Source organism: Xanthomonas campestris pv. badrii, from assembly GCF_012848175.1.
Lineage (GTDB): Bacteria > Pseudomonadota > Gammaproteobacteria > Xanthomonadales > Xanthomonadaceae > Xanthomonas > Xanthomonas campestris_C.
Genome location: NZ_CP051651.1, coordinates 288,008 through 518,693 on the forward strand (window position 1 = coordinate 288,008; position 230,686 = coordinate 518,693).

The window sequence follows — 230,686 nt, forward strand, 5'->3', positions numbered from 1 at the left end:
GCATTCCGCCCACCGTGCTGGTCGGCATCTGGGGCATGAATTTCGCCTACATGCCCGAACTCAAGGGGCACGACCACTACTTCTGGGCGCTGGGCGCGATCGCGCTGAGCGTGGTGATTCCGCTGGCATGGTTTCGCAGGCGTGGGTGGGTGTGAGAGCAGTCGCTGCGTTTGTGATCAGGCAGCGCATCCAGGCGGATTCGACTGGACCGGCGCGCTAGATCGTCAGTCCGGCAAGAGAAGCCCGTCTATGCGCTCGCTGATCTGCGCGGCGCGATCGGTGCGATTGCACGATGTGGTGTGTCTGGTGGCGTCGACGTGCGACTCGCTTTCTGCGATCCCTCGGCACCGATGTCATGCCAGTGATCTGCACCGTCGCAGCTGCATCTCCATTGCTGTTGTTCCGATGCCATGAGCGCGGCCCGTGCAGCGCCGGCGAACGCCAGCAGCAGGCCCGGGATCAGCGCGACATACGCCGCCTTGCGCATGAAGTCGTTGCCAGCACGTTGCCCGGCCACGCAGCGCAGCCGGGCATTCACGCTCAGCCCTTGGCCTGGAAACTGGCTTCTTCGTACGGCTGCACCACCACCCAGCCTTCGCCGGCAAAGCGCATCTGCAGGCTCTCGCCCGAGCCGCGGCCGAACAGCGTGCCGAGCGACACATCGGTGACCAGTTCGGGGGTCAGCGTGCCCGACCAGGCGACGGTGGCATTGGGATCGGTGAACACCGGGCCGCTGGCGGCGGTGACCGGCAGGGTCAACGGCTCGTAGTGCGAGGTGATCGCCACGATGCCGTGGCCGCTCAGGCGCACGTTGAACAGGCCACCGGAGAGCATGCCGGCCACTTTGCGCATCATGGTGATCTTGTGCTCGATGCCGGATTCGAAGGCCAGCACGTCGTTGCCGTTGACGAAGATCGACTCGCCATTCAAGCGCAGCAGCGTGACCAGCTTGCCAGCATCGGCCAGATACACGCGGCCCTGGCCTTCGGCCTTCATCAGCTGCATGCCTTCGCCGCTAACCGCCTTTTTCAGCAGGTTGCCCAGGCCCTGTTCCAGCAGGCCCTCGCGGGTGAACTTGACGTTGCCGGTGCGCGCGACCATGGCGCCGGCCTTGGACCACACCATGCCATTGAGGCGCACTTCCAGCAGATGCGGGTTTTCCAGCTCGAAGGGATCGGAGCTGACGTCCTTTTCCTTGGAGTGGGCGAGAAATTCGTTGAGCGTGCGTACGGCCATGCGTTCCATCCTGGAGTGAAAGAGTGCGCATGATACGCGGGCGCCTGCGGAGCAGTCGCACGGGCAGGTAGCGGCGCGCATGCCACGGCACAGCCCGCTTGCACCCCGCGCATGCAACCCGCTTACAGTGCGAGTCCCCTCGACAGGTCCCCGCAACCGATATGGCACAACGACGCGCACGATGGATCGGCTTGCTGCTTGTGCTCGTTGCGGCCACAACATTGTCGTTCTGGTGGTCCGCACGCCTACCTTCGGCTGCTCCTGTAGCGCAGCAGAACGCACCAGTCGCAACGCCGCTGGGCTGGAAAGCGCAACTGCAATGGGCTGCCGGCAGTGGCGTACGTGGCGCAGCGGATGGCCGCGCCGCCGACGCGCAGTTTGCCGATCCGTATGGCCTGGCAGTCGACGCGCAGGGCACGCTCTACATCGCCGATGGTGGCGACACCAACCGTATCCGCAGCCTGCGCGCGGATGGCCATGTGCACACGCTGGCCGGCGGCCGCGAAGGCTTTGCCGACGGTGTCGGTGCGGCGGCGGCGTTCAATACGCCTTCGGGCATCGCCCTCGATAAGGCGGGCAATCTGTACATCGCCGATACCGGCAACCACGCCATCCGCAAGCTGACCCCGCAAGGCAATGTGACCACGCTTGCCGGCGACGGTGTGGCTGGCGATCGCGACGGCGCGGCGGCGCAGGCGCGCTTCAACGGCCCGGTTGGCGTGGCGGTGGACACCTACGGGCACGTGTATGTCGCCGACACCTACAACGATCGTATCCGTGTGATCGATGCCGATGGACAAGTGCGCACATTGGCCGGCGGCGCGCTGCCGGGCATGGCCGATGGCCTCGGAGCGCAGGCGCGGTTCGATACGCCAACCGACTTGAAAGTGGATGCGCGCGGCGATGTCTGGGTGGCGGACATGCGCAACGATGCGATCCGGCGGATTGCACCCGATGGCACGGTCAGCACCTTGCTTGGCGGCGATCCTGCCGACACAAGTCCGCTGATCCACCGGCCGATGAGCCTGGCAATCACCCGGGACGGCGTGCTTTACGTGGGTGATGCAAGCGGGCGCGTCTTGCAGGTCTCGCGTGCGGGGCACGTGCTGACGCTGAGCGGCGCAGAGGTCACGCAGCGTTTGTCGCGCCCGGCGGGCATTGCGCTGGACGCACACGGTGCGGTGTATGTCAGTGATGCCGGCAGCGCCCGCGTGCATCGTCTGGTACCGGCGAGCGCGGCCATCGCCAACGCATCGCCGGTGGTGGGGCCGGCGCCAACCCAGCCGCTGCCGCAGACGCAGGGCCGGTGGCCGCTGCAGCCGCAGGACGGCTGGCACGAGGTGGTGGGCACGCTGGGCGAAGTGCGCGGCAACTATCAGGGGCTCAGCCGCGATCATCTGCATGCCGGCCTGGATATCGCCGGCGATGTCGGCCAGCGGGTGGTCGCCATCGCCGATGCCAAGGTGCTCAGCCCGAATGCCAGCTGGGGGCTGGGGCAACTGGGTGAGGGCATGGCGTTGGACACGCTGGGTTACATCCACATGCGCGTGGGCCGCACCGCGCAGGGCGCAGTGCTGGATCCACAACGTTTCCACCTGGTGCTCGATGAGCACGGCAAACCCGAGCGCATGCGGGTGCTGCGCGGCACGCGGTTCCATGCCGGCGATGCGTTGGGCACGCTCAACGGCATGGCGCATGTGCACCTGACTGCGGGCGCCAATGGTTTCGAGCGCAATGCGGTGCAGCTGGGCTTTGTCGGTTATGCCGACCACGTAGCGCCACGCATCGATCGCATCACCTTGCTCGATGCCGGCGGTCAGCCCTTGCCGGTGATCCAGGGCGTGGCGCAGGTGCCGCGCGCGACAGGCGTGCAGATCGTGGTCGATGCCTGGGACCAGGTGGATCGCAATCTGCCGCGTCGCCGGCTGGGGTTGTATGCGCTGGGTTACCAGGTGCTGGATGCGCAGGGCACGCCCTTGCCGGGCGAAGCGCCGCCGCGCATGACGCTCATGTTCGACCGCATGCCGGCCGATCCGGATGCGGTGTTGGTCGCCTATGCGCCCGACAGCGGGATCACGGTGCACGGCAGCGCCGTGACACGCTTCCGCTACATGGTCAGCAACACCGTGCGCGACGGGCGCATCGGCAGCAGCCAATGGCAGGCCGGTGCGTTGCCGGCGGGCGACTATGTCCTGCGCATCGTTGCACGCGATTACAGCGGCAATGAAGCGATCCGTCACCGCGACCTGCGCCTGCGTGTGGAGTAGCGAAACGCACAGCGATGCCACGGCAGATACAAACGCGCGGGTGTTGTGCGGTGATACCAACGACGGTTGATTGCTGCGCGGCGTCTCACGCTGATCCGGTTGCGCCGCGCGCGTGTTGCGACACTATCCTGCGCGCCGCTGCAGAACGTTGAGCGTCGCAGCGTGCGGGCTGGTGTTACGCAAACCGGCGCCTGCAGGTACGTAACGCCGCGCTGCCATCGAACGATTCGCGCTGTGTCTGTAGCCATCCGCGCTCCGGGGTCCATCACCGCGCATGCCGGCAGCGCATCGCGGTGCTCGGCACGCTTCTGCGAACGGCGTCGGGTTCAAGCAGACGTTACCGGATTAGATTGCCGTGGCAGGGGATATTCGATAACTGAAGGAGAGGGACGATGCGCGTAGGTCGCGGCAATCGATGGGAACCGGTGCGCGCTGCAGGCGCCGCGCGTGTGGGTGCGCTTGCACTGCTGTGCGCAGCCGTGGGTACTGTGTCTGGTGTGGATGGCGCGGTGGCGTGGGCGGCCACCGGCCCTGGCGTGGTGACCGGCGACACCATCGTGCACGATCCGTCGATGCTCAAACTCGGCGACGGGCGCTACTACATCTATTCCACCGTTGGCGTGGTCACCAGCACCGACCGCACCAGCTTCAGTCACGTAGGTGCGATCTTCGGCAGCGTGCCGGGCTGGGTGAAGACCTACAACCCGAGCAACGAGATATGGGCGCCGGATGTCTCGCTGCGCGGCAGCAAGTACCTGATGTATTACACCGCCTCGTCGTTTGGCTCCAATGCATCGGCCATTGGCCTGGCCAGCAGCAGCACCGGCAAGCCCGGCTCATGGAAGGACCAGGGCATTGTCTACGCCTCGCGCAGCGGCGATGACTACAACGCCATCGACGGCAACCTGGTGGTGGATGCCAGCGGCAAATGGTGGCTTACGTTCGGCTCGTTCTGGTCGGGCATCAAGCTGATTCAGCTCGACCCGGGCACCGGCAAACAGCTGGCGAGCAATACGTTCCGTTACAGCCTGGCGAGCCGGCCTTCGCCCGGCGCAGTGGAAGCGCCTTTCATCCAGCAGGCCAACGGGTGGTACTACCTGTTCGTGTCCTTCGATGCGTGCTGCAAGGGCGCCAGCAGCACCTACAAGATCGCCGTGGGGCGTGCGCGGTCGGTGACCGGGCCGTATCTGGATCGTGCCGGTGTGGACATGCGCAACGGGGGCGGTACGGTGATCCACGCCGGGCAGGGCAGCATGCATGGGCCGGGCGGGCAGTCGGTGTTCCGCGATGGCGACGGCGACATCCTGGTCTACCACTACTACGACGACCGCGGCGATGCGCGGCTGGGCATCAACCGCCTGGGCTACGACAGCAAGGGCTGGCCGGTGGTGCAGTAACCAACGATCGCTGCAGCACGCTGGTATACCCTGCAATGACGCAACACGCAGGCGATGCGTGTTGCGTCATTCGCCGCGCCACCGGCTGACAAGGATGCAAGGGCCGTCGGCGCTGCCGGGCAGTGCCCGGCAGCATGCGCCGGGTCAGCGCGCTGCCGGCTCGGGCTTGCGCACGCGCTTGAGGTCTGCGGCCGCGTCCTTGCCCGGATACAGGTTCAACAGCATCAAGGTGACGCCATTGGTCCAGCCGAAGCCGTCCTGCAAGGCATATTCGCCACCGCCGCCGCCGGCCGCATCGGCTTCCAGGCCGTATTTTTCCACCAGCTTGTGCTCGCGCGCGAACAGCGCCTGCACCTGGCCGAGAAAGCGTTCGCCGATGGTGCGGGCCAGTGCGTCTTCGCCATACCGGCGCAGGCCGTCCACGGCCACCCACTGCAGCGGCGCCCAGCCATTGGGCTCGTCCCATTGCTGGCCGGTCTTCACCGCGGTGGTGGCCAGGCCGCCGGGGCGCAGCAGGCGCGCGCGCGCGGTGGTGGCGGTGCGTTTTGCATGTGCGTCCGAGGCCAGGCCGGTGAACAGCGGATACAGCGCGGCCGCCGTGACCTGGTTGCTCAAGGTCTTTGCTTGCCAGTCGTAGTCGGCGTAATAGCCGGCCGCGTTCCACAGGTGCGCATCGATGGCCTGCCTGCGCTGCTGCGCCAGTGCGGCGTAGTCCTGCGTGCAGTCCGCGCCGGGTTGCGCACAGGCCTGGGCCAGGGTGCGTTCCAGGTGGTAGAGCAGGCTGTTGAGGTCGATGGGAACGATGGCGGTGGTGCGGATGGTGCGCAGGTTCTGCCCGTCGGCCAGCCACCTGCTGGAATAATCCCAGCCACTTTCGGCACCGGCGCGCAGGTCGCGGTAGACCTCGGCAGCCGGGCGGTCCTTCACTTCGGCAGCGGTGCGGGTGTCGTGCAGCCAGGCTTCCGGGCGCGGCGTATCGCGCTCGTCCCAATAGCGGTTGAGCACGCTGCCGTCGGCCAGGCGCACCACGTGGCGCGCGGCCTGGCCGGGCTGCAGGTCATCGCTGCCCTGCATCCAGTAGGCGTATTCCTTTTGCAGTTGCGGCAGATAGCGTTGGTAGACGGCTTCGCCTTCCACGCCGGCCTGCAGCTCCACCATGTAGGAGAAGAACGGCGGCTGCGAACGGCTGAGGTAGTAGGTGCGGTTGCCGTTGGGAATATGCCCGTAGGTATCGATCAGGTAGGCGAAGTTGTCCAGCATCTGGCGGCTGAGCGTGGTCTGCCCGCTCTTCACCAGGCCCAGCATGGTGAAGTAGGAGTCCCAGTAGTACACCTCGCGGAAGCGCCCGCCCGGCACCACATAGGGGTGCGGCAGCGCCAGCAGGCTGCTGTACGCCGGCACCTTGGTCTGGCTGCGCACCAGCTTGGGCCACAGCAGATCGATGTGTTCGCGCAGCGCGGTGTCCTGGCGGATCACGTCGGTCTGCACCGGCGGGGATTCTTCGAAGTTGGCGTCCACGAAGTGGCGCAGGTCGAAGCCGGGGTGGTCGTGCTGGGCCAGATAGTCGGCGTTGATCAGTGCCGGGTCGCGCAGCGGCAGGAAATCGACGAAATGCTTCTGGTCCTCGAACAGGTCTGCGCTCTGCACCGCCTGGAACAGTTCCGGGTAGGCCAGGTCGGGCGTGAGCGGCGTGGGCGCCGGTGCATGGACGACCGGTGTGTCCAGCGGCGCGGCAGTCAGCGTGCACGGCGCGACGAACATGCTCAGCGACAGGCCAAGCAGCGACGTGCAGCACGGGGGCGCGGCAGAACTCATGGCATCTCCAGAACGGGCAGTGGCGTGTGGCATGGTAAACGACCGAAGTGGCGGGCGGGACCGCGCGGGAGGCCGGAACGCCGGCGGGCTTCGCGCGGGGACAACGGGATTCAGCAAGGTGATCCGGCGCGCCGCCGCAACGTGCGCCGATCCTGGCGTATCGGCGCGCAGCGGAGCAGCTTGAGCGCAGCGCCCGTGCGCAGGATCCCCGGTGTCGTTGCAAGAAGTGCGCCAGGGTGCGGGATGCGGGGGTGTCGCGGACAACGCGAGTGCCGGCCTGCGGCGTGTTGTCCGGGCAGCAGCCGATGCAGGCAGGCTGGACGTGGCGCGTCCACCCGTGGCCGCCATGGCTGGAGGTTTGTGCAGGTGCAGGCAGTGGCCGCGCGACACCCCGGCAGGCCCGATACCGCCGATGCGCATCACACCGCGCGGTCGATGCCCAGCAGTGCCTGCAGCCGAAGCGCATTGGGCACCGCCAGGCCGGCGGCGGTGTTGTCGAAGATGATCCAGCATCCGGTCCGTGGCTGGCCGGCCGCACGCACCGATTCGGCCAGTGCCTGCAGCGCCCCCTCGTCGTAGGCGCTGTAATAGATGCGCGGGCTGCCATGCCACCGCCAGTATTGCGGCCCGGCGCTCGCGCTCGGTGTCGCCGCTGCAGCCACCGGGGCCGGGTCGGCCGCGCAGCGTGCGATGCGGTGGCGCGCCAGTAGCGCCTGTGCCTGCGGCAGGAACCAACTGGCATGGCGCGGCTCGCACACCACCGCACCGTCCCAGCGCCGCCGCAGCACCGCAAAAAACCTCGCTGCCACGCGCGCGTCGAACGCCGCGCTGGGTGGCAGCTGCAACAGCAGACAACCCAGGCGCGTGCCCAACGCGCCGGCCTGTGCCACAAATGCGTCCAGCATGGGCCCGGCAGCGTGCAGGCGTGCATCGTGACTGATGCTGCGCGGCAGCTTGACCGAAAAACGGAAATCCTCCGGCACGCTATCGGCCCAGCGTGCGTAGGTACTGGCGCGGTGCGGGCGATAGAACGAGGAATTGATTTCCACCGCATCAAAGCGCGTGGCGTAGCGCTGCAGCACGCTGGCACCCTCGCCGAACGCGGCGCGGTCGGCAGCAGGAATCGACCAGCCCGCGCAGCCACAACGTACACGAGCATCGGCAGTGGGGAGACGAGCAGCCATGGCGGACGAGGCAAGGGGCGGCAGCACTCTATGCAGGGCCATCCGTCAGCAACGCGTGTGCGCAGCGATCACGGCCGACTCACGAGCGGCTTCGATACTGGGCGTATGCCAGAAGGTCCCTCACTCGTCATCCTGCGCGACGAAACGGCTCACGTTGTCGGCCGGAAAATCCTTCACGTTTCCGGAAACAGCAAACAGGACATCGCACGCCTGGAACAGCAGAAAGTGCTGGCGCTACGCACCTGGGGCAAGCACTTTCTGATCGAATGCGCGCAGTTCAGCGTGCGCATCCATTTTCTGTTGTTCGGCAGCTACCGCATCAACGAAGAAAAACCCAATGCGGTGCCGCGCCTGTGCCTGGAATTCTCCAAAGGCGAGCGCCTGAACTTCTATGCCTGCTCGGTGCAATTCACCGACCGCCCGCTCGATGAGGTCTACGACTGGACCGCCGATGTGATGAATCCGCTGTGGGACCCTGCGCAGGCGCGTGGCAAGCTGCGCGCCGCGCCCGGCATGCTGGCGGCCGATGCCTTGCTGGATCAGACGGTGTTTGCCGGCGTGGGCAACATCATCAAGAACGAGGTGCTGCACCGCATCCGCGTGCATCCGGAGAGCGAAGTCGGCGCACTGCCGGTGCGCAAGCTCGGCGAGCTGGTGACCCAGGCACGCGACTACAGTTTTGATTTCTATACCTGGAAAAAAGCCTTCGTGCTGAAGAAGCATTACCAGGTGCATACCAAGGCCAGCTGCCCGCGCGACGGTGCGCCGCTGCAGTACCGCAAGCACCTGGGCAAGGCCGGGCGACGTGCGTTTTTCTGCGAGGTGTGCCAGCGGCTGTATCAGGCCGACCAGAGGTAGCAACCAACGCGGGAAGCGTTGCGATCAGCGCTGGGTCCTGACGCCGGTTCTGCGTCCGATCGGATGTGTACGGTAGGGCCAGGCAGTGTTCCTCGATGACCGAGTGTGCAGCGCTGGCCAATCCCGCCGCGCAGGGCGCCAGGGCGCAGGAAGGGTCAGAACGTGGTCGCCCAATGTGAATGGCGGCTGGGGACGCCTGGCCGGACAACGAATTCCAAACGCGCGCAAACGCTGCGCCCGCTAGATTTGCCCGCTGTGCACCAGGGTCAGCGGTGCCGCTCCCGTCTTTCACTCACCGGTCTCCCGCATTGTGACTACCCGCAGGAAGGAAGCGCTTGTCCCGCACGTGGCTGCCGCCGCATGCACGGGCGCCATGCTGTTTTTCCTGGCCTGCGTGTTGTTGTACATGCCGGCGCCGCGCCAGTCGGTGGGTCACGACGAACGCTTGCAGGTGTATTTCCTGCCACGCCAGCCGCTCACGCAGCCGGCTGCGGCGGTGCCGCCAACGCAGGTCGAGCGACGGCCGCGCGCGGCTGCCGCATCGACCGCACGTGCTACGCCGCCGCCTACACGCACCCCACCGCCGCAGCGCCAGGTGGCGGCAGCCAATGCACCGGCCAACGATGCGATGGCTGCGCAGCTGTACACCCGCGAGGGTCGCCTGCGCATGCCGCCGGACACCCGGCTGGATCCGCTGGCGCAAGGCGCTGCGGTGCCGCCGGGCATGACCGACGAGCGCACACAGGCCAAGGCACGCAGCGTGATGGAGCGGGTCAACCCGGTGCAATACAAGGAGACGCGCTTTTCCAAGGACTGGAAGAGCGACGGCACATTGGGCGATGTGGCGATGCAGGAAATGGATCGCGGCATGAAGAAGTTCAACGACATGCTCAACGGACCGCAGACGCAGGTAGCCAAGGCGCGGCCGCCGCCGGAGGTGCGCTTCAATCCCGCACTGGCCGGCAACCAGGCCGATCTGGGCAGCGAGGCGACCGGCGATGCCTACAAGGCTGCGCCGATCGCGCACGAAAGCCTGCCCGACCTCAAGGGTGAAGCGAGCCGCCGCATTCGCCAGGCGCTGGCGGCACTGGAGCAGCGCAGCGCACGCTGCGACGCGTCGCGGCGCAAGACCCTGCTGACGCCGGTGCGCACGCATCTGTCGGATCTGGAGCGTGCCGAGCACGCACTGAACAACGGCGCCGATCCGCTGATGGCCGCCCAGCTGCTGCCGCGCCAGGCCGACAGCGCCTACGACCTGGCGCGCCGCGCGCTGTGGTACGCCGACCGGCAAATGAAGCAGTGCGCGGTGGGATGAGTGGCGCGGTGGTGGTGTCGGCGCCGGTGACCGTGGCGATCGGAGAGCCAGTCAGTCGGCGCGAGGTTGGGGTGCAAGGGAGTGGTCGTACCCTCACCCCCAACCCCTCTCCCGGCAGGAGAGGGGCTTTGGTCTGTCGGCGCCAGTGGCAATGCCAGCTGCCGCTGCACGCCAGGTCGGTACCTGCCACGCCAGATGCGCAGCGCCGCCGCTCTACGTTGGTGCCCCATGCCAACGGCCGCAACGCCGGGCCCGGGTGTGACTGCCACCTCAGCGACCGCACGCGCCTCAGCGGCGTTCGTCACGCATGAGAGCGGCTAACAAACCTACTTGCGCAGCCGCCAGGCGGGCGCGGCCGGTGCTCGGAATCGGCATGTACCACTCGTACACTCCGGTTCCTGCGCGCCGTCCACACCTGCCTGACGACTGCTCGCTACGTTTTGTTAGCCGCTCTACGCCCCTCTCCCGACGGGAGAGGGGTTGGGGTGAGGGTACGGCGAAGCAGCGCCTAGGCCAGGCTCTGCCGGTAACGATCCTTCTCGGCACTCAACGCGATCTCCGCGCGCAGGAAGACCTGCCCGATGGGTTCGTCGGCGCGGCTGGCCAGGGCTTCGCCGAGCAGTACCGTCAGGCCCAGGGCATGTTGCTGGTCGGCGATCTCGCGCAGCTGTTGCAAGGTGCGTTCGGCATCCGGGCCGCGCAGCACGGCGATGAACTCGGCACTGTCGGTCACCCGGTCGATGCTGTTGCCGGGGCCTTGCACCAGTGCGGCGAAAGACTGGTCCAGCTGCTGCAGCGTGCGGCCAAGCAGCCGCTCGCTCTGGCGTTCGGCCAGGGCGGCCAGTTCCTGTACTTCCAGGATCACCAAGCGATACGGATCGTCGCTGGTGGCCTGGTCCGCGGCATCGGCGGCTGGCTGCAGGATGGCATCGCGTTCCTGTTGCAAGGCGTGCTGGCGCGCATCCAGCAGGTTCATCGTGACCCGCGCCAATGCCTGCAAGCCGGTGCGCTGCATGTCGTTGAGCCGGCGCGGTTCGGTGTCCAGCACGCAGACGGTGCCCAGGGCCACGCCGTCGTCGGTCACCAGCGGCATGCCGGCATAGAAACGGGCGCCGGTGTCGCCGGTGACCACGGAAATGTCGCGGAAGCGCGGGTCCTGGGTCAGGTCCGGCACTTCCATCAAATTGCTGGGCTCGCGGATGGCGTGGTCGCACACCGCCTGGCTGCGGTCGGTCTGCTGCAGGCCCAGGCCGAGCCGGGCCTTGAACCATTGGCGGTCGCGGTCCACCAGCGACATCAGTGCAATCGGCGTCTCGCACAGCGCCGCGGCCACCTGCACGATGTCCTGGTAGGTGTCTTCGGGCAGGCTGTCGACGATGCGATAACCGTCGAGCACCTGCTGGCGGGAGGCTTCGTCTGCCTTCGGCATCTCGTTCATCGGATCAGCCAAGCACCTGCAATGGAGAGTGCCCAAGCTTAACCGGGCCGACCGGATAACGCAGCGTCGACAACGCGGATGCCGGGTCACCCCGCCTGGGCCGTGCGCAGCCAGGCGGGGTGCGTGCGGGCCGTCAGCGCTTGACCGGCTTGCCGTCCACGTCCAGCACCTGCACCTGGCCGAGCTTGAGTGCACGCACCGGCGCTTCGATCTTCTTCAGGTCGCCCACGATCACCCAGGTCATGGCCTCGGGTTTGACGATCTGCGCAATGGCCTTCTGCGCCGCCGCTTGATCCACCGCTTCCAGCCGCTGCTTGAGCGTCTGCACGTAATCGTCGGGGCGGCCGAACTGCACGATGCCTTCGATTGCGCCCAGCACCGCGCCAGTGGTTTCGAAGCTACCGGGCAGGGCGCGGATGCGCTGGTTCTTGATCTTTTCGATCTCCTCGCCGGTCAGCGGCTTGGCGCCGATGATCGCGGTGGCTTCCTTGAGGATCTCATTGGCCGATTCGGCGGTCTTGTCGGTCTGCACCGGCGCGGAGAACAGGTACGGGCGCTGGCCCTGTGCGTCCACCATCTGGGTGCGCGCACCGTAGGCCCAGCGCTTGTTCTCGCGCAGGTTCATGTTCAGGCGCGAGGTGAAGGTGCCGCCGAAGGCGCCGTTGGCGACACCGATGGCCAGGTTGTCCGGCGCCTTGGTGGATGGCGCCAGCAGGCCGGCCAGGATCACCGACTGCGGCGCGTCCGGGCGGTTGATCAGGTACACGCGCGGCGTGGGCTGTGCGGCGACACTGGCCAGGTTCTTCTTGGGCAATGCGCTGGCTGGCGCCTTCCAGTCGCCGAAGGCGGCATCGAGTTGCGGAATGATCTGCGCCAGGGTGGTGTCGCCGGCCACCAGGATGCGCAGGTTGTCCGGACGCAGCCATTGGCTGTGGAACTGCTGCAGGTCCTGGGCGTTGAGGCTCTTGATCGCCGCCTCGGTACCGCTGCCGGTGAGCGGGATGCCGTAGGGGTGCTGGTTGCCGAACAGCAGCGGCGGCAACGCGCGCAGGCCCAGGCTGTTGGGCTGGGTCTTTTCCTGGGCGATGCCGGCCAGCCACTGCCCGCGCACGCGTTCGATGTCGGCCGCCTTGAACGCGGGGTTGCGCACGATGTCGGAGAACAGCTGCAGCGAGGGCTGCAACTGATCGTTGAGCGCATCCAGCGACGCGCTGCAGCTGTCCAGATCGCAGCCCACCGAGGTGATCGCGCCCAGGCGCTGGCGGCGCTGCGCCACTTCCACCGAATCCAGCGCGGCGGTGCTCTCGTTCATCAGCGCGGCGCTGAAGCTGGCGGTACCGAGCTTGCCGCCCTGGTCGGCGGCGTAACCGGCGTCGAACAACAGCTCGACCTGGGTCACCGGGATGGTATGGCGCTCGGCCAGGATCACTTCGATGCCGTTCTTCAATGTGCCGCGCTGCAACTGCGGGAAGCTCAGGTCCGGAAACTGCTCGGTGTTCGGCACGCCCTTGCTGCGATCGAGCGTGCTGGCGACGGTCTTGTACTTGCCTGCGGCCGGCAGCTTGGGCGCCGGCTTGCCCGGCTCGGCGGCGCGGGCGACGACTGCCTTGTCCTCGGCGGCCGGGTCGAAGTCCTTGCCGGCCGGCAATACGGTCAGCAGATAGTCGCCCTTGCCGAACCAGGTGGCCGCGGCCTGCTTGACGCTGTCCACGGTGGCGGCCTGGCCGCGCTGCAGGTCCTTCTTGTAGGCGCCCGGGTCGCCGCGGTAGACCTGGCCCTCGGCCAGGATCACCGCCTTGCCGCTGAAGCCGCCCACCTTTTCCAGCCCGCGCACGAAGCCGGCGCGGTAGGCCACCTGCGCGCGCTGCAATTCGTCGACGGTCGGGCCCTGGGCGATGAACTTCCTGAGTTCTTCGTCGATGATCGCCTCGACCTTGGCCGGGTCCACGCCGTCCTTGACGTCGGCCTGGATCTGCAACTGGCTGGACAGCGCGAACATCTGTACCGAGGCGGAAACGTCGTCCACCAGGTTGTCCTGATACACCAGGCGCTGGTACAGCCGCGAGGTCTTGCCGCCGCCCAGCACGGTGGTGGCCAGGTCCAGCTGGATCACATCGTCGGTGCCCAGCTGTGGCGCGGCCCAGGTGCGGTAGATGCGCGGCTGCGAGACATGGTCGTGCTGCACGCCGCGCTTGGGCGCCGCCAGCGGGGTCACCCACGGCTGCTGGCGCGCCACCGGCTTGCCGGACGGGATATCGCCGAAATACTGCGCGGCCTTGGCGCGCGCCTGCGCCACGGTGATGTCGCCGGCCAGCACCAGGGTGGTATTGGCGGCGCCATAGTTGTCGTTGAACCACTGTTTGACATCGGCCAGCGAGGCCGCGTCCAGGTCCTCCATCGAGCCGATGGTGTTGTGCTGGTAGGGGTGGTTGGCCGGGAACAGGTTGGACAGGATGTTCTGGTCCACGCGGCCGTACGGGCGGTTCTCACCCTGGCGCTTTTCGTTCTGCACCACGCCGCGCTGGGTGTCGAGTTCTTCCTGGCCGATCGCGCCGAGCAGGTGGCCCATGCGGTCCGATTCCATCCACAGCGCGGTATCCAGCGCTGTGGTCGGCACGGTCTCGAAGTAGTTGGTGCGGTCGAACCAGGTGGTGCCGTTCATGTCGGTGGCGCCGACCTTTTCCAGCGGCGCGAAGAAGCTGCCCTTGTTGTTCTCCGAGCCGGAGAACATCAGGTGCTCGAACAGGTGCGCAAAGCCGGTCCTGCCGGCCGGCTCGTCGCCGGAGCCGATGTGGTACCAGATGCTCACCGCCACCACCGGCGCCTTGTGGTCTTCGTGCACCACCACGGTCAGGCCGTTGGGCAGGGTGAAGCGGGTATAGGCGATGTCGGGAATGGCGCTGCTGGCCGCGCTCTTGGACAAGCTGGCCGGGGCGGCCGCGACGGCGGGGGCAACGGTACCGGCAGCGACGCCGAGCACACCGGCGATCAACAGGGACAGCGGACGCAGCATGTGACACTCCAGGACAGGGCAATCGGCCGAGGGTAGTGGCTGCCTGGCGAGGCCGCAAATGCTGTTCGGCAGGGTGGCTGCTGCGGCGAAGCCGGCATCGCTGCACTGGGCACAACGGCAGGGTGGGTCCGCGCCGCCCCTGCAATCGGCGTCTGCACCCCCGGGGTGCCGCATCGACCCCGCTGCACCGCGATGCCGGCCGGTCCGCGTCGAACGAACGCAGCCGGGTGCGCTCAAGTCGGCCATCGCCTCGCCGTTACCTGGTGCGACCTACCCTGACCCGACACCACCCGCCGACCACGCCATGACTGCCCCGTTGCCGCCCATGCCGATCCCCGCCAACGATGCCCAGCGCGTGGAAGCGGTGCGCCGGCTGGAGGTGCTCGATACCGAGGCCGAAGCCGAGTTCGACGACATCGCCTGGCTGGCCGCGCACGTGACCGGCGCCGCGATGGCGCTGGTGTCGCTGCTCGACGCCGACCGGCAATGGTTCAAGGCACGCTGCGGTACCGACCTGGAAGGCACGCCGCGCAGCGCGTCGTTCTGCGCGCACACGGTGATGGGCACCGAGCTGATGGAAGTGCCCGATGCCGAGGCCGACCCGCGCTTCGTCAACAACCCGCTGGTGACCACCGCGCCCGGCGTGCGCTCGTATGCGGGCGTGCCGCTGATCGGCCGCGAAGGCTATGCCTACGGAACCCTGTGCACGCTCAGCACCCGATCGCGCGTGCTCGACGAGAATCAAAAGCAGGCGCTGGTCCGGCTGGCGCGACAGGCGGTCAGCCAACTGGAAGCCCGCCGCGATCGCCTGGCCGCGCAGGCACAGCGGCAGACCCTGAGCATGCTGCTGGAAGCCATGCCCGATGGCGTGGTGGCCTGCGGTACCGATGGCCTGCTGCGCGAGTTCAATCAGGCCGCGCGGCAATGGCACGGCGCCGACCCGCGGGTGCTGCCACCGGCGCAGTGGGCGCAGCACTTCGATCTATATACCGCCGACGGCAATAGCCTGTTGCCCACCGACGCCATTCCGCTGCTGCGCGCCTGGCGCGGCGAGCATGTGCGCAATGCCGAACTGGTGATCCGCGCCCATGGCCAAGCGGCGCGCAGCGTGCTGTGCAATGCGGACCCGGTGGTGGGCGACAAGGGCACCGCGCTGGGCGCGGTCTGCGTGATGCACGACATCACCCAGCTCAAGGACGCCTCGGCGGCGTTGTCGGCCGAGCGCGCGCGGCTGCAGGCGCTGGTGGATGCCTCGCAGGACGTGGCCATCATCGCCTTCGATCCGCAGGGCCGGATCGAGCTGTTCAATCCCGGTGCCGAACAGTTGCTGGGCTATGCCGCCGACGAGGTCCTGGGCAGCGGCCCGGCACGCTTCCATCTGCAGGCCGAGCTCGACCGGCATATGGCCACCCTGGCGCTGTCGCCCCCGTCGTACGTGAAGTTGGCCGCGGCTGCGGCCGGCGACATGCTGCGCGAGGAACTGTGGACCCTGGTACGCAAGGACGGCGAGCTGCGCCGCGTGCGCCTGTGCTTCAACATCATCCACGATGCACAGCAAGGGCTGGCCGGCTACCTGGCCATGGCCATCGACGTCACCGCCGAGCTGCAGGCGCAGGCCGCTGCGCAATTGGCGGCAGAACGGTTCGCCGGTGCCTTCGAGACCGCGCCGCAGGGCATGGCCATCGTGTCGCTGGAAGGCGCCTGGCGCGACGTCAATCCGTCGCTGTGCAGCATCCTGGGCTACCCGCGCGAGCAGCTGCTGCGCACCACGTTCCAGCAGATCACCTATCCGGAGGATCTGGGGATGGACCTGAAACTGGTGCAGGAGTTGATCGACGGCAAACGCGACAGCTACAGCCTGGCCAAGCGCTACATCAGCCAGCAGGGCGCGGTGATCTGGGCGCAGTTGTCGGTGTCGCTGGTGCGCGACGGCAGCGGCGCGCCGGTGCATTTCGTTTCGCAGATCCAGGACGTCACCGAGCGCCATGTCGCCGCCGAGCGCCTGGCCGAAAGCGAAGCGCGGCTGCGGGCCATCAGCGATGCCACGCCGGCGCTGGTCAGCCAGTTCGATGCCAGCCAGCGCTGCCTGTTTGCCAACGAAGCGCACCGCGACTGGCTGGGCGTGGAGCCTGCCAGCCTGGTCGGCACGCCCATCACCCATCTGCTCGGCGCAGCGCTCAGCGTTCCCGCCCGCACCGCGCTGGCGCAGGTGGCGGCCGGACAACGCGCCAGCTTCGAACATGTGCTGCGGAGCGGCAGCACGCCGCGCGATGTGGAGATCACCCTGGTGCCGGAAACCCGCCGTTCGCGTGCGGGCACGCAAGGCTTCTTCCTGATGGCGCAGGACGTCACCGCGCACAAGACGCTGCACCGGCTGATGCACGAGCGCGCCACCCGCGATGCGCTGACCGGCCTGCCCAACCGCCACGCCTGGACCGAGGCCTTGCAGGCCGCGGTGGTGCAGGCGCAGCAGTTGCAGCGCGCGGTGGCAGTGATGTTTTTGGACCTGGATGGCTTCAAGCGCATCAACGACACCTACGGCCACCGCGCCGGCGACGCGGTGCTGGTGGCGTTCGGTCATTGCCTGCAACGCGCGGTGGAGGGGCGTTACCTGGTGGCGCGCCTGGCCGGCGATGAATTCGTGGTGCTGCTGGACAATCTGCACACACCGGAGGCGGACTGCGCCACGGTGGCCGAGCGCATCGCTCATGCCGCTGCCGCTGGTGCCCTGTTCGGCGAGCAGCGGCTACCGATCCAGCCCAGCATCGGCGTGGCCTGGCAACACGGCCAACAGGCCGAAGCCGCCAGCCTGATGCATGCCGCGGACGAAGCGATGTATGCGGCAAAGGATGCGCGTGGCAGGGCGGACGCTACGACAAATGGGCGGGTTGGCATGCCGTGAGGTGGCGCTCCTTCTCCAAAGGCCGCCGCGGCGAGCAATCTTGCGTGCTGGTACGCTGTTCCAGTCCAGCAAGTTGCCCTCCACCTTTGCGGTGATCGAACCGGTGGAGGCCTTTGACAGCGCTTCGCTGACTGACTGGAGCGCGCGGCGTCCGGAGCCGGTATGCGGGTTTACAGCGACTGCGTGGCGTGCTTCGCCGCTTGGAGGAAGGGGGGGCACGCACCCGCACCACTCTGGCGCCGCCACTGGCCGTGCCGCAAGCGAAGTAAGGGGAGTGCGTTGGTTGAACGGTGTGTTGGCCAACGTCAAGCGAACCATCAGCGGTGCCTACCACGCGGTGGGCCAGGTCAAGTATGCAAAGCGCTACCTGGGCGAAGCAGCCTATCGATTCAAGCGTCGATTTAATCTTGGACAGATGCCGCTGCCGCTGGCGACGGCTGATGGGGTGCAACCCCTTGTCCAGAGCGCGTTTTGCGCATGGCAAGCAACTTTCATGGCTGAGGGATGGGCCTAATCAGGTAATCTACGGGACAGTTACTGTAATGTTGGCTGTACCAGAATACACGCCAGCCTTAGGGGGAACCCACGCAGCCCGCTGAGGAAAAATTTCTAATTTTATTTTACTACCAAAGATGGCGCCCGTCCCAGTAATGCTGTCGGAACCGGAACTCAGATCAAGACGCTTCCCCGCCATCTCAACGCAAAAACGCAATACATTAGTATTGGTCCCAATGCATGGGCCTGAAACCTTGGTGGTGGAAACTGTTGCAATGTAACCGGAGTAATTGCACGTAACGCTAATATCAGCAGTCCCCGAATGACCCACAATATCATGTCCTGCCGCCGTTTGCGAAACTGCAATTGCATTAATGTCCCCTAGGTCGATTATTTCGGGTGACACTCCAACTTCACACATAGGAATGGATGATGCGGCGCCGGTAATTGCAACATTCCAATGATTATTCCCGAACGATAATATACGTTTACAGCCAGGCCACGTGCCAATATTAATCGGCTCGTGCGAGAAGTTTTCAAGAAGCAATGTTGAACTCATGAAAAGAGGTTGTATTTTAGGGTAAACAAGAGGGCCAGAAGTAAACTCCACTGGAAAGCCTAGACTGATGCGATTTTCACTCAAGAGCTGGTCTGCCGTAATGGTGACAAGTTGCCAAGGGGTGCCGAACCTGAAGGTCACACTCCCCGTCAGTGTGCCGTTACCAAATACCTGGCATTGCCCTGCTGTTGTCGGTTTCTCTAGAAACCACTCAGTTCCTTCCTTGAAGCTATAATTAGAGGGGGGAAGGTCGAAATGACTGAGGGTGGCTCGCCCCTTAGTAGATTGAGCTTTAATTTCTATACTTCCAGGCTGCTGTGCCATCGCTGCATTTTCTAAAAGGCCAAAGATTGTCACAAGCAGAAATGTTATGAATATTCTTGAATTATTCATCAATATAAACCGAATGGAAAGATTTAAAAAAATTCAAATTTCGACGTATCCAGTGCGATATTGCATCATTCCTGAATCGTTTCGCTCAGCAGAAATTTTACGGAAGCCGATGGATTCGCAGGGGCCACGAGAGGCGTCCTTAGAACTCGACCCAGACAGACCTGCCCAGCGCTCGCACGAAGGGGTACGGCCGTGCGCGGCGGTCGGTGCTTGGAATCGTCGTGCACCACTCTTCTGCCGTTAACCGGGACTCAAGGTGAACTGGATGGTAGCTGTATAAGTTCCGGCAGATGTTGAGGTATCTGGCGCAGCGCCTGCCACGGCGTAGACGGTGAATTTGTTGTATGTGCTGGTGCCGGATTGGGTTATGGGCATGCTGTAAGCTTTTGTTGACCAGTCTAGGCGCACAGGTCCTTGCTCCGAATCAATCCCGAACCGGATAACATCCCCCGGTGCCGGAACTATATAGCCGTCCTTCACCGCGTCCGTCGTGTTGATAAGCAAGGTTGCGAGGTTCGTGCCGACGCAGCTGCTCGTTACACCGATCGGTTTTGTCATTCCGCTGAGTGCGGTGCCCGGCGCCGTCGATTCCAGGGTTAGCGCCGAGATGCTTCCAAGATCGATTGCGCTCTCACTTATCGAGAGCGTACATACGGGAGTTACTTGCGCTTTAACGGTGATCCAAGCATTTGGTGCCGCTGCCGCAGGTCCGATAAAAAGCGAAATGCCCAACGTGACGACACGGAAACAGTTAGATGAAATATCGGAATTCATTATTCATATCCTAGTATCAAATGGATCGACGATAGGAAATCGCCCGCCTGGACCGCCGGCCCGGTTCCGGTGTAGGCGGCTCTGAAGTGCAGTGTATTATCCGTACCCGGACGCAAAGCTTGTTGTACTACCTGGCCAGTACCATCGGGCTTCATTAAGGTGGTGGTAATCCCGTCATCCGCATATAAGCTCAGCCCGACTCCTGCAGCCGCACTGCTGGCAGTTGAGGTGTTTTTGAAGGCGTTGGCATTGGTTGGGTCGGCTTCCCCGGCCACTGTGACCTCGACGTTCTTGGCATCGGCCCCGCAGTCCTTCAATGTCACGAAGAAGGCTTTCCCGCCGATGTCGGCCCCCTGCCTGATGCTGGCAGCGCCCACTGTATCCAGCGCCACCAGGGTCTCGGCGGTCTGTAGTGTGCAGGTGTTATGGATGACCTTGACGGCCACACTGGTGGTGACTGCCGTGGCGCGTGCCGTTGTCATCAACGCGCAGAGCATCGCAACTGCCAAGTATCTGTGTTGCCAGCCTGTCATGGATCGTGGCTCCGTCGATCAGCCGCCGTAGAAGGGTTTGCGATAGGAAAGTCGTCGCAGGCCAGCTTCAATCTGAGAATCGGCATATCTCCGGTTTCTACCGGCAGGCTGTAATGGGTTTGGCACTGCTGATCGGCCGCGTCTCCCCATGTCGCGCGGAGCGTGCCGGTGGATGGAAGACCTGACAGAAAGACCTCACCTTGGTCGCTGACGATGCCGCTGCTGTTGTCGATGCGGACACTGGTGCCGAAGGGAAGCGGCGCGCCGGCATGGGTCAGTGTCAATAGTGCACTGGCACCGGTGTGGGTGACGAATTGCGTACTGACCAAAGCGCCGCGGGTCGGCACCACGCGGTGGACCGTATCTACGATGTCGACATTGGAAGACGGGTTGCCGAGTCCTAACGCAACGCGGTTTTCCTGATAGGGCTGAGCGGAGGAAACCACGGCGTAGCCTCGCCGATCGGTTTTGACCCCGGGGTTGCTTTGCAGTGTCAGACCCGAGGCGCCGGGCGCCTCCACGAGGATATTGGTGTCGGCTAATGGCTGTCCAAACGTCATACCGTGGTGATGCACGACGACACCTCCGGAAAAACCATAACTGGTTTGCCGAGAACCCTCACCGTAGCTATAACCAAGATTGACGTTGCCATATCTACCCAACCAGCTGATGCTGGTGTTGCCACTATTGCCATCTGCAGCATGCCCCTGCGACACCTCCCAGGCCAGAGAGCTATCCTTTAGTGCCGTTCCGCTGACACCTGCGGTCCAAGAGGTGTCGCCCCGATCGTTGCGACTGCTGTGTAAACTGGAGTACATCGGGTGGCTGGTCTGAGTGCTGTCATTCCGCGACGATAGAAACGACAAGGGGAGTGATATGGTCAGCTGTAATTCACGATCAGTGGCAAATTGGTGCGGCTCTCGCATTTCGCTGTAAGAAAGAGTGAAACTGGATTGATGGTAACTGCCGCTGAAACCGATCTGTAATGAATCGGTGCTTGTGCTGGAGTTCCAATAGCTTTCGTGCGAATTGGTCAAATAGATGTCGCCGAACGTCCCCAAGCGTTGAGAGAGATTGATCTGTAGCAGTTGCCGCCGTTGCCGGTAGAGGTCGTGCCAGTCCAGGTCCGCAGAATCTGCTGCAGCCTGCCAGCCTCGCATCTGGTTCAAGGTCGTATCTTCAAGGGTATAGAACCCAGCTGTCGTATAGCGATAACCCGTCATCTGAAACGAAGATCCCAGTGAATCGAAGGTATGGGAGTAAAGAAATCGCAGCGACCAGCCTTGATGACGTGAATCATCGGCGATGCGGCTGTCTGCGCGGGTAATGTCGACGGAAATGGCACCTGCGCGTCCCATGTTGAGGCCCATCCCCATCGCCGTAGCCAGATAGCGGCTGGTGTATTGCACACCACCATAAGCGGTCACATTGTGCGGCAGGCCCCACAGCACGGTTCCTTGGCCCAGTGTCGGGTGCAATGAGTTGCGCGCTACGGATCGATACTGTCCCGCAGAAATCTCGTACCTCATCGATCCCTGTCTCTGCAGCATCGGCACCAAGGCATAAGGAACAATCCAGTCGCGGACACGCCCGTCGGCCTCAGTCACTTTTACGTGCAAGTCGCCGCCCAGCGCTCCCGGCGTGAGGTCATTTATCACGAAGGCACCAGGCGAGACATTGGTTTGGTATATCAAGTAGCCGTTCTGCCGCACCTCGACCTGGGCATTGGTGTTGGCTACACCTCGCACTATCGGCGCGTAGCCGCGAAGGCTGTAAGGATACATCGTGTCGTCGCTTGCCAGCATTGCGCCGCTGAAACTAAGGCTGTCGAAGATATCGCCGCTGGTCACCGTATCGCCCAGCGTCAACTCGCTGCGCCAGGGAACGATGGCACGTTGCGCATAGGTGCGTTGGCGCTGCCAGGCGCTATGACTGGACATGGTGTTGATGGACTCCGTCCAGCTTCTGGTGTCGCGTAAGCGCCACGCACCGATATTGATGCCACTTTCCAAGCCAAGATAATGGTTGCTGTTGCTACCATATGCTCCGGTACTATTGCTGCCACTGATGCGGTAAGTGAGCAAGCCCGCATTGATACCCTCGTCCCAGCGTCCGGGATCGACCCACCCCGATGGAGTGTGCTCAAGGGCCACCTGGGGAATGCTGATATCGAGCCGCATTCTTTTGAAATCGAACGCGGTCCACGCTTGTGGAATAAGCAAACCGAGTGGGCGACATCCGCCGCCTTCGGCGCCGATAGCCGCTGCACGAGCATTCGCAGTAAGCCTGATTCCCATCTCGTACAGATCCTTGATCGACACGCATGCAAGCAGGCCCGTGCTATCATGCAGCGCTGCGGTGGCTCGGTCGCTGTTATCCAGCTCGGCTGAAGACGGGTTGGACGAGTTACTTGGAAGGGCGATGAAGTTGATGGTGCGGGAGGCGATATGTTCGCCATTCAACAGCACGTCTACTGGGTAGCTGCCGGGCGCTTGCGCCCCGGGACGCGCAAACCGCGAGAGATCCGCGACGTCTTGAGCATTGTCCGAGAGAAAGGCAGGGTCAAACCATAAATTGCCTTTTCCGAGGCATGCCAACGGAAACAGCAGCCCCAATGCAAGATAGATTTGACTCTGCCGCAATCGACGCGTTTCAAGTTTCACTGCAATGATTTTTTCAATATTGACGATCTTTGTTCTGGAGTAGTTGCCCCATAGTCATTGATCGTATGAAACGTGATCGAATCCCCTGCCATGCCTTTCATGGGGACCGCTTCGCTGCCGTTGGGGGCGACCATCAAGGTTTCCAGCTCAGTACTTCCAACTTTCATGCCGCAAAGAGTTAGATAGTACGGCGTCGGATTTCTGATAATGAGATTTCCGTTGTTCTGCTCAAAAGTCAGCTTACTGGGCGCTTGGTCGACTGCCAGCTTCAAACCGTGTGGACGAAGAAAGAGCTTCAGTCGAGTCACTGTTGCGATCAACAACATGTTCTTGCCCTGCAGGGAATCTTTATCGATCGAAGGAATTGCCTTCGAGTTAAAATAGTAAAGTTCCTCGTGGTCAGTGGCAGGATGCCCACCAACGTATATCAGCCGTACGGTGTTTTCGTCTCCAGGACCGCTGCTGTAGAGGGGCGGCGTCACTACGAAGTCGTGGGTTCTCTTTCCTAGCGCATCCTCGACCCATGATTGCACCAGGAACGTCGAGTGCTTGGAGGAATTGCTTACCGAAATAGTGCGCACCTTCTGCTCAGCAGGATAGACAATCCGTGTCCCTCCGACGGTGATGCCGTTTGCGGAGACACTCAAGGAAAAAGCGAATGTCGTTACCGCAAGCAATGCTTGTAATTTGATACGTAGACCGTAAATATGCATGTGATCCTTCCATAAGCTGGCACGCGGACAAACAAGCGTGCCAGCTTATTGATTGATGGCGATTACTCGTAGATAAGTTTGAAATTGGCCATCGCACTCGCGCTGCCAGCGGTTACCCCCGGCGCAGTGGCGACGTAGGCTGCCGCGAAGCTGAGTGTGTTCTCTCCCTCGCCAAGCAAATGCTTTGGGGTTGCTGCAGAACCATTCACAGCCACTGGAACTCCTCCATCCAAAATCTGAATCCCGATGTTATTTGCGTTACCTCCATCGCCACTATTGGAAAGGCCGAGCACGGTGTTGTCCGTAGTTGCAGTTACTCCCGAAAACTGAAGGGCGACATTTGAATAGGCGTCGATATCCGGCGTGGCGCTTTTTGCCAGTGCGCAGTCGGACAACTTAACGGAGAACAACACCGGCGTGCTTCTGTCACCTTTTGCCGTGAAAGCATCGGCTCGAACTTGTCCAAGTGAAACGGTCTGGTCATCCGAACCGACCTCAATGCTGCAGGCGGTGTTGACGATGGAACCGGTGAAGTTGATTGTGCCACCGTCCACGGTGACTACAGGCGGAGGCGCGGCGATTGCTGTCGTCGATGAAACGCATAGAACGGCCATCAATAGAACTGGGGGCGAGGAGATGATTTTCTTCATTTTGGCTCGGTCAAGAAACTGCCCGCTTGGATAGGCTGGGCAAGGGGAGGGAATTTGCATCGAGACACTGGCATCAACTGATGCGCTAAATGTCTGTGCGCGGAAAAGTATGCGCTAACGAGAAAAGGAGAGGGCATGGGCGCGAGCCCAAAAAGACGTAGGCAGAGTGCTTCGGGAGGGGGCTGTGTTAGAGCACGCGTTCGCGCGTTAAGCAGGCTGCTGAAATACTAATTTCGGCCTGCCGACCTGCATAGATGACTAGCTTTTCCGCCAATTCCGAGGCTCCGACCGACATCGGCAGTCTCGGCTTTCACGCAGGAGTTCCGTGTTGGCTCTACCCAGCGCATTCGCCAAGGTCCATCGGGTTATTTCGGCAGCCTGCGAGGAGCGCGTTGCTTGAATGTGGTGCTGGGCAACGTCCAACATGCTATCAGCGGGACCTGCCATGCGGTGGGCCAGGCCACGCATGCGCGTCGCTACCTGGCCGAAGCGGCCTATCGCTTCAAGGATCGATTCGCTATGAAACGGATGCTGCCGCGGCTGGCGACGGCGCTGATGCGGTGCAAACCTTGTCCAGAGCGTGTCTTGCGTATGGCAAGCAACGCTCGTGGCTGAGGGATGGAGCGAAGCAGGTAGTGGTCTGGATAGCTGGTTACTCTGCGTGAAATGGGTGGCCGCCTAAAATTGCTTGGGATTCTTGAATTTTTTTTGGCCGATTGCGGATTGGTGTGGGTGCGTTGAGGCCCTTGAAGCTGCATCGAGCCTGGGAAACAAGCCCTTTCCGGCGTCCCAGAAGGTGGTGCATCCTGTACTGATCTTCTTGACGCGGTGTTGTGCATGAAGAAGGGCCGCCGGCTGAGCGCGTTGTTTTTCCTTCCCTGGCTTCGCGGCCGGGTCCACGCTCACGGGCGTGTTCGGCGCCCCGAAGGCGCGGATCGTGACCCTGCGGCGCTTAAGAAAACCGGCAACAAATGCGCCGAAAACGGCGAAAATCGAGGGTCTGAACACAAAATACGCGTCCCTGGACGGCTTTTCATGTCTGCCGGTGGTGTTGATCAGAGTTTCCTTAAAAAAACGGCCGTGTGCTCCGGCTGCGGCCATCGGTGTTGCAGCCGCGACGACAAGCGCCCGTGTCGCGCCCGCGACCTGCGCGTGGCCTGCTGGACGCTGCATGTGGAGTTCTGGCGCCGGCGGGTCGGTTGGCCGGGGTGTGGCGGCGTGTACCTAGAGCGGCTGGACGGGCTGGCCAAGAACCCGCGCTACACCGAGCGATTCGCCCTGCATGTGGGCAATCTGTGCTGGAGCATGACGCAAACCGCCGTGGCGGAGCTGGAGCGGCTACACGACGGTACGGTCAAGGACTTGTCCAGGCTGTACATGGCCGAGCAGGGGCGTCGTGCGGGGACGCCGGCGCCACGCGCCATCGGGATCGACGAGATCGCGATCCACAATGGCCACGACTATCGCGTGGGCGTCAGCGATCTGGAAGGCGGCCGACCGATCTGGTTCGGCGGCAGTTGGCGCACCGAGCCTGACATCGACCAGTTCTTCGTCGAAGTGGGCCAAAACGCAGTGCCGGCATCGAGGTGGCGGTGATGCACATGTGGCGGCCGTTCCGCAGCTCGGTGGGCAAGAACCCGCCCAACCCCAGCATCGTGTTCGACAAGTTCCACATCATGCGCCACCTGTCAGAGGAGTTCCTCAAGCTCAAGATCATCGCCAGCTTCCTGCCGCCACTGCCCGAAAACGCTCGATTGCGCCCACAGTGATCCGCGAAGACCCAGTTTTGTTACGTTTACTGTGCCATTTCGGATGTTGCGCAGTGAGGCGCTATCGCCTTTCGGCTATCTTCGAGGCATGATGGTTTGGCGACCGTTGAAGGGTTGTTGGAGAGAAGAGATGCCGGGGCGTTTGCTAGCCAAAACGGAGAGTTATTACAGACGCATATTGTATGGATCCGCGGCTGTACTTTCTTTTGCAGCCATCAGTTCCGCGCTGCTGTTCGGAATTGGGAGCATCGAGCAATACCACGGTCGCCAGGTGATGCAGTTTGTCAGGAAGTGTGAGAGCATCCAGAATGAGGTGGACAGGCTCTCTGCACGGCTTGCTCAGTTTGCCGCCGTCTACGAAGGCGTATGGAAGCTGCGCCAGAATGATGTGGTGCCGCTGCGCCGGTATGCGGAGAGCTTGGTGCGCGATGGCGGCGTTTTGGTCACCGATGGCGATCTGACTGCAATTCCTTTTACTGTTGTCAGCTCATTGAAAGAACCGCAGGATGAAACACATCTGGCGATGGCATTGCGTGTGGTGCGCGATCTTTCTGCTGTTCCATCGATTGACGCTAGAAAGGTTGGCTTAACACTGAATGGCTTCATATATTCGCAGGACGCGCGATTCCTGGCTGCATCGCCGGTGATGTCTCTATCCGAAATGCAGCAGGCGCGTTCACAAGGGGCGCGGAAATTCGTCCAGAGCCGCATCGGTGCGTTCGAGCAGCTGCTTGCGTCCATTCCGCCGAATCAAGCTCGTCAGCGGCGCCCGCTTTGGCTGTCGGCTGCTAGCGAGAATCGGCGACTATCGGTTGCCAGTCTCGTTGTACCAATGTACCAAGGCGACAAGCGCGCCCTGACCATGGCTCTATCCTTATCGCGCGAAGAGTTCATGCATTTTTTTATGGGCCATAATGGGGCAGATGGTCGATTCTTCCTCCTTAGCGAGGACGCCCGCCAGAACCTGAGCGATCAGCCGGGCTCGACATATGAGCCTGTGGGGCTCATGCAGTTATATGCCAACGTTGGGATGGTGAAGCGTGCTGATGCAGTTGCTCATAATTTCTACAAGGATGGCGTATTTTACGTGTTTCAGCGTATTTCTGGACCTCAGTGGATTGCTGTGTCTACCTACCGCTGGCAAGATGTGTTGCAAGACCTGCGGACGGAGCTAATCACCGCTACATTAATCTGCGTGTTGGCGCTTGGATTCATGTGGACGTCTGCTGTGTATTTCGATCTGCGGATCACCAAGCCGTTATTGAAGAACGCGGAGCATCTAATCGAAGCACAAAATTTCAGTAAGGCGATCATTGATACATTGCCGATCGGTATAGGTGTGTATGCACCGGATACCGGATCGGTATTGCTGGAAAACTCAGTTGCACGACGAATGCGCGGTGGAACCAGCGTCGAAGATGGGGTGCCGTTTTATCGCCACGTCATGCAGGAGCGCTCGGTTGGGATGCCAACAGATGTCAATCATTCCTTCGTAGAGATATTATGGGAAGTAGCTGAAGGCAAGAGTGGCTGCATTGGTGTTGCATCTTCACAGACGCGCTTCGAAGGTCGCCCGGCGGTATTGCTTGGTTTGGTGGACATCAATGAGCGCAAAGCCAGCGAACGCTTGCTTGTGGAAGCCGCGAAAACCGCCGACGAGGCCAGTCGCGCCAAATCGATATTTTTGGCGATTGTTGGTCACGAGATCCGTACACCGCTACACGGCGCAATGGGGCATCTCGAATTACTATCGCGCAGTCCGCTGGACTACCAGCAGAGGGAATGGATTGAAATGATCCAGCGCTCTTTCGATGCCTTGCTTGGCTTGGTCAACGACCTGCTGGATTCCACGAAGCTAGAAGCCAATGCCCTGCATATAAGCCCTGTGGCGATGTCGCCAAACCAAGTGGTCGAGCGCTGTGCGCAGAGTTTTGGGGCTACGATCACTCAGTCAGGGGTCGCGTTCTACTGTCTCACCGACCCAGATGTGGATCAGGTGGTGGAGGGTGATGAGCAGCGCCTGACCCAGATTTTGCAAAACTTGCTTGGCAATGCGGCAAAATTTACCGAACGCGGCTCGATCACCATTTCGTCGCGGCGTATCCGTCAGGAGGAAAGTGAAGTCTGGGTACGCTTTGAAGTCAGAGATACCGGTATTGGGATCGCTGCAGCGATGCAGTCGGAAATCTTCAAGTCGCTAGCACAGGCTGACGACAGCATCAGCCGGCGTTATGGCGGCACCGGCCTCGGCTTGTTTCTCTGCAGGAATCTGTGTCATTTGATGGGAGGCAAAATCAGTGTTCGCAGCGAACCGGGTGTGGGCAGCGTGTTCCGGGTCGATCTTCCATTCAAGCCCACCGTGCGCACCGGTGCACAGGCGAGCCCGCTACACGGTGTTTCCATTCAGGTAGTGTGCGGCGATTCTAGCTGGTACGCCGCGCTTCTGAAGCGCTTGCGGCATTGGGGGGCAACGGTGGTCGAGGGTAAGTCAGTCAATCAGCCGATCGATATCCGGTTGATCGCCCAACCACCCGATGACCAATGGCATGCGCTCAATGCGATACGCCTCCCGCGCCTGGGTACTGTGTCGGTGACAGTCCAAGGACCGTTTGCTCCTCAACTACGCGGTCAGCACGTCGAGGTCAGTTCGATGACCTCGTCGGGACTGCTGGAGGCGTTGATCCACCTGACTGGTGGCGCCGCGGTCTCGCCGGAGACGCCACGCGCGATGACCAGCGATGAGTCGATCGGACTGCAATTGGATATTCTGATTGCAGAAGACGATGCAGTGAATCGTACCCTGATCAAGCATCAGCTGGCTGCCCTTGGCTGTGAACAGGTGCGGATAGCTGTCGATGGCGTGGAGGCGCTGGAGATGTGGCTGGAGCGGCGTGCGGATCTGGTCATCACCGATCTGGGCATGCCAGGTCTGGATGGTGTAGGGCTGCTGCAGAAGCTGCGCGAGCTGGATCCGGAGGCGCGCGTCGTAGCCACTTCTGCCTCTGCCGCCGCAGAAATACAGGCAAATACCCAGCTGTTTTCCGATCAGTTGCAGAAGCCTGTGCTGCTGAGCGATTTACGCCGCGTGTTGAGGACGACGATGCTTAATCGCACAGATAATCTGAAAATCAATGCCTCGCGCGAACCGGGTTCGGACGAACTCGACGTGCTGCTGCACCAAGCATTCCGTGCCGAATGGGGTAAGGAGCGCGAGCAAATTGAACGGGCCTTGTTGGAGCGTGATCTGGACGCGCTGCGTCGTCGGCTCCATCGATTGCAAGGTGCGCTGATGGCGCTAGGGCTCGATGAACTGGTCGACGAGGTAAAGCTCTTGCAGCGGCAGTGTGCGAAGGGGGACTGGATGACGCTTTTCACAAGTTGCCGGAAACTCATAGGCAACGTGGATGCGCGAGTCCAATAGCTCGGTGAACGCCTGTATCAGCGTTGTTTAAGTTCCTGCAGCAGCGTCGCAAGTTCCACATCGTTCTTGGCGCCTAGTTTCTTCATCGCAGCAAGCTTCTGGTTGCTAATGGTCTTCGGGCTACGGTTCAGGCGCGCCGCGATCTCGATGATGGTTAGCCCTTCTGCAGTCATCCGCGCCACAGAGGCCTCCTTGGGCGAGAGTGTGCCGATGCCGATCGTGCGGCTCTTGCTGTAGCGTGTTGCCAACAAAGCGGCACTCAGGCCCGGCGGAACGTAGAGCCCACCGGCGGCGACGTCACGCACCGCCTTGGCTAGATTGCCGAAGTCCGCACGGCTTTTGCCGATAAAGCCGGCAGCGCCCAGTTCCAGCGCTGCCGATACGATTGCCGGGGACGAGTGTGCGCTTACCACTAGCAGGCGCATCGCCGGTGCCACGCGGCGCAGGCGTTGCAGTAGATGCAATCCATCCGCTTGGGGATCGCTCTCGAACTCAAAATCGCACAAAAGCACATCCACTGGTCGTTGCGCAATGTGGTGTAGTAGTTGTCCAATCTCATCGCAACTGAAGACAATCTCCAGATCTGGTTGCTCTTTGAGCACGCTTGTCACCCCAAGCAGCACGATCGGGTGATCGTCGGCAATACCTACCGTTATTCTATGCATCTCGTACTGGTTCCAAAATGGTATGTGTGTTCTAGGGTCGATGGGAAGGCGCCGGGCGCCTGTCGTCTGCATTTTAGATCAGTCGCCGAGTCGAGGGTGCCGCGCCTGATCGCCCGTTGGATGGTCAGGCCGAACCAGCGCTCGACCTGATCGAGCCAGGAACTATAGGTCGGTGTATAGTCGATGTGGTAGCGCGGCCGTTTGGCCAGCCATGCCTTGATCCTTGCGTGCTTGTGAATGACGTAGTTGTCGCAGATCAGATGTACGTCCAGATCCTGCGCGTCCACATGCTGCAGGAACTAGAGAAATTCCTGATGTCGGTGTTGGGGTTTGCACTGGGCGATCACGCTGCCGTTGTGGATGTCCAGCGCGGCGAACACGGTCGTGGTGCCGTGGCGCATCAGGGTCGCGCGCACGTCAGAGTTCTTGGTCGAACAGGGCGCAGCGATCAGCGTCCATCGGCGACCATGCCCGACCGCAAGCTGTGACCCTTACGCGCCAGATGCGCGTTGACGGCCCCCTGCATATGCGCGGCACGTCCATGGGTTTCCAGCAGACGGCGAAAATTGAGAATCGTCGTCTCGTCGGGAACGTTGTCCAAGCCACCGAGCTGGGCAAAACGCCGCAGGGTCGGGATCTCATGCAATGCCTCTTGCATCGCCGGATCGCTCAACGCATTCCACCGCTGCAGCAGATGAGTCCGCAACATCGTCGCCAGCGCGCACGGCTGCCGACCCGGCCGCCCCGACACCGGATAATGCGGTTCGATCAGGGCAAGCAGTTGCTTTCACGGAAACGATGCGCTCCATCTCGGCCAGGAAGATCTCGCGGCGGCTCTGCTGACGCTTGCCCAGGCCTTCGGCGTTACCGAACGTCAGTTGGATGGATGGCCTCCTCACTCCGAACCAATGGTGCCGCGCATTTGTGGCACGTTGTTCAGAGGTTTCTTGGCAGGCTGCTGAAATGTCCGCCGGCGCCTCAGAATTGGCGGAGAAGCTACTCATCTATGCAGGTCGGCGGGCCGAAATTGGTATTTCAGCAGCCTGTTGGGCATTTGCCCATACGTAAATGGGCTTATGCCTGTCCCAGAAGATGTGCGCGGTAGCGCATAGTACGGCGTTACGTAAAGATGAATACATCGTCGTGATCGTTGGGTACAAAATCTTACTGAATTAGCTCAGCTTCTCGATAATTTCCGCATTGCCCGTCAATTTACCAAAACGTCTGGCGTGCTCCGCACAGCAATGCGCGCAGAGCGCTGATAGGGTGCTGTCTGTCGGTGCGTAGCGAAAGGCGACTGAAGTCTAGTGCTATGCAGGAAATTGTATGCTCCACGCCCTGGGAACTCGTGCCCGGGCTCGCGGCAGATATGAGGCGGCAGCTTGCGCAACGCGGTGTGGTTGGTTTGCATGCCAGTGTGTCCAGTTCACGCAGCAGGCAGTTCCGTGGTTTACAGAATCACCAGCATCCGAACCAGGTTTGCGTTGAAAGTTAAAAATCCCAATTTATAGAGAGTGACGCCGTGAGATTTATGCATCAACCCTTAGAGTGGTGGATCGCAGTTGGTCTGACTGCTATTTTAACTTTTGGGTTTGCGTGGATGGTTTGTTGGATCAAGGCCGATGAGCTATTAAACGCCAACAATAAAGAATATCTGCCTGGATCTCCGCTCAACGAGGATGCGGCGCCGTGTACTGAATGCCCGCGCGCAGCACATAGACAATGCCGTTGAGCACCTGCTGATCACTGAGGCGAGGTTGTACCCGTTTGAGGGGCGGCTCGACCTGCGGAATCAGTGGCTCGATGAGCTTCCACTACGCAATTGGAATCTCGTTACGACGTGTCATGCCCGCGATGATGCGCCGGCTTGACCGAATTGGAGGGTGCTGTAAGCCTCTCTTAATGCGGGATGGTAGCTGTGACTGGATTTATGTCCATTATTTGTATGCCTATTTATGCATATTAAAATCAAATTCCAATTGCCGCCGTGTTTGAAATTAAGGGTGGATCACATTTTTCTGACTAGCGCTAAGATAAAAGTGACTATGCAACATGATGGGTTTTCTGCCTAGGAACTTGCAGCAGCGTCGGTTTGACGCGTAAGCCACCAGATCTGCTCTGTGCAGTAGCCCACTGACGCAGCAAGGCTGTTGTTGTTCTTTAAATTCCATGGCGCGCTCTGTCAATCAACGATCAATTATCTTGGGTAAGACTTCCCATTAATTTCAAAGGATAATGATATGTCTTCAAATAAATTGCAGTGCCCGAGTATGCAAAGTACGCCTGTGGCTCCCGGCGCGCAAGGTGGGCTGGGGCGATCGCCGCTTCACGTGGCAATTCATTTGGCTCTGCTAGCTGTTGTAGCAGTAGGGCAAGGTGTTCACGCCGAAGAAATATCCATTGAGGGCGATCAGGTGTATTCGTTTGGCTTGTTCGGTTCAAGCGATAATTTGCTGATTGGAAGTTCTGTGGATGCAACGCTTCTAGTAAATGAAGGGAATTTCGCAGTTGCGAAGAACATGTACCTGGGTTTAAACGGGGGAGGTAATGGTCGTGTCGTTTTATCGGGCTCTGGAAGCGGTCTTGGTATTTCAAATTTAATTCCAGATCAACATCCTCTCGCGCCTGGGGATATGATTAATGCTTCGGAGGTGGTGATTGGAGGGGCGGGAGTAGGATCTATTAGTGTTGTAGACGGGGCGGCGTTCAACTTTGGGAGCCTAATTCTTGGGGCAAATTCCGGCAGTGGTGATCTTTCAGTAAATGGAAAAGGTAGTCTGGCGAGCCAAGTTTTGGGCCAAGTTTCAGGGAGTTTTGGGCGTATTGACCCCGAAGGGAAATGGGTCGTTGGGGACGTTGGTACAGGTACTCTGAGCGTGCTCAATGGAGGCGCATTCACTTCGCAGGGTATACTGACTGTTGGTGCGTCAAGTGGCGGTAGGGGTACCGTTACGGTTTCAGGTGCTGATGATGACGGTAACTTCGCCAATATGGTGATTAATGAGGCGGGCTATGAATTGCGTTCCAATATTGGCGATAACGGTGTCGGTGTCTTGAACGTGGAAAATGGCGGGAAACTGACAGTTAACGGCGGTACTTACGGCTTGGCCTTGGGGAATAATACGACGGGGGACGGTACCGTTTCTGTCTCCGGCGCTAACTCTGTGCTAACGAACCAGAAAGGGACTATTGTGGGCAACGCTGGAACAGGGACTCTGAGCGTGCTCAATGGAGGTACATTCACTTCGGATGGAGCGCTGATCGTTGGGAATGAAGATGGCGGCACGGGTACTGTGGGCGTGCTCAATGGAGGTGCGTTGACTTCGAGGGGTGCGATGACCGTTGGCGCGTCAAGTGGCAGTAGAGGTACTGTTACGGTTTCAGGTGCCGGTGATGACGCTACTTTCGCCGACATTCGAGGGGGCGGCGTGCGTTCCAATATTGGCGATAACGGCGTCGGTGTCTTGAACCTGGAAAATGGCGGGAAGCTGACAGTTAGCGGCGGTACTTACGGCTTGGCCTTGGGGAATAATACGACGGGGGACGGTACCGTTTCTGTCTCCGGCGCTAACTCTGTGCTAACGAACCAGAATGGGACTATTGTGGGCAACGCTGGAGCAGGGACTCTGAGCGTGCTCGATGGAGGCGCATTCCTTTCGAATGGAGCACTGATCGTTGGCAATGAAGATGGCGGCACGGGTACTGTGGGCGTGCTCAATGGAGGTACATTCACTTCGAATGGAGCACTGATCGTTGGGAATGAAGATGGCAGCACAGGTACTTTGGGCGTGCTCAATGGAGGTACATTGACTTCGAGGGGTACGATGACCGTTGGCGCGTCAAGTGGCAGTAGAGGTACTGTTACGGTTTCAGGTTCCGGTGATGACGCTACTTTCGCCGACATTCGAGGGGGCGGCGTGCGTTCCAATATTGGCGATAACGGCGTCGGTGTCTTGAACCTGGAAAATGGCGGGAAGCTCACAGTTAGCGGCGGTACTTACGGCTTGGCCTTGGGGAATAATACGACGGGGGACGGTACCGTTTCTGTCTCCGGCGCTAACTCTGTGCTAACGAACCAGAATGGGACTATTGTGGGCAACGCTGGAGCAGGGACTCTGAGCGTGCTCAATGGAGGTACATTCTCTTCGAATGGAGCACTGATCGTTGGGAGTGAAGATGGCAGCACGGGTAATGTGGGCGTGCTCAATGGAGGTACATTGACTTCGCACGGTACGATGATCGTTGTTGGCAATCAAGGTGGCAGCACAGGTATTGTGAGCGTTCTCAATGGAGGTACATTGACTTCGGGCGGTGTAATGACCGTTGGCGCGTCAAGTGGCAGTAGAGGCACTGTTACGGTTTCAGGTGCTGATGATGACGGTAACTTCGCCAATATGGTGATTAATGAGGCGGGCTATGAATTGCGTTCCAATATTGGCGATAACGGCGTCGGTGTCTTGAACGTGGAAAATGGCGGGAAACTGACAGTTAACGGCGGTACTTACGGCTTGGCCTTGGGGAATAATACGACGGGGGACGGTACCGTTTCTGTCTCCGGCGCTAACTCTGTGCTAACGAACCAGAAAGGGACTATTGTGGGCAACGCTGGAGCAGGGACTCTGAGCGTGCTCAATGGAGGCGCATTCCTTTCGAATGGAGCACTGATCGTTGGCAATGAAGATGGCGGCACGGGTACTGTGGGCGTGCTCAATGGAGGTACATTCACTTCGAATGGAGCACTGATCGTTGGGAATGAAGATGGCAGCACAGGTACTTTGGGCGTGCTCAATGGAGGTACATTGACTTCGAGGGGTACGATGACCGTTGGCGCGTCAAGTGGCAGTAGAGGTACTGTTACGGTTTCAGGTTCCGGTGATGACGCTACTTTCGCCGACATTCGAGGGGGCGGCGTGCGTTCCAATATTGGCGATAACGGCGTCGGTGTCTTGAACCTGGAAAATGGCGGGAAGCTGACAGTTAGCGGCGGTACTTACGGCTTGGCATTGGGGAATAATACGACGGGGGACGGTACCGTTTCTGTCTCCGGCGCTAACTCTGTGCTAACGAACCAGAATGGGACTATTGTGGGCAACGCTGGAACAGGGACTCTGAGCGTGCTCAATGGAGGTACATTCACTTCGGGTGGTTCGCTGACCGTCGGCAGCGCAAGCGGCAGTGCAGGTACAATCGCTATAGGCGCGTTAGATGGCAACGCGCCGGCGGCACCTGGAGTCATCTCTACCAGCGATGACACAATTCACGTAGGTGCGGGAACAGGAAATATCATTTTCAATCACACCGGTTCAAGCTACAGCTTTGACAAAGATCTGAACATCACGGAAGGCGGGACGCTAAACCTCCGGCAACTCGCTGGTATCACTAATTTAACGACCTCTGCATGGTCTGGAAACACCGTTTTGACCGGCGGTACCCTTCGTCTCGGTAGCACTACTTCTTTAGGAAGCGGGAATATTACTTTCAACGGCGGGACGCTCGATTTTGGTACGGACATGACGCTGCACAGCGCTGCGTCGTTGACACTGACATCGGGGGGGGTCCAAGCTGACGTCAGTTCGTTGCCTAGGCCTACTCCGGGCCCAATAAGCGAAAGTATCTTCACGACTGGCGATACATTCGTTCAAGGTTTGATTTCTGCGGACACAATCACCGGTACCACTGCCGCACTGAAGTTGGATGGAGTGAATGTCACGGATCGGGTCGAAATCCACGGCAGCGACGGCGATACGGTGGGCATCGGGTCCTGGGGCTTTAAAGTCGCCCAGCAAGGACTCACGTTCGGTATTGCCTCCGGCCTGACGGGCGTGGACATTTACCAAGACAAGACATTATCGGTCAACCTGGCAGACAGCGGTTCGACCATAGCAATCGTCGATGCAGTCCTCAGCGGTGCGGGCGGGCTAGCGCTCAATGCTGAGGGTGGTACGCTGACTTTCGGCAATGTGGCCAATGCGTATACCGGCAGCAGTTTGCTGAGTGCAGGTACTGTCGATGTGGCAACGGACAACGCGTTTGGCGCGTCGTCCAGTCTCGCCTTGGCGGGAGGGGCGAGGTTGAACCTGCGTGGCCATACGCAGGCCGTGGGTGCCCTGGATACCGCCGATGGCAGCCTGCTGGATCTGGGCGGCGGCTCGCTTAGCGTGAAGGGTGGTGCGATCGCGGGGCGTCTTGCCGGCGACGGCGCATTGGTGTTCGTCGACGGCAACACGGCCATTACGGGCGCCAACGCAGACCTCCAGGCCGCAGTGAGCATTGCGCCGAGCGCTACGGCGATTCTTTCGCAGGGTAATGGGCTTGGGCAAGGCGACATCGCTCTTCAGGGTGGCTTGGTTTTGGGCGGAAGTGAGGCGGCCACCTTGAGTAACGTGCTCACCGGTAGCGGTGCAGTGACCAATACCGGTGATTGGACGCTTGCGCAGGGAAATACCTTCACCGGAGGCACGACCGTAAGTAGCGGTCGTCTCACGTTGCTGGCCTCTGATGCAGCAGGCACGGGTGGCATTGTCAACAACGCTGTCTTGACTCTTGCGGGGGCGGAAGATTCGACCTTGGCGAATGAAATTTCGGGTGCGGGTCAATTAGCAAAGACGGGAGATAACACGTGGATAATAGGGCGCGACAATGTTGACTTCACCGGAAGCACAGAGATAACAAGCGGTAGGCTTGTGCTGGAGACGGCCGGCGCACTGGGCAGCAGTGCGATCAACAATGCTTCCGAACTGCGGCTCAGCGGGGTATCGGGCACGCTGGACAATAATGTCACTGGCACAGGGTTGCTGGTGGCCGCCGATGGCACCCAGGCAAACTTGTCAGGACTATCAACTTTTGCCGGCACCTTGAATGTGGCCGATGACAGTATGTTGACGATGGCCGATACCGAGCTTTCTCAGCTTTCCTTGGGCATTGTCGATGGCACGTTGGCGGTGAATGCGGCTCAAGGGGAGCCTCTTGTGCTAGACAATGCCTGGGTGGGCGGCGGTGCATTTCTGTTGACAGCGGGTTCTGCCGATGCTGGCTATCGCCTGTCGGGGTTCGATGCGTTTACGGGCAAGGTCAGTCTGGTGAATGGCCGCTACACTCTGGATGGCCGCAGTAGCGGCATGTTTAGCGCAGCAACCCTGGCCTCGGGCGACGGTAACGTGCTTACGCTAGGCACGAACGCGACAGGGGCGCTCGGTCTTGATGGGGGCACACTTGATCTGGCCGACCAGGCTCCGGTGACGTCCCAGTCCTTGGCCATGACGACGGGCACCATCGAAGCCGATCTCTCAAGTGTCGAACAGGGGCAAATCAATGAGACCAACCTGTTCACCTCCGGCGATAGTATCGAGCGCACGCTTGTCCATACCGTTTCTGGTCTTCAAGGATCTGTCGCCAACCTGACATTGCGGGATCGTAATGGGCTGTCGTTGGATCCGTTGCGTGCGGAGTTGAAGGATGTCAGTGGCGCTGGAGTGGGGCTTGGGTCATGGGGGCTCAAGTTGGCGCAGCAGGCCAACGACCTGAACCTGGCTTGGGGCCTGCAGGGCGTAGATCTTTACCAGGACAAAATGCTTGCGCTCAACGTGGCGGATGGCGGCTCGACGGAAGGAATCTTTAATGCTGTTGTCAGTGGCGCGGGTGGGGTATCGCTCACTGCTGCAGGAGGCAGGGTCATCTTCGGTAATGTGGCCAACAGCTACACAGGACCGACGTCGCTCCAGGCAGGGACGGTCGAGATGGCCACAGACAACGCATTTGGCGCAACCTCCTGGTTGACGATGGCGTCGGGCACGACGTTGGATATGCAGGGGCGTGCGCAGACCGTGGGGATTCTTGACACCGTCGCTGGCAGTGCGCTCAACCTTGATGGCGGGTCGCTGACGGTAAAGGGGGGGGCGATCGCTGGTGTCTTAGCTGGCGACGGCAGGCTGATGTTCGCCGACGGTAGCACTGCCGTTACCGGGGGCAATGACGCCTTGGGCGCGGCGGTGAGCATTGCTCCAACCGCAACGGTCAGGCTTTCACAGGGCAATGGATTGGGGCGCGGTGCAATTACCATTAACGGACAGTTGGCGTTTCAAGATGCGAACGGCACGCTGGTCAATGCGCTCTCTGGAGCGGGGGTGTTGAGTATTGACCCTTCTGACATCACCCTGAGCGGCGACAATAGCCAATTTACGGGAACCATGCAGATTGCCGATGCCGGTTCTGTCCTTCGCGTGACCGGGCCTTCCAACCTGGGCGCTGCGGCGATCACCAATGCAGGAACATTGGCGGTCGATACCTCGGAGGATTGGTCGCTGAATAACCTTGTGACCGGAAGTGGTTCGTTCATCAAGTACGGTAGCGGTATGCTCACGACTGGTTCAACCCTGCAATCCGCAGGCGCGATAACGGTCGAGGGCGGTACGTTGGTAATGAGTCAAGGCAGTGGTAACGCAGGTTTCATCCAGGTCAATAGGCAAGGTGCCTTGGCCAGTTTCGCCACGATCGACGCTCCTGTGACTAACGCTGGGACGCTGAATGCGCTGAATTCTCTGGAGACTTATGCGGACCATCTGAATCAGGACCTGCAGCTCAATGCAGGTTTCACAAACGCTGGCTTGGTCGATCTTGCCGCAGTCGATTCCAGTGCGCAACCGGGCAATTCCGTGACTGTACGTAATGGTTATGTGGGTAATAATGGGGTATTTAGGATTCGAACGGTCTTGGGGGGCGATGATTCGCAGACAGATCGCCTGGTCATCGATGGAGGCAGTGCAACGGGCCATACTAGCGTGATTGTTGACAATGCCGGTGGCGCCGGGGCTAAAACGTCGACTGGAATCGTTGTTGTGAAAACGGCCAACGAAGCGACTACCGCCGCAGATGCGTTCAGCCTGGATAGCCGTTCCACGGGGTATCGCGAGCGCTTCGGCACCATCACGGCGGGTGCGTACGACTATACGCTCAAGCGGGGAGGGAACGGAGGCGTTGCTGATGACTGGTATCTGATTTCCTCAAGTACCTTCCGTCCTGAAGTAGGTTTGTATCTGGCTAATCGCAACGCAGCGACATCGATGTTTGGCGTGCCTTTGCAGGCCCGGGCAGGAAATTTATCTAGGCGTGTTGCTAGCGAAAGATTTGATACTCCATTCTGGGCGCGCGTGAGTGGCGGCAGTCTTTCTTACGACGAAGTTAGAGGTCAGAAGATCAGCTTGGACTACAGTAACTTGGTTACTGGCCTTGACGCTGACGTGGACGTTGGAATGAATGGCGAAATGCGTATAGGAGCCATGGTCGGTTATGGAAACGCCACAACATCTTCCCGGCTGTTGAATACTGGCGAGCGGGCAGGCGGTAGGGTGCGGGGAACGATGGGTGGGGTTTATGGTACTTGGTTCGCCAATAATCAGGAAAATATTGGGGCCTATGTCAACACCGCACTACGTTACGGCAGGTATAGAAACCGGATTCAGGATAATGGTCTTGATGCAGAGACCTATAATGCATCCAGTACGTCCGCTTCTCTGGAAGGCGGCTATGGCTTTCGGTTGAATGATTCTGTCACTCGACCGCTGCTCTTACAGCCGCAAGTCGAGGTGATTTATGATCACTATAAACAGGCCGGACGTACCGAGCGGTCCACGGGGACGCACGTTGTCTCAGAGCGACCCGATAGCGTGAACTATCGCCTTGGTTTGAGACTGGAAGGTTCGTTCAAATCTTATGATGAGGTGGTACAACCCTTCGTCACATTGAACTGGTACAGCAATACAAACGTTGGCGCAGTGTCTTTCGACACTTTGAGCGTTGATTCCGAAGCGGCTAGACATCATTTGGAAGTCAACGTTGGTACAGACGCAACGGTGGGACATAACTTCGTAGCCTGGGGCAGTTTGGGACGGCAAGTCGGTTCTAACGATTACTCTGGCGTGATGATTCAAGGGGGTATGAAGTATTCCTGGTAATGCGGGCGTGTAAGGAGCTGCCCCGGGGAATCCATAAGCCGCCCCCATCCAAGTTGGGGGTAGCAACGATCCGAGGGGGAGGCGGCTCTGATTGCTTGTGTATGCGTAAACGCTGCAGGCAAATCGTCTCCTCTGCCTTGTGCAAGCCGCTGCATCTGTCCTGTCCTGGTGTAACTCTGGTAGGCACCTTGAGAGGGGATGATCATTCCCATGAGAGCCGAGCAAGACATGCCCCCGAGTCCGTAGCCTTTGGATACCGCCTTCAAGCTGCAGGTGGCGCAGATGATCTGAAAGCAAGGCCTGGGCGTGCCGGGACTAGGACGTGGTTGACAGCGCGGTGCCGCGCTGGCTGGCCCAGTACGATGCCGAGCACTCCGGCCAAGCCGGCATCGGCAGACTGCTGACGTCCGAGCAGCAGCGCGTCGAGGCATGCCGACCACCGTGCACGGTCGGCATGCAGTCATCCATCCGGCCATGCGGTGATCGCCCGATCACCGCAGGCGCGGTGGGGCGGACACGCTCGGTGTCCGCTCGGGTCGTGCTTATGTTGCCGAGCAGAAGCCAAACTCGGCCGTCGCGCCGGCCGAGAGCGTGCGGTTGAAATCCACGCCGCTTGCGCTCAGGGTGCTGCCGCTCTGCGACCACACCACGTTCCAGGCGTTGTTGACCTTGCCGGTGACCGGCACCGTCACCGCCCAGTTGCCGCTGGCGGTACCGGTGTTGGTGACCTGCACGCGGTTGCACGAGCCGCCGTTCCAGCTGCTGTCCAGGATCACCTTGGTGCTGAAGGCGCTGGTGCCCGGGGTGGGCGTCGGAGTCGGAGTTGGTGTCGGAGTGGGCGTCGGCGTCGGGGTTGGAGTCGTGCTGGAGACGGTGCCCCACAGGGTGCGCAGCAGCGTCATCTTGTCCTGGCGCACGGTGGTCCAGTCATCGCGCAGGATGCCGCCGGTGTCGCCGCTGTTGGGATTCCACGACCAGTAGAAGCCTTCGTTGATGCCCTTGCTGCGCAGGTACTTCACCAGCGCGTCCTGCCAGACCTTGTCGCGTGCATCGCCTTCGCCGTACTTGCCGCCGAATTCGCCCAGCAGCAACGCGTACTTGCCGGCGAACTGGCCGAAGTGGCGGTCCCAGATGGCCGGCATGTTGTTGGGGAAGTTGCTGTCGTTGAAGTACGACTGCACGTACACGTCCGGGCCGTAGACATGCGGGGCCAGCAGCAGGCGGTTGGCCGGGATGTTCAACGGGGTGCAGGCCAGCGGCTGCAGGTTGCCACCCCAGTAGATGCCGCCATTGGTGGAGCACACCGGGTTGTCGGTGATGCCTTCCACCGCAATGATCCACTTCGGTGCCACGGCCAGCACCGCGGCCGACCCGCGCTCGGCGGCCTTGTTCCAGTCGGTGGCGGCGTTGCCGGTGCCCCAGGTGGCGGCGCCGTGCGGTTCGTTCTTCAGGTCCAGACCAAGCACGTAGGGCACGTTCTTGTAGCGGTTGGCCACAAAGCGCAGGTCGGCCAGCCACTGGGCTTCGGTGTAGGAGCCGGTGTACCAGAGCTCGGAGATCGCGGCGCAATCGGGAGTGTGGTGATCCAGCAGCACGTACATGCCGCGCGCATTGAATTCGTTGATCACCTTGTCGAGGATCTGCAGCGAGGTCAGGCCCTGCAGATCGGCGTTGCGGCTGTAGTCGATGCTGCTGGGCATCTGGCCGCTGCGCAGCGTGGCCGGGCAGAACGGCAGACGCACCGCATTGAAGCCCAGGCCCTGCATCTGGACGATCATGTCCTTCCAGTTGCGCGCCCACAGGCCATGCATGACATGGTTGCCGGTCTCGAAGCCGAACACGTTGACACCCTTGAGCTGCACCACCTTGCCGCTGTCGTCGACAACCTTGTTGTTGCTGATGGAATAGCTGAAGGCCGGCGCGGCGGCCAGGGCCATTGCGGTCGCCAAGGCGAGCGTACTTGCAGTCCTGAAGATGGACATGGTTTTCTCCCTAGATAACCGGACTCGACACCCGAGCCCAGTGAGGGGGGCATCTTGGTCTGCAGCCGCGTCGCGTGGCGTGATCGCTGCCACAGAAAAGCGCATTGGCGCACAGATCACAACCGGGCTGCGGGCGCGGTCGCTTTCCCGCACACTATGGCCGCTGCGCACTGTCCGCAGGCTGTCCTTTCTGTCCCCGGAGTGTCCCCCAATGTCTTTCCTGCGTGCCGAACTGGCGCAATGGCGCGCCTCCCCGGCGCGCGAACTCATGGCCGGTGCGGTCGCCACGTTCGCCCTGATTCCCGAGGTGATCGCGTTCGCCTTCGTGGCCGGCGTGGATCCGCAGGTCGGTCTGTTCGCATCCTTCGTGATTGGCATCGTGATTGCGTTTTGTGGCGGACGCCCGGCGATGATTTCTGCTGCGGCCGGCTCGGTGGCCCTGGTGGCGGCGCCGCTGGTGGCCGCGCACGGCCTGCCGTACCTGTTGGCCGCCGGCCTGCTGGCTGGCGCGGTGCAGATCGCGTTCGGGCTGCTGCGGCTGGGCGTGCTGATGCGCTTCGTCAGTAGCTCGGTGCGTACCGGCTTTGTCAATGCGCTGGCGGTGCTGATCTTCGCCGCGCAGCTGCCGCATCTGCTGGGCGCCAATCTCGCCACCTGGGCCATGCTCGGGGTGGGCCTGGCGATCATCTACGGCCTGCCGCGCCTGCGCCTGCCCGGGCTGTCGGCAATTCCCTCGCCCCTGCTGTGCATCGCGCTGTTGACCATCGCCGGCAGCGCGTTGCAGTTGCCGCTCAAGACCGTGGCCGACCTCGGCAAGCTGCCCACTGCGCTGCCGTTCCTGCAATGGCCGTCGGTGCCGCTGACGCTGGAGACCTTGCGCATCATCGCGCTGCCGGCGTTGGCCATTGCCATGGTGGGCCTGCTCGAATCGCTGATGACCGCGCGCGTGGTCGATGAACTCACCGATACGCCCAGCAACAAGAACCGCGAATGCACCGGGCTGGGCATCGCCAACGCGGCGGCCAGCCTGTTCGGCGGCATTGCCGGTTGCGGCATGATCGGGCAGACCGTGGGCAACGTGAAGTACGGCGGCCGTGGCCGGCTGTCGACACTGTTTGCCGGCGTGTTCCTGCTGATCCTGATGGTACTGCTCAAGCCGTGGGTGTCGCAGGTACCGGTGGTCGCGCTGGTGGCGATCATGGTGATGGTCTCGGCCGAGACCTTCGACTGGCGTTCGCTGCGCACCGTCATCACCCATCCGCGTACCTCCAGCGTGGTGATGCTGGCCACCGTGGCGGTGACCCTGGCCACCCACAACCTAGCCGCCGGGGTGGCGGTGGGGGTGGTGTTGAGCGGGGTGTTCTTCACCTTCAAGGTGGCCGGGCTGCTGCAGATCACGCACGACGATGGCGCAGACGGCGTGCGGACCTACAGCGTGCGCGGGCAGGTGTTCTTCGCCTCGGCCGACGTGTTCATCGACGCCTTCGATGCGCGCCAGGTGCCCGGCCGCAGCGTGGTGATCGATGTCGGCCGTGCGCACTTCTGGGACATCACCGCCGTGGCCGCCCTGGACAAGGTGGTGCAGCGGCTGCGGCACCACGACCTGGAGGTGCAGGTCAGGGGCCTGAATGCCGGCAGCCGGCGCCTGATGCAGGCGCATGCGCTGGGCGAAGACGCGCTGGAATCCGCGCTGCCCTGAGCCCGCGCGGGCGCTGCGAACGCCCGGCGCAGCGGGCGTTTTTGTCCGCCGCGCAGGGGGGCTGGCCGTTGGCTGAGCGTGGCCGGCCAGCGACCTCAAGTTTGCGTGGCCCACGCCGATGAACCGGCATCCTGGTTGCCGGTCGCTGTCGTGAAGCCTGTGCGTTGCCACCCCCGTTGTCTGCCAGCGGTCCGTGCCTGCCACGCCGGGTCTGCGCCTGCGCCTGCACGGGGGGCGAGGCGCCGATGAGCACCACGCCCTTGCTGGAGCGGATGGTGGACATGACGGCCATCCGCGATGCCGATCTGCTCGACCTGAGCCTGCTGCGCACCATGCGCGAGGTCTGTGCCGCCGACGACCTGTCGCTGCTGCGCATCGCCCCGGACGGCCGCAGCATGGCCGAAACCCGGCTGCGCGACGATGGCCGGCTGCAGCTGACGGTGGCCGAGCTGAAGGATGCGCAGCTGCGTGCCCAGCTGGCCGATGTGCATGGCGCGGGCGAGGTGGTGCAGCTGCACCGGGACGGTCGCGCGCTGCTGGTCTACCCGATGATGGAAGCACGCGGCATCCGCACCTGCCTGCGGGTGGGCAGCGCACGCGCACCCGGCGCCGCCGAACAGGCGATGCTGCAAGGCTTCGCACGCTTCTTCCAGAACTACCGCAGCCTGCTCGACGATGCCCAGCGCGACGCGCTGACCGGCCTGCGCAACCGCAAGACCTTCGACGATGTGATCCTGCAGCTGTTCTCCGGTAGCGCCGAGGCGGCAGCGGCGCAGGGCGTGTGGCTGGGGATCGTGGACATCGATCACTTCAAGCGCGTCAACGACACCTTTGGCCATCTGTATGGCGACGAGGTTCTGTTGCTGGTGGCGCAGCTGATGCAGCGTGCGTTCCGCCAGGACGATCTGCTGTTCCGCTTTGGCGGCGAGGAATTCGTGATCGTGCTGCGTGGGGTGGATCGCGATGTCGCGGTCGGCCTGTTCGAGCGCTTCCGCGCGGCGGTGGCCGGGCACGACTTCCCGCAGGTGGGCCAGGTCACCCTCAGCACCGGGATCGTGGAGCTGACCCATGGCCGCTTGATCAGCCAGATGCTCGACGAGGCCGACAAGGCGCTGTACTGGGCCAAGCAGCACGGCCGCAATCGTGCCGCGGTGTATGCCGAATTGATCGCCAGCGGCCAGATGCAGCAGCTCGCCCAGCAGGTCGGCAGCGTCGACCTGTTCTGAGCGCGGCAATCAACTCTATTGCGCAACCTTGGACTGGTGCGCCTGTGTGGCGGATCGAGGTGGCCTGCGTGCAGACCGGGTTGCTCGCGCTTGGTGCAGCATCCCGACCACTGCGCGCAGCCACGCCACGCCGGCGCTACAGGCCGTTCCCGCGTGCCGCAAACCCGCCCAGACGGATCGCACCTCACTGCACCGCCAGCAGCACCTGGTCGCAGTGGCTACACTCGGGGGCTGTTTGGATACCACCTGGGGTGCTGCAGTGAAGCGAGTTGTGATCAAGCGTGCCGCGATCAAGCGGGCCGGCAAGACCGTGGCGATGGGCCTGCTGGCGATGGCGGTCTCGACCGTGGTGATGGCGCAGGCGCCGACGTTCGATGGCGCGCGCATCTCGCGCGACGTCAAGGAACTGGCCTCCGACGCCTACGAAGGCCGCGGCCCGGCCACTGCCGGCGAAGAGAAGACCATTGCCTACCTGAGCAAGCAGTTCGCCGATGCCGGCCTGCAGCCTGGCGGCGATCTCGCCGATGGCAAGCGCCTGTGGACCCAGGCGGTGCCGCTGCGGCGTGCCGATATCGTCGGTGCACCGACCATCGCGCTGGCCGATGCCGGCAAGTCGCAGCCGCTGACCCAGGGCAAGCAGATCGCCATCCGCGCCGCATTGGACGGATCGTCCACCGTCGACATCGCCAACGCGCCGCTGGTGTTCGTCGGCTACGGCGTCAAGGCGCCCGAGCGCGACTGGGACGACTTCAAGGGCGTGGACCTGAAGGGCAAGATCGCGGTGGTGCTGATCAACGACCCGGACTTCGAAACCGGCAAGGGCGCCTTCGACGGTGCCGGCATGACCTACTACGGCCGCTGGACCTACAAGTACGAAGAGGGCGCACGCCAGGGCGCGCTCGGCGTGCTGGTGGTCCACGAAACCGCGCCGGCCTCCTATGGCTGGGACACCGTGGCCAGTTCCAATACCAACACCATGTTCGACGTGGTGCGCGACAACCCGCGCGCGGCGCATCCCACGCTGGAAGGCTGGATCCAGCGCGATCTGGCGGCCACGCTGTTCAAGCGCGCCGGGCTGGATTTCGAGGCCTTGAAGAAGCAGGCGCAGACCCGCGGCTTCACGCCGGTGGAACTCAAGGGCCAAGGCCTGAGCGCCAGCTACCGGGTCAAATCCGACGTGATCACCTCGCACAACGTGGTGGCGCGGCTGGAGGGCAGCAAACGGCCCAACGAGACGCTGATCTACAGCGCGCATTGGGACCACATCGGCGTGGGCAAGCCGGATGCGCGGGGCGACACCATCTTCAACGGCGCGCTGGACAACGCCAGCGGTACCGCCGCCTTGCTGGAACTGGCACGCGGCTTCGCCAAGGCGCCCAGGCCGGAGCGCTCGGTGGTCTTCCTGGCGGTCACCGCCGAGGAAAAGGGCCTGCTGGGCTCGGAGTTCTACGCCTCCAAGCCGCTGTACCCGCTGGACACCACGGTGGCGGTGATCAACATGGACGGCATGAATCCGTTCGTGCCCTCGCGCGACTTCGGCATCTACGGCACCGCCAAGCTTGAACTGCTCGACCAGCTCAAGACCGTGGCCGGGCAGTCCAAGCTGCGCTACACCCCCGATCCCAAGCCGCAGGCCGGTTACTTCTTCCGTTCCGATCACTTCTCCTTCGCCAAGCGTGGCGTGCCGGCGCTGTCGTATGCGGCCGGGCAGGATTGGGAGGTGGGCGGCGTGGCCGCAGGCAAGGCCGCATCCGACGACTACACCGCCAAGCGCTATCACCAGCAGGGCGATGAGTGGAAGCCGGACTGGACCTTCGCCGGCGCCGCGCGCGACCTGGGCGTGCTGTACACGCTGGGCCAGCAGCTGGCCGATTCGCGCCAGTGGCCGAACTGGAGCAGCGATTCCCAGTTCCGCGTCACCCGCGATGCCAGCGAGGCGGCACGCAAGTAACAGGGTTGTTGCGCCACTGTCGGGCGCGCGTTGCGGTTTCGCTGCGCAGAGCCCCGAGCCCTCGGCTTGTTTGCGTTTGCTGCGGGGCCCTTGCCCGCCCACCATCGCGGGACACGCTGCAAGTACGTCCCTGTAAGCTCTTTGGCGGCATCCATGCCGCCAAAGGTCCCGCGACGGTGAGCGGGCAAGGACCAGTGGAGTTGGTCGGTGTGCAGAGCGTTCAATAAAAACAGCCAGCAAACTGTCTGGTGCGCTGATTCCGTTCTTCGATGAAGCCACCAGCCAACTGGCTGGCGCGGTGTCCTCACCGATTGCGGGGCCGTTGGCGGCATGGATGCCGCCAACGGCCCCCATGGACGGGTTCACGGCGTGTCCCGCGAGCGGTGAGGGCACCGCGCTCTCGACCAGCCAGGCTTTGGCTCCCGGCCTTGGCTGCATCAAAAACTGACAACCCAACGCCAACGCCCCAGGCTGCACCTTATGGCACATCACTTGCAGTAAAGCCGGCCAGCAGCCGTGACAACGGGTGCGCCAGCCTGCAATCTGTTGGGGTTGCGTTCGGTTGTCACGGCGTAGTCTGCCGCGCGGTCCTCGTCGGGAGGGGCGAAGACCGCACAATGGTCTTCGTTTCCTTTAACGGACGATTCTTTAGGATGAGCCGCGACGTTGCGTCGCCGCCAGGAGAGTTTGTGCATCGGAGTGGTTCCAAAGCTGCCCATCCCGCGTTGTGCCTGCACACCGCAAGGCGTGCTCCCGTCGCCGCGCGCAGGTCGCCGTCGCGATGCGTTGCCGCGATGCATCTCCCGTTTCCGCCCACACTGTCGCGCTTGTGCGACGGGCAGCCCTGATGGACGGTACCGTGACCCTTTCCCCCGCACCAACCGACTTGCCCCCCGTCTCCGCGCTCGACGCAGGCCAGCCCACACTGCCGCCGGAAGCGCCGCTGGCGATGCCCGAACAATCGCTGCGCGAGGGCCAGTTGAAGGTGCCGCACCAGCGCACTTCGCCGCCCGGCATCGGGCTGCGCCGCTTCTATCTGATCGGCGGTACCTTCGCCACCACCGCGATTGCGGTGTGGGTGATGCTCAGCGTGTTGTGGCCCGACGGCATCAGCGTGCTGGAAGGCTGCCTGCTGGGGCTGTTCGTGCTGCTGTTTGCCTGGATCGCGATGTCCTTCGCCAGCGCGGTGGCCGGTTTCGTCACCGTGGTGGCGCGCGCCGGGCGCAAGCTCGGCATCGACCCGGAGCAGCCGCTGCCCACGCTGCGTTCGCGCACCGCGCTGCTGATGCCCACCTACAACGAAGACCCGCGCCGGCTGCTGGCCGGCCTGCAGGCCATCTATGAATCGGTGGCCGAGACCGGCCAGCTGGAGCACTTCGACTTCTTCGTGCTCAGCGACACCACCCGCGAGCACATCGGCCGCGCCGAAGAGCTGGTCTATAACGAACTGTGCGACCGCGTCGGCGGGCATGGCCGCATCTTCTACCGCCGCCGTGCGGACAATGCCGCGCGCAAGGCCGGCAACGTGGCCGACTGGGTGCGCCGCTTCGGCGGCAGCTATCCGCAGATGCTGATCCTGGACGCCGACAGCGTGATGACCGGCGACACCATCGTGCGGCTGGTCGCGGGCATGGAAACCAACCCGGACGTGGGCCTGATCCAGACCCTGCCGGCGGTGGTCAACGGGCAGACCCTGTTCGCCCGCATGCAGCAGTTCGGCGGCCGCGTGTACGGCCCGATCATTGCCTTCGGCGTGGCCTGGTGGCATGGCGCCGAGAGCAATTACTGGGGCCACAACGCCATTATCCGCACCCAGGCCTTTGCCGATCACGCCGGCCTGCCGTCGCTGCGCGGGCGCAAGCCGTTCGGCGGCCACGTGCTCAGCCATGACTTCGTCGAAGCGGCGCTGATGCGGCGCGGCGGCTGGGCCATGCACATGGTGCCGTACCTGCAGGGCAGCTACGAAGAAGGCCCGCCCACGCTCACGGACCTGCTGATCCGCGACCGCCGCTGGTGCCAGGGCAACCTGCAGCACGCCAAGGTGGTGAGCGCAAAGGGGCTGCACTGGATCAGCCGCATGCACATGCTGATCGGCATCGGCCATTACTTCACCGCGCCGATGTGGGGCCTGTTGATGCTGATCGGCATCGGCATCCCACTGGCCGGCGGCGGCATCGATCTGGCCGGCGACCTGCCGTTTTCGCCTGCCCGCTACTGGCACGGCAGCAGCCAGGGCAATGCGATCTGGATCTTCATCTGCACCATGTTCGTGCTGCTGGCGCCCAAGCTGCTGGGCTACATCGCATTGCTGCTCAACCCGCGCGAACTGCGCGCCTGTGGCGGCGCCATTCGCGCCGCGCTGAGCATCCTGCTGGAAACCGTGCTGGCCGCGCTGATGGCGCCGGTGGTGATGTACCTGCAGTCGCGCGGCGTGTTCGAAGTGCTGGCCGGCAAGGATTCGGGCTGGGACGCGCAGGTGCGCGACGACGGCAAGCTGTCGTGGCCGGCGCTGTTGCGCAGCTATGGCGGGTTGACCGTGTTCGGGTTGTTCATGGGCGCGGTGGCCTATACCGTGTCGCCGTCGCTGGCGGCGTGGATGGCGCCGGTGATCGTGGGCATGGCGCTGTCGATCCCGGTGGTGGCGCTGACCTCGCTGCGCCGTTCCGGCCTGGCACTGCGCCGCGCCGGCATCTTCTGCATCCCCGAAGAGCTCGATCCGCCCAAGGTGCTGGTGCGCGCGTCCGAATTGCGCCGTGCCGCGGCGCTGGAACCGTCGCTGATCTGAGCGACCCTGCCACGCTGGCCCGTGTCGGCCAGCATGTGTGCGTTAGCCATCGCTGACCTCGCTGCGTCGCTACACCTGGCGCTGTGCCACGCCGGCATCCTGTGCAACCCCCGACATCGACCCGGGTAGGGTGCGCGCGCCCCAGCCACGTCGCGGCCAGGGGCCGATCGTCGATCTGAGCGCCCGCGCCAGGCTCGGGCGATCCAGGCAGTACGTGCTTCCGCCGTTGCCGTAACGACGCACGGCGCAGCAGCTGCCCGGATGGCGATACCGGGCGCATCCGGCACCCATCAATGGCAAGGCGCTGCAGTCCAACCCTGGCGTGATCGGGCAGGCCCGGCGCGCAAGGCATAATGCCCGGCCCCCGAACGGAGCTGGATGATGCTGGAAGTGATCGAACGCGAAACCGGACCGAACCCGCAATGGACCGTGCTGTGGCTGCATGGCCTGGGGGCCGACGGCAGCGATTTCGCCCCGCTGGTGCCGGAGCTGGTGCGCCCCGACTGGCCGGCGTTGCGCTTCGTGTTCCCGCATGCGCCGATCCGCCCGATCACCATCAACAACGGCGTGCGCATGCGCGGGTGGTATGACATCGTGGGCATGGATTTCGCCCAGCGTGCCGACAAGGCCGGCATCGCCGAATCGGTGGCCCAGATCGAAGCGCTGATTGCCCACGAGCAGAGCCGCGGTACCGCGCCCGGGCGCATCCTGCTGGCCGGCTTCTCGCAGGGCGGCGCGGTGACCCTGGCAGTGGGCCTGCAGCGCAGCGTGCCGCTGGCCGGGCTGATCGCGCTGTCGACCTATCTGCCGGACCCGGCCGCTGCGGCCACCCAGCTGCAGCCGGCCGCCACTGGCCAACCGGTGTTCATGGCCCACGGCAGCGCCGATCCGGTGGTGCCGTTCGCGGCCGGCCAGGCCAGCATGCAGGCCCTGCGCACGCTCGGCTTCGCGCTGGACTGGCACAGCTACCCGATGGGCCATCAGGTCTGCCTGGAAGAGATCGACGCCCTGCGCGACTGGATGCAGGCGCGCTTGACCGCTGCCTGAGCCCATGGCTGCCAGCGCGCCCCAGATCACCTGGATGCCGGACCTGTGCCGGCTGCCCCGGCTGGGCGCGATGCTGGGGCTGGCCGAGCTGGTGGTGCTGGTGGTGACCCTGGTACCGGACGCCGGCGCGGCGCGCAGCATCACCTTGTCGCGCTTCGTCTCGGCCAGCGGCCTGGCGTTGTGGCTGGCGCTGGCGGTCAGCGTGCTGCTCTGCGTACTGCGGCCCGCGTTGTCGCGGCTGCCGCCACGGCTGGGCGGGCTGGCCGCGCTGTCGATCGCCGCCGTGGTGGCGATGCTCGGTGCCGGGATCGTGCACGCCCTGTATGCGGCGCTCGACCAGGCCCCGCTAGGCCCGCTGGTGGGCTTCTGGCGGTTCACCCTGGGCAGCGCGGCCACCGTGGTGCTGATCACCGCACTGGCGTTGCGCTACTTCTATGTCAGCGACCGCTGGGAAGCGCAGGTGCAGGCCAATGCCCGCGCCGAGGCCGATGCGCTGCAGGCGCGGATCCGCCCGCATTTCCTGTTCAACAGCATGAACCTGATCGCCAGCCTGCTGCGCCGCGACCCGGTCGTGGCCGAGCAGGCGGTGCTGGACCTGTCGGACCTGTTCCGCGCCGCACTCGGCGCCGGCGAGGGCGTGTCCACGCTGCGCGCCGAATGTGAACTGGCCGAGCGCTATCTGGCCATCGAGTCCCTGCGTCTTGGCGAGCGCCTGCAGGTGCGCTGGCACCGCCAGGAACCGCTGCCGTGGGAGCTGCCGATGCCGCGCCTGGTGCTGCAGCCGCTAGTGGAAAACGCGGTGCTGCACGGGGTCTCGCGCATGCCCGAGGGCGGCACGCTGTACCTGTCGCTGCGCCAGCGCGGCAGCCAGTTGCAGATTCGTATCGTCAACCCGGCCCCGCAGCCGGGAACCCAGGCGCCGCTGCTTGCCGGCGCCGGGCACGCCCAGGCCAGCATTTCGCATCGGCTGGCCTTCCAGTTCGGTGCCGGGGCACGGATGGCGGCCAGCTGGGCCGAAGGCTACTATGCCTGCGAGATCACATTGCCGCTGCCGTGAGGGAGAGTCACCGCAGCGTAGGGGGGGATGTCCATGACGGCCACGCAAGTGCGGGTGTTGATCGCCGATGACGAGCCACTGGCGCGCGAGCGCCTGCGCATGCTGCTGGCCGAGCATCCACAGGTGCAGGTGATCGGCGAGGCCGAGAACGGCCAGCAGGTGCTGCAGCAATGCGAGCAGTGGCATCCGGACCTGGTGCTGCTGGATATCGCCATGCCCGGCGTGGACGGCCTGGAAACCGCGCGGCTGTTGCGCCAGTGCCAGCCGCAGCCGGCGGTGGTGTTCTGCACCGCCTACGACCAGCACGCGCTGTCGGCCTTCGATGCCGCCGCGCTGGACTATCTGATGAAACCGGTGCGCCCGGAACGCCTGGCTGCCGCACTGGAGCGCGTGGCCACCTTCCTGGCCGGGCGCGTGCCCAGCGCCGCGCCGGCGCCGCTGCGCACCCATCTGTGCGCGCGCCTGCGCGGCAGCCTGCGGCTGATCGCCATCGGCGACATTCGCTACCTGCAGGCCGAAGAAAAGTACGTCATCGTCCACCACACCCGTGGCGAGGACCTGATCGAAGAGTCGCTCAAGTCGCTGGAAGACGAATTCTCCGACCGCCTGGTGCGCATCCATCGCAATTGCCTGGTGGCCCGCGACGAATTGGTGGAGCTGCGCCGCAGCGGCGATGGCCAGGTACATGCGGTGCTGCGCAACGTGCCGCAGACCCTGGAAGTGAGTCGTCGCTGCGTGGCCAACCTGCGCGATCAATTACGTCAACTGTGAGTTCCGCGCCGGCTCCGCGATAATGCCGGCATGACCACGCTCCGTATCGCCACCCGTAAAAGCCCGCTCGCCCTCTGGCAGAGCGAACACGTCGCCGCCGCGCTGCGTCAGCACCATCCCGGACTGGAGGTGGTGCTGGTGCCGATGAGTACCCGCGGCGACGAAGTGCTGGACCGCTCGCTCGCCGCGATCGGCGGCAAGGGCCTGTTCCTGAAGGAGCTGGAGCTGGCGATGCTGCGCGGCGAAGCCGATTGCGCCGTGCATTCGCTCAAGGACGTGCCGATGGAACTGGACGCGCCCTTCGTGCTGCCGGCCATCCTGACCCGTGGCGATGCCGCCGATGCGCTGGTGTCCAACCTCTACGCCAGCCTGCAGGCGCTGCCGCTGGGCGCGCGCGTGGGTACTTCGTCGTTGCGGCGGCAGGCGCAGTTGCGCGCCGCACGCCCGGACCTGGAATTGATCGACCTGCGCGGCAACGTCAACACCCGCCTGGCCAAGCTCGACAACGGCGGTTACGACGCCATCGTGCTGGCCTGCGCCGGCCTGCAGCGGCTGGGCCTGGACGCGCGCATCAGCGCACGGCTGGACGCGCCGCAGTGGCTGCCGGCACCGGCGCAGGGCGCGGTGGCGGTGGAATGCCGCGGCGACGATGCACGCATCCACGCCCTGCTGGCGGTGCTGGACGCGCCCACCACCCGCGTCTGTGTGGAAGCCGAGCGGGCCATGAATCGCGCGCTGCACGGCAGCTGCCACGTGCCGGTGGCGGCCTTCGCGCGTTGGGAAGGTGAGGGCTTGTCCCTGCAGGGCATGGTCGGCAGCGCCAGCGATGGCCGGCTGATCCACGCCGACGCGCACGGCAGTGCCGACGACGCCGACGCGCTCGGCCAGCGCGTCGCGCAGGGGTTGTTCGACAAGGGCGCCGCGCAGCTGCTGGCCGAGCTGTAACGCCGGCCTGCCCGGACCATCCCCGCCGCACGTACAAGGGCGGCGTCTGCACCGCCGTGGCAGCGTCCCGGCCGTGAGGGCGTTACCGGCAAGGCCCTCGCGGCCAGGTCCGCTCCTGCATGCGCTTGCCTGCATGCATCGACCAGATTGATTGAGCTCAGCGCCGCGGTCGTGTTCCTCCGCAGCAAGAATGGCTATGCCCTTTACTCGTAGGAGCGGCCCAGGCCGCGAGGGCTTTACCGGTAAACAGATAAAACGCTCGCGACCGACGCCACTCCTGCGCATACGCAGGCGGTTATTTGAACGTGTAGACCAGATTGACCGTGGTCAAGGTATCGGTCTTCTTGTCGCCTTCGCTGACATCGCTGTTGTGACGCATCTGCCAGGCGGCCTTCAAGGCGAAATGCGAGTTCATGCTGACCTGCACGCCGAAGTCGTTCTGCGCGTAGGTGTTGTACTCGCCCGATTCCACCAACAGCGTGTTGATCAGATCGGTGTTGTCGGTGACGGTGTACTTGAGGTCGAACAGGCCACGTCCGATCAGGCCGGTCTCGTTGCGGTCGTCTTCGCTGTTGTGCGCGCGGCGGATACCCGGGCCCACCTGCGCATCCAGATAGAACCGCTGCGCATCGATCAGGCGCGTGCCGTAGCCGATACCGAAGGTGGCCAGCCGGTCGTAGGTGGCGAAGTCGTCGTGTTCGTAACGGCCGGTGGCGGTGAGCTGGCGGTGTTCGCCCAACTGCAACGCGCTGCCGGCGCTGCCGGTGTAGCGCTCGGCGGTGGTCTGGCGCTCGCGCGTGGTGCTGCCGTCGTCGTTGGTGTTGGTGTATTCGGAGCTCGAACGCAGCGCGGTGGCGTCCAGGCTGTGGATCCAGTCGCCATCGGTGTAGCGCAGGCGGACGCGGCCATTGAGGCTGTCGGTGGTGCTGTTGCCGTGCGCCGAGGCATACCCCAGCTCGCCGCTGCTGCCGCTCCAGGGTGAGGGCACCAGCGCAGCGGCAGGGTCGACCGGCGTCGGCGCAACCGCGATCGACTGGGCCCACACGGCGGGCGTGATCAACAGCAACGGCAACAGGGCGGACAACGGGGCACGGCGTGACATGGGCGGCTCGCTTGAGGACGGGGCGGGGAGGGGGGGGTGAAAGCGATTTCATGATAACGGACTGTGCGCTCCGTCATGACCAGGTGAACGCCACGCTTCATTGGCGGTTCGGGCGCTGCCCTGGTTCCATGCGGTTGCGTCCGGTAAGAAGTGGCATGTCAGCATCGCTTGCAGCATCGCGCGCTGTGCAGCCGGGGCGCTGGCCTGGCGCTCGCAAGCGGGGCGCAGTGCGCACGCTCACCCCGTCGCACGAAGAACCGGACATAATCGGCGCATGGACCGCTATGAACGCATCAACTCCCTGCATCGCTTGCTCAAGTCGGCACGCTATCCGGTCACGGTGGCGCGGCTGCAGGACGAGCTGAGCTGTTCCCGTGCCACCGTGTACCGCGATCTGGCGTTTCTGCGCGATGCGCTGATGGCGCCGGTGGAAGGCGACGGCGAATCCGGCTTCCGCTACCTGTCCGGCGAAAGCGATCGTTTCGAACTGCCCGGCCTGTGGCTGAGTTCCGAAGAGCTGCACGCGCTGCTGGCCTCGCAGCAACTGCTCGCGCGCACCGGCGGCGGGGTGCTGTCCTCGATGCTGGCGCCGTTGCAGCAGCGCATCGAAGGACTGCTGGCCGCACAGGCCGGGGTGTCGCAGTGGCCGGTGGACCGGGTACGGGTGATCCCGCATCGCGGCCGCAAGCTGGACGAAGCCAGCTTCCGCACCGTGGCCTCCGGCGTGCTGGAGCGCAAGCAACTGAGCTTCGACTACCGTGCCCGTTCCACCGACGAATCCACCAAGCGCACCGTCTCCCCGCAGCGCATCACCCACTACCGCGACAACTGGTACCTGGATGCCTGGGACCACGGCCGCGATGGCGTACGCAGCTTCGCGGTGGATCGCATCAACCACGCGCGCCTGCTCGATGCGGCGCCGCGCGATGTGCCCGACAGCGAGCTGGACGAACAACTCGCCGCCAGCTACGGCATCTTTTCCGGTGCGCCCAAGGGCTGGGCAACCATCGTGTTCAGTGCCAAGGCTGCGCGCTGGGTGGCCGACGAACATTGGCATTCCAAGCAGCAGGGCCGCTTCCTGGCCGATGGCCGTTACGAGCTCAAACTGCCGTACAGCAACTCGCGCGAGTTGCTGATGGACGTGCTGCACTATGGCTCGGACGCGGAAATCGTCGAGCCGATCTCGCTGCGCGAACAGGCCAAGGCATTGTTGTCGCTGGCGCTGAGCAATTACGACTGAGCATCGGAGGCCGGTCGCCTCGCCTTGCCGAGCAAGCCCGCGGCGGTGGCTATCGACGGCGTGCGCGGCCTGTGACCGCGCCAGGGCTCAACGCTTGTTCGGCACTTCGAATCCCAAGCGGTCCACCTGCTCGCGCAACTGCGGCACGCGCTTGAGCTTGTCGGTGTAGATGGCGTAGTCGTCGCGCATCTTGTTGACCAGGGTGCGGTACTGCTCGCGGCTCATGTCCGGCTTGCGCGCGAAGATCCAGGCCAGGTCGCGGCCGGGGTAGGAGATCAACATCCAGGAACCATCCGGGGCGATTTCCAGGATGCGCTGCTTGGCCGGAATCACCTTGTAGAACCACACCCGCCAGTCGCGGTTGCCGCTGTCCGCATCCACCGACGCGCGTGCGTTGACTTCCTTTTCCGGCTCGCCAAAGCCGTCGCGGTACAGATAGCGCACGGCGACCTTGCCGTCTTCCACCAGGGTGTATTCGTCGCGGCTGGTGACGTGGCCGCGCTCGACCGGGTTGGGCATGCGGGCGATCACATACCAGGTGCCCATGATCTTGGACAGATCGATCGCCGGCTCGGTGGTGGATGCATCCTTGGCATGCGCCATCGGCAGGCCGAGGACGAGCAGGACAGCGAGGGCGATCGTAACGGTCAGGCGCATCGCAACATCACAAAGGGGCAATAGGTGCAGCACACTACCGCATGCAGGGGGCAAGTTCGCGTCAACGGTCGGGTCTGGCGTGTGCGCCGGCGGTGTTTGCGGCCGATCGCTGCCGGCCGCGGCGTGCGACGGGTGACGATCTGGCGTCGCCAGTGCTGCGCGCCTGGCGGGCGGCACCCGTTCGGCGGCCTGAGTGAAGCCGTGGTGGTGCCGTGCGGGCCGCATGGATCTCGCCGCGCCTGTGTACCCACGCGGCGCGTGTCCCCGGCGGGGGCGTTGCGTACGCGAGGCGTTGGAACGGCATGCCCTGGCCGCTGGCGTCGGCCGAGCGTTGCGCAGACGCGGCGTCGCAGATCCATCGCCTGCGGCGACGGTCACCGCTTGTGGCCACGGGTCACATCCGGCAAGGCAGTGGGCAGCCCGTCGCTTTCCGGCGGATCTTCCGCGGTGGCGAAAGACGCGCGCTGCCGCCGTCCTGGCGTCAAGGTCGCAATCGGTGAGATGGGCGCAGGCAATCCTGCCGGCCTGTCCTGACCTTCCAGCCACGGAGTGCCGCCATGTCGCATCGTTCTTCTCCTCGTTCCGAACGTCCCGATCCGCGCGTGCTGCGCCCGGTCCGGCAGGTCGCCCTGGCCGGGCTTGCGCTGGTGCTGGTCTGGCCGGCCGCCCGCGGCCATAGCGAATGGATCGGGTGGCTGCCGCTGTGGCTGGTCGGCATGCCGATGCTGGCCTGGTGGAGCCTGTACCGGTTTGCGTTACCCACCCTGGCACGGCCCGGTGCGCGCCGCGCGGTGCCACGCCGGCGCGGGCCGCAGGCGCAGCGCCGGCGGGTGACTTCGCGGGCAGCGACACCGGCGCGGGCGGCCTGACCTTCGGCAGGGGAGCGCGGGCGAAGCGCTGTGTTAGGTTTTCCGGCATTGGTTTTTCCGGAAAACTACATGCCCAAGTTCGCCTCGATCTGCCTCGTTGCCGGCCTGATCACCGCTGGCGCCGTCTCTGCAGAGGAAACCGCCGTGTCCAACGACCCATACGCCTGGCTGGAAGATGTCACCGGCACCAAGCCGCTGGACTGGGTCAAGGCCCAGAACGCCAAGACCGAAGCGCGGCTGGCCGTCACCCCGGCGTTCAAGCAGATGGAAACCCGCATCCGCGAGGTGCTGGATTCGGACGCCAAGATTCCCGGCGTGCAGAAGATCGGCGCGTTCTATTACAACTTCTGGAAGGACAAGCAGCATGAGCGCGGCCTGTGGCGGCGCACCACGCTGGACGAATACCGCAAGCCGGCGCCCAAGTGGGAAACGGTGCTGGACCTGGATGCGCTCAACAAGGCCGAAGGCGAGAACTGGGTCTGGCATGGCGCCGACTGCCTGCGCCCTGAGTATCAGCGCTGCCTGATCGCGCTGTCGCGCGGTGGTGCCGACGCCGATGTCACCCGCGAATTCGACCTGGGCAGCAAGCAGTGGGTCAAGGACGGGTTCTTCCGTCCCGAGTCCAAGGGCGGGCTGGGCTGGATCGACCAGGACACCGTCTACGTGTTCACCGATTTCGGTCCCGGCGCGATGACCACTTCCGGCTACCCGCGGATCGCCAAGCAGTGGAAGCGCGGCACCCCGCTCGGCGCCGCTGAGGTGGTGTACGAAGGCAAGCCGACCGACATGTACATTGCCGCGATGCACGACGACACGCCCGGATTCGAGCGTGATTTCGTCAGCCGCACCCTGGCCTTCTACAACGACGAGCTGTATCTGAAGGGCGCCGACGGCAAGCTGACCAAGGTAGACGTGCCCAATTCCGCCAGCAAGGCGGTCAAGCGGCAATGGCTGACCCTGGAGCTGCGCGAGCCGTGGACGGTAGGTGGCAAGACCTACAAGCCCGGCTCGCTGCTGGCGACGCGCTTTGACGACTACATGGCCGGCAAGCGCAACATCGAGGTGCTGTTCGAACCCACCGACACCACCTCGCTGGCCGGCATGGCATGGACCAAGTCGCACCTGGTGTTGAACGTGCTGGATGACGTCAAGAACCGCCTGAGCGTGGTCACTCCGACGCAGGACGGCTGGACCAGGAGCGCCTTCGTCGGTGCGCCGTCCTTCGGCACCGTGGACGTTGGTGCCGTGGACAGCGACGACAGCGATGCGTTGTGGCTGACCGTTACCGATTACCTGACTCCGACCACGCTGTCGTGGGTGGACGTGGGCAGCGCGCCGCAGCCGCTCAAGACCATGCCGGCGTTCTTCGACGCCGGCAAGGACACCATCGAGCAGCACTTCGCCACCAGCAAGGACGGCACCCGCGTGCCGTATTTCCTGGTCCGCCCGAAGGCGCTGAAGCTCGATGGCAGCGCGCCGACGCTGCTGTACGGCTACGGCGGTTTCGAGATCTCGATGACGCCGAACTACTCCGGCGCCCTGGGACGCTCGTGGCTGGAAAAGGGCGGCGTGTACGTGGTGGCCAACATCCGCGGCGGTGGCGAATACGGCCCGCGCTGGCACCAGGCCGCCCTCAAGCAGAATCGCCACAAGGCCTACGAAGACATGGCTGCGGTGGCCAAGGATCTGGTCGCACGCAAGATCACCTCGACCAAGCACCTGGGTGTGCAGGGCGGCAGCAACGGTGGCCTGATGACCGGCAACATGCTGACCCAGTACCCGGACTTGTTCGGTGCGGTGGTGGTGCAGGTGCCGCTGCTGGACATGAAGCGTTACAGCCATCTGCTGGCCGGCGCCTCGTGGATGGCCGAGTACGGCAATCCGGACACCGACGACTGGACCTTCATCCAGACCTTCTCGCCGTACCACCTGTTCGACCCGGGCAAGACCTACCCGCCGGTGATCTTCCTGACCTCCACGCGCGACGACCGCGTGCATCCTGGCCACGCCCGCAAGATGGCCGCCAAGATGATCGAGGCCGGCAAGGACGTGACCTACTACGAGAACATCGAAGGCGGCCACGGCGGCGCAGCCAACAACGCGCAGGCCGCGCATATGGCGGCACTGGCCTATAGCTTCCTGTGGGAGCGGTTGGCCGACTGACTTGGTCTTGGAAGCAAATCCTCAACTTGATCTGCTTTTTTATGTGTTGCGTTGAACCAAGCCCTGGGCCGAGTGGTCTAGGGCTTTTTGTTATTTCCTTCTCCCGCCGGGAGAAGGTGCCCGAAGGGCGGATGAGGGTACGGTCGCACGTTAGTCCTGGCACCCGATTTGATCACCGCTCTGGTTCTGACGTGGCGACAATCGGTCGCCATGCCCCGGCTCTTGCACAGAGCCATGTAAGGGTCGTTGGGCGACTGGAGCGACGTAATGAACCTGGAGGATCTCGGCCCGCGGATCTGTCTTCTCGGGCCATCCAATAGCGGCAAATCGACGCTGGCGCAGGCGATCGGGCAGGCACGTGGCTGCGTGCCGGTGCATCTGGACCAGTTGCATCATCTCCCCACTACCGCCTGGACACCGCGGCCCAGGCAGGACTTCATCGCGCTTCACGCGGCAGCGCTCGTGCGGGAGCGGTGGGTGATGGAGGGGAACTATCTGGGCTGTCTTCCGCAACGTCTGGCGCGTGCCACTGGCATTATCGTGCTGGATGTCCCCATCCTTACCCGCCTGGTCCGCTATCTGCGGCGCAGCTGGTGCGACCCGCATCGTCAAGGTGCGCCAGACGGCGCCAGCAACCGGGTGACCTGGGCGATGCTTCGCCATATCGCGATGGTCGAACCTGGCAAACAGGCCAGGCTCTGGAGGCTGGTCGACGCTGCGGCCTTGCCGAAGATCGTATTGCCAGGCAGCGCGGCCATCGACGGCTTCTACCGCTCCGAACGGCTGCAGCGCCCAAGTTTGGGCAGCTAGCCTGGCTGCGGGCGTGCTGTTGCGATGAACAAGGCCATGCCCAGACATCAAGCGGAACTGCACGCGCACCTGATCATGCGCGATGGCAGCCTATAAACGCAGCAACCCGCGCGCAATCCGTTCCACCGCCTGCTCCAGCCGCGGCAGGCTTTGGGTGTAGGCGATACGCACGTGCTGGTTGGCACGATGGGCACCGAAGTCGATGCCTGGCGTAAACGCAACGTGTTCGGTTTCCAGAAAATGCGCGCAGAACGCCTGGGCATCATTGGAGAACGCACTGATGTCGGCGTAGAGGTAGAACGCGCCTTGCGGTTCGACGGCAATGTCGAACCCCAGCTGGCGCAGCGCCGGCAGCAGATAGTCGCGGCGCTGCTGGAATTCGGCGCGGCGTGCTTCGAAGATGGCAATGCTCTCGGGCGTGAAGCAGGCCAGTGCGGCGTGTTGCGCAATGGTGGAGGCACTGATGTAGAGATTCTGCGCCAGCTTCTCCAGCTCGGGCACCGCGTCGGGCGGGGCGATCAGCCAGCCCAGCCGCCAACCGGTCATGCCGAAGTACTTGGAAAAACTGTTCAGCACGAAGGCGCTGTCGTCCACTTCCAGCACGCTGTGCGCGTCCAGGCCATAGGTCAGGCCGTGATAGATCTCATCCACCACCAGATGCCCGCCGTGGGCATGCAGCGTGTGGGACAGCCCAGCTAGTTGTTCGCGCGACAACACGCTGCCGGTGGGATTGGCCGGCGAGGCGACCAGCGCGCCGACGCTGTCGGTGTTCCAGCACGCGTCCACCCGTGCCGGGGTCAGCTGGTAATCGCTGTCTGGCCCGACCGGTACCAGTTGCGCGGCGCCTTCGACCAGGCGCAGAAAATGGCGGTTGCACGGATACCCCGGGTCGGCCAGTAGCCAGTGTCTGCCTGGGTCCACCAGCAGGCTGCTGGCCAGCAGCAGCGCACCGGAGCCGCCCGGGGTGATCAGGATCCGCTCCGGATCCAGGCTGCAGCCATAACGCTGCGCATAGAAACCGGCAATGGCCTCGCGCAGTGCAGGCAGTCCGCGCGCAGCGGTGTAGCGGGTGTGGCCGGCGGCCAGGGCGGCTTGCCCGGCCGCCACGATCGGCGCGGCGGTGGTGAAGTCGGGTTCGCCGATTTCCAGGTGGATCACATCGTGTCCGGCCTGCTCCAGCGCGTTGGCACGCGCCAACAGCGACATGACATGGAACGGGGCGATGTCCTGGCTGCGGCGGCTATAGCCGCTGGGGGGCGAAAGCGTGGAATCCATTACGAAGATGATAGACCAGCATGACCTAGGACACATGACGCTCGGCGACGGGCTCTTCCACACTCGGGCGCTGGGATGGCATTGCGTTCATCCAACGGACCCCAATCTGATGAAGCCTGTCCTGACCTTGTTGATCGCCAGCCTGATGACCACATCCGCCACCCCCGCCTTTGCCGCTCTCCCAACGCCGCCGGACGTCGCCAAGCATCCGCATGTGGTCAAGGCCCCCTTCGGTGCCACCCGCAACGACGACTACTACTGGCTGCGCGACGACAAGCGCGAAGACAAGGCGATGCTGGCCTATCTCAATGCCGAGAACGCCTACACCGACACCGTGATGGCGCCGCTCAAGCCGCTGGAGGACACGCTCTATACCGAGATCGTGGGGCGTATCAAGCAGGACGACGCCAGCGTGCCATACCGCGAGCGCGGTTATTGGTATTACACCCGCTTCGAAGCCGGCAAGGACTATCCGATCCAGGCGCGCCGCAAGGGCAGCATGGAGGCGCCGGAAGAGATCCTGCTGGACGTCAACCAGATGGCACAAGGCAAGGGGTATTTCAGCATCGGTGAGGCGGAGGTCAGTCAGGACAACCGCATCCTGGCCTGGGCCGACGATGCGATCGGCCGCCGCCAGTACACGATCCGTTTCAAGAACCTGGAGACCGGCGAGCTCTATCCCGACACGGTGGAAGGCGTGTCCCCGAACATGGTCTGGGCCGACGACAACAAGACGCTGTTCTATGTCGAAAACGATCCGGAAACGCTGCTTACCGTGCGCGTGAAAAAGCACGTGCTCGGCACGCCTTCCAAGGACGACGTGCTGGTCTACGAAGAAAAGGACGACAGTTTCTACATGGGCGTGGGGCGTACCCGCGACGACAAGTACATCACCATCGGCGTGGAAAGCACGGTGTCCTCGGAGACCCGTTATACCTCTGCCGCCAAGCCGGACACGTTCAAGGTGCTGGCCAAGCGCGAGCGCGATGTGGAATACCACGCCGACCATTTCGATGGCCGCTGGGTGATCCGCACCAATGCCGACGACGCCAAGAACTTCAAGCTGGTGACCGCGCCGACCGATGCGACCACCCGCAAGCAGTGGACCGATTGGGTCGCGCACGATGACAGCGTGTACATCGAGAATTTCGAGCTGTTCGACGGATTCACCGCCATCGAAGAACGCTCCGGTGGGCTGGAGCGCGTGCGTCTGCTCAAGCGCGACGGCAGCCACGAGTACGTCAAGGCCGACGAGCCGGCGTATTCGATGGGGCTGTCGGTCAACCCCGAGCCGCAGACACCGTGGCTGCGCTACAGCTACACCTCGCTGACCACGCCCGCCACCACCTACGAACTCAATATCCAGACCGGCGAACGCAAAACGCTCAAGCAGCAGCCGGTGATCGGCTACGACCCCACCAAGTACGTCACCGAGCGGGTGTGGGTGACTGCGCGCGACGGGGTCAAGGTGCCGGTGTCGCTGGTGTACAGGCAGGGCTTCAAGAAGGATGGCTCGGCGGCGCTGTTCCAGTACGCCTACGGCAGCTACGGCATGTCGATGGATCCCGCGTTCAACCTGCCCGCCATCAGTCTACTGGACCGTGGCGTGGTATATGCCATCGCGCACATCCGCGGCGGCCAGGAAATGGGCCGCCAGTGGTACGACGACGGCAAGCTGCTGCACAAGAAAAACACCTTCACCGATTTCGTCGATGTCACCCGCGGCCTGGTGGAACAGGGCTATGCGTCCAAGGATCGCGTGGCGGCCTCTGGTGGCAGCGCCGGTGGCCTGTTGATGGGTGCAGTGGCCAACATGGCGCCGCAGGACTACCGCGTGCTGGTGGCGCAGGTGCCATTCGTCGATGTGGTCACCACCATGCTGGATGCCAGCATTCCGCTGACCACCAACGAATACGACGAGTGGGGCAACCCGGAAAACAAGGATTATTACGACTACATGCTGTCGTACTCGCCGTACGACAACGTGCGCAAGCAGGCGTATCCGGCGATGTTCGTCGGCACCGGCCTGTGGGATTCGCAGGTGCAGTACTGGGAGCCAGCCAAGTGGGTCGCCAAGCTGCGCGATGACAACACCGGCAGGTATCCGATCGTCTTCCGCACAAACATGGAAGCCGGCCACGGCGGCAAATCCGGCCGGTTCCGGCGCTACCGCGAGCTGGCCGAGTCGTATGCCTTTGTGCTGGATCAGCTTGGGGTGAAGTAGCTCAAGGGACGGGAGCCGGGATTGGGGATTGGGGAGTCGCAAGGGCAGGACTCCCATCCCTGCGTGCAGACGTCGCCTCATCTGCCTTTCGGGCACCTTCTCCCCATGCAGGAGGACAATGTCCCGGTGGGAGAGGGAGGATGCCCAGACCATCTCGGCGCCTGCTGGTCGTATCATTTGCGCATGACGCGACCGAACCGATTTCGCTGGGCCTGGTGGTTGCTGGCATACGCCAGCCTGGCGACCGGCATTGTCGGAATCTTCGTGCCCGGCTTGCCGACCACCGTGTTCATCCTGATCTCGGCATGGGCCGCCTCGCGCGGGTCCGAACGCCTGCATCGCTGGTTGCTGTCGCACCCGCGCTTTGGCCCCGCCATCGTGGAATGGCAGACCTATCGGGCAGTCAGTCGCAAGGCCAAGTGGATGGCCACGCTGACCATGACCGTCTGTGCCGGCATCATGCTGTGGTGCGTGCCGGTGCTGTGGGTGAAGTGCCTGTCGATCGGCAGCATGGCGGTGGTGGCGATCTGGTTGTGGTTGCGTCCGGAGCCGCCGCCGCGCACGCTGCCCGCGCCGCACTGAGCGCACGGCAGTCAGGGTGTTCTGGCTATACTCGGGGCCATGAGCCTCATGTCCCGACCTTCCGTTCGTCTCGCACTGGTTGGTGCGACCTTTGTCCTGCTTGCCGGCTGCGGCAACAAGGGCCCGCTGGTGATGCCGCAGAAGCCGGTGCCGGTGGAAGCCCAGCCCGTGCCGCAGCCGCCGGATGCACCGCAACCGCTGGACGAATCCACGCCCGCGCAGACCGATACACCGCCTGCCTCCACCACCGACCAGCCCGCTAGCAGCGGCAATGAGCGCTGACGGCCGCACCGGACGCCTGCGTTTCACCAAAATGCATGGTGCCGGCAACGATTTCGTGGTGCTGGACCTGCGCGACGGCTCGCCGCCGCCGGATGCTGCGCTGGCGGCTCGCCTGGCGGACCGGCATTTTGGCGTGGGCTGCGATCAGATCCTGACCATCGAAGCTCCGCGCAGCGAGGGCGCCGTGGCTGCCTACGGCATCTGGAATTCCGATGGTTCGGCGGCCCGCCAGTGCGGCAACGGCGCGCGCTGCGTCGCGGCCTGGCTGGTGCGCGACGGCACTGCGCAAGGCGATCGCTTCATCATCGACAGCCCGGTCACTGCGCATGCGGTGGAGCGGGTGGGCGCGGATACCTACGCGGTGGCGATGGGCGTGCCGCAGTTCGAACCGACGCAGATTCCGCTGGCCGGCTTTGCGCATGCGCGCGAGGAATACGCGCTGCCGGTGCACGGCGAGACGGTGCGCTTTGGCGCCGTGTCGATGGGTAACCCGCACGCCGTGCTGGAGGTTGGTCGCGTGGAGGCCGCGCCGGTGGAACGTGTGGGCAGCCTGTTGCAGCAGAATGCCGCGTTCCCCGATTCGGTCAACGTGGGCTTTGCCCAGGTCGTGGACCCTGCGCATCTCCAGTTGCGCGTGTTCGAGCGCGGTGTCGGCGAGACGCTGGCCTGCGGCAGCGGCGCCTGCGCGGCGGCGGTGGTGCTGATGCAGCGCGGGCGCGTGGAGCGCGATGTGCGCGTGTCGCTGCCGGGCGGGGAGCTGCGGATCCGCTGGCCCGGCGACGGGCAGGACGTGGTGATGTCCGGTCCGGCCGTGTTCGTCTTCGATGGAGAATGGATCTGATGAGCGACGCCACCGACAAGCTGGGCGCGCACGATGTGGCGACATGGTTGCGCCGTCATCCCACCTTCCTCAAGCAGTTTCCGGATCTGGCGGTCAGCCTGCTGGTGCCGCGTGACGACGGCCCCACCGCCTCGCTGGCGACCTACCAACTGGAAGTGTTGCGCGACAAGAACCGCGAGCTGTCGCGGCGGCTGCACGAGCTGGGCAGCAATGCCCAGGTCAACGAGCGGTTGGCAGTGCGCACCCATCAGCTGACGCTGGCGCTGATGCGCCAACGCACCGCGGCCGATACGCTGAAGGCCATGGCCGCTTCGCTGGCGGAAGATTTCAACGGCGATCTGGTGCGGCTGGTGTTGCTGACGCCGGTGGCTGGTCTGCAAGCCGACTGGTTGCAGACCATCGCCGCCGACGATGCACGCCTGGCGCCTTTTCGCGACTGCCTGAGCGATGGCGAGCCGATCTGCGGCCGCCTGCAGGCCGACAAGCACGCGCTGCTGTATGGCGAGCAGGCTGGCGAGGTGCAGTCCACGGCCTTGCTGCCGCTGCCCGGCATCGGTTTGATCGCGGTCGGCAGCCACGACGCCAACCGCTTCTATCCCGGCATGGGGACCTTGTTCCTGCGCATGATGGGCGAGTCGCTGAGCGTGGCGCTGCAGCGCTTCGACGCGTGATGGCGGTGGCGTGGCAACGGATCGGCGCGTTGCAGCGCAGCGTTGCAGTAGCGCCGCAACCGCGGGACAGGTGACATGTCGTCGGTGGAGGATTTCCTGGCGTATCTGCAGGTCGAGCGGCAGGTCTCGGCCCACACGCTGGACGCATATCGGCGCGATCTAGCGGCACTGCTGAGCTGGGTGGCCGAGCAAACCAAAGACAGCGCCGCGCCGCTGGATGTCGCGCAGCTGGACAGCGCGCACCTGCGCCAGTTTGTCGCGGACGAACATCGGCGCGGTCTGTCCGCAAAGAGCCTGCAGCGGCGTCTGTCTGCCTGCCGCAGCTATTACGCCTGGTTGCTCAAGCATGGCCGCATCGCAGTCAGTCCTGCAGCGGCGCTGCGGGCGCCCAAAGCGCCGCGCAAGCTGCCGCAGGTGCTCGATGCCGACGAGGCCGTGCGCCTGGTCGAAGTGCCGACCGATGCGCCGCTGGGATTGCGCGATCGCGCACTGCTGGAACTGTTTTATTCGTCGGGGCTGCGCCTGAGCGAACTCTGTGCGTTGCGCTGGCGCGATCTGGATCTGGCCAGCGGCTTGGTGATGGTGCTGGGCAAGGGCGGAAAACAGCGCCTGGTGCCGGTGGGCTCGCATGCGATTGCGGCCTTGCGGCAGTGGCAGCGCGACAGCGGCGGGCGGGCCGAAAGGCATGTGTTTCCCGGGCGTGCCGGCGGTGCGATTTCGCAGCGTGCGGTGCAGATCCGCATCAAGCAATTGGCCGTGCGCCAAGGCATGTTCAAGGACGTGCACCCGCACATGTTGCGGCACAGTTTTGCCAGCCACATCCTCGAATCCTCCGGCGATCTGCGCGGCGTACAGGAATTGCTCGGTCATTCCGATATCGCCACCACGCAGATCTACACACACCTGGATTTCCAGCACCTGGCCAAGGTCTACGACGCCGCGCATCCACGCGCCAGGCGCAAGAAAGCGACTGAGTGAGCGGGCGTGTGCGCGATGTCAGCGACATCGCCGCATGATGCAAAAGATGTAGCGGTGGGCGCGTTCTGGGGAGGTGCTCAAAACCCCTCTCACCTCGCGAGAGGGGTTGGGGTGAGGGTACGTGCGCTAGTAGCCTCGATTTCTACGGCTAATTTCTTTCGAAAACGCTGTGAGGCTGAAACGCGCATGCGCCAATGTCATGGTCAAGACTGTGATCAGCACAGCGTCTCCTGCGCTTGCATCTCTTTGAAACATTACTGTCTAGAGCGTGTCTACGGGCGTCGGATTCAATGTCGGCGCAGGGACCCTCGCCCCAACCCCTCTACCGGTGGGAGAGGGGCTAGACGGCTGACGCGTCAGCGGGGCCTTGCGTCGCGTCCCCGCGGCGCTTCATCGCAGCGCGCTTGAACCCGGCAGGGGCGTCCCCACCTCCTTGGAAACCCCCGGAGGATCCATGGACCCCAGCCAGAACCCCAACATCGTTCACGCCACCACCATCATTTCGGTGCGGCGCGGTGGACACGTCGCCGTCGCCGGCGATGGCCAGGTCACCCTCGGCCATACGGTCATGAAGGGCAATGCGCGCAAGGTGCGCCGGCTTGGCCGCGAGGGTCAGGTGCTGGCCGGATTCGCAGGCGCTGCGGCCGATGCATTCACCCTGTTCGAGTTGTTCGAAGCCAAGCTGGACAAGCATGGCCAGCTGACCCGTGCAGCAGTGGAACTGGCCAAGGATTGGCGCACCGAACGCCGCCTGGGCAAGCTCGAAGCCCTGCTCGCGGTGGCCGATAAAGAGACCTCGCTGATCATCAGCGGCACCGGCGATGTGATCGAGCCGGAAGACGGCATCATCGCGATTGGTTCTGGCGGCTCGTATGCGCTGTCTGCTGCGCGCGCGCTATTGGCGCATACCGAGCTGGATGCCAAGACCATCGCGACCGAGGCCATCAATATCGCCGGCGATATCTGCATCTATACCAATCGCAACGTGGTGGTCGAAGAGCTGTGAATCGGGAGTGGAGAATCGGGAATCGCAACAGCGGTTTCGGCTCCACTTCAACGACCCAGGCTCTTGAATCCCGCTCTTGCGATTCCCCTTTCCCTATTCTCGATTCTCACAAATGCCAAATCCCGAAACCTCAACCATGACTCCGCGCGAAATCGTGCAGGAGCTCGACCGTCATATCGTGGGTCAGCACGATGCCAAGCGCGCCGTTGCCATCGCGCTGCGCAATCGCTGGCGTCGCATGCAGCTGCCTGAAGAGCTGCGCAACGAGGTGATGCCCAAGAACATCCTGATGATCGGCCCGACCGGCGTCGGCAAGACCGAGATCGCGCGGCGCCTGGCGACCTTGGCCAATGCCCCGTTCGTCAAGGTCGAAGCCACCCGCTTTACCGAGGTTGGCTACGTCGGCAAGGACGTGGAGCAGATCATCCGTGATCTGGCCGATACCTCGGTCAAGCTGTACCGCGAGCAGGCCAAGGTGCGCGTGCGCAACCAGGCCGAAGAACGCGCCGAAGACCGCATCCTCGATGCGCTGCTGCCGCGTCGCGCTGCCGGTATTGGTTTCGACCCGGAAGCCGCACGCAACGAGCCTTCGTCGCAGGACAACGATACCCGCATCAAGTTCCGCCGCATGCTGCGTAACGGCGAGCTGGACGAGCGCGAGATCGAACTGGACGTGGCCATCAACGCCAGCATGGACATCATGACCCCGCCGGGCATGGAGGAAATGGGCCAGCAACTGCGGCAGATGTTTGCCAACATCGGCAGCGGCAAGTCGCAGAAGCGCAAGCTCACCATCAAGGCCGCGCGTCCGCTGTTGATCGAAGAAGAAGCCGGCAAGCTGGTCAACGAAGACGATGTGCGCGCGGCGGCGATCGAGGCCTGCGAGCAGCACGGCATCGTGTTCATCGATGAAATCGACAAGGTCGCCAAGCGCGGCGAAGCTGGTTCCAGCGGTGGCGATGTCAGCCGCGAAGGCGTGCAGCGCGACCTGCTGCCGTTGGTGGAAGGTTCCAACGTGTCGACCAAGTACGGCACGGTCAAGACCGACCACATCCTGTTCATCGCTTCGGGCGCGTTCCATCTTGCCAAGCCCAGCGATCTGATTCCGGAACTGCAGGGCCGTTTCCCGATCCGGGTGGAGCTGACCGCGCTGACCAAGGCCGATTTCGTGCGCATCCTCACCGAGCCGAAGGCTGCCTTGATCAAGCAGTACGAAGCGCTGTTGCAGACCGAAGGCGTGTCGCTGAGCTTTGGTGCCGATGCAGTGGAACGCTTGGCCGAAATCGCTGCCCAGGTCAACGAGCGCCAGGAAAACATCGGCGCACGCCGACTGCACACGGTGCTAGAGCGCCTGCTGGATGGCTTGAGCTACGAAGCGCCCGACCGCGATGGCCAGAGCGTGACCGTGGATGCGGCCTATGTGGACGCGCAATTGGGCGAGCTGGTGCAGGATCCGGACCTGAGCCGTTACATCCTGTGATCGGCCGCCGTCTGCATGCTTGCGGTGAAACATGCAAGCCGGCAGTGGTTAAACGAGGACCCGCCAACGGCGGGTCCTTTTTGTCGTGGCGATCTTGTCTCTTCAGTGCTCGACGCCGATGTCAGTGGTCGCCCTGAAGACAGTCGTCGCACCAGCGGCATGGGTCGCATCGTGCGCTGCAACTGTGCCGCGCCGCATACGTCGACCTGCCAGTGGCTGGCGACCCAGCGACGCGGCATTCGCCGTCGTCGGTCAGCGCAGACTGGCGCTGTAGCGTTGGATCAACACCGCGCCAAGGTGCGCACGGGCGTTGACTGCGGGATCCGTCAGTACAGGCTGCTGCGACGTATCAAGCCGGCTCCCGCTAGCCGCTGGGGGTCTGGCGGCCAGCGCAGACCCGGCAACCGGGCCACCGACGTTCAATCCGACACCTGCCGCCTGTCCTTCTCCCGCCTGCGGGAGAAGGTGCCCGAAGGGCGGATGAGGGCAGCGCGCATGGTCCGCTGGGAGCAACCCTGAAGCCCACGCATCTACCGGCGCCACCGGCAACACGCCCGGGGCCGCACCTGCCACTTCCATGGCCGGCTGCGCCGTGGCGCGGCCGGGTATTACGACATCTGGCACTGCCATCGAACGATCCCGCCGTGGGCAAAGCGCGAGCCTAGCGTCGTGCATGTCAAGGCGCGTTGACGTCGGCAACGGGCAATGCGTCACCGGCAGCTTGCAAGGCGTTGGCCGCACGCGTGGAAATCGCGAGGCCAGCTGTCGCGGGAACCCGGCAGGCGCTCAATCCTCGCCGATGTCCTCGTTCCACACATCCGGATTGGCGGCGATGTAGCCGCCGAGCAGGTCGATGCATTCCTGGCTTTGCAGGTCGATCACGTTGACGCCGTGCTCGCGCAGCCAGGCGACACCGCCCTGGAAGGTGACCGATTCGCCCACGACCACGGTGCCGATATTGAACTGGCGCACCAGCCCGCTGCAGTACCAGCACGGAGCCAGCGTGGTGACCATGATGGTGTCCTTGTAACGCCGCTGGCGGCCGGCCTTGCGAAAGGCGTCGGTTTCGCCGTGCACGGAAGGGTCGTTTTCCTGCACGCGGCGATTGTGGCCGCAGCCCAGCAGGCGCCCATCGTTGTGATACAGCGCCGCACCGATCGGAATGCCGCCTTCGGCCAGGCCCTGGCGGGCTTCGGCGATGGCGGTGTCGAGCAGGGCACGGTAGTCGGGGGTGGTGATCATGTGGGCTCCAGAGGCGCCGCGCCGGCAGGGCGCAGCATGTCGAGGTGGGGAATGCCGTCTTCCAGGTATGGTGCCGATGCCGGCGCAAACCCGTGCGCGGCGTAGAACGCTTGCAGATGTGCCTGTGCGCCGAGTTGAATGGCGCTGCCCGGCCAATGCGCATGCACCAGCTGCAGGCCGTGCTGCATCAAGGCATGGGCCAACCCGCGACCGCGAAACGCGCGGCCGATCACCACACGCCCGATGCTGGGCTCGGGATAGCTCAGCCCCGGCGGCAGTGCGCGCAGATAGGCGGCCAGCTCGCCGGTGTCGGTCGTTCCAAGCAGATGCAGCACACCCGGGTCGGTGTCCTTGCCATCCAGCTCGGGATAGGCGCAGCGCTGCTCCACCACGAACACGTCGGTGCGCAGCTTCAGCAGCGCATACAGCTGCGCGGTGCCGAGCTGGGCAAAGCGCAGTGATTGCCACTGCAGTTGGAGGGGCGTGGAAGAGGGCATCGCTGCATGATAGCGGCTGCATCGTGCGCGCAGGCGCCGTGCAGCATGCCGATGGCTGCGCTCAGTCGACGGCGCTGGCGGTGTCCACGGCCACCACCACCGACATGCCAGGGCGCAGTCGCGCGGCCAGCGGTTGATTTGGGTCGACGCTGATCCGCAGCGGGATGCGTTGGGCAATCTTGACGAAGTTGCCGGTGGCGTTGTCGGCCGGCAGCACGCTGAATTCCGAGCCGGCGGCCGGCGAGATCTCCTGCACGCGGCCGCGCAGGGTCGCGTTGTTCAACGCATCCACGGTGAAGCTGGCGCGCTGCCCGATACGGATCTTCGCCATCTGGGTTTCCTTGAAGTTGGCCACCACCCACAGCGTGTCCGGTACCAGCGCCATCAGCTGCGTGCCGTTGGTGACGTAAGCGCCCTGGCGCACGCCGAGCTGGCCGAGCTGGCCATCGCGCGGGGCCAGGATGCGGGTGTTGTCCAGGTTGATCTGCGCCAGTTGCTGCGCGGCCTGCGCATTGGCCACCGCGGCCTCCAGCGCGGCGCGGTTGACGGTGACGCTGCGGGCGTTTTCTTCGGCCGCCTGCACTGCGGCGCGCGCCTGCGTCACGCCCGCTTCGGCCTGCGCGCGCGCCGCGAACGCAGTGTCGCGGTCCTGCTCGGACACCAGCTTCTGGTTGGCCAGCTGCTGCGCGCGGGCATAGGCCGAGCGGGTGCGTTCGCGCTGGGCCTGCGTGCTGCTCAGCGCTGCACGCTGTTCGGCGATGGTGGCCTGCGCGCCATGCCGCTGCTGCTCCCAGTTGGCGAGATTGGCCTGCGCGGTCTGCACCTGCGCCTTGGCCTGTTCCAGTTGCTGGGCATAGATGCGGTCGTCGATGGTAGCCAGCAGCTGGCCGCGTGTGACGTGCGCAAAATCCTGCACCGACACCTGTGTGACATAGCCGCTGACCTGCGGCGCGATCACCGTGATCTGCCCGTGCACCATGGCGTTCTCGGTGCGTTCGATGGCGCTGACGAACGGCGGCAGCCGCCAGGCATACAGCACCAGCGCCACGCCGATCAGCGCCAGGCCGCCAAACCCGACCGCGCCGGTGATGCGACGGCGGCGGCGACGTTGCCGGTCGGCGATAGGGGAGGACTCTGCAGGTGTATTCATGGGCGCGCGCTGGAAGCAGGAGAGGAGGGAGAGGCGGCAGAGCGCAGATAGCGCCGCCACACCAGCACGGACAGGATCCACAGTCCGGTGGCGATGGCAATGCAGCCGATCAGCAGAAACACATCGTTATAGGCCAGCACATTGGCTTCGCGGGTGGCCACGCTGCCCAGCGCACGCACGCCCTGGGCCTGGCGCAAGGTCGGGTCGCCGATGCTGCTGCCGTACGCGCTTGCATAGGCCTGCACGCGCGCGGCCACCTGCGGGTCGGTCAGCACCAGGTGCTCCACCAACTGGCTTGAATGGTATTTCTCGCGCACCACCTGCACGCTGCCCAGCAGCGCGCTGCCCAGCAGGCCACCCATGTTCTGCGCCATGCCGAACAGCACGATGAAACTGATCAGGTTGCCGGGCTGCGCAATCACCCGGCCGATGCCGGCCACCATCGCCGGGCCGATGAAGAAGGTGCTGCCGAAGGCGAGCAGGAACTGGCTGACATACATCTGCTCGGGGCGGGTGAGGCTGGTGGCATCGGCATCCATGAAACAGCCGATACAGATGGCCGCCACCGCGATGACCAGGTGTTCGCCGATGCGCGCCGGATTGATCAGCCACGCACTGGCGGCCACGCCGACCACCGCGCCCAGCAGCATCAGCGCGAACAGGGTCTGCAGCTGGGAGTTGGCCAGGCCCAGGGTCTGGAAGAAGCCGATCGCACCAGTGCTTTGTTCGGACAGCACCAGCCGGATCAGCAGGATGGCCAGGCCCAGCCGCAGCATGTCGCCGCTGGCCAGCCAGCGCGTGTTGATCATCGGGTTGCGGCGGTTGTGCTCGATCCAGGTGGCCGCGCACAGCAGCACGATCGAGGACGCCAGCACCATGCCCAGCCACGGGGTGCTGGTCCACCACAGCAGCCGGCCCAGCGACAGTACCGCGGCCAGGCCCGCCGCCCCGGTGGCGAACAGGCCGAAGGTGAAAAAATCCAGCGGCTCGAATACCCGGTAGCGATCCCCCGGCGGCAGTTTGAGCGCCAGCACGCACGCCAAGGCGAACACCGCCAGCCCGAACTCGAACAGGTACAGCCCCTGCCACTGCCCGAATTCGAGCAGGTCGGTGGAAAACACCCGCGCCAGCGGCAACGCCAGCTGGGTGATGCCCAGCCCCAGGACCACCGCCTTGAGGCGGTATGTGTTGGGGAAGGCCTGGATCACGTAATACAGCCCCAGCGAGCTGAGCGCCGCGCCCACCAGCCCATGCGCCGCACGCACGGTGATCGCCGAACTCAGGCTGTGCACAAACAGATGGGCGAAGGCGATGGCCGCGTATAGCGCCAGGAAGATCTCGGTGAACCGGCGCAGCCCGAACTGCTGGCGGAACTTCACCAGCAGCAGGTTGGCCGACATGTTGGTCATCACATAGGCGGCCGGCAGCCACGCCATTTCAGTGCTGTAGGCGCCCAACGTGCCTTGCAGATACGGCAGGTTGGCAGTGACCAGCGCATTGCTCAGGCCCCCGGTCAGCGCCACCACCACGCCCACCAGCCCGTACTGGATGCGGCGCCGGGTCGGATGCAAGGGCGTGGAGGCCGACCCGGGCAGGGTGGGCTTTTCGTGGGGCTGCCAGTCGCGCTGAACATACTTGTCGCGCACGCAATGCTCGCGGGGCCGGTTGCAGAAGAGGTCGCAGTGTGGTCCGGTTGCGGTCACGGTGGCGTCAGCAGTGCGATAATCCCCCCATGAGCGAATCCCCCTATACCTCCGGTACCACCCATTTTGGCTTTCGCGATGTCGCTGCAAAGGACAAGCAGAAGCTGGTCGGCGAAGTGTTCACCTCGGTCGCGCGCAATTACGACCTGATGAACGACCTGATGAGCCTGGGCGTGCATCGCGCCTGGAAACGCTACTTCGTTGCCACCGCGCAGGTGAAGCCGGGCGACCGGGTGCTGGACCTTGCCGGCGGCACCGGCGACATCGCCGTGCTGCTGAAGGAGCGCGTGGGCGATGAAGGTGCGGTGGTGCTGGGCGACATCAATGCCGGCATGCTGTCGGTGGGCCGCGACCGGCTGACCAACCGCGGTCTGGTGGCCGGCTTCGATTACGTGCAATGCAACGCCGAAGCGCTGCCGTTCCCGGACCAGAGTTTCGACCTGGTCACGATTTCCTTCGGCCTGCGCAACGTGACCGACAAGGACGCCGCATTGCGCGAGATGTACCGCGTGCTGAAGGTGGGCGGCCAGGCGCGCGTGCTGGAATTCTCCGAGGTCACCGCCGAATGGTTCAAGCCGATCTACGACTTCCACTCGTTCAAGATCCTGCCCAAGCTGGGCCAGCTGTTCGCACGCGATGCCGACAGCTACCAGTACCTGGCCGAGAGCATCCGCAAGCATCCGCCGCAGGATTCGCTCAAGGGCATGATGGGCGAGGCCGGGTTTGCGCGTTGCCACTACAAGAATCTCACTGGCGGCATCGTGGCGATCCACTCCGGCTACAAGATCTGACGCCGCGGCATCGAGGCTGGCATGCGGCGCACTGGGTGCTGCATGACTGCGCAAGTGCTCGTGTTCGCTTCGCGCCGGTTGCTGCCTGCATCGGCGTGCGCACCGCCAGGTTCTGCGACTTCCGTCGCGTTGGCTCCACCAGCGGTCGGCGACACTAGGCGCCCCTTTGCCGGAGAGTTGGATGCGCTTGTACGCCGGGCTCTCGCGCGTGTTTCCCCGTTCCTTCAGCGCCAAGCTGCTGGCGGTGACCTTTGTCGGCATCCATCTGCCGCTGCTGTTGCTGATTGCATGGCTGGCCTCGCAAAGCGAACTGGGCGGGCACCTGCTGTGGTCGGTGATCATCGTGGCGCTGCTGGCAACGCTGGCCGGCACTGCCTTGACGCTTTCGGCCCTGTACCGGCTGCTGGCGCCACTGCGTATCGCCGCCGATGCACTGGATACCTACTACGCCGACCAGCGCCTGCCCAGCCTGCCCGAGCATGGCGATGACGAACTGGGCCGGCTGCTGCGCGGGATCAACCGCAGCCTGCGCGGCATCGATGCCGGCATGCGTGACCTCAAGAAGCACGCCCTGTTCGACCCGCTCACCGAGGCGCTGAACCGACGCGGCTGCGAGCAGGCCATGCGCGATTCGGTGGCCGCCGCGCAGCGCGAAGGCTGGCCGTTCGTGCTGTTCGTGCTGGACATGGACAACCTCAAGCCGATCAACGACCGCTTCGGGCACTTGGCCGGCGACCGCGTGCTGGTGCGTCTGGTGGAATCGGCCTACGGCTGGCTGGGGGCGCAGGACTGGATCGGCCGTTGGGGGGGCGACGAATTCCTGGTTGGCGTGCATGCCGGCGAGGACGAGGCCACGCTCAAGCTCAATCAATGGCTGTCCATGCTCGAACGCGAAGACGGTGAGGAAGCGCCGTTGCACCTGAGCGCGGGCAGCGCGGTTTACGCACAGGGGGTGGATGCGACCGAGCTGTATCGGCGTGCGGATGCGGCGATGTACCGTGCCAAGTTTTCCGGCGGCCGGCGCCTGGTGCGCGACGGGCATGACACGCCGCGCGGTCATCCGGTGACCTGAACGCAGCTGCATCTGCCGAGGCCTCCATGCGCCGGCTCCCTGGGCCGAGGGCTGCGCGCCACATTCTGCCAGCCATCCTTGACTCCCGCTGCCAGTCGGCCGATCGGCGGCCGCGCGGGCAGCCAAGGGCGCGTAGCGCTAAAATGCCTGATTCCTTCGCTGCGGTGCCGTCGATGCGCTTCCCGTTCCTGTCGCTGTCCCTGGCCGTGTCCATCGCGCTGGCCGGCTGTTCCAATGACTCCACGCCGCCGGCGTCCACCACCGCCGCGCCGGCCGCCACTGCCAAGGCCCCCGTGAAAGCAGACGCCCGCAACCACGACGAAAGCTCCTACGCCCAGCCGCAGCTGGTGGTCATCAAGGATCTGGCGCTGGACCTGAAGCTGGATTTCGACAGCAAGCAGATCGGCGGTACGGCCACCTACACGCTGGAGTGGAAGGACAAGGCCGCCAAGCAGCTGGTGCTGGACACGCGCGAGCTGAGCATCGCCCAGGTGCAGGCCGACGATGGCAAGGGCGGCCTGGCGCCGCTGCAGTTCGCGCTGGCGCCGGCCGACAAGACCTTCGGCAGCAAGCTCACCATCGAGACGCCGAACCAGCCCGCCAAGGTCGTGATCACCTATCACACCGCACCGACCGCCTCGGGCCTGCAGTGGCTGGAGCCGTCGATGACCGAGGGCAAGCAGTTGCCCTTCATGTTCAGCCAGTCGCAGGCGATCCACGCGCGCAGCTGGGTGCCGTTGCAGGACACCCCGAGCGTGCGTTTCACCTACAGCGCGCACGTGACCTCGCGCCCGGACGTGATGGTGCTGATGAGCGCCGACAACGACCCCAAGGCCGCGCGCGACGGCGACTACAGCTTCAAGATGCCCGAGCCGATTCCGTCCTACCTGCTGGCCATTGCCGCCGGCGATGTGGTGTTCAAGCCGATTTCCGCACGCTCGGGCGTGTGGGCCGAGCCGGCGATGGCCGACAAGGCCGCCAAGGAGTTCGAAGACACCGAGAAGATGATCGGTGCCGCCGAAAAACTCTATGGCCCGTATCGCTGGGGCCGTTACGACATGCTGGTGCTGCCGCCGTCGTTCCCGTTCGGTGGCATGGAGAATCCGCGCCTGACCTTCGCCACGCCCACCGTGATCGTCGGCGACAAGTCGCTGGTGTCGCTGGTCGCGCACGAATTGGCACATAGCTGGTCCGGCAACTTGGTGACCAATGCGAGCTGGAAGGACATCTGGCTCAACGAAGGCTTCACCACCTACGTGCAGGGCCGCATCACCGAAGCGTTGTACGGCACCGAGATGGCCGAGATGGAGCGCGAGATCGACCAGGGCGATCTGCTGGCCGAAGTGAAGGACATGCCGCCCGCCGACCAGGCCCTGGCACTGCCGCCGCTGGCGCAGCGGGATCCGGACGAAGCCTTGAGCCAGGTGGCCTACGTCAAGGGCGCCTGGTTCCTGCAGTTCCTGGAGCAGCGCTTCGGCCGCGAGGTGTTCGACCCGTTCCTGCGCGGCTGGTTCGATGACCACGCGTTCCAGAGCGCCACCACCGACCAGTTCGTCGATTACCTGAAAAAGAACCTGCTGGCCAAGAACCCCACCGCGGTGACCGCTGCCGAAGTGGATGCGTGGTTGAACCAGCCGGGCATCCCGGCGTTTGCGACCAAGGCGCGCTCGCGCAGCTTCTCCATCGTGGACACCGCGCGGATCGCCTGGAGCGGCAGCGGCACCTTGCCGAGCAAGCAGGTCACCGGCGAATGGGGCACGCAGGAGTGGGTGCATTTCCTCAGCGGCATGGGCGCCACGCTCAAGCCCGAGCAGCTCAAGCAGCTGGACGACGCCTATCACTTCACCGGCACGCCCAATGGCGAGATCGCCATGCGTTGGTACCCGCTGTCGATCCGCAGCGGCTACATCGATGCACGCCCGGCCGCCGGCGAGTTCATCGAGCGTGTGGGCCGGCGCAAGCTGGTGCTGCCGATCTATGCCGAGCTGTTGAAGACCCCGGACGGCATCGCGTTTGCCGAACAGGCCTTCGAAAAGGCCAAGCCCAGCTATCACCCGATCACCACCGCCTCGGTGGCCGAGATGATCGCCAAGGCCAAGGCGGCGGCACCTGCTGCTGCGCCGTCAGCGCCGACGCCGACGCAGCAATAAGCACGGCGGCGGCGTCACTGCCCGCAGCTGCGATGAAAAGGGAGCCTTGTGCTCCCTTTTTATTGCCCGCAGCGCGTCGCCACATGGCATTGCGCCGGTCCCTTCGCATCCGCAGACGCGCAAGCGACGCGTCGCCGGCATGTATGCGATGTGCAACGGCACACTGCTATTGTTGTTGGCGGTTTACACGTCTTCCGGAGTTGACGATGAAGTATCTGTTGAGCGCGGTCTTGTGCGTTGCGGCCCTGGGCGCCTGCACCGACCGCGAGGCGCAACGCAAGGCGCAGGAAACCGCGCAGGCGCAGGCCAGGCAAACCCAGGCCGATGCGCTCGCCAAGCAATACGACGAAGCGGTCAAGGCGCAGAACTGGGACATGGCACGTGCGCACGGCGCGGCCTTGATCGAAGGCTATGCCGGCACTGCGGCCGCCACGCGCATCGAGCCCGGCTATGCCGACATCAAGGCCAAGGGCGAGCAGGCGCGCGAGCTGCGTCGCATGCAGGCGCTCTGGCAGTACTCGCAGGTACCGGCCAAGGGCGGCACGCAGCGCTCGGCCATGATCGATGCCAAGCAGCGCGTGGATGTGGACGGCAGCGGGCCCAAGCCGGTGAGCCTGGTCTTCCGCGATCACCCGCAGTGGAAGCGCCACAGCTATCTCGTGCTCAAGGCCGGCGACTTCAAGTGCTACGGCGGCTGCAAGGTGCAGGTCGCCGCCGATGGTGGCGCGCCCCGCGCGATGGCGGCCCACCGCCCGGACACCGATGAAGCGATCGCCATGTTCATCGACGACGACAAGGCGCTGTGGAAAGTGGTGCGTAATGCCAAGCGCATCAGCATCGCCTTCCCGGTCAAGGCCGGCGGGACGCGCACGGCGGAGTTCGAGGTGGGCGGCCTGGATACCACTCAAATGCCGGGCTGGAAATAAGCGCATGGACGGCGCGATCGCCGCACGCCTGCCGCTGTCCGCCTACCGGCACTGGGTGTTCGACATGGACGGCACGCTCACGTTGCCGGTGCACGATTTCGCGTTGATCCGTCGCGCGCTGGAGATCCCGCCGGAAGACGACATCCTGCATCACCTGGCTGCATTGCCCGCCGATCAGGCGCAGGCCAAGCACGCCTGGTTGCTGGAGCACGAACGCGAACTGGCCGAAGCCGCGCAACCTGCGCCGGGCGCGCCGGCATTGGTGCGCGCACTGCGGGCCGATGGCTGCCGGCTGGGTCTGCTGACCCGTAACGCGCGTGTGCTGGCGCAGGTGACGCTGGAAGCAATCGGCCTGGGCGATGCCTTCGCCTGGGACGACATCGTCGGCCGCGACGAGGCTGTGCCCAAACCCGCGCCCGACGGCCTGCAGTATTTCCAGCAGCGTTGGGCAGTGCCTGCCGCTGCACTGCTCATGATCGGCGACCACCACAACGATCTCGCCTGCGGCCGCGCCGCCGGCGCTGGCACCGTACAGGTCAATACCCCCGGCGACCCCTGGCCCGGCCTGGCCGACTGGCGCCTGCGCGACTGCGTCGAGCTGTTGCACCACTGGCAGGCCAGTGCAGGTCACAAGAGCAGCTAACAACGCGACTGCGCGGCGGTTGCTCGGTGCGGCATGGACCACGCGGACACTCCGGTGCTGAGCACGCCGTCCGCCCCCACCTGACGACCGCTCGCTACATGTCGTCAGCCGCTCTCGATGTCCCGGCGGGAGAAGGAAATCGTCGGTGCCGTGATTGAAGCCCCTCTCCCCGCGGGAGAGGGGTTGGGGTGAGGGTACGGCCCGGGGACTGTCGGCATATTCTCAGTACATCGCGCAAAGACGCTGCACGGCGCGTGCAGCATCGATGGGTCGCGCGGTGGCTCCAGCAGTGCGGTGCCCGCTCGCATCCTTCATCCGGCGCCGTCTCCGGGCAGGCGGGGGCACGCAACGCGTTCCCACGATCACCAGCACAGTCGGCATGACCTGCCTGGGCATGCGCAGCCGCACCGTATCTCCACACGCAGGTGTGCGCAGTGCTCCATCAGCGCAACAGCACGTACGGCGCAACGTGTGCCGAATGCGTGACACCTTTCGCGCCGCGCTGTCTCCACGTTCACAAACCCTTGCTCTACCAAGGTGCTGCGACGCAACAGCGCGCTGGCACGCGCTGTGCTGTGTCTTTGCCGCATCCACCCGTTTGCGCCGTCGTCGCGTGCATCAAACGCCAGTGGCTCTTCGTTCGATTGGACTTCCACCGAGAGGGGTAGACGCAATGCACCAATCTTCCTGTCGCAGCGTTCGCAGCGGCGCGCTGCTGATGCTCGCGCTGAGCGCCGTGTTATCCGGTTGCAAGAAGGACACGCCGGCCGAAACCGCCGCGCCCGCACCTGCAGCGGCCCCGGCCGCCGCGCCACCGGCCGCTGCCGTGGTGGACACCGATAGCGAATTCACTGCCAATGCCAGCAATGCGGACAACTGGGGTGGCGTCGGCCGCGACTTCGCACTCACCCGGCACAGCCCGCTGGCCGAAATCAACCGCGACAACGTCAAGAACCTGAAGATGTCGTGGGAAATGAAGACCGACGCCACGCGCGGCCACGAAGGCCAGCCGCTGGTGATCGGCAGCATCATGTACATGGTCAGCGCGTATCCGAACAACGTGTTCGCCATCGACCTGGCCGCGCAGGACGACGGTGGCAAGGTGTTGTGGAAATACACCCCGCAACAGGACGAACGCTCGGTGGCGGTAGCGTGCTGCGACACGGTCAACCGCGGCGCCTCGTACGCCGATGGCAAACTGGTATTCGGCAGCCTCAGTGGCGATGTGATCGCGCTCGATGCCAAGACCGGCAAGGAAGTGTGGAAGCAGAAACTCGCGCACCCGGACAAGGGCGAAACCATCACCATGGCGCCGATCATCGCCGATGGCAAAGTGGTCGCCGGCATCAGCGGCAACGAGTTCGGCGTGCTCGGGCGCGTGGCCGCCTACAACCTGTCCGATGGCAAGCAGGCCTGGTCCTGCGACGCGGCCGGCACCGACAAGGCGATCTGCCTGGGTCCGGATTTCAACAAGGCCAATCCGCAACATGGCCAGCTTGGCGACCTGGGCGTCAAGACCTTCCCCAACGAGGAATGGAAGCGCGGCGGTGGCGCGGCCTGGGGCTGGTACAGCTACGACCCGAAGTTGAAGCTGGTGTACTACGGCACCGGCAATCCGGGTCTGTGGAGCCCGTCGTATCGCTGCGGCAAGACCACGCAGGAGGAGTGCAACAACGGCGAGCATGACAACAAGTGGTCGATGACGCTGTTCGCGCGCAAGATCGATACCGGCGAAGCGGTGTGGGGCTACCAGAAAACCCCATTCGACCAGTGGGATTACGACGGCATCAACGAGCCGATCCTGGTGGACCTGACCATCGACGGCAAGCAGGTCCCCTCGGTGGTGCAGTTCGATCGCAACGGGTTTGCCTATGTGCTCGATCGTCGCGATGGCACGCTGCTGCGGGCGCACAAGTTCGTGCCGGCCAACTGGGCAGAACGCATCGACATGAAGACCGGTCGGCCGGTGAAGGTGGCGGCGCACTCCCCGCTGGAACGCGGCAAGAAAGTGCAGGCGTTCCCGTCGGCGATGGGTGGCAAGGATCAGCAGCCGTGTTCGGTGGATCCGGCCAATTCAGCAGTGTTCTTCTGCGGCACCAATAACTGGCACATGGAGCTGGAGCCGCAGGAACGCGGCAACACCATGATGGGCCTGCCGTATGTGTTCGCCAACGTGATGATGAAGCCGAACGAGCCCGGTGCGCTGGGCATCGTCAAGGCCTTCGACGTGGTGGAAGGCAAGTCCAAGTGGGAGATCAAGGAGAAGTTCCCGGTGTGGAGCGGCACCCTGGTCACCGATGGCGGGCTGGTGTTCTACGGCACGCTGGATGGCTGGTTCCGTGCGGTGGACAAGGACACCGGCAAGAAGCTGTGGGAGATGAAGTTGCCTTCCGGCATCATCGGCAACCCGATCGCCTACAAGGCCAACGGTCATCAGTACGTGGCGGTGTTCTCCGGCATCGGTGGCTGGATCGGTTTGCCGGTGGCGGCAGGTCTGGACCCGTCTGATCCGTACGGCGCGCTGGGTGCTGCCGGTCTGGCGTTCGGCGCCGGTTTCGACAAGATCCCGCTCGGCGGCATGGTGCACACCTTCCGTATCGATGGCGCCGGAAAGACGGTGTCCACCACCGCAACTGCCACTGCAGCCGCAGGCGGCGGCACCGCCAACGCAGCAGCGAAGACGGCACGATGAGATCCACGCAAGGCGTTGGACGCCCGCGTCGGCAGCGCTCTGCCGGCGTGGGCGGCATGACCCGGCACCTGCGCAAGGTGCTGGTGGTTTGCAGCCTCGGACTCGTCGCCGCAGGGTGCACACGCGAGCCGTCTTCGCCGGCGGCTCGCGCTTCTGATTCCGGTGCGGCGCCCACAGCGGCGCCTGCATCCACTGCAGCGCCAGCCGCCGCGCAAGCGCCGGCCAACACGCCGCCACCCGCACCCGATCCTACGGTACTGCGCGTCTGCGCCGACCCGGGCAACATGCCGCTGTCCAACAAGGCCGGCGAAGGCTTCCAGAACAAGATTGCGCAAGTCGTCGCCGATGCGATGGGCCGGCGCCTGGAATACGAATGGCGCACTTATTACCAGCGCGGGTTGGCGCGCAGCACCATCAATGCCGGCCGCTGCGATCTGCTGATGGATCTCAACAGCGACTTCGAGCAGGGCCTGACCACGCGCCCCGTGTACCGTTCGACCTATGTGCTGGTGACGCGCAAGGGCCTGGAGCTGAGGCCGCGTTCGCTGGACGATGCGGCGTTGAAATCGATCAAGCTGGGCGTGTTCCAGAGTTCGCCCGCGCGCCAGGCGCTGTACGAGCATGGCATCAGCGGCCAGGTGCAATACCTGTTCTACGACTCGGCCACCGCACCGGAAGAACATCCCGGCAAGCTGGTGGAGCGGGTGGCTGCCAACCAGCTGGATGCGGCCGAATCCTGGGGCCCGGTGGCCGGTTACTACGCGGCGCGCAGTGGGCTGGGCGTGGTGCCGTTGAACACCATCGACGATGCGGTGCTGGAGTATTCGATGGCGTGGGCGGTGTCGCGCAAGAATGCGCAGCTACGCGATGCATTGAACAAGGCACTGCAGGACAACGCCGCAAAGATCGCGCAGATCCTGCAGGGCTATCACGTGCCGCTGGTGCGTTGCAGCGACTGCATCGTGGCTGGCGATCTGCCGTCGCATGGGCCTTACGCCACGCCGGCGTCCGCATCGACGGCGCGCAGTCCTGCCGCCTCGTCGCAGGAACTGGCGCAGCTGCAGCTGCGCATCGCCGATGGCGCCAACCCCAGCCAGGAACTGGCGCATGCGCTGGATGCCGGCGATGCGCTACGTGCGGCCTGGTTGTTGCGGCACGGTGCCGATGCCAACACGCCCAACCTGCTCGGCGAGCCGCCACTGCATCAGGCCATCCGTAACCAGGAGCCGGATCTGGTCGGCCTGTTGCTGGATGCCGGTGCACGGCTGGATGCGCGCGATGCCAGCGGCTGGACCGCCTTGATGAAGGCAGCCTGGGCCAACGATGCCGATAGTGTCAGCCGCCTGCTGCGCAAGCGCGCGCCGGTGGACACGGTGTCCGGCGATGGCTGGAGCGCGCTGGAGCTGGCGGTGTCCTACGCCGATGCCGAGGTGGTGCAGGCACTGCTTGCTGCCGGCGCAAATGCACGGCGCGCCAACGCCACTGGGTTTACGCCGGTGATGTTTGCGGTGGCACGCGACGACCCGGCCATTCTCGACGCGCTGCTCGCGCGCGGCGCCGATGTGGGGCACGCCAATCAGGCCGGTGTCACCGCCTTGATGCTGGCCGCAGCGGCCGGACGCGAGGACGTCGCCAAGCGTCTGCTGGCGGCCGGTGCCGACCCGGCGGCACGCAACCGCGATGGCGAGACCGCCGCGACATTGGCACAGGACCGCGGCGATACCGCGCTGGCTTCGCTCCTCAACGTGGCCAGGCGCCCTGCCAGACGCTGACCGTTTCATCCACCGCGTGCACGGGGTGCGCGGTGTTCCCTCCGATCAGAAAGGTTCGTTCATGCGCAAGTCCACCATGGGTTGTATCGATCGTTCCGTCCGCACTGCGCTGTGCGGCGTGCTGCTCAGTGCAGTGCTGGCGGCATGCGGCAAGGAAGACGCGCCGCCGCCTGCTCCGGCACCGGATGCAGCGGCCCCCGCTGCCGCCGGCGCACCAGCACCCGCACCAGCACCAGCCGCCACAGCAGCACCGCCGGCAATGCCCAATCTCGCCGCCGGGCCGGCGCCCGATCCGGCCACCCCGCCCGCCCCGCCGGCCACCGTGGTACCGATTCCGAAGGGGCCGGAGGTCAAGGTCACCCCGGAGCTGGTGGCCGAAGGCAAGAAACTCTATTTCTCGGCCGGCTGCAATGCCTGCCACGGGGGCACCGGTGGCGGTGGCATGTGCCCGCCGCTGACCAACGATGTGTGGGTGTACGGCAGCGACGACGACACCTTGCGCGCGCTGATCAGCGAAGGCACCGCCGCGATGATCACCCATGGCAAGACCCGCATCGGGCATGAAAAAGTCGTCGGGCAGATGCCGTCGTTCGCACCGGTGCTCAAGCCCGGCGATACCGAAAAGCTGCTGGCCTTCATCCATTCGATCAACAAGACCGCGGGCAAGGCGCAATGAGGCCAGGCGCACCGAGAGCGGCCTTCGGCGCCTGGCTGCGCCTGGCGACCATGGGCGCGCTCGGCGCAGTGCTCCTGCTGGCCGGCTGCCAGCGCGATGCGACGGTGACGGCCTCCACGGCGGCGCCCACAGCCTCCGCGCCGGCACGCGCCACCGAAGCAGCGCCGGCGCCTGCATCGCCGCCGGTGTTTGCATATGTGCCCAATCAACGCAGTGGCACGGTGTCGGTGATCGACACCGCCAGCGACACGGTGGTGCGCACGCTCGGTGCGCAGGGCCAGCTCGGCAAGCGCCTGCAGCAGGTGCTGCCCGGCCCGCAGGGGCTGCTGTATCTGATCGATGCGCAGCATCACCGGTTGATCGAACTGGACACCGCCAAGGACACCGTGGCGCGCCAGGTAGACATCGGCGAAAACGCCGAAGGGATCGCACGATCGCCCGATGGCACCCAGTTCGCCGTGTGCGTGGAAGGACAGAACCAGGTGATGCTGATCGATGCGGCGCAGTTCCGCGTGCAGGAGGTCATCGCCACGCGCGGGCAGGCACCGGAACATTGCGCGTACACGCCGGACGGGCAGTGGCTGCTCACCAGCAACGAAGGCTCCAACGACATGGACATGATCGAGCTGGCCACGCACCGGTCGCGCGGGGTGGTCGCCACCAGTGGACATCCGCGCGGGATGGCGTTCGCCCCGGACGGACACAGCGTCTACATTGCGCAGGAAACCGCCAACGTGGTGGACGTGATCGATCTGAAGACCCGTACGCGCCGCGCCAGCCTGCCGGCCGGTGTACGCACCGCCGGGGTCACCCTGTCGGCTGATGGCGCGCGGCTGTACGCATCCAATGGCGGCGCCGGCACCGTGAGCGTGATCGACACCCGGCAGGGGCGCAGCGTGGCCGAGATTCCGGTCGGCTTGCGGCCCTGGAACCCGGCACTGACACCGGCTGGCGACAAGCTGTATGTGGCCAACGGGCGTTCCAACACGGTGAGCGTGATCGATACCGCCAGTTTGCGCGAACTCAAACAGATCCCTGTCGGCGAACTGCCGTGGGGCGTGGTCATCGCGCGCTGAGCGGCGGCCATGCCGACACGCGCCGGGGAGGCGGGATGAAGACACGCGCTGCGGTGGTCTGGGGCCCGCATCAGCCGCTGACCATCGAAGAAGTGGACCTGCAGCCGCCGCGCCCCGGCGAAGTGCTGGTGCGCCTGGTCGCCACCGGCATCTGCCATGGCGACGCGCATGCGCTGGCGCACGGGCAGGCAAGCAGCTTCCCGGCGATCCTGGGCCAGGAGGGGGCCGGCATCGTCGAAGGCGTGGGCATCGGCGTCACCAGCGTGCGGCCCGGCGATCACGTCATTCCGCTGTACATGCCCGAATGCGGCGTGTGCAAGTTCTGCCGCTCCGGGCGTACCAACCTGTGCCAGGCGATCCGCAGCAGCCAGGAGCGCGGCCTGATGCCCGATGGCAGCAGCCGGTTCTCATTGCATGGGCGCCCGATCCTGCACCACATGGGCACCAGCACGTTTTCCCAATACACCGTGTTGCCGGAGATCGCGGTGGCGCGCATCAACCCGGATGCGCCGCTGGATCAGGTCTGCCTGCTCGGCTGCACGGTCACCACCGGCGTGGGCGCGGTGCTCAACAGCACGCATGTGCGACCCGGCGACTGTGTGGCGGTGTTCGGGCTGGGCGGGATCGGCTTGTCGGTCATCCAGGGTGCAGTGCTGGCGCAGGCCGGGCGCGTCATCGCGGTGGACATCGACCCCGGAAAATTCGCACTGGCACGCGCGCTGGGCGCCACCGATTGCCTGGACCCGCGCGACTACGGCGCGCCGATCCAGCAGGTAATCGTGGACCTCACCGATGGCGGTGCCGACCACAGCTTCGAATGCGTCGGCGATGTCGGAGCAATGCGCGCGGCGCTGGAGTGCTGCCACAAGGGCTGGGGCGAGAGCGTCATTCTCGGCGTGGCCGACGGTGCGCAGGAAATCAGCACCCGTCCCTTCCAGCTGGTCACCGGGCGGGTGTGGCGGGGCAGCGCGTTCGGCGGGGTGAAGGGGCGCAGCGAGTTGCCCGGCTATGTGGAGCGTTATCTGCGTGGCGATCTCCAGCTGGCACCGCTGATCACCCGCACGCTCGCATTGGACGACATCAATCAGGCGCTGGCAGATCTGCGCGCGGCGCGCGGCATCAAATCCATCGTGCGGTATTGAAGGAGACGACATGAGGCCGACGCATCACTTGCTGGGGTATCGCGGTCCACTGCCATTTCGCACCGCACGCCATGGCCGCGATGCAGTGCAACGGCGTCGGCTCGCCTGTGCGTGCGCAGCGTTGCTGTGCGCCGGCACGATCGGCATTGCACAGGCGGACGAGGCGCCGCAAGTCAGCTGGCTGGACCGGATCGAAGTCACCGCCACGCCCATCCCAGGCACCACCATCGATGCGGCGCAGCTGCCGTACATGGTGCAGTCGGCGACCACTGCGGCGTTGTCGCGCGGGCGCAGCAACAATCTCAGCGATCTGCTGCAACGCCGCTTTGTCGGTGTGGATGGCAACGACGTACAGGGCAGCGCATTTCAGAACGACCTCACCTTCCATGGCTTTCGCGCATCGGCCTTGCCGGGCGCCTCGCAAGGCGTGTCGGTGTACTTGGATGGCGTGCGTGTCAATGAACCGTTCGCCGACATCGTCAGCTGGGACATGCTGCCCGAATCGGCCATCACCGCCGTGACCCTGATGCCTGGTTCCAACCCGTTGTTCGGGCCGAACACGCTCGGCGGTGCGGTGGTGTTGTCCACCGCATCCGGCCTCACTGCGCCCGGATTGCAGGGCGAACTGACCATCGGCAGCGGCGCGCGCAAGCGGCTGGACGCCAGCTACGGCGTGGCTGGCGGCGATGGCTGGCATGGCTTTATCGCAGTGACCGGCTTCGACGAAAACGGCTGGCGCGATGCCTCCGAAGGACGCCTGGGCACGCTGTTCGGCAAAGTTGGGCGGCAAGGCGATGACACCGACTGGAGTCTGTCGCTGCTGCATGGGCGCAGCCGCCTGATCGGCAATGGCCTGCTGCCTGACACGCGCTACACCGATGAAGGGCCAGAGCCCGGGCTGTACCGCGCCGACCGCCGCGCGGTGTATACCTCGCCGGACCTCACCCGCAATCGCACCACGCTGCTGACCGCGCAACTGGATCATCGCTTCGATGCCGACACCGCGCTGCACGCGCTGGCGTACTCGCGGGTGGGGCGGCGCGACACCGTCAACGGCGACATCGGCGAGGACTACGAAGCGTTCGTCGAGGAGTGCGCCTCCGGCTACGCCGCCGACGGCAGCGCGCTGGATGCCGAGTGCGAGGTGGCGCGCGCCGATGCCGCTGCGCTGCACACTGGCGCGCTCAATACCACCCAGATGCGTCAGCAAGCGCAGGGGCTTGCGCTCAACCTGAGCAAGCAGTGGGGCGCGCATGCGCTCAGTGCCGGTGTCACCTTCGACCGCGGGCATGTGCGTTACCGCCAATTCGCCCGCGATGGCTGGGTGCAGCCGGACCGCTCGGTGGTGGCAGACCCCGATGCCGAGCGTGCGTTCTTTTCCGGCGTGCGCGGCAGCACCAAGACGCTGGGGGCCTTTGTCGCAGATACCTGGGAGCTGGACGCAGCCACCCATCTCACTGCCGCCGTGCGCTGGAACCGGGTGGTGGTGGACAACATCCTCTCCACCGCCGAAGACGGCGACCGCCCGCGCGAGCGCTTCGTCTACGCCAAGGCCAACCCCTCGCTGGGGCTCACCCATCGGCTGGAGTCCGGCCTCACCGTGTACGGCTCGGTGGCGCAGAACACGCGCGCGCCCACGGCCATCGAGCTGGGCTGCGCCGATCCCACCCAGCCGTGCCGGCTGCCGACCGGCCTGCAGGCCGACCCGCGGCTGGAGCAGATCGTCTCGCGTACCTACGAGCTGGGCGCACGTTGGTCGCCATGGGCCGACAGCAACGCGACGGTGTTGGTGTACCGCGCCGACAATCGCGACGACATCTTGTTCCTGCGTGCGCCCGATACGCAGCTGGGTTATTTCGACAACGTGGGCCGTACCCGCTACCAGGGCATCGACGCGGCGCTGCACCTGCGCAGCGGCGACTGGCAGTGGTCTGCGGGGTACAGCTATCTGGATGCGACCTACCGCAGCAGCGGCGAACTGCTGTCCGGCGAACGCGTGATCGCCCTGCGGCCGGGCCTGCGAATCGCAGCATTACCGCGGCATAACCTCAAGCTTGGCGTGGAATGGCAGCGCGATGCGCTGACGTTGGGCATGGGCCTGCGCGCGGTCTCCGGGCGGGTCGCCAGCGGCAACGAAGACGGTCAGGTCGACAACGTCGAAGAAGGCGAAGCCGCGCCCGAGCGCATCGACATCGGCACTGCCGGCTATGCGCTGGTGGATCTGCAGGCGCGCTGGGCCATCACTGCGCGCGTGTCGCTGTTCGCACGCATCGACAATGTGTTCGACCGCCAGTACGCCACCTATGCCGCCGTGGCCGAAGACGTGTTCCCCGACGGCGAACTCGCCCGCCCGCAGCAATCGCCGGTGGAAACCGGACCAGCCCGTTTCCTGGCGCCGGGAGTGCCCCGGCAGTATCTGATTGGCGTGCGGTGGGCGCTTTGATTATGGGAATGGGGAGTAGGGAATCGAGAATGGGTAAGAGCAAGTGGGCTTAGCTCTACGATTCCCGATTCCCGATTCCCGATTCACCCGGTATCCAGACCGTGCTTGCGCAACTTGCGATACAGCGTATTGCGGCTGATTCCCAGCGCATCGGCGGTGCGGCTGACATTCCAGCGGTGGCGTTCGAGTTGTTGCTGCAGCACCATGCGTTCGGCTTGATCCAGTGCGGCGCGGCCGGGCATGTCGTCGGCGGCCACCGCGCGGCCATCGACCAGGCACGGCGCGCTGCCGGCATCGACGATTTCCTGCGGCAGGTTGGGCAGGCGGATCACGTCATCGCTGCACAGCACCGCGGCGGTGCGCAGCACGTTACGCAGCTGACGCAGATTGCCGGGCCAGGCGTAGCTGAGCAGCTTGTGCATCGCCTCTTCGCTGATGCGCACGCTGCGTTCGGTACTTTCTTCGCGCAGCAGCGTGCGGATCAGCTCGGCCTTGTCGCTACGTTCGCGCAGCGGCGGCAGGTGCAGCACCACGCCGTTGAGGCGGTAATACAGATCCTCGCGAAACTCGCCTGCAGCCACGCGTTGCGCCAGATCGCGGTGGCTGGCACTGATGACATGCAGCTCCAGCGGCACCGCCCGCTCGCTGCCGAGCGGTGTGACCGATTGTTCTTCCAGCACGCGCAGCAGGCGGCTCTGCAACGGCAACGGCATGTCACCGATTTCGTCCAGGAACAGCGTGCCGCCACTGGCCTGCAGCAATTTGCCGTGGCGCCCTTCGCGCGCGGCATCGGTGAAGGCGCCGCGCGCGTAACCGAACAATTCGCTTTCGATCAGCGCCTCGGGAATCGCCGCGCAATTGATCGCGACAAACGCGCCGCTGGCCCAGGGTGAGCCGCGATGCACCGCCTTGGCGAATTCTTCCTTGCCGGTGCCGGTGTCGCCGCGCAGCAGGATCGATACGCGGTGCGCGGCCAGTTTCAGTGCATTGGCCAGGTTGTGGCGCATGCGCGAATCCGAGCCGACATGTTCGCCCGGCTGCAGTTCGCCCTCCGGTGCCACCTGTCCGGCCCCGCCGATGGACGCCGGTGCAGCCCGCACGCGTGGCGGCCGCACCAGCGCATAGAAACGCCGCCCGTGGCACGCGCAGCGAATCGACCACAGCGTGCCTGCGTCGCTGCCGGCGCGGTGTTCCAGGGTGTCGAAATCCAGCTGCATCACCTGCGAGATGTCGCGGCCCACCAGCTGGCTGCGGTCCAGCTTGCCCAGTTGTTCCAGCACCGCTTCGTTGACCGCCAGCACACGGCCATCGGCACCGATGGCGATCAGCGCTTCATGCAACAGCCCGGCAAATTCCGGGCGGCTGTGAAAGCGCAGGATGAAGGCGTGGCCGAACTGGTTGAGGAAATGCGAACGCGAGATCTGCGCGGCCGACATGCTGACCAGGGCCATGGTATGCCGCTGGATCTGCTTGCTGTCCTGTGCGTTGGGAGTAGAGGCGTCCAGTACCGCCAGCAGGTCGCCATGCGGGTCCAGGATCGGCGCGCCGCTGCACGACAATGGCAGGTGCCGGGCCAGGTAATGCTCGCCGCGGTGCACGCTCACCGCAGTGCGTTCGGCCGCACAGGTGCCCAGGCCGTTGGTGCCTTGATGGCACTCGGCCCAGCTGGCGCCGCAGAACAGGCCGGCCTGGCGGAATTCGCGCAGCAGCGTGGAGTCGTGAACGCTGTGCAGCACGGTGGCCTCGGCATCGCCGAAGATCACCGCGTAGCCGCTGCCGGCAATCTGCTCGTACAGGTTTTCCATCTCCACCCTGGCGATGCGCAGCACCTCGCCCAGGCGCTGCTGGCGCTCGCGCACATGCAGCGCGTCGTGCACCAGCGGCTCGGGAGTCGCTTCGGGCAGCAGCGCGTAATCGTCCAGGCAGCGCCGCCACGAGCGCGACAGTGGCGCCGCCAGTGGCGCGATGTCGCGCAGCCGTCGGATCTGCCGGAGGGCATCCGGTTCGATCTCCGGCAGGCTGATGGAAGCGGCAGCGACAACGCTTGGCTCTGACATGGGCCAGCGTTCCTCAGTGGGCGCGAGACGCCAGTAGAGACACAAACCGGGCCTTCGCTCAAACTGCATTGCAGCAAACGGTATGGCGACGCGGACGCCAACTGTCGACAAAGCCCCTCTGCCCGCGGGGCGGGAAGACGCGGCTGGCACGCCGTGGGCGCGTGTGCCTTGGGAGCGCCCGCGGCGCAAGCGCGGGCCGGGGCGCGGAAGGGTAAAGGTACGGGGGCTAGGTGAAGGTGCGGGGGCTAGGTGAAGGTGCGGGGCGAAAAATTGATGTCGTTCAATTTGCACGAGGCTTTGCACGTACCCTCATCCGCCCCTTCGGGGCACCTTCTCCCGACGGGAGAAGGGAGGTTGCCCGGCTCGCCGATCGCACGCTTGCCGTTCTTCTGCGCCCAGTAGGTCCTGCTTAAGCCCCTCTCCTGCGGGAGAGGGGTTGGGGTGAGGGTACGGGGCGAAGCCTCGTCGCCGTTTAACCTGCACAAGGCTCCACTCGTACCCTCATCCGCCCCTACAGGGCACCTTCTCCCCCACGCAGGAGGCCATGTCCCGCTGGGAGAAGGGCAAGGCGCGCGTTACAGCGCGTAGCCGAACTGCTGCTTGAACTGATCGTTGAACTCGGCGAAGTCGAAGCGCTGGTTCTGCGTGCCCGGGTGCTCCACCTTCAGCGCGCCCATCAGGTTGCCCATGCGGCCGATGGTCAGCCAGTCGTAGTTGTGCTGGATGCCGTAGATCAGCCCGGCGCGGAACGCATCGCCGCAGCCGGTGGGGTCGACCACGCGCCGCTCGTGCGCCGGCGGGATGTCGTAGGTCTTCTCCGGCGTATGCACCAGCGCGCCCTTGGGGCCCTGCGTGGTGATGTAGGCCTGCACGCGCGAGACGATGTCCTTCTCGTTCCAGCCGGTGCGCTCCTGCAGCAGGTTGGACTCGTAGTCGTTGACCACCACGTAGTCGGCCTGCTCGATGAACTGGCGCAGCTCCGGGCCGTTGAACAGCGGCATCGCCTGCCCGGGGTCGAAGATGAAGGGGATGCCGCCGGCAGCGAACTCTTCCGCGTTCTGGATCATGCCTTCGCGCCCATCCGGGCCGACCAGGCCCAGGGTCACGCCCGGTACGTCCTTCACGTGGTTCTCGTAGCTGCGCATCATCGCGCCCGGATGGAAGGCGGTGATCTGGTTGTTGTCGTGGTCGGTGGTGATGAAGGCCTGCGGGGTGAACAGGTCCTCGATGATCTTCACCCGCGACAGGTCGATCCCCAGCGTCTCGAAGTGTTCGCGGTACGGGCCGAAGTCCTGGCCCACCGTGCCCATCGGGATCGGCGCGCCGCCCAGCAGGTGCAGGTTGTAGGCGATGTTGCCGGCGCAGCCGCCGAACTCGCGACGCATGCGCGGAACCAGGAACGACACATTCAGGATGTGCACCTTGTCCGGCAGGATGTGGTTCTTGAACTGGTCCGGAAACACCATGATGGTGTCGTAGGCGAGGGAACCACAGATCAGTGCGGACATCGAATCAGGCCTTTGCGTAGGGAAATACCCGCCAGTTGCCGGGCACGGCAGCGGGACGGCGCGCGCGCCGCGGCGCAAAGGGTAACGGCTGCGACCGATCAGGGCCACAACCGCATGCCATGGCCGGCGTGACCGCCACATGAAAACGCAGGCGCCATCGCCGATTTTTCCTTGCTCACCCCGGGGGGGATTGCTAGGCTAGCCGACTTCGTTTTCTGCCCAAAATTTCGCCACTCTGGCGGCAGGGCGCGCGACTTACCCAGGAACAACTCCCTCGATGTTCAAGAAACTGCGCGGCATGTTCTCCAACGACCTGTCCATCGATCTGGGCACGGCCAATACGCTGATCTACGTGCGCGGGCAGGGCATCGTGCTGAACGAGCCATCGGTGGTGGCGGTGCGTCAGGACCGTGCGATCGGCGGCACGCGCTCGGTGGCGGCCGTCGGCGCGGAGGCCAAGCAGATGCTCGGCCGTACCCCCGGTCACATCACCACCATCCGCCCGATGAAGGACGGCGTGATCGCCGACTTCACCTATACCGAGGCGATGCTGAAGCACTTCATCAAGAAGGTGCACAAGTCGCGCTTCCTGCGCCCCAGCCCGCGCGTGCTGGTGTGCGTGCCGGCCGGTTCCACCCAGGTGGAGCGCCGCGCGATCAAGGAATCGGCGGAAGAGGCCGGTGCGCGCGATGTGTACCTGATCGAGGAACCGATGGCCGCCGCGATCGGTGCCGGCATGCCGGTGACCGAGGCGCGTGGCTCGATGGTCATCGACATCGGCGGCGGCACCACCGAAGTGGCGGTGATCTCGCTCAACGGCATCGTCTACTCGCAGTCGGTGCGCGTGGGCGGCGACCGCTTCGACGAGTCGATCACCAACTACGTGCGCCGCAACCACGGCATGCTGATCGGTGAAGCCACCGCCGAGCGCATCAAGCTGCAGATCGGCTGCGCCTACCCGCAGGACGAGGTGCAGGAGATGGAAATCTCCGGCCGTAACCTTGCAGAGGGCGTGCCGAAGATGATCAAGATCAACTCCAACGAAGTGCTCGAAGCGCTGCACGAGCCGCTGTCGGGTATTGTCTCCGCGGTCAAGCTGGCGCTGGAGCAGACCCCGCCGGAACTGTGTGCCGACGTGGCCGAGCGCGGCATCGTGCTCACCGGTGGCGGCGCGCTGCTGCGCGACCTGGACCGCCTGATCTCCGAGGAAACCGGCCTGCACGTGCAGGTGGCCGACGACCCGCTCACCTGCGTGGCCCGCGGCGGTGGCCGTGCACTGGAGCTGGTGGACATGCATGGCAATGAGTTCTTCGCGCCGGAGTAATGGAGCTGGGAATGGGGAATCGGGAGTGGGGAATCGTAAAAGCGTTTCCTGCCTGCGGCCCTGAGCGCTTGCGACGCATTCCCGCCAAAGCGAGTTTTCGCCTCAGCCGTCAGGTGGGCAGCCAACTGCTCACCCATTCCCCATTCCCGACTCCCCAATCCCGGCCCTGACAGTGCCCTCCTACGCCGGTCCTCCCGTCGCCTCCCGTCCGGGCGAAGCCACCTCCACGCTGCGGCTGCTGGTCTACCTGGTGCTGGCGGTGGTGCTGATCGCGCTCGATAGCCGCGGCGGCTGGTTGAGCCAGGTGCGGCTGCAGGCCAATTTGCTGATCCAGCCGATCTGGGCGGTGGCCGGGCTGCCGGGGCGGATCGGCTCGCAGGTGCGCGACAACGCCGCCACCCATGCGCAACTGGTGGAAGAAACCCGCGACCTGCGTAATCAGCTGCTGGTCGCCAATGCGCGGCTGACCCGGCTGCAGACCGCCGCGCTGGACAACGCGCAGTTGCGCGAGCTGCTCAACGTGGCCGAGCGCCGTGGCCTGGACGTGCAGCTCGCGCCGATCCTGGACATCGACCTGGACCCCACCCGCCAGCGCCTGCTGCTGGATGCCGGCAGCCGCGACGGCGTGCTGCTGGGCCAGGCGGTGATCGATGCCGGCGGGTTGATGGGGCAGGTGATCGAAGTGACCCCGCTGCATTCGACCGTGCTGCTGCTGACCGACCCCGATCATGCGGTGCCGGTCAGCGTGGCCCGCAACGGCGTGCGCCTGATCGTCTACGGCCGCGGCGACCGCCTGGAATTGCGCGACATCCCGCTCAGTGCCGGCGTGCAGGTGGGCGACGAGATCGTCACCTCCGGCCTGGGCGGCCGCTTCCCGGCCGGCTTCCCGGTCGGCAAGGTCTCCGAACTGCACCCCGACGACACCCACGCCTTCCTGGTCGGCGAACTGACCCCGGCCGCCAAGCTCGACCGCGGTCGCGACGTGTTGCTGCTGCGGGCGGGCAAGCCGTTGCGGGTGGGGATGGGGCCGGGACCGGGGACCGGGGACCCGGGACCCGGTAACAGCGACGGCAACGGTGGTCATCAAGGCGGCGGGCCTGTCGCGAGCGGCGAGCGTGCGGATGCCGCGATCGCTGCACCGACATCCCCCGCTTCTGCCCGGGTCTCCGGTCCCGGGTCCCCGGTCCCGGCCACAGACACCTCCGCGCAGGACAGCCGACGAACCGACGCCGCTCCGGCAGCGACGTCCGCCGCTTCTCCCCGGGTCCCCGGTCCCGGGTCCCTGGTCCCGGCCACAGACACCTCCGCGCAGGACAGCCGACGAACCGACGCCGCTCCGGCAGCGACGTCCGCCGCTTCTCCCCGGGTCCCCGGTCCCGGGTCCCCGGTCCCGGCTTCACCGGAGACGGACCAATGACCCGCATGCGCAACACCTGGATCCTGCCGGCCAGCATCGTCATCGCGCTGGTCCTGGGCCTGCTGCCGTTGCCGGCGATGGTGCAGCCGCTGCGGCCCTATTGGGTGGCGCTGGTGCTGGCCTACTGGGTGATCGAGGAACCGGACCGGGTGGGGCTGGGCATCGCCTTCGTGGCCGGGGTATTGGCCGACCTGCTGTATGGCGGGTTGCTTGGCGAGCAGGCGCTGCGGCTGGTGATCATGACCTTCATCCTGCAGCGCTTCCGCGCGCGGATGCGCTTCTTCCCGGTGTCGCAGCAGGCGCTGGCGATCGGTGGGCTGCTGCTCAACGACCGCATCGTCTCCTCGGCGGTGCATCTGGCGGTCGGCGAGCCGACCCTGCCGTGGAGTTACTGGTGGGCGCCGCTGCTGGGCATGGCGCTGTGGCCGCCGCTGTTCGTGTTGCTGGACGCGGTGCGGCTGGGCAAGCGGAGCAAGAAGTAGCCCATGCACGGCCGTCGCCAGCCCAAGAACCCGCACGCCGAGGCCGAGCAGTTCCGCCGCCGCGCGGTGCTGGGTTTTGCACTGGTGGTGCTCTGCCTGGTCGGGCTGGGCGGCTGGTACTTCAAGCTGCAGGTGCTCGACCACGAGGTCTATGCCACGCGCTCGGAGGCCAACCGCATCAAGCCCAAGCCGGTGGTGCCCGGGCGCGGCATGATCTACGACCGCACCGGCCGCCTGCTGGCCGAGAACGTGCCGGCGTTCCGCCTGGACGTGACCCCGGACAAGGTCGCCGACATGGACGCCATGCTGGCCGCACTGGGCAAGGTGATCCCGATCGCGCCGGAAGACCTGGAGCGCTTCAATCGCGAGCGCCGCGCGCGCCGCAGCTTCCTGCCGGTGACGCTCAAGCTGCGCATGAGCGATGAGGAAATGGCGCGCTTTGCAGTGGAGCGCTGGCGCTTTCCCGGCGTGGAGCTGGAGCCGTACCTGACCCGCCGCTATCCGTTCGGGCCGCTGTTTGCGCACATCATCGGCTACGTCGGTCGCATCGACGAAAAAGACCTGGCGGTGCTGGGCGAGGGCAATGCCGCGTTGACCCACATGGGCAAGTCCGGGCTGGAGCGTTACTACGAGCAGGACCTGCGTGGCCAGGTCGGCTACGAGCAGGTCGAGACCAACGTGCAGGGGCGGGCGATCCGCACCGTGGGGCGGGTGGCGCCGCAATCCGGCGCGGATCTGCGGCTGTCGGTAGACGCCGACCTGCAGCGTGCGATGGTGGCCGCGTTCGGCGAGCACGAAGGTGCGGCGATTGCGATGGACCCGCGGACCGGGGAGATCCTGGGCATGGTCAGCCTGCCCAGCTACGACCCCAACCTGTTCGTCAACGGCATCTCGCATACCGACTTCAAGATGCTCAACGATAACCCGTCGCGGCCGCAGTTCAACCGGCTGGTGCTCGGGGGCGTGGCGCCCGGCTCCACGCTCAAGCCGCTGATTGCGCTGGCCGGCCTGGACAGCGGGCTGCGCCGGCCGGAAGACCGGGTGCTGTCCACCGGCATGTTCTACCTACCCGGCGTCAGCCGCGGCTGGGGCGACTCGCACCGCGGCGGCCACGGCTGGACCGACCTGCGCAAATCCATCGCCCAGTCGGTCAATACCTATTACTACCGCCTGGCGGTGGACATGGGCATCGAGCGCTTCGACCGCTACATGTCCGACTACGGCTTCGGCCAGCCCACCGGGGTGGACCTGCTGGGCGAAATCGGCGGCATCCTGCCGTCGCCGGCCTACAAGTACAAGACCCGCAAGGAGCGCTGGTATCCCGGCGACACCGTCAACATCGCCATCGGCCAGGGCGACTGGAAGGTCACCCCGCTGCAGCTGGTGCGCGGGGTCTCGGCCATCGCCAGCGGGCTGCTGCTGCGCCCGCACCTGGTGCTGGAGCAGCGCACCGGCTTCGACCACCCCTGGCAGCCGATGATCCAGCCGCCGGGCAAGCCGGTCAGCCCGAGCCCGGCGCACCTGCAGGTGGTGCGCGAGGGCATGATGGACACCATGCGCCCGGGCGGCACCGGGTATGCGATCACGCCCGGCGCGCCGTACCAGATGGCCGGCAAGACCGGCACCGCGCAGGTGGTCAGCCGCAAGGGCGTGGCTGCGGTGGACCCGCGCAGCCTGCCGATGCATCTGCGCCACCGTGGCCTGTTCGTCGGCTTCGCGCCGGCCGACAACCCGGTCATCGCGGTGGCGGTGGCGGTGGAGGGCGGCGGCTTCGGCACCAGCTCGGCGGCGCCGATCGCGCGCAAGATCTTCGACGCCTGGCTGCTCGGCAAGATGCCTGCGGGCCTGCTGCCGCTGGACAGCGAGCTGGGCATGACTGCGGTGGGCATCAACCAGTTCGAAGCCGGCGCCACCGATGCGCGCCAGGCAGGCGATACGGCCGCCGCCACGCTGGAAGACCTGCCGGTGGTGATCGGGCAGAGCGCCGTGGCCCTGGATGCCAGCACGCCCGCGCAGCCGGTGGTGCCGGACGTGCCGGATGCGGTGCAGGAGACCGACCATTGAGCGACATCCTGCGCTGGCTGGTGGACATGGCCGCGCGCTTCACGCGCAGCCTGGACTGGGTGCTGTGCCTGGCGCTGGGCACGTTGATGGTGATCGGCCTGTCGGTGCTCAAGAGCGCCGGCGGTGCTGCCGAGGGCGATCATCTGGTGATGGCGCAGGGGGTGCGCTTCGTCATCGGCGCGGGCGCGATGTGGTGCATCTCGCGCATGTCGGTGCTGCGCCTGCGTGCGTGGACACCGTGGATCTATGGCCTGTCGATGGTGCCGCTGCTGGCGGTGTTCGTGCTGGGCACCGGCAAGTACGGCCGCCAGTGGCTGGACCTGAAAGTGTTCTACCTGCAGCCGGCCGAGCTGCTCAAGATCAGCCTGCCGATGATGGCGGCCTGGTATCTGCACCGCATGCCGCTGCCGCCGCGCATCGCCACCGTGTTGGTCGCCTGCATGATCATCGGCGTGCCCACCGCGCTGATCATGCTGCAGCCGGACTTCGGCACCGGCGTGCTGATCGCCGCCAGCGGCGTGTTCGTGCTGCTGCTGGCCGGGTTGCCGTGGTGGTGGGTGGCGGTGGGCATCGGCGGGGTCTCGGCGGCCGCGCCGGTGGCCTGGTTCTGGCTGCTGCGCCCGTACCAGAAGGACCGCATCATGATGTTCCTCAACCCGGAAAACGACGCGCTCGGTGCCGGCTGGAACATCATCCAGTCCAAGATCGCCATTGGCTCCGGCGGGCTGGATGGCAAGGGGTGGGGGCTGGGCTCGCAATCGCACCTGAACTTCATCCCCGAGCAGACCACCGACTTCGCGTTCTCCGTGCTCAGCGAGGAATTCGGCTGGATCGGCGTGGCCACCGTACTCACCCTGTATCTCATCGTCATCGGCCGCTGCCTGTGGATCGCCTCGCAGGCACGCGACACCTATTCGCGCCTGGTCGCCGGTGCCACCGGCCTGGCGTTCTTCGTCTATGTGCTGGTCAACGGCGGCATGATCTCCGGCCTGTTGCCGGTGGTGGGCGTGCCGATGCCGCTGATGAGTTACGGCGGCACCTCGGCGGTGTCGTTGCTGGCCGGGCTGGGGCTGGTGATGGCGGTGAAGTCGCACCGCCCGGTGCATGGGTATTGAGGCGAGGGTGTTGCGTTGCTGCGTCGACGCCTTGCGCCCGCACGCAAGGTTGCAGCATCCATCGATGCGACATGAGTGTGTCAAGCGCTGACACACTTTCAATCGCGCTGCGCTTTTGCGCAGTGCATTGCAACGACGATACATCGGCGTAGGCCTGCTTCGTTCGTGCGGCGCCGGGTTTCGCGCGCCCTCTGCATGCCCGGGCAGTGCTCCGTAGAGTCCGCCGCGTCGCTGCAGCGTTGGCCGCCACGTCGCCTCGCCTGCACAGGCGCGTGCCATTCCTCATTCGGGTGATCTCTTGATGAAATTGCTAAGCGCCGCCATCGGCGGTGTCTGTCTTTCGCTCTGCGCGCAAGCCGGCGCCGTGACCTTTGCGACCGGCGATACGCGCACTGTTGCGCAACCGTCGATTCCCGCCAGTTGCCAGCCGTCCTTGAAGGCCAGCCAGACACCCACCGGGCGGCAATTCGACGCCGCACTGGAAAGCGCGCCCCCCGATACCAAGGCCATCCAGGCCGCGCTCAACGCCTGCAAGAACGGAAGCGTGCTGTTGACCAGCGGCAGCGGCAATGCGTTCCTGACCGGCCCGCTGACGATTCCCGCCGGCGTCACCCTGGTCATCGACCAGGGCGTCACCGTGTACGGCTCGCGCAACCCGGCCGACTACGGCAGCGGCTGCGGCACCGCCGGCTCCAAGAGCGGTGGCTGCCTGCCATTGATCAGCGTCAAGGGCGCCAATTCCGGTGTCATGGGCATCCGCACCGGCGGGCGCCAGGGCACCATCGATGGGCGTGGCGATCAAGTCATGCTCGGCAAGAGCACCACCTGGTGGGAGTTCGGCGAAAACGCCAAGGCGGCTGGCCAAGTGCAGAACAGTCCCGATCTGATCAAGGTGCAGAATTCCAGCCAGTTCACGCTCTACGACATCAACCTGATCAATGCGGCGTACTTCCATTTCTTCTCGCATATCGTCAACGGGCTCACCATCTGGGGCGTGCGGGTGAAATCGCCGGCCAGCAGCCCCAACACCGACGGCCTGGATCTGGACAGCGTGGTCAACGCCACCATCCACGACAGCGATGTGATGGGCGGCGACGACTGCGTGGCGATCAAGACCATCGCCTCCAAGTCGGCCAATATCACCGTGCGCGACAGCCGCTGCCATGGCACGCATGGCCTTTCGATCGGTAGCGAAATGATGTACGGCGTCAGCAACGTGCTGATGGACAACAACGCCCTGGTCTCCACCGACGATGCCGGCAACCGCAGCACCGACAACAATGGCCTGCGCATCAAGACCAGCATCGTCAAGGGCGGGCCGGTGAGCCAGGTGACCTATCGCAACACCTGCCTGTACGGGGTGACCAGCCCGGTGGTGATCAACCCGTTCTATGCCGGCGGCAGCAGCGGCACCAAGCCGACCTTCAGCGCCATCGTCGTGGATGGATTGCGCAGCGCCAACGACGCCGGCGGCAAGGGGTGGATCCTGCGCGGCTACGACGCGCAGACGCCGCTGGATCTGGTGCTGGCCAACGTGGCCGTCGGCAGCGCGTCGGTCAAAGTGACCGCGAGCGATGCGCGGATCGGGCTCAGCAACAGCGCGCTGACACCCACCGGCACCGGAGTCACCACCGGCCCGGTGCAGGTTGGCGGCGCGATCCCCACCTGCTCGGGGGCTCCCCGCTTTCCTGCACTGTGAGACACCCGGCGCGGCCCTCCAACGGACGCGCCGGACCGGTGGCTACCGCGCAGCGCCGCACCCGCCAAGGCGGCGCAGTAGCGAACGCGTCGTCCGCCAATCCACGCCGCATGCGCACCTGCTACTCAGTTGGATGACTGGCGTGCGCGTGGCGAGCCGTCGCTCCATGACCTGGACAAGTGCAGGCGAGAACCACGCTGAAGAGTTGCCGTTCCAGGGGTCTACCCATCAGCCAGCCAAAGCCAAACCGCACGGCTCGGCATCGGCCTGCCAAACCATACGACTCGGTCTTGGCCTTGGCCCCGCAGCAGCCCGCCAAGTCTGCCTCCGGGTCGCAGCCTCAACCGTAAACATAAAACACCGTTCTATTCCCGACTCATCTGCTCCCCATTTCCGATTCCCGAATCCCGAATCCCGAATCCCGAATTTGCTGCAACACCCCTTGACTTGATCCAAAGTCTTTGCGTTTCATGGCCTTATTGCCAGAAGTTCATCTGATGTCTGTTACCCTCGGCCGATGATTCGACGCACCCTGACCTGCCTGCTCACCCTCGGCCTTGTCGCCTGCGCGACCCAGCCCAGCCCTCCGTCCCCGCCGCCGGCGGCCAGTGCGCCCCCGGCCAAGCCGCCCGGTCCCCCTGTAGCGTCCGCAACGCCCGCCAGTGCTGCTGCCGAGGCGCCCGCCTTGCCGCCCGTGGACCTGACCCCGGTACCGTTCGAGATCGCCCGCGCCAACTTCGTGCGTGACACCGCCGGCAAATACGGCATCGATGCAGCGCAGATCGAGGCGACCCTGGCGCAGGCACAGTTCAAGGACGCCATCGTCACCGCGATGTCGCGCCCGGCCGAACGGGTCAAGCCGTGGAACGACTACCGGCCGATATTCATCACCCAGGCGCGCATCGACGGCGGCCGCAAGTTCCTCGCCGAACACCGCGCCGAGCTGAGCAAGGTCGAAGCTGCCACCGGTGTGCCGGCGCAGGTGATCGTGGCCATCATCGGGGTGGAAACCAGCTACGGCACCAACGCCGGCAAATACCGTGTGCTGGATGCGCTATACACGCTGGCGTTCCGTTATCCACGCAGCGGCGACCCGGCCAAGCTCGAGCGCGAAGTGCGCCGTGAACTGTTTTTCCGCGATGAACTCGGTCAATTGTTCGCGCTCGGCAAGGAAGAGCAACTCGACGTCACCGCGCTGATCGGCAGCTACGCCGGTGCGATGGGCATGGGCCAGTTCATGCCATCGAGCTACCGCCAGTTCGGTGTCGATGGCGATGCCGACGGCAAGCGCAATCTGTTCACCGACTACAACGACGTGTTCGCCTCGATCGCCAATTACTTCGTCAAGAAGGGCGGCTGGGTGCGCGGCGGGCAGGTCGCCGTGCCGGCCACGCTGGCCGCCGGCCACGAAGAATTCAACCCCACCGACTGGTCGCCGGTGTACACGCTGGCCGACCTGTCGGCGCGCGGATATCACCCGGGCGCGCCGGTGGTGGCCGGCAGCACCGCCACCCCGATCAGCCTGGACGATGCCAACGGCAAGCAGTACTGGCTGGGCTTCCAGAACTTCTACGCAATCACCCGCTACAACATTTCCAAGATGTATGCGATGGCCGTGTTCCAGCTGTCCGAGGCCATCGCCGGCAAGGAGTTACCACCGGCATGAACAGCATTGCAGGCCACAAGTGGCTGATTCCGATGGCACTGATGCTGGGCCTGGCGGCCTGCAGCAGCGCACCGAAGAAAGGGGCCGGCAGCACCGGTAGCGGCGCGATCAAGGGGGTGAAGGTCGATGGCAAGGGACCGGCGTATGTCGCCACCGGATGCCCCTCCACCTCGCCGTATGCGGCGGCCAAGGAAGACCCGTCCACGCGCGGCGATTACACCGCCGGCGGCCTGTACAAACCCGGCGTCAAGGACAGCACGCCGGACCACGTGCCCAACGTGGCCTGCATCCCCGAACCGCTGGTCACCAACGAGCCGCGCTCTGCGGTGGGCAATCGCTCGCCGTATGAGGTGCTGGGCAAGCGCTACGTGGTGATGGACAGCCCCGGCGACTATGTCGAACGCGGCACTGCCTCGTATTACGGCAGCAAGTTCCACGGCCGGCTCACCTCCAACAAGGAGGTCTACGACATGTACGCCTTCACCGCCGCGCACAAGACCCTGCCGCTGCCAAGTTTCGCGCTGGTCACCAATACCGACACCGGCGATTCGGTGGTGGTGCGGGTCAACGACCGCGGCCCGTTCCACGACGGACGCGTGATCGATCTGAGCTACGCCGCGGCGGTCAAGCTGGGGATCACCGCCAAGGGCACCGGCAATGTGGAGGTGCGCGGGCTGACCGAAGCCGATAACGGCAACCTGCTGGCCAAGCGTCGCAGCGGCCAGCCGGCCTCCACGGCCGTTGCCACGGCGCGGCCTGCTGCGGGCAGTAGCCAGATCGATGGTCTGGTGCAGCGCCTGCCCACCCGCACCGTGCCGCCACGTGCGGCGGGCGCGGGTACGGTGGTTGCCGCGCCTGCCGCCACCTCGAATGGCGCTGCGGTCATCCCGGCCGGCGAACGGTGGCGCTATCGCGTGGCCGATTCGCGCCAGCCCGGTAATGCCGACAATTTCGATGCCTGGATGAAGGCGCAGGGCGTGCGTGTGGCCACTGGCAAGCCAGCCGCCGCCGCGCCGCGTCCGGCTGCTGTTGCACCAGTCGCCGCTGCGGTGGTCAAGGCGCCGGAGCGCGCGCCTGCGCGCCCGGTCAAGGTCGATCCGGTTCCGGCCAGGGCGCCCAGCGCCGCCGAATCCGCGCTGGGCGACATCCTGTTGCAGGTTGCCAGTTTCGCCAGCCGCGAAAATGCCAATCGCGCGCTGTCGCAGCTGGCATCGGCCGGCATTGCCGGAGCCAGCGTCAGCGATATCGTCAGCGGCGGGCGTACCCTGTGGCGCTTGCGCGTCAATGCACGCGATCACGCCAACGCGTCCGAAATCGCGCAGCGCATTGCCGGTCTGGGCTTCGGGCGCCCGCAAATCGTCGCCAACTGAGCGCCCCGGCCGTGCCTGCCAGATCAGTGGCGGGCACGGTTGCAACCAGCCGCCGCAACCACACCCTTCTGCCACCGCCCGCGGTTGTTTGCTCCGTACGCCCTGTCGGATCGCCGCCCAAGCCGGCATGGCGCCACCCGCCGTGATCGCTGAACTGCGCGGGCGCCTGCGTGGCCTGATGCGTCGCCCTCATTGCTGCAGCGCTTTACAATTTCGCATTACCCAGCCTTCGGGCCCGTCAGGAGTCGTTCTTCAATGAAATTCCGCTTCGCCGCCGCTGCCGTGGCCACGTTTGCCTTCGGCCTGGTTTGCGCCCAGACGCCCGCGCCGCAGCCGACCCCCGCTGCGGCCGCCGCGCCTGCTGCCCCGGCTGCATTGCCGGTTCCGCCCGCGCCCGCGCCGGCCGTCTCCAAGTCCTGGATCCTGATGGACTACGCCACCGGACAGGTGCTGGCCGGTGAAAACATCCACCAGCAACTGGCGCCGGCCTCGATCACCAAGGTGATGACCTCCTATGTGGTGGCCGCCGAGATCAAGAACGGCAAGGTCACCCGCGACGACCAGGTCATGATGAGCGAGCGCGCCTGGCGCGAAGGTGGCGCAGGCACCGATGGCAGCTATAGCGGTTTCCCGGTCAACCAGACCGCGCGTCTGGAAGACATGGAAAAGGGCATGGCGATCCAGTCCGGCAACGATGCGGCGATCGCACTGGCCGAGCATGTGGCCGGCAGCGAAGAAGCCTTCGCCTCGCTGATGAACAGCTACGCCGCCAAGATCGGCATGAAGAACTCGTACTTCGTCAACGCGCATGGTCTGAGCGCCGAAGGCCACCATTCCACTGCCTACGATCTGGCCCTGCTGGGCCGCGCGATGGTGCGCGATTACCCGGAAACCTACGCCTACAACAAGATCAAGGAATTCCAGGTCGGCAGCATCAAGCAGAACAACCGCAACCTGCTGCTGTGGCGCGACCCGGCCGTGGACGGCATCAAGACCGGCCACACCTCCGAAGCCGGCTACTGCCTGCTGAGCTCGGCCAAGCGTGGCGACCAGCGCCTGATCGCGGTGGTCATGGGCGACAGCTCCGAGCGCCAGCGTGCCGACGACAGCCTGGCGCTGCTCAACTGGGGCTTCCGCTTCTTCGAGACCCACAGCCTGTATGCACCGGGCAAGGTCGTGACCAAGCAGAAGGTCTGGAAGGGTGCGCAGGACGAAGTGCAGCTGGGCGTGGCCCAACCGCTGCTGGTCAGCCTGCAGCGCGGCCGCTACAACGACCTCAAGCCCAGCATGGACGTAGCCAAGAACCTGCAGGCGCCCATCAAGAAGGGCCAGCAGGTCGGCACCGTCAAGGTCAGCCTGGACGGCAAGCTCATCGCCCAGGCTCCGCTGGTCGCCATCAACGCAGTGGAAGAAGGCGGTTTCTTCAAGCGCCTCTGGGATGCGTTCTGGATGTGGTGGGAATCTGAGTGAAAAAAAGCCGGCGAAAGCCCAATGCCAGTCAGTTAAGCCCCGAGGGGAGCTGATCCAGTAAAAAGGGAACGTGTTCAACACGTTCCCTTTTTTGCTTGATGAGCCTGTTTGCGAGCGCTCTGCGCGAGACGTTACCGCGAGTCCCTGATCGACTCGACCAACTCAGCACATTGATAGAGCCGGCCTGGATCGAGCAGGCGCTGGCGACTAGCGGCAAGGCGTCGATCCGGCGGCGCAAGCTGCCGGCCGAACATGCCGTGTGGCTGGTGATCGGACTGGCGCTGTTTCGTGACCGACCACTGTGGCAGGTGGTGCAGCAGCTCGATCTGAGCCTGGACGCACAAGCGCTGCCCGCGCCGAGTGCCAGCGTGCAGGCCCGCCAGCGCCTGGGAGAAGAACCCCTGGCCGAACTGTTCGGTCTATTGACCCGGGCCTGGAGCCGCACACCGGTGGATACGCAGCGGCCACTGCGCGTGCTGGCGGTGGACGGCGTGGTCTGGGCAGCACCGGACACTGCGGAGAATCGAGCCGACCTCGGCAGCTGCAGCAACCAGCATGGTCCCTTGTCCTGGCCGCAGATTCGCGCCACCTGCCTGATGGATACCCACAGCCACGAGCTGCTCGACGCCAAGCTCGGCGGCATGGACTGCGGTGAACTGAGCCTGGCGGCGCAGCTGCAGGGCCAGGACCACTCGGTGACGCTATTTGACCGAGCGTACTTCTCGGCCGCGTTCCTGCTGGACTGGCAGGCTGCGGGCACGCAGCGTCACTGGCTGATGCGGGCCCGGGACAACCTGCGCCATGAGATCGTCGAACAACTCGCGCCCGGCGATGCACGCATCCGCATGCCGGTCTCGCCACAAGCGCGCAAGGCACGTCCGGAATTGCCCAGCCACTGGCAGGCGCGCCTGATCGAGGTCAGCGTAGGTGGGCGGCTACGGCGCTTCATCACCTCGTTGCCGTGTCCCCACACGCATCCAGCCCATGCCTTGGCCGAGCTCTATCGCCAGCGCTGGGAGATCGAGTTGGGATTCCGCGAGATCAAGCAGTCGCTGCAGGAGGGCGAACCGGTACTGCGCAGCAAGCAGCCCGCGCTGGTGCGCCAGGAACTGTGGGGCGTGCTGATCGCCTACACACTGCTGCGGCGCTGGATGCGAGAGATGGCCGCTCACGCCAAGGTGGAGCCCCAGCGCATCAGCTTCCACACAGCCAGCTATGCCATCGTCAACCTGCTGGCGGTCCCGAGCCTGGATTCGGCGGGCACCCTGCCCAGGCAACTGACGGCCTTGTTGGCACAGTCCAGGCACTTCGTGCTGCCACCACGCCGCACCGAACGAAGCTTCCCCAGAGTCGTCAAGAACCGCACTTCGAAGTTTCCTACGAAAAATGCCAATCAGCGTTAACTGACTGGCATTGGGCGAAAGCCGGCTTTTTTTGGAATCGAGAATGGGGAATCGGGAATCGGTGAGCCAGAGCACAGCCTTTGCTTTTGCGATTCCCCATTCCCTATTCTCGATTCCCAGCCCTTAGAGCATCCGACTGATCGTGAAACTTCCATACACCGGCGTCTCGCGCTGGGTCTCGAATTCGCGGGTGCGGTGGTAGCGGGCGAGGGCGAATTTCCAGCGGCCGTACATGATGGCCAGGCCGTAACCGACATCGCCCACAAACGGGCGCTTGTCCACGCTGTGGCTGTTGCGGAAGGTGTTGCCGTCCAGGGTGATGTCGCGGATCACCCAGCGTGCGTCGGTGGTCACGAACAGATGCCCCGACCAGCCGCTGGCGCGACCCAGGCGGCTGGGTGCGGTGTTCTCGCCGGCCGGGCGGGTGGGGGTGCTGCCGAAGTCATCGGGCAGTTTCCAGCCAAACCGTGCTTCGCCACCGGCGTTCAGGTGCGTGGCCATATTGCCCACCGCGCCGCCCCAGTGAGAGATGAAATCCCACCCGAAGCCATCGGCGTTGCCGCTGGCATCGGCCGGCCAGCGGCGCATGCGCTCGTGGACCAGGTTGATCAGTGGCTCGTTGTGCAACTGGTTGTCCCAGCCCTGGAATTTTTCGTCGCCCAGCACATCGTGGATTGCATCCTGGGCCTCCTGCGCGAAGGCCCAGGGGCCGACCACGCCGACCTGCAACTGGGTGGTTCGCAAGTGCGCATCGTTACGCGCGTTGTAGCCGAAACTGGCCAGCAAAATGCCTGCGTAGGGGCGATCGTCCGGGATCACGTCGCGACGGGTGAAATCGGTCGGGGTGTAGATCGCCTGTCCGATCGAGAACACCATGTTCTGCTGATCGAACTCGCCCGGATGCAGGCGTTCCAGATAGCTGTTCACCCAGCGCGCGGTGCGCGGCAGGCAGGGGTCATCGGTGTAGTCCACCAGATTGGGCGACACCAGGGTCAGCACCGCGCCGTTGGAATAGCCCTGGTCCTGGTCCTCCCCCCCGAACAGGTCGTTATCGACGCGGAAATTCACCGCCGGTGGCGTACGCCCCAGTCGGCTGGAGTCGCATTGATCCGCCGCCAGGGCGGGCATCGACAACCCGGTGAAAGAAAGCAGCAGGGCAGCAGACAACGCGCGCGGTCGGAGCATGGAGGGCCTGGGGGAGTAGAGGGACTAGGTTCAGCAAAGGTGCCTTCCACCACTGCTGCGCCGCGTGAAGTTCGTGCGGCAACGGCAAATTGTCTGTCGAGTTCGGTCGCAGGAATTGGCGCGCTGCTGCATAGGTGTGTCCGGCTGAGTGACCTAATCGCGCGCGTCGGCCCCTGCATCAGATTCGCTGTGATGAGTGGCAAGATACCCGCAGCAATCTCCAGTGGACTTGGGTTTGCCCTCCACCGGCCCGATAATGGGGCGATGGATATCAGCACCGACAACCCCGATCACGGCTTCCAGTTCCCCGGCACCTTCGAGCTCAGCGCCATGGGCGCGGCCGATCGTGGCCTGGAGACCGAGCTTCCGCGTCTGCTCGCTGCTACTGGCGTGGAGCTGCTGCAGGAGAGCGTCAGCTGGAAGCACTCTTCCAGCGGCAAGTATGTCTCGGTCAAGATCGGCTTCCGCGCCGAGAGCCGGGAGCAGTTCGACGCCGCGCACCAGGCGCTGCGCGACCATCCGGAAGTGAAGTGGACGCTGTAGCGGCCGAACCGGTCGTGGCTCCGATTGCCATCCCGCCGGCGCAGTTGCGCGACTTGGGTCAGCAGGACTACACCGCGGTGTGGCGTGCAATGCAGCGTTTCACAGATACGCGTGATGAGCACACCGCCGACGAGGTGTGGGTGGTCGAGCACGCGCCGGTGTTCACCCTGGGTCAGGCCGGCAAGCCCGAGCACGTGCTGGCGCCGGGCGGGATTCCGGTGCTGCAGGTCGATCGCGGCGGGCAGGTGACCTATCACGGCCCTGGCCAATTGGTGGTCTACCCGCTGCTGGACCTGCGCCGGCTCAAGATCGGCGTGCGCGATTACGTGTGCAGGATCGAGCAGGCGCTGATCGACACGCTGGACGAGTGGAACATCGTGGCCGAGCGTCGCGACGGCGCGCCCGGCGTCTATGTGGGCGCAGCCAAGATCGCCGCACTCGGCATCCGGGTGCGCCGTGGCTGCACCTTCCACGGGTTGTCGTTCAACGTGGCGATGGACCTGGAGCCGTTCCACCGCATCAACCCCTGTGGCTACCAGGGTCTGCAGGTGACCTCGGTGCTAGACTTGGGTGGCCCTTCCGGGATGGACGCCGTCAAGGCGGTGCTGCTCGAGCAACTGGCGCGCCAGTTCGGCCTCGTGCTGCAGCCCGTTTCCGCATTGCCCGACCTTTCGCTTCCGGCCTGAGCGCCCGTACCGTCATGACCCAGCCTATCGCCCGTTCCATTCCCTTGCAGGTCGTCTCAGGCGACACCGCCGCGCCTGCGCCGCTGCAGACCGGCGTCAAGCAGATCGGTGGCGACAAGATCAATCGCTCGCCGGTGCAGTTCGTCGATGCACCGGTGCTGCGCAAGCCGTCGTGGATCCGCGTGCGGATTCCGTCCGGCAACGCGGTGCAGAACCTCAAGGCCAAGCTGCGCGAAAACCGCCTGGTCACCGTCTGCGAAGAAGCCAGCTGCCCGAACATCCATGAGTGCTTCAGTCACGGCACCGCCACCTTCATGATCCTGGGCGAGGTGTGCACGCGGCGCTGCTCGTTCTGCGATGTGGCACACGGCCGGCCCAAGCCGCCGGATGCGAGCGAGCCGGCCAGCCTGGCCGCCACCGTCGCCGACATGGGCCTGAAGTACGTGGTGGTGACCAGCGTGGACCGCGACGATCTACGCGACGGCGGTGCGCAGCACTTCGTGGATTGCATCTCCGCCATCCGCGCCAGTGCGCCCAACACCCGCATCGAGATCCTGACCCCGGATTTCCGTGGCAAGGGCCGCATGGACCGCGCGCTGGAGATCCTGGCGCTCAGCCCGCCGGACGTGTTCAACCACAACATCGAAACCGTGCCGGACCTGTACCCGAATGTGCGCCCCGGTGCGGATTACCAGTGGTCGCTGACCCTGCTGCAGCGCTTCAAGGCGCAGCACCCGGCCATCGCCACCAAGTCCGGCATCATGCTCGGGCTGGGCGAAACCATGGAGCAGGTGCAGGCCACCTTGCGCGATCTACGCGCGCACGATGTGGACATGATCACGATTGGCCAGTACCTGCAGCCGACGCCGCACCACCACCCGGTGATGCGCTACTGGACGCCGGAGGAATACAAGGCGCTGGAGGAGTACGGCAATGCGCTGGGCTTCAGCCACGTCGCATCGGGTCCGATGGTGCGCTCGTCGTACCACGCCGACCGGCAGGCTGCAGGCGCTGGCGTCGCTGCCTGAGCGGCAGTATCGGTGGCCGGCATGTGATCGCCTTTGCCTGCTGCTGGTCGGCGCGGCCAGCACCAAGGCCGGATGTGCAATCGCGCATGGACGGCCGTGATACCGTTTCTACCACTATTGCTGGTTCGCCCGATTCGGCCCTGTGCACCGCACGGGGCCGTCTTGCATCCGGCGGCGGCATCCAGCTGAGCGAGGTACGGTCTCGTTCACAATCCGATACAGGCCCGGCGCTAGGCTGATTCAGCCAGCGGATGACAACGCCAGCAACTTTCGGCACTGTCATGCTGTCTGATCCGATCACCGCCTTTCCTTATCGGCCCTGTGCCGAGAGCCATTCGATGACCTACAACGTTTCTGCGTCCATGAAGGCCGGCCTGCTGGCGCTGGTGTTGACCACTCCGATGGCCTTGCTCGCACGCGCCGATACCGCGCTGCCGGCGGCCGCCACGCCCGAGCAGGCGACCGCGACCAAACTCGTCTATGGCCTGCTGTCCGATAGTCGCTATGCCTATCGGCCGCGCACGCTGGACGAGGCGATGGCCAAGGATGTCTTCAAGCGGTACCTGGAAGCGCTCGATAGCGGCAAGCAATTCTTCACCCAGGCCGACATCGACGGTTTTGCGCCACTGCAGGCAGGTGTGGGCGACGCATTGCGCGGCGGCAATCTGGAACCGGCATTCCAGGTCTTTGCGGTGTACCGCAAGCGCGTCGACCAACGGGTCAAGTACGCGCGCGACCTGCTCAAGCAGGACTTCGATTTCAACGGCAGCGACAAGTTCGAGTACGACCGCAAGGACGTGCCGTGGGCATCGGACGACAAGCAGCTGGATGTGCTGTGGCGGCAGTCGGTGATGAACGACTGGCTGCGCCTGAAGCTGGCCGGCAAGAAGCCCGACGACATCCGCAAGACACTGGACAAGCGTTATGCCGCGCTCGCCGACTCGGTCAAGCAGCTCAAGGGCGAGGACGTATTCCAGTTCTTCGTCAACGCCTACACCAACGCGGTTGACCCGCACACCGATTACTTCACCCCGCGCACTGCCGAGACGTTCAATCAGCAGATGTCGCTGTCGCTGGAAGGCATCGGTGCGCAGCTGCAGAAGCAGGACGACATGGTGGTGATCCGCGAGGTGATCCCGGGTGGTCCGGCGGCGGTGGATGGCACGCTCAAACCGGGCGATCGCATCGTCGGCGTGGGCCAGGCAAAGAATGGCGCCATCGAGGACGTGATCGGCTGGCGCATCGACGACGTGGTGGCCAAGATCCGTGGCAGCAAGGACACCCAGGTGCGCCTGGAATACATCCCGGCCGAATCGGGCATCGACGGCAAGCACCGCACGGTCACGCTGACCCGGCAGAAGGTGCGCCTGGCCGAGCAGGCCGCCAAGGGCGAAACCATCACGCTGCCGGCCCAGGGCGGTCAGCCGGAACGCCGCATCGGCATCATCAAGCTGCCGGGCTTCTACCAGGATTTCGAAGGGCGTCGTCGCAACGCGACCGATTACGCGTCTGCAACGCGCGACGTTGCCAAGCTGTTGGCTGGCTTCAAGACCGACAAGGTCGACGGCGTGGTGCTGGATCTGCGCAACAACGGCGGCGGCTCGCTGGACGAGGCGATCGAACTGACCGGCCTGTTCATCGAACAGGGCCCGGTGGTGCAGGTGCGCGAATCCGGTGGCCGGGTCACCGTCAATGGCGACAGCAATCCGAAGGTTGCCTGGGATGGCCCGCTGGGCGTGCTGATCAATCGCGGTTCGGCATCGGCATCGGAGATCTTTGCCGGCGCCATCCAGGATTACGGCCGTGGCCTGGTGATCGGTGAAACCAGCTTCGGCAAGGGCACGGTGCAGAACATCGTCGACCTGGACCGGTGGCCGGCCGCCGAAGGCCAGCGCTACGGGCAGGTCAAGCTGACAATTGCGCAGTTCTTCCGCGTCAGCGGTTCCAGCACCCAGCACAAGGGCGTGGTACCGGATATCGCCTTCCCGGCCAGCGTGGATGCCACCGAATTCGGCGAGAGCACCTACGACAACGCGCTGCCGTGGACGCGCATCGCTGCCGCGCCACACACCCAGTACGGCAACTTCGCACCGCTGCTGCCCAAGCTGCAGACGCTGCACACCGCACGCATCGCCACCGACAAGGAGTTCCAGTGGTGGGAAGAGGACGTCAAGCAGTTCCGCGAAGAGAAGGCCAAGAAGTACATTTCCTTGAACGAGGCCGAGCGCCTGGCCGAACGCCAGAAGCAGGACCAGCAGCGCAAGGATCGTCAGCAGATCCGCAAGCAGCTCGGCTTGCCGCTGGATCCGCTTGCCGACGACACCGATGACGGCCTGACCGGCAGCGAACGCGACATCGTCAAGGACACCGCGCGCGAGAAGGCGGCAGAAAAGCGTCCGGACCCGTTGTTGCACGAATCGGCCGCCATCCTGGCCGATGCGCTGGGCCTGCTGTCGCAGGACCAACCGCTTTCGGCGCAGGTGCTGCCGCAATCCACGGCCCCGGGGCGCTGGGCAGACTGATCGCCGCGGCGCATCCGATCCACCAACGCCACCGCTTGCCGGTGGCGTTTTCGTTTGTGTGCGGCATCCGCTGTCAGCGAGGTCTCAGGCCAGTGCCTGCCAGCAGGCCTGCAGGCCGAGCAGCAGCAAGGTGCCGAAAAACACCTGGCGGAACAGGTCGGCAGAGATGCGGCGACGCACCCGCGTGCCAGCCCATACGCCCACCGCGGTGGGTACCAGCGCCAACAGCGATGGCAGGCCGGCCGAGAGCGGCACCCCGCCATGCCAGACCAGCGCGATGGCCAGGGCGAGTGTTGCCGTGCCGAAGCACGCCGCCAGTGCGCGGATCAACAGCTCACGCGGCAGGCCCAACGCAGACAGGTAGGGCACCACCGGAATCACCAGGACACCGGTGGCGCCGTTGAGCAGGCCACCGACCAGTCCGGTCAGCGGGCTGGCCCAGCGTTCGTGGCGTGGCGGCAGCGTCCACTGCCGGCGCGCAAGCCCGAGCAGGGCGTAGGCCACCAGCAGCACGCCGAGCGCGGCGCGCAGGACGCGTGGGTCGCCGCCGACCATCACCCCGGCGCTCAGCCAGGTGCCCGCCACCACGAGTGCCAATACCGGCCACAGACGCCGCAACAGCGCTGCCGGCGCCGGCCCCCAGGCCTGCTGCAGATTCGTCACCAGCGAAGGCAACACCAGCAGTGCGGCGGCCTGGCCGGGCGGCAGCCATAGCCCGAGCAGCCCCATCGCCACCGTCGGCAGCCCCATGCCGGCCACGCCCTTGACGCCGCCGGCCAGCAGGAAGACCGCGGCAACCAGCAGCCACTGCGAAACATGTCCGTTCATGGGCGCCAGGATCCGGGTGGCGATGCTGAGCCGGCAAGCTGTCTTTGTTTGAGGCAGACTTCGGCCACGCCGAAGGCTGGGAGTGCATATGCAGGTGGAATTCGTCGATCTGCGGATCTTTGTCGCGGTGGCCGACACTGGCAGCATCACCGCCGGCGCCGACCGCGTGGCGCTGTCGCTGGCGGCCGCCAGTGCGCGCATCCGTGCGCTGGAGTTGCAGGTCGGGGCGGCGCTGTTCGAGCGTGGCCGGCGCGGGGTGACGCTCACCGCGGCCGGCCAGGTGTTGCTGCGGCACGCACGGGTGCTGGCGCGGCAGGAGCAGGCGATGCGCAGCGAACTTGGCGACTATGGCATCGGCGGCCAGGTCACGCTGCGACTGGCCGCCAACACGGCCGCACTCTCGGAATGGCTACCCGAATGCGTGGCGGATTTCTTGCTGGCGCATCCGCGGGTGGATCTGACCCTGGCCGAGTGGGGGAGCGAGGAGGCGGCCGACGCGGTGCGCGATGAACGCGCCGACCTGGCCGTGGTGGCCGGGCATGCGGATTTCACCGGCCTGCAGCGGCGCCCGTTCCGGCAGGATCGCCTGGTGGTGGCGATGGCCGCCAGCCATCCGCTGGCCGCTGCGGGCAGCGTGCGCCTGGCCGATATCGCACAGATGCAGTTGCTGGCCTTGTCGGCCGACAACGCCTTGCAGCGTCACCTGCGCACGCACCTGGCCAGGGCCGGCGTGCATCTGCGCATCCGCGCGCGCGTGCCCGGCATCGAGACGCTGTGCCGCATGCTGGCGCGCGGTGTGGGCGTTGCCATCGTGCCGCACGCGGCGCTGGCGTGCTCCAGCGTCAGGCAGCAGTTGGCGGCGGTGCCGCTGGACGAAACCTGGGCGCGGCGCGAGCTGTCCATCGTCTGGCGCGACACGCCATCGGCGATCCTGCAGACCTTGCTGGAATGGCTGCAGGCCAGTGCGGCACAGGCTGGCACCCAAACGGATTGAGCGGCCGACACATCGCTGCGCGGCCGCCAGGCGGACGTGGCCGGTGCGCGGACTTTCAATGTCCCATCGGTGCACCCATTGATGCACGTGCGCTTTACACATCGACATGACGCTTGCTCGCGATGTGTATGAGCTACTTCGCATGGGCGCGGCACCCTTTTAGATCGGATCCTCATAGCGGCTTTGGCAGGCGCTGTTGTTGTTGGCGCAACGGTGCGCCGGTGCGTCTGCTGTCAGCGCGGCCAGTCGAATTCGGCCAGCACCGGATAATGATCGGACGGCAGGATGCCACCGGGGCGGTCGTCCAGGGTGGTGAAGCGGGTGGGCGTCAGGCCGCGGAACAGAATCCAGTCGATGCGCCGGGTCGGCTGGGTGCTGAAATCCTGGAAGGTGTTTTCCGGCCCGTCGCGCTTGGGTGCATGCGTGCGTGCATCGCCCAGCACGGCGGTGAGCGTGGGGTAGGTACGCTTGTCCGGATCGCTGTTGAAATCGCCGGTCAGCACCACCGGGCTATCCGCAGGCAGTTTCGCGATACGCGACAGTATCAATCGGGCACCTTGCTCGCGGGCCTGCTCATCCTGATCGCGGTGCGGCAGATGCGTGTTGAACAGGTAGAAGCGGCGCTTGTCGCTGTGACGTTCAAACAGCGCCCAGGTGACCATGCGTGGCAGGTCCGTTCCCCAGCTGCTGCTGCCGGGAATGTCGGGCGTTTCGGATAGCCAGAAGTCGCCCGATTCGACCACCGTCAGCGCGCGGCTGTCATAGAACACGCCCATGTGTTCATCGCCGCCGTCGGCGCTGCGTCCCTTGCCGAACCAGCGATAGGTCGGCAAGTGCGTTGCAAGATACTGCGCCTGCTCCTGTACCAGCTCCTGGGTGCCGACGACATCCGGATGCGCCTGACGGATCAACCCGACCATGGCATCGCGACGCGCCTGCCAGCGTTTGTCGCCGTCGGTATCGACCGGCACGCGCACGTTGAACGACATCACCCGCAGCGGCGCGCCCGGCGTTGCCGCCAGTGCGGGCAGGGCGATGCACAGCACTGCAACGGAGGCGAGAAGGCGGCGCAGCAGCACCTGCGCGATCGGACGAGGCATGCAGGCGAACTCCCTGGAAACAAGAGCACCGAGTCTAGCCAGCGATGATGACTGCTGTGTCACGACGGTGATGTGTGCAGACACCATCGCCCGCTTGACGCCGCCGCGCATCGGCGTAGCATTTGCACCAAGCCAGCGGACAGACCGCTGGCGACCCACCAACCGTGAGGGATTCTCATGGCGTCGCAGTACGATTATCTCGTGTTTATCGGGCGTTTCGAGCCCTTTCATAACGGCCACGCCGCCGTCGCCCGCCATGCGCTGGGCAAGGCGAACAAGCTCATTGTGTTGATCGGCTCGGCCGACACGCCACGCACCATTCGCAATCCCTGGACCGTCGCAGAACGCGCGGTGATGATCGAGTCCGCGTTGCCGGGCGAGGACGCGCGACTGATCCTGCGTCCATTGCGCGATCATCTCTATAACGAGAGCCTGTGGATTGCCGAGGTGCAACGCCAGGTTGCCGAAGCGGTAAAAGCCGATGGCGGCGCGCCGGACGCGCGGGTCGGCCTGATCGGCATGGACAAGGATGCCAGCAGCTATTACCTGCGCGAGTTTCCGCAGTGGCCGCTGGAAGATGTGCAGCACACCGCCACGTTGTCGGCCACCGAGTTGCGCCGCTATCTCTTCGAGGCTGGCGACATCGGCTTCCATGGCGGGCTGTTGATGCTGCGCGGCAATGTGCCGGCGCCGGTCTACGACATGCTCGAAGCGTTCCGGCGCAATTCGCCCAGCTATGCGCAACTGGTGGCCGAATACCGTTTCATCGAGCACTACCGCGCTGCCTGGAAGGATGCGCCGTATGCGCCCACCTTCGTGACCACCGACGCGGTGGTGGTGCACTCGGGCCACGTGCTGCTGGTGCGCCGCCGTGCCGAGCCGGGCAAGGGCCTGTGGGCGTTGCCGGGCGGCTTCGTTGCACAGGACGAGGGGCTGCTGGACAGCTGCCTGCGCGAGCTGCGCGAAGAAACCCGGCTCAAGCTGCCGGTGCCGGTGCTCAAGGGCTCGTTGCGTGCCCGCCAGGTGTTCGACCATCCCGACCGCAGCCTGCGCGGGCGCACCATCACCCATGCCTTCCACTTCGAATTTCCGGCCGGCGAGCTGCCTGTCGTGCGCGGTGGCGACGATGCCGACAAGGCGCGCTGGATTCCGATCGCCGAAGTGATGGCGATGGGCCCGCGTCTGTACGAAGACCACCTGCATATCCTTGAATTCTTCCTGGGCCGTGGTTGAAGGCAGCCGCATGCGCCTGCGTGCCGGCACCGATCGGTGCTGGCCGCATACCGTGTGTTTTTGCTTGCAGCACCGCCTCCCGCCGGCGGACAGACCGCCGGTTTTCCCGACGCGAAGGAGCTTCCGTCATGCATTACCTCGATAACCTGCTGCTCAATACCGATAGCTACAAGGCCAGCCACTGGCTGCAATATCCGCCCGGTACCGATGCCTCGTTCTTCTATGTCGAATCGCGCGGCGGCGTATACGACCAGACCGTGTTCTTCGGCCTGCAGTCGATCCTGAAAGAAGCGATCAACCGGCCGGTCACGCACGCCGATATCGACGATGCGAAGGCCTTGCTGGCCGCGCACGGCGAGCCGTTCAACGAGGCCGGCTGGCGCGATATCGTCGACCGTCTCGGCGGCCAGTTGCCGATCCGCATCCGTGCGGTGCCCGAAGGCACGGTGGTGCCCACGCACAACGTGCTGATGACGATCGAGTCCACCGACGCCAGGGGGTTCTGGGTGCCGTCGTATCTGGAAACCCTGTTGCTGCGCGTGTGGTATCCGGTGACGGTGGCCACGGTGAGCTGGCAGGTGAAGCAGATCGTGCGCGATTACCTGGAGCGCACCAGCGACGATCCGGAAGGGCAGTTGCCGTTCAAGCTGCACGACTTCGGCGCGCGCGGCGTGTCCAGCCTGGGCTCGGCTGCCCTCGGTGGCGCCGCGCATCTGGTGAACTTTCTCGGCACCGATACCTTGTCGGCGTTGCTGTTGGCACGCGCGCACTACCACACGCCGGTGGCGGGCTTTTCGATTCCCGCCGCCGAACACAGCACCATCACCAGCTGGGGCCGTGATCGCGAGGTGGATGCGTATCGCAACATGCTCACCCAGTTCGCACGGCCCGGTTCCATCGTGGCGGTGGTCTCGGACAGCTACGACATCTACCGCGCCATCGCCGAGCATTGGGGCACCACCTTGCGCGAGGAGATCGTCGCCTCCGGCGCGACAGTGGTGATCCGCCCCGATTCCGGCGACCCGGTGGACGTGGTCGAACAATGCCTGCTGCTGCTCGACGAAGCCTTCGGTCATCAGCTCAACGGCAAGGGCTACAAGGTGCTCAACCACGTGCGCGTGATCCAGGGCGATGGCATCAACCCGCAGTCGCTGCGCGCGATTCTGGAGCGCATCACCGCAGCCGGCTATGCAGCCGACAATGTCGCCTTCGGCATGGGCGGTGCCTTGCTGCAGAAGGTGGACCGCGACACCCAGAAGTTCGCACTCAAGTGCTCGGCGGTGCGTGTGGACGGGCAGTGGATCGACGTCTACAAGGACCCGATCACCGACCAGGGCAAGCAGAGCAAGCGCGGTCGGCTGACCCTGCTGCGCGACCGTCGCGATGGCAGCTACCGCAGTGCGTTGCTGGACGAGGTGACTGCCAACGCCGACAGCGAGGACGCGCTGGTGACGGTGTGGGAAAACGGGGCGATGCAGCAGGAGTGGACGCTGGAGCAGGTGCGTGCGCGCGCCGACGCGGCGCGCCGCTGACCGGCGGCACGCAGGCATGGTCATGCCCGCTTCCATCGACGACGCACCGCTTTCGCCCGCCTCGCCGCTGTTGACGCAGCTGCGCGCGGCAGTACCCAGCCTGCAGCGGCGTGTGCCGCTGCAGGACGAGGGCAACCGCTGGCATCGCTTGCGTATCGGCGAACGCAGCTATCGGACGGCGTTGCCGGTCACCTTCACCCCGTATGCGTCGGTGCGCCCCTGCTCGGCACGCTGCGGGTTCTGTTCGGAAAACCTGCGCCAGCACGGCGGTGGCCTGACCGCGTCCATGCTGCGGCCGGGTCCGGCGTATTTCGATCAGCTGCGTGCCGCCTTGCAGGTGCTGCACGCAGTGCCGTTGTCGTATTCGTTGTCGGGTCTGGAGATGACCGACGACGCGCACTGGCTGCAGACCCTGCTGCAGACCTTGTCGCAGACACCGGATGGCCCGCAGGTCGAGCAGCGCGTGCTCTACAGCAACGGGGCGGGCCTGGCGCGTGCGCAAGGCGAGCGCCTGCTGGATGCACTGAGCCAATTCGGGTTGTCGTGGATCGAACTGTCGCGCCACCATCCGTTGCAGGCGCGCAACGATGCCATCATGCGGTTTCGGGCGGACGAGCCCATCGCCGATGCGTCCACCTTCATGCGCACCGCGCGCAGCATTGCCGAACGCCTGCCGGTACGGCTGGTCTGCATCGTGCAACGCGATGGCATCTGCCGTGCCGAAGATGTGGCGCACTACATCGCGTGGGCACGCCGCTGCGGTGCCAGCCAGGTCATCTTCCGCGAGTTGTCGCGGCTGGACGAGGCATATCGCAGCAACGGCACCTGGCGCTATATCGAACGGCAGCGCATCGGCGTGGAGCCATTGCTGGCCGATTGCATGCAGCAGCCATGGTGGGCGCAGTGGCAGCTCGACGGCATGACCGAAGGGTATTACTTCTGGAATGTGCGCCTGCGTGGCGACGACGGCCTGCAGGTGGTGTTCGAAAGTGCCGATTACGCGGCCATGCATGCGCGTCATGCCACCGGCGACATCTACAAGTTGGTGTTCTTCGCCAATGGCCGCCTGTGCGCCGGCTGGGACCCCGACGCCGACGTGCTGTGGGAGCCGGCCGATGGATGAGTTCGATCAGCGTAGCTGGTGGACACCGAGCGCCGACGATGCCGCCTGGGCGTTGCCGGAGGATCTGCGTGCCAGCGATCCGCTGCACGGCCGCGACTGCGGTTGGGTCAACCAGATGCGCCCGTTCGTGCGCCACTTCAGCCTGCCGGGCGAGCAGGTGTTCGACCCGTTCTGCGGATTCGGTACCACCTTGCTCGCCGCAGCGCTCGAAGGCCGCAACGCGCACGGCATGGAAATCGATGCCGCGCGGGCGCAGGTGGCGCGTACACGGCTGCAGCGGCATGGGGTGGATGCGCCGGTCGTGGTCGGCAGCCTGGTGCAGACGGCACCCGCAGCGGCGATCGATCTGTGCCTGACCAACGTGCCGTATTTCGGCTGCCAGTGGCGCGGTGAAGCGCAGCCAGGCCAGCTGTACGCCAGTGCCGATTACGCCGGCTATCTTGCCGGCATGCGCGCGGTGTTCCATGCGCTGCGACGGCGGCTGCGCGCCGATGCATTCGGCGTGGTGATGGTGGAGAACATCTGTCTTGGCGGGCGACTGATTCCGCAGGCCTGGGACCTTGGCCGGATCCTGGGCAGCCTGTTTACGCTGCACGACGAGCGGGTGCTGTGCTACCAGCGCGCAGCCGGTGGTATTGCGCATGCACGCACCGGCAGCAACCGCAGCCACGAATACGCGCTGATCTTCCAGCACTGCCGGGCGCAGCTGGACCTGGCGAAGGCTGCGCAGTTGCTGCGGGCCGTACAGGCGCTGGGCGTGCCGGTGCGGGTGCATGGCAGCTACGCACGCTGGCTGCAGTCGCCCACCCTGGTGCCTGACGGGCCGGCCGACCTGGACCTGATGCTGCGTGCCGAGCAGCCGTTATGGGACCGGCTGACCGCCTGGCTGCAGGCGCAGGGCTTCAGCCTGAGCCTATGGGGCGAGCCCTGCCGGGCACCGGTGCCGTTGGCGGCGGTTCGCGCGCATCACTACCTGCGCGCCGAACGCATCGGTGCCGATGGCAGCCGCCTGCAGGTGGACCTGCAACTGCCAGCGGATGAACCGCCGATGCCCTGAGCAGGCGAGGCGACACCGCGCGCACATGGGTTGCGGCTATGCTTTGGCCGGTTTTGGATGATGGAATCTTCCCATGTCTCGTACTTCCCTGATCGCGCATGGCGCACTGCTCGGCGCGCTGGCAACCCTGGCCGGCTGCGGTGGCAGCAAGGGCGACACGATGCTGATGCGTGAGTCGTTCGATTCCGACGACACCTATTCGCGCAGCGTGGCGGCCAGCTCGCCACAGGCCTGCGAAGCGGCTCGGCGCGTGCTGTTGAGCCAGGGCTACGCCGTCACCCGTGCCGATGCGGCGGCGGTGGAGGGCAGCAAGAACTTCCAGTTGAAGGACGCTGAGCAGAGCGAGCAACTCAACTTGCGCATCTCCTGCGCCACTCAGGACGGCGGCAAGGCGCAGGTGTTCGTCAGCGCGCTGCAGGACCGCTATGCCTTGAAGAAGAGTACGACCTCCGCCAGCGTGGGAGTGGGCGTGTTGGGATCGGTGTCGCTGCCGGTTGGCAGCAGCGGCGATTCGCTGGTGCGCGTGTCCAGTACCACCGTGCAGGACGCGGCCTTCTACAAGCGCTTCTTCGAGCGCCTGACCTCGTATCTGCCCAAGGTGACCGAAGCGGTACCCGCCGCAGCGGCGCCCGCGCCCGCACCGGCGCCGGCACATCCACCGGCAGCACCTGCCGCACCACCGGCGCCCGCAGCACCACCTGCGCAGGCATCGGCTGCCAATGCGCCGGTGGGGTCGGTCGCACCGGCCACTGGCTCCCCAGCGGCGGTGGCGCAGCCCCCGGTGGCGCCGTTGCCGGTGGAGGCGCAGGACCCGCCGCCGGCGCCGGCAAAGGAACCGCAGCACGAGCCGTCGACGCAGCCGTGACGAACGGTTCATGCTCCGCGCCAAAGCCTGAATCGCCGCAGACGCGCTTCACGTGGTGTTCTCGATCAGGCGAACAGAGTGCGGGCCATGACAGCCCGAGCGGGCGAGAACGATGGAGAGCGACGATGAAGATCCACACATCCCTGCTGGGCTTGGCCATGATCGGCCTGATGGCGACCAGTACGTTTGCGCAGGCGCAGAGTTATTCGCATCGAGGCTCTTACACGGAAGCCGACGAGGGCCGCAAGTTTTCCGACGGTACGCGCGTGCGCTGCCGCAACGTGGAAGTGCAGAAGAATTCGACCGACCCCAATCGCATTGGCGGCACCGTGGCCGGCGCGGCCATCGGCGGCCTGCTCGGCAACCAGGTGGGCGGCGGCAACGGCAAGAAGCTGGCAACGGTGGCCGGTGCAGTGGCAGGTGGCGCGGCGGGCCGCACCATCCAGGGCAACCGCCAGCAGGCCAACGGCGACCGCCGCGTCGAGCGCGTCTGCGAACGCAGCTGAGCCTGATGCAGTGAATCCGCAAAGCCCCGGCCATGCCGGGGCTTTTGTGTTGTAGTCAAGAAGACAACGCCTTCAATCTCCACTGTTGTGCGAATGAGCAATCTGCAGCTGCCGTGCCGTCTGCGTGCATCGCCCTCCATCTACGTGGCCACGCGGCATCGCGTGCGTACCCGTCTGGCGAGGCTGTGCTGTGCCGCGGTGCTGGTCGCTGCGCAGCTGCTGCAGGCGGCGACTGCTGCACCCGGCGAAGCGGCAGGCGCAGCCGGCGCCGACTGCGTGCAGGCGCTGTTGCAACGCCTGGGTTGGACCATTCGCCAGGCAGCGGTCGACGCGCCGGTCATTGCGCGCGGCGCACCCTGCACGCGGGGATCGCTGGCGCAGGCGCAGGCGGCCGGCGACCTGCAGGCCACTTTTCCCGCAGCCTGGGGCACGCCGCAACGCAGCGCCGCACTGAAGGCGCTGCTGGACGATCCGGCCACGCACTGCGCCTATGGGTTCGAGGTCGGGGCCGCGACACGGCGCGCGGTGACCCAACTGCAGAACAATCCGAATTACCGCTTTTCGGCAGTGCAGCTGGGCTGGATCGGCTTTGGCTGGCGCGGCGCGGCGGCGCAGGGCTGGAGCGGGTTTCGCAGCTTCGGCCGTGGCTATCAGCCGCGTGCCAGCAACGCGCAGGCACTGGATGCGTTCTATCGCGGCCATGTGCGCTCCGAATGCGGGGTGGGGCGACAGGTGGCCCAGCTCGCCACCCAGCGTGAGTTGTATGGCGATGCCGGGTTCGATCAGGTGTTCACGCCCGGCGAGTTGTCGATCGGCACCTTCCTGACCCTGCACGACACCGACAGCATTCTGCTTGGCACGCACGCCGGCACGTTGTTCGCCGATGGCAAGGCGGCCAAGACCGCGCAGCTGGGGCGGCAGGCCTTTGTGGGTGCGCCGGGTTTCATCGCGCACGTGTTCGACAAGGCCTATCTGGACGATATCCATAACCAGGCCGAAAACTTCGTGGTGGTGGATGTCAGCGATGCGGCGGCGCAGGCACTGGCCAAGCACGGCGGCTTTGCGCATTACGACGCACTCAACCGGCGGATCTGGCAGTTGTCCACGTCGCTACGCGGGCCGGGAAAGCGACGCTTCGAACGCTTGCTGTACGAGCGCGACGCCTCGCTGCGCGCCAGCCTGGATCCCCAGCAGCAGGCGCAGCTGCAGCAGGTGCAGACGCTGCTGGACGATCCGTTCTACCAGGGGTTTGTGGTGTACGTGCATCCCAAGGGCGTCAAGCCGATCGGCTATCACGTGGCGCGGTTGCTGGACCGCAACCCGCGTACCCCCTACGCCATCGACCTGACCCTGCACAATCTGCGTACCACCTTGTACTGGCGCTGGATCGACTGGCAGCTGCAACAGTGCGCCACCAGCACCGCCGCGGAACAATCCATTGAGAATTCCGCCACGCCGGCGTACGCCGGGCGTGGCACCCTGCACTGATCAGAGCATGAGGAGTGGTTATGGAACTGGGTATGGTGGGTTTGGGCCGCATGGGCGCCAACATGGCCGAGCGCCTGGTGCACGGCGGGCACCGCGTGCATGGCTACGATCCGGGCGCGAGCGCGCGCAGCAGTGCGCAGGCCAAGGGGATCGTGACCGCCGATGCGCTGGACGCGCTGGTGTCCGCGTTGCCGAGCCCGCGCGTGGTCTGGCTGATGGTGCCGGCTGGCAAGATCGTCGATGACACCCTGGCGCAGTTGCTGCCGTTGCTGCAGGCCGGCGACATCGTCATCGATGGCGGCAATTCGTATTACAAGGATTCGCAACGTCGCGCCGCGCTGCTGCAGGAAAGCGGTATCGCCTTCGTCGACTGCGGTACCAGTGGTGGCGTCTGGGGCTTGAAGGAAGGCTATAGCCTGATGGTGGGCGGTGAGGAAGCGGCAGTGACCACGCTGCATCCCATCCTGGCCACGCTGGCGCCTGCGCCGGACAAGGGCTGGGGGCGGGTGGGCCCCAGTGGCGCCGGCCACTTCACCAAGATGGTCCACAACGGCATCGAGTACGGAATGATGCAGGCCTATGCCGAAGGCTTCGCGTTGATGCAGCACAAGACCGACTTTGCGCTGGATCTGCACCAGGTATCGGAGATCTGGCGCGACGGTAGCGTGGTGCGTTCGTGGCTGCTGGATCTCACCGCCGATGCGTTGCGCCACAACCCCGCGATGGACGGCATCGCGCCGTTCGTGGCCGATTCGGGCGAAGGCCGCTGGACGGTGGCCGAGGCGATCGATCTGGAAGTGTCGGCGCCGATCATCACGCTGTCGCTGATGGAGCGGCTGCGCTCGCGCGACAAGGATTCGTTTACCGACAAGCTGCTGGCAGCGATGCGCAACCAGTTCGGCGGGCATGCGGTGATGACCACCAAGGCGGCCTCCGCGACGATCGGCAGCAAGGACGCGTAAGCGGCATTTGGATGACTGCGCCCGCCGCAATGCCGGCGCGGTCACCTTCGCCTTACGGCGTACGCACGCCCTCGAGCCACTGCACCTGGCCGGTTGCCGCGCTGCGCTGGGCCAGCTCCAGCAGATGCATCAGTTGCACCGCCTCGTCCGCGGCGACCGGTGCCGGACCGGTGCCGGCCAGTGCGTCGCGGAAGGCGGCGTAGCACTGGCGATAATCGCCGGGCAGGTTGTCAGGCTGATGGGTGTGTACCCGGCCTTCTTCGTCCACGCGCGTCAGCGTGCCCGGCAACGGGTCCACGCCCCAGCCGACCGTGCCGGGGCGACGCCCGGCGCGCAGCTGATCTTCCTGCGTATCCAGGCCATGCTTGAGATAGCTGCCGCGCGTGCCATGCACTGCAAAACGCAGGCGGTTGTCGGCCACCAGCGAGCCGGCGTGCAGGATCGCCTGCAGCCGCGGGTAGTGCAGGGTGACGTGGAAATAATCGTCGCTGCGCGCCTGGCTGCGCTGGCGCTGCAGGTCTGCGCCGATCGCCTGCGGCATGCCGAACAATTGCAGGGCCTGGTCGAGCAGATGCGGGCCCAGGTCGTACCACAGGCCGGCGCCGGGGCTGTCGCTTTCGCGCCAGCGGTCGCGCACCTGCGGGCGATAGCGATCGAAGTGCGAATGGAATTCCACCACCTCGCCCAGCTGGCCTTCGTCGATCAGCCGGCGCAAGGTCAGGAAGTCGGCGTCCCAGCGGCGGTTCTGGAACACGCTGACGATACGCCCGGCGGCTGCGGCGGCGTCTGCCACGGTGCGCGCCTGCGCGGCATCCAGCACGAAGGGCTTGTCCACCAGAACGTGCTTGCCGGCCGCCAGCGCCTGCAGCGCGAATGGCGCATGGGTCTGGTTGGGCGTGGCCAGCACCACCGCATCGAGTGCCGGATCGGCCAGTGCAGTGGCGAGGTCGGCGACCACGTCGATGCCGGGAAAATCTGCCTGCGCCTGTTGCGGCTTGGACGACACCACGCTGTGCAACTGCAGGCCGGGCGTGCTGGCGATCAGTGGTGCATGAAAGGTATGGCCGACATAGCCATAGCCGACGACGGCCAGATTGAACGGTTTAGGCATTGAAAACGGTTCATCGCAACGACGGAAGGAACCCGCATGGTATTGCACCCACCCGTGTTCACCGGGTTCACGGCGCCTGCATGCAACGGTCACGTCTGCTCGACGAGCGCCACCGCAAGCTGCGGCCACGTTCAACCGGAGTGTTTCGAATGAAGACCATCAAGCATGCACGCACGTTGCTGGCGCTGGCGTTGTCGCTGGGCCTGACCCTGGGTGCTACGCAGGCATTTGCCGCGCCGCAGGACATGGGCGCGCACAAGGACCATGCCGCCGGCATGAACGAGTCCAAGAAGCCGGTCACCGACACCTGGATCACCACCAAGGTCAAGGCCGATCTGCTGGCGACCGAAAATGTGTCCGGTACCGACGTCAAGGTCGAGACCAAGAACGGCATCGTGATGCTGACCGGTTCGGTCGCCACCCAGGCCGAGCACGACAAGGCCGTGGCCGTGGCCAAGGGCATCGAAGGCGTCAAGAGCGTCAAATCGACCGGCCTGAAGGTCGTTGCTGCGAAGAAGTAAGCGCAGCCGTTGCGAATGCCGGGCCGGCCGAGGCGAGGCGGCTGGACCGAGCACGAGGCGCACTCCTTAGGAGTGCGCCTTTTTTGTCTGTCCAACCGCGGGAACGCGCCGACAAGCGGCCGGTCGCTCTCGTAGTTTTCACGTTTGCTGCACTTATGATATGCCCATTCAGCAATGTCACAGTGGTAACCGAAATTTGCTGAATCATTAATCTCGTTTGGGGCGCGATCGGAGACAATGCCGAGCCGACCTGGGCACTTGCAGCGAGCGGATACAGACCTGGTAATGCAGACGACTGCCCAAGCAGACAAATGGGATCGCTGGCGACTGCCTTCATTGGCGGTGGCGGTGTGCCTGATCGTGGTGGTGCCGTCCTTGCTGTTGCAGCAGATGGCGCGCAACGCCAATCGGGCGGCTGTATGGGTGTCGCACAGCCAGGAAGTGCAGGAGACCGCGCAGCGGCTGGAAGCGGCGATGCGCGACACCGAATCGGCCGCGCTGATGCGCTCGCACGGCGTGGAGCGCCCGGCGTTGCTGGAACGCATGCGCCGGGGCCGGCGCGAATCCATGGCGGCGGTGGCCCGTCTGGTGGCGCTGACCAACGACAATCCGTCGCAGCTGGTGCGCATGGGGCGGATCCAGAGCACGATCGAGCGCCGGCTGCTGTTGGCCGAGCGGATCGCGGTGACCACCGAGCCGGAGCAGATCCGCACACTGATCAACGACATGACGGTGAACAACCCGATCCGCGTCTTGATCGACGACCTGCAAGCTGCCGAAGGCCGGTTGCTGGCGCTACGCAATGCGCGCGCGGCGACCGAGCGCATGCACTACACGGTGCTGAGCTGGGTTGCGCTGGCGGTGCAGTTGCTGTTGCTGGCCACGGTGATCTGGTTGCTGCAACGGCAGATCCGGCGCCGGCTGGCGGCCGAGCAGGAATACCTGCGCGCCAACGGCCGCGCCAGCTCGGTGCTGCAGACCGTGCGCGAGCCGATCGTGCTGCTGGATGCCAGCCAGCGCATCGTGCTGCACAACCCCGCGTTCGCCGAGCTGTACGGCCTGGAGGAACGCGGCAACGAATTGATGGCGCTGGAAGACGTGGGCGAGGGCGTGTGGCGCGACCAGCAGATTCACCAGCGCCTGGCCGACGTATTGCTGCGCGGCCGCGAGCTGTGGGATTTCGAGCACGAGCAACGCGCCGCCGACGGGGTGATGCGCACCATGCTGATCAATGCGCGGCGCATGCCGCTGCCCGACACCATGGACGAGGACGTGGTGCTGATGACGGTCAGCGACATCAGCCTGCAGAAGGCCTCGCAGCTGCGTATCACCGAGCTCAATCGGCAGATGGAGGGCAAGGTGGAGCAGGTGTCGGAGGTCAATCGCGAACTGGAGGCCTTCAGCTATTCGGTCTCGCACGACCTGCGCGCTCCGCTGCGCCATGTGGCCGGATTCTCGGACAAGCTGGCACGCCATCTGGGCGATGCCGCCGATGAGAAGTCGCGCCATTACATGGAAGTGATCGGCAGCTCGGCGCGGCGCATGGCCTCGCTGATCGACGATCTGCTGGTGTATTCGCGCCTGGGCCGTGGTGCGCTGCGGCTGCAGGCGGTGGACATGCAATCGCTGGTCGCCGAAACCCGCGCGATCCTGGATGCCAATGTCAAGAGCGAGAACACCGGCCACCGCGTGGAGTGGCAGATCGCGCCGCTTCCGGTGCTGGTGGCCGACGAAAACATGATGCGCCAGCTATGGATGAACCTGCTGGGCAACGCGGTCAAGTACAGCGCCAAGCGCGAGGTGGCCAGGATCGAGGTCACCTATGTGCCGACGGCCGAGGGCGGCCACCAGTTCAGCGTGCGCGACAACGGCGCCGGCTTCGACATGGAGTACAGCGGCAAGCTGTTCGGTGTGTTCCAGCGGCTGCACAAGGCCAGCGAGTACGCCGGCACCGGCATTGGCCTGGCCAGCGTGCGACGGGTGCTGACGCGTCACGGTGGCCGCATCTGGGCCGAAGGCGTGGTCGATGAAGGTGCCACGTTCTATTTCGAGTTACCCCCTGCGCATGAGGCGCCCAACCAAGAGTTCACCGTATGAGTGCCATCCGTACCATTCTTCTGGCAGAAGACAGCCCGGCCGACGCGGAGATGGCGGTCGACGCCCTGCGCGATGCGCGCCTGGCCAACCCCATCGTGCACGTCGAGGACGGCGTGGAAACCATGGACTACCTGCTGCGCCGTGGCGCCTACGCCAACCGCGAGGAAGGCCTGCCGGCGGTACTGCTGCTGGACATCAAGATGCCGCGCCTGGACGGGCTGGAAGTGCTCAAGCAGGTGCGCAGCGATGAAACGCTCAAGCGCCTGCCGGTGGTGATCCTGTCGTCCTCGCGCGAGGAGAGCGACCTGGCGCGCAGCTGGGACCTGGGCGTCAACGCCTATGTGGTCAAGCCGGTGGATGTGGACCAGTTCTTCAACGCGGTCAAGACGCTCGGCACCTTCTGGGCAGTCATCAACCAGGCACCGGAGCTGGACTGAGCCATGCCGCATGAGGGGGGCAAACTGGAGCAGCTGAAGATCCTTCTGGTGGAAGATTCACCCGAAGACGCCGAGCTGTTGTCCGATCAGTTGCTCGATGCCGGTATCGATGCGGTGTTCGAGCGTGTGGACAGCGAGCCGTCGTTGCGCAGCGTGCTGGACGTGTTTCAGCCGGACATCGTGCTGTCGGATCTGAGCATGCCCGGCTTTTCCGGCCATCAGGCGCTGCGCCTGGTGCGCCAGAACGGTGCCATCCCTTTCATTTTCGTCTCCGGCACCATGGGTGAGGAAACCGCGGTCAAGGCGCTGCAGGATGGCGCCAACGACTACATCATCAAGCACAACCCGACGCGCTTGCCGAGCGCGGTGGTGCGCGCCATCCGCGAGGCGCGTGCGGATCTGGAGCGCCAGCGGGTGGAGAGCGAACTGATGCGCGCGCAGCGCCTGGAAAGCCTGGCGATGCTGGCAGCCGGTTTGAGCCACGATTTGCGCAACATCCTGCAGCCGCTGCTGATCGTGCCCGACCTGCTGGCCGGCCGCACCGACGATCCGCAGCTGCGCCAGCTGGCCAACGTGGTGGCCGAGTGCGGCCGACGCGGGCACGAGATGGCCGAGTCGATGCTGTCGTTCGTGCGCGGTTCCAACAAGCCGCGCGAGCAGGTGTCCATCGCCAACCTGTTCTCGGCGGTGCAGATGCTGCTCAAGAGCAGCCTGCCCGATGGCGTGCGTTTGCAGATGGAGCCGATCGCGGCCGATCTGACCATCGAAGCCAACTACACCGAGCTGCAGCAATGCCTGCTCAACCTGGGCTTGAATGCGATCCAGGCCATGCCGGGTGGCGGCACCTTGATGCTCTCTGCCGAGCGTTTCGATGCCACGCGCGTGCGCATGAGCGTGGCCGATACCGGCGTGGGCATGAGCGATGACACCCGTGCGCGGTTGTTCAGCCCCTTCTTCACCACCAAGGTCGATGGCACCGGGCTGGGGCTGATTTCGTGCAAGCGCATCGTGGAAAGCTACGGCGGCAGCATCCAGGTCGATAGCCGGCTGGGTGAAGGCACGCGCTTCGACATGATCGTGCCGATGCGCGCGGCCGCGGTTGCGATGGTCGATACCGAACTGCCGCTCGCGCCGGGCCATGGGCAGCGCATCCTGCTGGTGGATGGCGAGGCCACGCGCCTGTCGCTGCTGGGCAATGCCTTGTCCAGCCAGGGATACCAGCCGCAGCTGGCCACCGATGGCTTTGCGGCGCTGCAGCTGGTGCAGCAGCACGCCATGCCGGACCTGGTGATCATCGACAGCGACATCATCCAGCTGTCCGCGGTGAACGTGCTGCTGAGCATGCAGGACCTGGGTTACCAGGGGCCGGCGATCGTGCTGGAAGACATGGGCTCGCCGCTGCAGCGGATGCACTTCCCGGCAGATATCCCGGTGCACGTATTGCGCAAGCCGCTGGAAATGCGCCGCGTGTTCCGTGCGGTGGCGCACGCGCTCGAGGTGGCCTGAGCCGGAGCGCTGCATGCGGTGCGCCCGTTGATCGGCAGTGGGCACGCCTGCAGCAGTTGACGCTGACGCCGGCCGCATGCGCGAATACCGCATGACCACCGTGCTCCTCAGCCTCGGCAGCAACCTCCAGCCGACCCATTACCTGCGCCTGGCCGTGGCCGCCCTGCGCGCGCGCTTCGGCCCGCTCACTGTGTCCCCGGCATACCGCACGCCGGCGGTGGGCTTCGATGGGCCGGATTTCGTCAACAATGGCGTGGCGCTGCAGACCGATCTGGATTTGCAGGCACTGGATCAGTGGCTGCATGCGCTGGAAGATGCGCATGGCCGCGATCGCAGCGGGCCGCGTTTGGGCGACCGTACCCTGGATGTGGATGTGGTGTTCTTCGGCGACAGCATCGTCCAGGGACCGGGGCAGTTGCGCATCCCGCGGCCCGAGCTCAAGCACGCCTTCGTGCTCAAGCCGCTGGCCGATATCGCGCCGGACTTCGTGGACCCGTTGAGCGGGCAGACGCTGGCCGCGCTCTGGCAGGCGCATCCGCAGCATGGCAGCGCGTTCACCACGGTGGAGCTGGATGCGCCTGCGCTGAGTGCTGCGCAGTAGCGCAGGTGTGTGGCCGGCCATTCTCCGCTGAGTTTCAGCTGAGTTGGCGGCCGCCATCCACGTGCAGGGTGTGGCCGGTGACGAAGCTGGCGTCGTCGAGCAACCAGCGCACCGCCTCGGCGATTTCGTCCGGCGTGCCGATCCGCGCCAGCGGCGTGCGCGCAAGCAGTGCCTGCTTGGCCTCGGCGGCCTTGCCTTCCTCCGGCCACAGGATCGCACCGGGCGCCACCGCGTTGACCCGCACCTCTGGCGCCAGCTCCAGTGCGAGCGAGCGGGTCAGCATCTCCAGTGCGCTCTTGGAGGCCCCGTACAGCGGGTGATTGCGCATCGGCTGCTGTGCATGCAGGTCGGTGAGGTTGACGATGGCGCCGCGGTGCTGACGCAGCTGTGCGGCGGCGGCCTGGGCGATGAAGAACGGCGCACGTGCGTTGACGGCGAACAATTCGTCCCATTGCGCTGGCGTGGCCTGGCCAAGCGCGGTGGGATAGAACGCCGAGGCGTTGTTGACCACCGCATCCAGGCGCCCGAATGCGGCGATGCAGTCGTCCACCAGCTGGGCGGGCGCCTGCGGCAGGCGCAGGTCCGCCTGCAGGGCGCATGCACTGCCCGCGCGCTGCGCGCACAACTTAGCCACGCGCGCGCTCAGCGCCTGGCCGGAGCGGTGCGCATGCAGCGCGACGCGGTAGCCGGCGGCGTGCAGCGTGGTGGCGATCTGCGCGCCGATGCGGCGGCCTGCACCGGTGATCAACACCACCTTGGAACTGTTTGTCATGGCGTACTCGCTCGGCGTTGCGGAGGGCTCGGCTATCCTGTGCATTGTCTTCGCAACCGGTGCCCGCATGCACGCCGACCTTCCCACCCCCGATCCGGACGCCCTGGCGCATAGCGAGCGGTTGGCCGCGCATCTGCGCGCCGACATCCAGGCGGCCGGCGGAGCGATTCCGTTCTCGCGTTTCATGGAGCTGGCGCTGTATGCGCCGGGCCTGGGCTACTACAGCGCCGGGTCGAGCAAGTTCGGCGAGACCGGCGACTTCATCACCGCGCCCGAGCTGGGGCCGCTGTTCGCCGCCACCGTCTCCGGTGCGCTGGCGCCGGTGCTGCAGCAACTGGGGCCGCAGGCGCGGGTGCTGGAAGTGGGGGGTGGCAGCGGTGCGTTTGCCGAGGTCACGCTCAAGCGGTTGCTGGAACTGGATGCGCTGCCGGAGCGCTATGCGATTCTCGAACCCAGTGCCGACCTGCGCGAACGCCAGCGCGAGCGCCTGGGGCGCAGCCTGATTCCGCCGGTGTTCGATCTGGTCGAGTGGCTGGATGCACCCTTCCCCGACGATTGGGACGGCGTGCTGTTCGCCAACGAGGTGATCGACGCGCTGCCTACGCCACGCTTTGCGGTGCGCGATGGGCAGGTGTATGAGGAAACCGTGGTATTGGATGCGCAGCAGCAGTTCGCGCGCGGCGAGCAGCCGGCCGATGCCTTGCTGAGCGCGGCGGTACGGCATCTGGAACGCTATCTGCAACAGCCGTTCGCCGACGGCTACCGCTCCGAGCTGTTGCCGCAGCTGCCGTACTGGATCCAGGCGGTGGCCGGCGGACTCAAACGCGGTGCGATGCTGTTCGTCGACTACGGTTACCCGCGTGGCGAGTTCTATCGTGCGCAGCGCGAGGACGGCACCTTGCGCGCGTTCTATCGCCACCGCATGCACGAGGATCTGTATCGCTGGCCGGGCCTGCAGGACCTGACCGCCTCGGTGGACTTCACCGCCTTGGCCGAGGCCGGTACCGGCGCCGGTTTCGAGCTGGCCGGTTACTGCACGCAGGCCAGTTTCCTGCTGGGCAATGGCCTGGATACCTTGCTGACCCAGGCCGATGCGCGCACCGATGAAGTCGGGCGCATGCGCCTGCGTCAGCAGGTCAAGCAGCTCACCCTGCCCAGCGAAATGGGCGAGCGTTTCCAGGTGATGGGTTTCTCGCGCGAGGTGGATTTCGCCCCTGCCTTCCTGGCTGGCGATCTCACGTGGCGGCTGTGACGGCGGCGCTGCGGCCGTTCCACCGGCCGGCGCTGTGGACGGGACTGTGGATCGCGGCGATCGTGGTGCTGATCGCGGTGTGCCTGGGACCACCACCGGAATTTCCCGAGCTGCCGTCCAACAGCGACAAGGCCGAGCACTTCCTGAGTTTCGCGCTGCTGAGTTGGGGGGCGGTGCAGTTGTTCGCAACCCGTCGCGCGCTGTTGCTGGCTGCGTTCGGGTTGGTGCTGCTGGGGATCGGGATCGAGATCGCGCAAGGCGCGCTGACCACCAATCGCAGCGCAGATCCGTACGATGCGCTGGCCGATACGCTGGGCATCCTGGCCGGGCTGTGCCTGGCATGGACGCCGCTGCGTTTTGTGATGCTGCGGATCGATCGGCGCTTGTTTGGTCCGCGTTGATTGGTTGGCAAGACGGTGGGTGTGGGGCTGCAGATTCACTGCAGGGCCCTTGCCCGCCCACCATCGCGGGACACGCTGCAAGTACGTCCTTGTAAGCTCTTACGCGGCATCCATGCCGCGTAAGGTCCCGCGACGGTGGGCGGGCAAGGACCAGTCGAGTTGGCCGGTGTGCAGAGCCTTCAATAAACAGCCAGCCAAACTGTCTGGTGCGCAGATTCCGTTCTTAATGAAGCCACCAGCCAACTGGCTGGCGCAGTGTCCTCACCGATTGCGGGACCGTTGGCGGCATGGATGCCGCCATCGAGCCCCCATGGATGGGTTAACGGCGTGTCCCGCGAGCGGTGAGGGCACCGCGCGCTCGGCCCACTCGGCTTTTGACGGTATCCGAACCCCGCCACAACGCGACACCCCGGTCGCGAAGAGCCGGGTTCGGTTATCTAGGTGGGTCATTTCAGGACGGTAGTCGTCCACCTGGGTACTGCGTAAGCATTGATCTCCGCCCTCAGCCAGGCATGCGCACTGCGCGCTCACGCAGCCATTTGGTCGCCACCCATTTTTCGCCGGCCAGCACCGGAGCCCCGGCATGCAGGCTGCGCGTCATCGGGTGCGGGCGGTCGTAGCTGAAGAACACCGCGTTACCTTTCACCGCGGCAATGTCCAGGTGCACATCGGGAAAGCGCGTGGCGCCACCGCGTTCGGGCGTGTTGAGGTACATCACCAGCGAGGCGACGCGCTGGCCACCTGCCTGCAGCAGCACCGACGTGCCGGCCGCGTCGGGCTCGAAATAATCGTAGTGCGGCCGATACTCCGCACCGGTGGCGTAGCGCAGCACCTGCAGCCCTTCGCCGTGCGCCACCGGCCAGTCGAGCAGGCGCGCAATGCGTGCCTCGATCCGTTGGCACAGCGCATCCTGGCCCAGCTGCAGGCACATGCTGTCGCTGGTGCGTGCGGCGTGCACGATCTGCGCGCCACTGCCGTTGTCCACCGTGCGCGAGCGGGCCAGGCGCGGTTGTGCGAGCGCGATCAAGGCATCGCATTCGTCATCGGACAGAAAGCCGCCCAGCACCACCACGCGCGGCAACAGCAGGCTCATCAGCACGCGCACCTGGCGGTCGCCCAGGTCCAGCAGCGAGGCATCGTCGTGTTGCAGCAGCGCGGGCACGCGCACCGGCAGCGGCAGGCCGTTGGCCTGTGCATGCCGCTGGATATGGTCGCGCAGCAGTGCCTCGACCGCGTCGATGGCGTCCTGCTCGTTCCAGCCCTGATCGATCAGCGGCTGTAGCGCCTGTTCGGGCGGCTGGCCGGCCAGTGCCTGCGCCACGATCCAGTCGGCCAACGGGGTGGGGATTGCGGTGGATGTCATCCCACTACAGTGCATGCCGACCTGTGTCATGCATATGTCAAATGTGTCGCGGTAAGACAAATGCAACAGACGGCCCCTATAAAGGTGACGGGGATCTTGAACGTGCTCGCCACTGCAGTGAGCGGAACGCAACCAATTCTTGACGACTCCTCTTCATACCGGACCTTTTGACCTGGAGATCAGCCGCATGTCCGTTCGCAACAGCAGCAAGACACTACTCATGACCTTTGGTACCGCACTGGCGCTGTCGGCCTGCGGTGGCGGTGCCGACCGTGTCGCTTCGCCGGGCGAGGGCGCGTTTCCGCCCGCACCGGCACCCGCGCCGACCCCGGCGCCCACGCCTGCACCGACGCCTGCACCGGCACCGACCGGCCCGGCCGCCGATTGCCCGACGGGTTTCTCCAACGTCGGCACCATCGCCAACAACACCTTGCGCGCCTGCCAGCTGCCGGAAACCGTCAATGGCAATCTGGTCGTGCCTGCGCGCGCCGGTACTGCGTATTCCATCAGCGGCCGCGTCAACGTCGGTACCGACCGTGGCGGCAACGCCACCGCGCCGGCTGCTGGCAGCGTGCAGGGCATCCTGACCATCGAGCCTGGCGTCACCCTGTACGGTTCCTCGGGCAGCGACTACATCGTGGTCAACCGCGGCTCGCAACTCTTTGCCGAAGGCAGCGCCACCGCGCCGATCGTATTCACCGCACGCCAGGCGCTGGAAGGCCAGGTCAACGCCAACACCATCGGCCTGTGGGGCGGCATCGTGGTGCTGGGCCGCGCGGCGATCAACAACTGCCCGGGCACCACCGTGTCCGGCACGCCGGAGTGTCAGGCGCAGGTGGAAGGCACCAACGCGTTCTATGGCGGCAACAGCGCCACCGACAACAGCGGCTCGATGCGCTACCTGCGCGTGATGTATTCGGGCTTCGAAATTTCGCCCAACAACGAGCTGCAGGGCATCACCCTGGCCGGCGTGGGCAGCGGCACGCGCCTGGACTACGTGCAGATCCACAACAGCTCCGACGACGGCATCGAATGGTTCGGCGGCACGGTCAACGGCAGCCACGTGGTCATCACCGGCGCCGACGACGATTCGCTGGATACCGATGCTGGCTGGAGCGGTGCATTGCAGTTCGGCATCGTGGTGCAGCGCGCCGGCGGCGGCGACCGCATGAACGAGTGGAGCAGCCTGCGTCGCCAGCCGTATTCACGCCCGAAGGTGGCCAACTTCACCTATGTGGGCAATGCGCGCGCCGGTGCGGCAATCATGCTCAACCAGGGAACGCAGGCCGCGTTCTACAACTCGGTGTTCACCCGTCCGGCCGGCGGTACCGGCGATGGTCTGGTGTGTCTGAACATGGCCGACACCGACACCACGGGCACCTTCCACTCGGTGTTCTTCGCCTGCCCGACGGCCTTCGGTAGCGATCCGCGCGCGGCCACCCAGTTCGCAGCCGGCACCAACAATGTCGCCAACGGCGTGTCCACGTTGCAGAACACCTTCGTCAATGGCGCCAACGAAAGCGCCGTGCCGGCCTTCCAGGGCTTGAACGGGGTGAGCAGCTTCTTCCAGCAGGTGAACTACATCGGTGGCGTGCGTGATGCCAACGACACCTGGTGGCAGGGCTGGACCTGCGGCCTGACCGCCGATCGTCCCTGCTGAGGCACGGCATCGCGCGGCGGCCCGATGCCGTCGCGCGATGCGTCCCGCTTCATCTTTCTGTTGCCAGGGCTCCCACGATGCGAACCTCCACTGTTGCCCGTCTCTCGCGGACGGGCCTGTCTCTTTCCATTTCCACCTTGCTGATGTCCGGCGCCGCACTGGCGCAGTCGACCACCAGCGATGCCGCCGGCGGCAGCAGTTCCAGTGCCGCCATTGCGCCCAAGCAACTCGACCAGGTCGTGGTGCGCGGCGAATACATTCCCGAACCGATGCTGCAGACCTCCGAAGTGGCCTCGTTCGTCACCCGCCAGGACATGGAGCGCACCGGCGACAGCAGCGCTGCGGTGGCGCTGACGCGTGTGACCGGCCTGAGTCTGTCGCGCGGCAAGTATGTGTATGTGCGCGGCCTGGGCGAGCGCTATTCGTCTGCGTTGTTCAATGGCTCGCCGTTGCCCAGCCCCGAGCCGATGCAGCGCGTGGTGCCGCTGGACCTGTTTCCCAGCGACGTGCTGCAAAGCGTGACCGTGCAAAAGACCTATTCGGCCGATTATCCCGGCGAATTCGGCGGCGGCGTGATCGATCTGCAATCGATGACGGTGCCGGACAAGCCGTTCCTCTCGCTCACCGTGGGCGGCGGCGCCAATAGCGTCAGCACCGGCGAGAAGGGCCTGACCTATTACGGCTCCGGCGATGACGAGTGGGGCTTTGATGACGGCGCGCGCAAGCAGCCGGGCGCGTTGCGCGATGCCATCGCCAGCGGGCGCCGCGTGGACCTGGGCAATTTCTCGCGCGATGACATCCGCCGCATCGGGCGCAGCATGAACAATGCCAACCTGTACGTGCTGCAGGAAAAGGACAGCATCGACCCGGACGTCAATGTGGGCGCCAGCGCCGGCTACAGTATGGAGATCGGCGAAGCCAAGCTGGGCATCCTGGCGGTGGCCAGCTACGACAACGAATGGCGCACCCGCACCGGCAAGCAGCAGGACGGCATCTTTGTCGGCGATAGCGTGGAGTTCAATTCCAACTACGATTTCGCCACCACCCGCAATAACGTGCGCAGCAACGGCATGCTCGGCCTGGGCTGGGAGTATGGCCGCCACACCATCGGCTGGACCACCCTGTATGTGCACGATGCACTGAAGGTGGCGCGCAGCCGTGCCGGCCGCGATGAGCTGGCCGGTTTCGATGTGCGCGATGACAACACCGAGTGGTACGAGCGCCAGCTGATCAACAACCAGCTGCTGGGCTCGCATGCGTTCGGCGAATACGACGACCTCAAGATCGAATGGCGCGCCGCGGTGGCCAACGCCAGCCGCGATGTGCCCTACGAGACCGGCATCCGCTACGAGTTGCTGGATGGTTACTGGGCGCACGACGCCTCCCGCGTGCAGAACTACACCCGCTTCAGCAAGGTCGACGACAAAGTCGCCAGCGGCGGCGTGGATGTGACCTGGCGCCTGCCGATCGAGCACGACATCACCGTCAAGAGTGGTCTGGCGTATCTGGACAACGACCGTACCGCGTGGAGCCGCGAGTTCCGCTTCCTGGCGCTGGATGGCCCGTTGCCGTTCCTGAATCAGTATCAGCGCGTGGACTACCTACTCTCCGACTACAACCTCAGCAACGATCTGCTGCGGCTGCGCGAGACCACCGGCAGCTTCGGTGCGGCGGCCTACGACGCGACCTTGAAGGTCAAGGCGGCATACCTGCAGATTGAGGGCGAGATCGTGCCGACCCTGCGTGCCACCGTCGGCGTGCGTTACGAAGACGCCACGCAGGCGGTGCATCCGTACGACATCTTCAGCGGCATGCGGCAGGACAGCGTGGCGCCGCTGCAGAACAGCTACGCGCTGCCGTCGGCCACGGTCACCTGGAACTTCGCCGACAACCAGCAGTTGCGCTTTGGTGCCTCCAAGACCATCGCGCGGCCGCAGTTCCGCGAAATGGCGCCGCAGCAGTATCTGGACCCGGATATCGACCGCCAGTTCTTCGGCAACCCGTTCCTGGTCGACAGCGAGCTGGTCAATCTGGATGCGCGCTACGAATGGTTCTTCGAGCCGGGCCAGTACGTCACCGTCGGTGCGTTCTACAAGGACATCGACAAGCCGATCGAAGCCATCGTCAACGACGCGCCCGGCGGCGGCATCGTGCAGAGTTTCATCAATGCGCCCAAGGCCAACCTCTACGGCATCGAGCTGGAGGCCAAGAAGTATGTGGACCTGCCGATCGCTGCCGACTGGTGGGGCGACAAGCGCATGTTCGTCTCCGGCAACTACACGCGCACCAAATCCGAGGTGAGTGCCAGCGCCGGCGACACCGTGCAGCCGTTCGGCTTCAGCGCGCCGGTGCAGGCCAACCTGTTCATTCGCGATGGCTCCGCACTGCAGGGGCAGTCGGACGACATCGCCAACCTGCAGATCGGAGTGGAAAGCGAGAGCACCAACAGCCAGGCCACCCTGATCGCCAACTACGTCGGCGAGCGGGTGTCGGCGCGTGGCCGCCCCGGCCAGCCGGACTACATCGACAAGCCGGGCACTTCGCTGGATCTGGTGATCAAGAAAGGCCTGGTCTGGTCGGGCGATACGCTGTCGGTGAACTTCGCCGCACGCAATTTGCTCAAGACCAAGTACCAGGAATACCAAAAGGTGGGCAGCAACCGGGTGGACCTGTACACCTACCAGCCCGGCATCAGCTATGACATCAGCGTGACAGCGCGCTTCTGATCGGCGGCGCGCAGGAACATACGCAAACGCCCGCTGTGCCATGCACGGCGGGCGTTTGCGTTTTTTGCCGTACATCGGCATGTGTCGGCCTGTGTCATGCGTTTCTTCGAACTGACACATTGCTGCCGCATTCTGTCATCCGTTCGCAATCCTCAAGACGGATGTCTGCTTTGCAGCGCGTGTTGCCCTCGTTGAATACCGTCATGTCGCTGCGCGGTGCGCGCACGGCCGTGGCTTGCGTGCTGGCCGTGTTGCTGGCCGTGCAGGCGCTGCGCCTGGTGTGGCTGGTGGTCACGCCGATCGGCCCGGTGGGCGCGCACCAGCCTGCCACCGAGGCGACATCGGATCTGTCTGCGCTTGGCCGCGACGTGTTCTACCGCACTGTCGGCGACGTCAGCAGCGATGGTGTCGTGCTGCATGGCGTGCGCGCGGGCGGAACCCACGCGGCGGCCTATCTCAGTGACGGCGAGGGCGGGCAGGGCGCCTACCGTGTTGGCGATGCGGTGCTGCCCGGTGTGGTAGTGCAGGCGATCGCTGCCGACCATGTGCTGCTGCGCACCGGTAGCGGCGTGCGCCGCCTGGCGTTGACCGATGCCGCGCCGCAGGTGCCCGCCTCCACGGCACCGCTAGCGGGCACGACAACAGCAGGCACGGCCGCTGCGGTGACGTCGAACGTGGGGAACGTGGCCAATGCCGCCGCTGCCGCTGGCGTGGATCCGCAGCAGCTGCTGAACACCGCCGGGCTGCGCGCAAGCGAGGACGGCAGCGGCTTCACGATCATGCCGCGTGGCGATGGCGCGCTGCTGCGCCAGGCCGGCCTGGCAGCCGGTGATGTGCTGACCCAGATCAACGGCCGCACCCTCGATGCCGAACACCTGCGCGAGTTGCAGGACGAACTGCGCGGTGGCCAGGCGGCCACGCTGACCTATCGCCGCAATGGCCAGACCCACACCATGACCTTGAAGCGCCCGCAATGACTGCCGCTCGTCCTCTCTGGCTGCTCTCGGCCACGTTGTTGCTTGCACTGCCCGTCATGCCGGCCGTCTCGCTGCGCGCGGCCGATGCCCCGGCGGTGCGCCTGCAGGATGTGGATCTGCGCGCCTTCATCCAGGATGTCTCGCGCGCCACCGGCATCACCTTCATCGTGGACACGCGCGTGCAGGGCACGGTGAACGTGGCGCGCGCGCAGGCCATGTCCGAGGCCGATCTGCTGGGCATGCTGCTGGCGGTGCTGCGTGCCAATGGCCTGATTGCGGTGTCCAGCGGCCCATCCACCTATCGCATCATTCCCGACGACACCGCCGCGCAGCAGCCTGGCAGCGCGGCCAGCGCCAACCTGGGGTTTGCAACGCAGGTGTTCACCCTGCAGCGCGTGGATGCGCGCAGCGCGGCAGAAATCCTCAAGCCGCTGGTCGGCCGCGGCGGGGTGATCATGGCGATGCCGCAAGGCAATAGCCTGTTGATCGCCGACTACGCCGACAACCTGCGGCGCATTCGCGGGTTGGTGGCGCAGATCGATACCGACCGCGCGGCGATCGACACGGTGGCCTTGCGCAATAGTTCCGCGCAGGAACTGGCGCGCACCTTGACCTCGTTGTTCGGCCAGGCCGGCGAGCGTAGCGCGGTGCTGTCGGTGTTGCCGGTGGAGAGCAGCAATTCGCTGATCGTGCGCGGCGACCCGGCGCTGGTGCAGCGGGTGGTGCGCACCGCGGTGGATCTGGACGGGCGCGCCGAGCGCCGCGGCGATGTCAGCGTGGTGCGCCTGCAGCACGCCAGTGCCGAACAGCTGTTGCCGGTGCTGCAGCAGCTGGTCGGGCAGACGCCCGGCAACGAAGCGCAGCCCGGGCAGGACACGCGTTCGACTGCAGTGGATGTGGCCGCGGCGAGCGGCGCTGCGCAGACGCAGGTGATTGCACCGGCAACAGGCAAGCGCCCGGTGATCGTGCGCTACCCCGGCTCCAACGCCCTGATCATCAATGCCGACCCGGAGACCCAGCGCGCACTGATGGATGTGATCCGCCAGCTGGACGTGCATCGCGAGCAGGTGCTGGTGGAAGCGATCGTGGTGGAGATTTCCGACACTGCGGCCAAGCGCCTGGGCGTGCAGCTGTTGCTGGCCGGGCGCAACGGCACCGTGCCGTTGATCGCCACGCAGTACAACGGTGCCTCGCCGGGCATCGTGCCGCTGGCCGCAGCGGCGGCCGGTACGCGCAGCGGCAATGGCGATGACGATTCGGTGCTGGAGCAGGCGCGCAACGTGGCCGCGCAATCCCTGCTGGGTTTGAGCGGCGGCCTGATCGGCCTGGCCGGGCAAAGCAACGATGCGGTGTTTGGCATGATCATCGATGCGGTCAAGAGCGACACCGGCTCCAACCTGTTGTCCACGCCCTCGATCATGACCCTGGACAACGAACAGGCGCGCATCCTGGTGGGCCAGGAAGTGCCGATCACCACCGGTGAGGTGCTGGGTGCGGCCAACGACAATCCCTTCCGCACCATCCAGCGCCAGGACGTGGGCGTGGAGCTGGAAGTGCGCCCGCAGATCAACACCGCCGGCGGCATCACGCTGGCGATCAAGCAGGAAGTCTCGGCCATTGCCGGGCCGGTCAGCACGCAGTCGTCCGAGCTGGTCTTCAACAAGCGCCAGATCGAAACGCGCGTGGTGGTGGAGAACGGTGCCATCGTCGCGCTCGGCGGCCTGCTCGACCAGAACGATCGCCAGACCGTGGAGAAGGTGCCGTTGCTGGGCGACGTGCCGGGCCTGGGTGCGTTGTTCCGGCACAAGTCGCGCAACCGCGACAAGACCAATCTGATGGTGTTCATCCGTCCCACCATCATCCGCGATGCGGCCGATGCGCAGCGCATGACCGCGCCGCGCTACACCTACCTGCGCGATCGGCAGCTGGCCGATGGCGACCCGGAGGCCGCGCTCGATGCGCTGGTGCGCGACTATCTGCGCGCGCAGCCGCCGCAGCTGCCGGCGGGTCCAGCGTCGGTTGCATCGCCACCGGCGGCGACGCCTGCGCCCAGCGCACGTCCCGTGCAGCGTTGATGCCATGAACACCGCGCGCGCCAGCATTTCGTACGCATTCGCCAAGCGTCACGGCGTGGTGTTGCTTGGCAGCGACACTGCCGCGCACATCGGCCTGCGCGAGGGTGGCGATGTGCAGGCCTTGATCGAGCTGCGCCGTGCGCTCGGCATGCCATTGCAGGTGCGCACGTTGGCGCCGGCGGTGTTCGATCGGCATGTATCGGAGATCTACGCCGATGCCGGGCTGGAGCAGGGCGTGCAGGTCGAAGCGCTGGACCTGCATGGCAGCCTGGATGCGTTGATCGACGACATCCCCACCGCCGATCTGCTCGACAGCCAGGACGATGCGCCGATCATTCGGCTGATCAACGGCATCATCGCCGAGGCCGCGCGGCTGGGCGCCTCCGACGTGCATCTGGAATCCTACGAATCGCGCCTGCGCGTCCGCCTGCGCGTGGATGGGGTGATGCGCGAGGCGGCCACCTTGCCCGGCCGTATCGCGCCGCTGCTGGTGTCGCGGGTCAAGGTGATGGCACGGCTGGACATCGCCGAAAAACGCATTCCGCAGGACGGCCGCGTGTCATTGGTGATGGGTGCCAAGGCATTGGACGTACGCGTGTCCACCCTGCCGACGCGCGGCAGCGAGCGGGTGGTGTTGCGTATCCTGGACAAGGAGCAGGGCAGCTTGTCGCTGGCACAGCTGGGCATGCCGCCGGCAGTGATGCATACCGTGCAGCGCGCCTTGCAGGTGCCCAACGGCATCGTGCTGGTCACCGGCCCCACCGGCTCGGGCAAGACCACCACGCTGTATGCAGCGCTGAGCCTGCTCAACGATGGCTCGCGCAACATCCTCACCGTCGAAGACCCGGTGGAATACGCCATCGATGGCGTCGGCCAGACCCAGGTCAACGCACGCGTCGGCATGACCTTCGCCGCCGGACTGCGCGCCATCCTGCGCCAGGACCCGGACGTGGTGATGATCGGCGAGATCCGCGACACCGAGACCGCGCAGATCGCGGTGCAGGCCAGCCTCACCGGCCACCTGGTGCTCTCCACCGTGCACACCAACGATGCGGTCGGCGCGGTCACGCGCCTGCGCGACATGGGCATCGAGCCGTTCTTGCTGGCTTCCAGCCTGCGACTGATTCTGGCGCAGCGGCTGGTGCGGCGCTTGTGCATGCAATGCCGCAGTGCACGGCCGATCGACGCCGGAACGGCCCAACTGTTGGAAGCGCCGGCCGATGCGGCGATCTACACAGCGGTGGGCTGCAACGCCTGCCACCACAGCGGATACGTCGGGCGCGTGGGCATCTACGAGGCCATTGCGGTGGACGATGCGATGCGCCGCCTGATCGGCGACAACGCCGATGAAGACGCATTGGCTGCGGTGGCCTTTGCGCGTGCACCGCGGCTGGGCGATGCCGCACGCGCGGCCGTGCTCCAGGGCCTGACCACGCTGGAAGAAGCGCTGCGCGTCACCCGCCAACAGGAAGACGCGTATGCCGCAGTTTGATTACACCGTGCTCGATCTGCGCGGGCGCAACCGGCACGGCGTCATCAGTGCCGACAGCGTGCACAGCGCACGTGCGCAGCTGGAACAGCGGCAATGGGTGCCGGTGCGTGTGGAGGTTGCGGCTGCGACCGCCAGCACGGCTGCGCGCGCAGCGCGCTTCAGCGGCAAGGATCTGGTGCTGTTCACCCGCCAGCTCGCCACGCTGGTGGAAACCGCACCGCTGGAGGAAGCCCTGCGCACCATCGGCACCCAGTCCGAACGCCGCGGCGTGCGCCGGGTCACCGGCCAGACCCATGCGCTGGTGGTGGAAGGGTTTCGCCTGTCCGATGCGATGGCGCGCCAGGGCAACGCATTTCCGCCGCTGTACCGGGCCATGGTGGCCGCCGGCGAAAGCGCGGGTGCGTTGCCGCAGGTGCTGCAACGACTGGCCGATCTGCTCGAACGCCAGGCGCAGGTGCGCAGCAAGTTGCAGTCTGCGCTGGTCTACCCGGCGGCGCTGGCGTTGACGGCCGGGGCGGTGGTGATCGTATTGATGACTTTCGTCGTGCCCAAGGTGGTGGACCAGTTCGATTCGATGGGGCGCGCCTTGCCCTGGCTGACGCGCGCGGTGATCGCGGTGTCGAACTTCCTGCTGCATGCCGGCATTCCGCTCCTGGTTGCGCTGGTGATTGCCGCAATCGCTGCACTGCGGCTGCTCAAACGCCCGGCACTGCGGCTGGCAGCAGATCGCGCCATCCTGCGCGCGCCCTTGCTGGGGCGCCTGATCCGCGACCTGCATGCCGCGCGCATGGCGCGCACGCTGGCGATCATGGTCAACAGCGGCCTGCCGCTGATGGAAGGGCTGATGATCGCCGCACGCACCGTGGACAACCGCGCCTTGCGACTGGCCACCGACAGCATGGTCAGCGCCATCCGCGAAGGCGGCAGCCTGGCCGCGGCGATGAAGCGCGCGGGCGTGTTCCCGCCCACGCTGCTGTACATGGCCTCCAGCGGCGAGAACAGCGGGAGGCTTGCGCCGATGCTGGAGCGCGCCGCCGATTATCTGGAGCGTGAATTCGAGTCGTTCACCACCGCCGCGATGAGCCTGCTGGAGCCGGCCATCATCGTGCTGCTCGGTGGCGTGGTGGCGGTGATCGTGCTGTCGATCCTGTTGCCCATCCTGCAATTCAACACCCTGGCGCTCGGTTGAGCGCAGCCGTCCTTTCGGAGATCCACATGCAGTCCATCCAGTCTCTTGCCTCTGCCGGCGCGCGTCCGCTGCGTGGTCGCGCGCGCGGCTTCACCCTGGTCGAGTTGATGGTGGTCATCGTCATCATCGGCCTGCTCGCCACCGTGGTGATGATCAACGTGATGCCCAGCCAGGACCGCGCCATGGTCGAGAAGGCGCGCGCCGATGTCGCGGTGCTGGAGCAGGCGCTGGAAACCTATCGCCTGGACAACCTCACCTATCCCACCACCGAACAGGGCCTGCAGGCCCTGCTCACCGCGCCGAGTGGTCTGGCCCGGCCGGAGCGCTACCGGCAAGGCGGCTATATCCGCCGCTTGCCCGAAGACCCGTGGGGGCATGCGTACCAGTATCGCCGCCCGGGTCGCACTGGCGGCTTCGATGTGTATTCCTTCGGTGCCGATGGGGCCGAAGGCGGCGATGCCGACAACGCCGATATCGGCAACTGGCGCTGAGACACGCGCGTGCCGATCGCACCGGTCATCGTGCAGCGATGCGTACGACGCCACGGGCGTGTGGGCACGCGTGGTTTCACCTTGCTGGAAGTATTGGCCGTGCTGGTCATCACCGCGCTGGCCAGCACGCTGGTGGCGATGACGCTGCCCGACACCCGGCCTGATCTGCACGACCAGGCCGACGAATTGGCCAGCGCGCTGATCAACGCGCGCGACGACGCCATCCTGAGCCTGCGCATGGTGGAGGTGATCGTCGATACCGGCGGCTACACCTTCCGTCGTCAGGCGCGGCAGCAGTGGGTGGCACCGGACGAAAAACCTTTCGTCGCCACACGCTGGCCGGCCGGTGTGCAGGCACAGCTGCCAGCCGGTGCCACGCAGCTGAGCGTGCGCTTCGACCCCACCGGGGCGGCCACGCCGCAACGCATCGCCCTGGGCGACGGGCAGCAACAGCGACAGGTGCTGGTCGATGCCGCCGGCGGAGTACGCGTCGATGCGCCGCGTCGGTAATCGCCAGGCCGCGGCCGGCTTTTCGCTGCTGGAATTGATGGTGGCACTGGCCATCTTCGGCATGGCGGTGGTCGGGCTATTGAATCTCTCCGGCGAAAGCACGCGCACGGCGGTGGTGCTGGAAGAACGCGCACTGGCGGCCGTGGTGGCGGAAAACCAGGCGATCGAGGCGATGCTTGCCCCCACTGCCGCTGCGCTGGCGCCTGCCCGCGGGCAGGAACTGCTGGGTGGCCGCAGCTGGGACTGGCAGCGCCAGGCCGTGCCGGCCAGCGCCGGCATGGTGCGTCTGGAGGTGCAGGTGCGTGCCGCAGGCCAGACGCAGGAAATCGCCAGCCTGAGCGTGTTGCGGAGCGTGCAATGAGCCGCCCACCTCGCGCGGCCGGCTTCACCCTGATCGAGCTGCTGGTGGCGCTGGCGGTCTTCGCGCTGGTGGCAGCTGCGGCGGTGGTGGTGATGCGCCAGAGCATCGATCAACGCGATGCGGTCCGCCAACGCTTGCAGCAGGTGCGCGATTTCCAGCTGGCCCATGGCCTGCTGCGCAGCGATCTGCAACAGGCCGCGGTGCGGCGCACGCGCAATGGCGATGGCAGCGCCGCGCGCACGGCCTTCATCGCCAGTGCGCCGGGAACCCAGGGGCCGTTGTTCGGCTTCGTGCGGCGCGGCTGGAGCAACCCGGATCGGGTGGCACGCGCCTCGCTGCAATATGTGGAGTACCGCGTGGTCGAAGGACGCCTGGAGCGCAGTGCGCGCCCGGCACTGGATGGTGCGGCGGCCGCAGCGCCGCAGGTGCTGCTGCGTGGCGTGCGCTCGGCGGTGGTGGTATTTCATTACCGCGCGCAATGGAGCGATGGCTGGAGCGGCGGGCTGGAAGCGCTGCCGGATGCGATCTCGCTGGAGCTGGACCTGGAGCAATGGGGACGTGTGCGGCAAGTGTTCCTGCTGCCGGAGGGGCGCGCATGAGGGCGTTGCGTGCACCTGCGCGGCAACGCGGCGTCGCATTGTTGACGGTGTTGCTGCTGGTGGCGGTGATGACGCTGCTGATGGTCGCGGTGCTGGACGATCTGCGCTTTGGCCTGCGCCGTAGCGGCAATGGCGAGGCGATGACGCAGGCGCAGTGGTATGCGCTGGGGAGCGAGACCCTCGCGCGGCAACGCCTGCAGGCGCTGGCCAGGCGCGACCCGCTGCGCACCACGCTCGATGGCGGCTGGAACGATCAGCCGGTCACCTTCCCGCTGGACGATGGCATGGTGAGCGTACGGCTGCGCGACCGTGGCAGCTGTTTCAACCTCAATAGCGTGGTCGCCGGCGCGCCCGAGCAATGGCAGCGCAGCGACGACGGTGCGCGCCAGTACCAGGCCCTGCTGGAGGCAGTGGGCATCACGCCACCACAGGCGCAGGCCCTGACCGATGCGCTGGTGGACTGGATCGACAGCGACAACCAACCCGGCGCGCACGGCGCGGAAGACGCGCAGTATCTGCAATCGGCGGTGCCGCTGCGGACCGGTGCGACCCTGCTGGCCGGTGTCAGCGAGCTGGGCGCCATCGCCGGCTACACCCCCGCACGCATCGCGCTGCTGCAGCCCTATCTGTGTGCGCTACCGGAAGGGCGGCTGTCGCCGGTCAACATCAACACGCTGCGCCTGCAGGATGCGCCGGTGCTGGTGGCGCTGACCGAAGGCCGGCTGGAACTGGCGGCCGCACGCCGGGTGATCGCCGCACGCCCGGCCGGCGGATGGCGCGATCCGGCGGTGTTCTTCAACACGCCGGCCCTGCTGCACGTCGCACCGTCGAACGCAGTGCTGCAGCAGGTGCAGTTGCGCACCACGTATTTCTCCCTCGTCAGCGAAGTCGAGCATGCCGGTGCGCAGGTCATGCTCGAAGCCTTGCTGCAGCAAGACCCGGCCGGCCGCGTGCTGCTGGTGGCGCGCCAATGGAGCCCCGACCAATGAGTAGTACCTTGCTGTTGCTGCCGGCCGATGCTGCAGCCGAACCGATTGCCGTGCGCGTGGATGCGCAGGGGCATGTCGTGGCGCAGCATCCCCCCGGCGCAGCGCACGAATGTTCCGCGCGCACGCTGCTGGTGGTGCCGGGCAGTGCGGTGCATCTGCGCTGGTTGACACTGCCGGGCCGCAGCGTTGCGCAATCGGTGGCGGCCGCGCGCCTGCAATTGGCCGAGCATCTGGCCACCGATGCGCAGGCGGTGCATGTGGCGATCGCCGAACAGGCCGAGCCCGATGGCACACGCCTGGTTGCGGCCGTGGACGCTGCTGTGATGCAGCAGTGGCTGCAGCGCGCAGCGAGTGCGGGCGTGGTGCCCGATGCGGTGGTGCCCGATTGCTTGTTGCTGGACAGCGCCGATGCCGAGCAGGCGCCCACCGTGGTGGAATGGGATGGGCGCTGGCTGCTGCGCGGGCCACGCCTGGCCTGCAGCCTGGAGCCGCCGCTTGCGCAGCTGCTGCTCTCCGCACAACCGCGTGCGGCAACGCTGCCACCGCAGGCCGGTCCGCAGCGCGTCATTGCGCAGTTCGCGCGGCATGCCGTTGCAGTGCCGCTCGACCTGCGCCAGCACGCCTTCGCAACCGGGCCACAAGCGCGTGCTGGTTTCAGCTTGCGCATGCTGGCCGCACTGCTGGCGCTGCTGGTGGTCTCGCCGCTGCTGGTGCTGTTCGCGCAAACGTTGCGCTACGAGATCGGTGCACGTGTGCTGCACGCACGCGCCGCCGCGCAGTTGGATGTGCGCGATGTAGCGGCGGTGCCTGCTGCACTGCAGGCACGCCGGCAGGCGGGGACGGCGGCCGATCGCCTGGCCGTGCAACTCAATACCCTGTTCGCTGCGGTCGATGCCCTTCCGGCTGCGCAACTGGACCAGCTCGATTACCGCGCCGCGCAGCCGCTGCGCGCCACCTTGCTGCACACCGATGGGGCAGACCTACAGCAGCTGTCCGCACGGCTTGCCGAAGCCGGCTGGCGCATGGATCCGGGCAGCAGCCAGGTCGAAGACCACCGCATGCGCACGCCGTTCGCACTGGAGCCGTTGCGATGAAGGCATCGTTGCAAGGCGGCGCGCAATGGTGGCAGGCACGTGCGCCGCGAGAGCGGCGCATGCTGGGCGTGATGTGTGTGGCGCTGGCGGCGTTCGTCGGTTGGTATGCGCTTTACACCCCATTGCGCCACTGGCATGACCGGGCCTGGGCGCGTTATGCCGATGCAGCGCAGCTGGTCCTGGATGCATCTGCGCAGACAGCGTCGACCGGGCGCGCCGCGGCACCGGGCCGCGCGGCATTGGCCCAGATCATCGCACGCAGCGCACGCGATACCGGCGTCAACATCACCTCACAACGGCGCAGCGCGGCCGGTGGGGTGGAGGTGCAGATCGATGCGGTCAGCGCCGCTGCGCTGTTCGGCTGGCTGGAGCAGTTGCGGCAGGCACACGGCCTGGCACCGACCCAGCTGAGCGTGGTGCGCCATCAAGGCCAATTGCGCGTACGCTGCGGGTTTGCGGAAGCTGTGCCGTGACACGGAGACGTTGGGCCTTGGTCTTGCTGTTGATGCTGGGTGTCGCGCTGTTGGCATCGCTGCCCTTGCGCCTGGTGCTGCCACGCGAGGGGCTGCCATTCTCGGTGCTGGACGTGCAGGGGCCGGTTTGGGCCGGCACCTTGCGGCAGGTGCACTGGCACGGCATCGCGTTCGGCGATGTCGCCGTGCGGCCGCGCGTCTGGCCGTTGTTGCAGGGCGAGCGTCAGGTGCACTTGCAGTCCACGCAGCTGCAACTGCTGTGGGTGGATGGCGCGCAACACGGCATCCGCGCGGCGCAAGGCCGGCTGCTGGTACGCCAGCCAGCGGGCATGGCGTCGATCGATCTGGCAGTGGAGCTGCAGCGGGTGGATCTGCTGTTCGATGCCACCGGCTGCGTGCAGGCAGGTGGGCGGGTCGGCCTGCAAGTGTTGGCCAGCGGCGCGGGCGAGCTGCCCGCTTTGCCGCCGTTGCGCTTGTCCGGGCAGCCGCGCTGCGTGGGCGAGACCGCCGTGCTGAGCCTGCTGCCCGACACTGCGCTGCCTGCCGGCGTACAGGCCGACACGCAGCTGCAGCTCTGGGGCGATGGTCGTTGGCAGCTGCACTCACGTGTGGATCCGGGTGAAGACGCGGTGCTGGGCGTGGGCCTGCAATTGCTGGGGTTCGCTGCCACCCCGGAGCGCAGCTTGCTGCGCATCGACCAAGGCAGGTTGCGCTGAAGGCAGCGCGACCTGCCGCGCCGCGATCCACCGCGCATCTGCACCATTTGCGTGCATGCGCAATGCCGGGCGTCTTGGCCCACTGCGACGATGGTATGTCGCATTCAAGCGCTGACAACGTTGTCAGCGACACGCTGTGCACAGTCATCGCGGCAAGCCATAGGCCACGGCAATGCAGCAGACACCCCACCGCTGCGCCCGTAGGACCAGGCAGCGACGGACGCGGACGCAACCGGCAGGCAATCACACAGTTGCGAACATCCAAGGATCGGCCTGGATTGGTCTGGTGACAGAGGATTGGTCATTGACTGGTCCTGTGACAACGATGCCCGCCATGCACTCAAATGATCCGTGTATGCACCGCAAACGGCCGTTAAAACGTCGGTGCCGCGGGGGCTCCGGTGCATGGAAGAACGCTTTCGGTAGTGACTGTTGACAGGACCTTTTAAAGACCATAAGAATCGAATCCACTGAATTGGTATATGCCAGTCAGGGCCGTTGATCAGCAATGGCAGGCGATGTCCGTCCTGGGAGGGGAGCGGCATCGGCACCCACGGGGGGCCGTACGGGGTGCTCGCAGACAACAGATCGCAGGCGGTTCCGGATGTCCGGGACTGGTGGCCTGTGCGCGTGTGGGTGGGTTGCCCAACGCCGGGATCTGTCATCGCTGATCGATCGGAATGCCAGCCGCATCGTCGTCCAGCCATTCCACCTCCAGGATCTCCCATGTCACCTGTCCCGCGTGCCCCGTTGCGTCGTTGTTCGCCGTCCTCGCTGTCCATTGCCATCGCGCTGTCGCTGCTCGCCTGTGGCGTCAACGCGCAGGCGCAGCAATCGCCGCCGGAGGCATCGGCGCAGATCTCCCAGCTCGACACCGTCAAGGTCACCAGCTCCTACCAGAAGAGCCTGATCACCGCGATGGACAACAAGCGCGACGACGTGCGCATGACCGACGGCATCTCGGCGCAGGACATCGGCAAGTTTCCTGCCGAGAACATCGCCGAAGCGATCCAGCGCATCCCCGGTGTGCAGATCTCCACCATCAACGGGCGCGGCTCCACCATCAGCGTGCGTGGCCTGGGCCCGCAGTATTCGGCCACCACCATCAACGGCCAGGTGATCAAGAGCGCCGATTTCACCGATGGATTCCGCTACGACATCATCCAGCCGGAAGTGGCCGCCGGGATCGAGGTGATCAAGTCGCCGTCGGCCGACATGGATGCCGGTGGCCTGTCCGGCACGGTCAATATCAACACCACCAAGCCGCTGGATTACCGGCAGACCAAGCTGCTGTTTTCGGCCAAGACCCAATATGCGGAATTTGCCGGCGGCTCGCCCACGCCCAAGGGGGTGCTGACCTATATCGACCAGTTCAAGTTCGGCGGCGGCGACCTGGGCGTGTTCCTCAGTGCCGGCTACCAGAAGCTCAAGGACCGCGCCGATTATCTGTGGATCGACCGCTGGTATACCCAGCAAACCGATGCCGGCACCTTGTACATCCCGCGTCGCCCGCGCTACCGCTCGATCGAGCGCGAGACCACGCGCAAGATGTTCAATGGCGGCCTGCAGTGGAAGCCCAACGACCAGCTGGAAATGAACCTCACTGCGCTGTATTCGCAGGACAAGACCGCCAACGACATGAACCAGCTTGTGTATTCGTTCGAGCGCACCCCGCTGACGGTGCTGCAGACCAACGGCCTGACCGCCACCCAGGTATCGGCGTCGGACTACTGGCTGGAAAACAATCGCCAGCTCGAACAACACGATCTGTCCACGCAATTGCTCACCTACGACTTCAAGTGGAAGGGCGATGCCTGGACGCTCGGCGGCGCGGCCAATTACACCCAGGGCAAGACCGACGAAAACGAGCGCGCGGCCATCCTGGGCCGGATCCCCTCGGCGACGCTGCTGGATACTTCCGATCCGGACGCGATCTCGCTGACCACCGATGCCGACGCCACCGATGCCAGCGCCTGGGACAAGCGCAATCTGGTGCGCAGCGAGTATCCCAACGGCTCCATCCAGTCGCTCAGCAACAAGGAATGGTCGCTGCAGCTGGATGCCGAACGGTATCTGGAGCTGGGCGCGTTGAGCGCGGTGCGCTTTGGTGCCAAATACCGCCGCGAAACCTTCGACCGCGACGTACGCCGGCGCGATTTCCTGTATCTGCTCAGGACCGGCGCCGTATCGGGCTTTGACATGTTCCCGGAGCTGTCGGCCGCCAACAGCACGGTCGGCAACTTCCTCGACGGGCAGCTGGCCTCGCAGGACAGCTGGGTCACCCCGGATATCGCCGCCTATGCGCGCTCGCTGGCGGCTGCCGGCATCACGGTGCCGGTGCTGTTCGCCCCGCAGAGCAGCTACAGCATCGAGAACGACATTTCCTCGGCCTATGCGATGGCGCGCATCGATACCGACATCGGCAGCATGCGCCTGCGCGGCAACTTCGGCCTGCGCTACGAAAACACCAAGCGCACCACCGACACCTACCTGACCCAGGCGCAGGCAGCCAGCGACGATGCCAATGTAGTGATCGGCACTGCGCGCGCACCCTACGAGTATTCCAACTGGCTGCCCAGCCTGAATCTGGTGCTGGACGTGCGCGAAGACCTGCTGCTGCGCTTTGCGGCCGGCAAGGTACTGGTGCGGCCGATCCTGGACAGCAATACCGCCATCGCCTCGACGATCTCCACCGGCACCAATACCGGTGGCACCACCACGTATGTCGTCACCCAGGGCCAGACCGATCTGAAGGCGCTGACCGCCGACCAGGCCGACCTGAGCCTGGAGTGGTATTACGGCAACGGCGGCGCGCTGACCGTGGCCGGGTTCTGGAAGAACATCAAGAACGGCACCTTCAACCGCATCGTCTGCCCGGCCGCCTTCGACGGCACTGCGCTGTCCAGCAATGCGGCAGGCGACTGCGTGGACAGTGGCGGCGATATCTACGAGATCACCGCCACCACCAACGATCCGAGCAAGGTCAAGATCCGCGGTTACGAACTGGGCTGGACGCAATCGCTGGATGCCTGGCTGCCGATCGACGGCTTCGGGGTGACCACCAACTTCACCCGGGTGATTCCGCAGCGCGATACCGATTTCCAGATCCGCAACCTGTCCGAACAGACCTGGAACGCCACCGCATATTGGGAGAGCGCGCATTATTCGGCGCGCGTCTCGCTCAACCATCGCAGCGAATACGAACAGGACAGCAGCGACAGCTTCTTCGCGCGCGAAGGCCACACCATGAAGGCGCGTACCCAGCTGGATGCAGTGCTGGGTTATCAGGTCAACGACAGGCTGAGTTTCCAGCTCGGCGGTTTGAATCTCACCAACCGCACCGAAGAAGCGTACAAGGACATCGCCAGCCGCTGGCAGATGACCGGTGTCACCGGTCGTAGCTACTACCTGTCGATGCAGTGGGACATGCGTTGATGACGGGCGGGCGAGCACGGTGCCAGCGTGCATCGCGGTGTGGCGCAGTCAGGCGTACGTGCAACGCCGTTGGTCAGCGCAACGCCGCAGGCGCGATGGACGCGCGCCATGCGGCGGCCGCGCGGCGTGCGTCACGGGCTGGGCCTGCAGTGCAGGCGAGCGGGCGCTGCCATGCGCAGGCGTGAGTTCATCAAAGGCAGCGTCTGCGCCTCGTCGCTGCTTGGCGTGCCGGCGTTGCTGCCAGGCGCGGCGAGCGCGGTCGCCACCCGCTCGGGCAGCGACGGCACGCCGTGTCCGGCGCCAGCGGGCACCGGTGACGGCGGCCAATGGCTGGACCTGGACCAAGGGTGGCGCTTCCATGCCGGCGATCTGCCCTTGCCGCGCCTGCTTGCGCAGGATGAGACCTACGACAACGCCAAGGCCGGCCGCGCCTGGGGTGCGGCGGCACCGGACTTCGACGACACCGGCTGGCGGCAGCTGCAAGTGCCGCACGATTTTGTGGTGGAGCAGGCGGTGCGCGCCGACGCCAATATCGCGCAGGGCTATCGCCCGCGTGGCATTGCCTGGTACCGGCGCACGCTGCGGCTGGACGAGTCCGCGCGCGGGCAGTCGGTGGAACTGCGTCTGGACGGCATCGCCAGCCATGCCACCGTGTGGGTCAACGGCATGCTGATGGCACGCAGCTGGAGCGGCTACACCGGCCTGGTCATCGACCTCACGCCGGTCGCGCGCTACGGCAATGCCTTGAACAGCATCGCCATCCGCGTCGATGCCGAGGCCATGGATGGCTGGTGGTACGAAGGCGGCGGCATCTACCGGCACACCTGGCTGGTGCTGCGTGCGCCCTTGCATATCGCCGGCGATGGTCTGGCAGCGGTGCCGCGCGAAGGGCCGGACGATATCTGGCAGGTGCCGGTGCAGCTGGAGCTGGCCAACAGCGGCGAACAGCCCGCCGATGCGTGGGTGGATGTGGCGCTGCACGACCCGAAGGGGGTTGTGGTGGCAGGCGGCCAGACGCAACTGCGCGTGGCTGCATTCGGCACCGCGCAGGCGGCCGTCGACGTGTCGGTGCCGCAGCCGCAGCGCTGGAGCGTGGATACACCGGTGTTGTATCGCGTGCAGGCCAGCGTGCGTGGCGCGGACGGCCGCAGCGACCGTGCCGCGTGCGACATCGGCTTTCGTAGCCTGCGCTTCGATGCCGACCGCGGCTTCTTCCTCAATGGCCGTGCGCTCAAGATCAAGGGCGTGTGTCTGCATCAGGACCATGCCGGCGTTGGCGTGGCGCTGCCCGATGCGCTGCATGTGTTTCGCCTGCAGCGCCTGAAATCGATGGGCTGCAATGCCATCCGCCTGCACCACGCGGTGGCGCCGGAATTGCTGCAGGCCTGCGACCGGCTCGGCATGCTGGTGATGGCCGAGAACCGGCTGTTCAATCCTGCGCCGGAGTATCTGGCCTTGCTGCGCACCATGGTGCGGCGCCAGCGCAACCATCCCAGTGTCTTCCTGTGGTCGCTGCTCAACGAAGAACCATTGCAGGGCACCGCCACCGGTTACGCGATCACGGCGCGCGCCGCCAGCGCGGTGCGTGCGCTCGACGACAGCCGCCCGATCACGGCCGGCATGAACGATGGCATGTTCGCCACCCGCGGCGCGGCCGACGTGGTGGACGTGCTCGGCTTCAACTATCGCCAGTACAACTATGACCGCGTGCATGCCGCGCGCCCACGCACGCCGATGTTGTCCAGCGAAGACACCAGCGCGTTCCAGACGCGTGGTGCATGGTTCACCGACCCGGACGCGCACGTAGTGGCCGAAGACGACAGCCTGGCTGCGGACTGGGGCAATACCCATCGCCGCGCCTGGCAGCTGATTGCCGAACGCCCGTTCGTCGCCGGCAGTTTCGTGTGGACCGGCTTCGACTACCGCGGCGAACCCACGCCGTTCGAGTGGCCGTCGGTGGGGTCGTTCTTCGGCATCATGGACCAGTGCGGATTCGCCAAGGGTGCCTATTGGTTGCGTCGTGCGTTGTGGATCGACGATGCGCCGGTATTGCACCTGTTGCCGCACTGGAACTGGCCCGGCCGCGAAGGCCGGCCGATCAAGGTGATGGCGTTCTGCAATGCCGCGCAGGTGGAGTTGTGGCTCAACGGCCGCTCGCTGGGGAAACAGGCGGTGGATCGCGCGCAGATGAATCAGTGGCAGGTGGACTACGCGCCAGGCGTGCTCGAAGCGGTGGCCTGGCGCGACGGCCGCGCGGTGGCGCGTACGCGGGTGGAAACCACCGGCGCGCCGGTGGCGCTGCGGCTCACGCCCGACCGCCGCCAGCTACGCGGCGATGGCCGCGATGCGCAACCGGTGACCCTGGAGGCGCTGGACGCGCAGGGCCGCCACGTGCCCGATTGCAATGCGTTGCTGACGCTGCAGATCAGCGGTGGCCGCCTGCTGGGTGTGGGCAATGGCGACCCGAATGCGCACGCCGCCGATCAGGGCACGCACGTGGCCTTGTTCAACGGGCTGGCGCAGGCGATCGTGCAGGCCGGGCGCGGCGCGGGCGTACTGCGGCTGCAGGCGCGCAGCGCAGGCTTGCGCGATGCGGTGGTCGAGATCGCGTGCGTGGCAGGGCCGCCGCCAGCCGCGGTGCCGATCGTGGCGCCGGTGATGGTGGTCGAAAGCTGGCGCCACACCGCCGCCTTCGCGCAGCCGCCGGCGCCGGATCTCTCGCGCCGCCCCAACGACAACAACAGCTGGAGCAACACGTTGCCAGGCACGCTGGAAACCGCGCCCGAACGCGCCGGCTACGTGTTGTACCGCACCCAGTTCACACCGTGGCAAGGCGTGCAGACCCACGGCGGCCTGCTCGATCTGGGGCGCCTCAGCGGGCCGGCGCAGGTGTTTCTGGATGGCCGTGCGGTTGCCCAGGCAGCGGCAGGCACCCCGATCACCATAGCGCTTGCGCCGGCCGCCGGCGCCCGCACGCTGGCCGTCATTGTGCAGGTCACCGCCGATCAGCCGTTCGGATTCCACGACGTCGTCACCGTGCACTACCGGGACTGCCCATGATTGCCTCATCGTTCTTACCCTCGTCGTCCGCGCGGCGATTTGCCGGCGCAGTGCTGAGCGCGCTGCTCGCACTTCCGTACAGCGTGCTGGCCGCACCGCCCGCACAAGCGGTGGTGCAACGTTTGATCGGCGCGCGCGCCGCGCAGTTCGAGATGCGCGTGGCGCCGCGCGGCGACGGTGCGGACTGGTACCGCATCGACGCCGGCGGCGACACGGTGCGCATTGCCGGCTCCTCGCAAGTGGCATTGGCGCGTGGCGCCTATGCCTATCTCGGCCAGGCCGGCGCGGCCTCGATGAGTTGGGAAGGCGACCGCGTCGCGCTGCCGGTGCAATGGCCGGCCTACCGCAGCGGCCAGGTGCGTACGCCGTTTGCCCATCGCGCCTATCTCAACACCTGTACCTATGGCTACACCACGCCGTTCTGGGATTGGCCGCGCTGGCAGCGCGAGATCGACTGGATGGCGTTGCACGGCATCGACATGCCGCTGGCGATGGAAGGGCAGGAGGCGATCTGGCAGGCGCTCTGGCGCGAGTTCGATGTGGGCGATGACGCATTGGCGGACTACTTCTCCGGCCCGGCCTTCACCCCATGGCAGCGCATGGGCAATATCGAAGGCTATCGCGCGCCGCTGCCGCAGCAATGGATCGACAGCAAGCGCGTGCTGCAGACGCAGATCCTTGCGCGCATGCGCGAACTGGGCATGCAGCCGGTGTTGCCGGCATTTGCCGGTTACGTGCCCAAGGCATTCGCGCAGGCGCATCCGAACGCACGCATCTACCGCATGCGCGCCTGGGAAGGCTTCCACGAAACCTATTGGCTGGATCCGCGCGACCCCTTGTTCGCCAAGGTCGCACGCCGCTTCCTTGAGCTGTACACGCAGACCTACGGCGCAGGCGCGTTCTACCTGGCCGATGCCTTCAACGAAATGCTGCCGCCCGTGGCCGACGACGGCAGCGACGTGGCCGCCGCCACGTACGGCGACAGCATCGCCAACTCCGACGCCGCACGTGCCAAGGCCGTGCCGGCGGCGCAACGCGATGCGCGCCTGGCCGAGTACGGGCAGGCCTTGTATCGCTCCATCGCGCAGGTCAATCCGCAGGCCACCTGGGTGATGCAGGGCTGGCTGTTCGGCGCCGACCGCGAGTTCTGGCAACCGCAGGCGATCGCCGCGTTTCTGGGCAAGGTGCCCGATGCGCGCTTGATGGTGCTGGACATCGGCAACGACCGGTATCCCGGCACCTGGAAGGCCTCGCAGGCCTTCGACGACAAACAGTGGATCTACGGCTACGTGCATAACTACGGTGCCAGCAATCCGCTGTACGGTGACTTCGCATTTTATCGACAGGATCTGCAGGCCTTGCTTGCCGATCCGGACAAACGCAATCTGAGCGGGTTTGGCGTGTTCCCCGAGGGCCTGCACAGCAACTCGGTGGTCTACGAATACCTGTACGCGCTGGCTTGGGAAGGGCCGCAGCACTCCTGGTCGCAGTGGCTCACGCAGTACACGCGTGCGCGCTACGGCCACAGCGATGCGGCATTGCTGCAGGCCTGGTCGGATCTGGAGGCGGGCATCTATCAGACCCGGTACTGGTCGCCGCGCTGGTGGAACAAACGCGCCGGGGCGTATCTGCTGTTCAAGCGGCCGACGGCCGACATCGCCGGCTTCGACGATCGCCCCGGCGATCCGCAGCGCCTGCGCCGCGCGATCGACGCGTTGTTGCAGCAAGCAGGCCGCTATGCCGATGCGCCGCTCTACCGCTACGACCTGATCGAAGACGCCCGGCATTACCTGAGCCTGCACGCCGACCGCCAATTGCAGGCGGTGGTGCAGGCCTATACGGCAGGGGATCTCGCACGGGGCGATGCGATATTGGCGCGCACGACACGATTGGTGCAAGGGCTCGATGCATTGGTCGGAGGCCAACACGAAACCCTGGCCGACTGGACCGGCCAGGCGGCGGCCGCAGCAGGCGATGATGCCGCATTGCGTCGCGCCTATGTCGGCAATGCGCGTGCGCAGGTCAGCGTCTGGGGCGGCGACGGCAATCTCGCCGATTACGCGTCCAAGGCGTGGCAGGGCATGTACGCGGATTTCTATCTGCAGCGCTGGACGCGCTTTCTCGGCGCATACCGCGCCGCACGCAAGGCGGGCACAACGTTCGACGCAGCGGCAGTCAACGCGCAGCTTGCCGCGTGGGAGCGCCAATGGGCCGCGCAGGACGCGCTGCCGAAGCGACAGCCACCCCGCGACCCACTGACCTTGCTGCGCAGCTTGATGGCGCAGGTGGATGCGCATGATGGTTTGCAACGTGCCATGCAACGCAATGTGCAAGGCAGTACGCACAGTGCAACGCAAGGCATTGCCCAAGGCGACGTGCACGGCATCGCGCACGGTGCCATTCGCGGCACCACGCAAGGTACTGCCCAATGAGCAGATGCATATCGCACATCGTGGCCCGACATGAGCGCTTCCGCACCGATGCAATGACGCTCGTCACGGGCAGCACGTCTGCAGGCCGGCTCCACCTGCAGTCGCTTGGCAAGGAACTGCAATGAGCGCACAAACACTCCCTGCTGCAGCTGGCACTGCAACCGCAGCACCCAGGCGCGAACGCTTCCTGTCGCTGGACGTCTTCCGCGGCTTGACCATCTTCCTGATGATCCTGGTCAATACCGCAGGGCCCGGCGCGCAGCCATATGCGCAGCTGACCCACGCGGGGTGGTTCGGCTTCACGCTTGCCGATCTGGTGTTTCCCTCGTTCCTGTTCGCCGTCGGCAGCGCGATGAGTTTTGCGCTGGCAACCGATACGCCGCATCGGCAGTTTCTCGGCCGCGTGGGCAAGCGCGCCGCGCTGATCTTCCTATGCGGTGTGCTGATGTACTGGTTTCCGTTTGTGCATCCGCAGCCCGGCGGTGGATGGGCGTTCACTACGGTCGACCAACTCCGCCTGACCGGCGTGCTGCAGCGGATCGGCCTGTGCTATCTGCTTGCAGCGCTGCTGGTGCGCTATCTGCCGCCACGCGCTATCGCGCCGGTTTGCGTCGCGCTGCTGCTGGGCTACTGGGCGTTGCTGTACGTCTTTGGCCAGCCCGGCGCGGAGCTGAGCAAGACCGGCAACGCCGGCACCCGGCTGGATCTGTGGCTGTACGGGCGCGCGCACTTGTACCGCAAAGACGACGGCTTCGACCCCGAGGGCCTGCTCGGCACGCTGCCGGCCACCGTCAACGTGCTGGCGGGCTATCTGACCGGGCGCTTCCTGCAGCGCCGCGGCAAGACCGGCGCTGCCACGGGCATGCTGTTGTTGGCCGGCGCCGGCCTGGTGCTGCTCGCGCTGCTGTGGAATCCCGTCTGGCCGCTGTCGAAAAAGCTCTGGAGCGGATCGTTCGTCGCCTGCACCGTGGGCCTGGACCTGCTGGCGCTGGGCGCGCTGGTGTACCTGCTGGAGTTGCGCGGCTGGGCCGGCGGGAGCGGCTTTTTCACCGTGCTGGGGCGCAACCCGCTGGCGATCTACCTGTTCTCCGAACTGTTCGTGGTGGTGCTGCGGCTGCTCCCGGCCGGCGGCTCCGGCCTGGACCTGTACGCCTGGGTCGGTATTGGCGTGTTCCAGGCCGTTGCGCCGGGCCCGCTCGGCTCGCTGCTGTGCGCGCTGAGCTACACGCTGCTGTGCTGGGTGGTGGGCTGGTGGATGGATCGGCGGCGCTGGTACCTGCGGCTGTGATTGCCCGGCCCCGTCGTCAGTGGCGCAGCCCCCGGGGCGTGGACGGTACCGCGTCGTCTTGATCGTCGGCATGCACCCGCGCCCGCAGCTAATGCGCTGCGGGCAAATTGGTACTATATTGGACCTAACGAATCCAAGTCGGTCCAGAGGACAGGCAATGGCCAGACCGAAAACCGAAGCCAAGGCGGACGCCGATCCCCGGATGGACGCGTTGGCGCTGGATGCCTCCGCGCCAACGCCACTGTATCTGCAATTGGCCAGCAAGCTGGACGAGCAGATCCGCCAGGCGCAGTGGAAGGCCGGCGAAGCGCTGCCGGCCGAGCGCCAGCTGTGCGAGCGCCTGCAGATCTCGCGGGTGACCCTGCGCCAGGCGGTGGATGTGCTGGTCGAGCAAGGCCTGGTGTCGCGCCGGCAGGGCGCTGGCACCTTCGTCACCACCCAGATCCAGCATCAACTCAGCGGCCTCACCAGCTTCAGCGAGACGCTGCGCATCAAGGGCTACGAGCCCGGCACGCGCTGGCTGGAGCGGCGGCTGCGCCCGGCCCATGGCGAAGAGATTTTGCGGCTGGGCCTGTCCCCGGACGCATCGGTGGCCTCGCTGACGCGTCTGCGCAGCGCCGACGACCGGGTGATGGCCTACGAACATGCCGTGCTGCCGCAGCGCATCGTGGCAGACCCGGAGCTGATCGGCGATTCGCTGTATAGCTATCTGGACGCGCAGGGCACACCGGTGGTGCGCGCACTGCAGTATTTCCGCGCGATCAACCTGCCGGCGCGGCTGGCCGAACACCTGCGCATGAAGACCGGCGAGGCGATCCTGCACGTGGTGCGCGTGGGCTACGCCCGCGACGGCAGCGCGATCGAATTGACCGACACCTATTGCCACAACGACTTCTACGACTTCGTCGCCGAACTGCGCCGCTGACGCCAACGGCCTCCCCCACGACAACCTCAGAGCCAGCCGATCCATGACCACTGCCAGGCCCGCAAATCCCGTTGTCTCGATCGCCATCGTCGGCGTGCTGTTCTTCATCATCGGCTTTTTCACCTGGATCAACGGGCCGCTGATCACCTTCGTGCGGCTGGCGTTCGATCTCAACGAGGTCAACGCCTTCCTGGTGCTGATGGTGTTCTACCTGTCGTACTTCTTCCTGGCGCTGCCGGCGTCGTGGATCCTCAAGCGCACCGGCATGAAGAAGGGTTTGGCGCTGAGCCTGGTGGTGATGGCGGTGGGCGCGGCCGGCTTTGGCCAGTTCGCCACCCAGCGCTGGTATCCGGGCGCCTTGGGCGGGCTGTTCGTGATCGGCAGCGGCCTGGCCTTGCTGCAGACCGCGATCAACCCGTACATCAGCATCCTCGGGCCGATCGAAAGCGCCGCGCGCCGCATCGCCTTGATGGGCATCTGCAACAAGATCGCCGGCATCCTGGCCCCGATCCTGATCGGCTCGCTGGTGCTGCACGGCATCGGCGACCTGTCCGCGCAGGTGGCCAGCGCCGATGCCGCGACCAAGCAAACCTTGCTCACCGCGTTTGCCGCCAAGATCCACGCACCGTATCTGGTGATGTCCGGCGTGCTGCTGCTGCTGGCCATCGGCGTGCTGTTCTCGCCACTGCCCGAGCTGCAGGCGTCCGAGGCCAATGCAACGCCAGGCGCCAAGACCGGCGTGCAGAAGCACAGCATCTTCCAGTTTCCGCATCTGTGGCTGGGCGTGCTGTGCCTGTTCGTCTATGTGGGCGTGGAAGTGATGGCAGGCGACGCCATCGGCACCTACGGGCATGGCTTCAACCTGCCGCTGGACAGCACCAAGCTGTTCACCTCCTACACGCTGGGCGCGATGCTGCTGGGCTACATCGCCGGCCTGGCGCTGATCCCCACTGTCATTTCGCAGGCGCGCTACCTGAGCGTGTCGGCGCTGCTGGGTGTGCTGTTCTCGCTGGGCGCATTGTTCACCCATGGCTACGTGTCGGTGGGCTTCGTCGCCGCGCTCGGCTTTGCCAACGCGATGATGTGGCCGGCGATCTTCCCGCTGGCCATCCGCGGGCTCGGCCGCTTCACCGAAATCGGCTCGGCGTTGCTGGTCATGGGCATTGCCGGCGGCGCGATCATTCCGCAGCTGTTCGCCATTCTCAAACAGCATTACGACTTCCAGGTCGTGTTCGCTGCGCTGATGGTGCCGTGCTATCTGTACATCCTGTTCTATTCGCTGCGCGGTCACCGCGTGGGCCTGCCGGCCCAGGCCAAGTGAACCCGCCAGCATGATGCGTTCCGACGAACAAGGCACACCCATGCGCAGGCCCACCATCAAAGACGTCGCCGAGCGCGCCAAGGTCTCATTGAAGACCGTGTCGCGGGTGATCAACAACGAGCCCTCGGTGATGCAGGCCACGCGCGCGCGCGTGCTGCGTGCCATTGCCGACCTCGACTACGAACCCGACCCGTCCGCGCGCAACCTGCGCAGCGGCACGCCGTTCGTGATCGGCCTGGTCTACGACAACCCCAATCCGTACCACATCATCGGCATCCAGAACGGCGTGCTCGCCGCCTGCCGTGAAACCGGCTTCGGATTGCAGATCCATCCCTGCGATTCCACCTCGCCGCTGCTGGCCGAAGAACTGGCCGAATGGGTGCAGCGTTCGCGCCTGGCCGGGGTGGTGTTGACCGCGCCGATGTCCGAGCGCCCCGAGTTGCTTGCCGGCCTGGCCGCGCGCGGCATCAAGAGCGTGCGCATCATCGCCGCCACCGACGATCCGGGCGACGGCCCGTGCGTGTATATCGACGACCGCGACGCCGCGTATGAAATCACCGAGCATCTGATCCAGCTCGGCCATCAGCGCATCGGTTTCCTGTGGGGCGGGCCACAGCATCGCTCCAGCGGCGAGCGCTATGCCGGTTACGAGGCCGCGTTGAAGGATTACGGCATCAGCCTGGACAAGCACCTGGTGATTCCCGGCGACTACACCTTCGACGATGGCTTCCGTGGCGCACGTCGGTTGCTGTCGCTACGCGAGCCGCCCACCGCCATCTTCGGCAGCAACGACGAAATCGCTGCCGGCGTGCTGGCCGCAGCCAAGTCCACCGGCATGAACGTGCCGTACCAGTTGTCGATCGCCGGTTTCGAAGACAGCCCGTTCTCGCGGCAGTCGTGGCCGGCGCTGACCACCGCCAAGCAGGCCACCGACGACATCGCGCGGCACGCCGCACGGCTGTTGATCAGCCAGCTGCGCAGCGATGCCTACGACGACCAACCCGCGCAACTGCAGAACCGCGGCTTCGTGCCGCAACTGGTGGTGCGCGGCTCCACCGCGCCGGCGCCTGCGTCCACCGGCAAACCCCTTCCCCCCGAATCCGCCTGAGCTCCGATGAACCTTCCCCAGGAAACCGACACCCTGATGTTCCGCGAGGCGGCACAGACCGCCGACGTGGTGGCTGCACAGTTCGCGCGCAACGCCGGCACCATCGCCGCGCTGGCGCAGTCGCTGCGCGAGAACCCGCCGCCGTTCGTGGTGACCTGCGCGCGCGGCAGCTCCGATCATGCCGCCACGTATGCCAAGTACCTGTTCGAGACGCAGCTGGGCATTGTCACCGCTTCCGCATCGCCGTCGGTGGGCTCGGTGTACGCCGCGCCGCTGCAGCTGCGTGGCGCGCTGTACATCGTGATCTCGCAATCGGGCAAGAGCCCGGACCTGCTGCGCAATGCCGAAGCCGCCAAGGCGGGTGGTGCGCGCGTGGTCGCGCTGGTCAACGTGGAAGATTCGCCGCTGGCGCAGCTGGCCGATGTGGTGATTGCGCTCGGTGCCGGCCCGGAAAAAAGCGTTGCCGCCACCAAGAGTTATCTCGCCTCGCTCGCCGCGGTGCTGCACCTGTGCGCGGTGTGGAAGAACGACCCCGCACTGCTCGCCGCAGTGGATGCGTTGCCGCAACAACTGCGCAGCGCCTGGCAGGCCGACTGGTCCGCACTGACCACCGGTTTGACGCCCGCGCATAACCTGTTCGTGCTCGGCCGCGGCCTGGGCCTGGGCGCGGCACAGGAAGCGGCGCTGAAATTCAAGGAAACCTGCGGCCTGCATGCCGAAGCCTACAGCTCGGCCGAGGTCAAACACGGGCCGATGGCGCTGGTTGGCCCGGGTTTCCCGGTGTTGGTGTTCGCGCAGCCCGACGAAACCGGTGCCGGCACGCGCGCGCTGGCCGAAGAATTCCGTGCACGTGGTGCGCAGGTGTGGCTGGCGGCGCCCGATGGCGATCTGCCGCTGGCCGATGCCGCGCACCCGGCGTGCGCGCCGCTGCTGACCGTGCAGAGCTTTTATCGCGCGATCAATGCGCTGGCACTGCAGCGCGGCCATCATCCCGATCTGCCGCCGCACTTGAACAAGGTCACGGAAACCGTTTGAACATGGATGCTTCCCCGATTCAAGCGCTGTGCAATGCGCGCGTGTTGACCGACGACGGTCTGCAGGATGGCCTGGCCGTGCTGCTGGACGGTGCGCAGATTCAGGCGGTGGTGCCGGCCGACGATGCACGCGTGGCGCAGGCGCACACGCGCGTGGATCTGGGCGGCGCCACCTTGCTGCCGGGTTTCATCGACATCCAGGTCAACGGCGGCGGCGGGGTGTTGTTCAACAACGCACGCGACCCGCAGGCATTGGCCACGATCGCCGCGGCGCATCGCCGCTTCGGCACTACGGGCATGCTGCCGACGCTGATCAGCGATACCGCGCAGGTGATGGCCGAAGCGATCGAGGCGACGCGCGAAGCCATCGCACAAGGCGTGCCCGGCGTGCTTGGCATCCATCTGGAGGGGCCTTACCTGAGCCCCGCGCGCAAAGGTACCCACGACGCGCACAAGTTCCGTCTGCCGGACGCGCATGAAATCGCCGTCGATACCTCGCTGGACAATGGCGTCACCCTGATCACGCTCGCCCCCGAGCGCGTGCCGGTGCAGGACATCCGCGCGTTCGTGGCTGGCGGTGCGATCGTGTTCGCCGGCCACACTGCGGCCACCTACGAGCAGGCGCGCGATGGCATCGCCGCCGGCGTCAGTGGCTTTACGCACGTGTACAACGCGATGTCGCAACTGGCCGGACGCGAGCCCAACGCCGTGGGCGCCGCGCTGGAAGATCCCAACGTGTGGTGCGGTGTCATCGTCGATGGCGTGCACGTGCATCCGGCCAGCCTGCGCGTGGCGTTGGCGGCCAAACCGCGTGGCAAGCTGCTGCTGGTCACCGACGCCATGCCGATGGTCGGCAGCGACAGCCCCAGCTTCGATCTGTACGGCGAAACCATCACTGCGGTGGATGGGGTGGTGCGCAATGCCGACGGCGCGCTTGCCGGCTCGGCGCTGGACATGGCCACCGCCGTGCGCAACAGCGTGCGCTGGTTGGGCGTGGATCTGGCCGAAGCCGCACGCATGGCGTCCACGTATCCGGCGCAATGCATCGGACTGGGCGAGCGCCTGGGCCGCATCGCACCTGGCTACCGGGCCGATCTGGTGCTGGTGGACGCCGACGTGCAGGTGCTCGGCACCTGGGTTGGCGGGCAGCGGGAGTAAGCGTTGCGCTTGCGCCGCGCGACTACGCGCGGCGTTCACCGCGTGTCGCCTTGTTGCGAACCTTCACCTACCTCGCGCAGTGCGGCGTCTCTTTAGAGCGGCTAACAAAACTACTGCGCAGCCGCCAGGCGGTCGCGGCCGGTGCTCGGAATCGGCATGTACCACTCGTACACTCCGGTTCCTGCGCGCCATCCACACCCGCCTGACGACTGCTCGCTACGTTTTGTTAGCTGCTCTTAGCGTCGTTGTGTATTGCCGACGCCGCACGCACACCACAGTTCGCACGCGCAAACACTCCGCGCCAGCGTTCCTGCGCGCAGCGGTGTCGCAGGAACGCTGGCGCATCGGTCTGCACACGCGCCGAGAACAGTGAGACGACGGTCGCGCGGTCATCCAGATATCTGCGCAAAACACGCTGTTTGATGCATAAAAGTCTGCGTTTATGCAGATGGGTTGACAGTGCCGCTTACGGAGGGCACCTTCGCTGATAACGTTGTCAGCGAAGGTGTCGTTGCTCCACGTTCGAGAAAAACATTGCCGGCTGCGCTTTTCGCGGCCTGGCGTTACCCGCATGACGTCCTGGAATGCGGGTGGTTGCTCGTATCCGGCACAGGGGACGGATTGCGGGCATGACACGCGCGTCGCGCGTCGTTGCGCAACCGGACGGTTGCCACCCGACACAAGTCATGAGGTCACGCAATGCTGTCTCCCCGTATGCTCGCTTCATCCCGCTGTGTGCAAGTGCATGCGTCCACCGCTGCGCTACACCGCTCTGCATTGAGCGCTGCCGTCAGGCGCTTGCTCGTAGGTGGCGCCACCTTCGCCTGTGTTGCGGCGCTTCCGGCGCTTGCGCAGGAACAGCCTGCACCTGCGCAGCAACAGGCAGCTACACAAACCAATCCTTCGGTCTCCACGCTGGACGAAATCAAGGTGGTGGGTTACCAGGCCAGCCTGGGCAAGGCGCTCAACGTCAAGCGCAATGCCGACGCGATCGTGGATGCGATCAGCGCCGAGGATATCGGCAAGTTCCCCGATACCAACGTGGCCGAATCCTTGTCGCGCCTGTCCGGCATCACCGTGGATCGCCAGTTCGGCGAAGGCGAAAAAGTCAGCATCCTCGGTACCGATCCGGCGCTCAACCGCGTGCTGCTCAACGGCCAGACCATCGCCTCTACCAGTTGGGGTGGCGACCCCAACGACCCGGACAGCCGTTCGTTCAACTACAGCACGCTGGCACCGGAAGTGGTGGGCTTGATGGAGGTCTACAAAACCCCCGAGGCGCGGATCGACGAAGGCTCCATCGGCGGCACCGTGATCGTGCACACGCGCAAGCCGCTGGAGCTCGATCGCAATACGCTCACCGGGACAGTGAGCTACGGGTACAACGACCGTTCCGAGGAGGGCAAGCCGAATGCGTCGGCGCTCTACAGCTGGAAGAACCAGGACGAAACCTTCGGCGTACTGACCTCGGTGATGCACTCCCAGCGCGTGCTGCGCCGCGAGGGCGTGGAGATCTTCGGTTACGACGATGTCGCCGGCGCGGCGTTTCCGCCTGCGGTGGTCGGCAACAACACCGGCGTGTTTCCCACCTCGATCAACACCGCGTTGTTCCAGCAGACGCGTAAACGCGATGGCATCAGCGCTGCGCTGCAGTGGAAGCCCGATGCCGACTTCGAGCTCAACCTGACCGGTCTGTACGTCACGGAGAATTTCGACAACTACAACCAGAGCCGCTACGGCTACTGGGGATCCAACCCCGGCGACGCACAGGCGCTGGGCTTCGAGAACGGCGTGGCCACCTCCGGCACCTTCGGCGATCAGTCAACGACGTTCCTGGATGGCTACCTGCGCAACAGCGATGTCAGCACCGGCAGCATCCACTTGCGTGCCGACTGGCATGGCGACGGCTGGAATGCCTCCAGCCAGGTCGGTTACACCAGCTCGCAAGGCGGTGCCGAGCGCATCTACGGCATCCAGTTCCGCAACCTGGCCGGCTACAGCTACACCATCGACGGGCGCCGCACCGCGATGGACTACAGCACCGAGCCGACCAATACGGCGGCGATGCAGCTCAACAACGCCTCGGCCAGCCACAGCCCGCAGTACGACAAGGAGCGTTACCTGCAGCTGGATGTCGACCATGCGGTGGAATGGGGGCCGTTCACGCAGATCCTCACCGGCATCAAGCTCACCAACCACGCCACCGGACAGTCATCCTATAGCCGCACCTGGGCACCGAACGATGGCAGTACGCTGGCGGATTTCTCGCCAGGCACCACGCCATCCGGCTACCTGGATGGCCTGTCCACCAGCGCCGACATGCAACGCTGGTCCACCATCGGTCGCGGTGCGATCAGCAGCTACATTGGTGGCCTGGAAGGCGATGCCGGTTTGCCGATCAGCTACGCAGGCAATTACAGCATCGAGGAGCAAAACCGCGCCTGGTTCCTGCAGGGCAACTTCTCCGGCGAGCGCTATCGCGGCAACATTGGCGTGCGCTACGTGCATACCCGCGATTCCACCGATGGCTTCAGCTATGCGCCGGGTGGCAGCTACACGCCGGTCAACTTTCTCAGCAGCTACGGCAAATGGTTGCCGGCCTTCAACATCGCCTATGACCTGCGCGATGACCTGATGCTGCGTTTTGCCGCCTCCAAGGTCATCGCGCGGCCGCGCTACACCAACATGACCCCGTACGTGGCCACCGACGACACCACCTTGACCGCTTCCACCGGCAATCCTGGCCTGAGGCCGTACGAGTCCACCAACCTCGGCGCGTCGCTGGAATGGTATTTCGCCGACAGCAGCCTGCTCAGCGCCGAGTTCTTCTCGCGCGATATCTCCAACTACATCCTCACCACCGTGCAGGACCGGGTGTTCTTCAACAACGCCACCGGTGGGTCGAGCACCTACCAGACGTCAGTGCCTACCAATGCCGGCGATGCCAAGGTGCAGGGCGTGGCGCTCAACCTGCAGCACAACTTCGGTAACGGGTTTGGCGTGGTGGCCAACTACACCTATTCCGACTCCAACACCGACGGCGACTACAGCCTGCCGTACAACTCGCGCAACGCCTACAACATCAGCCCGTACTACGAGCAGGGCAAGTGGAGCGCGCGGGTGAACCTGGGCTGGCGTTCGGAATACTTCACCCAGATCGGCCGGCTCAACGGCCAGCAGATGACCGATGCCTTCACCCAGGTCGATGCCTCGTTCGGCTACCAGGCCACCGAGCGGCTGCGCGTGGCGCTGGAAGCCACCAATCTGCTGGACGAAACCTACTTCAGCTACATCGGCAACAAGAACCAGCCGTACTACCTCTACAAGAATGGCCGGTCTTTCATGCTGAGCCTGAATTTCAAGCTGTAAGCAGTGCCGGGCGGCTGCGACATGCGGCCGCCTCGCTGCACTACTGGCCTCGCGCAGTCCGCGTGCTGCACACCGGTTGAGCGGCTGCTTTTCATATTCAGACGGCAGCCCTTACTGATCGTGGTTGCGCGCCGCTGCGATCGCGGCAATGCGCGCCTTCGCCAGGGCCTGCCCGATCTGCGGGCCTTGCAGGCCGGTCGCGGCCAGGTCGCGCGCATTGATTGCCAGTGCTGCTGCATGCAGACGCTTGAGCTGTTCGCCTTGTGGGTAGGCAGATTCTTCGCTACCGAGGCGACCACGCTTGTCGGCCTCGCACACCAGGGCCAGCTGCGCGATGCGCTCGGGCCGGCGAAAGCCATCGCAACGCACCAGCAGGTCGTGCACGGTGCTGTTGCGTAGTTCGGGCAGGCGATGCACGTTGAGATGCTCGCGGCAGGCGGTGACGGCCAGCTGGCGATAGTCCTGCGGCACCTTGAGCCGTTCGCACAGCGCCTGCAGCGGGGCGACGCCGCGCTGTTCGTGCATCAGGTGGCGGGGCCATTGCTCCGGTGGCGTCAGCGCCTTGCCCAGGTCATGGGTGAGTGCGGCAAAGCCGATCAGCGCATCGCCGGGCGCCAGACGTGCGGCCATGTCGCTGACCATCTCCTGGTGGATGCCGGTATCCACTTCCGGGTGGAAGTCGGCGCGCTGCGGCACGCCGTACAGCGCATCGAGTTCCGGCAGGATGATGCGCAGTGCATCGGTATCGTGCAGGGTGCGCAAGAACGCCGACGGCCGTGCGCAGCTCAACGCCCGGCGCAGTTCCTGCCAGACGCGTTCGGGCACCAGGCTGTCCAGCTCGCCACTGGCCGCCATCTCGCGCATCAGCGCTGCGGTCTCCGGCGCCAGCGTGAAGCCAAGCGGGGCGAACCGCGCCATGAAGCGTGCCGCACGCAGCACGCGCACGGGATCTTCGATAAACGCCGGCCCCACATGACGCAGGATGCGCGCCTGCAGATCGCGCTCACCGCCATACGGGTCCACCAGCTCGCCGCTGTCTTCGTCGCGGGCAATGGCATTGATGGTGAAGTCACGCCGCAGCAGATCTTCTTCCAGCGTCACCGAGGGATCGGCATCCACCACGAAGCCGCGATAGCCCCGGCCGGATTTGCGCTCGGTACGCGCCAGTGCATATTCCTCGCCGCTACGCGGATGCAGGAACACCGGGAAGTCCTTGCCCACCGGCTTGAATCCCTGCGCCTGCATCTGCGCCTGATCGGTACCGACCACCACCCAATCGCGGTCGCCGGCCGGCTGGCCGAGCAAGGCATCGCGGACGGCGCCGCCAACGAGATAGATCTTCATATGCACGATCCTGCGCTATCGCGTCTTGGCGTGATGCACTGCCTCAGAGTTTGCCGCGCTGCTCGCGCAGGCCGGTCAGCTGCACCGTCCAGTCGTTCAGGCGTGCACGCTCCTGCTCGACCACCGCGGCCGGCGCGTTCTGCACGAAGGTGGCGTTGCCCAGCTTGCCGTTGCACTTGCCGATCTCGCTTTCCACGCGCTTGATCTCCTTGTCCAGGCGGGTGCGCTCGGCATCCATGTCGACCAGGCCTTCCAGCGGCACCAGCAGCGTCAGCTCACCGACGATGGCGGTGGCCGAGGGCGGTGTGTCCTGGCCGGCATCCAGCCAGTCGATCGCTTCGAGCTTGAGCAGGAAGGACAGCTGCGATGCGAAGCGCGCCACGCGCGCACGGTCGTCGGCGTTGCCGGCCTGCAGCAACAGGCGCACCTGCTTGGAGGGCGGCACGTTCAATTCGCTGCGCACGCGGCGGAGTGCCGACACCATCGACTTCAGCCATTCGACATCGGCTTCCGCACCGGCGTAGCCGCTGGTATCGAGGTCGTTGGCCTGCGGGAAGGCCTGCAGGGAAATGGTGGCGTCGGTGATGCCCAGGCGCGGAGCGACCTGCTGCCACAGTTCCTCGGTGACGAACGGGATCAGCGGGTGCAGCAGGCGCAGCAGGGCTTCGAGCACGTAGAGCAGGGTGTGGCGGGTGCTGGCGGCTGCATCGCTGTCCTGCATGGCATCGCTGAGCGCCGGCTTGGACAGCTCGACGAACCAGTCGCAGAACGCATTCCAGGCGAACTCGTACAACGCCTGCGTGAGCAGGTCGAAGCGGTAGTTGGCGTAATGCGCGTGGGTGTCCGCAGTGACCTGGTCCAGGCGCGCCAGAATCCACTTTTCCGTTTCGGTGCGCGGTTGCGGCACGCCGGTGAAGCGCGCGCCTTCGCTGTTCATCAGCACGAAGCGCGTGGCATTCCACAGCTTGTTGCAGAAGTTCTTGTAGCCCTCTGCACGTCCAAGGTCGAACTTGATATCGCGGCCATGGGTCGCAAGTGCGGCGATGGTGAAGCGCAGCGCATCGGCGCCGTGGGCGATGATGCCATCCGGAAATTCCTTGCGGGTGGCCTTTTCGATCTTCTCGGCCATGCGCGGCTGCATCAGGCCGCTGGTGCGCTTGGCGACCAGGTCCTCGATGCTGATGCCGTCGATGATGTCCAGCGGGTCGAGCACGTTGCCCTTGGACTTGGACATCTTCTGGCCCTGCGCATCGCGGATCAGGCCGGTGATGTAGACATCGCGGAAGGGCACCTGGCCGGTGAAGCTGTCGGTGGCCATGATCATGCGCGCCACCCAGAAGAAGATGATGTCGAAGCCGGTGACCAGCACCGACGAGGGCAGATAGCGCGCAAAGCCGCGCTCGGCCATCGCGTTCGCATCCGGCCAGCCCAGGGTGGAGAATGGCCACAGTTGCGAGGAGAACCAGGTTTCCAGCACATCGCTGTCCTGATGCAGGGCGATTTCTGTGCCTAGACCGTGCTTGGCGCGCACTTCGGCTTCGTCGTGGCCGACGTAATACTTGCCGGCGGCGTCGAACCACGCCGGAATGCGATGGCCCCACCACAGCTGGCGGCTGATGCACCAATCCTGGATGTTTTCCATCCAGTGGCGATAGGTGTTGATCCAGTTCGGCGGCACGAACCTGATCTGGCCGCTTTCCACCAGCTCCAGCCCACGCTTGGCCAGCGCGTCCATTTTGACGAACCACTGGTCGGTGAGATACGGCTCGATCACCTGGCCGGTGCGGTCGCCGCGCGGTACCTGCAGCTTGTGCGGCTTGGTTTCCACCAACAGGCCGAGGTCTTCCAGTTCGGACAGCACCAGCTTGCGTGCGTCGTAGCGATCCAGGCCGCGATAGCGCTCCGGTGCTTCGTCGTTGAGGGTTGCGGTGACGGTGAACAGGTTGATCATCGGCAGCGAGTGCCGCACGCCCACCTGGTAGTCGTTGAAGTCATGCGCAGGCGTGACCTTGACCACGCCGGTGCCGAACGCGCGGTCCACGTAATCGTCGGTAATCACCGGCACCTGGCGGCCGGTCAGCGGCAGCACGATGCGTGCGCTGTGCAGGCTGGCGTAGCGTGCATCGTCCGGGTGCACCATCACCGCGGTGTCGCCGAGCAGGGTCTCCGGGCGCGTGGTGGCCACCACCAGGTAATCGCGGGTTTCGCGCAGGATCTCGTTGCCGTCGGCATCGTGCTCGACATGTTCGTAGGTCACACCATCGGCCAAGGTGTAACGGATCGACCACAGGAAGCCGTCTTCCTCGACGTTTTCCACTTCCAGGTCGGAGATGGCGGTCTTCAGCACCGGGTCCCAGTTGACCAGGCGCTGGCCGCGATAGATCAGGCCCTGCTCGTACCAGCGCACGAAGGCTTCGTTGACCGCCGCCGACGGTTGCGGGTCCATGGTGAAGGTGCTGCGCGACCAGTCGCTGGAGGTGCCCAACCGGCGCATCTGGCGCTCGATGGTGTCGCCGGACTGCGCCTTCCATTCCCACACCTTGGCGATGAAGCCCTCGCGGCCGAGCGTGTCGCGCGTTTGCCCCTTGCCTTCCAGGGCCAGATTGCGCGACACCACCATCTCGGTGGCGATGCCGGCATGGTCGGTGCCCACCTGCCACAGCGTGTCGAAGCCGCGCATGCGGTGGTAGCGCACCAGCGCGTCCATCAACGTCTGCTGGAACGCATGCCCCATGTGCAGCGTGCCGGTGACATTGGGCGGCGGCAGCAGCACGGTATACGGCTCACCCTTGCCGGACGGCGCGAAATAGCCGGCCGCCTCCCATTGCGCATACAGGCGCGATTCGAAGGAAGCGGGGTCGTAGCTGGAGGCGAGGGTGGTCATAAGGCGGGGAATGGGGAGTCGGGAATAGGGAATGGGTAGAGCGGGGAGTGCTGGTCGGTGACGAACTGATGGGAGGGAGCGAAGTTTCGACTCCCATTCCCCATTCTCGATTCCCGATTCACATGTCGTACTTGCTGAGCTCCAGGCCCAGGGCCTTGTACTGTTTCCAGCGTTCGCGCAGCGGTTCGCGGGCGGTCGGGTCGGCGGGCACCACTTCCAGCACGCGGTCGCAGGCGCCCAGGTAGGGATCGTCGCGCAGGTTGATCACCAGCGGGCGCGAGGGGGCGGCGAACTCGGGGGGGGCGATCAGCACCGGGGCCAGTTCGTCCTCGTCATCGGTGCCGGCGATCTGGTGCGGCACATAGGCCTCGTCGTCGAACGCCCACAGCAGGTCGTCCAGCGCTTCGGCCTGCTGCGCATCGCGCGCCAGGATCAGCGTGGACAGGTTGGCGTCATTGGCCTTGCGCGCCAGCTCGCAGACCAGCCGCAGCGGTTCGTTGAGGAAGCGCGGCTTGGCGATCAGGTAGAAGTCGGCACGGGGCATGGTCAGGTCACGAAGCAATAGGGAAAACGACGTCGGCAATGAGGGTGCCGAGCATGAACAGCAGCCCGGACGCCAGGATCACCAGCAAAAACCCGCCCATCGCACATAGGCGTCGGCCTTCAGGCCGCGCGCGATACAGATAGATGGGGATGAACACCAGCCACGCCAGCACCATGCCGATGTTGAGCCACATGGGGCGGCGAAAGCCGTGCCGGCGGCTGTCGGCCGCCAGCCACACGAAGATCAGCACCAGCAGCAGCGCAAACCGGGCCAGGTCGCTGGCAGGGCCGGTCCAGCCGGGTAACGCGCTGGTGGCCCCGTCCACCAGCACGAAGCCGGCGATCAGGGCCAATGCAGCGCGAGGCGACATCAGGCGGCGCGGTCGAGCAGCCACTGGGTCAGCAGGCCGACCGGGCGCCCGGTGGCCATGCCGCGCTTGCCTTCGTCGCTGGCCACGCCGGCGATGTCCAGGTGCGCCCAGCGCTGGTTTTCGGTGAAGCGCGACAGGAAGCAGCCGGCGGTGATCGCGCCGCCCCAGCGGCCGCCGATGTTGTAGACGTCGGCGAAGGTGGAATCCAGCAGGCCCTGGTATTCGTCCCACAACGGCAGGCGCCAGGCGCGGTCGAACACATGCTCGCCAGCGGCCAGCAGTTCGTTGGCCAGGTCGTCGTGCTTGCTCATCAGCCCGGCGGTCTGGTGGCCCAGCGCCACCATGCAGGCGCCGGTCAGCGTGGCCACGTCCACCAGCGCTTCCGGGTTGAAGCGCTCGGCGTAGGTCAGCGCATCGCACAGGATCAGGCGGCCTTCGGCGTCGGTATTGCCGACCTCGATGGTCTTGCCGGACATGCTGGTGATCACGTCGGAGGGACGGTACGCGTTGCCGTCGATGGCGTTTTCCACCGCCGGCACGACCACCACCAGGTTGATCGGCAGCTCGGCCTTGACGGTGGCCACGAAGGTGCCGATGACGTTGGCGCCACCGCACATGTCGTACTTCATTTCCTCGATGCCGCCCTGCGTCTTGAGGTTGACGCCGCCGGTGTCGAAGGTGATGCCCTTGCCGACCAGCACGTAGGGGCGCGCGTCGCCGCCGCCGTTCCACTTCAGCACGATCAGGCGCGGGCGGTTGGCCGAACCGCGCGCCACCGACAGCAGCGAGCCCATGCCCAGCGCGTCCATCTGTGCCTCGTCCAGGATCTGGGCCTCGGCGCCCGGGAACTTGCCGGCGAAGGCCGCAGCGGTGTCGGCCAGGTAGGCCGGGGTGCAGTAGTTCGGCGGCAGGTTGCCCAGTTCGCGGGCGAACTCCACACCTTCGGCGGTGGCGATGCCCACTGCCAGCGCACGGGCGTCGTCGCCGGCGATGGCCAGGGTGGTCAGGCCGGTCTCGTCCACCTTCTTCTTGCCCAGCGTGGCGGTGTAGCGGTAGGCGGCATGGTCGCTGACCACCACGGCCTGGCGGATGTTCCAGGCGGCGTCGCGGGCCTTGATGGAAAGCTCGGTCAGGGTCAGCAGGGCCGTGCCCACCGCCCCGGTCTTGAGCGCGCGGGTCGCATCGCCCACCGCCTTGAGGTAGGGCGCCACGCCGAACTTGCCGGCATCGCCCAGCCCCACCACCAGCACGCGCGGGGCGGTGACCCCGGGCAGGTCGTGCAGCAGGGTGGTGGAGCCGGTCTTGGCAACCACATCGCCGCGTGCCACCAAGGCCGTCAAACGGCCCTGGCTGGCGCTGTCCAGCGTCTGGGCAGCGGGCGAAAGGGTCTTGTCGGCGAACACGCCAACCACGATGCAGTCGACGGCAGCGCTTGCCGGCGCGTCTTGGTTCAGGGTGAATTGCAGGGCCATTGATCAGATTCCGTAGGCAAATCCGTACAATCGCGGGCTGTTTACGCCAACCTGACTAGGCTGGCGGCGCCGCGAACGAATCCGAGAGTTTAAAACAAGCCCACCCTATGCCGAAGCTCGATCGATATCTGCTCAGCGATTTCACCCAGAGCTTCCTGGCCACCTTGATCGTGCTGCTGGTCGTCAGCGTCGGCGGCGTGCTGGTGGATATCCTCGGCAATATCGCCGACGGCCGCATCCCGGCTCGCTTGCTGCTGTCGCAAGTGGGGCTGCAATTCGTCGCCTATCTGCCGATCATCCTGCCGCTGGCGCTGATGCTGGGCCTGTTGTTGGCGCTGGCCAGGCTGTACCGCGATTCAGAAATGGCCGTCATCACCGCCATTGGTGTGGGCCCCAGGCGCATGCTGCGGCCCATGCTGATGCTGGTGGTGCCGGTGGTGGTGATCATCGGGCTGTGCTCGCTGTGGCTGGGCCCCTGGGCCAGCCGCACCGCCGAAACCATGCTGGAGGACGCCAACCGCAGCGTGCTGATGGCCGGCCTGGAGTCGGGCAAGTTCACCCCGCTCTCCGGCGGTGGCGTGGTCTACCTGACCACCATTTCCGCCGATGGCAAGAACCTGGGCAAGGTGTTCCTGCAGCGGCAGAAGGACGACCGCATCGACGTGGTCACCGCCGAGCGCGGCGCGATGTTCTTCGAAGGCAAGACCGATCGCTACCTGCGCCTGGAGGATGGCTACCGCATCGAAGGCCCGGCCGCTGGCGACACCCTGGACTACCGCCTGATGAAGTTCGCCAGCAACGATGTGGCCTTGCCCGACCGCACCCGGGTGCACGATGCCAACGATCCGGAAGTGATGTGGACCACGCAGCTGCTCTCCGATGAACGCCCGGCGGCGCGTGCGCAGCTGCATGAGCGGCTGGCACCGCCGCTGCTGGCGCTGGCCTTCGCCCTGCTGACCCTGCCGCTGTCGCGCAGTGCGCCGCGGCAGCAGCGCTATGGCCGGATCATGCTGGCCTTCCTGGCCTACATGGTCGGCACCAACCTGATGATCGTCGGCACCCAGTGGATCGCCAACGGCAAGACCCCGGCTGCGTTGGGCCTGTGGTGGCTGACACTGCCGCTGTTGGCGGTGGCGGTCTGGGCGTATGCGCGCGATGGCCGCGTGCGCCGGCCGAGGGCGCGCGCATGAGGCTGATGCCGCGGGTGCATGATTGGTACGTCGGCCGTGCGGTGCTGTTCACGGTGCTGCTGACCTGGGCGGTGCTGTTGGGGCTGGACCTGGTCAATGCGTTTGCCAGCGAGGCCAAGAATATCGGCCAGGGCAGCTACAGCTTCGGGCACGCCGTGGCCTATGTGGCCTACACGGTGCCGCGCCGGGCCTATACCTTGTTCCCCACTGCTGCGGTCATCGGTGCGCTGATGGGTCTGGGGCAGCTGGCGGCCACATCCGAATTGACCGCGCTGCGTGCGCTGGGCGTGTCGCGCAAGCGCATGTCCGCCTCGGTGGTCGCGGCGATGGCCTTGCTGACCGCCAGCATGGTGATCAGTGGCGAGACCGTGGGGCCGTGGGCGCAGAACCAGGCCGATACGCTCAAGACCAGTGCCCGCTATAACAGCGACATGGCCATGGCCCGCTATTCGGGGCTGTGGGCACGCGAAGGCACTACCTTCCTCAATGCGCTTGGCGGCGAGGAAAAACTGCTCGAGGGCGGCGGCACCGCGCTGGCCTTGCACGATGTGCGCCTGTACACCATGGATGCCAATGGCAGGCTGCAACAGCTGACCTATGCATCCGTGGCCGAGCACCGCGACGGCCGCTGGACCTTGCGCCAGGTGCGCCGCGACACCTTCCAGGAACGCGCGGTGCAACGCGAAACCTTCCCCGAGCTGCCATGGCAGTCGCAGCTGAGCCCGGCGGCGCTGGCGGCCGGCTTGGCCAAGCCGCGCAATCTCTCCGCACACGAACTGCAACAGAGCATCGAGTACCGCCGTCGCAACGGGCTGGATGCGCGCGACTACGAAGACCAGTACTGGAGCCGCTGGTTCTACCCGCTCAATGTGCTGGCGCTGTGCATGGCGGCCATTCCGTTCTCGTTCGGTTCGCTGCGCAGCGGCGGCCTGGGCAAGCGCTTGTTCCTGGGCATCCTGTTCGCGCTGGGCTTCTGGCTGCTGCAGCTGTTCTTCGGCCGCATGGCCGGCGCGCTCAAGCTCGATTACCGCATCGCCTACGCACTGCCACCGATGGTGATGCTGGGCGTCTCGGCGTGGTTGTTCCGGCGGCGCAGTCGTTGATCCACGTGCCGCAGATGTCGCCCGAGTCCGACCCGCATGCGCTGGCGCGGGGTGTTGGCCTGGTGTTGCCCCCTGCATGCGGCAGCCTGCGACATCCGGGTTGCCGTCAACGCTTGGGAATACGCTGCAGCCGGGTGCCGCTCGCGCGGTCATGCCAGGTGAGCCGGTCGCGGTCCACCCACGCCCACCAGAATCCGGCGCCGGCCAGGGCCAGCGACAGCGTGCCTACCGCATAACGCGTCCAGGCCTGTCGCCAGGTGGGGCGTGGCTCCTGCAGTCGCAGTCGCCACGGGCGCATGCCCAGGGTCTGCCCGCCGCGCCGCCAGCTGACCGTGGCGTAGATGCCGGCCACCACCCAGCAGCACAGCCACAGCAGCCATTGCCAGGCGCTGAAGGGAGCGATGTTCTGGCGCGCGGGGTGTCCGGCCAGGGTAAATCCCAGCGTGAATCCGGTGGACACCAGCATCCAGAGCGCCAGTGCTGGCCAGAAGTCGTAACACAGGGCGAGGATCCGCCAGCCCAGCAGGGCAGGCGGGCGTGCAGCGCGGGGAGCAGGAATCGACGTCATGCCGGGAGCATAGCCGGCGCCAAGGCGACGGCAACGCCGCGCTGCGGTAGCGCGCTGCAGGTGTTGGGGTGGTGCGGCTGCGCGGCGGCGGGCCAGCCTGTCGGCGCATTGCCGGGCACGCCTCGCCTCGCGCATGCCGCCGGTCACGTTCTATCCTGTGGCGATGTCTGCCAGCAGCCCCACCGAACGTCGCCAACTCTCCCGGCAACTGCCGCCATTGCAGGCGGCCGATGCGGCGGCCATCGCGCGTTTCCTGGACCGTTTCTGGGCCGAACACGGGGTGGCGCGACAGACCCTGGAGAGCTACCGGCGCGATCTGGAAGGGCTGGCGCGCTGGCGCGATGGGGCGGGCGGCGGCCTGTCGGGGATGCAGCGTCCGGCCTTGTTCGACTACCTGCGCTGGCGCACCGAGGCGCGCTATTGCCCGCGCAGCAATGCCCGGCTGTTGTCCAGCTTGCGCGCCTTCTATGGGCTGTTGCTGCGCGATGGCGTGCGCAGCGACGATCCCACCGCCTTGCTGGACCCTCCGCGCCTGCCACGCTCGCTGCCCAAGGCGCTGACCGAAACCCAGATCGATGCCTTGCTGGCGGCACCGGATATGCAGACGCCGCTGGGGCTGCGCGACCGCGCCATGCTCGAGCTGATGTATGCGGCCGGGCTGCGCGTGAGCGAACTGGTCAATTTGCCGGCGGTGGGGGTCAACCTGCGGCAGGGCGTGCTGCGCGTCACCGGCAAGGGCAGCAAGGAACGTCTGGTGCCACTGGGCGAGGAGTCCCAGCACTGGCTGGAGCGCTATCTGCGCGAGGCGCGCCCGCTGCTTGCCGGCAACAAGGCGGTGCCCGCGGCGGATGGGCAGGTGCCATTGTTCATCGACGCGGCGCGCCAGCCGCCCAGCCGCCAGCAGTTCTGGGCGCTGGTCAAACGCTACGCGGCGCTGGCCGGCATCGACCCGGCCACGGTCAGCCCGCATGGCCTTCGGCACAGCTTCGCCACCCATCTGCTCAATCACGGCGCCGACCTGCGCGCGCTGCAGATGCTGCTGGGCCACAGCTCGCTCTCGACCACCCAGATCTACACGCTGGTGGCGCGTCAGCACCTGCGGACGCTGCACGCCAGCCATCATCCGCGCGGCTAGCCGGCCGCGCAGGACAGGCAGGAGCAGCGGGCATCAGGTTCCAGCGTAGACCGATGAATAACGGCGCGGTGGAGGCCCCGCGTCGTTCCAGCGCACCCATGGTGGTGCAGCGTCAATTCCGACAGGGTGACGTGCTGGAAGTCGCCACTCGCCGGCGCGCACGCGAACAAACTGCCGCGGCCGCGGCCGGGCTTCATCTGCGCTGTGCGAGAATCCAGGCACCCCATTCCATCTGGATGCGTGAATGTATCGTCTTGCCATTGCCGCGCTGCTGGGCGCGATCAGCCTTACCGCCTGCGCACAATCGTCGCAGCCCGCGGCAAGCAACACTGGCGCCAAGCCGGCGGCCACCGCGCCTGCCGCCTCCGGCAATGTGGATCAGCGGGTAGGCGCAGCGCTCAAGGCGCTGGACCCGGACTTCAAGCCCGACTACATCGGCGCCGCGCCGTTCCCAGGGTTCCGCGAAGTGGTGGTCGGCGGGCAGGTGCTGTACGTCAGCGACGACGGCCGTTACCTGATCCAGGCGCAGCCGTTCGACATCCAGAACAAGCAGTTCGCAGCCAGCCCGGGTCTGCTCGCCTACCGTCGCAAGCAGCTGGAGACGGTGCCCAAGGCTGACCGCATCGTGTTCGCGCCGGCCAACCCCAAGTACACCGTGACCGTCTTCACCGACGTGGAATGCGGCTACTGCCGCAAGCTGCACAGCGAGATCGGCGAGCTCAACAAGCAGGGGATCGCGGTCGAATACCTGGCATTTCCGCGCATGGGCCTGGGCAGCCAGGACCACAAGGAAATGATCGCGGTATGGTGCGCCGCCGACCGCAAGCAGGCGCTCACCGCCGCCAAGTCCGGCCAGCCGGTGGCGTCCAAGGACTGCAAGAATCCGGTGTCGATGGAATACACCCTGGGTCAGCGCCTGGGCGTCAACGGTACCCCGGCGATCTTTGCGCCGGATGGCACCCAGCTCGGCGGCTACCTGCCGCCGGCGCAGCTGCGTGAGGCGCTGGAAAAGCGCGCCGTGACCACGGCGGGCGGCAGCCGCTGAGGCGGGCTCAGCCCTGACCATCGTGGCGCGTCGCTGATGGCGTCGGTGCAGTGATGGTCTGTGCAATGACGAAGGCCCGGGGGCGTCCGCATCCGGGCCTTCGCTGTTTCCGAGGGTGGGACGCGATCTGGCCACGTTCCTGCTGCCGCCCGGCGCAACACGTCGGCATGCGCACGGGCCAGCCTCAAGGCCCGCCTGACCATTCCCGATTCCCGATTCCGCCGCACCCGACCGACGCCGACCCACCGGCTCCGTTACAATCTGCAGCCCCGTTTCTGACACGGTTCCCCGGACATGATGGTCCTCGAGGGCGCTTCCGCCCTTTCGCCGTTCCGCCGCGCTCGGCTCGAAACCCGCCTGCAAACCCTCGTTCCCGCGCTGCGCATCACTGGCGCCTGGCACGTCTACTTCATCCGCGCCGAGGCCGGGCAAGCGCCCGACCAGGCCACCTTGCAGCGGATCCTGCAGGCCGACGCCGCCCCCGCGCCGCGCGACGCGGATGCTTCCTCGCGCTATGTGGTCCCGCGGCTGGGCACGCTGTCGCCGTGGTCCAGCAAGGCCACCGAACTGGTGCGCGGGGCCGGGCAGCCGATCCAGCGCGTGGAGCGCGGCACCCGCATCGATCTGGCCGGCTGGCCGCAGGACGCGGCCGTGCAGGCCGCGGTGGCCAGGCTGCTGCATGACCCGATGACGCAGTCGCTGCTGGGCTCGGCCGCCGCGGCCGAAGCCCTGTTCAACGTGCCCGACCCGGGCCAGCTGCAGCGCGTGCCGCTGGATGCGCTGGAACAGGCCAACCGCGACCTGGGGCTGGCGCTGGCGCAGGACGAGATCGACTACCTGCGCGAACGCTTCGCCGCCCTGGGCCGCGACCCGGCCGATGTCGAGCTGATGATGTTCGCGCAGGCCAACTCCGAGCATTGCCGGCACAAGATCTTCAATGCCAGCTGGACCATCGACGGCAAGGCGCAGGAACGCTCGCTGTTCCGCATGATCAAGCACACCCACCAGCAGACCCCGCAGCACACCTTGTCGGCCTACAGCGACAATGCGGCGGTGGTGGAAGGCGTGCCGGCCGCGCGCTACCGCCCGGACCCGGCCAGCGGCGAGTACCGTAGCGAAGCGGTGCTGCCGTCGGCCTTTGCGATCAAGGTGGAAACGCATAACCACCCGACTGCGATCGCACCGTTTCCCGGCGCGGCCACCGGCGCCGGCGGCGAGATCCGCGACGAAGGCGCCACCGGCCGTGGCGGCAAGCCCAAGGCCGGCCTGACCGGGTTTTCGGTCTCGCACCTGCGCATTCCCACCCTGCCGCAGCCGTGGGAAGCGCCGCGTGCGCTGAACCCGCGCATGGCGCCGGCACTGGACATCATGCTCGACGGCCCGCTCGGCGGTGCCGCGTTCAACAACGAATTCGGCCGGCCCAACCTGCTCGGCTATTTCCGCAGTTTCGAACTGGCCGAAGGCCCGGGCCTGACCCGCGCCTACGACAAGCCGATCATGCTGGCCGGCGGCCTGGGCGCGATCGATCGCAACCAGGTCGAGAAGCTGCGCCTGCAGCCGGGCGATGCGGTGATCGTGCTCGGCGGCCCGGCGATGCTGATCGGCCTGGGCGGCGGCGCGGCCAGCTCGGTGGCGGCCGGCGACAGTGCCGAGGCGCTGGATTTTGCCAGCGTGCAGCGCGAAAACCCGGAAATGGAGCGCCGCTGCCAGGAGGTCATCGACCGCTGCGTGGCGCTGGGCATCGACAACCCGATCCGCTGGTTCCACGACGTGGGCGCGGGCGGCCTGTCCAACGCCATCCCCGAACTGCTGCACGACTCGGGCGTGGGCGGCATCATCGACCTGGGCCGCGTGCTCAGCGACGACCCGTCGCTGTCGCCGCTGGAACTGTGGTGCAACGAATCGCAGGAACGCTACGTGCTCGGCGTACCGCAGGCGCGCCTGGAGGAATTCGCCGCCATCTGCGCCCGCGAACGCTGCCCGTTCGCCGCCGTCGGCGTGGCGACGGCCGAGGAGCGGCTGGTGGTTGGCTATGGGACGTTGGACGCCGGGACCCGGGACCCGGGACCGGGGACCGGGGGAGAGCAACTGCAACGGCGCGAGGGTGCTGGCGCGCATGCGCAGAGCACGCTCAATGCAGCGCAGGGCACTGCTGTTCCGGGTCCCGGGTCCCGGGTCCCCGGTCCCGACCTCCCCATAGACCTCCCAATGGACGTGCTCTTCGGCAAGGCGCCGAAGATGCATCGCGATGCGGTGCATCCGGCCGCGCCGCAGTGGCCGGCGCTGCAGACCGCAGGGCTGGATCTGCAGCAGGCCGGGCTGCGCGTGCTGGCGCATCCCACCGTGGCGTCCAAGAGTTTTCTGGTCACCATCGGCGACCGCAGCGTGGGCGGGCTGACCGCACGCGAGCAGATGATCGGGCCGTGGCAACTGCCGCTGGCCGATTGCGCCATCACCCTGGCCGGGTTCGAGACCTTCGAAGGCGAGGCGATGTCGATCGGCGAGCGCGCCCCGCTGGCGCTATTGAACGCTGCCGCCTCGGCGCGCATGGCCGTCGGCGAAGCGATCACCAACCTGTGCGCGGCACCGGTGCAGACCCTGGCCAGCATCAAGCTCTCGGCCAACTGGATGGCCGCCGCCGGTCATGCTGGCGAAGACGCACTGCTGTACGACGCGGTGCGCGCAGTCGGCATGGAACTATGCCCGGCGCTGGAGCTGAGCATTCCGGTGGGCAAGGATTCGCTGTCGATGCAGGCGCAGTGGGTAGCCGGGAATGGGGAATCGGGAATGGGGAATGGCGAAACGCCGCAGCCCTCCGCTTCCACCATTCCCAACTCCCGACTCCCGATTCCCGGTGAAACGCTGAAAAGCGTTTCACCAGTCTCGCTGATCATCAGTGCCTTTGCGCCGGTGAGCGATGTCCGCACCCAGCTGACGCCGTTGCTGCGCAACGATGAAGAAAGCGAGCTGTGGTTGATCGGGCTCGGTGGCGGCAAGCAGCGTCTGGGTGGGTCGGTGCTGGCGCAGGTGTATGCCGACGCTTCGGCGCTGCCGGCGTTCGGCGGCGAGGTGCCGGATCTGGATGATGCGCAGCGGCTGCGCAGCTTCTTCGAGCTGATCCGCGATGCACGCGAAGGCGGGCTGCTGCTGGCGTATCACGACCGCAGCGATGGCGGTGCGTTTGCGGCGCTGTGCGAGATGGCGTTCGCCTCGCGCCAGGGGCTGGACATCACCCTCGATGCCTGGGGCGATGACGCGTTCCGCAGCCTGTTCAATGAAGAACTGGGTGCGGTGGTGCAGATTGCCAGCGAGGATCGCGCCGCGTTCGCCGATCTGGTCGAACGGCATGCCTTGACCGAGTGCGCGCAGCGGATTGCGCGCCCCACCGGCACGCCGCGCGTGCGGGTCAGCGGGCAGGGCCGGGTGCTGGCCGAATGGCGTTGGGAAGATCTGTTCGATGCATGGTGGTCGGTCACCCACGCCATGCAGACGCTGCGCGACAACCCCGACAGCGCCGACGAAGAACGCGCGCTGGCGCGCGATTTCCAGGCGCCCGGTCTGCGTCCGAAGCTGGCGTTCAACCCGTCCGAAGACGTGGCCGCGCCGTTCGTGGCCACCGGTGCGCGGCCCAGGGTGGCGATCCTGCGCGAGCAGGGCGTCAACGGGCAGATCGAAATGGCCTACAACTTCGAGCGCGCCGGGTTCCGCGCGTTCGATGTGCACATGAGCGACCTGATCGCCGGGCGCGTGGATCTGGCGCAGTTCGCCGGCTTCGCGGCCTGCGGCGGCTTCAGCTACGGCGACGTGCTGGGGGCCGGCCGTGGCTGGGCCACCTCGATCCTGGAGCGTTCGGCCTTGCGCGATGCGTTTGCCGCGTTCTTTGCGCGCAGCGATACGTTTGCGCTGGGCGTGTGCAATGGCTGCCAGATGCTCAGCCAGCTCAAGGACATCATTCCCGGTGCCGAGCACTGGCCGCGCTTTTTGCGCAACCGCAGCGAGCAGTTCGAAGCGCGTACCGCGTTGCTGGAAGTGGTGGAGTCGCCGTCGATCTTCCTGCGCGGCATGGCCGGTTCGCGGATCCCGGTGGCGGTGGCGCATGGCGAAGGCCGTGCCGAGTTCCAGACCGCCGTAGACCAGGCAGCTGCACGGGTGGCGCTGCGTTTCGTCGACGGCGATGGCGCAGTAGCGTCGCGCTACCCGCTCAATCCGAACGGCTCGCCGGACGGCATCACCGGCCTGACCAGTACCGATGGCCGCGCCACCATCCTGATGCCGCATCCCGAACGCACCCCGCGCACGGTGAACCTGAGTTGGCATCCGGCCGAATGGGGCGAGGACTCGCCCTGGCTGCGGATGTTCCGTAACGCGCGGGTGTGGTGCGGCTGAGCACGGCTAACCAGGCGTAGCGCGCGGCAGTCAGGCCGTGTGCGGACGGCGCGCAGAGCCGGCGTGTCCGCCTGGTACATGCCGTACCGAGCACCGGCCGCGCCCGCCAGGCGGCCGCGCAGTGCTTGTATTGGCCGATCTCGGCGCAGAGTGCCGCGCGCAACGAATCAGGTGCGCGGCAGTCCAACGCAGCGATGCGAGCCCTGCAGGCGATGCGGCAATCGGCCGCTCGGCCGATGGTGTCTGAAGCCCACCGGGCCCGCCGATGACCTCGCCGGATGACCAGCGAACTCCTCGACGCCGGGAAGGCCATTGCCGTGCGCGTCGCGGACCGACAACGCCATTGGCCTGACGCGCGCGCGCTCTGGCAGCGGCTTTGCGCGCCTTTCGTTGCAGCGGCTTTCCGGCCCGATGCGTCATGCCTGCCCGACCAGATCTTGGAGCAGCTGCCGGCCGGCTCGGCAGTCGAACATCTGCTGCGATCGACTGCCGATATCCGGTGGAGTAAAGGGCCGGCGCGACCGTGTATTACCTGCCTGTGCATACCAAAGCGTCGAATGTGGGTAAATCCAAAGTCGATACTTGGTGTTGTCCGAGTAACTATAAGAACTGCTAGGTTTTTATTCTCCAAAGATTAACAGTTCGATAATGCGACGACGAGCGCATTTGGGCGCATTATTTTTCAATAGATTCATCTCGCATTATCGAGATGACGCGATTTTCGCATTATCTGCTGCTGACAAATATTCGGTTGTTTGAGCCTTTTGCGTAGGGGTACCTGCCGTAAAAGGCGTATGCGCGCATGTTGACAGGGGCCTCAGGGGGACCGTGTGATGCATTGCGCGGTGGCCGGTTATTTACACACTTGGCCAATGGGGAGTAAGGGATTAATGAAGCGACATTCTCTGGAGTGCGGTCATGAGCACGCAGCTCAGGACCGAGTGGCAGCGCATGCCTGCGCTACCGAAATAAAACAGACCAACAGGCGCCGCGTGCAGTCCGGGAACCCGTTGGCGCTGGCGGTGGGACTGGTGCTGTTCGGCATGGCTGGCGTTGTCGTCGCGGCGACTGCGCAAGCGGCATCGAGCACGCATTGCCAGCTGGTCGATGGTCAGCAACGTTGCGACGACGATGCAGACACTGCCAGCGCTGGCATCGCTACCGCTGCGCGGTCGGACGGTGCCACGGCACAGAGCAGCGCAACACCTGCCGCCGATGCCGAGCTGCCGCCCTTTGCGGATGGGCAGGATGCGCTGGCATTGGGTAATGCAAGCAATGCCTTGGGCGAGGGCACCATCGCACTGGGCGGCGGAAGCCTGGCGGCGGAGCGCCACGCAACGGCGATCGGCTACAACGCAACCGCAGCCGGGGAATCGGCAGTCGCGCTCGGCGGGCTTGCTACCGTTTTCGACTACGACGAGTTCGGCATCATCGTTGGTCAGCGCGAACTGGCCGCACAGGCCGTAGGCGTCGGTGCAACCGCGATCGGAGGTGGCGCGGTTGCAGCAACGCCGTTCGCCAGCGCGATCGGTAGTGGCGCCAGTGCCGACGGCGTGCAGAGCACGGCGCTGGGCTACCGCGCGCAAACCTTCGACGACGGCGCCACCGCGGTGGGCGGCTTGTCCACGGCCAGCGGCTTTCTGTCCACCGCTGGCGGCTATCTGTCGCGGGCCAGCGCCAACACCGCAACCGCCTTCGGTTACCGGGCGCGCAGCGATGGCGCCAGCAGCGTCGCCATCGGCGATACCGCGCTCGCCACCGGCGCTCAGAGCGTGGTGATCGGCGGCGTCAGCGATTTCGGCTCGATCACCGCGGCCACCGGGCGTGGTGGCATCGCCTTCGGTGCGGGCGCGCAAAGCCAGTCCGATTACGCCATTGCGATTGGCTACAACTCCAATGTGTTTCCCAATCGGCCCGGTAACACCGATTCGATCGCCATCGGACGTTCGGCAGGCACCTTCGCGCCGGGCACGGTGTCGCTGGGTGGCTTTGCGTTGACCATGGGCGATGGCGGCATCTCCATTGGGCAGGGCAGCACCACCTATGCCGAAAACAGCGTGGCGCTCGGCGCCCGCACCAGGACCTCGTTGTTCAACGGCAACAACACCGCGATCGGCGCCGATGCGCAGACCAACGGGGTCGATGCGGTAGCGATCGGCTACGGCGCGCGGGTGGGCGATCTCATCGACGATGCATGGAACCGTTCGGCCTCCAGCGCGGTGGCGCTGGGTGCGTTCTCGTATGCCAATCGCAGCAATACGGTATCGGTGGGCAACGCGCAGACCGGCTTGACCCGGCAGATCACCAACGTGGCGGCCGGGACCGAGGCATCGGATGCGGTGAATGTCGCGCAGCTGGACAGCGTGCGCGCGGTGGCTGCACGGCTGGATAGCCATTTGGCGTTGGCCAAGTCCGACACCGACGAGCCGGCTGCATTTGCAGAAGGCGGCAACGCCATCGCGCTCGGCAGTGCCAGCAATGCGCTGGGCCAGGGAGCCAGCGCGCTGGGGTCGGGCAGTGCGGCGCTCGGACGCGACGCGGTGGCGCTTGGTCGCAATGCCAGCGCCTCCGATGCGTCGGCGCTGGCGGTGGGTGGGGTTGCCACGGTGCCGTTGTTCGACGCCTCCGGCTTCATCATCGGCCAACAGGAGCAGGCAACCACCGCACAGGGAGTCGGCGCGGTGGCCTTGGGCGGCGGCGCCAGGGCCATGCAGGTATTTGCCACCGCCGTGGGGACCGGTGCCACGGCCCTGGGTACTCAGTCGACGGCGCTTGGCTTCGCTGCGCAGGCGCTGGACGACACCAATGTCGCGTTGGGGAGTTTTTCGATCGCACGCGGCGCGGGCTCGTCGGCCTTCGGATTCAATGCCGCCTCTGCCGGCCGGCTGGCGACAGCGGTGGGCTTCAATGCCGCGGGCTTCGGCGAAAGCAGTGTGGCCGTCGGCAGCAGCGCCGCATCGTCCGGCGAGCGCAGTATCACCGTCGGCGGCTTCTCGCTCATCAGCAACACGCTCCGCAGCGCGGGTGCGTCGGGCGTCGGGGCGATTGCGATCGGGGCCGGGGCGCGGAGCGATGCCGACCACGCCATTGCGCTGGGCTACAACGCCAACGTGTTCGCCAACGACAACAACGTCGACGCGGTGGCCATCGGACATAGCGCCGCGTCATTCGGACCACGCACAGTTTCGCTGGGTGCCGCTTCATCGGCACAGGCGACCGAGGCGATCGCCATCGGTTACGACGCGCGTGCTGCGTCCGATCGCAGCATCGCCATTGGCAGCGGCGCCGATACCTCGATCCTCTATGGCGACACCATCGCCCTGGGCACCAATGCCAGGGCCGACGCACCCGATGCCATTGCGATCGGCCGCGATGCCAGCGTTGGCGTGTTCGTCGGCGACATCGGCAGTGCGGCAATGGCCGTGGGCGTGCAAGCGCGCGCGCTCGGCAACAACAGCCTGGCGCTGGGCTACAACGCCTTTACCCGGGAGAGCGGTCGCAATGCGGTGGCCGTCGGCGCCAACGCCGGCGCCAGCGGAGCCGATTCTGTCGCGCTCGGTGCAGGTGCGCGCACTGGTGAGGCCAATGTCGTGTCGGTAGGCAATGGCAACGGCCGTGGCGGCCCGGCCACGCGCCGCATCGTCAATGTCGGTGCCGGTGCGATTGCGGCCGGCAGCACCGATGCGCTCAATGGCGGGCAACTGTTCCAGTCGCTGAGCAATGCCGCCAGCTTCCTCGGCGGTGGTGCGGCGATCGGCGCGCAGGGCGTGTTCGTGGCGCCGACCTATGTGATCCAGGGCAGCAGCTACAGCAATGTCGGTGCGGCATTGACGGCGTTGGACAGCAAGGTCAGCGAGCTGGATGCGCGCAGTGGAACCGCCGCGGCTGCGTCGCGTGCGTCTGCCGCACGGGTCGCAACAGCGCGGACGGCGGCCGGCGCACCGTCTGCGGACGCATCGACTGTCGTGGGCGCCAACGCCGTGGATGAGGCCAATGACGACGGTTTGCAGTCGATAGCGTCGGCAACTGACGCAACCGCTGGCAGCATGGCGTCCTCGACAGCGACTGCAACCGGGCTTGCCGCAAGTGCCGCAGTCCAGGGCACGCCGACCGCCGCCGTGGTCGGCAGCATCACCCCGGCGGCAACGTCCACGACGGTCGGCACTGCTGCGGTGGCCAACCACGTCACCGGTACTGCAATTGGCGGCAGCGCCTATGCGCACGGCCCCAACGACACCGCGATCGGCAGCAACGCACGCGTCAATGCCGATGGCAGCACCGCCGTTGGCGCCAACACGCAGATCGCGGCAGTGGCCACCAACGCGGTGGCCATGGGCGAAGGCGCGCAGGTCAGCGCGGCCTCGGGCACCGCGATCGGCCAGGGCGCGCGTGCTACCGCGCAAGGTGCGGTGGCACTGGGCCAGGGCTCGGTTGCCGACCGCGCCAATACGGTGTCGGTGGGCAGCGTGGGTGGCGAGCGTCAGGTGGCCAATGTGGCGGCCGGTGTGCGTGCGACCGATGCGGTCAACAAGGGCCAGCTGGACAGCGGCGTGGCCGCGGCCAACAGCTACACCGACAGCCGCTACAGCGCGATGGCCGACAGCTTCGAAAGCTACCAAGGCGATATCGAAGACCGTCTGCGTCGGCAGAACCGTCGCCTGGACCGCCAGGGTGCGATGAGCTCGGCGATGTTGAACATGTCCGCCAGCGTGGCGGGTATCGCCTCGCCGAACCGCATCGGTGCCGGTGTCGGTTTCCAGAATGGCGAATCGGCGTTGTCGGTGGGCTACCAGCGTGCGATCAGCCCGCGCGCCACCTTGACGGTGGGCGGTGCGCTCAGCGGCGACGACAGCTCGATCGGCGTGGGTGCCGGCTTCGGCTGGTAATCCTCGGCAAACGCATGCGCGGTTGCCTGCACGTCATGGCAACCGATGACAGGTGCTCCCTCTCTCTTCCTCTTCGGCTCGAACACTCTTGAAGGAAATCTATCGTGATCCAGACTCTTTCTCTCCGCGCCAGCGTACTTGCCTGCTCTGTCTCGGCCCTGTGCCTGGGCAGTGGCATGGCATCGGCGGCCATGCCCAGCCCGGCCGCAACTGCGGCACAGCGCCAACAGGCCATGGCCGATGCGCCGGTCGACCGCATCATCGTGAAGTATCGCAGCGGACGTATGACCACACGCGATGTCGGCCGCAGCGTCTCCACGGCGATCACGGCGGCCGCATCGCGTGCCTCCATTCGTCTCGTACCCGCTGCGCGCGCAACGGGCACGGCAGCGCCGGTGCATCTGCGCACGCTGGCGGTCGGTGGTGAAGTGGTCAAGTTGCCCGGCCAGCTCAGCCGCGCCGATGCCGATCGCCTGGTGCAGGCATTGGCCGCCGATCCGGACGTGGAATCGGCGCAGATCGATCAGCGCATGTATCCGCTGCAAACCGCCGGCGCTGCGCTACCGAACGATCCATTGCTGCAGACCAATCAATGGCATTTGATCGATCCGGTGAGTGGTATCAACGTGGCTCCGGCCTGGAGCACCACGCACGGCGAAGGCGTGGTGGTCGCTGTGCTCGATACCGGGATCCTGCCGACGCACCCGGATCTGGCGGGCAATGTCCTGGCCGGCTACGACTTCATCACCGATGCCTTCGTATCGCGCCGCGACACCGACGAGCGCGCCCCGGGAGGCCTGGATCGCGGCGACTGGATCGCACAGGACGGCGATTGCGGGGTTTTCTCCCTTGCCGGAGACAGTAGCTGGCATGGCACGCACGTCGCCGGCACCATCGCAGAGGTGGCCAATAACGGAATCGGTGGCGCAGGCGTCGCGGACAAGGCGAAGATTCTTCCCGTGCGGGTCCTCGGCCACTGCGGCGGCAGCTCGTCGGACATCAGCGACGCCATCGTGTGGGCGTCCGGCGGTCACGTGGATGGCGTGCCGGATAACCGCGATCCGGCCGAAGTGATCAACATGAGCCTGGGCGGCTTCGGGCCGTGCGATGCGGCCATGCAGGCGGCGATCAACGGTGCGGTGTCGCGTGGCACCACGGTGGTGGTGGCTGCGGGAAATTCGGGGGCGGACATGTCGTCGGAGACGCCGGCCAATTGCCCCAATGTCATCGCCGTGGCCGCTACCCGCTCCACCGGTGGGCTTGCCCAGTACAGCAGCTTCGGCCGCCTGGTCGATCTGGCCGCGCCAGGCGGCAGCTCGACGGTATTCTCTGTCAACGATGGCCCGATCAACAGTTTCGTCTGGCAGACCTACTACACCGGCAAGACCACCCCGACCTCCGGGCAGTACACCTATGCCGGCCAGGCGGGCACGTCGATGGCGTCGCCGCATGTGGCCGGTGTTGCGGCGTTGGTGCAAAGCGCCTTGATTGCCGACGGGCGGTCGCCGCTGTCGCCAGGTGCCTTGGAGACCCTGCTCAAGCGCACCGCGCGTGCATTTCCGCTGCCGCCGCCGGCTTCGACACCGACGGGCGCCGGCATCGTGGATGCGGGCGCGGCGATCGCCCGCGCATTACGTCGTTGCGATGCGGCAGACCTGGCATGCACGCTGGATGCGCAGTTGCTGAGCAATGGGACGATCCAGCGCGGCATCTCCAACGCGGCGGGCGATGCGGGCTTTTTCACCTTCCAGGCAACGGCGGGGCAGGTGCTGAGCTTCATCAGTTTCGGCGGCAGTGGGCAGGCAGCGCTCTACGTGGCACTGGGCCGCGAGCCCAGCGCCACCGACAACGACGGCGCTTCCACGCGGAACGGTACCAGTCAGACGGTGCGCTTCACCGCACCGCGCGCGGGCACCTATGTGCTCAAGCTGGAGGGTGCCCAGTTCGATGGGGTGAGCCTGCTGGCGCGCCAATGAGTCGTCACCTGACGGCGATGGGCCCGATGATCGTCATTTCCTTGGCGCAGTCGTGGCACGACGCCGCGCAGGAAGGGGACGGCAGCTCCGGTCGCCGATGTTGACCTGCTGACTGACCCATAGCAGCGCGTATTTTGCGCAACCAAGCCCGCTGGCGTCACGCCAGCGGGCTTTTTTGTTCTCGGTGGACACTGCTATTCAGGTTTTGAATGTCTCGCAGGACATGATCTAGGTCTCTGTTTTCCAAAGAATTATCAAAAAAATAATAAAAGCAAGCAGAAGTGTGATGAGTTACGCACTTATCTTCGCTTTCTGTCAAAAACTTGACGCGTGATTTGACGACTGTTAACACTTTGCGCAGTTCTGTGGTTGGGTAGCGTTCACTTTTTGACTATCCAGGGTGCCGGCGTTCGCCGCGCACCGCCAAGCGGCCCATAGCACCAACAACCACGGGGAATCGCTTGGGCTCGCAGGGCCATTCGATGGTGGGGGTTCGACAAAAACCAGTCCCAACAACTCAGGAGTCGTGCGTCGATGAATCGGATTTATCGCAAGGTCTGGAACAAATCGTTGGGTGTGTGGACGGTGGCCTCGGAACTGGCCAGCGGCGACAGCCCTGGAGCAGTTGCGCAGGCCTCGCTCATCGACCGCCGGCAGAGCCTGGCACTGGCCGCCGCGATCGCCTTGGCGCTGGGTAGCGCCGGCTTCGTCACCCCTCTCCCCGCGAGCGCGCAATCGGTCGAAGTCGGCCGCGGTGCGTCCGCACCTGCCGCCCAGGCCACCGCCATCGGTGCCGGCAGCCATGCCAGCGCAACCGGCGCAGTGGCCACCGGTGCCGACAGCAGTGCCAGCGGTGTGAACAGCAGCGCGATCGGCCGCCAGACCAATGCCATCGGCGAAAACGCCGTGGCGATCGGCTACAACAGTTTCGTGCGCCAGGCTGGCGAAAACGGCGTGGCGCTGGGCGCCAATGCCGGCGTCACCGGTGCCAATTCGGTCGCGCTGGGCGCCGGCTCGCGCACGCACGAAGACGACGTGGTGTCGGTGGGCAGCGGCAACGGCCGCGGTGGCCCGGCCACGCGCCGCATCACCAACGTCACCGCCGGCATCAACGCCACCGATGCGGTGAATGTGGCGCAGTTGCAGGACGTGGCCGATGTGGCCGAAGACACCGCCACGTTCTTCAAGGCAACCCCGGGCGAAGACAGCGTAGGCGCCTACGTCGAAGGCGACAGCGCACTGGCTGCCGGCGATGCCGCCAACGCGGTGGGCACGGCGACGACGGCGCTGGGCACCGGCGCCAATGCAGTGGCCAACAACGCCACGGCGGTGGGCGCCAATGCGCTCGCCTCCGGGCAGAACAGCGCGGCCTTCGGCCACAACGCACAGGCCAATGGCCCGGCGAGCGTGGCCGTTGGCGGCGCGGCAGTGAACGAAGACGGCGAGCCGCTGATCACCAACGGCGGCGTACCGGTCACCACCGGCGCCACCAGCGCCGGGGTCGGCGGCACCGCGGTCGGCGCCAGCGCCAATGCAGACGGCTTTGCGGCCTCGTCGTTCGGCGTCGGCGCCTATGCCGCCGGCGCGCAGTCCTCCGCGTTCGGTGCGGTGGCCAACGCCGCTGGCGATTACGCCACCGCCGTGGGCACCCAGACCAGCGCCAGTGGCACCAGCAGCACCGCCGTGGGCGGTCCGGTGGATCTGATTCCGGGCCTGGGCTTCTTCGTGCAGACCCAGGCCAGTGGCGATGCGTCGACGGCGCTGGGCGCCGGTGCCATCGCCTCGGGCACCTACACCACCGCCGTGGGGACGCTGAGCGAAGCCTCCGGCAGCGAAGCCACAGCAGTGGGTTACTTCGCCTACGCGCCTGGCGAAGGCGCCACCGCAGTTGGGCCTGAATCCTGGGCCAGCGGCGAACTGAGCACCGCGCTGGGCTACTACAGCACCGCACGCGGCGCCAACTCGGTGGCCCTGGGTGCCAATTCGGTCGCCACACGTGCCGACACCGTGTCGGTGGGCGCCGCCGGCGCGGAACGTCAGATCACCAACGTCGCTGCCGGTACCGAAGGCACCGATGCGGTGAACCTGGATCAGCTCACCGCCGTTTCCGATGTGGCTTCGGCCACCGCGCGCGGCTTCGTGGCCACCGGTGACGGTAGCGCGCTGGCCGAAGGCACCGACAGCGTCGCTGCCGGTTCCAATGCATCGGCGTTGAGCGACTACAGCACCGCGCTGGGTTCCAGCAGCGCCGCATCTGCGCAGGGCGCAACTGCAGTTGGCAGTGGCGCCAACGCCACCACCGACAACGCCACGGCAGTCGGCTTCAACAGCACTGCGGTGGCGCAGAACACCACCGCGCTTGGCGGCAACAGCAGCGCCTCTGGCGATGCCAGCACGGCAGTGGGCGGCGCAAGCCAGGCCACCGCCAGCGGCGCGACGGCGCTGGGGTTTGAGAGCATCGCCAATGGCGCGGACTCCACGGCACTGGGTGTGGGGAGCGTGGCGTTCGGCGACACCAGCACCGCCGTGGGTGGTGCAAGCGTGGCCTTCGGTACCGACAGCGCTGCTTTCGGTGCCAATGCCGGGGCCGGCGGCACTGCATCCACGGCGATCGGTGCAAACAGCAATGCCCTCGGGGAGCGCACCGTTGCATTGGGCGGCGCCAGCACCGCATCGGGCGACGACAGCATTGCGCTGGGCGCGAACAGTCAGGCCTCTGCGCTGGGCACCACGGCCGTTGGCAGCAATGCCAACGCCAGCATCGCCAATGCCACTGCGGTCGGTTTCAACAGCAGTGCCGGCGACGACTACGCCACCGCGCTTGGCAGCGACAGCAATGCCTCGGGATATTTCAGCACCGCCGTGGGCGGCACCAGCATCGCCAATGGGCGTGGTGCAACGGCGATCGGCTACGAAAGCATCGGCAATGGAACCGCATCGACTGCGCTGGGCTTTGCCAGCGTGGCGTGGGGTAACGGTGGTACCGCCATCGGTACCGAAAGTGTGGCCTATGGCGATGACAGCACGGCAGTGGGCGCGAATGCGTTTGCGGCCGATACCGGCGCGATTGCAGTAGGTACCTATGCAAATGCGTATGGTCCGCGTGCCATTTCGCTTGGTGGCCAATCCAACGCGGCTGGCGATGAGAGCATTGCGCTGGGTTGGGAAGCGCAGGCTGAAGGCGACCAGAGCATTGCGCTCGGCACGGGCAGCCAAGCCGATGCGTACTCCACGGCCATCGGCGGCTACGCCAGCGCCAGTGGTTCCTCTGCCACGGCAGTGGGGAACAACAGCCGTGCTACTGATTTTTACGCCACCGCGCTGGGTGGCGACAGCATGGCGTCGGGATCTTTCAGCACGGGCGTCGGCGCCTCCAGTGCCGCGAGTGGGTATGGATCAACGGCGATTGGCTATGACAGTGTGGCATTGGGTGAATACGACACTGCCATCGGTACCGAAAGTGTGGCCGATGGTTACTTCAGCACGGCGCTGGGTATGAATGCGCGTGCCATCACCTACTCGTCGGTCGCCTTGGGCAGTTACGCCCTTGCGCAGGGTGCGGGCGCCACTTCGCTCGGTAGCCAATCCTATGCGCCTGGTGCCGAGAGCGTCGCGCTGGGCTGGCAATCCAACGCCTCGGGCGAGCGGAGCATGGGCCTCGGCAGCGGTGCGGTGGCATTTGCCGACGACAGTGTCGCGCTGGGTGCAGGCGCGGTTGCCGATCGCGCCAACACGGTGTCGGTGGGCACGGTCGGCAGCGAACGCCAGATCGCCAATGTCGCGGCCGGTACCGAGGGCACCGATGCGGTGAATCTGGACCAGCTCAACGCCGTGGCTGGCGCAGCGGAAAATACCGCGCGCCTGTATGCCGGCACCGGTGAAGGTACCGCGCTGGCGCAGGGCGAAGATGCCACTGCCGCCGGCTCCGATGCCACCGCAGATGGCGATTACAGCAGCGCCTTCGGTGCCAGCAGCCAGGCCACCGCCATCGGCGCCGTGGCCATCGGTAGTGGCGCCAGCGCAACGGCGCAATACGCCAATGCCGCCGGCTACAACGCCGCGGCCAGCGGCTTCGGCAGCGTCTCCAACGGCGCCTTCAGCCAGGCCAGCGGCGACTACGGCGTGGCCGTGGGTGGCGAAAGCGAAGCGGCCGGCGCGCAGAGCACGGCGCTCGGCGCAGCGGCAGGCGCCTACGGCGATGGGTCGTTGGCGGTCGGTGCGCTGAGCGAGGCGCAGGGCAGCGAATCCACCGCAATGGGCTATTTCGCCAGCGCCAGCGGCGAATCGGCTACTGCCGTGGGTGCGGAAAGCGTGGCCAACGGCACCAGCGCTGCGGCGTTCGGCTTCGGCGCAGAAGCCACCGGCAACTACACCACCGCCCTGGGTGGGTATTCCACTGCCAGCGGTTTCAACAGCACCGCGCTGGGTAATTTCAGCACCGCCAGCGGTTCCAACACGCTGGCTGTGGGCAGCGATGCCACGGCCACCGGTGCCTACAGCGTTGCGGCAGGCCAGGGCAGCGTCGCCAGCGGCTATAACAGCGTGTCGGTCGGTGGCGCCTTGCTCGGCCTGTTGCCGACCGAGGCCTCCGGCGACTTCTCCACCGCCGTGGGCGGCGCGGCGTGGGCGCCGGGCCTCAACAGCACTGCGCTCGGCAATTTCGCCGAATCCACCGGCGAAAGCAGCGTGGCATTGGGCGCCGATTCGGTGGCCGACCGCGACTTCGCGGTGTCGGTGGGCAGTGCCGGCAACGAACGGCAGATCACCAACGTCGCCGCCGGTACGCAGGGCACCGATGCGGTGAACCTGGATCAGCTCAACGCCGTTGCCGAGGCCGGCGCGGCCACCAGCAAGTATTTCCAGGCCAGCGGCGGCGATGACAGCGATGCCGGTGCGTATGTCGAAGGCGACAACGCGCTGGCAGCAGGCGAGGGCGCCAATGCCACCGGCACCGGCACCACCGCCCTGGGCGCCGGTGCGCAATCGGTTGCCGGCAACGCCAGCGCAGTGGGCGTGGGCGCGTTGGCTGCCGGCATCGGTGCGGCAGCGGTGGGCAGCAATGCCCAGGCGCTGGGCGAAAACAGCAGCGCGGTCGGCAGCAACGCATTGGCCAGCGATATCGGCGCCACGGCGAACGGTGCTGGTGCACAGGCGATTTCGACCTACACCACCGCACTGGGCAGCGACGCGGTGGCCTCGGACAATCAGGCCACCGCTGCGGGTTTCCGCAGCACTGCATCCAATGTCGGCAGCGCGGCATTCGGTGGCTACAGCGAATCCAGCGGCCGTCTGTCGTCGGCACTGGGCTACGGCGCAGTGGCATCCAGCGATTACAGCACCGCCGTCGGTGCGGTTGCGTTGGCCTCTGGTGCCAGCGCGGTCGCAGTTGGCGAATTCAGCGAAGCCACCGGCGATGAAAGCGTCGCCGTCGGCGGCAGCACGTTCTTCGGCTTCATTCCGGCGCGTGCGTCGGGAACCGGCGCGGCCGCCTTCGGTGCGGGCGCGTGGGCAACGGCGGACTACGCCACTGCGATCGGCTGGAATTCGTATGCCGATGGCGCCAACGCCACCGCGCTGGGCCAGAGTGCAGCCGCACTGGCCGACAACACGCTGGCCGTGGGCGGCGGCAGCCGCGCCGATGCGATCGGTGCCAGTGTGGTCGGCGTGGATGCCTCGGCCACCGGCATCAACAGCACCGGCGTTGGTCGCCAGGTGAATGTGATCGGCGAAAACGCCACTGCGGTGGGCTACAACGCGTTCGTGCGCCAGAGCGCGGTCAATGGCGTGGCGCTCGGTGCCAATGCCGGCGCCACCGGCGCCAACTCGGTGGCCCTGGGTGCGGGCTCGCGCACGTATGAGGCGGACACGGTGTCGATCGGTAGCGGCAATGGCCGCGGCGGTCCGGCCACCCGCCGCATCGTCAATGTCAGCGATGGCCAGGCCGCCACCGATGCAGTCAACAAGGGCCAGCTGGATGCGCTGTCGGCCGATGTGCAGAACACCAGCAGCAAGTTCAAGACCACCGGCGATGCGGTGGCCACGGCAACCGGTGAGCGCAGCACCGCTGCCGGCTCGGGTGCTGCCGCCACCGGCGCACGCAGCGTCGCCATCGCGTCCGGCAGCAGCGCCTCGGCCACCGGTGCCAGCGCGATGGGCGTGGACAGCAGCGCCAGCGGCGTGAACAGCACCGCGATGGGCCGTCAGACCAATTCCATCGGCGCAAACGGCGTTGCGCTGGGCTACAACTCCTTCGTGCGCGAAAGCGGCAGCAATGCCGTGGCACTTGGTGCCAATGCCGGTGCCAGCGGCGCCGATTCGGTGGCCTTGGGCTCCGGGTCGCGTACCTACGACGCCAACACCGTGTCGGTGGGTAGCGGCAACGGTCGCGGTGGCCCGGCCACGCGCCGCATCGTCAATGTGGGCGCCGGCGCGATTGCCGATGCCAGTACCGATGCGATCAATGGCGGCCAGCTGTACCAGTCGCTGAGCAATGCCGCCAGCTTCCTCGGTGGTGGTGCGGCGATCGGTGCGCAGGGCGTGTTCGTGGCGCCGACCTATGTGATCCAGGGCGCCAGCTACAACAACGTGGGCGCTGCATTGACCGCGCTGGACAGCAAGGTCAGCGAGCTGGACGTGCGCACTGGCACTGCGATTGCCGGTACTCCTGCACGTCCGGTGTCGCCGGGCAATGCGCCGGTGCCGGCGGCGGCTGCAGGCAACGGGAGCGGCGCAGCCGCCGGAGTGCAGGGCACGCCGACGGCTGCAGTGGTAGGCGCCATCACCCCGGCAGCGACCTCCACGGCAGTCGGTACCGCTGCGGTGGCCAACCACGTGACCGGTACTGCAATTGGCGGCAGCGCCTATGCGCACGGCCCCAACGACACCGCGATCGGCAGCAACGCACGCGTCAATGCCGATGGCAGCACCGCCGTTGGCGCCAACACGCAGATCGCGGCAGTGGCCACCAACGCGGTGGCCATGGGCGAAGGCGCGCAGGTCAGCGCGGCCTCGGGCACCGCGATCGGCCAGGGCGCGCGTGCTACCGCGCAAGGTGCGGTGGCACTGGGCCAGGGCTCGGTTGCCGACCGCGCCAATACGGTGTCGGTGGGCAGCGTGGGCGGCGAGCGTCAGGTGGCCAATGTGGCGGCCGGTGTGCGTGCGACCGATGCGGTCAACAAGGGCCAGCTGGACAGCGGCGTGGCCGCGGCCAACAGCTACACCGACAGCCGCTACAGCGCGATGGCCGACAGCTTCGAAAGCTACCAAGGCGATATCGAAGACCGTCTGCGTCGGCAGAACCGTCGCCTGGACCGCCAGGGTGCGATGAGCTCGGCGATGTTGAACATGTCCGCCAGCGTGGCGGGTATCGCCTCGCCGAACCGCATCGGTGCCGGTGTCGGTTTCCAGAATGGCGAATCGGCGTTGTCGGTGGGCTACCAGCGTGCGATCAGCCCGCGCGCCACCTTGACGGTGGGCGGTGCGCTCAGCGGCGACGACAGCTCGATCGGCGTGGGTGCCGGCTTCGGCTGGTAAGCGGTTGCATCAAACGCGACGGCGCCGCTGTGCGCCGTCGCGGCAGGGCAGGGCCTGAGGGGGCGGGCAAGGACCGTGGCTAGGCCAGCCAACGGATTCGCATGGAGGAATGGCCGTACCAGGGGCAATCGAGAAAGCACCGCAGGCCGCGTAGCGGCTGCACGGCGTTTTCGATACTGCTCCAAGCCTGATTCACGAAAAACACGAAGAGGACTTCACCGTGATCGACAAGACTTTCCGCCTCACCCCGCTGACCGGCGCCATCGTGATGATGGCCCTTGGTGCGTCCGGCACCCTGGCAGCCGCACCGACACTGCCGGTCAAGGAACCGACCCAGGCAGCTCCGGCCGGCACCGCGTTCAGTAGCCGCCTGATCGTGCGCTACAAGGACAATACCGCCGCTGCGACCGATCGCAGCAGCAAGCTGGGTGCGGTGCAGGCCGCAGTCGGCCGCGTTGGCGCCAGCACCGGCGCCCGCAGCAGCGCTGCCGCCGCCAAGGCGACCTATGTGCGCAAGCTGGGCATCGGCTCGGACCTGATCAGGCTGTCCAGCACGTTGACCGCCGCGCAGGTGGACAAGGTGGTGGTCGAACTGAAGAACGACCCGTCCGTGGCCGACGTGCAGATCGACCGCATGCTGCGCCCGGTGGAAATAAACAAGAGCGCGGCCACCACCGACGTGAGCCCGCAGCTGGTTCCCAACGACCCGCTGTACGCGCAGTACCAGTGGCACCTGAGCAACCCCAACGGCGGCATCAACGCGCCGGCCGCATGGGACCTGTCGCAGGGCGCCGGCGTGGTGGTGGCGGTGCTGGATACCGGCATCCTGCCCGGCCATCCGGATTTTGCCGGCAATCTGCTGCAGGGCTACGACTTCATCACCGATGCGGAAGTCTCGCGCCGCCCCACCGACGCGCGCGTGCCCGGCGCGCTGGATTACGGCGACTGGGAAGAAGCCGACAACGTCTGCTACCCCGGCTCGACCGCGGCGGAAAGCTCCTGGCACGGCACCCATGTCTCGGGCACCGTGGCCGAAGCGACCAACAACGGCATCGGCATGGCCGGCGTGGCGCCGAAGGCGACCATCCTGCCGGTGCGCGTGCTCGGCCGTTGCGGCGGCTACACCTCCGACATCGCCGATGCCATCGTGTGGGCCTCCGGCGGTACGGTCGAGGGCGTGCCCGCCAACACCAACCCGGCCGAAGTCATCAACATGAGCCTGGGCGGCGGCGGTGCCTGCGATTCGGCGACCCAGCTGGCGATCAATGGCGCCGTCTCGCGTGGCACCACCGTGGTGGTGGCGGCCGGCAACAGTGGCGAAGACGCAGCCAACCACTCGCCGGCCAGCTGCAACAACACCATTACCGTGGGCGCCACGCGCATCACCGGCGGCATCACCTATTACTCCAACTACGGCAGCAAGGTCGACCTGTCCGGCCCGGGCGGCGGCGGCAGCGTGGACGGCAATCCGGGCGGTTTCATCTGGCAGGCCGGCTACACCGGTGCCACCACCCCGACCTCCGGTTCCTATACGTATATGGGAATGGGCGGCACCTCGATGGCGTCCCCGCACGTGGCCGGTGTCGTGGCGCTGGTGCAGAGCGCGGCCATCGGCCTGGGCGAGGGCCCGCTGACTCCGGCCGCGGTCGAGGCCCTGCTCAAGCAGACCAGCCGCCGCTTCCCGGTGACCCCGCCGGCCAGCACCCCGATCGGCAGCGGCATCGTCGATGCCAAGGCCGCGCTGGAAGCGGTGCTCGAGGAGCCGTGCGATCCGGCCACCGAAAGCTGCGCGCCGACCGCCATTGCCTTGACCAACAAGGCGCCGGTGGCTGGCCTGAGCGGCACGGCCGGCAGCTCCACGCTGTACAGCTTCGACGCCAAGGCCGGCGCGGTGCTGAGCTTCATGACCTACGGTGGTACCGGCGATGTGTCGGTCTATGTCAGCCATGAGGCCGAGCCCAGCGCCACCAGCTTCGATGCCAAGTCGACCCGTCCCGGCAACAGCGAAACCGTGCGCTTCACCGCGCCTAAGGCCGGTACTTACTACATCAAGCTGGTGGGTGCGATGGACTATGCGAAGGTAACGCTCGTCGCGCGACAGTAAGCACAGGCAATAGTGTGACCGATGCCCCCGGCTCATCACCGAGGGCATCGTTTTTCAGGGCGATTCAGATGCGTACGGTTGATCGTCGCGGCAAACTGCTACAGTCGGCGCCGGACCAGTGGAGACGAGTGTGAACGCGGTTGCCGTCGATCCAATTGAGCATCGAAGCGCGGAGATGCGCATCGTCGAAGCGCTGCTTGAACGTCGCCGTCTGAAGGACACCGATCTGCTGCGCGCGCGTCAGCTGCAGGCCGAATCGGGCATGGGCCTGCTGTCCCTGCTCGGCCGTCTGGGCCTGGTGTCCGAACGCGATCACGCAGAGACCTGCGCCGACGTGCTCGGCCTGCCGTTGGTGGACGCGCGCCAACTCGGCGACACGCCGCCGGAAATGCTGCCCGAAGTGCAGGGGCTGTCGCTGCGCTTTCTCAAACAATTCCATCTATGCCCGGTGGGCGAACGCGATGGCCGGCTGGAGCTGTGGATCGCCGACCCATACGACGATTACGCCATCGATGCGGTCCGTCTTGCTACCGGCTGTGCCTTGTTCCTGCAGGTTGGCCTGCGCTCGGAAATCGACGATCTGATCGAGCGTTGGTACGGCCAGGGCCGCAGCGCGATGGGCACCATCGTCGAAACCGCCGATGGCGATGCCAACAGCAGCGACGACATCGAGGCCTTGCGCGACCTGGCCTCCGAAGCGCCGGTGATCCGGCTGGTGAATCTGGTGATCCAGCACGCGGTGGAACTGCGCGCCTCCGACATCCATATCGAACCGTTCGAAAGCCGGCTGAAGGTGCGCTATCGCGTGGACGGCGTGCTGGTGGAAGGCGAAAGCCCGCCGGCCAAGCTCACTGCCGCGGTGATCAGCCGCATCAAGATCATGGCCAAGCTCAACATCGCCGAACGCCGCCTGCCGCAGGATGGACGCATCATGTTGCGCGTGCAGGGCAAGGAGCTGGACCTGCGCGTCAGCACCGTGCCCACCGCGCATGGCGAAAGCGTGGTGATGCGTCTGCTGGACCGTGAAACGGTGGTGTTCGACTTCTACAAGCTCGGCTTCACCGAACAATTCCTGCCGCAGTTCCGCAAGGTGCTGGAGCAGCCGCACGGCATCATGCTGGTCACCGGGCCCACCGGCTCGGGCAAGACCACCACGCTCTACACCGCGTTGAGCCAGCTCAACACCGCCGACGTCAAGATCATCACCGTCGAAGACCCGGTGGAGTACCAGATCGAAGGCATCAACCAGATCCAGGCCAAGCCGCAGATCGGGCTGGATTTTGCCAATGCCCTGCGCAGCATCGTGCGCCAGGACCCGGACATCATCATGATCGGCGAAATGCGCGATCTGGAAACCGCGCGTATCGCGATCCAGTCCGCGCTCACCGGCCACTTGGTGCTGTCCACGCTGCACACCAACAATGCTGCTGGTGGCATCACCCGCCTGCTGGACATGGGCGTGGAGGATTACCTGCTCACCTCCACCATCAACGGCATCCTGGCGCAGCGCCTGGTGCGCAAGCTCGATCTGGCCAACGCCGAGCGCTATGCCGCATCGCCGGAGGAGATCGAACGCTTCAACCTGCGCCGCCTGCAGCCCGATGGCGAGATCTTCCTGTATCGCCCGCGTCCCACCGCGGCGGCGCCGACCGGGTATCTGGGACGCACCACCATCGTCGAATTCCTGGTGATGAACGACGAACTGCGCCGCGCGGTGATGCGCCGCGCCGGCATGGGCGAGATCGAGCAACTGGCGCGCCAGGCCGGCATGCGCACCATGTACGAAGACGGCCTGTCCAAGGCCCTGCGTGGCGAAACCACCATCGAGGAAGTCCTGCGCGTCACGGAGGATGCGTGATCGGTGGGGCGACGGGACCGGGGACTTGTGCGGGACCGGGGACCGGGGACCGGGGACCCGGGAACAGCAAGGGCAGGGGTGCGGCGCGGTACATCGCATGCGCTGACCAGCGCGCAGCCAAGTTGCAGTGCTGCACTGTGCTGCCTTTCCCGGGTCCCCGGTCCCCGGTCCCCGGTCCCGGCTCCGGTCACTCCTGATGCCCCTCTACCGCTACAAGGCGCTCGACGCCCACGGCGAGATGCTCGATGGCCAGATGGAAGCGGCCAGCGATGCCGAGGTGGCGCTGCGGCTGCAGGAACAAGGCCATCTGCCGGTGGAAACCCGCCTGGCCACCGGAGAAAACGACTCGCCGTCGTTGCGCATGCTGCTGCGCAAGAAACCGTTCGACAACGCGGCGCTGGTGCAGTTCACCCAACAGCTGTCCACCCTGATCGGCGCCGGGCAGCCGTTGGATCGAGCCCTGTCGATCCTGATGGACCTGCCCGACGACGACAAAAGCCGGCGCGTGATCGGCGATGTGCGCGACACCGTGCGCGGTGGCGCGCCGCTGTCCTCGGCACTGGAGCGCCAGCACGGGCTGTTTTCCAAGCTGTACATCAACATGGTGCGCGCCGGCGAGGCCGGCGGCAGCATGCAGGACACCTTGCAACGGCTGGCCGATTACCTGGAACGCAGCCGTGCGCTCAAGGGTAAGGTCATCAATGCGCTGATCTATCCGGCGATCCTGCTGGCGGTGGTGGGCTGCGCGCTGTTGTTCCTGCTTGGCTACGTGGTGCCGCAATTTGCGCAGATGTACGAGAGCCTGGATGTCGCCTTGCCGTGGTTCACTCAGGCGGTGCTGAGCGTGGGCCTGCTGGTGCGCGACTGGTGGATCGTGCTGGTGGTGGTGCCGGGCGTGCTGGGATTGTGGCTGGATCGCAAGCGTCGCAATGCGGCGTTCCGTGCGGCACTGGATGAATGGTTGTTGCGGCAGAAGGTGATCGGCAGCCTGATCGCACGGCTGGAAACCGCACGGCTGACACGCACGCTGGGTACCTTGTTGCGCAATGGCGTACCGCTGCTGGCGGCGATCGGCATCGCACGCAACGTGATGTCCAATACCGCGCTGGTCGAGGACGTGGCCACCGCTGCCGACGACGTCAAGAACGGCCACGGGCTGTCGATGTCGCTGGCGCGCGGCAAGCGGTTCCCGCGGCTGGCGTTGCAGATGATCCAGGTCGGCGAGGAATCCGGCGCCCTGGACACCATGCTGCTCAAGACCGCCGATACCTTCGAGCTGGAAACCGCGCAGGCCATCGATCGCGCACTGGCGGCGCTGGTGCCGTTGATCACCCTGGTGCTGGCCTCGGTGGTGGGGCTGGTCATCATTTCGGTGCTGGTACCGCTGTATGACCTCACCAATGCGATCGGCTGAGTGCAATGACCCGCACCGCTGCGTTGCCGTCAGCCGGACCCAAGCGGGGCTCGGCATCGGCAGGCATCGCTCGTACACTTCGGTGGCGCCACGCAGTGCGTTCAGCTGCGCAGCGTATTCACGACAACTTTCCGGTGACCGCGCGACACCCATGCGGGAACCAATGCAATGGTCGCCGTGTCATCTGGTGGCGGCAGCATCCTTCATCGACGTGCAAGGAAATCGTTCATGATCAAGCGTTCCATTACCCGCAGTCCGTCGCGTGCAGCCCAGGCCGGCATGAGCCTGCTGGAAATCATCATCGTCATCGTGCTGATCGGCGCGGTGTTGACCCTGGTGGGCAGCCGCGTGCTGGGCGGTGCCGACCGCGGCAAGGCCAACCTGGCCAAATCGCAGATCCAGACCCTGGCCGGCAAGATCGAGAATTTCCAGCTCGACACCGGCAAGTTGCCGGGCAAGCTCGACGACCTGGTCACCCAGCCCGGCGGCAGCAGCGGTTGGTTGGGCCCGTACGCCAAGCCGGCCGAACTCAACGACCCGTGGGGCCACACCATCGAATACCGCGTCCCCGGCGATGGCCAGCCGTTCGATCTGATGAGCCTGGGCAAGGACGGTCGCCCCGGTGGCAGCAGCTACGACGCGGACATCAAGTACCAGTAAGCCTTACGACATGCGCGTTGCGCGTCCGCCGTTGCGTTGCCCGCATGCAGTGGTCGGTTCTGGGGGCAGGCGCACGCGTGGCAGTTCGTTGCTGGAAATGTTGCTGGTCATTGCGTTGATCGCGATGGCCGGCGTACTGGCCGCCGCCGCATTGAACGGTGGTATCGACGGCATGCGGCTGCGCACTGCCGGCAAGGCGATCGCCTCGCAGTTGCGCCATACGCGCACCCAGGCGATTGCCACCGGCACGCCGCAGCGGTTTCTGATCGATCCGCAGCAGCGCCGCTGGGAAGCGCCTGGCGGCCATCACGGCGATCTTCCGGCGTCGTTGCAGGTGCGTTTCACCGGCGCGCGCCAGGTGCAATCGCGGGAAGATCAAGGCGCCATCCAGTTCTTCCCCGATGGGGCATCCACGGGTGGCCGGATCGACCTGCAGGTCAAGGACGCGCGCTGGCGCGTGGACGTGGGCTGGATCACCGGCGAAGTACGTTCCGGACCGTTGCGGACGCCAGCGCCATGAAGCGTCAAGGCGGTTACACCCTGATCGAAGTCATCGTCGCCTTCGCGTTGCTGGCGCTGGCGCTGAGCCTGTTGCTGGGATCGTTGTCCGGTGCGGCGCGCCAGGTACGTGCGGCCGATGAAAGCACGCGCGCCACCTTGCACGCGCAGTCGTTGCTGGCCGTGCAGGGGATCGAAAAACCACTGGTGCCCGAGCAGCAGCAGGGCACCTTCGAAAACGGGCACTTCCGCTGGTCGATGGACGTGCGCCCCTATGACGAGCCGCGGCGCAATCCGCAGGCGCCAGTCGCGCCGGGCGGGCATCGCCTGCTGCAGCTGACCCTGGTGGTGCGTTGGGGCGAAGCGGCCAACCAAGTGCTGCAATGGCGCACCTTGCGCCTGGTTGCGGCCAGCGCGCAGGACGGGACGCTGTGAGCCGGTCGCGCAGCGCAGGCTTTACCTTGATCGAGGTGTTGCTGGCCACGATGTTGCTGGTCGGCGGGCTGACGCTGGCCTTTGCCACCTTGCGCTCGGCCAGCGCGGTGAGCCAGCGCGGCGAAGCGATCGCACAGCGCAGCGAGCGCGTACGTGCGGTGGAAGAATTCCTGCGCCGACGGCTGGCGGCCGCGTTGCCGCTGGCCATGGGCATCGATCCGCAGAGCCAGCAGCCGATGCTGTTCATCGGCGAGCCGCAGCGCATGCGCTTTGCCGCCGACATCCCGGATTACCTGGGCCGCGGCGGACCGTATCTGCACGACCTGTCGGTGGCCGGCGATGGCGAGCAACGCCGCCTGCAGATTGCGCTGACCATGTTGCAATCGGGCAAGTCGATCGAAGAAGGCACCGCCTTGCCGCCGGAGACGCTGGCCGACGGCGTGCAGCAGGTGAGCTTCCGGTATCGCGGCAGGGACCCGCAAAATGGCCGCCTGAGCGCGTGGCTGCCGCAGTGGGAATGGCATGACCGGCTCCCGCTGATGGTGCGCATCGAGATCCGCAGCAACGATGCGCCGTGGCCGCCGGTGGTGGTGGCGCTGCCGCAATCCAGCAACCCGGGAGCGGGGCAATGAGCCGGGCGCGCGGTGCCGCGCTGGTGCTGGTGTTGTGGCTGATCGCGTTGCTCACCGCGATGATCGGCGCATTCGCGCTGACCGCACGTGTGGAAGCCCTGCAGGGCAGCATGCTGCGCAATGGCGCGCAAGCTCAGGAATATGCGCGTGCCGGCCTGGAATACGCCCTCTGGCGCCTGCAAAACACCGACACCCAGGCGCGCTGGCGCGCGGATGGCCGGCGCTATCGTTGGCGGATGGACGATGCCACGGTGGAAATCCGCATCACCGATGAAAGCGGCAAGGTGGATCTGAACATGGCCGAGCCGGCGCTGCTGGCTGGGTTGGTGCGTGCAGTCGGCGGCGAACAGGGCCGCGATACGCGCATTGCCGGCGCCATCGTCGACTGGCGCGATGGCGATTCGCTGAGCCAACCCGGTGGCGGTGCGGAGGATCGCGATTATGCCGATGCCGGCCTGCCGTACGGCGCAAAGGACAGCCCGTTCGAAACCCTGGGCGAACTGCGCCTGGTGTTGGGCATGGACAGCGAGCTGTATCGCAAGCTGCTGCCCAACATCACCTTGTACAGCGGGCGCTCGCGTCCGGAAGCGCGCTTTGCGCCTGGCCCGGTGTTGACCGCGATGGGGCTGGATGCGCAGCAACTGCTGGCCCAGCGTGACGCGCCGCTGGGTTTGCCGGGCAGCGAGGCGACGGTCGGTGGCTCTGACACTTATAGTGTCGAGAGCCGGGCGCGACTGAGTCAGGGACGCGAGGCTGTATTGCGGGCGGTGGTGTCCACCAGCGCGTCTGCCTTGCCGGGATCGGCCTATACCGTGTTGCGTTGGGAAGAGGGAGCAGCAGTGCAATGACCGCATGGCGGGATACCTTGGGTCGTATCGGCGTACGCGCCATGCCGGGAGCCGGAGGCTTCTGGCGTTGGTGGCAGCACTCGCTGCTGGCGTGGTTGCCGCAGCGCTGGCAATGGCAGTTGGGCCTGTCGCAGGCGCGTCTGCTGCTGCAGCTCGACGGAGAGACCCTGCACCTGGTGCGCCAGCGCGATCACAGCCGCGAGGCGATCGCCAGCCTGCCCTGGCCGGTGCAGCCGCAGGAAGTCAACGCCGTGCTGCCGACCGCGCTGGACGGACTGCCGCGGCATTGGCTGCTGCCGGCCGCACACACCTTGCGGCGCCCCTTGCGCCTGCCGGCCGCTGCTGCGGCGCGGCTGCAGGATGTGGCGCGCTTTGAGATCGACCGGCAAACCCCGTTCACCGCCGACCAGGTGTATTTCGATGCACGCGTGCTCGACGTGCGCGAAGACGGCCAGCTCGATGCCGAACTGGTGGTGGTGCCGCGGCGCATGATCGATGGCCCGGCCGGTGTGCCCGATGCCTGGGCCACAGCCTTGTCCGGCATCGACGTGGCCGATGCGCAGGGCGCGCCGCTGGGCGTGAACCTGCTGCCGCCGGCACGCCGCCTGCGCCGCAGCGACCCGATGCAGCGCTGGAACCTGATGCTTGCCGCCACCGCCTTGGTGTTGCTGGCGGTAGCCGGCTGGCTGCTGCTGGACAATCGCCGCCAGGCCGCCGCCGACCTGCGCGCCAAGGTACAGGCCAATGCCGCGCGCGCGCGCCAGGTGGCCGCCGAACGCCAGCAGCTGATGGACCTGGTCGAAGGCGCCAACTTCTTCCAGAAACAACGCGCCACGCGCCCGACTTCGGTGGAGATCTGGGACGAGCTGAGCCGGCGTCTGCCGGGCGGTACCTATCTGGAAAAATTCTCGGTCGAAGGCGGGCAATTGCAATTGATCGGCTTGAGCAACGAAGCTTCCTCGCTGGTGCGGCGTCTGGAAGGCTCGCCGCTGTGGCGCACGCCTTCGTTGACCGGCGTGCTGCAAAGCGATGCCGGCCGCAACGTCGATCGCTTCACCATCACCGCCGAGCTGGCCGGCCCGGATGCGAAGGAGGCGGCCGATGCCACGCAACGTTAAACGCGACCGCTGGATCGCGTTGGGCCTGCTGTTGCTGGTGCTGGGCGTGGCATATCTGGTGCTGGTGCACCCGTGGTTCACCCAGCCGATGATCGCCGTGCAGGACGAACTGCAAGCGCTGCGCGAGCGCGAGCTGCGCGTGCGTGTGCAGCTGCAGCAGGCACCGGAAGTCAGCAAACGGCTGCAGCAGGCGCGCCAGACCCTGGAAAGCCGCCCCGGCTTCCTGCCGGAAACCTCCGCCGAGCTGGCCTCGGCCGGACTGGTGCAGCGGCTGGAACGCGCGGTGGTGGAAGCCAGCCCCGGCAACCGCAGCTGCGCCATCAGCAACCGCTCGCCGCTGCAGCCGGAAAGCAAGGACCGCTTCACCCGCGTGGCGGTGCAGGTGCGCCTGCGCTGCGGCACCCCGGAGCTGGCTTCGGTGCTGTACAGCCTGGAAAACGGCACCCCGCGCCTGTTCGTGGACAATCTCAACGTGATGGCGCAGCGCTACCAACTCTCGCCCAACGAAAGCGGCAACGGCCTGGATATCGCCTTCGAACTGGCCGGCTATCTGCGCCCGGGCGCCAGCGCCGCGCCGTTGAACACCGATGCCGCGCCCGCCGCTACCGATCCCGGGGAGGCCAGCAATGCGCCTTGACCTGATCGGCCTGCGCACCTGGCTGCTGGCCACGGTGGTCGGCTGGGCGCTGCTGGTGTGCATCCTGGCGGTGGCCGGGCTGGGCAAGCGGGTGGACCTGCTGCCGGACGACCCGGCGCTGGTGCAACGCCTGCCCACCCTGCCGGCGCCGGCGCCTGAGCGCCTGGGGGCCTTCGAGAAGTATTCGGAGATCGCCGCGCACCCGGCCTTCGCCGAAGACCGCCTGCCGCACCCGTTCTTCCTGTCCGGCAACGACGGCAGCGGCGCCGCCTCGACGGTGCGCCTGACCGGCGTGCTGCTGACCGAGAACTTCAAGATGGCCACGCTGACCCTGGACCCACAGGATTCGGTGCGCGTGCAGCTGGGCGGCGAGGCGGTCAAGGGCTGGCGCCTGCTGGCGCTGCAGCCGCGCAGCGCAACCATCGAAGGCCCCGGCGGTACCCAGACCCTGGAACTGCATGTGTTCAACGGCCAGGGCGGGCAGCCGCCCACCGCCACTGCCGCCGCGCGTGGCGCCGCCGCTGGCAGCCCGCCGTTACCGCCGCCCGATGCCGCCGCGACCGTGCAACCGCCGCAGCAGCCACAGCCGCAACCGACCACGCCGCCACAGCAGCAACCCGGCGGGCAGGCACCGCCAACGGTGCCGCCGCAGCGCAGCGATGGCGCACAGGAAGCCCCACGCCCCTCCGACGATCAGATGCGCGCCATCCGCGAACGTATCGAAGCCCGACGCCGCCAGCTGCAACAGCAGCGCCAGAGCGGCTCTACCCCCGGTCAGACCCAATGAGTGAACGCATGACGCCGCGCCTGTTTCCCGTGTCCCTGCTGATTGGCCTGTTGGCCGGTTGCGCCACCACTCCGCCACCGGACGTGCGCCGCAATGCGCGCCTGGATCCGCAAGTCGGCGCCGCCGGCGCCACCCAGACCCCCGCCGAACAGCGCGCCGACGGCGACGCCAACGCCAAGCCCAGCCCGGTGATCCGCCGCGGCAGCGGCACCATGATCAACCAGAGCGCCGCGTCTGCGCCGTCCCCCACGCTGGGCATGGCCAGCAGCGGCAGCGCCACCTTCAACTTCGAAGGCGAATCGGTGCAGGCGGTGGTCAAGGCGATCCTGGGCGACATGCTGGGCCAGAACTACGTCATTGCGCCCGGCGTGCAGGGCACCGTGACCCTGGCCACGCCCAACCCGGTCTCGCCCGCACAGGCGCTGAACCTGCTGGAGATGGTGCTGGGCTGGAACAATGCGCGCATGGTGTTCAGCGGTGGCCGCTACAACATCGTGCCGGCCGACCAGGCATTGGCCGGCACCGTCGCGCCCAGCACCGCATCGCCGTCGGCCGCGCGCGGGTTCGAGGTACGCGTGGTGCCGTTGAAGTTCATTTCCGCCAGCGAAATGAAGAAGGTGCTCGAACCCTACGCGCGCCCGAACGCCATCGTCGGCACCGACCCGGCGCGTAATGTGATCACCCTGGGCGGTACCCGCGCCGAGCTGGAAAACTACCTGCGCACCGTGCAGATCTTCGACGTGGACTGGTTGTCGGGCATGTCGGTCGGCGTGTTCCCGATCCAGTCCGGCAAGGCCGAGAAGGTCAGCGCGGATCTGGAGAAGGTGTTCGGCGAACAGAGCAAGACGCCCAGCGCCGGCATGTTCCGTTTCATGCCGCTGGAAAACGCCAATGCGGTGCTGGTGATCACGCCGCAGCCGCGCTACCTGGACCAGATCCAGCAATGGCTGGACCGCATCGACAGCGCCGGTGGCGGCGTGCGGCTGTTCTCCTACGAATTGAAGTACATCAAGGCCAAGGACCTGGCCGATCGGTTGTCGGAAGTGTTCGGCGGACGCAGCAACAGCGGCGACTCCAACGCTTCGCTGGCGCCGGGGGCGGAAACCAGCGTGCTGGGTGGGCAACTGGGCGATCGCGACAGCAGCATGGGCGGCAGCTCCGGCCTGACCGGTGGCAGCATCGGCGAAAGCGGGAGCAGCAGCGGCACGGTGGGCGGTGAGTTTGGTGGCGGCAGCAGTGGCGGCGGGCTCGGCAACGGCAGCCTGCAGTTGTCGCCGCGCAGCAACGGCAATGGCGCGGTAACGCTGGAAGTACAAGGCGACAAGGTCGGCGTATCGGCAGTGGCCGAAACCAACACCTTGCTGGTGCGCTCCACCCCGCAGGCATGGACGTCCATCCGCGATGTCATCGAAAAGCTCGACGTGATGCCGATGCAGGTGCATATCGAGGCACAGGTGGCTGAGGTGAATTTGACGGGTGACCTGAGCTACGGCGTCAATTGGTATTTCGAGAACGCGGTGAATGCCGCCCCCGGTGCCAACGGTACCGGGGGTGCAGGCTTGCCCTCCGCAGCGGGCCGTAACATCTGGGGAGACATTGCAGGGACAGTGACTGGCAACGGTATTGGCTGGACATTTCTTGGAAAGAATGCGGCTGCGGTCATTACTGCACTGGATTCGGTTACCAATGTGCGCCTGCTGCAGACACCATCAGTCTTTGTGCGCAATAACGCAGAAGCGACGCTCAATGTTGGCTCACGCATCCCGATCAATTCGACTTCGATTAACACCGGGCTGGGCAGCGACAGCAGCTTCTCATCGGTGCAGTACATCGACACCGGCGTGATCCTAAAAGTACGTCCACGCGTTACCAAGGACGGCATGGTGTTTCTGGACATCGTGCAGGAAATCAGCACTCCCGGATCGCGTCCGGCAGCGTGTACTGCTGCAGCAACCACGACCGTCAACAGCGCAGCCTGCAATGTCGACATCAATACGCGTCGGGTCAAAACCGAGGCAGCGGTGCAAAGCGGCGATACCATGATGCTGGCTGGTTTGATCGACGACAGCACGACCGATACGAGTGACGGCGTTCCGTTCCTAAGCAGGCTTCCGGTCGTCGGTGGGCTGTTTGGGACCAAGGGTAAAAACAACACCCGCCGCGAAGTCATCGTCCTGATCACCCCGTCGATCGTGCGCAATCCGCAGGAAGCGCGCAATCTCACCGACGAATACGGCCAGAAGTTCAAGGCCATGGAGCCGCTGAAACCCAGCCAGAAGCCGCAATGAGTGCGGCACTGCCCGTCGTGCTGGTGCCGGTCGGCACCGACGACGAGGCGCTGGATGCCTGTCTGGGTGCGTTGGATGCCGCCACGCCGGCCGGCACGCGGGTGTGGCTGGCCGACGATGCGCAGGCCGGCCCACGCGGCCGCGCGGTGATCGAACACTGGCTGGCACGCACGCACTTGCAGGCGCATCACACCCGTCGCCAGCGCATGCTGGGCGAGGTGGCGCATCTGGATGAAATGCTCAGCGCCTGCGGCGACGCGGATGTGGTGGTGCTGGGCGTGGATGCCTGCCCGCTGCCGGGCTGGCTCGGCCAGTTGAGCGCGTGTTTCGCGCGCGATGCCGCCATCGCCACGGCGACGCCATGGAGCAATGTGGGCGAAGCCTGTAGCTGGCCGCGCCTGGGCGAACTCAACCCGATGCCGGATGCGCCGGAACGGCTTGCCGCCGCCTGCGCGGCGATGCCGCCTTTGCATCCGGAGCTGCCATCGGCGGTTGGCCATGCGGTGCTGTTGCGCGGCACTGCGCGGCGCAAGGCCGGCGGCCTGGATGCCAGCAGTTATGGGTCGTGGTACGCAGCGCTGGTGGACCTGAGCCTGCGCATGGGTGGCCTGGGCTGGCGCAATGTGCTGTGCGACACCGCCTTCGTCGCCTCGCCGCACGAAGGCCGCCCGGCCGATGGCGACATGGATGCCCTGGCCACCCGCTGGCCGGCCTGGCATGCCCGCCTGGCCAGCTTCCTCATGCACGACCCGCTACGTGCGCAGCGCGATCAGCTGAGCCACCTGCTGGCCGACCTGCCGCCGCCTGATCCACAGCGCACGCTATTCGATTCATAGACGCCTGCCAAAGTTTGGGCCGTCGCAGCGACGGAAAGCATTCGGGCCGCAAGGTTGCGCGGCCTAGCAACACCCGCAAAAGTGCTGAATGCTGCTCGCCGATTCCCGATTCCCGATTCCCGATTCCCGATTCCCGAATCCCGAATCCCGATTCCCGATTCCCGGCGCTAAAGCGTCGTCCCTGAAAATCCCCACCATTCCAGTCACAGCAAGGCGTTACCGGCCGCGCAGGCGTGCCGGAACTACCAGTTTTCGCTACGCTGTGGGCTGATTTCTTGCAATTTCCGTCCATGCGTACACGCCGCCCTGCTGCCGAAGACACCCCCGCCGAGGAGTTGTTTCGTTCGCGCCTGGAGAACCAGATCGATCTGCGCCATCCGCTGGCGCAGTTGAGTCAACGGATGCCGTGGGCCGCGTTGGAGCAGGCGCTTTGCTCGCACTTGCCGGCCACGCCCGCCGGAGGTGGGCGTCCGGCCTTGCCGGTGCGCTTGATGACCGGTTTGCTGTACCTCAAGCACGCCTATGACCTGTCCGACGAAGCGGTGTGCGAGCGCTGGCTGGAGAATCCGTACTGGCAGTTCTTCACCGGTGAGGTGGTGTTCCAGACGCGTCTGCCATGCGATGCCAGTTCGCTGACGCGCTGGCGTCAGCGCCTGGGCGAAGCTGGGATGGAAGAGGTTCTGGCGCACACGATCAATGCGGCGCACGCGATGAGGGCGGTGGATGCACGCGAGCTGTCGCGGGTGATCGTCGATACCACGGTGCAGGAAAAGGCAATCGCCTATCCGACCGATAGCCGTCTGCTGGAGGTGGCACGCAAGAAGCTGGTGCTGCTGGCCAAGCGCCACGGTATTGCGCTTCGGCAAACCTACGCACGGCAAGGCCCTGCCTTGAGCCGCAAGGCGGGCCGCTATGCCCATGCGCGCCAGTTCAAGCGCATGCGAGCTGCGCTGCGGCGCCAACGCACAGTGTTGGGGCGCGTGGTGCGCGATATGCAGCGCAAGCTAGACGCAGTGGAGGACAGCGTGCGCGAGCGCATCGCTGTGTGGCTGGACCGTGCGCAACGCCTGTACACGCAACACCCCAAGGACAAGCACAAGCTGTATGCGTTGCATGCTCCGGAGGTGGAATGCATCGGCAAGGGCAAAGCGCGTCAACCGTACGAGTTTGGCGTAAAGGTCGGCATTGCGGTGACGGCCTGCAAGGGATTGGTCGTGGGTGCGCGGAGTTTCCCTGGCAATCCGTACGACGGCGATACCTTGGCCGAGCAACTGGAGCAGACACGCGGATTGCTGCAAGACGTGGCTGTCGCCCCGACGGTAGCGATCGTGGACCTGGGCTATCGCGGGCGCGAGGTCGATGGGGTACAGGTGCTGCACCGTGGGAAAGCCAAGACGCTGACGCGCCGGCAGTGGCACTGGATCAAGCGACGGCAAGCGGTGGAGCCGGTGATCGGCCATCTGAAAGACGACTGCCGGCTGCGCCGCTGCAGATTAAAGGGCACCCAAGGCGATGCACTGCATGTCCTGGGCTGCGCCGCCGGCTACAACCTGCGCTGGTTGATGCGCTGGATCGCGCTTTTGCGTGCCTGGATCCGTGCAATGTCGCAGTTATCCCTGGGCGCCATGGATCGGTCACAGCTCGCAATTGGCGTCTGAAGAGGATTTTTCAGAGACGACTAAAGCGCCGCACGCATCGGCGCCTCGGTGCGCACCACCACATCCAGCGCATCGTGGCGCCAGGATTCGATGTCCAGCTCCACTGCGCGGCCGTCTTCGGCGAAGCTGATGCGTTGCAGTCGGAAGCACGGCGTGCCGGTGGTGGACTGCAACAACATGGCCTGCGTGGCATCCAGGCCGGCCGGGTGCATCGACAGTTGCGCGCGGCTCAGGAACAGCCCGAGCTTCTGGTTGAAGACGCTCGACAGCGAGCCGGCCAGATCGTGCTCGAGCAGGCTTGGCGCCCAGGCGGCGAGCACCACGTTGGTTTCCAGCAGCACCGCGCGGCGGTCGATCCAGCGCCGGCGCTGCAGCACGAACACATCCTCGTAGGGCGACTCCAGCCGCAGGGTGGCGGCAAATGCGGCGCCTGCGGGTTGCCGGGTCGCGCTCAGCAGCTCGGTACGCGGTTTGCGCCCCTGCGCGGCCACGTACTGCATGAAGCCGGCGATGCTGGTGGGGTCGTAGCGCACGCGCGGTGCACTGACGAACCAGCCGCGGCGGTTTTCGCGGTAGATGCGCCCCTGCGCTTCCAGTTGCTGCAGGGCCTCGCGCAAGGTGATGCGGGTGCAGCCGAAGTGCTCGGCAAGCGCGCGTTCCACCGGCAGGCGCTGGTCCGGGCCCCATTCGCCGGCGGCGATCTGTGCGGAGATGATGTCGGTGATGGCGTGTTGGCGCGACGCACTCATGCGGTACGTTGCCAGGCTGGGAGTTGGAACATCGGCAGGACGACAGATGGGAAGTGGCGCATGCGGCGATGGTAAAGACAAATGCACTGGCAAACTGCCCCCGGCTCAGTGTGGCGCAGACAGATTCCGGTTCTGTTGGGCTTTCCAGCTACGCCATCCGTACACGGCCAGCGCCACGAAGCCGGCGTAGAGCAGGGCGGTGGGATACAGCCCCTTGCTGACGAACACGCCCACATAGATGCAGTCGAGCACGATCCACAGCACCCAGTTGGCGATGCGCTTGCGCGCGGCCCACACGCTGGCGACCAGGCTGAAACTGGCCAGCGCCGCGTCCAGCCAGGGCAGTGCGGCATCGGTGCGATGGTGCATGTAGCCGCCCAGCGCGGCCGCGAAGGCAGAGCCCATGCACAGCGACAGCCACAGCTCCCGCTGCGGCATTGGCACCGGGCAGATGCGTGCCTGTACGCCACTGCTTTGTTGCCACTGCCACCAGCCATAGAGCTGGGTCAGCACGTACACGCCCTGCAGCAGCATGTCCGAGTAGAGCTTCCACTGGTAGAACAGCCACGCGTACAAGGCCACCGCCACGATGCCCACCGGCCAGCACCAGCGGATGCGTCGCGCGGTCAGCCATACGCCCAGCAGGTTGATCACGACAGCGATGGATTCGAGCAACGACATGCACTGCCTGATGGAAAGTGGAGAGCGGGGGAGAGGTGCAGCACAAGCGCAAAGCCGTGTTGCAGTCGTAAGTGGATGCTGCGCGATGCCCCGAGTCTGCGTGCGACGGAAACACGCCAGCGCCTTCGCCGCTGAATAAGCTGCTGCTGTCTTCAGCCGGTGCCTAAAACACACCCGATCACAGGTGACTCGCTTCGGCTCCCTTCCCCCGCGTGCGGGGGAAGGTGCCCGAAGGGCGGATGGGGGGCAGCAGACCTCAAAAATCCACCTGCACCGTCAGGCGTGCGGTACGTGGCGCGCCCGGGAACAGGTACGCATCGCCCTGGTATTCGCCCGAATCGCGCCAGTAGCGCTTGTCGAACAGGTTGTCCACGTTCAACCGCCAGGTGGTCGCCCGGCCGCCGACGGTGGTGGCGTAGCGCGCGCCCAGATTGGCCACGGTATAGGCCGGTACGCTGGCGTTGCCGAGCCGGTCGGCGAACTTGCGCCCGCTGTACTGCACGCCTGCCAGCACCGCCAGGCCGTCGACGCCGGGCACGCTGTAGTCGGCCTGCAGGCTGGCGCGCAGTTTGGGCACGTTGATGGCCTGGTGGCCTTCGTAGTCGGGGATGTCGGTGTCTTCGGCGCGCGCGCGAATGGCCGCGACGCTGGCGAACAGGCGCAGCTGTTCGGTTGCCGCGCCATCGGCGGACAACTCCAGCCCACGGTTGTGCAGGCGGCCTTGCTGCACGAACAACAGGCCACCGTCGGCCTGCGGCTGGGTGAATTGATAGGCCTGGCGGATATCGAACAGCGCCGCGCCCAGGCGCAGGCCCTGCAGCGCGAGCTTGGCGCCGGTTTCCAGCTGGTAGGCATTGGTGGGGGGCAGGATGTCATCGGCGTTGTCGGCAAACCAGGGCGCGGTGCCACCGGCGGCCAGGCTCTTGGCGTAGCTGGCATACAGCGACACGTTCTGTTGCGGCTTGAACAGCAGTGCGGCCTGCGGCAAGACGGCGTCCTTGCGCGTGCGTCGCTCCAGCACGCCGTCGCGGTCGAAGGCGCGCTCGTCCAGACGCACCGCGCGTGCGCCCAGCGACAGCTCCCACTGCGCTCCCAGCCCGATGCGGTCGGCCAGCACCAGCGCGCGCTGGCGGCTATCCAGGCGGCGCTGCTTGGGGTCTAGCGCCACATCGGTCTGCGCAAACACGTCCGGGTCGCGATCGAGGCGGCCGCTGCCGACGAATTCGTTGACCGAGCCAAAGCGGTCGATGGTGCGGCGCAGCCAGTCGCCGCCGATGCTCAGGTGATGCTCCAGCGCGCCGGTGACCACGTGGCCTTCCAGCGTGGCGCGCAGCTGATCGTGCACGCGGGTGTCGTCGGGGCTGCGATAGTCGTAGATGTCGTACTCGCCTTGTGCGCTGAAGACGTTCGGCGTGGCGATGTCGGCGCAACTGGCGGCGCCATAGCAGCCCCAGGCGAACGCGGAGAAATCGTTGATCACCGAACGGCTGCGCGATGCCTCGGCGGTGGCGCGCCAATCCTCGTTGAACTGGTAGGCATAGCGCAGTTGCGCGTTGAGCGAGTCCATTTCCACCGGACGTGCCCACGGCTGGTAGCCGAGCAGGCGGCGCACATCGATGTCGCGTGGCACCTGCGTGCCGCCCAGCAGCTGGTAGCCGGGCACCGAGCGTTGCTGACGATGCTGGTATTCCACGTCCAGCTGCAGCAGCGATTGCGCGGTGATCTTCCAGTCGCCGGCCAGCGACAGGAAATTGCGGTAGCCATCGGCATGATCGACATAGCTGTCGATCTCTTCGCGCGCGGCATTCACGCGCAGTCCCAGCGTGCGCTCGGCACCGAACCAGTCGCCCAGATCGGCGGCGATGTAGCGCGAGCCCTGCTCGTCGGTGCCCAGGGTCACGCTGCGCACGTGCTCTGGCCGCTTGGTGCGGTAGTCGATCAGCCCGGCCGGTTCGTTGACGCCCGATTGCAGCCCGGCCAGGCCTTTGAGGATCTGCACCTGCTGCTTGTTTTCCAGCGCAATCGACTGCTCGCCCACTGCGCTCAGCCCGTTGATGCGGTAGCTGTTGGCGGCATTGAGCGAATAGCCGCGCACCACGAAGTTTTCGTAATAGCCGATCGGCGCATACGCATCGCCGGCCGAGGCATCGGCACGCAGCACCTCGCTGAGCACGCGCGCCTGGCGATCGAGCAGTTGCCCGCGTTCGATCACGGCGATCGAGGCGGGCGCATCGAGCAGGCCGGTGGCGCCGAAACCGCCCAGTGCGGTGGCGGTGTCGCCGTGTTCGCCGCGCACAGTCACCGCGTCCAGTTCCACCGCGTCGGCCTCGGGGCGTTGCTGTGCCAGCGCCGGCGCGGCCAGGCAGAGCGTCAGTGCGAGCGTGAGCGGGCAGCGGGAGAGCAGGGTGGGGCGCAATGCAGGCATGCGAAAGACTCGAGAGAAGAAGAAAGCACTCATGGCGAGCGGCGCGCACGCGCGTGCAGATGCGCGAGCAGGTCCTGGCCATCGGCGCTGGCGAACCAGTCCGCATGGCCGAGCAGGTACCGGTGATAGGCGATATCCACGTTGTCGGGCGAACGCGTGATGCCGGCGAAGTATTCGATCTCGCTCAGCGCAAAATCCGCATGCACGATCGGCAACAGCGCCGCCAGGCAGCGCAGCTGCGCACCCGTCAACGGGCGGTGCAGGGCGTACCCGTCGAGCAAGGCATCGAGCTGGGCGAGCTCGGGCCGCGCGCGCGCGCCGGCATCCAGCTGCAGCCAGGGCACCAGGTTGCGTTCGATGGCGGTGGCCAGATCGAACAGCGCGCTGCTGCAGTCGCTGAGGCCGAAATCGAAGATCGCGCTGACTGCGGCGTGGCCGTCGGCGTCGGTGGTCCACAGCAGGTTGGACGCATGCCAGTCGCCGTGCGTCCACAGCGGCGGCATCGCACCCGGCGCAGACAGCAGCGGCCAGGCCTTGGCATGCCAGGGCAGCAGATGGGTGGCCAGGTCGCGTTGCCAGGCAAAGCGCTGCAGGGCCGCTGCCAGGTGCGGCCGCGTCGGCAGCGTGCGCTGTAGCGCCAGCAGTGGCTCGGCCTGCGCGAACAGCTGCAGGTTGGCGACCAGCACGCTGGTGGAACGTGGCGGCGCATCGAAGCCCTGCGCCGCGCGGTGCAGCTGTGCCAGCGCCACGCCCGCCGCCTGCGCATGGGCGCGGTCGGCGAATGGCGTCCACGACAAGGCGTCGCGGTACAGGTCCTGGCCGGCACCGACGCGTTGCACCTCATAGACCCATTGGTCCTGCGCCAGCGCAGTCTGGCCGCCGGCCGCATGCAACACCTCCGCCACCGGTGCGCCGGCCCAGCGCAGATGCGCCATGAAGCTGTGTTCCTCACGCAAGGCCGCGGCACTGCGCACGCTGCAATGGTGGCGCTTGACGATCACCGGCCCGGCCGCGGTCTGCACGCAGGCCGCGGCGGAAAACGGACGCGCGCTATGCCAGCGCACCACCTCGCCACCACCGATGCCGGCGAACCGCTGCAGCACGCGCTGGATCTCGTCCACGGTCAGGGCAGGCCAGTCCGGCAGCGCCAGCTCCAGGCTCATGCCGTGGACCTGATGGGTGGCACTCATCGGGCACCCCACGGCGCGCACGCGCTCGCGGTGGGAATTGCGAGTGGTATAGACCAGCTGGATGGAGGCGTATGAGCCGGACCGGGACGCAGGCCGGTGAAACGAAGGACGGCGCTGCCGGGCCGTCGTTGCCGCGCTGGCCGCATCAGGCCGCCGCGAGGCAAAAGGTGAAAAGGCAGCGGCAAACCACGCGGTTGCTGGCTGTCATCACTGGAATCGAGTGTGGGGTTGCGCCGCGAACGGCACCGACGCAGGCCGCTAGCCACTGTCGGGCGCGCAGTATGCCCGCTGCCGATGCCGTCCGCCATGTCGGCGTGCTGTTTGCGCAAGCAGCCAGGCGCTGGCTTTGACGCTGCGTGCGGTCGTCAAGCTGACGCGGTGGTGGCTGGAGCGATGCGTTGTCGTGCCATGTCAGGGCTATGCGGATGGCGCGGCGACGCCTCGCCACCGGATAATGCGCCGATGACCCCTGTCCAGATCGCCGCTGTCGTTGTCACCTATCAGAGCAGCAGCACCATCGATGCCTGCCTGTCGCGGCTACGTGCGGCCGAGGGCATCGGCGAAATCCGCGTGGTCGACAACGCCTCCAGCGACGACACCCTGGCCGTGGTGCAGCGGCATGCCCTGGCCGATGCGCGCGTGCATTTCATCGCCAATCCGGACAACCCCGGCTTTGCCACCGCCTGCAACCAGGGCGCGCGCGATTCGCACGCCCCGTGGCTGGTCTTCATCAACCCGGACCTGATGGTCGAGACCGACACGCTGGTGCAGTTGTGCGCCCGTGCCGGCGGACACGCCGCGGTGCTGCTGGGGGTGGAACAGGTGGACGAACAGGGCCGGCCGGATGCGGCCGTGCGACGGCGCGACCCCGACTTTGCGGCGATGCTGCGTGCGCCGCGTGCCGCCGCCCAACTGGCGGTGCCGGCCGACCCGTCCACGGCATTGCAGCGGGTGGATGCCATTTCCGGTGCGTTGATGCTGATGCAGCGCAGCCTGTTCGACCGGCTGGATGGCTGGGATGGCCACTACCGGCTGCATGCCGAGGATCTGGACCTGTGCCGGCGCGCGCGCCAGGCCGGTGCGCTGGTCGCGGTGGCCAATGATCTACAGGTGGTGCATGTGCGTGGCGTGTCCAGCCGCGCGCGGCCGTTCTTCGTGGAATGGCACAAGCATCGCGGCCTGTGGCGGTATTTCTGCAAGTTCGAGGCAGGCCGGCGCGGTCTGCCGACCCGGGTGGGCGTCTGGCTGGCGATCTGGACCCACGCAGCCGTCCAGGTGCCCAGATTGTTGCGTTCGAAATGATGCTCCGCGCGTTAAATTGGTGATAAATCCGTGATGGGGAAGCGTTCGCAACTGTGATACGTTGCGCGACGAAGTGTGACCTAACCCGTGCTTCCTGTCCCTAACGGGTCCCCCACCAGGAATCGTACAAATGTCTTCAAAGAACGACCCGCGCTCGCGGGTACGTCAGTCGTGCCTCGCCTGTCTGCAGTCCAGCTCGGTTGTCTTCACGACCGGCTTGCGTCGTCCATCTCGCCGCCTGCCACTGGCCGTGGTGGCTGCCCTTGCCCTGGGCTGTGCGCTGCCGGGTGCTGCCATGGCCGGTGCCTGGACCCAACCGCAAGGCGACACGCTGGTGATCGTCAAGGCGCTGCATAGCGATGGCCGCGGATGGTTCGACGACAGTCATCACCGCACCACCTTTGGCGATGGGCAGCAATTCGATGGCAACGGGCGCAGTCGCCAGGACCAGCTCAACGTGTATGTCGAGCATGGGCTGACCGAGCGACTCAGCTTCATCGGCAACTTCTATTTCACCAATGTGGGTTTCAGCAACCACGATGCCCTCAGCGGGCGGCAAAAGACCTCCACGACCGGCTTTGCCGATCAGGAAGTCGGCCTGCGGTATGCATTGCCAAGCGGGCAGAACGAGCTTTGGCGCAGTTCGGTGCAGGCGCTGGTCAGCATTCCCGCCTATGGCCGCAGCAAGACGTTCCATCCAGACAATCCCGACGCCAATTCCGAGCCTGCGCTTGGACTGGGCGACTATGGGCTGGAGCTGCGCTACAGCCGCGGCCGTGGCTATACGCTGGGTGGTCGCAATGGCTATGTCGACCTGGGCGGCGCAGTGCGCCTGCGCGGCAGTGCGGCATCGGACGAAGTGCGGGTGGATGCGTCCGCGGGCTTGAGCCTGACCCCGCGCTGGTTGCTACTGGGCGAACTCAACGTGATCCAGGGTCTGGGTAACGGGCGCAATAATTTCGACGTCCCTGGTTCTGCTGGCGGCATCGGCTTCGTCGCCACCGGCACCAACTACGACCTCACCAAGCTGCAGTTGTCCACGCTGTACACCGCGCCGGGCGGCAGCCAGTGGCAGCTGGGGTATCAGCAGCCGGTGATGGGCCGCAATACCGGTGCCGCAGGCGGGCCCTTCGTGGCCGCCTGGTGGCGTTTCTAAGGGGCCGCACATGACGGTCACCTGCGAAACGCAAGCGCTGGGACGGGCGCCGGACATCGGCCGCGAACGCGGGCTGCTGGGTCGTGCGCTGGTCTCGGCAGGCGTCATCACCGACGAGCAGCTGCGGGCGGCGCTGGCGCTGCAGCAGCGCTGGAATTCGCGCCTGGGCGATGTGATCCTGGCCCAGCGCGGCGTGCCGGCGCAGCGCTTCTACGCCATCGTGGCGGCGCACTTCGGGCTGGAATTCATCGACCTGGTACAGCAGCCGCCGGATCCGGCGCTGCTGGTTCCCGGCGATCTGGACCGCTATGCGCAACGCCTGCTGCTGCCGTGGCGGCGCGAGGACGGCGTGCTGGTGCTGGCAGTGGCCGACCCGGACCCGGCGCTGTTCGCCTGGGCGCGCGCGCACTACGGCGAGGAGGTGCGCTTTGTCGGCACCGCCAAGTTCGACATCATCTGGAGCCTGCAGCGCTATGCCGACGAGCAGCTCACCGACAACGCGTTGAACCTGCTCGCGGCGCACGCGCCGACGTACTCGGCACGCCAGGTCATCACGCGTGGGCAGAAGTTCGCGTTGTGGGCGCTGGCGGCGGCGATGCTGGTGACGTTGGTGCTGTTCCCGGTGCCGGCCTTGATCGCCGTCAATGTGTTGGTGGCGCTGGGCTTTCTGGCCACCTTCGGGTTGAAGCTGCTGCTGGTGTGGTTCGGCTCGCGCCATCGCATCGACATCAAGGTCACCGAAGACGAAGTGGCCGCGCTGCGCGACGACGACCTGCCGGTCTATACCGTGCTGGTGCCGATGTACAAGGAGCCGGAGGTGTTGCCGATCCTGGCCAACGCGCTGCGCAAGCTTGATTACCCGATCAGCAAGCTCGACGTGAAGCTGGTACTGGAAGCCGACGACGTCGAGACCATCGAAGCGGCCAAGAAACTCGGCCTGGAAGCGTTCTTCGAAATCATCCGGGTGCCGCCGTCGCAGCCCAAGACCAAGCCCAAGGCCTGCAACTACGCACTGCATTTTGCGCGTGGCCAGCTGCTCACCATCTACGACGCCGAAGACAAGCCCGAGCCGGATCAGCTCAAGCGCGTGGTGGCCGCGTTCCGCAAGGCCGAAAAGGATGTGGCCTGCATCCAGGCGCGGCTAAACTACTACAACGCCGACGAAAACTGGCTGACGCGGATGTTCACGCTGGAGTACACGCTCTGGTTCGACTTCTATCTGCCGGCGCTGGAATACCTGCGCATCCCGATTCCGCTGGGCGGCACCTCCAACCACTTCCGGCTGGATGTACTGCGGCAGGTGCGCGCTTGGGACCCGTACAACGTCACCGAAGACGCCGACCTGGGCGTGCGACTGATCCAGAACGGCTACCGCGTCAATGTGGTCAATTCCACCACCTTCGAAGAAGCCAATGTCAGCATTCCCAACTGGATCCGGCAGCGCTCGCGCTGGCTCAAGGGCTACATGCAGACCTGGCTGGTGCATATGCGCGACCCGGTGCATCTGTATCGCAGTACCGGGTTCAAGGGGTTCTGGGGGTTTCAGTTCTTCATCGGCGGCAATTTCTTCATCGCACTGGGCGTGCCGGTGATGTGGGCGTTGTGCCTGATCAGCATCGTGAGCGGTGCGCGTTTCTTCGATGCGATCTTCCCGCCGTGGCTGGCAGCGGTGTCGCTGGTCAATCTGCTGCTGGCCAATGCGTTCTTCATCTACATCACGCTGGTGGCCGCGTTCAAACGCGACTACTTCAAGCTGGCGCCGTATGCGCTGACGGTGCCGTTGTACTGGGTGCTGCAATCGATCGCCGGCTACAAGGGGCTCTGGCAGCTGATCCACAATCCGTTCTATTGGGAGAAGACCACGCATGGCATCAGCAAGCATTCGGAAAACGAGCGCCGCGCCGCACTCGAAGAGTGAGCCGGTTGCCGCGCGTCGCGACAGCGGCCTGCCGGCGTTCCTGGTGGCGGTGGTGGCGCTGTCGCTGCTGAGCCAGCCATTGCTGGTGCAGTCGCTGGGCAGCGCCGCACCGGTGGTGGCCCCGGGCGTGGGCGTGCCGGCCACGGGTCTGCTGGCGTGGGCGGTGGAGCTGGCGCTGCATCGCTGGGATCTGCCGTTCCAGGTCTGGCCGTTCCTGGCCGTGGCGGCCAATGCCCTGTTCCTGTCGCTGCTGTGGCGAGATCTGGCCGGCGTGTTCGGGCGTGGCTGGGCCAGCGCTCTGACGCTGCTGGTGGGCTGCAACCCGCTGTTCCTGCTGCCGATCGCGGCCGGCGGCAGCCAGGCGGTGGGGCTGCTGGCGTTCTATGGCCTGTGCCGCACGCTGCGCCGCCTGCAGGCACCGGTGGAAGCCTTCACCTATCTGCGCATCGCCGGCTGGCTGTGCATCCTGTTGTGCCTGGACCTGCAGACGCTGGCGCTGTCGACGATGGTGGCGCCATGGCTGTTGCTGGTGATGCCGCCGCAGATGCTGCGCAAGGCGCCGGGGTCGTTCTACCTGGTGTGCTACCTGCCGTTCGTCTTTCTGGTCGGCATGTGGGCCTACGTCAATCTGACCGTGTTCAACGCGCCGTGGCCAACGCTGTCGAGCATTGCGCAGGGCGCGCATCCGCTGCCGTTGCCGCTGGCCGCGCAGGCGGAAGGCTGGTTGCCGGCGGTGCGTTGGGGCGTGGCGGCCCTGGTGTGCTTCCCTGTGCTGGCGCTGGTGGTACGTGCGCGCAGCGCGGCGCTGGCCCGTGGCGTGATTGCCAGCGCCGGAACCGTGATCTGCGCGGCGGCGCTGTCGTTCGCCTTCGGCTGGGCCGGGTTCGATGCGCTGCTGCTGCTGTGGGTGCCGGCCGCGTTGCTGCTGCGCGCGCTGCAGCCGGACCAGCGCAGCCAGGCAGCGGGCTTGCTGCTGCTTGGCCTGCTGGGTGCAGCCTGGGTGCAACCGCAGGGCTGGGGGAGCTGGCTGCGGGCGGTGCCGGCTGACGAACAGGCACTGCTGCAGGGCGAGGCGGTGGTCATGACGGCGCCGGCCTCGCTGCCTTTGGGGCGCGCGGCAGCGCAGCCGGCGAATGCGCCGGTGGTGGAACCGCAGGGCGCAACGCAGACGCCATCGGTGCTCGGTGCATCGACGCTGGCCAGCGTTCCCGACGCAGCCGCAGGCCCGACCACCGGCAGCATGGCGCCGCCGGACACCACACATGCAACCCTGGGCACGACCCAATGCGTGCAGGGCACGGCAGCGTCGACCAGCGAGGCATCGGCTGCATGTTCAAGCGCGTTCTGACCTTCGCCGCGGTGCTGGGCGTGTGTCTGCTGGCCAATGGCTGCAACGCGGCCGCGCCGATGTGGATGGGCGCCAACGTCAAGGTCTCGGCCAACGCGCCCTGGGAAAGCTCTGCCGCCGCGCAGTCGCTGCAATCCCTGGCGGCCACCGGTGCCAGCAAGGCCTTGCTGGTGGCGTTCGTGTGGCAGGCGACACCGCACTCCAGCGACCCGGTGCTCGGCAGCGACAGCAGCCTGGAGGCGATGCGGGCGGCGCTGCGCCAGAGCCATCGCGCCGGCCTGAGTCCGACGCTCAAGGTGCATGTCTGGATCCCCGGTCACTGGGCTGGCGAGCTGGCGCCCGAGGACCAGGCGGCCTGGTTCGCCGCCTATCGGAAGGCGTTGTTGCCGCTGGCACAGCTGGCCGAGGACGAACACGCCGAGGCGCTGGTGATCGGCACCGAGCTGCGCAAGCTGCAGGACGCACCGCAATGGCCGCAGCTGGTGGCGGCGGTGCGCAAGGTCTATCGCGGCAAATTATTGTACGTGGCCGATGGCATGGAGCACGCGGAGCGCTTCCGTTACTGGTCGCTGTTCGATGCGGTGGGCACCAGCCTGTATCCGCGCCTGTCCGAAGCAGCCAAGACGCGCACCCAGGAAATGACTGCCGCCGCGCAACGGCTGCAGCAGCTGGGGCAGCGCGTCGGCAAGCCGGTCTGGGTGGCCGAGCTGGGCCTGCGCTCGGCGCGCGGCAGCCTGGCGGCGCCGTGGGAAAGCCCGGAGCAACGCACTGCAGCGGTGGATACCCGTCTGCAGCTGCAGGTGTTGCAGCAATGGCGCACGGTCTTGCAGGCACACGGCATGGACGGCATCGCGCTGTGGTGCTGGTACACCGATCCGGCCGCCGGCGGCGCGGGCGACAGCGACTTCACCGTGCAGGGCAAGCCGGCGCAGCAGGTGCTGTCACGTTGAAGGGCGACGAACCGAGCCGCCAAGCCGTCGCCAGGCACGCGCGCGCGCTGCCGCTGCGGGCATAATCCGGCGGCATGATCATCCATTCGTTGCTCGACACCGACCTGTACAAATTCACCATGATGCAGGCGGTGCTGCACCAGCACCCGGCTGCCCAGGTCGAGTACCGCTTCAAGTGCCGCACGCCCGGCGTGGACCTGGCGCAGTGCATCGATGAGATCTCGCGCGAGATCGACGCGCTGTGCCGGCTGCGCCTGCGCGAGGACGAGGTGGACTACCTGCGCAGCCTGCGCTTCATCAAGCCGGACTTTGCCGACTTCCTGGCGCTGTTCCACCTGGATCGCAAGTACCTGCAGCTGGCAGCGTCCACCACCCACCCGGGCGAGATCGAGCTGACCATTCGCGGGCCGTGGCTGCACACCATCCTGTTCGAGGTGCCGTTGCTGGCGATCATCAACGAGGTGTGGTTCCGCAATACCTCCGAACCGGATTTCGAAGAAGGCCGCAGCCGCTTGCGCGCCAAGGTGAGCAGCCTGCGCAGCATGCCGGCCGGCTGCAAGATCGCCGATTACGGCACCCGGCGGCGGTATTCGCGGCACTGGCATGGCGAGCTGTTGCCACTGCTGCGCGACGGGCTGGGCGAGCAGTTCGTGGGCACCAGCAACGTGTACTTCGCCAAGCATTACGGGCTGACCCCGCTGGGCACGATGGCGCACGAATACCTGCAGGCCTTCCAGGCGCTGGGGCCGCGGCTGCGCGATTCCCAGGTGGCTGCGCTGGAGTCGTGGGCGCGCGAATACCGCGGCGACCTGGGCATTGCGCTATCGGACATCGTGGGGCTGGATGCGTTCCTGCGCGATTTCGACCTGTATTTCTGCAAGCTGTTCGACGGCATGCGCCACGATTCCGGCGACCCGTTCGAATGGGGCGAGCGGGTGATTGCGCATCTGCAAGCCCATCGCATCGATCCCAGGACCAAGGTGCTGGTCTTCAGCGATGGCCTCAACATCGACAAGGTGATGCAGCTGTACCAGCACTTCCACACCCGCTGCCGGCTGGCGTTCGGGGTCGGCACCAGCCTGACCAACGACCTGGGGCCGACGCCGCTGCAGATCGTGATCAAGATGGTCCGCTGCAACGGCCAGCCGGTGGCCAAGCTGAGCGATTCGCCCGGCAAGAGCATGTGCGAGGACGCCGGCTACCTGCGCTATCTGCGCGACGTGTTCGGCCTGCCGCCGGTGCCGGAAGGCGCCTGACCCGCGGCGGCAGCGACTGACGCAGGCTGGCAGTAACTGTCGAAAAGTATCGGCAGCTGTCAGGGAATCCCCGGAAAAGTGAGATGCATCTCTCAATCGCCAGTGGGCAGACGTTAACATTGGCATCACGCTTGCATCACTTTTGCTGCATGCGTCGTATGCGACGTCCCTCTCTCGCGAAGCCTGTTCAATGCCCGCACTCGATCCACTGTCGCTCTACCGCACCCGCAGCTGCTCCCGCCAGTGGCTGGGCTTTGTGCGGGCGATGGCCGAGGAGTTCGGTGCCGAGTTGCCCGAGCACGACCTGGCCTCCCTGATGGCGCGGATCGGCCGCCGCTTCGCGCGTGAGCACCGGCTTGCGCCCTGCACCACGCTGGACGAGGTGCAGCAGGCCGCCAACACGATCTGGGACGGCTGCGACTGGGGCCGGTGCGCAATGGACGAACATGCCGACCATGTGCAGATCCGCCACGGCGCCGCGCCGCTGGGCGTGGCCCTGGACGGCGCGGCGTGGAGCGACGGGTTCCTGCAGGGTGTGTATGAAGGTTGGTTCCAGCAACTGGGGATGCTGGCAGGCCTGGCGGTGCAGACCGTTCCGGGCGAGACCGTCGATTTGCGCCAGTTCGTACTGGCGCGGACGGCATGAGCATGTGTGATCGGGCAAGGGGACTGTGATGGCACCAAAGAACACCAAGAATGCACCTGGACACGACGATGTCTCGGGCCTGTTCGCGCGTTTGGGGACGCAGGCGAGCGAGGGCTATCACGACTTCGCCTACACCCAGCTGCCGCCACGCAAGCCGGGTGCGGCACCGGCCGATGCGCCTGCATCTTCTGAGGCGTCACTGCCCGTGCCGGACGTGGTGACCGCGGCTGCGCCGACACCGGCACCACGTGCGCCCGCTGTGCAGGCGCCGCGGGCGATGCATCCCGCCGCGCCGGCCGATGAACGTGCCGACGAACCAGCCGAGCTGGCGCCCGCCGATGCGCTGGCGCCGTTGCGCAAGCTGCGCCAGCTCGACGAGTCCGGCCCGCGTGGCCTGCCAACACCCGAGCGGCCGGCGCATACGCCGCTGGAGCGCCTGTTCCAGCGCCTGCTGCAGGCCGACGCACGCGCCTCGGCGCATAGCCCGCTCAAGCGGCTGCGCTCGCGTTGATTCCCGTTACAGAGTGATCCCCGGCAGGCGCCCGCGCGCGCTTGCCGGTTTCCGTTTTGCCGCATGCCGCCACGCCCGAAAGGAGTTGCCCGATGACCGCTGCCAGTGTTCGTTCCGCATCACCGCTGCCAAGGCTGGCGACCTGGGCGCTGTGGTTGCTGGGCGGCCTGCTGCTGGTGTTCGTGGTGGCCGTGCCGATGGACGTGAACCAGCAGCTGGTGTTCTCCGGCGTGCTGTTCGCCGTGGCGCTGGCGGTGCGCAACCGTGGCGGGCGCGTGGTCATCCTGATGATGATGGGCATGTCGCTGGCGGTGTCGTGCCGCTACATCTGGTGGCGCATGACCCAGACCATGGGCGTGGGCAGCGCGGTGGATTTCGTTCTTGGTCTGGGCCTGCTCGGCGCCGAGCTGTATGCGTTCGTGATCCTGGTGCTGGGCTATTTCCAGGTGCTGTGGCCGCTCAACCGCAAGCCGGTGCCGTTGCCCGCCGACCAGAGCCTGTGGCCGAGCGTGGATGTCTTCATTCCCACCTACAACGAGCCGCTGTCGGTGGTGCGCACCACCGTGCTGGCCGCCAGCGTGATCGATTGGCCGGCCGGCAAGATCACCATCCACCTGCTCGATGACGGCCGCCGCGAGGAGTTCCGCGAGTTCTGCGCCGAGGTCGGCATCAATTACGTCACCCGTACCAACAATGCGCATGCCAAGGCCGGCAACATCAACGCGGCCTTGAAGAAGTGCAGCGGCGAATACGTGGCGATCTTCGATTGCGACCACATCCCGACCCGCTCGTTCCTGCAGGTGGCGATGGGCTGGTTCCTGCGCGACACCAAGCTGGCGCTGGTGCAGATGCCGCACTACTTCTTTTCGCCGGATCCGTTCGAGCGCAACCTCGACACCCACGGCAAGGTGCCCAACGAAGGCGAGCTGTTCTACGGCCTGCTGCAG

General features: G+C 65.9%; 164 protein-coding genes, 4 other RNA genes and 7 pseudogenes (2 of these 175 cut by a window edge). 131 read left to right on the top strand and 44 right to left on the bottom strand.

Annotated features, from left to right (window positions below):
• Positions 1 to 155, top strand: the final stretch of a protein-coding gene (locus tag HG421_RS01265) for a CorA family divalent cation transporter (protein ID WP_168968520.1). 757 nt of this gene lie to the left of the window's left edge; only the last 155 of its 912 coding nucleotides appear in the window; its start codon lies off the left edge, out of view; the stop codon is at positions 153 to 155.
• 92 nt (positions 156 to 247) lie between these two features.
• On the opposite strand, the gene HG421_RS01270 is transcribed toward HG421_RS01265, so the two are convergent.
• A complete protein-coding gene (locus HG421_RS01270; protein ID WP_248279448.1) occupies positions 248 to 538 on the bottom strand; it encodes a hypothetical protein in 291 nt (96 codons plus the stop codon).
• A 2-nt stretch (positions 539 to 540) separates the two neighbouring features.
• Positions 541 to 1,236, bottom strand: coding sequence for an AIM24 family protein (locus HG421_RS01275; protein WP_168968522.1), 696 nt, complete (start codon positions 1,234 to 1,236; stop codon positions 541 to 543).
• 161 nt (positions 1,237 to 1,397) lie between these two features.
• Between HG421_RS01275 and HG421_RS01280 the strand changes: the two genes are divergently transcribed.
• Positions 1,398 to 3,503 carry a gluconolaconase gene (locus HG421_RS01280; protein WP_168968524.1) on the top strand — a complete coding sequence of 702 codons (2,106 nt, stop codon included), beginning with the start codon at positions 1,398 to 1,400 and terminating at the stop codon, positions 3,501 to 3,503.
• A gap of 392 nt (positions 3,504 to 3,895) precedes the next feature.
• A complete protein-coding gene (locus tag HG421_RS01285; protein ID WP_168968526.1) occupies positions 3,896 to 4,900 on the top strand; it encodes an arabinan endo-1,5-alpha-L-arabinosidase in 1,005 nt (334 codons plus the stop codon).
• Positions 4,901 to 5,044: 144 nt separating this feature from the next.
• Here the strand turns inward: HG421_RS01285 and treA are convergent, their stop codons facing one another.
• Together treA and HG421_RS01295 are read right to left on the bottom strand one after the other, a co-directional pair.
• A complete protein-coding gene (gene treA / locus HG421_RS01290) occupies positions 5,045 to 6,715 on the bottom strand; it encodes an alpha,alpha-trehalase TreA (RefSeq protein WP_168968528.1) in 1,671 nt (556 codons plus the stop codon).
• Between the two features lie 419 nt (positions 6,716 to 7,134).
• Complete coding sequence (locus HG421_RS01295; protein ID WP_168968531.1) at positions 7,135 to 7,899, bottom strand: DUF72 domain-containing protein; 765 nt, start codon at positions 7,897 to 7,899, stop codon at positions 7,135 to 7,137.
• A 105-nt stretch (positions 7,900 to 8,004) separates the two neighbouring features.
• On the opposite strand from HG421_RS01295, the gene HG421_RS01300 reads away from it, so the two are divergent.
• The 3 genes from HG421_RS01300 (at position 8,005) to HG421_RS01310 (ending at position 10,521) form a co-directional block, all read left to right on the top strand.
• Positions 8,005 to 8,757, top strand: coding sequence for a DNA-formamidopyrimidine glycosylase family protein (locus tag HG421_RS01300; RefSeq protein ID WP_168968533.1), 753 nt, complete (start codon positions 8,005 to 8,007; stop codon positions 8,755 to 8,757).
• 310 nt (positions 8,758 to 9,067) lie between these two features.
• Positions 9,068 to 10,072, top strand: a complete 1,005-nt coding sequence (locus HG421_RS01305) for a hypothetical protein (protein ID WP_168968535.1) — start codon at positions 9,068 to 9,070, stop codon at positions 10,070 to 10,072.
• A gap of 373 nt (positions 10,073 to 10,445) precedes the next feature.
• Positions 10,446 to 10,521: non-coding RNA, sX9 sRNA (locus tag HG421_RS01310), on the top strand.
• A gap of 59 nt (positions 10,522 to 10,580) precedes the next feature.
• Here the strand turns inward: HG421_RS01310 and HG421_RS01315 are convergent.
• Positions 10,581 to 11,510: a GAF domain-containing protein gene (locus HG421_RS01315; RefSeq protein WP_168968537.1), complete on the bottom strand. Its 930-nt coding sequence runs from the start codon at positions 11,508 to 11,510 to the stop codon at positions 10,581 to 10,583.
• A gap of 133 nt (positions 11,511 to 11,643) precedes the next feature.
• Complete coding sequence (locus HG421_RS01320; RefSeq protein ID WP_168968539.1) at positions 11,644 to 14,523, bottom strand: M16 family metallopeptidase; 2,880 nt, start codon at positions 14,521 to 14,523, stop codon at positions 11,644 to 11,646.
• Positions 14,524 to 14,695: 172 nt separating this feature from the next.
• On the opposite strand from HG421_RS01320, the gene HG421_RS01325 reads away from it, so the two are divergent.
• Both HG421_RS01325 and HG421_RS21160 read left to right on the top strand, forming a co-directional pair.
• On the top strand, positions 14,696 to 17,425 hold the full coding sequence (locus tag HG421_RS01325; protein ID WP_248279495.1) for a PAS domain S-box protein: 2,730 nt from the start codon (positions 14,696 to 14,698) through the stop codon (positions 17,423 to 17,425).
• An 85-nt stretch (positions 17,426 to 17,510) separates the two neighbouring features.
• A pseudogene (locus HG421_RS21160) lies at positions 17,511 to 17,926 on the top strand (transposase); the annotation flags it as partial.
• Positions 17,927 to 17,948: 22 nt separating this feature from the next.
• Here the strand turns inward: HG421_RS21160 and HG421_RS01335 are convergent.
• From HG421_RS01335 to HG421_RS01360, 6 genes are all read right to left on the bottom strand, one after another.
• Positions 17,949 to 18,872 (bottom strand): hypothetical protein, encoded by a 924-nt coding sequence (locus tag HG421_RS01335; protein WP_168968543.1) that lies wholly within the window; start codon positions 18,870 to 18,872, stop codon positions 17,949 to 17,951.
• A 240-nt stretch (positions 18,873 to 19,112) separates the two neighbouring features.
• A complete protein-coding gene (locus HG421_RS01340) occupies positions 19,113 to 19,646 on the bottom strand; it encodes a fimbrial protein (protein ID WP_168968545.1) in 534 nt (177 codons plus the stop codon).
• Positions 19,646 to 20,179, bottom strand: a complete 534-nt coding sequence (locus HG421_RS01345) for a fimbrial protein (protein ID WP_168968547.1) — start codon at positions 20,177 to 20,179, stop codon at positions 19,646 to 19,648. The genes HG421_RS01340 and HG421_RS01345 overlap by 1 nt, the downstream gene beginning before the upstream one ends.
• On the bottom strand, positions 20,176 to 22,842 hold the full coding sequence (locus HG421_RS01350) for a fimbria/pilus outer membrane usher protein (RefSeq protein ID WP_211161767.1): 2,667 nt from the start codon (positions 22,840 to 22,842) through the stop codon (positions 20,176 to 20,178). The genes HG421_RS01345 and HG421_RS01350 overlap by 4 nt, the downstream gene beginning before the upstream one ends.
• Positions 22,839 to 23,555 carry a fimbria/pilus periplasmic chaperone gene (locus tag HG421_RS01355; RefSeq protein WP_168968549.1) on the bottom strand — a complete coding sequence of 239 codons (717 nt, stop codon included), beginning with the start codon at positions 23,553 to 23,555 and terminating at the stop codon, positions 22,839 to 22,841. The genes HG421_RS01350 and HG421_RS01355 overlap by 4 nt, the downstream gene beginning before the upstream one ends.
• A gap of 62 nt (positions 23,556 to 23,617) precedes the next feature.
• Positions 23,618 to 24,205: a fimbrial protein gene (locus HG421_RS01360; RefSeq protein WP_168968551.1), complete on the bottom strand. Its 588-nt coding sequence runs from the start codon at positions 24,203 to 24,205 to the stop codon at positions 23,618 to 23,620.
• 384 nt (positions 24,206 to 24,589) lie between these two features.
• On the opposite strand from HG421_RS01360, the pseudogene HG421_RS01365 reads away from it, so the two are divergent.
• Positions 24,590 to 24,820 (top strand): annotated as a pseudogene (locus tag HG421_RS01365) (hypothetical protein); the annotation flags it as partial.
• Between the two features lie 63 nt (positions 24,821 to 24,883).
• Here the strand turns inward: HG421_RS01365 and HG421_RS01370 are convergent.
• Positions 24,884 to 25,378: a hypothetical protein gene (locus HG421_RS01370; protein ID WP_168968093.1), complete on the bottom strand. Its 495-nt coding sequence runs from the start codon at positions 25,376 to 25,378 to the stop codon at positions 24,884 to 24,886.
• On the opposite strand from HG421_RS01370, the gene HG421_RS01375 reads away from it, so the two are divergent.
• The 3 genes from HG421_RS01375 to HG421_RS01385 all read left to right on the top strand — a co-directional run bounded on the left by HG421_RS01375 (position 25,358) and on the right by HG421_RS01385 (position 29,395).
• Positions 25,358 to 25,801, top strand: coding sequence for a helix-turn-helix domain-containing protein (locus tag HG421_RS01375; protein WP_248279449.1), 444 nt, complete (start codon positions 25,358 to 25,360; stop codon positions 25,799 to 25,801). The two genes, HG421_RS01370 and HG421_RS01375, sit on opposite strands and share 21 nt — an antisense overlap.
• On the top strand, positions 25,801 to 25,974 hold the full coding sequence (locus HG421_RS01380) for a transposase (protein ID WP_248279450.1): 174 nt from the start codon (positions 25,801 to 25,803) through the stop codon (positions 25,972 to 25,974). Before HG421_RS01375 ends, HG421_RS01380 begins: the two co-directional genes overlap by 1 nt.
• 130 nt (positions 25,975 to 26,104) lie before the next feature.
• Positions 26,105 to 29,395, top strand: a complete 3,291-nt coding sequence (locus HG421_RS01385) for an ATP-binding protein (protein ID WP_169704546.1) — start codon at positions 26,105 to 26,107, stop codon at positions 29,393 to 29,395.
• A gap of 17 nt (positions 29,396 to 29,412) precedes the next feature.
• On the opposite strand, the gene HG421_RS01390 is transcribed toward HG421_RS01385, so the two are convergent.
• The 4 genes and pseudogenes from HG421_RS01390 to HG421_RS21165 form a co-directional block, all read right to left on the bottom strand.
• Complete coding sequence (locus HG421_RS01390) at positions 29,413 to 30,060, bottom strand: response regulator transcription factor (protein ID WP_169704548.1); 648 nt, start codon at positions 30,058 to 30,060, stop codon at positions 29,413 to 29,415.
• Between the two features lie 74 nt (positions 30,061 to 30,134).
• Positions 30,135 to 30,461: pseudogene (locus HG421_RS01395) on the bottom strand (transposase); the annotation flags it as partial.
• Positions 30,460 to 30,944: pseudogene (locus tag HG421_RS01400) on the bottom strand (transposase); the annotation flags it as partial. The pseudogenes HG421_RS01395 and HG421_RS01400, both read right to left, overlap by 2 nt.
• A gap of 807 nt (positions 30,945 to 31,751) precedes the next feature.
• A pseudogene (locus tag HG421_RS21165) lies at positions 31,752 to 31,865 on the bottom strand (transposase); the annotation flags it as partial.
• 435 nt (positions 31,866 to 32,300) lie between these two features.
• On the opposite strand from HG421_RS21165, the gene HG421_RS01405 reads away from it, so the two are divergent.
• Complete coding sequence (locus HG421_RS01405; RefSeq protein WP_169704550.1) at positions 32,301 to 40,010, top strand: autotransporter outer membrane beta-barrel domain-containing protein; 7,710 nt, start codon at positions 32,301 to 32,303, stop codon at positions 40,008 to 40,010.
• A 542-nt stretch (positions 40,011 to 40,552) separates the two neighbouring features.
• Here HG421_RS01405 and HG421_RS01410 read toward each other — a convergent pair.
• Entirely contained in the window at positions 40,553 to 41,992 is a 1,440-nt protein-coding gene (locus tag HG421_RS01410; protein ID WP_169704552.1) for a cellulase family glycosylhydrolase, read from the bottom strand.
• A gap of 211 nt (positions 41,993 to 42,203) precedes the next feature.
• Between HG421_RS01410 and HG421_RS01415 the strand changes: the two genes are divergently transcribed.
• The 8 genes from HG421_RS01415 (at position 42,204) to hemC (ending at position 53,473) form a co-directional block, all read left to right on the top strand.
• Complete coding sequence (locus HG421_RS01415; protein ID WP_169704554.1) at positions 42,204 to 43,691, top strand: SulP family inorganic anion transporter; 1,488 nt, start codon at positions 42,204 to 42,206, stop codon at positions 43,689 to 43,691.
• A gap of 245 nt (positions 43,692 to 43,936) precedes the next feature.
• The gene (locus tag HG421_RS01420) at positions 43,937 to 44,917 is read left to right on the top strand and encodes a GGDEF domain-containing protein (RefSeq protein ID WP_169704556.1); all 981 of its coding nucleotides are present in this window, start codon (positions 43,937 to 43,939) and stop codon (positions 44,915 to 44,917) included.
• A 316-nt stretch (positions 44,918 to 45,233) separates the two neighbouring features.
• Complete coding sequence (locus HG421_RS01425) at positions 45,234 to 46,868, top strand: M28 family metallopeptidase (protein ID WP_343204230.1); 1,635 nt, start codon at positions 45,234 to 45,236, stop codon at positions 46,866 to 46,868.
• Between the two features lie 847 nt (positions 46,869 to 47,715).
• The gene (gene mdoH, locus HG421_RS01430) at positions 47,716 to 49,653 is read left to right on the top strand and encodes a glucans biosynthesis glucosyltransferase MdoH (protein ID WP_169704558.1); all 1,938 of its coding nucleotides are present in this window, start codon (positions 47,716 to 47,718) and stop codon (positions 49,651 to 49,653) included.
• 378 nt (positions 49,654 to 50,031) lie between these two features.
• On the top strand, positions 50,032 to 50,700 hold the full coding sequence (locus HG421_RS01435) for an alpha/beta hydrolase (RefSeq protein ID WP_169704560.1): 669 nt from the start codon (positions 50,032 to 50,034) through the stop codon (positions 50,698 to 50,700).
• Between the two features lie 4 nt (positions 50,701 to 50,704).
• Entirely contained in the window at positions 50,705 to 51,757 is a 1,053-nt protein-coding gene (locus tag HG421_RS01440) for a sensor histidine kinase (RefSeq protein WP_169704561.1), read from the top strand.
• Positions 51,758 to 51,790: 33 nt separating this feature from the next.
• Positions 51,791 to 52,528: a LytR/AlgR family response regulator transcription factor gene (locus tag HG421_RS01445; RefSeq protein ID WP_169704563.1), complete on the top strand. Its 738-nt coding sequence runs from the start codon at positions 51,791 to 51,793 to the stop codon at positions 52,526 to 52,528.
• A gap of 30 nt (positions 52,529 to 52,558) precedes the next feature.
• Positions 52,559 to 53,473: a hydroxymethylbilane synthase gene (gene hemC / locus HG421_RS01450; RefSeq protein WP_169704565.1), complete on the top strand. Its 915-nt coding sequence runs from the start codon at positions 52,559 to 52,561 to the stop codon at positions 53,471 to 53,473.
• 295 nt (positions 53,474 to 53,768) lie between these two features.
• Here hemC and HG421_RS01455 read toward each other — a convergent pair whose 3' ends face one another.
• On the bottom strand, positions 53,769 to 54,575 hold the full coding sequence (locus tag HG421_RS01455) for a DUF481 domain-containing protein (protein WP_169704567.1): 807 nt from the start codon (positions 54,573 to 54,575) through the stop codon (positions 53,769 to 53,771).
• 274 nt (positions 54,576 to 54,849) lie between these two features.
• Here HG421_RS01455 and HG421_RS01460 point away from each other — a divergent pair, with 274 nt between their 5' ends.
• Positions 54,850 to 55,815 carry a helix-turn-helix transcriptional regulator gene (locus tag HG421_RS01460; RefSeq protein WP_169704569.1) on the top strand — a complete coding sequence of 322 codons (966 nt, stop codon included), beginning with the start codon at positions 54,850 to 54,852 and terminating at the stop codon, positions 55,813 to 55,815.
• A gap of 87 nt (positions 55,816 to 55,902) precedes the next feature.
• Here the strand turns inward: HG421_RS01460 and HG421_RS01465 are convergent, their stop codons facing one another.
• On the bottom strand, positions 55,903 to 56,472 hold the full coding sequence (locus HG421_RS01465; RefSeq protein WP_169704571.1) for a lipocalin family protein: 570 nt from the start codon (positions 56,470 to 56,472) through the stop codon (positions 55,903 to 55,905).
• A 557-nt stretch (positions 56,473 to 57,029) separates the two neighbouring features.
• On the opposite strand from HG421_RS01465, the gene HG421_RS01470 reads away from it, so the two are divergent.
• From HG421_RS01470 to HG421_RS21030, 3 genes and pseudogenes are all read left to right on the top strand, one after another.
• On the top strand, positions 57,030 to 57,341 hold the full coding sequence (locus HG421_RS01470; protein ID WP_169704573.1) for a hypothetical protein: 312 nt from the start codon (positions 57,030 to 57,032) through the stop codon (positions 57,339 to 57,341).
• Positions 57,342 to 57,410: 69 nt separating this feature from the next.
• On the top strand, positions 57,411 to 59,504 hold the full coding sequence (locus HG421_RS01475) for a prolyl oligopeptidase family serine peptidase (protein WP_169704575.1): 2,094 nt from the start codon (positions 57,411 to 57,413) through the stop codon (positions 59,502 to 59,504).
• A gap of 333 nt (positions 59,505 to 59,837) precedes the next feature.
• Positions 59,838 to 60,113, top strand: a pseudogene (locus HG421_RS21030) (AAA family ATPase); the annotation flags it as partial.
• Positions 60,114 to 60,404: 291 nt separating this feature from the next.
• On the opposite strand, the gene HG421_RS01485 reads toward HG421_RS21030, so the two are convergent.
• On the bottom strand, positions 60,405 to 61,589 hold the full coding sequence (locus tag HG421_RS01485; protein WP_169704580.1) for a pyridoxal phosphate-dependent aminotransferase: 1,185 nt from the start codon (positions 61,587 to 61,589) through the stop codon (positions 60,405 to 60,407).
• Between the two features lie 109 nt (positions 61,590 to 61,698).
• On the opposite strand from HG421_RS01485, the gene HG421_RS01490 reads away from it, so the two are divergent.
• From HG421_RS01490 to hslU, 8 genes are all read left to right on the top strand, one after another.
• Positions 61,699 to 63,813 carry a S9 family peptidase gene (locus HG421_RS01490; RefSeq protein WP_169704582.1) on the top strand — a complete coding sequence of 705 codons (2,115 nt, stop codon included), beginning with the start codon at positions 61,699 to 61,701 and terminating at the stop codon, positions 63,811 to 63,813.
• 183 nt (positions 63,814 to 63,996) lie between these two features.
• A complete protein-coding gene (locus HG421_RS01495) occupies positions 63,997 to 64,395 on the top strand; it encodes a YbaN family protein (protein WP_064509415.1) in 399 nt (132 codons plus the stop codon).
• Positions 64,396 to 64,434: 39 nt separating this feature from the next.
• Positions 64,435 to 64,677 (top strand): LPS translocon maturation chaperone LptM, encoded by a 243-nt coding sequence (gene lptM / locus HG421_RS01500; protein ID WP_169704584.1) that lies wholly within the window; start codon positions 64,435 to 64,437, stop codon positions 64,675 to 64,677.
• A complete protein-coding gene (gene dapF, locus HG421_RS01505; protein WP_169704586.1) occupies positions 64,667 to 65,518 on the top strand; it encodes a diaminopimelate epimerase in 852 nt (283 codons plus the stop codon). The genes lptM and dapF overlap by 11 nt, the downstream gene beginning before the upstream one ends.
• Entirely contained in the window at positions 65,518 to 66,189 is a 672-nt protein-coding gene (locus HG421_RS01510; RefSeq protein ID WP_169704588.1) for a DUF484 family protein, read from the top strand. Before dapF ends, HG421_RS01510 begins: the two co-directional genes overlap by 1 nt.
• 75 nt (positions 66,190 to 66,264) lie before the next feature.
• Positions 66,265 to 67,167, top strand: coding sequence for a tyrosine recombinase XerC (xerC, locus tag HG421_RS01515; protein WP_169704590.1), 903 nt, complete (start codon positions 66,265 to 66,267; stop codon positions 67,165 to 67,167).
• A gap of 454 nt (positions 67,168 to 67,621) precedes the next feature.
• A complete protein-coding gene (gene hslV / locus HG421_RS01520) occupies positions 67,622 to 68,173 on the top strand; it encodes an ATP-dependent protease subunit HslV (RefSeq protein ID WP_005997221.1) in 552 nt (183 codons plus the stop codon).
• A gap of 112 nt (positions 68,174 to 68,285) precedes the next feature.
• Entirely contained in the window at positions 68,286 to 69,653 is a 1,368-nt protein-coding gene (gene hslU, locus HG421_RS01525; protein WP_169704592.1) for an ATP-dependent protease ATPase subunit HslU, read from the top strand.
• A gap of 786 nt (positions 69,654 to 70,439) precedes the next feature.
• Here hslU and HG421_RS01530 read toward each other — a convergent pair.
• The 4 genes from HG421_RS01530 to HG421_RS01545 form a co-directional block, all read right to left on the bottom strand.
• A complete protein-coding gene (locus HG421_RS01530; RefSeq protein WP_169704594.1) occupies positions 70,440 to 70,895 on the bottom strand; it encodes a nucleoside deaminase in 456 nt (151 codons plus the stop codon).
• Positions 70,892 to 71,392 carry a GNAT family N-acetyltransferase gene (locus HG421_RS01535; protein WP_169704596.1) on the bottom strand — a complete coding sequence of 167 codons (501 nt, stop codon included), beginning with the start codon at positions 71,390 to 71,392 and terminating at the stop codon, positions 70,892 to 70,894. The genes HG421_RS01530 and HG421_RS01535 overlap by 4 nt, the downstream gene beginning before the upstream one ends.
• A gap of 61 nt (positions 71,393 to 71,453) precedes the next feature.
• A complete protein-coding gene (locus HG421_RS01540) occupies positions 71,454 to 72,542 on the bottom strand; it encodes an HlyD family secretion protein (RefSeq protein ID WP_169704598.1) in 1,089 nt (362 codons plus the stop codon).
• The gene (locus HG421_RS01545; protein ID WP_169704600.1) at positions 72,539 to 74,188 is read right to left on the bottom strand and encodes an MFS transporter; all 1,650 of its coding nucleotides are present in this window, start codon (positions 74,186 to 74,188) and stop codon (positions 72,539 to 72,541) included. Before HG421_RS01545 ends, HG421_RS01540 begins: the two co-directional genes overlap by 4 nt.
• Positions 74,189 to 74,274: 86 nt before the next feature.
• On the opposite strand from HG421_RS01545, the gene ubiE reads away from it, so the two are divergent.
• The 12 genes from ubiE (at position 74,275) to HG421_RS01605 (ending at position 89,628) form a co-directional block, all read left to right on the top strand.
• Entirely contained in the window at positions 74,275 to 75,036 is a 762-nt protein-coding gene (ubiE, locus tag HG421_RS01550; RefSeq protein WP_046965330.1) for a bifunctional demethylmenaquinone methyltransferase/2-methoxy-6-polyprenyl-1,4-benzoquinol methylase UbiE, read from the top strand.
• A 181-nt stretch (positions 75,037 to 75,217) separates the two neighbouring features.
• Positions 75,218 to 76,108, top strand: a complete 891-nt coding sequence (locus HG421_RS01555) for a GGDEF domain-containing protein (protein ID WP_169704601.1) — start codon at positions 75,218 to 75,220, stop codon at positions 76,106 to 76,108.
• 173 nt (positions 76,109 to 76,281) lie between these two features.
• Positions 76,282 to 78,258: a M1 family metallopeptidase gene (locus tag HG421_RS01560; protein ID WP_211161808.1), complete on the top strand. Its 1,977-nt coding sequence runs from the start codon at positions 76,282 to 76,284 to the stop codon at positions 78,256 to 78,258.
• A 206-nt stretch (positions 78,259 to 78,464) separates the two neighbouring features.
• The gene (locus HG421_RS01565) at positions 78,465 to 79,184 is read left to right on the top strand and encodes a hypothetical protein (RefSeq protein WP_169704605.1); all 720 of its coding nucleotides are present in this window, start codon (positions 78,465 to 78,467) and stop codon (positions 79,182 to 79,184) included.
• A 4-nt stretch (positions 79,185 to 79,188) separates the two neighbouring features.
• Entirely contained in the window at positions 79,189 to 79,827 is a 639-nt protein-coding gene (locus HG421_RS01570; RefSeq protein WP_169704608.1) for an HAD family hydrolase, read from the top strand.
• A 33-nt stretch (positions 79,828 to 79,860) separates the two neighbouring features.
• Positions 79,861 to 79,937, top strand: a non-coding RNA gene (locus tag HG421_RS01575) — sX9 sRNA.
• A gap of 563 nt (positions 79,938 to 80,500) precedes the next feature.
• Complete coding sequence (locus tag HG421_RS01580; RefSeq protein ID WP_343204224.1) at positions 80,501 to 82,519, top strand: methanol/ethanol family PQQ-dependent dehydrogenase; 2,019 nt, start codon at positions 80,501 to 80,503, stop codon at positions 82,517 to 82,519.
• Entirely contained in the window at positions 82,516 to 84,291 is a 1,776-nt protein-coding gene (locus HG421_RS01585; RefSeq protein ID WP_169704610.1) for a quinoprotein dehydrogenase-associated putative ABC transporter substrate-binding protein, read from the top strand. Before HG421_RS01580 ends, HG421_RS01585 begins: the two co-directional genes overlap by 4 nt.
• A gap of 25 nt (positions 84,292 to 84,316) precedes the next feature.
• The gene (locus tag HG421_RS01590; protein ID WP_169704612.1) at positions 84,317 to 84,967 is read left to right on the top strand and encodes a c-type cytochrome; all 651 of its coding nucleotides are present in this window, start codon (positions 84,317 to 84,319) and stop codon (positions 84,965 to 84,967) included.
• Positions 84,964 to 86,043: a beta-propeller fold lactonase family protein gene (locus tag HG421_RS01595; protein WP_169704614.1), complete on the top strand. Its 1,080-nt coding sequence runs from the start codon at positions 84,964 to 84,966 to the stop codon at positions 86,041 to 86,043. The genes HG421_RS01590 and HG421_RS01595 overlap by 4 nt, the downstream gene beginning before the upstream one ends.
• Positions 86,044 to 86,078: 35 nt before the next feature.
• Positions 86,079 to 87,185, top strand: coding sequence for an S-(hydroxymethyl)glutathione dehydrogenase/class III alcohol dehydrogenase (locus HG421_RS01600; protein ID WP_169704616.1), 1,107 nt, complete (start codon positions 86,079 to 86,081; stop codon positions 87,183 to 87,185).
• Positions 87,186 to 87,195: 10 nt separating this feature from the next.
• Positions 87,196 to 89,628, top strand: coding sequence for a TonB-dependent receptor (locus HG421_RS01605; RefSeq protein WP_248279451.1), 2,433 nt, complete (start codon positions 87,196 to 87,198; stop codon positions 89,626 to 89,628).
• Positions 89,629 to 89,711: 83 nt separating this feature from the next.
• On the opposite strand, the gene HG421_RS01610 is transcribed toward HG421_RS01605, so the two are convergent.
• Positions 89,712 to 91,685 carry a sigma-54-dependent Fis family transcriptional regulator gene (locus tag HG421_RS01610; RefSeq protein WP_169704618.1) on the bottom strand — a complete coding sequence of 658 codons (1,974 nt, stop codon included), beginning with the start codon at positions 91,683 to 91,685 and terminating at the stop codon, positions 89,712 to 89,714.
• A 575-nt stretch (positions 91,686 to 92,260) separates the two neighbouring features.
• Complete coding sequence (locus HG421_RS01615; RefSeq protein ID WP_169704620.1) at positions 92,261 to 93,193, bottom strand: carbohydrate kinase family protein; 933 nt, start codon at positions 93,191 to 93,193, stop codon at positions 92,261 to 92,263.
• A gap of 277 nt (positions 93,194 to 93,470) precedes the next feature.
• Here HG421_RS01615 and HG421_RS01620 point away from each other — a divergent pair, with 277 nt between their 5' ends.
• The 10 genes from HG421_RS01620 to HG421_RS01665 all read left to right on the top strand — a co-directional run bounded on the left by HG421_RS01620 (position 93,471) and on the right by HG421_RS01665 (position 107,203).
• Positions 93,471 to 94,517 (top strand): rod shape-determining protein, encoded by a 1,047-nt coding sequence (locus HG421_RS01620; protein ID WP_003482734.1) that lies wholly within the window; start codon positions 93,471 to 93,473, stop codon positions 94,515 to 94,517.
• A 172-nt stretch (positions 94,518 to 94,689) separates the two neighbouring features.
• Complete coding sequence (mreC, locus tag HG421_RS01625) at positions 94,690 to 95,934, top strand: rod shape-determining protein MreC (protein WP_169704622.1); 1,245 nt, start codon at positions 94,690 to 94,692, stop codon at positions 95,932 to 95,934.
• Positions 95,931 to 96,416 (top strand): rod shape-determining protein MreD, encoded by a 486-nt coding sequence (gene mreD, locus HG421_RS01630; protein ID WP_169704624.1) that lies wholly within the window; start codon positions 95,931 to 95,933, stop codon positions 96,414 to 96,416. The genes mreC and mreD overlap by 4 nt, the downstream gene beginning before the upstream one ends.
• A gap of 3 nt (positions 96,417 to 96,419) precedes the next feature.
• The gene (mrdA, locus tag HG421_RS01635; RefSeq protein ID WP_169704626.1) at positions 96,420 to 98,480 is read left to right on the top strand and encodes a penicillin-binding protein 2; all 2,061 of its coding nucleotides are present in this window, start codon (positions 96,420 to 96,422) and stop codon (positions 98,478 to 98,480) included.
• The gene (rodA, locus tag HG421_RS01640) at positions 98,477 to 99,595 is read left to right on the top strand and encodes a rod shape-determining protein RodA (protein ID WP_169704628.1); all 1,119 of its coding nucleotides are present in this window, start codon (positions 98,477 to 98,479) and stop codon (positions 99,593 to 99,595) included. The genes mrdA and rodA overlap by 4 nt, the downstream gene beginning before the upstream one ends.
• A gap of 301 nt (positions 99,596 to 99,896) precedes the next feature.
• Complete coding sequence (locus HG421_RS01645; RefSeq protein ID WP_169704630.1) at positions 99,897 to 101,294, top strand: glycoside hydrolase family 28 protein; 1,398 nt, start codon at positions 99,897 to 99,899, stop codon at positions 101,292 to 101,294.
• Positions 101,295 to 101,811: 517 nt separating this feature from the next.
• Positions 101,812 to 102,960 carry a lytic murein transglycosylase B gene (gene mltB / locus HG421_RS01650; protein ID WP_169704632.1) on the top strand — a complete coding sequence of 383 codons (1,149 nt, stop codon included), beginning with the start codon at positions 101,812 to 101,814 and terminating at the stop codon, positions 102,958 to 102,960.
• Entirely contained in the window at positions 102,957 to 104,330 is a 1,374-nt protein-coding gene (locus HG421_RS01655) for a septal ring lytic transglycosylase RlpA family protein (protein ID WP_169704634.1), read from the top strand. The genes mltB and HG421_RS01655 overlap by 4 nt, the downstream gene beginning before the upstream one ends.
• Before the next feature lie 255 nt (positions 104,331 to 104,585).
• Entirely contained in the window at positions 104,586 to 105,800 is a 1,215-nt protein-coding gene (locus HG421_RS01660; protein WP_169704636.1) for a D-alanyl-D-alanine carboxypeptidase family protein, read from the top strand.
• Positions 105,801 to 105,898: 98 nt separating this feature from the next.
• Positions 105,899 to 107,203, top strand: coding sequence for an IS4 family transposase (locus HG421_RS01665; RefSeq protein WP_168968412.1), 1,305 nt, complete (start codon positions 105,899 to 105,901; stop codon positions 107,201 to 107,203).
• Positions 107,204 to 107,326: 123 nt separating this feature from the next.
• On the opposite strand, the gene HG421_RS01670 is transcribed toward HG421_RS01665, so the two are convergent.
• Complete coding sequence (locus HG421_RS01670) at positions 107,327 to 108,388, bottom strand: lipid A deacylase LpxR family protein (protein WP_169704638.1); 1,062 nt, start codon at positions 108,386 to 108,388, stop codon at positions 107,327 to 107,329.
• Positions 108,389 to 108,652: 264 nt separating this feature from the next.
• On the opposite strand from HG421_RS01670, the gene HG421_RS01675 reads away from it, so the two are divergent.
• From HG421_RS01675 to HG421_RS01690, 4 genes are all read left to right on the top strand, one after another.
• On the top strand, positions 108,653 to 108,931 hold the full coding sequence (locus HG421_RS01675) for a YbeD family protein (protein WP_104539387.1): 279 nt from the start codon (positions 108,653 to 108,655) through the stop codon (positions 108,929 to 108,931).
• A complete protein-coding gene (gene lipB, locus HG421_RS01680) occupies positions 108,919 to 109,617 on the top strand; it encodes a lipoyl(octanoyl) transferase LipB (protein WP_169704640.1) in 699 nt (232 codons plus the stop codon). Before HG421_RS01675 ends, lipB begins: the two co-directional genes overlap by 13 nt.
• Before the next feature lie 14 nt (positions 109,618 to 109,631).
• Positions 109,632 to 110,645, top strand: coding sequence for a lipoyl synthase (lipA, locus tag HG421_RS01685; RefSeq protein ID WP_169704642.1), 1,014 nt, complete (start codon positions 109,632 to 109,634; stop codon positions 110,643 to 110,645).
• 362 nt (positions 110,646 to 111,007) lie between these two features.
• On the top strand, positions 111,008 to 113,167 hold the full coding sequence (locus tag HG421_RS01690) for a carboxy terminal-processing peptidase (protein ID WP_211161809.1): 2,160 nt from the start codon (positions 111,008 to 111,010) through the stop codon (positions 113,165 to 113,167).
• 84 nt (positions 113,168 to 113,251) lie between these two features.
• Here the strand turns inward: HG421_RS01690 and HG421_RS01695 are convergent, their stop codons facing one another.
• The gene (locus tag HG421_RS01695) at positions 113,252 to 113,995 is read right to left on the bottom strand and encodes a sulfite exporter TauE/SafE family protein (protein WP_169704645.1); all 744 of its coding nucleotides are present in this window, start codon (positions 113,993 to 113,995) and stop codon (positions 113,252 to 113,254) included.
• Positions 113,996 to 114,077: 82 nt separating this feature from the next.
• On the opposite strand from HG421_RS01695, the gene HG421_RS01700 reads away from it, so the two are divergent.
• Positions 114,078 to 114,989, top strand: a complete 912-nt coding sequence (locus HG421_RS01700; protein WP_211161768.1) for a LysR substrate-binding domain-containing protein — start codon at positions 114,078 to 114,080, stop codon at positions 114,987 to 114,989.
• Between the two features lie 233 nt (positions 114,990 to 115,222).
• Here the strand turns inward: HG421_RS01700 and HG421_RS01705 are convergent, their stop codons facing one another.
• Positions 115,223 to 116,089, bottom strand: a complete 867-nt coding sequence (locus HG421_RS01705) for an endonuclease/exonuclease/phosphatase family protein (RefSeq protein ID WP_169708057.1) — start codon at positions 116,087 to 116,089, stop codon at positions 115,223 to 115,225.
• Between the two features lie 177 nt (positions 116,090 to 116,266).
• Between HG421_RS01705 and HG421_RS01710 the strand changes: the two genes are divergently transcribed.
• The 8 genes from HG421_RS01710 (at position 116,267) to gnd (ending at position 124,855) form a co-directional block, all read left to right on the top strand.
• Positions 116,267 to 117,322: a bifunctional nicotinamide-nucleotide adenylyltransferase/Nudix hydroxylase gene (locus HG421_RS01710; protein ID WP_169704649.1), complete on the top strand. Its 1,056-nt coding sequence runs from the start codon at positions 116,267 to 116,269 to the stop codon at positions 117,320 to 117,322.
• 128 nt (positions 117,323 to 117,450) lie between these two features.
• Positions 117,451 to 118,854 (top strand): nicotinate phosphoribosyltransferase, encoded by a 1,404-nt coding sequence (locus tag HG421_RS01715; RefSeq protein ID WP_169704651.1) that lies wholly within the window; start codon positions 117,451 to 117,453, stop codon positions 118,852 to 118,854.
• A gap of 22 nt (positions 118,855 to 118,876) precedes the next feature.
• A complete protein-coding gene (locus tag HG421_RS01720) occupies positions 118,877 to 119,977 on the top strand; it encodes a hypothetical protein (protein WP_169704653.1) in 1,101 nt (366 codons plus the stop codon).
• Entirely contained in the window at positions 119,970 to 121,034 is a 1,065-nt protein-coding gene (locus HG421_RS01725; RefSeq protein WP_169704655.1) for a DNA methyltransferase, read from the top strand. The genes HG421_RS01720 and HG421_RS01725 overlap by 8 nt, the downstream gene beginning before the upstream one ends.
• A 73-nt stretch (positions 121,035 to 121,107) precedes the next feature.
• Positions 121,108 to 121,899: a DUF2242 domain-containing protein gene (locus HG421_RS01730; protein WP_169704657.1), complete on the top strand. Its 792-nt coding sequence runs from the start codon at positions 121,108 to 121,110 to the stop codon at positions 121,897 to 121,899.
• Between the two features lie 125 nt (positions 121,900 to 122,024).
• On the top strand, positions 122,025 to 122,405 hold the full coding sequence (locus HG421_RS01735) for a glycine zipper 2TM domain-containing protein (RefSeq protein ID WP_169704659.1): 381 nt from the start codon (positions 122,025 to 122,027) through the stop codon (positions 122,403 to 122,405).
• Between the two features lie 93 nt (positions 122,406 to 122,498).
• Positions 122,499 to 123,893, top strand: coding sequence for a hypothetical protein (locus tag HG421_RS01740; RefSeq protein WP_228330231.1), 1,395 nt, complete (start codon positions 122,499 to 122,501; stop codon positions 123,891 to 123,893).
• 20 nt (positions 123,894 to 123,913) lie between these two features.
• Positions 123,914 to 124,855, top strand: a complete 942-nt coding sequence (gnd, locus tag HG421_RS01745) for a phosphogluconate dehydrogenase (NAD(+)-dependent, decarboxylating) (RefSeq protein WP_169704661.1) — start codon at positions 123,914 to 123,916, stop codon at positions 124,853 to 124,855.
• 52 nt (positions 124,856 to 124,907) lie between these two features.
• Here gnd and HG421_RS01750 read toward each other — a convergent pair whose 3' ends face one another.
• Positions 124,908 to 125,966 carry an oxidoreductase gene (locus HG421_RS01750; RefSeq protein ID WP_169704664.1) on the bottom strand — a complete coding sequence of 353 codons (1,059 nt, stop codon included), beginning with the start codon at positions 125,964 to 125,966 and terminating at the stop codon, positions 124,908 to 124,910.
• A gap of 149 nt (positions 125,967 to 126,115) precedes the next feature.
• Between HG421_RS01750 and HG421_RS01755 the strand changes: the two genes are divergently transcribed.
• From HG421_RS01755 to folK, 5 genes are all read left to right on the top strand, one after another.
• On the top strand, positions 126,116 to 126,487 hold the full coding sequence (locus tag HG421_RS01755; RefSeq protein ID WP_169704666.1) for a BON domain-containing protein: 372 nt from the start codon (positions 126,116 to 126,118) through the stop codon (positions 126,485 to 126,487).
• A gap of 285 nt (positions 126,488 to 126,772) precedes the next feature.
• Positions 126,773 to 128,584 carry a sensor histidine kinase gene (locus HG421_RS01760; protein WP_169704667.1) on the top strand — a complete coding sequence of 604 codons (1,812 nt, stop codon included), beginning with the start codon at positions 126,773 to 126,775 and terminating at the stop codon, positions 128,582 to 128,584.
• A complete protein-coding gene (locus tag HG421_RS01765) occupies positions 128,581 to 129,021 on the top strand; it encodes a response regulator (RefSeq protein ID WP_169704669.1) in 441 nt (146 codons plus the stop codon). Before HG421_RS01760 ends, HG421_RS01765 begins: the two co-directional genes overlap by 4 nt.
• A 3-nt stretch (positions 129,022 to 129,024) precedes the next feature.
• On the top strand, positions 129,025 to 130,527 hold the full coding sequence (locus HG421_RS01770; protein ID WP_169704671.1) for an ATP-binding response regulator: 1,503 nt from the start codon (positions 129,025 to 129,027) through the stop codon (positions 130,525 to 130,527).
• Positions 130,528 to 130,618: 91 nt separating this feature from the next.
• Positions 130,619 to 131,128, top strand: coding sequence for a 2-amino-4-hydroxy-6-hydroxymethyldihydropteridine diphosphokinase (gene folK / locus HG421_RS01775; protein ID WP_169704673.1), 510 nt, complete (start codon positions 130,619 to 130,621; stop codon positions 131,126 to 131,128).
• A 34-nt stretch (positions 131,129 to 131,162) separates the two neighbouring features.
• Here the strand turns inward: folK and HG421_RS01780 are convergent, their stop codons facing one another.
• Positions 131,163 to 131,900, bottom strand: coding sequence for a pteridine reductase (locus HG421_RS01780; protein ID WP_169704675.1), 738 nt, complete (start codon positions 131,898 to 131,900; stop codon positions 131,163 to 131,165).
• Here HG421_RS01780 and HG421_RS01785 point away from each other — a divergent pair.
• Positions 131,899 to 133,152 carry a class I SAM-dependent methyltransferase gene (locus tag HG421_RS01785; protein ID WP_211161769.1) on the top strand — a complete coding sequence of 418 codons (1,254 nt, stop codon included), beginning with the start codon at positions 131,899 to 131,901 and terminating at the stop codon, positions 133,150 to 133,152. The two genes, HG421_RS01780 and HG421_RS01785, sit on opposite strands and share 2 nt — an antisense overlap.
• Positions 133,140 to 133,553, top strand: a complete 414-nt coding sequence (locus tag HG421_RS01790) for a VanZ family protein (RefSeq protein WP_169704678.1) — start codon at positions 133,140 to 133,142, stop codon at positions 133,551 to 133,553. The genes HG421_RS01785 and HG421_RS01790 overlap by 13 nt, the downstream gene beginning before the upstream one ends.
• A 502-nt stretch (positions 133,554 to 134,055) precedes the next feature.
• Here HG421_RS01790 and HG421_RS01795 read toward each other — a convergent pair.
• Positions 134,056 to 134,916 (bottom strand): 2OG-Fe(II) oxygenase, encoded by an 861-nt coding sequence (locus HG421_RS01795; protein ID WP_169704680.1) that lies wholly within the window; start codon positions 134,914 to 134,916, stop codon positions 134,056 to 134,058.
• A 187-nt stretch (positions 134,917 to 135,103) separates the two neighbouring features.
• Here HG421_RS01795 and HG421_RS01800 point away from each other — a divergent pair, with 187 nt between their 5' ends.
• From HG421_RS01800 to HG421_RS01920, 25 genes are all read left to right on the top strand, one after another.
• Complete coding sequence (locus HG421_RS01800) at positions 135,104 to 136,576, top strand: hypothetical protein (protein ID WP_169704682.1); 1,473 nt, start codon at positions 135,104 to 135,106, stop codon at positions 136,574 to 136,576.
• A gap of 77 nt (positions 136,577 to 136,653) precedes the next feature.
• Entirely contained in the window at positions 136,654 to 139,302 is a 2,649-nt protein-coding gene (locus HG421_RS01805) for a TonB-dependent receptor domain-containing protein (protein ID WP_169704684.1), read from the top strand.
• 161 nt (positions 139,303 to 139,463) lie between these two features.
• Positions 139,464 to 140,279, top strand: coding sequence for a type II secretion system protein N (locus HG421_RS01810; RefSeq protein ID WP_169704686.1), 816 nt, complete (start codon positions 139,464 to 139,466; stop codon positions 140,277 to 140,279).
• Positions 140,276 to 142,354, top strand: a complete 2,079-nt coding sequence (gene gspD, locus HG421_RS01815; protein WP_169704688.1) for a type II secretion system secretin GspD — start codon at positions 140,276 to 140,278, stop codon at positions 142,352 to 142,354. The genes HG421_RS01810 and gspD (HG421_RS01815) overlap by 4 nt, the downstream gene beginning before the upstream one ends.
• Positions 142,299 to 143,846 carry a type II secretion system ATPase GspE gene (gspE, locus tag HG421_RS01820; protein ID WP_169704689.1) on the top strand — a complete coding sequence of 516 codons (1,548 nt, stop codon included), beginning with the start codon at positions 142,299 to 142,301 and terminating at the stop codon, positions 143,844 to 143,846. Before gspD (HG421_RS01815) ends, gspE (HG421_RS01820) begins: the two co-directional genes overlap by 56 nt.
• Complete coding sequence (gene gspF, locus HG421_RS01825) at positions 143,833 to 145,035, top strand: type II secretion system inner membrane protein GspF (protein ID WP_169704691.1); 1,203 nt, start codon at positions 143,833 to 143,835, stop codon at positions 145,033 to 145,035. The genes gspE (HG421_RS01820) and gspF overlap by 14 nt, the downstream gene beginning before the upstream one ends.
• Positions 145,036 to 145,061: 26 nt before the next feature.
• Complete coding sequence (gene gspG / locus HG421_RS01830) at positions 145,062 to 145,526, top strand: type II secretion system major pseudopilin GspG (protein WP_064510955.1); 465 nt, start codon at positions 145,062 to 145,064, stop codon at positions 145,524 to 145,526.
• A 60-nt stretch (positions 145,527 to 145,586) separates the two neighbouring features.
• Positions 145,587 to 146,036 carry a GspH/FimT family pseudopilin gene (locus HG421_RS01835; RefSeq protein ID WP_169708059.1) on the top strand — a complete coding sequence of 150 codons (450 nt, stop codon included), beginning with the start codon at positions 145,587 to 145,589 and terminating at the stop codon, positions 146,034 to 146,036.
• Positions 146,020 to 146,397: a type II secretion system minor pseudopilin GspI gene (gspI, locus tag HG421_RS01840; protein WP_169704693.1), complete on the top strand. Its 378-nt coding sequence runs from the start codon at positions 146,020 to 146,022 to the stop codon at positions 146,395 to 146,397. Before HG421_RS01835 ends, gspI begins: the two co-directional genes overlap by 17 nt.
• A complete protein-coding gene (gspJ, locus tag HG421_RS01845) occupies positions 146,394 to 146,996 on the top strand; it encodes a type II secretion system minor pseudopilin GspJ (RefSeq protein ID WP_169704695.1) in 603 nt (200 codons plus the stop codon). The genes gspI and gspJ overlap by 4 nt, the downstream gene beginning before the upstream one ends.
• Positions 146,993 to 147,985, top strand: coding sequence for a type II secretion system minor pseudopilin GspK (gene gspK / locus HG421_RS01850; protein WP_169704697.1), 993 nt, complete (start codon positions 146,993 to 146,995; stop codon positions 147,983 to 147,985). The genes gspJ and gspK overlap by 4 nt, the downstream gene beginning before the upstream one ends.
• Positions 147,982 to 149,079 (top strand): type II secretion system protein GspL, encoded by a 1,098-nt coding sequence (gene gspL / locus HG421_RS01855; RefSeq protein WP_169704699.1) that lies wholly within the window; start codon positions 147,982 to 147,984, stop codon positions 149,077 to 149,079. Before gspK ends, gspL begins: the two co-directional genes overlap by 4 nt.
• Complete coding sequence (gene gspM, locus HG421_RS01860) at positions 149,076 to 149,552, top strand: type II secretion system protein GspM (RefSeq protein WP_169704701.1); 477 nt, start codon at positions 149,076 to 149,078, stop codon at positions 149,550 to 149,552. The genes gspL and gspM (HG421_RS01860) overlap by 4 nt, the downstream gene beginning before the upstream one ends.
• A gap of 32 nt (positions 149,553 to 149,584) precedes the next feature.
• On the top strand, positions 149,585 to 150,268 hold the full coding sequence (gspN, locus tag HG421_RS01865; protein WP_169708060.1) for a type II secretion system protein N: 684 nt from the start codon (positions 149,585 to 149,587) through the stop codon (positions 150,266 to 150,268).
• 726 nt (positions 150,269 to 150,994) lie between these two features.
• Positions 150,995 to 153,703: a TonB-dependent receptor gene (locus HG421_RS01870; protein ID WP_169704703.1), complete on the top strand. Its 2,709-nt coding sequence runs from the start codon at positions 150,995 to 150,997 to the stop codon at positions 153,701 to 153,703.
• 171 nt (positions 153,704 to 153,874) lie between these two features.
• Positions 153,875 to 156,763, top strand: a complete 2,889-nt coding sequence (galA, locus tag HG421_RS01875; protein ID WP_169704705.1) for a beta-galactosidase GalA — start codon at positions 153,875 to 153,877, stop codon at positions 156,761 to 156,763.
• Entirely contained in the window at positions 156,760 to 159,195 is a 2,436-nt protein-coding gene (locus tag HG421_RS01880; protein WP_169704707.1) for an alpha-N-acetylglucosaminidase, read from the top strand. The genes galA and HG421_RS01880 overlap by 4 nt, the downstream gene beginning before the upstream one ends.
• Before the next feature lie 121 nt (positions 159,196 to 159,316).
• On the top strand, positions 159,317 to 160,483 hold the full coding sequence (locus HG421_RS01885; RefSeq protein ID WP_169704709.1) for an acyltransferase family protein: 1,167 nt from the start codon (positions 159,317 to 159,319) through the stop codon (positions 160,481 to 160,483).
• Between the two features lie 202 nt (positions 160,484 to 160,685).
• Positions 160,686 to 161,408 (top strand): GntR family transcriptional regulator, encoded by a 723-nt coding sequence (locus tag HG421_RS01890; protein WP_169708061.1) that lies wholly within the window; start codon positions 160,686 to 160,688, stop codon positions 161,406 to 161,408.
• A gap of 43 nt (positions 161,409 to 161,451) precedes the next feature.
• Positions 161,452 to 162,729: a sugar MFS transporter gene (locus HG421_RS01895; protein WP_169704711.1), complete on the top strand. Its 1,278-nt coding sequence runs from the start codon at positions 161,452 to 161,454 to the stop codon at positions 162,727 to 162,729.
• Between the two features lie 40 nt (positions 162,730 to 162,769).
• Positions 162,770 to 163,837 carry a LacI family DNA-binding transcriptional regulator gene (locus tag HG421_RS01900; RefSeq protein ID WP_169704713.1) on the top strand — a complete coding sequence of 356 codons (1,068 nt, stop codon included), beginning with the start codon at positions 162,770 to 162,772 and terminating at the stop codon, positions 163,835 to 163,837.
• Between the two features lie 6 nt (positions 163,838 to 163,843).
• Entirely contained in the window at positions 163,844 to 164,872 is a 1,029-nt protein-coding gene (locus HG421_RS01905) for an SIS domain-containing protein (RefSeq protein WP_169704715.1), read from the top strand.
• A gap of 2 nt (positions 164,873 to 164,874) precedes the next feature.
• Complete coding sequence (gene nagA / locus HG421_RS01910; protein WP_169704717.1) at positions 164,875 to 166,029, top strand: N-acetylglucosamine-6-phosphate deacetylase; 1,155 nt, start codon at positions 164,875 to 164,877, stop codon at positions 166,027 to 166,029.
• 156 nt (positions 166,030 to 166,185) lie between these two features.
• Positions 166,186 to 166,261: non-coding RNA, sX9 sRNA (locus HG421_RS01915), on the top strand.
• Positions 166,262 to 166,728: 467 nt separating this feature from the next.
• Positions 166,729 to 169,398 (top strand): TonB-dependent receptor, encoded by a 2,670-nt coding sequence (locus tag HG421_RS01920; protein WP_169704718.1) that lies wholly within the window; start codon positions 166,729 to 166,731, stop codon positions 169,396 to 169,398.
• A gap of 111 nt (positions 169,399 to 169,509) precedes the next feature.
• On the opposite strand, the gene HG421_RS01925 is transcribed toward HG421_RS01920, so the two are convergent.
• The 5 genes from HG421_RS01925 to HG421_RS01945 all read right to left on the bottom strand — a co-directional run bounded on the left by HG421_RS01925 (position 169,510) and on the right by HG421_RS01945 (position 176,012).
• Entirely contained in the window at positions 169,510 to 170,742 is a 1,233-nt protein-coding gene (locus tag HG421_RS01925) for a multifunctional CCA addition/repair protein (protein WP_169704720.1), read from the bottom strand.
• Positions 170,743 to 170,785: 43 nt separating this feature from the next.
• Positions 170,786 to 173,626: a valine--tRNA ligase gene (locus HG421_RS01930; RefSeq protein WP_169704728.1), complete on the bottom strand. Its 2,841-nt coding sequence runs from the start codon at positions 173,624 to 173,626 to the stop codon at positions 170,786 to 170,788.
• A gap of 118 nt (positions 173,627 to 173,744) precedes the next feature.
• Complete coding sequence (locus tag HG421_RS01935; protein WP_169704730.1) at positions 173,745 to 174,170, bottom strand: DNA polymerase III subunit chi; 426 nt, start codon at positions 174,168 to 174,170, stop codon at positions 173,745 to 173,747.
• 7 nt (positions 174,171 to 174,177) lie between these two features.
• A complete protein-coding gene (locus tag HG421_RS01940) occupies positions 174,178 to 174,540 on the bottom strand; it encodes a hypothetical protein (RefSeq protein ID WP_169704732.1) in 363 nt (120 codons plus the stop codon).
• The gene (locus tag HG421_RS01945) at positions 174,540 to 176,012 is read right to left on the bottom strand and encodes a leucyl aminopeptidase (RefSeq protein ID WP_169704734.1); all 1,473 of its coding nucleotides are present in this window, start codon (positions 176,010 to 176,012) and stop codon (positions 174,540 to 174,542) included. Before HG421_RS01945 ends, HG421_RS01940 begins: the two co-directional genes overlap by 1 nt.
• 107 nt (positions 176,013 to 176,119) lie before the next feature.
• On the opposite strand from HG421_RS01945, the gene lptF reads away from it, so the two are divergent.
• Together lptF and lptG are read left to right on the top strand one after the other, a co-directional pair.
• Positions 176,120 to 177,202 carry an LPS export ABC transporter permease LptF gene (gene lptF / locus HG421_RS01950; RefSeq protein WP_169704736.1) on the top strand — a complete coding sequence of 361 codons (1,083 nt, stop codon included), beginning with the start codon at positions 176,120 to 176,122 and terminating at the stop codon, positions 177,200 to 177,202.
• A complete protein-coding gene (gene lptG, locus HG421_RS01955) occupies positions 177,199 to 178,305 on the top strand; it encodes an LPS export ABC transporter permease LptG (RefSeq protein ID WP_169704738.1) in 1,107 nt (368 codons plus the stop codon). The genes lptF and lptG overlap by 4 nt, the downstream gene beginning before the upstream one ends.
• A 106-nt stretch (positions 178,306 to 178,411) precedes the next feature.
• Here the strand turns inward: lptG and HG421_RS01960 are convergent, their stop codons facing one another.
• Positions 178,412 to 178,873, bottom strand: coding sequence for an RDD family protein (locus tag HG421_RS01960; protein WP_169704740.1), 462 nt, complete (start codon positions 178,871 to 178,873; stop codon positions 178,412 to 178,414).
• A gap of 163 nt (positions 178,874 to 179,036) precedes the next feature.
• On the opposite strand from HG421_RS01960, the gene xerD reads away from it, so the two are divergent.
• The 3 genes from xerD (at position 179,037) to purL (ending at position 185,439) form a co-directional block, all read left to right on the top strand.
• Entirely contained in the window at positions 179,037 to 180,008 is a 972-nt protein-coding gene (gene xerD / locus HG421_RS01965) for a site-specific tyrosine recombinase XerD (protein WP_169704742.1), read from the top strand.
• A 244-nt stretch (positions 180,009 to 180,252) separates the two neighbouring features.
• Entirely contained in the window at positions 180,253 to 181,053 is an 801-nt protein-coding gene (locus HG421_RS01970) for a DsbC family protein (RefSeq protein WP_169704744.1), read from the top strand.
• Between the two features lie 294 nt (positions 181,054 to 181,347).
• Positions 181,348 to 185,439: a phosphoribosylformylglycinamidine synthase gene (purL, locus tag HG421_RS01975; protein WP_169704746.1), complete on the top strand. Its 4,092-nt coding sequence runs from the start codon at positions 181,348 to 181,350 to the stop codon at positions 185,437 to 185,439.
• 4 nt (positions 185,440 to 185,443) lie between these two features.
• Here purL and HG421_RS01980 read toward each other — a convergent pair.
• Positions 185,444 to 185,519: non-coding RNA, sX9 sRNA (locus HG421_RS01980), on the bottom strand.
• Between the two features lie 963 nt (positions 185,520 to 186,482).
• Between HG421_RS01980 and HG421_RS01985 the strand changes: the two genes are divergently transcribed.
• The 17 genes from HG421_RS01985 to HG421_RS02065 all read left to right on the top strand — a co-directional run bounded on the left by HG421_RS01985 (position 186,483) and on the right by HG421_RS02065 (position 215,607).
• Complete coding sequence (locus HG421_RS01985) at positions 186,483 to 190,325, top strand: YadA-like family protein (protein ID WP_248279496.1); 3,843 nt, start codon at positions 186,483 to 186,485, stop codon at positions 190,323 to 190,325.
• Positions 190,326 to 190,501: 176 nt separating this feature from the next.
• Positions 190,502 to 192,301 (top strand): S8 family peptidase, encoded by a 1,800-nt coding sequence (locus HG421_RS01990; RefSeq protein ID WP_429001911.1) that lies wholly within the window; start codon positions 190,502 to 190,504, stop codon positions 192,299 to 192,301.
• 534 nt (positions 192,302 to 192,835) lie between these two features.
• Positions 192,836 to 199,834, top strand: a complete 6,999-nt coding sequence (locus HG421_RS01995) for an ESPR-type extended signal peptide-containing protein (protein ID WP_169704752.1) — start codon at positions 192,836 to 192,838, stop codon at positions 199,832 to 199,834.
• Between the two features lie 220 nt (positions 199,835 to 200,054).
• Positions 200,055 to 201,938 (top strand): diffusible signal factor-reguated S8 family serine peptidase, encoded by a 1,884-nt coding sequence (locus HG421_RS02000; RefSeq protein WP_169704754.1) that lies wholly within the window; start codon positions 200,055 to 200,057, stop codon positions 201,936 to 201,938.
• Positions 201,939 to 202,068: 130 nt separating this feature from the next.
• Positions 202,069 to 203,796, top strand: a complete 1,728-nt coding sequence (gene gspE, locus HG421_RS02005; RefSeq protein WP_211161770.1) for a type II secretion system ATPase GspE — start codon at positions 202,069 to 202,071, stop codon at positions 203,794 to 203,796.
• A 196-nt stretch (positions 203,797 to 203,992) separates the two neighbouring features.
• Complete coding sequence (gene xpsF / locus HG421_RS02010) at positions 203,993 to 205,210, top strand: type II secretion system protein XpsF (protein ID WP_169704759.1); 1,218 nt, start codon at positions 203,993 to 203,995, stop codon at positions 205,208 to 205,210.
• Between the two features lie 228 nt (positions 205,211 to 205,438).
• Positions 205,439 to 205,870 (top strand): type II secretion system major pseudopilin GspG, encoded by a 432-nt coding sequence (gspG, locus tag HG421_RS02015; RefSeq protein WP_104539334.1) that lies wholly within the window; start codon positions 205,439 to 205,441, stop codon positions 205,868 to 205,870.
• 10 nt (positions 205,871 to 205,880) lie between these two features.
• On the top strand, positions 205,881 to 206,390 hold the full coding sequence (xpsH, locus tag HG421_RS02020; RefSeq protein ID WP_169704761.1) for a type II secretion system protein XpsH: 510 nt from the start codon (positions 205,881 to 205,883) through the stop codon (positions 206,388 to 206,390).
• Positions 206,387 to 206,803: a type II secretion system protein XpsI gene (gene xpsI / locus HG421_RS02025; protein WP_169704763.1), complete on the top strand. Its 417-nt coding sequence runs from the start codon at positions 206,387 to 206,389 to the stop codon at positions 206,801 to 206,803. The genes xpsH and xpsI overlap by 4 nt, the downstream gene beginning before the upstream one ends.
• Entirely contained in the window at positions 206,800 to 207,435 is a 636-nt protein-coding gene (locus HG421_RS02030) for a type II secretion system protein J (protein WP_169704765.1), read from the top strand. Before xpsI ends, HG421_RS02030 begins: the two co-directional genes overlap by 4 nt.
• A complete protein-coding gene (locus HG421_RS02035; protein WP_169704767.1) occupies positions 207,432 to 208,283 on the top strand; it encodes a general secretion pathway protein GspK in 852 nt (283 codons plus the stop codon). Before HG421_RS02030 ends, HG421_RS02035 begins: the two co-directional genes overlap by 4 nt.
• The gene (locus tag HG421_RS02040; protein ID WP_169704769.1) at positions 208,280 to 209,401 is read left to right on the top strand and encodes a PilN domain-containing protein; all 1,122 of its coding nucleotides are present in this window, start codon (positions 208,280 to 208,282) and stop codon (positions 209,399 to 209,401) included. Before HG421_RS02035 ends, HG421_RS02040 begins: the two co-directional genes overlap by 4 nt.
• Positions 209,385 to 210,038: a type II secretion system protein GspM gene (gspM, locus tag HG421_RS02045; RefSeq protein ID WP_169704771.1), complete on the top strand. Its 654-nt coding sequence runs from the start codon at positions 209,385 to 209,387 to the stop codon at positions 210,036 to 210,038. Before HG421_RS02040 ends, gspM (HG421_RS02045) begins: the two co-directional genes overlap by 17 nt.
• Positions 210,028 to 210,825: a type II secretion system protein XpsN gene (xpsN, locus tag HG421_RS02050; protein WP_169704773.1), complete on the top strand. Its 798-nt coding sequence runs from the start codon at positions 210,028 to 210,030 to the stop codon at positions 210,823 to 210,825. Before gspM (HG421_RS02045) ends, xpsN begins: the two co-directional genes overlap by 11 nt.
• Entirely contained in the window at positions 210,822 to 213,113 is a 2,292-nt protein-coding gene (gene gspD / locus HG421_RS02055) for a type II secretion system secretin GspD (protein WP_169704775.1), read from the top strand. The genes xpsN and gspD (HG421_RS02055) overlap by 4 nt, the downstream gene beginning before the upstream one ends.
• A complete protein-coding gene (locus tag HG421_RS02060; protein ID WP_169704777.1) occupies positions 213,110 to 213,949 on the top strand; it encodes a glycosyltransferase family 2 protein in 840 nt (279 codons plus the stop codon). Before gspD (HG421_RS02055) ends, HG421_RS02060 begins: the two co-directional genes overlap by 4 nt.
• Positions 213,950 to 214,239: 290 nt before the next feature.
• Positions 214,240 to 215,607 carry an IS5 family transposase gene (locus HG421_RS02065; RefSeq protein ID WP_168968245.1) on the top strand — a complete coding sequence of 456 codons (1,368 nt, stop codon included), beginning with the start codon at positions 214,240 to 214,242 and terminating at the stop codon, positions 215,605 to 215,607.
• 20 nt (positions 215,608 to 215,627) lie between these two features.
• On the opposite strand, the gene HG421_RS02070 is transcribed toward HG421_RS02065, so the two are convergent.
• The 4 genes from HG421_RS02070 to HG421_RS02085 all read right to left on the bottom strand — a co-directional run bounded on the left by HG421_RS02070 (position 215,628) and on the right by HG421_RS02085 (position 220,652).
• Positions 215,628 to 216,356: a UTRA domain-containing protein gene (locus HG421_RS02070; RefSeq protein ID WP_169704779.1), complete on the bottom strand. Its 729-nt coding sequence runs from the start codon at positions 216,354 to 216,356 to the stop codon at positions 215,628 to 215,630.
• Positions 216,357 to 216,461: 105 nt separating this feature from the next.
• Positions 216,462 to 217,037, bottom strand: coding sequence for a nicotinamide riboside transporter PnuC (gene pnuC, locus HG421_RS02075; RefSeq protein WP_169704781.1), 576 nt, complete (start codon positions 217,035 to 217,037; stop codon positions 216,462 to 216,464).
• A 256-nt stretch (positions 217,038 to 217,293) separates the two neighbouring features.
• The gene (locus HG421_RS02080) at positions 217,294 to 219,462 is read right to left on the bottom strand and encodes a TonB-dependent receptor (protein ID WP_169704783.1); all 2,169 of its coding nucleotides are present in this window, start codon (positions 219,460 to 219,462) and stop codon (positions 217,294 to 217,296) included.
• Between the two features lie 29 nt (positions 219,463 to 219,491).
• Complete coding sequence (locus tag HG421_RS02085; protein WP_169704785.1) at positions 219,492 to 220,652, bottom strand: phosphotransferase enzyme family protein; 1,161 nt, start codon at positions 220,650 to 220,652, stop codon at positions 219,492 to 219,494.
• 462 nt (positions 220,653 to 221,114) lie between these two features.
• On the opposite strand from HG421_RS02085, the gene HG421_RS02090 reads away from it, so the two are divergent.
• From HG421_RS02090 to bcsA, 9 genes and pseudogenes are all read left to right on the top strand, one after another.
• Positions 221,115 to 221,954, top strand: a complete 840-nt coding sequence (locus HG421_RS02090) for a glycosyltransferase family 2 protein (protein WP_169704787.1) — start codon at positions 221,115 to 221,117, stop codon at positions 221,952 to 221,954.
• A gap of 130 nt (positions 221,955 to 222,084) precedes the next feature.
• Positions 222,085 to 223,110, top strand: coding sequence for a hypothetical protein (locus HG421_RS02095; protein ID WP_169704789.1), 1,026 nt, complete (start codon positions 222,085 to 222,087; stop codon positions 223,108 to 223,110).
• A 10-nt stretch (positions 223,111 to 223,120) separates the two neighbouring features.
• On the top strand, positions 223,121 to 225,028 hold the full coding sequence (locus HG421_RS02100) for a glycosyltransferase family 2 protein (RefSeq protein ID WP_169704791.1): 1,908 nt from the start codon (positions 223,121 to 223,123) through the stop codon (positions 225,026 to 225,028).
• A gap of 49 nt (positions 225,029 to 225,077) precedes the next feature.
• Positions 225,078 to 226,167 (top strand): annotated as a pseudogene (locus tag HG421_RS02105) (hypothetical protein); the annotation flags it as partial.
• A 190-nt stretch (positions 226,168 to 226,357) separates the two neighbouring features.
• Entirely contained in the window at positions 226,358 to 227,326 is a 969-nt protein-coding gene (locus HG421_RS02110) for a glycoside hydrolase family 113 (protein ID WP_169704795.1), read from the top strand.
• 74 nt (positions 227,327 to 227,400) lie between these two features.
• Positions 227,401 to 228,582 (top strand): nicotinate phosphoribosyltransferase, encoded by a 1,182-nt coding sequence (gene pncB, locus HG421_RS02115; protein ID WP_169704797.1) that lies wholly within the window; start codon positions 227,401 to 227,403, stop codon positions 228,580 to 228,582.
• A gap of 190 nt (positions 228,583 to 228,772) precedes the next feature.
• Positions 228,773 to 229,228 (top strand): cellulose biosynthesis protein BcsD, encoded by a 456-nt coding sequence (gene bcsD, locus HG421_RS02120; protein WP_169704799.1) that lies wholly within the window; start codon positions 228,773 to 228,775, stop codon positions 229,226 to 229,228.
• Between the two features lie 28 nt (positions 229,229 to 229,256).
• Positions 229,257 to 229,739, top strand: coding sequence for a hypothetical protein (locus HG421_RS02125; RefSeq protein WP_169704801.1), 483 nt, complete (start codon positions 229,257 to 229,259; stop codon positions 229,737 to 229,739).
• A gap of 92 nt (positions 229,740 to 229,831) precedes the next feature.
• Positions 229,832 to 230,686, top strand: the 5' portion of a protein-coding gene (gene bcsA, locus HG421_RS02130) for a UDP-forming cellulose synthase catalytic subunit (protein ID WP_169704802.1). 1,290 nt of this gene lie beyond the right edge of the window; the window shows 855 of its 2,145 coding nt (coding positions 1-855); its start codon is at positions 229,832 to 229,834; its stop codon lies beyond the right edge, outside the window.

What these genes read in the sequence shown, in the direction of transcription:
- HG421_RS01600 (WP_169704616.1), top strand. Translation starts at nt 86,079, where the DNA reads ATGAAGACACGCGCTGCGGTGGTCTGGGGCCCGCATCAGCCGCTGACC.
- gspL (WP_169704699.1), top strand. Translation starts at nt 147,982, where the DNA reads ATGAGTAGTACCTTGCTGTTGCTGCCGGCCGATGCTGCAGCCGAACCG.
- HG421_RS01420 (WP_169704556.1), top strand. Translation starts at nt 43,937, where the DNA reads ATGAGCACCACGCCCTTGCTGGAGCGGATGGTGGACATGACGGCCATC.
- HG421_RS01935 (WP_169704730.1), bottom strand. Translation starts at nt 174,170, where the DNA reads ATGCCCCGTGCCGACTTCTACCTGATCGCCAAGCCGCGCTTCCTCAAC.
- HG421_RS01560 (WP_211161808.1), top strand. Translation starts at nt 76,282, where the DNA reads ATGCGCTTCCCGTTCCTGTCGCTGTCCCTGGCCGTGTCCATCGCGCTG.
- HG421_RS01570 (WP_169704608.1), top strand. Translation starts at nt 79,189, where the DNA reads ATGGACGGCGCGATCGCCGCACGCCTGCCGCTGTCCGCCTACCGGCAC.
- HG421_RS01435 (WP_169704560.1), top strand. Translation starts at nt 50,032, where the DNA reads ATGATGCTGGAAGTGATCGAACGCGAAACCGGACCGAACCCGCAATGG.
- HG421_RS01485 (WP_169704580.1), bottom strand. Translation starts at nt 61,589, where the DNA reads ATGGATTCCACGCTTTCGCCCCCCAGCGGCTATAGCCGCCGCAGCCAG.
- HG421_RS01740 (WP_228330231.1), top strand. Translation starts at nt 122,499, where the DNA reads ATGAGCAATCTGCAGCTGCCGTGCCGTCTGCGTGCATCGCCCTCCATC.
- HG421_RS01970 (WP_169704744.1), top strand. Translation starts at nt 180,253, where the DNA reads ATGTATCGTCTTGCCATTGCCGCGCTGCTGGGCGCGATCAGCCTTACC.
- HG421_RS01695 (WP_169704645.1), bottom strand. Translation starts at nt 113,995, where the DNA reads ATGAACGGACATGTTTCGCAGTGGCTGCTGGTTGCCGCGGTCTTCCTG.
- HG421_RS01655 (WP_169704634.1), top strand. Translation starts at nt 102,957, where the DNA reads ATGAACAGCATTGCAGGCCACAAGTGGCTGATTCCGATGGCACTGATG.
- HG421_RS01930 (WP_169704728.1), bottom strand. Translation starts at nt 173,626, where the DNA reads ATGACCACCCTCGCCTCCAGCTACGACCCCGCTTCCTTCGAATCGCGC.
- gspD (WP_169704775.1), top strand. Translation starts at nt 210,822, where the DNA reads ATGAGTGAACGCATGACGCCGCGCCTGTTTCCCGTGTCCCTGCTGATT.
- HG421_RS01415 (WP_169704554.1), top strand. Translation starts at nt 42,204, where the DNA reads ATGTCTTTCCTGCGTGCCGAACTGGCGCAATGGCGCGCCTCCCCGGCG.
- HG421_RS01960 (WP_169704740.1), bottom strand. Translation starts at nt 178,873, where the DNA reads ATGACGTCGATTCCTGCTCCCCGCGCTGCACGCCCGCCTGCCCTGCTG.
- HG421_RS01995 (WP_169704752.1), top strand. Translation starts at nt 192,836, where the DNA reads ATGAATCGGATTTATCGCAAGGTCTGGAACAAATCGTTGGGTGTGTGG.
- lptM (WP_169704584.1), top strand. Translation starts at nt 64,435, where the DNA reads ATGAGCCTCATGTCCCGACCTTCCGTTCGTCTCGCACTGGTTGGTGCG.
- HG421_RS01490 (WP_169704582.1), top strand. Translation starts at nt 61,699, where the DNA reads ATGAAGCCTGTCCTGACCTTGTTGATCGCCAGCCTGATGACCACATCC.
- gspN (WP_169708060.1), top strand. Translation starts at nt 149,585, where the DNA reads ATGCTGGGTGTCGCGCTGTTGGCATCGCTGCCCTTGCGCCTGGTGCTG.
- HG421_RS01730 (WP_169704657.1), top strand. Translation starts at nt 121,108, where the DNA reads ATGTCTCGTACTTCCCTGATCGCGCATGGCGCACTGCTCGGCGCGCTG.
- HG421_RS01530 (WP_169704594.1), bottom strand. Translation starts at nt 70,895, where the DNA reads ATGATCACCACCCCCGACTACCGTGCCCTGCTCGACACCGCCATCGCC.
- HG421_RS01390 (WP_169704548.1), bottom strand. Translation starts at nt 30,060, where the DNA reads ATGCATAGAATAACGGTAGGTATTGCCGACGATCACCCGATCGTGCTG.
- HG421_RS01445 (WP_169704563.1), top strand. Translation starts at nt 51,791, where the DNA reads ATGACGGCCACGCAAGTGCGGGTGTTGATCGCCGATGACGAGCCACTG.
- hemC (WP_169704565.1), top strand. Translation starts at nt 52,559, where the DNA reads ATGACCACGCTCCGTATCGCCACCCGTAAAAGCCCGCTCGCCCTCTGG.
- purL (WP_169704746.1), top strand. Translation starts at nt 181,348, where the DNA reads ATGATGGTCCTCGAGGGCGCTTCCGCCCTTTCGCCGTTCCGCCGCGCT.
- HG421_RS01345 (WP_168968547.1), bottom strand. Translation starts at nt 20,179, where the DNA reads ATGACAGGCTGGCAACACAGATACTTGGCAGTTGCGATGCTCTGCGCG.
- folK (WP_169704673.1), top strand. Translation starts at nt 130,619, where the DNA reads ATGACCACCGTGCTCCTCAGCCTCGGCAGCAACCTCCAGCCGACCCAT.
- HG421_RS02095 (WP_169704789.1), top strand. Translation starts at nt 222,085, where the DNA reads ATGTCTTCAAAGAACGACCCGCGCTCGCGGGTACGTCAGTCGTGCCTC.
- HG421_RS01320 (WP_168968539.1), bottom strand. Translation starts at nt 14,523, where the DNA reads ATGCTGCGTCCGCTGTCCCTGTTGATCGCCGGTGTGCTCGGCGTCGCT.
- HG421_RS01410 (WP_169704552.1), bottom strand. Translation starts at nt 41,992, where the DNA reads ATGTCCATCTTCAGGACTGCAAGTACGCTCGCCTTGGCGACCGCAATG.
- HG421_RS01535 (WP_169704596.1), bottom strand. Translation starts at nt 71,392, where the DNA reads ATGCCCTCTTCCACGCCCCTCCAACTGCAGTGGCAATCACTGCGCTTT.
- HG421_RS01750 (WP_169704664.1), bottom strand. Translation starts at nt 125,966, where the DNA reads ATGCCTAAACCGTTCAATCTGGCCGTCGTCGGCTATGGCTATGTCGGC.
- bcsD (WP_169704799.1), top strand. Translation starts at nt 228,773, where the DNA reads ATGCCCGCACTCGATCCACTGTCGCTCTACCGCACCCGCAGCTGCTCC.
- HG421_RS01300 (WP_168968533.1), top strand. Translation starts at nt 8,005, where the DNA reads ATGCCAGAAGGTCCCTCACTCGTCATCCTGCGCGACGAAACGGCTCAC.
- HG421_RS01340 (WP_168968545.1), bottom strand. Translation starts at nt 19,646, where the DNA reads ATGAATTCCGATATTTCATCTAACTGTTTCCGTGTCGTCACGTTGGGC.
- HG421_RS01540 (WP_169704598.1), bottom strand. Translation starts at nt 72,542, where the DNA reads ATGAATACACCTGCAGAGTCCTCCCCTATCGCCGACCGGCAACGTCGC.
- HG421_RS01495 (WP_064509415.1), top strand. Translation starts at nt 63,997, where the DNA reads ATGACGCGACCGAACCGATTTCGCTGGGCCTGGTGGTTGCTGGCATAC.
- HG421_RS01610 (WP_169704618.1), bottom strand. Translation starts at nt 91,685, where the DNA reads ATGTCAGAGCCAAGCGTTGTCGCTGCCGCTTCCATCAGCCTGCCGGAG.
- HG421_RS01765 (WP_169704669.1), top strand. Translation starts at nt 128,581, where the DNA reads ATGAGTGCCATCCGTACCATTCTTCTGGCAGAAGACAGCCCGGCCGAC.
- ubiE (WP_046965330.1), top strand. Translation starts at nt 74,275, where the DNA reads ATGAGCGAATCCCCCTATACCTCCGGTACCACCCATTTTGGCTTTCGC.
- gnd (WP_169704661.1), top strand. Translation starts at nt 123,914, where the DNA reads ATGGAACTGGGTATGGTGGGTTTGGGCCGCATGGGCGCCAACATGGCC.
- HG421_RS01360 (WP_168968551.1), bottom strand. Translation starts at nt 24,205, where the DNA reads ATGAAGAAAATCATCTCCTCGCCCCCAGTTCTATTGATGGCCGTTCTA.
- HG421_RS01880 (WP_169704707.1), top strand. Translation starts at nt 156,760, where the DNA reads ATGATTGCCTCATCGTTCTTACCCTCGTCGTCCGCGCGGCGATTTGCC.
- nagA (WP_169704717.1), top strand. Translation starts at nt 164,875, where the DNA reads ATGGATGCTTCCCCGATTCAAGCGCTGTGCAATGCGCGCGTGTTGACC.
- HG421_RS01870 (WP_169704703.1), top strand. Translation starts at nt 150,995, where the DNA reads ATGTCACCTGTCCCGCGTGCCCCGTTGCGTCGTTGTTCGCCGTCCTCG.
- HG421_RS01335 (WP_168968543.1), bottom strand. Translation starts at nt 18,872, where the DNA reads ATGAATAATTCAAGAATATTCATAACATTTCTGCTTGTGACAATCTTT.
- HG421_RS02125 (WP_169704801.1), top strand. Translation starts at nt 229,257, where the DNA reads ATGGCACCAAAGAACACCAAGAATGCACCTGGACACGACGATGTCTCG.
- HG421_RS01585 (WP_169704610.1), top strand. Translation starts at nt 82,516, where the DNA reads ATGAGATCCACGCAAGGCGTTGGACGCCCGCGTCGGCAGCGCTCTGCC.
- hslV (WP_005997221.1), top strand. Translation starts at nt 67,622, where the DNA reads ATGGACCCCAGCCAGAACCCCAACATCGTTCACGCCACCACCATCATT.
- HG421_RS01580 (WP_343204224.1), top strand. Translation starts at nt 80,501, where the DNA reads ATGCACCAATCTTCCTGTCGCAGCGTTCGCAGCGGCGCGCTGCTGATG.
- lptF (WP_169704736.1), top strand. Translation starts at nt 176,120, where the DNA reads ATGCCGAAGCTCGATCGATATCTGCTCAGCGATTTCACCCAGAGCTTC.
- HG421_RS01885 (WP_169704709.1), top strand. Translation starts at nt 159,317, where the DNA reads ATGAGCGCACAAACACTCCCTGCTGCAGCTGGCACTGCAACCGCAGCA.
- lipA (WP_169704642.1), top strand. Translation starts at nt 109,632, where the DNA reads ATGACCCAGCCTATCGCCCGTTCCATTCCCTTGCAGGTCGTCTCAGGC.
- HG421_RS01710 (WP_169704649.1), top strand. Translation starts at nt 116,267, where the DNA reads ATGGCGTCGCAGTACGATTATCTCGTGTTTATCGGGCGTTTCGAGCCC.
- HG421_RS01755 (WP_169704666.1), top strand. Translation starts at nt 126,116, where the DNA reads ATGAAGACCATCAAGCATGCACGCACGTTGCTGGCGCTGGCGTTGTCG.
- HG421_RS01615 (WP_169704620.1), bottom strand. Translation starts at nt 93,193, where the DNA reads ATGTCCGCACTGATCTGTGGTTCCCTCGCCTACGACACCATCATGGTG.
- HG421_RS01735 (WP_169704659.1), top strand. Translation starts at nt 122,025, where the DNA reads ATGAAGATCCACACATCCCTGCTGGGCTTGGCCATGATCGGCCTGATG.
- HG421_RS01770 (WP_169704671.1), top strand. Translation starts at nt 129,025, where the DNA reads ATGCCGCATGAGGGGGGCAAACTGGAGCAGCTGAAGATCCTTCTGGTG.
- HG421_RS02070 (WP_169704779.1), bottom strand. Translation starts at nt 216,356, where the DNA reads ATGAGTGCGTCGCGCCAACACGCCATCACCGACATCATCTCCGCACAG.
- HG421_RS02080 (WP_169704783.1), bottom strand. Translation starts at nt 219,462, where the DNA reads ATGCCTGCATTGCGCCCCACCCTGCTCTCCCGCTGCCCGCTCACGCTC.
- HG421_RS01800 (WP_169704682.1), top strand. Translation starts at nt 135,104, where the DNA reads ATGTCCGTTCGCAACAGCAGCAAGACACTACTCATGACCTTTGGTACC.
- HG421_RS01785 (WP_211161769.1), top strand. Translation starts at nt 131,899, where the DNA reads ATGGCGTACTCGCTCGGCGTTGCGGAGGGCTCGGCTATCCTGTGCATT.
- mrdA (WP_169704626.1), top strand. Translation starts at nt 96,420, where the DNA reads ATGCACGGCCGTCGCCAGCCCAAGAACCCGCACGCCGAGGCCGAGCAG.
- HG421_RS01690 (WP_211161809.1), top strand. Translation starts at nt 111,008, where the DNA reads ATGAAGGCCGGCCTGCTGGCGCTGGTGTTGACCACTCCGATGGCCTTG.
- galA (WP_169704705.1), top strand. Translation starts at nt 153,875, where the DNA reads ATGCGCAGGCGTGAGTTCATCAAAGGCAGCGTCTGCGCCTCGTCGCTG.
- HG421_RS01455 (WP_169704567.1), bottom strand. Translation starts at nt 54,575, where the DNA reads ATGTCACGCCGTGCCCCGTTGTCCGCCCTGTTGCCGTTGCTGTTGATC.
- HG421_RS01620 (WP_003482734.1), top strand. Translation starts at nt 93,471, where the DNA reads ATGTTCAAGAAACTGCGCGGCATGTTCTCCAACGACCTGTCCATCGAT.
- gspJ (WP_169704695.1), top strand. Translation starts at nt 146,394, where the DNA reads ATGAGCCGCCCACCTCGCGCGGCCGGCTTCACCCTGATCGAGCTGCTG.
- gspM (WP_169704771.1), top strand. Translation starts at nt 209,385, where the DNA reads ATGCCACGCAACGTTAAACGCGACCGCTGGATCGCGTTGGGCCTGCTG.
- mdoH (WP_169704558.1), top strand. Translation starts at nt 47,716, where the DNA reads ATGGACGGTACCGTGACCCTTTCCCCCGCACCAACCGACTTGCCCCCC.
- xpsF (WP_169704759.1), top strand. Translation starts at nt 203,993, where the DNA reads ATGCCCCTCTACCGCTACAAGGCGCTCGACGCCCACGGCGAGATGCTC.
- HG421_RS01895 (WP_169704711.1), top strand. Translation starts at nt 161,452, where the DNA reads ATGACCACTGCCAGGCCCGCAAATCCCGTTGTCTCGATCGCCATCGTC.
- HG421_RS01595 (WP_169704614.1), top strand. Translation starts at nt 84,964, where the DNA reads ATGAGGCCAGGCGCACCGAGAGCGGCCTTCGGCGCCTGGCTGCGCCTG.
- HG421_RS01285 (WP_168968526.1), top strand. Translation starts at nt 3,896, where the DNA reads ATGCGCGTAGGTCGCGGCAATCGATGGGAACCGGTGCGCGCTGCAGGC.
- HG421_RS01425 (WP_343204230.1), top strand. Translation starts at nt 45,234, where the DNA reads ATGGGCCTGCTGGCGATGGCGGTCTCGACCGTGGTGATGGCGCAGGCG.
- HG421_RS01370 (WP_168968093.1), bottom strand. Translation starts at nt 25,378, where the DNA reads ATGCAGCGTCCAGCAGGCCACGCGCAGGTCGCGGGCGCGACACGGGCG.
- HG421_RS02065 (WP_168968245.1), top strand. Translation starts at nt 214,240, where the DNA reads ATGCGTACACGCCGCCCTGCTGCCGAAGACACCCCCGCCGAGGAGTTG.
- xpsH (WP_169704761.1), top strand. Translation starts at nt 205,881, where the DNA reads ATGCGCGTTGCGCGTCCGCCGTTGCGTTGCCCGCATGCAGTGGTCGGT.
- HG421_RS01905 (WP_169704715.1), top strand. Translation starts at nt 163,844, where the DNA reads ATGAACCTTCCCCAGGAAACCGACACCCTGATGTTCCGCGAGGCGGCA.
- HG421_RS02085 (WP_169704785.1), bottom strand. Translation starts at nt 220,652, where the DNA reads ATGAGTGCCACCCATCAGGTCCACGGCATGAGCCTGGAGCTGGCGCTG.
- xpsI (WP_169704763.1), top strand. Translation starts at nt 206,387, where the DNA reads ATGAAGCGTCAAGGCGGTTACACCCTGATCGAAGTCATCGTCGCCTTC.
- HG421_RS01720 (WP_169704653.1), top strand. Translation starts at nt 118,877, where the DNA reads ATGCCCGCTTCCATCGACGACGCACCGCTTTCGCCCGCCTCGCCGCTG.
- xerC (WP_169704590.1), top strand. Translation starts at nt 66,265, where the DNA reads ATGTCGTCGGTGGAGGATTTCCTGGCGTATCTGCAGGTCGAGCGGCAG.
- HG421_RS01315 (WP_168968537.1), bottom strand. Translation starts at nt 11,510, where the DNA reads ATGAACGAGATGCCGAAGGCAGACGAAGCCTCCCGCCAGCAGGTGCTC.
- xpsN (WP_169704773.1), top strand. Translation starts at nt 210,028, where the DNA reads ATGCGCCTTGACCTGATCGGCCTGCGCACCTGGCTGCTGGCCACGGTG.
- HG421_RS01670 (WP_169704638.1), bottom strand. Translation starts at nt 108,388, where the DNA reads ATGCTCCGACCGCGCGCGTTGTCTGCTGCCCTGCTGCTTTCTTTCACC.
- HG421_RS01705 (WP_169708057.1), bottom strand. Translation starts at nt 116,089, where the DNA reads ATGCCTCGTCCGATCGCGCAGGTGCTGCTGCGCCGCCTTCTCGCCTCC.
- mltB (WP_169704632.1), top strand. Translation starts at nt 101,812, where the DNA reads ATGATTCGACGCACCCTGACCTGCCTGCTCACCCTCGGCCTTGTCGCC.
- HG421_RS01725 (WP_169704655.1), top strand. Translation starts at nt 119,970, where the DNA reads ATGGATGAGTTCGATCAGCGTAGCTGGTGGACACCGAGCGCCGACGAT.
- gspK (WP_169704697.1), top strand. Translation starts at nt 146,993, where the DNA reads ATGAGGGCGTTGCGTGCACCTGCGCGGCAACGCGGCGTCGCATTGTTG.
- HG421_RS02060 (WP_169704777.1), top strand. Translation starts at nt 213,110, where the DNA reads ATGAGTGCGGCACTGCCCGTCGTGCTGGTGCCGGTCGGCACCGACGAC.
- gspG (WP_104539334.1), top strand. Translation starts at nt 205,439, where the DNA reads ATGATCAAGCGTTCCATTACCCGCAGTCCGTCGCGTGCAGCCCAGGCC.
- lptG (WP_169704738.1), top strand. Translation starts at nt 177,199, where the DNA reads ATGAGGCTGATGCCGCGGGTGCATGATTGGTACGTCGGCCGTGCGGTG.
- gspF (WP_169704691.1), top strand. Translation starts at nt 143,833, where the DNA reads ATGCCGCAGTTTGATTACACCGTGCTCGATCTGCGCGGGCGCAACCGG.
- gspD (WP_169704688.1), top strand. Translation starts at nt 140,276, where the DNA reads ATGACTGCCGCTCGTCCTCTCTGGCTGCTCTCGGCCACGTTGTTGCTT.
- HG421_RS01385 (WP_169704546.1), top strand. Translation starts at nt 26,105, where the DNA reads ATGCCGGGGCGTTTGCTAGCCAAAACGGAGAGTTATTACAGACGCATA.
- HG421_RS01985 (WP_248279496.1), top strand. Translation starts at nt 186,483, where the DNA reads ATGGCTGGCGTTGTCGTCGCGGCGACTGCGCAAGCGGCATCGAGCACG.
- HG421_RS01460 (WP_169704569.1), top strand. Translation starts at nt 54,850, where the DNA reads ATGGACCGCTATGAACGCATCAACTCCCTGCATCGCTTGCTCAAGTCG.
- HG421_RS01665 (WP_168968412.1), top strand. Translation starts at nt 105,899, where the DNA reads ATGAGCCTGTTTGCGAGCGCTCTGCGCGAGACGTTACCGCGAGTCCCT.
- HG421_RS01940 (WP_169704732.1), bottom strand. Translation starts at nt 174,540, where the DNA reads ATGTCGCCTCGCGCTGCATTGGCCCTGATCGCCGGCTTCGTGCTGGTG.
- HG421_RS01660 (WP_169704636.1), top strand. Translation starts at nt 104,586, where the DNA reads ATGAAATTCCGCTTCGCCGCCGCTGCCGTGGCCACGTTTGCCTTCGGC.
- HG421_RS01605 (WP_248279451.1), top strand. Translation starts at nt 87,196, where the DNA reads ATGAGGCCGACGCATCACTTGCTGGGGTATCGCGGTCCACTGCCATTT.
- HG421_RS01760 (WP_169704667.1), top strand. Translation starts at nt 126,773, where the DNA reads ATGCAGACGACTGCCCAAGCAGACAAATGGGATCGCTGGCGACTGCCT.
- gspG (WP_064510955.1), top strand. Translation starts at nt 145,062, where the DNA reads ATGCAGTCCATCCAGTCTCTTGCCTCTGCCGGCGCGCGTCCGCTGCGT.
- HG421_RS01920 (WP_169704718.1), top strand. Translation starts at nt 166,729, where the DNA reads ATGCTGTCTCCCCGTATGCTCGCTTCATCCCGCTGTGTGCAAGTGCAT.
- HG421_RS01565 (WP_169704605.1), top strand. Translation starts at nt 78,465, where the DNA reads ATGAAGTATCTGTTGAGCGCGGTCTTGTGCGTTGCGGCCCTGGGCGCC.
- HG421_RS01945 (WP_169704734.1), bottom strand. Translation starts at nt 176,012, where the DNA reads ATGGCCCTGCAATTCACCCTGAACCAAGACGCGCCGGCAAGCGCTGCC.
- HG421_RS01405 (WP_169704550.1), top strand. Translation starts at nt 32,301, where the DNA reads ATGTCTTCAAATAAATTGCAGTGCCCGAGTATGCAAAGTACGCCTGTG.
- HG421_RS01780 (WP_169704675.1), bottom strand. Translation starts at nt 131,900, where the DNA reads ATGACAAACAGTTCCAAGGTGGTGTTGATCACCGGTGCAGGCCGCCGC.
- HG421_RS01555 (WP_169704601.1), top strand. Translation starts at nt 75,218, where the DNA reads ATGCGCTTGTACGCCGGGCTCTCGCGCGTGTTTCCCCGTTCCTTCAGC.
- HG421_RS02110 (WP_169704795.1), top strand. Translation starts at nt 226,358, where the DNA reads ATGTTCAAGCGCGTTCTGACCTTCGCCGCGGTGCTGGGCGTGTGTCTG.
- HG421_RS01645 (WP_169704630.1), top strand. Translation starts at nt 99,897, where the DNA reads ATGAAATTGCTAAGCGCCGCCATCGGCGGTGTCTGTCTTTCGCTCTGC.
- HG421_RS01795 (WP_169704680.1), bottom strand. Translation starts at nt 134,916, where the DNA reads ATGACATCCACCGCAATCCCCACCCCGTTGGCCGACTGGATCGTGGCG.
- HG421_RS01810 (WP_169704686.1), top strand. Translation starts at nt 139,464, where the DNA reads ATGTCTGCTTTGCAGCGCGTGTTGCCCTCGTTGAATACCGTCATGTCG.
- HG421_RS02035 (WP_169704767.1), top strand. Translation starts at nt 207,432, where the DNA reads ATGAGCCGGGCGCGCGGTGCCGCGCTGGTGCTGGTGTTGTGGCTGATC.
- HG421_RS01470 (WP_169704573.1), top strand. Translation starts at nt 57,030, where the DNA reads ATGTCGCATCGTTCTTCTCCTCGTTCCGAACGTCCCGATCCGCGCGTG.
- HG421_RS01355 (WP_168968549.1), bottom strand. Translation starts at nt 23,555, where the DNA reads ATGCATATTTACGGTCTACGTATCAAATTACAAGCATTGCTTGCGGTA.
- gspM (WP_169704701.1), top strand. Translation starts at nt 149,076, where the DNA reads ATGAAGGCATCGTTGCAAGGCGGCGCGCAATGGTGGCAGGCACGTGCG.
- HG421_RS01900 (WP_169704713.1), top strand. Translation starts at nt 162,770, where the DNA reads ATGCGCAGGCCCACCATCAAAGACGTCGCCGAGCGCGCCAAGGTCTCA.
- HG421_RS01805 (WP_169704684.1), top strand. Translation starts at nt 136,654, where the DNA reads ATGCGAACCTCCACTGTTGCCCGTCTCTCGCGGACGGGCCTGTCTCTT.
- HG421_RS01475 (WP_169704575.1), top strand. Translation starts at nt 57,411, where the DNA reads ATGCCCAAGTTCGCCTCGATCTGCCTCGTTGCCGGCCTGATCACCGCT.
- HG421_RS02100 (WP_169704791.1), top strand. Translation starts at nt 223,121, where the DNA reads ATGACGGTCACCTGCGAAACGCAAGCGCTGGGACGGGCGCCGGACATC.
- dapF (WP_169704586.1), top strand. Translation starts at nt 64,667, where the DNA reads ATGAGCGCTGACGGCCGCACCGGACGCCTGCGTTTCACCAAAATGCAT.
- HG421_RS01380 (WP_248279450.1), top strand. Translation starts at nt 25,801, where the DNA reads ATGCACATGTGGCGGCCGTTCCGCAGCTCGGTGGGCAAGAACCCGCCC.
- pnuC (WP_169704781.1), bottom strand. Translation starts at nt 217,037, where the DNA reads ATGTCGTTGCTCGAATCCATCGCTGTCGTGATCAACCTGCTGGGCGTA.
- HG421_RS01990 (WP_429001911.1), top strand. Translation starts at nt 190,502, where the DNA reads ATGGCATCGGCGGCCATGCCCAGCCCGGCCGCAACTGCGGCACAGCGC.
- hslU (WP_169704592.1), top strand. Translation starts at nt 68,286, where the DNA reads ATGCCAAATCCCGAAACCTCAACCATGACTCCGCGCGAAATCGTGCAG.
- treA (WP_168968528.1), bottom strand. Translation starts at nt 6,715, where the DNA reads ATGAGTTCTGCCGCGCCCCCGTGCTGCACGTCGCTGCTTGGCCTGTCG.
- xerD (WP_169704742.1), top strand. Translation starts at nt 179,037, where the DNA reads ATGTCTGCCAGCAGCCCCACCGAACGTCGCCAACTCTCCCGGCAACTG.
- HG421_RS01675 (WP_104539387.1), top strand. Translation starts at nt 108,653, where the DNA reads ATGGATATCAGCACCGACAACCCCGATCACGGCTTCCAGTTCCCCGGC.
- HG421_RS02040 (WP_169704769.1), top strand. Translation starts at nt 208,280, where the DNA reads ATGACCGCATGGCGGGATACCTTGGGTCGTATCGGCGTACGCGCCATG.
- HG421_RS01440 (WP_169704561.1), top strand. Translation starts at nt 50,705, where the DNA reads ATGGCTGCCAGCGCGCCCCAGATCACCTGGATGCCGGACCTGTGCCGG.
- mreD (WP_169704624.1), top strand. Translation starts at nt 95,931, where the DNA reads ATGACCCGCATGCGCAACACCTGGATCCTGCCGGCCAGCATCGTCATC.
- HG421_RS01465 (WP_169704571.1), bottom strand. Translation starts at nt 56,472, where the DNA reads ATGCGCCTGACCGTTACGATCGCCCTCGCTGTCCTGCTCGTCCTCGGC.
- HG421_RS01295 (WP_168968531.1), bottom strand. Translation starts at nt 7,899, where the DNA reads ATGGCTGCTCGTCTCCCCACTGCCGATGCTCGTGTACGTTGTGGCTGC.
- gspI (WP_169704693.1), top strand. Translation starts at nt 146,020, where the DNA reads ATGCGCCGCGTCGGTAATCGCCAGGCCGCGGCCGGCTTTTCGCTGCTG.
- HG421_RS02090 (WP_169704787.1), top strand. Translation starts at nt 221,115, where the DNA reads ATGACCCCTGTCCAGATCGCCGCTGTCGTTGTCACCTATCAGAGCAGC.
- HG421_RS01280 (WP_168968524.1), top strand. Translation starts at nt 1,398, where the DNA reads ATGGCACAACGACGCGCACGATGGATCGGCTTGCTGCTTGTGCTCGTT.
- HG421_RS01510 (WP_169704588.1), top strand. Translation starts at nt 65,518, where the DNA reads ATGAGCGACGCCACCGACAAGCTGGGCGCGCACGATGTGGCGACATGG.
- pncB (WP_169704797.1), top strand. Translation starts at nt 227,401, where the DNA reads ATGATCATCCATTCGTTGCTCGACACCGACCTGTACAAATTCACCATG.
- HG421_RS01890 (WP_169708061.1), top strand. Translation starts at nt 160,686, where the DNA reads ATGGACGCGTTGGCGCTGGATGCCTCCGCGCCAACGCCACTGTATCTG.
- HG421_RS01925 (WP_169704720.1), bottom strand. Translation starts at nt 170,742, where the DNA reads ATGAAGATCTATCTCGTTGGCGGCGCCGTCCGCGATGCCTTGCTCGGC.
- HG421_RS01715 (WP_169704651.1), top strand. Translation starts at nt 117,451, where the DNA reads ATGCATTACCTCGATAACCTGCTGCTCAATACCGATAGCTACAAGGCC.
- HG421_RS01275 (WP_168968522.1), bottom strand. Translation starts at nt 1,236, where the DNA reads ATGGCCGTACGCACGCTCAACGAATTTCTCGCCCACTCCAAGGAAAAG.